This is a genomic window from Gemmatimonadota bacterium (genome assembly GCA_041390125.1).
Classification (GTDB): domain Bacteria; phylum Gemmatimonadota; class Gemmatimonadetes; order Longimicrobiales; family Gaopeijiaceae; genus JAGQIF01.
In genome coordinates this window covers 1-227,500 of record JAWKQN010000005.1, presented here as the reverse complement: position 1 = coordinate 227,500, position 227,500 = coordinate 1, and the positions used below count along the sequence as shown (strand labels likewise).

Below are 227,500 nucleotides of genomic sequence, written 5' to 3'. Positions count from 1 at the left end.
GATCGCGTCGGTTTCGGGTCTGCCCCCACGTACTCTAGCGCCCTGTTCAGACTCGCTTTCGCTTCGGCTCCGGCCCTGAAGGCCTTAACCTCGCACGTGAGGAGCAACTCGCCGGATCATAATGCAAAAGGCACGCAGTCACCCGCTGACGGCTCCGAAGAACCGCCCCAGGCTCCTACCGCTTGTATGCACACGGTTTCAGGATCTCTTTCACTCGCCGTCAGGCGTGCTTTTCACCGTTCCCTCACGGTACTCTCCACTATCGGTCACGAACTCGTATTTAGCCTTGGAGGATGGTCCCCCCAGATTCGACCGGGATTCCTCGTGCCCCGGCCTACTCGGGTACTCCACCAGCTCCGGTACCAGGATTTCGTCTACGGGACTCTCACCCGCTATGGTCCGCCGTTCCAGGCGCGTTCGACTACCCCTTCCCGTCGCCTACGTGGAGCCCCACAACCCCGCACCCATCACTGGATACGGTTTGGGCTCTTCCCCTTTCGCTCGCCACTACTCAGGGAATCTCGTTTGATTTCTCTTCCTCCAGGTACTGAGATGTTTCAGTTCCCTGGGTTGGCCACCGCTTGCGCGGCGGACAGGGCTCTCACCCTGCCGGGTTTCCCCATTCGGACACCCCCGGATCACAGCTCGCGTGCAGCTCCCCGAGGCTTTTCGCAGCTTGCCACGTCCTTCATCGCCGGTTCGTGCCTAGGCATCCACCGTGTGCACTTCTTCGCTTGACCAGCAACGCTCAACCCCCGGCTCTCCGTAAGGCTCGCATGCGCCTCCAGTCCCCTCGCCGTCCGCCCTCCCGAAGGAGACGGCCGACCCGAGAACCTTCCGCAACACACACCCCACGGCGCCGGACGGCTCCTTGCGTCCTGATCCACCGTTAGCCGGACGACACCACTCCGGGATCCCGGTCGCTTCCCCCTCGCACACCCTCGCGGACGCGCTCCGGACCAGCCCCCAGGCTCCCCTCTCGGTGCCCTCTCTACAACCTTCTTCCGGGAGACGCCGGACCCCTCCGACATCTCCCGCTCGGCTCGACTACTTCCCTGCCCCAAGACCCTTGTTTTCAAGAAGCGCCGCCCGGTCACACGACCCCCGGAGGGGCGTTCGATGGGCAGCGGACAAACCTAGAAAAAGGGGGAGGGAGCGTCAACGGGTCGAGACGCCGCTCGCCGTCGGAGCCGCCGCCACGACCCAGCCATCGTGCGCTCCGCTCCAGGGCAGCCCGATGGGTGGCAGCGCGCCCCGCAACGCGCCGTCGAGGGCGCGCGCCTCGTCCCGCACGGCGTGGCGCTCGCGCCACCAGCGCAGGTGACGCAGCAGGTCCGGAACGGGATCCCCCCGATCCAGCTCGCCATACGAATGACGCCCGCGCAGACCCGGGGGAAGCCGCTGTCCCAGCGCCTGCAGTTGGAGCGCGGCCGTGCGGAGTCGCGGCACGTCGAAGCGCTGACGCACACCGGCCCGGTAGCGTGGGGGGGACGGCGGGATCCGGCCCAGGGCCGCGTCGCGGTAGAGGCCGGGGAAGTCGACGCCCGCGCGGATCGAGGCCAGGAGCGTGCCCCAGAACTTCGGGTTGATCTCGATCAGGTGGTAGGTGTCATCCCGGGGGTCATGGCGGAACTCGATCTGGGCAGGCCCGGTCCACTCCAGGGCTTCGAGAACACGCGCGGCCAGCGCGCGGACCCTCGGGTTGTCGGTGGTGACGACGCTCGCGCCCACGCCGCCATAGACCGGCACCATGATCTCGCGCACCTGACTGGTCAACGCGACCGGCCGGCCCCCCACCGCCAGGGCGCAGGCATCGTGCAGGTGCCCGGGAACCAGCTCCTGCACGAGAGGCGCCTCGAACCGCTCTGCGGCTCCGCGAGCGCTCCGTTCCGCCTCTCGCTCCCACGCGTCGAGCAGGTCGACCGCCTCGTGCACGATCCGGATGCCCGTGGCCGAGCCACTGCGCGGCTTGACCACCCACGGACCACGGGTGGATCCCGCCACGACCTTCACGTCCGCAGCGGTCGTGGGCGTCCAGGTCGCGGGTGTGCCGATCCCGAGCTCACGGCAGAGGGCGGCGGTGGCGCCTTTGTCGCTGGCCCGACGGAAGGAGGCCAGCGAAGGACGCAACGTCGCGACCCGGGTGCCGAGCGCATCGCCATGGTGGACCACGGCGTGGTGGGCGGGCAGTCCGTACGGCACGAGCACGTCGAAGGACTCCCGCTCCACGAGCGCGGTCAGGTCCTCGACGAAGCCCGCAGGGTCGGAGAACGGATCCCGGGTGGAGCACCAGCTGCGGATGCTCCGGCTCCAGCTGCGCCCGCCCGCGGGCCGGGGCCAGGCCAGATGACACGCATCGCCTCCCCGCCACAAGGCACGTGTAGCGGTGAGCTCCGCCGGACCGGGCTGTCCGGCCAGGAGGACGCGGGTCACGCCCTACCGTACGCCGAGACGGACCCGTCCTGCCCCCACGGCGTCGCTGGTCGGCGCGGCGGCGGGCTCGTTCGGGAAGACCATCAGGGTATCGGCACGCAAGCCGAGCCGCAGTGTCTCCAGACCGATGACGTCCGTGAAGGCCACGTTGGCGAGGTTGACGTTCGGACCTGCCCGACGGATGAACTCCACCTGCAGCTCCTTGTTGGGTGCCTCGAAGATCAGACGGTCCGTGGGCAGACCCGCATCGAGGATCTCGGCGACCAATCCGTAGCGGAGCTCACCGTCGGCACGACAGATCCCCGAGCGCCCCGATTCGCGGGCTTCCGTGATCACCCAGCGCGCTCCGGCGTCGAGGTCCTCGCGGATGCACTCGATCCACTGCGCCGGGAAGAGCTCCTGGGAGCGCGCCACATCCTTGTACCCCACCTCGCTCAAGACGACGAACTCGTCGGCGAAGCGACGCACGTACGCGGCCTTCTCGCGGTTCGACAGCGGGATGCTCCCGTTGGAGACCTCCATGTGGGTGCAGCCGCACGCCCGCATGAAGTCGACGAGCCCGTCCAGGCGCCGCTGCAGGAGCGCCTTCTCGAAGAGGGTTCCTCCGAAGAAGAACGGGATCCCGAGGTCGCGAAGAACGCCGAGCTTGTGGTCCAGCCGGGGTGTCACCAGCGCCGTACCCCATCCCAGCTTCACCATGTCGATCAAGGGGGCCTGCGACTCGAGCACGTCCGCGAAGCGGCCTTCGGGGAGCCCGTTGTCGATCAGGACCGTCAGCCCCTTCTCGCGCGGCTTCCGGGTCCGTTCGGGCAGGGCGAGAAACGACATCGAGGTCATACCGGGAACTCCGGGCCGGGCGCCGTGGGGAGTACGACGACGGGTGGATCGGGAATCGCCGGAAGGGGGAGGTTGCGAGATCGATGCCACGGGCCGTCGCCCGCCCACGACAGGCGCGCCCCCCTGAAGTCCGCATGAATCAAGGGCTTCCCCGCTGCGGACGGCCCTCCCTTCGGGGTATGTGTCTTGCTAGCTTGCCGCAGCGAAACGCGTGAGGACCCACCCGAAACGATCCAGAGCCGAGGTTCCCATCTCCACCTCCCGTCTCCAGGCCAGCCCCCCCACCCCGGAGGGCACCCCACCCGGGAACGGCCGGGAGCGGTCGGAGAACCTGGATCGATCCCTCGTCTCCGGCGTGGCCTGGACGAGCGCGGGGAAGGTCGCGGTGCAGGCCGTCCGTTGGCTGGCCACGCTCCTCATCGCCCGGATCCTCTCCCCGGCCGACTACGGCATCGTGGGGATGGCCGTGCTGTTCACGGGGCTCGTCAACCTGGTGTCCGAGCTGGGGATCGGCGCCGCCATCGTCCATCGACAAGATCGGCTGACCGAAGACCAGATCGCACGCCTCGGAGGCGTCGCGCTGCTCACCGGCCTCCTGCTCGCGGGCTTTGCCGCTGCAGCAAGCCCGCTCGTTGCCGCATTCTTCTCCGAGCCGGGTGTGCGCGCCGTCGTGATGGTGATGAGCCTCCAGTTCGTGCTGGAGTCCATCCGCGTCGTGCCCCGGTCACTCCTGAACCGGGACCTGCAGTTCCGCACTCTGGCCTTGATCGAGGTGGTGGAGGGGATCGTGCTGGCGGTGGCCACGCTCGGGCTGGCGTTGGGAGGCCTGGGTTACTGGGCGATCGTCGGCGGCATCCTCATCCATTCGGCGACCGGTACCCTGATCAGTGTGCGCGTGCGCAGCCATCGCATCGCGTGGCCGCGCGACCTCCCGAGCATCCTGTCCGAGGTGAAGTTCGGCGCGCACCTCGTGCTGAGTCGCATCGGGTGGTACACGTACTCGAACGCCGATTTCGGGGTGATCGGACGCATGTTCGGGAAATCCACCCTGGGTGACTACACCATCGGGTGGAACCTCGCCAGCGTCCCGGTCGAGCGGGTGACGACCATCGTCTCCCGGATCGCGCTGCCGATCTTCTCGCGGCTCCAGGACGACCGGGACGAGTTCCGTCGTTCCCTGCGCAACATCACGCAGGCCTTGAGCTTCATCACGTTCCCGGCTGCGGTGGGCCTGGCGCTCGTGGCCGACGTGTTCGTTCTCGTGGTGCTGGGTGAGAAGTGGACGGGCGCCATCCAGCCACTCCGCATCCTCGCGCTCGCCGCCATCCTGCGGTCCGTCACGCCGGTGCTGACGCCGGCGCTCATCGGGATCGGGCGACCCGACCTGGCCTCGCGCTTCTCGGTGATCGGCGCCCTCACACTTCCGCCGGCCTTCGTGCTGGCGGCGCTGCGCTTCGGCCCGGCCGGCGTGGCCTGGGTGTGGCTCCTCGTCTACCCGGTGGTCGCCTTCAGCCTCCTGCTGCGCTGGACCTGCCGCGAGTCCGGGCTGCGGGTGCGCAACTACCTGTTGGCCCTCTGGCCCGCCTCGGCGGGGAGCGCCGCGATGGCCGCCGCCGTCTACGGCGTCCGACACCTCGGATTGGACGGGCACGCGCCCGCAGTGGTCCTGTTCGCAAGCGCGGGGGTCGGTGCCGTGGTCTACGTCGCGGTCATGGCGACCGCGTTCCGGACCAAGTCGAAGCGGATGTGGGAGCTCGTGCGCTCGCTGCGCGCGGGCAGGAAACGCAAGAGGGCCTGAGTCCGTCGGGGATCCGTCGGGGCGCGTTTCCCCGCCCGGTGCGACGCACCGGGGCGCAGTGCCCCCGGCGACGCCCGATCTAGAGTCCCCGCTCGGCCAGGAAGGGCGCGATCTCGGTGGCCTCGATCCAGAAGGTCCCGAGGACACCGTCCTTGGTGCCGTGCCAGTCCGAACCCCCGGTGCACAGCAGCCCGTGATGTCGGGCGAGCCCTTCCAGGTGCTCCTGGTACTCCCGGGAATGATTGGGGCGGAACGACTCCACACCCCGCATCCCGGCGCGTACGAAGCCCGGCAGCAGGGCGTCGACCACCTCGCGGGGCGGGTGGGCCCAGACCGCGATGCCACCCGCCTCCTGGATGCGGGCGACGGCCTCCTCCGGGGTCTGGAGCGCCGTGGGCACGAAGGCGTCGTGATCGTCCGAGATGTACCGGTCGAACGCTTCCTGCATGGACGACACGTAACCGGCTTCCACCAGGGCGCGAGCCAGGTGCGGCCGGCCGATGCTCTTCCGCTTCTCGTCCGCGCCCGCGATCACGCGCACCGCGTCCATCGACACGTGCACGCCCTGTTCCGCCAGGCGCTCGATGATGCGCACCATGCGGCTTTCACGGAACGTGCGGGCCCGCTCCGCGTGCTCGAGCAGCACCGGGGCCTGCGGGTCCACGAAGTAGCCCAGGATGTGCAGGTCCTTGCCCTGCCACGTGCTGGACATCTCGACCGCGGGGATCACCTCGACCGCGAGCGCCGCGCCCGCCTCCGTGGCGGCGGCCACCCCGGCGGTGGTGTCGTGGTCGGCGAGCGCGATGAGATCGAGGCGACCCGCGCGCGCCTGCTCGACCACCTGCTCCGGGGCGAAGGAGCCGTCGGAGGCCGTCGAATGCATGTGGAGGTCGACCCGCATGCCCCGCTCCGATCCCGCCACCGATCCCGGCTAGGCCGGGACCGGGACGGCTCCTTCCGACGCGTGATCGGTCAACACGATCACGTCGTTCTCCTGTACCCGGATCAGGCCGCCGGCGATGTGGAACTGCCGGCTCCCTCCGCCGGGGAGGTCGATGGCCAGCTGTCCTTCGCCCAACGCCGCGATCATGGGCGCGTGCCGCGGCAGGATGCCCACCCGTCCGTCCCACGCCGGCGCCACCAGAGAGGAAGCGTCGCCTTCGAAGACGATCTGCTCGGGCGAGACGACCCGGACGCGGAGCATGAGGTCGGCCATCAGCTCGCCGCCAGGCGCTCGGCGTCGGCGATCACTTCCTGGATGCCACCCTTCATGTAGAAGGCCTGCTCCGGGAGATGATCGAACTCGCCCGCCGCCACGCGCTCGAAGGACTCGATGGTCTCCTCCAGCTTGACGTAGCGACCCGGGAGGCCCGTGAACTGCTCGGCCACGTGGAAGGGCTGCGACAGGAAGCGCTCGATGCGGCGGGCCCGGCCCACCAGCACCTTGTCCTCCTCGGACAGCTCGTCCATGCCCAGGATGGCGATGATGTCCTGGAGCTCCTTGTAGCGCTGCAGGATCCGCTGCGTCTCCCGCGCGACCCGGTAATGCCGCTCGCCGATGAAGTTCGGGTCGAGGATCCGGGAGGTGGAGTCGAGCGGGTCGACCGCGGGGTAGATGCCCTTCTCGGAGATCGAACGCGACAGCACCGTCGTCGCGTCCAGGTGCGTGAAGGCGGTGGCGGGCGCCGGGTCGGTCAGGTCGTCGGCCGGCACATAGATGGCCTGCACCGACGTGATCGATCCTTCCCGCGTGGACGTGATGCGCTCCTGGAGCTCGCCCATCTCCGTGCCCAGGGTGGGCTGGTAGCCCACCGCCGACGGCATCCGTCCCAGGAGGGCGGAGACTTCGGAGCCCGCCTGGGTGAAGCGGAAGATGTTGTCGATGAAGAGCAGCACGTCCTGCTTCTCCACGTCGCGGAAGTACTCCGCGATCGTCAGCCCGGCGAGGCCCACGCGCAGACGGGCTCCCGGAGGCTCGTTCATCTGACCGAACACGAGCGACGTCTGCTTGATGACGCCGGACTCGGTCATCTCCTGCCAGAGGTCGTTCCCCTCGCGCGTGCGCTCACCCACGCCGCAGAACACGGAACGTCCACCGTGCTCCATCGCGATGTTGTTGATGAGCTCCTGGATGATGACCGTCTTCCCCACGCCGGCGCCGCCGAACAGGCCGGTCTTTCCGCCCTTCACGTAGGGCGCCAGCAGGTCGATCACCTTGATGCCGGTCTCGAAGATCTCCGTCTTGGGCTCGAGCTGGTCGAAGCGCGGAGCCTCCCGGTGGATGGGCCACCGCTCCAGCTTCTCGCCGCCGCCGACCGGCCCCATCTCGTCCACGGGCTCACCGAGCACGTTGAGGATGCGGCCCAGCGCGGCCTCGCCGACGGGGACGGTGATGGCCTGACCCGTGTCGATCACGTCCATGCCGCGCAGCACGCCGTCCGTGGACGACATGGCCACGGCCCGCACCTGGCCTCGACCGATGTGCTGCTGCACCTCGGCCACGAGGTCGATGACATGGCCGCTCTCGGTCGTGCCCTCGAGCTTCAGCGCGTTGTAGATCTCCGGCAGGTTCTCCGGATCGAACTCCACATCGAGCACCGGTCCGATGACCTGGACGACCTTTCCGACGTTCGCCATGACGGTTGTATCTCCGCTATTCGAGAGCGGCGGCGCCACCCACGATCTCCGCGATCTCCTGCGTGATCTGGGCCTGGCGCGCCCGATTGTATGTGCGTGTGAGCGACTCGAGCATGTCGCCCGCGTTGTCTGTCGCGTTCTTCATCGCGGTACGCCGCGCGCCCTGCTCCGCAGCGGCGTTCTCGACGAGCGCGCGATAGACGGTGTTGCGTACGTACGCGGGAAGCAGCCCTTCGAGGATCGCGCCCGCGGACGGCGACAGGATGAACGAGTCCGCGGACGTGGAGCTTCCTTCGCCCGCCTGCACCGGCAGGAGCAGCCGGGATGCGGGTGGGGCGGACATGGCCGACCGGAACTCCGACGCGATCACGTACACCGCGTCGAGCTCACCGGCCGCAAAACGATCGCGCAGCGGAGCGATGAGCCGCTCCGCGTCCTCCGGCGAGGGCCGGTCGGTGACGGAGAGGTCCGTGGAGGCGATGCTCTCCCCGCGGAAGCGGAAGTAGCTCGCGCCCTTCTTCCCCACGATATGCAGCTCCACCTCCAACCCCTGGGCCCGCAGCTCCGCGAGGAGGCGTGCCCCCTCGCGGATCAGGTTGGCATTGAAGGCGCCCGCGAATCCGCGATTCGCGGTGAGCAGCAGCACCGCCACCTTGCGCACGGCCTCCGGCTGCCGCAGGAGCGGGTACTCCCGCCCCAGCGCCGGAGAGTAGAGGCTGCGCACGACGTCGCCGATGGCCTCGGCGTACGGCCGCGCCGCCTGCACCCGGTCGGTCGCCCGCTTCAGCTTGGAGGTGGCAACCATCTCCATGGTGCGGGTGATCTTCCGCGTGTTGTCGACGGACCGGATCCGTCGCTTGATCTCGCGTGCCTTGGCCACGGTTCGTCCGCCTCAGCCGGCCCGCGCGGTGAAGGTCGCGTGGTAGGCCCCGATGGCCGTCACCAGCTGCTTCTCCAGGGCCTCGTCCAGCTGCCCCGAGTCCCGGATCCCCGAGAGGAGCTGGGGCTCGTGCGCCGCCAGGTAGTCATGGAACCCGGTCTCCCAGGCACGCACGTCCTCGACCGGCACGGAGTCCAGGTATCCGTTGGTCACCGCGTAGATGATGGCGACCTGGTTCTCCACCGGCATCGGCTGGTACTGCGGCTGCTTGAGGACCTCGATGGTGCGCTGTCCCCGCGCCAGCTGCCGCTGGGTGGCCGCGTCCAGGTCGGAGCCGAACTGCGCGAACGCCTCCATGGCCCGGTACTGGGCCAGGTCGAGACGGAGACGACCGGCCACCTTCTTCATGGCCTTGATCTGCGCGTTTCCGCCGACGCGGGACACGGAGATCCCGACGTTCACCGCGGGTCGCACACCCGAGTAGAACAGGTCGGGCTCCAGGAAGATCTGCCCGTCGGTGATGGAGATGACGTTGGTCGGGATGTAGGCCGACACGTCACCGCCCTGGGTCTCGATGATCGGCAGCGCCGTCAGCGACCCCCCGCCCTGCTCCGCCGACAGCTTGGCGGCGCGCTCGAGCAGGCGGCTGTGGAGGTAGAAGACGTCGCCGGGGTACGCCTCGCGGCCCGGAGGCCGGCGCAGCACCAGTGAGAGCTGCCGGTAGGCCTGCGCCTGCTTGGAGAGGTCGTCGTAGATGACCAGGGTGTGCTTGCCCTGCCACATGAAATGCTCGGCCAGGGCGGTCGCGGCGTAGGGCGCGATGTACTGCATGGGCGCCGGGTCGGAGGCGCTGGCGGTGACGACGATGGTGTAGTCCATCGCCCCCTGCTCGCGCAGCGTCTCGACCACGTTGGCCACCTTGCCCGCGCGCTGCCCGATCGCGCAGTAGATGCAGATGACGCCCGTGGTCTTCTGGTTGATGATCGTATCGATGGCGATCGCCGTCTTGCCCGTCCCGCGGTCGCCGATGATCAGCTCACGCTGACCTCGGCCGATCGGGATCATGGAGTCGATGGCCTTGAGCCCGGTCTGCAGCGGCTCCTTCACGGGCTGCCGCTTGACGATGCCGGGCGCCACGATGTCCATGGGGCGCCGCGCGTCGGCGGTGATGGCCCCCTTGCCGTCGACGGGATCACCGAGCGGGTCGACGACGCGGCCGACATATCCCTGACCCACCGGGATGTCCAGCACGCGGCCCGTCCGGCGGACCTGGTCGCCTTCGCGCAGGCCGGTCCACTCGCCGAGGATCACGGCGCCGATGTTGTCCTCTTCGAGGTTGAGCGCCAGCGCCGTGACGGACTCGCCGCTCTCGGAGGAGACGATCTCGAGCATCTCGCTGGTCATGGCCTTGGTGAGGCCGTACACGCGGGCGATTCCGTCCTTCACCTCGAGCACCTCGCCGATCTCCTCGGCCTGGAGCTGCTCGTCGTAGCGCTCGATCTCCTTGAGCAGAACGCCCTTGATCTCGCTCGCCCGCAGCATCGAATCCGCGGTTGCCATGTCTATTCGTTCCTCGGGGCCTTGAAGGTTCTATCTCGCGTCGCCGGTCCGGTCGCCCGCGCCCGTCAGCTCCGTCTGGAGCATGCGGCGCCGCAACCGGTCCATGCGGTGACGTACCGATCCGTCGAAGATCCGGTCCCCACTCTTGACGACCACGCCGCCCAGGATCTCGGGTCGCACCCGGATCTGCGGAATGGCCTGATGTCCCAGGAGCCCGGTCAGGTGTCGCGTCAGCTCGGCGCGGCCGGCGTCGTCCAGCGGACGCGCCACCGTGACCTCGACGCGCTCGCGCCCGAGTCGCTGATCCAGCAGGGGCTGATACTGTTCGTTGATCAACCGCAGCAATCGCTGACGGCGCTTGTCGATGGTGATCAGCAGGAAGTTCACGAACGGTCGCGGGGCCTCGCTGCCCAGCGCGTCCTTGAGCACCTGCTTCTTGGCCGAAGCGTCGATGCGCGGTGTGCCCAGGAACGCCGCCAGCTTCGGGTTCTGGGCGATCATCTCCGCCACGGTATCCATCCAGGCACCGTAGACCTCGATGCCCTCGTGGCGGTCCGCCAGCTCCAGCAGCGCCTCTGCGTAGTTGCGGGCGACGGATTCGTCCCTCACGCCTGGGCTCCCTGCCGCTTCTCGAGCTGGTTCAGGTAGTCCATCACCAGAGCCCGGTCGGACTCGGAGTCGAGGTTGCGCTGGATGAGTCGCGAGGCGGCCGACAGCGCCAGCTCCACGGACTCCTTGCGCAGGGCCTCGATCGCGGAGTCACGCTCGCGCTCGATCTCACGCCGGGCCCGCTCCAGGAGCGCCTGGCCTTCGGCCCGGGCCTGCTCCTCGATCTCCTTGCGGACGCGGTCGGCGGCCTCGCGGCTCTCCGCGATGATCTGCTGCGCGTTGCGGCGGGCTTCGGCCAGCTGCTGCCGGTTCTCGGCGGCCAGGGCCTCACCCTCCTCCTTCAGTCGGCGCGCATCCTCGATGGTGGCGCGGATGCTCGCCTCGCGCGCGTCGAGCGCGCCCAGCAGGGGCTTCCACGCGAAGCGGGTGAGGACGAACAGCAGGGCCCCGAACGTGAGGACGGTCCAGAAGGACAGACCCCAGTCCACGGCGAACAGACGATCCCAACCGCCCCCCTCCTGGGCCGCCAGGGCGGCTGGCGAGGACAGGACCAGCAGGGCCGCGCCCGTGCTTCTCATGACGTTCTTCATGGCTCGATCCCGGAGACCGCGCGGGAGCACCGGTTCCCACCGGCGCTCCCGCTGTCCGGTCACCCTAGGCGATGAACTTGAAGAGCGCCGCCACCACGATCGCGAAGAGCGCCGCGCCTTCGATGAAGGCCGCGAGCAGGATCGCGAGACCGCGGATGTCGTTGGCGGCCTCCGGCTGGCGCGCGATGCCCTGCGCGGCCGCGTCGCCGATCCGGCCGATGCCGAGGCCGGCCCCGATCACCGCGAGACCCGCGCCGATGCCGGCGCCCAGCAGGGCCAGGTAGTTCTTGGCCGTGATGGGATCGAGGTTCGCGGCGCCCTCCTGAACCGCGGTCAGCATTGCGTGCAGCATGGTGTCTCCGTCCTAGGGATTACGGTTTTGCAACCAGGTTGAACTTGTGATCAATGCTCGTGCTGCATGAGGCCGATGAAGACGGCCGAAAGCATGGCGAAGATGTACGCCTGGATCACCGCCACCAGCAGCTCGAGCAGCATGATGGCGCTCACCATCGTGAACGACGCGCCCGCCACGAACCATCGGGCGATGACGTAGCTCTGGAAGGTGAAGATCAGACCGAGCAGGGAGAAGATCAGCATGTGGCCGGCCGTCATGTTGGCGAAGAGACGGATGGCCAGAGCGAACGGCTTGGTGAACTTCCCCAGCAACTCGACCGGGGTCATCACGAACAGCATGATGACCTTCCAGAAGCCCTCGGTGCCCTCGGGGATGAAGAAGATGGTCTTCGCGTATCCCTTGGGGCCGAGCTTGATGAACCCGGCGATCTCGACCACCAGGAAGGTGATCAGGGCCAGCGCGGCCGTGACCGACAGGTTGCCCGTGGCCGTGCCCCCCCAGGGGACCAGGCCGAGCAGGTTCATGGTGAGGATGAAGAAGAACAAGGTCAGCACGAACGGGACGAACTTCTGGTACCCGTGGCCGATGTTGGCCTTGCAGACCTCGTCCCGGAAGAAGACGACCATCGCTTCGACCGCGTTGGCGAAGCCGCTGGGCGCGTCGTTGACGTACTTGCGACGCACCGCGCCCGCCACCACCAACATGGCGAGGCCGGTCAGGACCGCGGCGAGCAACATCAGCACGAGGTGCTTGCTCGGCGACAGGTCCAGCACGATCGGGCCCAGATGGATGGGCTCGAAGTGCGGGAAATGGATGGCCCCGATGAACGGCAGCTCGTATTCGGGCGCGTTCAGGAGGTGGTGCGAGAGCATCTCGCCCAGGTCGAACGCACCCTCGCCGTGGCCTCCGGCCTCGGTCGCGTGCTCGGCCGCTTGGGCCCCGTGTTCCTGGAGGAAGGACAATCCCAGCATCTAGGAATGGGCGGCCCGAGGCCGCAGGAGGTCGAGGTTCTGCAGGATGGACTCGAACAGCAATAGCGCCACCAGGAAGGCCGGGAGCGCGAACAGGAACGCCACACCCCAGGGGCGGGGCGCGAGGACCAACCAGACGACGGCGCCCACGAGCAGCGTGAAGCGGGCCGCGGCGCCGGCGACGATGCCGACCGCGAAGCGCTTGGGGTCCTTGCGTACGCCCCGGAGCGCCAGGAAGAGCAGGAGCTGGGTCACGAGCGCCGTGGCACCGGCCAGGCTCACGCCGAGCCAGGTGGAGACGTCCAGGAATGGCCGGAGCGCGAGCACGACGAGGCCCACCGCCAGGATGGATCCGCTCGCGTAGGTCGTCGACCGCTTCACGTCCGCTCTCGGTCCTCTCGCTTCTCGCGGGGCTCCACGATCACGTGGAGATACAGGTTGTAGAATCCCGTTCCGCCGCCGAAGAACGCTCCGCCGATCGAAAGCCACGGGGTCGTTCCCAGCTTCCCGTCCAGCCACAGGCCGAGGAGGAAGAAGAGAAGGGTCGACAGGGCCCACGTCAGACCGAAGCCCAGGTAGCGCCCCTGCTCCCTCCACACCGATCCCGGCTCGTCGCCGGGGTCAGGACCGTTCGAGGCCATCGCGAAGCACCTCCGTGAGGTCCACAGCCCGCATAGTCTACGAGCTTGTGAAAAAAAGCGCAAGCGTCCGGGTCGGTCCCCTACGGGGGCTCCGGCCCCCCTCCATGCCGCCGGTCGGGGACGCCGGTCGGGAGCCCCCCGCCCCGGGCGGGCGGCGGCGGCGGCACGCGGCCCCCGACCCGTCCCCTCGCCCTCCCTTCGCTTGACGCGCGCGCCGCGCTCCGGACATTTTCCGCGCGGCCCGCCCGGTCGGTCTCCGGCAGGTCGGCGCCCGCGTCATCGCTCGCACTTCGGCAGCCCCCGAAAGGCGTTCCGCGGCGCTGCCTCGTGGCTCCAGACTGCCGCGGGGACGCCCGCGGGGCAACCGTCGGGAGGTAGACCGGGATCGGGTCCTCCGGGGTCGGCGCAGGCCGGCCCCGGAGGAACGCGGCGAGCGCGGGTGCTCGCGAGTCCGAACGCTTCCAGTGGAGAGGGCGAGTCCGAGGGTGACACAGGGACAGACGGTTTCCGGGGACCGCGACGCGGCCCTCCTCGAGCGGGTCGCGCAGGTATCGGAGACCCTCCGCCGTGAGGTGGAGCGTCGCATCGTGGGCCAACACCAGGTGGTGGAGGGCATCCTCACGGCCCTGCTCTCCAATGGCCACGCCCTCCTGGTGGGGGTACCCGGCCTGGCCAAGACCCTCCTGGTCCAGTCGGTGGCCGAGGTGCTCGACCTCGAGTTCAGCCGGATCCAGTTCACGCCCGACCTGATGCCGACCGACATCACGGGGACGGAGGTGATCGAGGAGGACCGCACCACCGGCAAGCGGGTCTTCCGGTTCGTGAAGGGCCCGATCTTCGCCAACGTGGTGCTGGCGGACGAGATCAACCGCACCCCGCCCAAGACCCAGGCCGCCCTCCTCCAGGCCATGCAGGAGCGGGCGGTCACGGCCGCCGGCCAGACCTATGGGCTGGAGGCGCCCTTCTTCGTCCTCGCCACGCAGAACCCCATCGAGCAGGAAGGGACCTACCCCCTGCCGGAGGCGCAGCTCGACCGGTTCATGCTCGAGCTGTCGATCGGGTATCCGACGCGGCAGGAGGAGGAGGAGATCGCCATGCGCACGACGGGCGACGGCGTGACGCAGCTGCGACCGGTCGTGGCGGGTGCCGAGCTGATCGAGCTGCAGCACCTGGTGCGCCGGATCCCGGCGCCGCCGTCGCTGGTGTCGTTCGCGGTGCGGCTGGCGCGCTCCACCCGTCCCGAGGACGAGCTGGCGCCCCCGCTCATCCGCAAATACGCGTCCTGGGGGGCCGGACCGCGCGCCTCCCAGTTCCTGGTGCTCGGCGCCAAGGCCCGCGCCGCCGCCCGGGGCAGCGCCCTGCCCACCGTGGACGACGTCCGGTCGGTGGCGCCCGGCGTGCTGGCCCACCGCCTGGTCCTCAACTTCGAGGCGGAGGCGGATGCGCGCACCACGCGCGACGTGGTGGCCGAGCTGGTCCAGACCAGCGCCTCATGGACGTAGACATAGGCCCCGCGAGCGAGGAGCCTCCCTCTCCCCTGCCGGCCTGCCGGCTCCCGGGGAGCCCCGCCCCATGACCACGGTCTGGCTCGCCGTCCTCATCGCCCTGCTGGTCCTCTCCGCCCTGCTGTCGGCGGCCGAGGCGGCCTGCGGCGCCGTCTCGACCTCCAACCTGCGGGCCATGCAGGAGGAGGGCTTCGGCGGCGCGTCCCAGCTGGTGGAGCTGCGCCTGCAGGCCCCCCGGGCCGCGACCAGCGTGCTGCTGGTCAACCTGCTGCTGGACACCGGCGCGGTGGGCCTCGTGGTGGTCTGGGCCTCCGTGCGCTGGGGCGCGGGCGCCGGCCTGGCCGCGCTGGGCAGCGCCGCGCTGGTCACCTTCCTCGTGGCCGAGGTGATCCCGCGGCTCCTGGGCGCGCGGCGGCCGGTCCGTCTGGCCCTGTGGAGCGCGCCGCTGCTGTTGATCCTGGTCCGGGTCCTGCGCCCCGCGCTGGCCCCCCTCGTGGGGCTGGAGACGCTGCTCGAGCGCCAGGACTCGCAGGACGGCTCCACCCGCGAGCACCGGGAGCTGCGCGAGATCACGGAGATCGGGCGGGAAGCGGGCGTGGTCGGCGAAGAGGAGAACGACCTGGTCGAACGCGCCTTCCGCCTGGACGAGCGCACGGCCTGGGACGTCATGACGCCGCGCGTGGAGATCTTCGCGTGGAGCGATGCCCTCACGCTGGCCGAGATCGTCCCGGAGCTGGGGCAGGTGCCCTACTCCCGCGTTCCGGTCTACCACGACTCCATCGACGAGATCACCGGCATCATGTACGTGCGGGAGGCCTACCGGGCCTTCGCCGCCGGACGGGGTGACCTGCCGCTGGCCCGGCTGGCTCGCGAGCCCCTTTTCGTGCCCGGTTCGCTCCCACTCACGCAGCTGCTCCGCTACTTCCAGGCGCGTCGCATCCACATGGGGATCGTGGCCGACGAGTTCGGCGGCACCGACGGGCTCGTCACCATGGAGGACGTGCTGGAGGAGCTCGTGGGCGACATCCGCGACGAGACGGACCTGGAGGAGCCCTCCGTGCATCGCCTGTCGCGCTCCGAGGTGATCGCCGAAGGCGGCGCCGAGCTGCGCGAGATCAACTACGCGATCAACATCTCGCTGCCCCATCTCGAGCACCGCTCGCTCAACGGCTGGGTCCTGGAGGAGCTGGGCCACGTACCGGCCCCGGGCGAGCACGTCGAGCATACCGACGCCGTCGTGGAGATCCTGGAGGCGTCGGAGACCCAGGTGCTGCGGGCGCGGGTGCGTCGCAGAGCCCCCGGTCAGGGAACCGAGGCGGGCTGACGGTGGCACTCGTCTTCCCCTTCCGCGGAAAGGCACCGCGGATCGCGCCGGACGTCTTCCTCGCGCCCACCGCCGTGGTGATCGGGGACGTGGTGCTGGGGCCCGGATCCTCGGTCTGGTTCGGCGCCGTGCTGCGTGGGGACCATCCGCAGCACCCCATCGTGGTGGGGGCTCGGGTCAGCGTGCAGGACCAGGTGGTCCTCCATGTCGGCGATCCCGGCCCCACACTCATCGAGGACGACGTCACGCTGGGGCACGGCGCCCTGCTGGAGAGCTGCCGCGTGGGCGCGGGTTCACTCGTGGGGATGAACGCGGTCCTGTTGCAGGGCGCCACGATCGGACGGGAGTGCATGGTGGCCGCCGGCGCCGTGGTGAAGGAGAACGCGCGCTTCCCCGATCGCAGCGTGGTCGCGGGTGTGCCGGCGGCGCTCAAGAAGACGCTGGACGGCGCCGCGGCGACCTGGGTGGGACGATCCGCCCAGCACTACGTGGAGCTGTCGCGTCTCTACCTGGCCGAAGGGCTGGGCGCCGCCCCCGAAGGCGACGCGCAGACCTGCGAGCGCTGCGGGTTCAGCATGTACGACCGCCACTGCAAGGTGGTGTGCCCCAATTGCGGGTATCTGCGGGACTGTTCGGATCCCTGAGGCGGCACGCCGGGCGGGATCGCGGGCGCAGGGTCCTTCCCGGACTTCCGCACCCGCGGGCTCCACGTAGCGCCGTAGGCCAACACGGACGCGCCCTTCACCCCCCCAGGATCGTGACCGTGTACCAGTGGAGCAGCGGGTCCCCCCAGACCCAGGTGACCGCGGCCCCGAGCGCGAGGAAGATCCCGAAAGGCACGAGCTTCTCGGTCTTCAGCGCGATGGGCCCGAAGATCACCGAGCCCAGCAACGAGCCCAGGAACAGGGTGAGCAGCACACCGCCGGTCCCGAGGAAGGCGCCGATCATCGCCATCATCTTGATGTCGCCGCCTCCCATCGCGTCCTTCTTGAAGGCGGCCTTGCCCAGCACCGCCACCAGCCACAGCAGTCCGAAGCCGACCGCCGCCCCGATCAGCGCGGCCTGCCACCCGATCCCGCCGGGCAGGAAGGCGAGCAGCAGGCCCAGCACGGTGCCTCCGATGGAGAACTCGTCGGGGATGATGTAGAAGCGTGCATCGGTGAGCGCGATCCCCAGCAGGATCGTCAGCAGGATCGCGCCGCGCAGGGCTTCCCACTCGCTCCCCAGCGCGTGGACGCTGCCGGCCCAGATCAGGCCCGTCGCCACCTCCACGAGTGGATACTGGACGGAGACGGAGGTCCGGCACTGCCGACAGCGGCCGCGCAGGAAGATCCAGGACAGGACGGGCACGTTGTCGTACCAGGCGATGGTCGCTCCACACGATCCGCAGCGGGAGCGGGGCGAGACGACCGACTCCTCCTGGGGCCACCGGAACGTGCAGACGTTCAGGAACGACCCGAGCAGCAACCCGAACACACCGGCCAGGAGGGTGTCCACCGCGGGAGCGATCACCCCTGCGCCTCCGCCGCGCGGAGCAGCGCATGGAGCAGGAGCGAGCCCGCGACCGCCACGTTGAGGGATTCGACCCCGTCCGCGAGCGGGATGGAGACCCGTCCGGTAGCCGCTGCGGCCGTCGCCGCGCGGACCCCGGAGCCCTCGTTGCCCAGGACGAGCGCCACGGGACCGCGCCCGAGGGTGCGGTCCCCCACCGGGACGCCCTCTGCGTCGGCGATCAGCAACTCCACGTCGTTCCGTTCCACCCAGCCCAACCAGTCCTCCAGGTCCATGCGACACATCCGCGCCCCGAACCCCGTGCCGGCCGATCCGCGCACGGCCTTGGCGCTCCAGAGGTCGGCCGTGCCGTCCAGGGCCACGATCCCTCCGGCCCCGAGCCCCCGCGCCGAACGGATCAACGCCCCGACGTTGCCCGGATCCTGGATCCGGTCGAGCACCAGGAGCAGCCCCGCGCTCGGGTCGGGGGGGACGTCCGCCGGCTCGTCCACCACCAGCAGGACGCCCTGAGGGCTCTCGGTGGCCGAGAGCTCGACCAGCTCCCGGTCGTCCACGACCACGACCTCCGCCCCGGCGTCGAGCGCCTGAGCAAGCGCCGCGCCACCCTCCAGCTCGAGCAGGCGGGCGGAACGCACGGCCAGCCGGACACGGGCGCCCCGCTTCAGCGCCTCCGCGACCGCGCGGATCCCTTCGACCAGCACCAGCCGTTCGCGCTCGCGCGTCCGGCGGCGATGCAGCCGCAGGATCCGACTGCGTTCGGCCCGGCTCGCTCCCGACCTCGTTCCCAACCGCACCCTCCTCGTCATACTGTTGGACCGTGGAGACGCACAGCCGCCCCGTCACCTGCACCATCGCCGGATCCGACTCCGGCGGGGGCGCGGGCATCCAGGCCGACCTCAAGACGTTCCATCAACACGGCGTCTTCGGCACGAGCGTCCTGACGGCCATCACGGCGCAGAATACGCTGGGCGTGCAGGGTGTGCATGCCGTGCCCGTGGCGATGGTCCGCGCCCAGATCGACGCGCTCGCCGACGACCTGCCCCCCGCCGCCTTCAAGACCGGCATGCTCGCCACCGCCGACCTGGTCGGGACCGTCGCAGACGCGATCACAGACCACGGCTGGACGGGCTACGTCCTGGACCCGGTCATGGTGGCGACGTCGGGGGACCGGCTGCTGGCGGAGGACGCGGTCGAGGTCATCCGGACCCGGCTGCTCCCGCTCGCCACCCTGGTCACCCCGAACCGGGAGGAGGCCGAGATCCTGACCGGAGCGGCGATCGAGGGCCTCGACGACGCGGAGCGGGCCGCCCGGGCCCTCGTGGCCCGCGGGGCGGGCGCCGCGCTGGTGAAGGGCGGGCACCCGCGCCACGAGGACGCCGTCCTCGTCGACGTGCTCTTCGACGGCCACGCGGTCCATCGCTTCACGCACGACCGGATCGCCACCCGGCACACCCACGGAACCGGGTGTACCCTCTCCGCGGCGGCGGTGGCGGGACTCGCGTGGGGACGTCCGCTCGTCGAGGCGGTCGGCGACGCCATCGCGTTCGTGGGGCGGGCGCTGGCCGGCGCGCCGGGCCTCGGGCGCGGGCACGGCCCCGTGGACCATTTCGCCCAGGTCCGGCCCCCGTCCCGCTGAGCGAACGCCGGCCGCGACCCGCCGATCCGCGGGACCGGCCCACGGCCCGTCCTTCAGGGAAGCCCGCGCACCACCGCCTCCAGGATGCGTCCCAGGCGCCCCCCGGCCAGCCGTCCGGTCTCCAGCACCTCCGCGTGGGACAGCGGAGCGCCCGTCACGCCCGCCGCCGCGTTGGTGATCATGGACACCGCCAGGCAGCGCAGGCCCGCCGCGCGGGCGGCGATCACCTCCAGCACGGTGGACATGCCCACGGCCTGGGCGCCCAGGCGCTCCGCCATCCGGATCTCGGCCGGGGTCTCGAAGCTCGGTCCGAGCAGGCCCAGATAGACGCCCCGCTCCAGCCGCTCGCCGAGGTCACGGGCCGCGGCCAGGGCCCGGGCCTGCAGGTCGGGGTCGTAGGGCGCGCTCATGTCCGGAAACCGGACCTCCCCCTGCCGCACCGGACCCGCCAGGGCACTCCGCCCCGTGAGGTTGATGTGGTCGTCCAGGAGCATGAGGTCCCCCGGGGCCAGGCGGCGATCGATGCCCCCGGCCGCGTTCGTGAAGATCGCCACGCGGGCGCCCAGCCGGGCGGCGATGCGGACGGGTCCCACCACGGTCTCGACCGGATGGCCCTCGTACAGGTGCAGCCGGCCCGCCTGCAGGAGCACGGGCCGTCCAGCCAGGTGGCCCCAGACGAAGGCACCGTCGTGGCCGAGCACCTCCGTGCGCGGGAAGCCCGGCAGCGCGGAGAAGGGCACGGGCACGGGGTCCTCCAGACCGTCCCGGAGCGCGGCCAGCCCCGAGCCCAGCACCAGGTACGCGACGGGGACCTGGTCGTCCGCCCAGGGGCGGGCCGCGGCCAATTCGGCGGCGGCCGCAGCGACCGGATCGGTCACAGGACCAGCCCGGCCACGGTGGCGGTCATGAATGCGGCCAGCGAGCCCGCGATCATGGCGCGCAACCCGATGCGCGCCAGGTCGCCCTTCCGCGAGGGGGCGATCCCGCCGATGCCGCCGATCTGGATGGCGATGGACGAGAAGTTGGCGAAGCCGGACAGCGCGTAGATCGCGATGAGGGAGGACCGGGGTTCGAGGCTCCCACCCCCACCGAGCAGCTCGGAGAGCTGCAGGTAGGCCACGAACTCGTTCAGGACGGTCTTGACGCCCAGCAAGCTCCCGACGGAGACGGCATCCGACCAGGGCACGCCCATCACCCAGGCCAGGGGCGCCAGCAACCACCCGAGCAACAGCTCCAGCGTGATCCCCTCGAAGCCCAGGAGCCCACCGGTCCATCCGAGCAGCCCGTTCAGGAGGGCCACCAGCGCGATGAACGCGAGGAGCATGGCGCCCACGTTCAGCGCGAGGAAGAGCCCTTCCGACGCGCCGCGGGCCGCGGCCTCGATCACGTTCACGTCGGGGCGTTCGACGTTGACCCGCACGCTGCCGGAGGTGGCGGGCGTCTCGCGCTCCGGAAGCATGAGCTTGGCCATCACCAGCGCGGCGGGAGCCGACATCACCGACGCCGCCATCAGATGTCCCGCGATGTCGGGGAAGGCGAACACCAGCATGCCGACGTAGGCGGCCAGCACGCCTCCCGCGACGGTCGCGAAGCCTCCCGTCATGACGGCCATGAGCTCCGAGTCCGTCATGCGCTCGATGAACGGCTTGATGAGCAGGGGCGCCTCCGTCTGACCGACGAAGATGTTCCCGGCCGCCGAGAGCGTCTCCGCACCCGACGTGCGCATGGTGCGCTGCATGATCCACGCGAACACCTGCACGATGCGCTGCATGACGCCCAGGTGGTACAGCACCGTCATGAGGGAGGAGAAGAAGATGATGGTCGGCAGGACATAGAACGCGAAGAACGCGCCTGCGCCCGCGACCGTGCCCGGGGCCGGCGTGAAGGCTCCGTTGCCGGGCTCCCCCTGTCCCACGGGGATCTGGTTGAAGACCAGGTTCCCGAAGATGAAGCGTGCCCCCTCCTCGACGTAGCCGAGGAGGCGGAGCACGACGTCGTTGAGCTCGGAGAAGATCAGCGTGCCCAGCGGCGTGCGCAGGATGAACAGAGCGAAGATCAGCTGCAATGACGTCCCCACAGCACCACGCGCCAGGGACGCGGGAGCGGTCGGTGCTGAGCGCGAACGCGATCAGCAGCAGCACGCCCATGCCCATCAGGGAGCGCGCCTCGGTCCAGGGCGACCCGCGACCTGGCGCAGCTCCGACAGACCGGTGCGGGCGCCTCCTGCACGGTCGGCGACGCCGCTGCGCCCACGCTGCCCGGGGGCGCCCCGGTGGAGCGACCCGCCAGCGCCGCCGGAAGGAGCAGCGTGAGGAGCCCGAGTCCGAGGAGCGCTCAACGTCGCGCGCGCACCTTGCTGCCCGCTCACCACCAGCCTCCGTGGCGGATCTGGCTTCGGGGAGCACCACGCCGGAGCGCTTCGCCGTCACCAGCTGGTCGTTGGCGAAGAGCCGGATCAACAGCACGCCGGCCAGGAACCCTCCGATGTGCGCCCAGAACGCGATGCCGCCCCCGTGGCGCTCTGCGTGGCGGAGGAGAGGAGCTGCACCACGAACCAGTAACCGAGCATGGCCCACGCCGGGACGTTGAGGATGAGCGCGACGAGACCGGAACCAGCGTCTGACCCGGGCGCGCGGATACAGCACCAGGTAGCCGCCCATGATGCCGCTGATGGCGCCGGACGCTCCCGGGATCGTCGGGATCCCTGATCCCGGGTCGGAGAGCACGTGCGCGCCCGCGGCCAGCAGCCCGGTGAGGAGGTAGAACGCCAGATAGCGCAGGTGCCCCATCGAGTCCTCGACGTTGTTCCCGAAGATCCAGAGGAACCACATGTTCCGATGAGGTGCATCCAGCCGCCGTGCAGGAACATCGAGGTCAGGAGCGTGATGCGCGGTTCCACCGGCGGTGCAGGAGGCTTGCTGCTCCCAGGTCGATGCGCGTGCCGGAGGGATGGAGCCCAGCACCCCCGGATCGCTCCCCACTGGCAGAGCGAAGCGATGTAGGGGCCGCCTGGACGCGCCTGCACCCTGGACGAGGATCCACACCCCGACGCACGCCGCGATCAGGATGAAGGTGACGACCCGGAGTGATCTCAGGGCGTCGTCGCGGAGGGAACACGGGTCGGCGCTGTCGTGGGCCAGCCGAGGGGCCGGCGGTGCGGCCCGGCAGGGCGCTCATGTTAGGCAGGCAGGCGGGGCGCGGCCAGAGCATCAGCCTGAACGGCAGAGACCGTGTCGAAAACGGCCATTCTGGCCGGTTTCCGGGCCTCCGCGCTCGGCATGTGGGTTGCTCTCCACCCCGGTCCGAACACCGGGGCTCGCCGGACGGCGGACCGCCGCAGTGGATTCTCGACACGCGACCTGGGGAGAAGCATGGGCAAGATCATCGGGATCGACCTGGGCACCACCACCTGGTGGTCGCCGTCATGGAAGGCGGCGAGCCGGTCGTCATCCCCAACTCCGAGGGGGCTGCACTACTGCCGTCCGTCGTCGGGTTCACCAAGGACGGGGAGCGTCTGGTGGGCCAGGTCGCGCGTCGTCAGGCCATCACCAACCCGCAAGAACACCGTCTTCCTCCATCAGCGCTTCGCTGGCCGCAAGGCCTCGAGGTGACGGAGGAGATGAAGCTGGTCCCCTACGAGGTGACCGGCGACGCGCAGGATCGCGTCCAGGTCAGCATCCCGAACTCGAGCAAGTCGTTCACGCCGCCTGAGACCTCGGCCATGATCCTGCAGAAGATGAAGCAGACGGCCGAGGACTACCTGGGTCACGAGGTCACGGAAGCTGCCGTCACGGTTCCGGCCTACTTCAACGACGCGCAGCGGCAGGCCACCAAGGACGCGGGCCGGATCGCGGGCCTGGAGGTCAAGCGCATCATCGACGAGCCGGCCGCCGCGCGCTCGCCGCGCCGCCTCGGCGCGTAGCACGCGGGCAAACATCGCCGCCTCGACCTCGGCGGCGGAACGCACGACATCTCCATCCTCGACCTCGGGGACGGCGTCTTCGAGGTGAAGGCCACCAACGGCGACACGCACCTGGGCGGGGACGACTTCGACCAGCGTGTCATCAACTGGCTGGTCACGGAGCTCAAGCGCGACCAGGGCATCGACCTGTCGCAGGACGCCATGGCGTTGCAGCGTCTGAAGGAGGCGGGCGAGGAAGGCCAAGATGGAGCTCAGCTCCACCACAGACGGACATCAACCTGCCCTTCATCACGGCCACGCAGGAAGGTCCCAAGCACCTGAACTATAGCTGACGCGGGCCAAGTTCTCGAGCAGCTGGTGGACGACCTGATCCAGCGCACGATCCCGCCCATGAGGGCGGCAGCGAAGGATGCCGCCTCTCCAAGGACCAGATCGACGAGGTCATCCTCGGGTCGGGGCTCGACGCGCATCCCCAAGATCCAGGAGGTCGTCACAGTTCTTCGGCAAGGACCCGCACAAGGGCGTCAATCCTGACGAGGTGGTGGTGCCGGTGCCGCCGTGCAGGGCGGCGTGCTCGCCGGCGACGTGACGGACGTTCTGCTCGACGTCACGCCGCTGTCGCTGGGCATCGAGACGCTGGGGGGTGTGATGACGACGCTCATCGAGCGCAACACCACCATCCCCACCAAGAAGGCGGAGGTCTTCTCCACGGCCGAGGACAGCCAGACCACGGTGGAGATCCACGTCCTGCAGGGTGAGCGCAAGATGGCGATGGACAACAAGACCATCGGCAAGTTCCAGCTCACGGGGATCCCGCCGGCGCCGCGCGGCATGCCGCAGGTCGAGGTGACCTTCGACATCGACGCGAACGGCATCCTGCACGTGTCCGCGAAGGATCGCACGACGGGCAAGGAGCAGAAGATCCGCATCGAGGCCTCCAGCGGTCTCAGCGACGCCGAGATCGAGAAGATGGTCAAGGACGCGGAGTCGCACGCGGACGAAGACGCCAAGCGGCGCGAGCAGGTGGAGTCGCGCAACCAGCTGGACTCCCTGGTCTACCGCGTGGAGAAGGATCTCAAGGAGTGGGGCGACAAGCTGTCGGCGCCCAGCAAGGAGCGTGTGGACCAGGCGCTGGAGAAGGCGCGCCAGGCGCTCAAGGGGGACGACGCCGGGGCGATGAACGCGGCCCGGGACGAGCTGACCCAGGCCTTCAGCGCGGCCGGGGCCGAGATGTACCAGGCCCAGGCGGCGGAGGCCCAGGCGAGCGCCGACCCCGGCGCGGCCGACCAGTCCGAGCCCGAGGCCGCGGCCGCCGACGACGAGCAGGTCGTCGAGGCCGACTACGAGATCGTGGACGAGGGCAAGTAGGGCGAGCAACCGCGTCCCGCGGCCATACGTCCAACGGCAGGAGACCCGGGGGGGTCGGGGGAGGTCCGGGACCGGACCGTCCTTCGCCCCCCCGGGGTACGCCAGACAACGACCACACCGCTCGGTGGCCGACCCGCTCTCCCGGGTCCCGGCCACCGACGTCGAAGGAGGAACCCATGTTCGATCCGCTCCGGGCCAAGACCAAGGTCGTGCTGTATACGACGCTGGCATTCCTCTTCGGCCTGGGATTGGCCTCGAGCCTGGACTGGACCACCCCGTCCCATGCCGCGCCCACCTTCGCCACGACGGCCCAGGTCAGCGACGCCGAGGTCCGTCCGGCCCTGGACCTGAGCGAGGCCTTCATCCGCGTCGCGGAGCAGGTCACGCCGGCGGTGGTCCGCATCGACATCTCACGCCCCGTGCAGGCGTCGTCGCAGCGCATCCCGGAGCCGTTCCGGCCGTTCTTCCGCGACCCCGAAGGCGGCGGCGGGGACGCCCCGGATCGCCAGTTCGGGGGCGGGAGCGGATTCCTGATCTCGGCCGACGGCTACATCATGACCAACAACCACGTCGTGGCGGACGCGGACGAGATCAACGTGCGCTTCCTCGACGGACGCGTGCAGAGCGCCACGCTGGTGGGCGCCGATCCGACCACCGACGTGGCCGTGATCCGGGTGGACGGCTCCAGCTATCCCTTCCTCGCCTTCGGCAGCTCCGACGAGGTGCGGGTGGGCGAGTGGGTGCTCGCCGTCGGGAATCCCGGGTTCGGCGGCGGGAACACCCTGGACTACACCGTGACGGCGGGGATCGTCAGCGCCAAGGGCCGGCCCCTGCAGCTCCTCCAGAACGAGCTCCAGAACGATCCGCGCTACAACCAGGACGGCCAGGGGAGCTGGGCCATCGAGGACTTCATCCAGACCGACGCGGTCATCAACCCCGGCAATTCGGGCGGACCGATGGTCGACCTGCGCGGACAGGTGGTCGGCATCAACTCGGCCATCGCCAGCCGCACGGGCTACTACCAGGGCTACGGCTTCGCCGTCCCCATCGACCTGGCCCGGCGGGTGGCCGAGGACCTCATCGAGTACGGCACCATCCGTCGGCCCTGGATCGGCATCAGCATGCAGTCGGTGGACCAGGTCGTCGCGGACGGCCTCGGGCTGCCGCGCGTCTCGGGCGCCCGGGTGACCGACGTCCGTTCGGGTGGACCCGCGGCCCGGGCCGGCCTGCGCAGCGAAGACGTCATCACCAAGCTGGACGGGACGGATATCGCGCAGCCGGGACAGCTCCAGAACCTGATCGCCCGTCACCGGCCCGGCGACGAGGTCGAGCTCGAATACTACCGCGCCGGCGAGCGGCGGCAGGTGGATGTGCGCCTCGGCGAGGCGCCCATCAACGACGTGACCGAGCCCGTGGCGGCGGTCGTCTCCGAGGCCGCCGACACCCGCATCGGCATCCGGGTCCAGGAGCTGAACCGGGAGCTGGCGGAGGAGATGGGCTACGAGGAGACGGGCGGAGTGGTCATCACCGAGGTCGAGCGCTATTCGGCCGCGTGGCGTCGCTCGCTCCCCGTGGGCTGGAAGGTGCTGGAGATCAACGGGCAGGCCACCCGGACCCAGGAGGACGTGCGCCGCGCGCTCGGTGCCGCCGAGCCCGGGGCGGTCGTGAACCTGACCCTGCAGCGCCCCACCGGCGAGACGCAGCGGTTCTACGTCCGCGTGCCCAGCTGACGCCGTTCCTGCGGTGGATCCGGTCCCGCGGCGTGCCTCCCGGGTGGGGGCACGCCGCGTTCCGTTGAACCCCCTTCCCCGGGGGGATTATGTTTCGGGGCTCGCGAAAGTGGCGGAACTGGTAGACGCGCGAGACTTAGGATCTCGTGGCTCCGGCCGTGGGGGTTCGAGTCCCCCCTTTCGCATCGACTCCCCCCAGCCCACTCCCGGCCCGAGAACGCACGGATGAGCCTCCAAGGGGCAGAACTGTCCATCGATGTCCAGGCCCTCGAGGCCTGGCGCCGCCGCCTCACGGTCACCGTCCCCGCCAATGCGGTCGACGGGGAACGGGCGCAGGCCCTCAAGCAGCTGTCGGGGCGGATGCGGCTTCCGGGCTTCCGGAAGGGCCGGATCCCCGCGGCGGTCCTCGAGAAGCGCTTCGGTCCCTCCGTGGAGCGGGAGGTCCTGGACCGGGTGGTCCGGGCCGCCTACCAGGAAGCCATCCAGCGGGAGGACCTGCACCCGATCAGCGAAGGCGAGATCGACACCCTGGACTACGAGCCCGGGCGGGATCTGGCCTTCACCATCTCCTTCGACATCCGTCCGGTGGTCGAGGTGGAGCGCACGGGCGGCTTCGTGGTCCAGCGGCCGGCGGCGGAGGTGGCCGAGGCGGACGTCGAGGCGGTGCTGGAGCGCCTGCGTCACCAGAACGGGGCCTGGGCCCCGGCCGAGGGGCGGCCCGAGAACAACGACCTCGTCCATGTCGAGGTGACGAACCTGGGCGAGGAGGCCGGCGAGCCCCAGCCCTACGAGTTCGTGCTCGGTCAAGGGGAGGCGATCCCCGACGTGGAGGACGCCATCCGCACCCTGGAGACGGGCGGTCAGGGCGAATTCACCATCACCTTCCCGGACGACTTCCCCAACGAGGCCCGCCGCGGCCAGCAGGAGCAGGTGCGGGTGGCCCTCCAGGGACGCAAGGTGCTGGAGCTGCCCGCGCTGGACGACGACTTCGCCCGCAGCGTCGGGGATTTCGACGGCGTGGAGGCGCTGACCGCCCGGGTCCGGGAGGACCTGGAGAAGGAGGCGGGCGATCGTGCCGAGAATCAGGTGAGGCACCTGCTCATGCAGCAGGTGGCCGAGGCCAACCCCCTGGAGGTGCCGTCCTCCATGGTCGATCGGTACATCGAGGGAGCTCTCGGATCCGTGAAGGGTGCGGACCCGGAGCGGTTGGGCGAGATCCGCGAGCGACTGCGCCCGGAGGCCGAGGCGGCCGTCAAGCGCATCCTGCTCCTTGAGCGGATCGCCGAGGTCGAACAGCTTTCGGCCACGGAGGAAGACATCGACGCGCGCATCGAGGAGATCGCCGCCCGCAGTGGCACAAGCCCTGCTGAGGTGTATGGACGGCTGCAGAAGGCCGGGCGGATCGAGTCGCTCGAGCGAGAGATCACCGAAGAGAAGGTCTTCGAGTTCCTGAAAGGGCGCTCGGAGATCGTGGACCCGGCCTGAGACCGAAATGGCTATCTATCCGCCCTACGTCATCGAGCGCACCAGCCGCGGCGAGCGCTCGTACGACATCTTCAGCCGCCTCCTCATGGACCGCATCGTGTTCCTGGGGTCCGGCATCGACGACAACGTCGCGAACGTGATCATCGCGCAGCTCCTGTTCCTGGACGCCGACGATCCCGAGCGCGACATCTACCTCTACATCAACTCGCCGGGCGGCAGCGTCTATGCCGGCCTGGCGATCTACGACACCATCCAGCACCTGCGCGCACCCGTCTCCACGTACTGCGTGGGGATGGCGGCGTCGATGGGGGCGGTGCTCGTGGCTGCCGGCGCCAAGGGCAAGCGGGCCGCGCTGCCGAACTCCCGCATCATGATCCACCAACCCTCCGGTGGCTCGCAGGGAACGGCGGCCGACATCGAGATCGCGGCCCGGGAGATCCTGGAGGCCCGTCAGCGCCTCAACCGGATCCTGGCGAAGCACACCGGGCAGACGCCCGAGCAGATCGCGGAGGACATCGACCGCGATCGCTTCATGAGCCCGGAGGAGGCCTTGGCCTACGGGCTGATCGACCGCGTGCTCACTGCACGTGACAACGGAACCAAGCCCGCCAGCACCTTGATGGTGGACGACGGCCCCTCGGGCGGATCCTGAGCGGTCAAGGACATACCGACCGATGACGACCGACTCGCACCTGCGTTGCAGCTTCTGCGGCAAGTCCAAGGAGAGCGTCAAGAAGTTCATCTCCGGACCCAACGTCTACATCTGCAACGAGTGCATCTCCCTCTGCAACGAGATCCTCGCGGAGGAGGAAGAGCGCGAAGCACAGGAATCGGTCGTCGCCAGCCCGACGCCGGCGGAGATCAAGGCGGTGCTCGACCAGTACGTGATCGGCCAGAACGCCGCCAAGCGTGCCCTCTCGGTCGCCGTCTACAACCACTACAAGCGCATCAACCATCAGGGAGTGCTGGACGACGTCGAGATCGACAAGGCCAACATCCTGTTGATCGGGCCCACGGGCGTCGGCAAGACGCTGCTCGCCCAGACCCTGGCTCGCATGCTCCAGGTCCCCTTCACCATCGCGGACGCCACGACGCTGACCGAGGCGGGCTATGTCGGCGAGGACGTGGAGAACATCCTGGTGCGTCTGCTGCAGGCCGCGGACTTCAACGTCCAGGACTGCGAGCGCGGCATCGTCTATATCGACGAGATCGACAAGATCGCCCGCAAGTCGGAGAATCCCTCGATCACCCGTGACGTCTCCGGCGAGGGCGTGCAGCAGGCCCTCCTCAAGATCCTGGAAGGCACGGTGGCTTCGGTTCCGCCCCAGGGCGGTCGCAAGCATCCCCAGCAGGAATACATCCAGGTCGACACCCGCAACATCCTCTTCATCTGTGGCGGTGCCTTCGACGGGCTGGACGAGATCGTGGAGCGCCGCATCGGTCGCCGACGGGTGGGCTACGCGGACGGCGAGGCGGCCAAGGCCCGCGACATCGACCGCTCCGACCTCTTCGCGCACGTGGAGCCGGAGGACCTGACCCGCTACGGCTTGATCCCCGAGCTGGTCGGTCGCCTGCCGGTGGCGGTGCACCTGGAGTCGCTGGACGAATCCGCCCTGGTGCAGATCCTCCAGGAGCCGAAGAACGCCCTGGTGAAGCAGTACACCAAGATGCTCGAGCTCGAAGGCATCGGGCTGACGTTCGACCCCGGCGCCCTGCGCGCCATCGCCCGTCAGGCCCTCGAGCGCGGGACCGGTGCGCGCGGGCTGCGCTCCGTGATCGAGAACCTGATGCGCGACCTGATGTTCGACCTCCCGTCCCGCAGCGACGTCCGCGAGATCGTCATCACGCCCGAGAGCGTCGAAGATCGCGTGCAGCCCCTCCTGGTCCTCCACCGCGAGAACCGCAAGCGGGAAGCCTGACCGGAGTGCGTCGCCGACTTTCGGACGGCGCCTCCATCGTCTAGCATTGGGGGTCGGGACGCCCGTCCCGTACGGCCCTCCCTCTGCACCGCGCACGGCATGCCGATCCTCGAGCGCGTCGACGACCGCTTCGACATCCCGTCCGAGCTGCCCGTGGTCGCCCTGCGCGACCTGGTCTTCTTCCCGTACATGGTGTTGCCCCTCCTGATCGGGCGTCCCGCGTCCGTGGCCGCTCTCGAAGAGGCCGAACGCACGGGTGGACTCCTGCTGCTGCTCACCCAGCGCGACGCCCGCATGGACGAGCCCATGGAGGCCGATCTCTGGAAGCGGGGGACGGTGGCCCGACCGCTCCAGGTGGCGCGGCTCCCGGACGGCACCGCCCGCGTGGTGCTGGAGGGGCTGGGACGGGCGGAAGCGACGCTCCTCACGCACGGGCCGCGCGGGTTCCGCGCCCGGGTGAACGTGCTGGAGCCGTCGCGCGAGACGGAGTCCGACGTCGACGCCCGCGCGCTGGTGGACGAGGTGCGGGCCCTGTTCGAGCAGTACGCAGCGCAGAACCCACGGCTACCGGCCGAGCTCAAGGAGACCCTGGCCGAGGTGCGTGATCGCTCCCGGCTCGGGGCGCTGATCGCGGCCCATCTGCTCCTGCCCGCCGCCGAGAAGCAGCCCCTGCTCGCCGCGGTGGGCCTGCGCGCCCAGTTCGAGCTGATCCGCGATCTGCTGGGTCGGGAGTTGGAGATCGCGCGGATCGAGGCGCGCCTCGACGCGCAGATCCAGGACCAGATGGAGTCCGAGCGCAAGCAGTACTACCTGCAGGAGCAGCTCAAGGCCATCCAACACGAGATGGGGGACGAGGGCGACGAGTGGAGCGAGCTCGAGGCGCGCATCGCCTCCGCGCCCCTTCCGGCCGCCGCGCGCGAGCGCGCGGAGCGGGAGCTCCGGCGGCTCGTGCGCCTGAACGCGACGGCTCCCGAGGCCTCCGTCATCCGGACGTACCTGGACTGGATCCTGGGCCTTCCCTGGGAGCACCGCACCGAGGACCGCCTGGACGTGGCCCACGCGGCCACGCTGCTGGATGAGGCCCACTTCGGCCTCGCCGAGGTCAAGGAGCGCATCCTGGATCACGTGGCCGTCCTGTCCCTGGTGGGTCAGCTGCGCGGCCCCATCCTGTGTCTGGTCGGGCCCCCCGGCGTCGGCAAGACCTCGCTGGGGCGCAGCATCGCGAGCGCGATCGGCCGCGAGTTCGTCCGGGTGAGCCTGGGTGGCGTGCGCGACGAAGCGGAGATCCGGGGTCATCGACGGACCTACGTGGGCGCGCTCCCCGGCCGGATCGTACAGGGGATGCGGCGGAGCGGCTCCCGCAATCCGGTGTTCCTCCTGGACGAGGTGGACAAGCTCGCGCGGGACTTCCATGGCGATCCCGGTGCGGCGCTGCTGGAGGTCCTCGATCCCGAGCAGAACCGGACGTTCACGGACCACTACCTCGAGCTCGAGTTCGATCTCTCCGAGGTGTTGTTCGTCGCGACCGCCAACACGCTCCAGGACATCCCCGAACCGCTGCGCGACCGGATGGAGGTCATCCGCATCCCGGGGTACCTGGATCCGGAGAAGAAGGCCATCGCGCGCTCCTTCATCTGGCCCCGGCAGGCCCGCCGTCACGGGCTCGACCCCGCTCGGCATCCCCTCGACGACGGGGTGCTGGATCGCATCCTGGACCGGTATACGCGCGAGGCCGGCGTGCGGGAGCTGGACCAGCGCCTGTCCCGGGTGGCGCGCAAGCTGGCGCGCCAGGTGGCGACCGGAGCGCAGGCTGCGCCGCTCCTGGCCGACGACGTGGGCTCGGTTCTGGGTCCCCCGCCCTACCCCCGCCCCGAGCGCGAGGACGGGCTGGACCGCATGGGCATCGCCAACGGGCTGGCCTGGACCGCCGCCGGCGGCGAGGTCCTCGACGTCGAGGTGGCCGTGGTGCCGGGGACGGGGCACATCCAGCTCACGGGGACGCTGGGCGACGTCATGAAGGAGTCGGCGGCGGCGGCCATGACGTACGCGCGCTCCCGGGCACCGCTGCTCGGCCTGGACGAGCGCTTCTATCAGGGATTGGACATCCACATCCACCTGCCCGAGGGAGCCACCCCGAAGGATGGGCCCTCGGCCGGGATCACGATCGCCGTGGCGCTCATCTCCGCGCTCACCGGAACCCCGACGCGCGCGGACGTGGCGCTGACGGGCGAGATCACGCTCCGCGGCCGGGTGCTCGGCGTGGGCGGCATCAAGGAGAAGGCGGTCGCCGCGCTGCGCGGCGGGGTGCGCACCATGATCCTCCCGCGGGCCAACGCACCGGACCTGGAGATGCTCCCGCCGGAGGTCCGCGGCGGCCTGGAGTTCCTGGCAGTGGCCACCATGGACGAAGTCCTCGACGCCGCGTTGCTGCACCGCCCGCTGCGCACCCGCCCTCCCCTCCGCGACGGCACCGAGCTGGGCGCCCAGTTCTCCCAGTGATCATCCGCTCCGTGGAGTTCGTCACGTCGGTGGCCGATCCGGCCACCCCCCCACCGTCGGACCTGCCGCAGATCGCCTTCTCCGGGCGCTCCAACGTGGGGAAGTCGTCGTTGATCAACACGATGCTGGGCCGCACCCGCACACGGGTCGCCCACGTGTCGGCCACGCCCGGCAAGACGCAGACGCTGAACTTCTTCCGCGTCAACGACGCGTTCCTGCTCGTGGACCTGCCGGGGTACGGCTACGCCAAGGTGCCCCGCACGCAGCGCGAAGGGTGGGCCGCCTTGATCGACGGCTACCTGCGCGCGGAGTGGGCGCCTCGAGGGATCGTGCAGCTGATCGACATCCGACACGACCCCACGCGCGACGACCTGGCGATGATCGAGCGCCTGGGGGCCCTGGGCCTGCCGACGCTCATCGTCCTCACCAAGTCGGACAAGGTGGGAAAGGAGCGGCGCGCGCAGGCCACCGCGGAGGTGGCGGCGCGCCTGGGGGTGGACCCCGGCCAGGTCCTCCCCTTCTCGGCGCGGACCGGCGAGGGGAAGGAGGCCCTGCTGGAGGCCGTCGAAGCCCTCCTGGGTGGCGGGGAGGGCGTGTGACGCGCGTCCCGCGCTGGCTGGGCGCTGCGGCGCTGGCGACCGTCGTGGGCGCCTGCACCGCCTCCGCCAACGGGTTGCCCCCGACGGGCGGCGGGGCGGTCGCGCCGGTGCCGCCGGGCCTGGGCAGCCTGCGCCAGGACGAGATCACGCTCGATCTCCAGCACGAGGCGCTCCTGATCAAGGTGACGCCGCTGGACGAATCGATCATCCGTCTGACCGCTCCGGATACCTACCAGCGGCTCTCCTCCCTTGCCCGGTCCCGACGCGCCGAGCTGGACGAGCGTGCGCTCCAGGACTCGCTCCACGTCTTCCTGGTCTCGTTCTTCTCGTACCAGCCCGACGTCCCGTTCCAGCCCGAGGACCTCAACCTCCTGAGCCTCGGTCTCCGCTTCCGACCGCAGGCGATCGTGCCGATCACGCCCGGATGGGACCTGCAGCGTCTGCGGCAGCAGGAGACGCAGATGGCCCTCTACGCCTTTGATCAGCGCGTCGATCTGGAGTCGGACCTGGACGTGGAGTACCGGAACGCGCTCCAGACGGGCTGGGACCGCATCCTGGCGCGCGTGGAAGCGGAACGGGCGCGGGTACGGGCGCGCGCGGCGCGACGCTACGACGGGCCGCCGCCCTCGTAGGGGCCACGCATCCCGTCCGCGCGTCGGCGCAGGGGTCGGTGCATCCCGTCGGCGCGTCGGCGCAGAGGTCGGTGCATCCCGTCCGCGCGTCGGCGCAGGGGTCGGTGCATCCCGTCCGCGCGTCGTGGCAGGGGTCGGCCCGGGCCGGACGCGGGTCGGCGCAGAAGTCGGTGCGGGCGGGACGCCCGTGGCTCGAAGCGGGGCGGACGACGCCGCCGCGCCTCAGGGCTCGAGCTCGTACTTCTGCAGCTTCCGGTAGAGCGTGCGCTCGCCGATCCCCAGCTCGCGCGCGGCCCGGCGACGATTCCCCCCGTGCTGCGCCAGCGCCGCCGTGATGGCCCGCCGCTCCATCTCCTCCATGGTGAGCCCGGGCCGGTAGAGGACGACCCGCTCGTCCGGCGGAGGCTCGGGCGCGGGCGCCGGTGGGGCGATCGCCACGGGTGCGGCAGGCACCCGCTCCTTCTCCTGATAGAGCTCGAACTGCCGGCGCAGGTCGTCCATGTCCATCCGCAGCTCGACCAGCGTGCGGAAGATGAACTCGAGCTCGGGCGCAGGCCGCGGGACCGGCGCCGTCTCCAGACGGGGCGCGGGCAGGTGGGCCTCCACGAGCTCCGGCTCGACGCGCCGGTACCGGATGTTGTCCGGGATGTCCTCGGGCCGGATCTCCCGTCCGGGCGCCAGCACCACCATGCTCTCGACCAGGTTGCGCAGCTCGCGGACGTTCCCCGGCCACCGATGCGCCCGCAGGATCCCCATGGCCTCCGGGGTGATCCCCACGAAGGGCCGGTCGTGGCGGGCGCTGATCTCGCTGACGAACGCACGCACCAGGAGGGGGATGTCGTCCTTCCGCTCGCGCAACGGCGGCAGCTCGATGCTGAGCACGTTGAGACGGTAGAAGAGGTCGCGGCGGAATTCGCCCAGAGCCACCAGGCGACCCAGCTCCTGGTTGGTTGCGGCCACGATGCGCACGTCCACGCGGATGGGCTTCTCGCCGCCGACGCGGATGAATTCCCGCTGCTCCAGGACGCGCAGGAGCTTGGTCTGGGTCTGGAGCGGCATCTCCCCGATCTCGTCGAGGAAGATGGTGCCTCCGTCCGCGAGCTCGAAGAAGCCGCGGCGCGAATCGATGGCGCCGGTGAAGGCGCCCTTCTCGTGGCCGAAGAGCTCGCTCTCCAGCAGCGTCTCCGGCAGCGCAGCCACGTTGACGGCGATGAAGCGTTTGTGGCGCCGGGGCGAGAGCGCGTGGATGCCGCGCGCCACCAACTCCTTGCCCGTCCCGGACTCGCCCGTCACGAGCACGGTCGAATCGACCGGGGCGATCTGCACGACGCGTTCGAGCGCCTGCTGGATCGGCGCGCTCTCCCCCACGATGCCGGTCAGCGCCTGCAGACGACGGCGGCCGATGGTGGTGCGCGCGATGACGAGCACGTCGTCCGCCGTCCAGGGCGGGACGAAGAGCTCGTCGATCCCCGACTGCTCCGCCGTCGTGCGTGCCGGTAGCGTATCCGCCTCCAGCACCGCGAAGGTGGGGATCCCCAGCGCTTGCGCCTGCTCGACCAGAGCGGCCGCGCGGTCGCCCTCGAGGCCCGTCAGGACGAGCAGCGCGGGATCGTCGACCCCCGTCACGTCCTCGTCGGGCGTCAGCAGCTCCACGGTGTAGCCGGCCTTCTGGAAGACTGGCCGCAGCTCACCCGCGACGGGCAGGCGGTGGGTGGAGAGGAGGACGGTCTCGCTCATGCTCCGGAGCCCGCTCGATGCTCGGTGTCGCCGCCGATCAGGCGGCCGGCATGATCCACGAAGCCCTCCAGGACCTCGAGCCCGTCGCGCACCCCGGCGGGGCTGCCCGGGAGGTTGACGATCAGACAGCCGCCGCGCACGCCCACGAGGCCGCGGGACAACGGCGCGTAGCGGGTCTGCTGCGCGCCCGCGCGCCGGAGCGCCTCGGCGATCCCGGCGGCGGGCCGCTCCACCACGGCCGCCGTGGCTTCGGGCGTGACGTCCCGCGGGGCGAGCCCGGTGCCGCCCGTGGTGAGGACCACCTGCACACCCGATCGGTCCGCCCACGTGAGGAGACGAGGCACGATGGCGGAGGTCTCGTCCGGCACCACCGTCTGATCCACCACCGCCCACCCGCGGGTGTCACACCAGTCCCGGAGGACCCGGCCGCTCTCGTCGGTGCGCTGGCCATGGAAGCAGCCGTCGCTGACCGTCAGGAGGGCCACGCGCACCCCGCTCACCGGCGGATGGAACCGTCCCGATAGAACGGCGGCCGTTCGACCCGGGCGCCGAAGTCACGACCGCGGATGCGGACGCCCAGCTCGGTGCCGGCCTTGGCCAGGGCCGCCGGCACGTACGCCAGGGCGATCCCTTCCCCCAAGGTCGGGCTCAACGTGCCGCTCGTGAGCGTGCCCACTTCGGCACCCTCGGACACGACGGCATATCCTGCGCGCGGGAACGCCCGCTCCGTCAGCCGCAGGCCCACCAACCGCTCGGCGGGACCTTCCGCCTTGACCCGCTCCAGCACGTCACGGGCGACGAAGTCGCCCTTGTCGAACTTCACGATCCAGGACAGGCCCCCCTCGATGGGATTGCGCGTCTCGTCCAGGTCGTTCCCGTACAGTGCGTAGCCCAGCTCCAGGCGCAGGCTGTCCCGGGAGCCGAGCCCGGCCGGCTTGAGCCCATGCTCGGCACCGACCTCCAGCAGGCGTCGCCACAGGCGCACCGCGTGCGCTTCGTCCACATACAACTCGAAGCCGTCCTCCCCGGTGTACCCGGTCCGGCTCACCGTGGCCGGGACGCCGTCCACCGTTCCCTCCGCGAAGCGGTAGTAGCCGATCGCCTCGAGATCCAGGTCGGTGAGCGGGCCCAGGATGCGCGGGGCAGCCGGCCCCTGCAGCGCCAGGAGCGCGATCTGGTCGGAGCGGTCCTCGAGGGTCACGTCGAAGGCTTCCGCCTGTTGGCGGGCCCACGCCCAGTCCTCGCTGCGTCGGGCACCGTTGACGACCAGCATCCAGTGATCCGGATACCGATAGACCAGCAGGTCGTCGATGATGCCGCCGTCCGGGCGACACATGGCGGAGTACTGCGCCTGCCCGGGCTCCAGGCGGCTGGCGTCGTTCACCGCCAGGTGTTGGATGAACGCCAGCGCATCCGGACCCCGAACGAAGAACTCGCCCATGTGCGAGACGTCGAAGAGGCCGGCCGCCTTCCGGACGGCCTCATGCTCGGCGGTGATGCCCTCCGGATACTGGACCGGCATCTCGTAGCCGGCGAAGGGGACGATCTTGCCCCCGAGGGCCTGGTGTTCCTCGAAGAGCGGCGTGCGCTTCAACACGGTGGTCTCGCTTTCCGCGCGGGGGATACTGGAACGAACCGATCAAAGGATATAGCGACGCAGATCCTCGTCCTCGACGATGTTCTGCAGCCGGAGGCGTACGAAGTCCGGGTCCACCCGCACCTCGGCGGCGCCCGATTCGGGAAGCTCGAACAGCACGTCCTCCAGCAGGGTGGTCAGCACGGTCTGGAGCCGGCGAGCGCCGATGTTCTCCATGCGCTCGTTGACCTCCATGGCGATCCGGGCGATCTCCTCGACGCCCTCGTCCGTGAAGACCAGCGATGCGCCTTCCGTCTCCACCATGGCCGCGTACTGGGTGACCAACGCGTTCTGCGGCTCCTTGAGGATCCGCACGAAGTCCTCACGGCCCAGGCTCTTGAGCTCCACCCGGATGGGGAAGCGTCCCTGCAGCTCCGGGATCAGGTCACTGGGCTTGGCGACATGGAACGCGCCCGCGGCGATGAACAGGATGTGGTCCGTGCGGATCATCCCGTACTTCGTCTGGACGTTCGAACCCTCGACGATGGGCAGCAGGTCGCGCTGCACCCCGCCGCGGCTCACGTCGGGGCCGTGGGTGCCGCGCTCGGAGGCCACCTTGTCGATCTCGTCGAGGAAGACGATCCCGCTCTCCTCCACACGGTAGAGCGCCTCGTTCACCACGTCATCCATGTCCACGAGCTTGTCGAACTCGTCCTGGAGCAGGATGCGGCGCGCCTCCGAAACGGAGACGACCCGGCGCTTCTTCCGCTTCGGGAGCATCTCCTGCAGCATCTCGGTGAAGTTGAAGTCCATGCCGCCATCGAAGCCACCCATCGGGATCATCATCCCGTCGAGAGCGGGTGTCTGCTGGACCTCCACCTCCACCTCACGGTCTTCCAACTGCCCGTCGCGCAGCAAGGTGCGCAGCTTCTCGCGCGTGCGACCCCAACGCTCGTCGACCCCTTCCTCGTCGGTGGGGCGGTGCTCCACGCCCTGCGGGCCGGCGACGAACATCTGGGGGGCGCGCCGGGCCTCTTCCTTGGCCGGCTCCTCCTCCGCGGACTTGGGCAGCAGCAGGTCGAGGATCTTCTCCTCGACGCGCGCCTCCGCCTCCTCCTGCACGTCGGCCTCGCGCTCGCCGCGTACCATGTTCACCGCGATGTCGGCCAGGTCGCGGATCATCGACTCGACGTCGCGCCCGACGTAGCCGACCTCCGTGAACTTGGACGCTTCCACCTTCACGAACGGCGCGCCGGCGAGGCGGGCCAGCCGACGCGCGATCTCCGTCTTCCCCACGCCCGTGGGACCGATGAGGATCAGGTTGTTGGGGACGATCTCCTCCCGGAGGGTCTCCTCGACCCGCTGACGGCGCCAGCGGTTCCGCAGCGCGATGGCGACCGCTTTCTTGGCGTCGCCCTGCCCCACGATGTACTTGTCCAGCTCGGCGACGATCTGCTTCGGCGTGAGCTCGTCCAGAGGCTCACCGGCATCCCCGCCGGCTTCCTCGTCGGGAACGAGATCCTGCGAAGGCTTCGTCTCCACGATATCTGTGTTCACTCCAGCTCCAGAACGCTGATCTGACGATTCGTATAGATACAGATGTCCGCGGCGATCTCGAGGGACGCCCGCGCGATCTCACCGGCCCCCAGCTCCGTGTGCGCCTTGAGCGCTCGGGCCGCGGCCAGCGCGTAGGGACCTCCCGAGCCGATGGCGATGACGTCATCGTCCGGCGAGATCACGTTGCCGTCCCCTCCGATCAGGAACAGCTCGTGGGCGCTGGCCACCACGAGCAGCGCATCGAGGCGGCGCAGGAAGCGATCCGTGCGCCAGTCCTTGGCCAGCTCGACGCAGGCCCGGGTGAGGTTGGCCGGGAAGCGATCGAGCTTCTCCTCCAGCTTCTCGAAGAGCGCGAACGCGTCGGCCACGCCGCCGGCGAAGCCGGCCAGGATCTTTCCGTCCTTGAGGGCCCGGACCTTCTGGGCCGCGACCTTGACCACCGTGTCTCCCATGGTCACCTGGCCGTCGCCGGCCATGGCCGTCCGGCCGCCCTGCCGCACCGCGATCACGGTGGTGGCCCTCAGGAAACGCTCGTCCATCTTCTCTCCGCACAAGGGGTTGGCGATCCGCGGCCGCTCCGGCTCCATCCGGCGCCGGGCAAGGTCCTACCCCCCACGCCTCCGGAGGTGCACGCTCCGGACCGGCCCTCAGGCACGCGGATGCGCCGCCCGGTGGACCTGCCGGAGCCGTTCCCGGGAGGTATGGGTGTAGATCCGGGTCGTGGACAGCGAGACGTGTCCCAGCAGCTCCTTGACCGCCAGGAGGTCGGCCCCCGCGTCCAGCAGGTGGGTGGCGAAGGAGTGCCGGAGCGAGTGCACGCTGAGCCCGGCATCGGCGGCGGCCGTGCCCAGGCGCTCGCGGACGCGCCGCTGGATGGTGCGCCGCGAGAGACGCTGGCCGCGCCGGCTCAGGAAGAGCGCCGCTCCGTCCGTCGTCGTACCGTCCAGGGCGTCCAGCCGTCGGGGCAGATAGCGGGCGAGCGCCCGGAGCGCCGAGCCCGTCACGGGTACGATGCGCTCCTTGCGACCTTTCCCACGCACCCGCACCTGGCCGCCCTTCGCATCCACGTCCCCGACGTCCATGGCCTGGAGCTCGGACAGCCGCAGACCGCTGCCGTACAGCAGCTCGAGCATGGCCAGATCCCGCGTGCCCTCGAGCGTGTTCTCCCCGGCCCGGAGGGCCGCATCCTCGAAGAGTCGCTCGATCTCGGGGCGGGACAGGTGACCCGGCAACCGGCGCTCCATCCGCGGAGAGCGGACCGTCCGGGCTGGATTGGCCGGCACCCGCTCGTCCAGGTGCAGGAAGCGGAAGAAGCTCCGCAGCGCGGACACCTGGCGCGCCACCGTGCGGCGGTCGAGGCCCGCGCGCGTGCCCGCGCCCATGAAGGAGCGGATGCGTCGACGATCGACGTCGGTCCAGCTCCAGCTCCCGGCACCCCCCGCCTCGTCCTGGAAGGCGCAGAAGGCGTCGAGATCGCGGGCGTAGGCGCTCACCGTGTGCGGGGAGAGGCGGCGCTCGTCCCGCACATGCACCAGGAACCGCTCCACGTCCCGCCGCACGGGATCGGCAGCCTCAGGCGTGCCCACCCACCGCCGCCAGGGGTGGGGCCACCCCTTCCCGGGACACCCACGCGGCGAAGTCGACCTCGGCGCGCTCGGCCAGGGCCGCCCGCCGCTCCACCTTCCCGCGCGGGGGATCGGCGAGGGGGTCGACCAGACCCCAGTTGGAATTCATCGGTTGGAAGCGGCCCGGCTCGGCGCCGTGGAGGTACCGGTACAGGGCGCCCAGCATCGTCGTGGGGGGCGGCACCACCGGCGCGCGGCCCGCGAGCATCCGATCCAGGTTGAGGCCGGCCAGGATGCCGCTCGCGGCGGATTCCGTGTACCCCTCGACACCCGTCAGCTGACCCGCGAAGACCAGGTCGGGCCGGTCCGGGAGGCCCCCGTGCGCGGAGAGGCGGGCCGGGAAGTTGAGGTAGCTGTTGCGATGGATGCTGCCCCAACGCAGGAACTCGGCGTCCGCCAGGCCGGGGATCCGCCGGAAGACGTCCGCCTGGGCGCCGATCTTCATGCGCGTCTGGAAACCGACCAGGTTCAGCATCTGTCCGGCCGCATCCTCGCGCCGGAGCTGGACCACCGCCCAGGGACGCCGCCCGGTGCGCGGGTCGGTGAGCCCGATGGGCTTCATGGGCCCGAAGCGCAGCGTGTCACGCCCGCGTTCGGCCATCACCTCGATGGGGAGGCAGCCTTCGAAGTACGGGACGCTGTCCCAGTCATGGCCGGTATGCACCTCGCCCGCGAGCAGCGCATCGATGAACGCTTCGTACTCGTCCCGCGAGAAGGGGCAGTTGAGGTAGTCGTCCGACTCCGAGAAGCGGCCGGCGCTGAAGACGATGCCTTCGTCCAGGGATTCCCGGTGCACGATGGGCGCGATGGCATCGTAGAACGCCAGCCCGTCCTCCCCCAGCCGCGCGCGGATGGATTCCGACAGGGCGTCGGACGTGAGGGGGCCGGTCGCGATGATGGTCGGTCCCTCCGGCAGGGTGCGCACCTCCTCCCGGCACACCTCGATGAGCGGCTCGGCAGCCACCGCGCCGGTCATGGCCTCGGAGAAGCGGGTCCGGTCCACGGCCAGGGCCGATCCGGCGGGCACCCGCGCCGTGCGCGCGCAGCGCAGCAGGACCGAGCCGAGGCGGTCCATCTCTCGCTTGAGCTGTCCGTGCGCGTTGGCGGGGTCTTCGCTCTTGAAGGAGTTGGTGCAGACCAACTCACCCAGCCCCTCGGTCTGGTGGGCGGGCGTGCGCACGTGCGGCCGCATCTCGAACAGCCGCACCGCCCGTCCGCGGGCGGCGAGCTGCAGCGCGGCCTCGCAGCCGGCGAGCCCACCCCCGACGACCGTGACCACGGCGCGGCTCACGTGCGGGACCGCTTCCGCCGCGCCGGAGCCTTCTTGCGCTTGGAGGCGTCCTCCAGGAGCTGCACCGCCTCGTCCATGGTGACGTCCTGCGGATCCCGGTCCTTGGCGATGGACGCGTTCAGCTTGCCATCCGAGACGTAGGGGCCGTAGCGACCCTCGAGGACCTCGACCTCCTTCCCGCTCTCGGGGTGGGCGCCGAGCGCCTTCAACACCGTCTTGCCCCGCTTGGGCTTGGTGTTGATCAGCTCCACGGCCTCCGCCAGGCCGATCTCGAAGACGCGGTCGAGCGACGGCAGATTCCGGTAGACGCGCTCGCGGTTGACGTAGGGCCCGTACCTCCCGAGGCCGGCGAGCACCTCGTGGCCGGTGTCGGGATCCGTACCCAGGGAGCGCGGAAGGGACAGCAGCTTGCGCGCGAACTCGAGCGTGACGGTCTCGGGGCCCATGCCGCGGGGGAGGCTGGCGCGCTTGGGCTTGCCGTTGTCGTCGTCCTCACCGAGCTGCAGGTAGGGCCCATAGGGGCCGATCTTCAGATAGATGGGCAGGCCGGTGCGGTCGTCGGTCCCGATGGGGTCGTCGGCCCGGGAGCGCTGTGCGAGGATCTCGGTGGCCTTCTCGGGTGTCAGCTCGTCGATCAGCACCTCGAGCGGAACGGTGGCGCGTTCGTCACTGTCCCCGCGTTGCACGAAGATGCTGCTCTTGCCGATCCGGACGAAGAGCGGATCGCCGCTCTCGGGATCGTGGCCCACCGGGATCTGCGGGTATTCGATGCGCGGCAGCTCTTCTTCGATGGAGCGCACCAGGCCGGGATCGCCGTCGTCCCCGCGGTAGAAGGCGGAGAGGAAGTCGACGGAGTCCACGTCCCCGGACGCGATCTCGTCCAGCGTGTCCTCCATGCGGGCCGTGAACGCCAGATCCACGTAGGGGCCGAAGTGCTGCCGGAGCAGACGGATCACGGCCATGCCCACGTACGTCGGGACGAGCTGACTGCCCTTCTTCACCACGTACTGCCGGTCCTGGATGGTGGACAGGGTGGGCGTGTACGTGGACGGGCGCCCGATCCCCTCCTCCTCCAGGCGACGCACGAGCGTCGCTTCCGTGTAGCGGGGCGGCGGGCGGGTCTCGTGGCCTTCGGGCTCGAGCGCGTCCAGCGGGATGCCCGAGGCCTCGTCGCCGACGGTCGCCCCCTCGGCGAGCTCCGGCAGCAGCTGATCCTCGCGCTCGGTCTCCAGTACGGCCAGGAAGCCGGGGAACCGTAGCACCGAGCCGTTGGCGCGGAAGTGGTGCACGGCGGCCGCGTCGGACCCGGCCGCCGGACGCGCCTCCAGGTCCACGGTGGTGCGGTCGATCCGGGCGTCGGCCATCTGGGACGCCACCGCGCGGCGCCACACCAGATCGTACAGGGCGAGCTGCTCCTTGGTCAGGAAGCGCGCCACCGAGTCGGGCGTGCGGGAGAGCACGGTGGGCCGGATGGCCTCGTGTGCCTCCTGGGCCGCCTTGGCCTTGGTCTGGTAGTAGCGGGGCCCGTCGTGATAGGCGTCCCCGAACCGCTTCCGGATCAGCGTGCCGGCCGCCTGGATGGCCTCGTCGCTCAGGTGGACCGAGTCGGTCCGCATGTACGTGATGAGCCCTTCGCGCTCCCCCTCCCCCAGGTCGATCCCTTCGTAGAGCGCCTGCGCCACCCGCATGGTCTGCTTGGCGCTCATGCGCAGGCGCGAGCCGGCCGCCTGCTGCAACGTCGACGTGGTGAAGGGGGCCTGCGGCCGCTGACGCGTCTCCTTGCGCTCGACGCGGGTGACGGTCCAGGGCAGCGCCTGGCGCGAGGCCTCCGCCGCGGCCTCCGCCCCGGCCTGGTCGAGCACCAGGACATCCGCGCCGTCGGCCAGGTCGCCCGTGATCGAGTCGAAGTCGCGGGAGGTGGCCAGGCGCCGGTCGCCGATCGCGGTCAACCGGGCCGTGAACGGCGTATCCCCCCCGAGGAAGCGCGCCACCACGTCCCAGTACGCGGTGCTCTTGAAGGCCTGACGCTCCTCCTCGCGCTCCACCACCAGGCGAAGCGCCGCGCTCTGCACCCGACCCGCGGACAGCTTGGTGCGGACCTTCTTCCACAGCACGGGCGACAGCTCGTAGCCGAACAGCCGGTCGAGGATGCGGCGGGCCTCCTGGGCCTGCACGAGGCGGGCGTCCACGTCGCGCGGCCGCTCCAGGGCGCGTTGGATGGCCGGGCGCGTGATCTCGTTGAACGTGATGCGGCGGACCGGGACCTCGGGCTCCAGCACCTCCAGCAGGTGCCAGGAGATGGATTCGCCCTCGCGGTCTTCGTCCGTCGCGAGGAGCAGCTCGTCCGCCTTCTGCACCAGCTTCTTCAGGTCCTTCAGGCGGGCCTGGCTCTCCTTGGGCACCACGTAGATGGGCTGGAAGTCCCCCTCGGTGTCCACCGCGAGGCGCGCCCACGACTTCTTGCGGTAGCGCGACGGGATCTCGGAAGCCGAGCTCGGCAGATCCCGGATGTGCCCATAGCTCGCCGCGACCTTGTAGTCGCGACCGAGGAACTTCTCGATGGTCTTCGCCTTCGCGGGCGACTCCACGATGACCAGCTTCACGGCGTCTCCTTCATGGTTCTCGCGATCCGCTCCGCGATCTCACGCGGCCCGGCATCGTCCGTTTCCAGGACCAGGTCCGCACGCCCGTACCACGGCGCGCGGGCCTGGATCAGCCTCTCGACGGTCCCGAACGGGTCGGGACCCGACACCAACGGGCGGGCGCGTCCTGCGTCCTCCCGCACGCGGCGGTGGGCGACGGAAGGGCCCACCCGCAGCCAGACCGTGCGCGTATCCGCATCCAGGGCCTCCCAGGCCTCGGCCTGGGCTGCCCAGCCGCCGCCGGATGCGACGACCAGGCCGTCGCGTTCCAGCAGCCGCCGCATCGTGGCCGCTTCGCGCCTGCGGAAGCCGGCTTCGCCTTCGGCGGCGAAGACGTCCGCGACGCTCTGTCCGGCCTCCCGCTCCAGCTCCGCATCCGCATCCGCGAACGCCCATCCCAGCAGGTCCGCCAGGACGGGCCCCACCGTACTCTTGCCGCTGCCCATCGATCCGATCAAGACCACCCGGCGCGGAGCCGGTCTCATCCCGCTTCCGCGTGCAGCGCCGGCCCGCCGCGGTCGCGGATCCGCTCGGCCAGGGCCTCCACATAGGTCCTGTGGTTGCGGACCAACTCGGTCATGGAGTCCCCGCCGAACTTCTCCAGCACGGCGTCCGCGAGGACGAGGGCCACCATGGCCTCCCCGATCACGGCGGCCGCCGGCACGGCGCAGACGTCACTCCGCTCCACCGCCGCATCGCGCACCGAGCCGTCCCGCAGGTCCACGCTCGGTAGCCGGGTCCGTAAGGTAGCGATCGGCTTCATGGCCGCCCGCACCACCAGCGGCTCCCCGTTGGTCATGCCCCCCTCCAACCCCCCCGCCCGGTTGGTGGCGCGTGATACCCCTCCACTCAAGCGGTTCCCGGGGGCGTTGTCCATGGCATCATGGACCCCGGACCCGGGCCGGCGTGCGTTCTCGAAGCCCGGCCCGATCTCCACGCCCTTGATGGCCTGGATGGACATCAACGCGGCCGCCAGCCGGCCGTCCAGGCGCCGGTCCCAGGCCACGTGGCTCCCCAGACCGACGGGGAGCCCCTGCACGACCACCTCGAAGATCCCGCCCAGGGTGTCCCCGTCCTCCTTCGCCCGGTCGATCGCGGCGATGATCCGCGCCTCGGCGTCGGGGTCGAGCACCCGGACCGGCGACGCATCCGCGGCGCCGTTCAGGTCGGGCGGCAGGAGCTCCGGGATCCGGGCCTCCACCCCGCCGATGGACAGGACATGGCTTCCGACCGTGACGCCCAGGTCGGACAGCAACCGCTTGGCCACGGCGCCCGCGGCCACGCGCGCGGCGGTCTCCCGGGCGCTGGCGCGCTCGAGGATGTCCCGGGCCTCGCGGCGGTCGTACTTGAGCACCCCCGCCATGTCGGCGTGGCCGGGACGCGGCAGGTGCACCGGCTTGAGGGCCTTGGGGTTCACGTCCGCCGGTGGAGGAGCCGCCCCCATCGCCGTCGACCAGTTCTCGTGGTCGCGATTCCAGACCAGGAGCGCGATGGGTGAGCCCAACGTCTCGCCCAGCCGGATGCCGGACAGCACCTGGACCCGGTCCTGTTCGATCCGCATGCGACGACCCCGACCGTAGCCCATCTGCCGGCGGGACAGCTCGGGATCGATATCGCGGTCCGCCTCCAGGCGCAGACCCGCCGGGACCCCCTCGATCAGGGCGACGAGGCCGGGCCCGTGGGACTCGCCCGCGGTGCGGAAGTGGAAAATGCTCATGACTATATAAGTAGGACGCCGGTGCGGTCCGTCCACCCCCGCCCCCTTCCGAGAGGGGACGGCAAGGGCCCGACTCCCCGAAGGGAGCCGGGCCCTGACGATGCTGGCAGCGCCGAAGATGCCTCGATCAGCGTGCCGGGTGGTTCTTCAGGATATCGCCCTTGCGGACGTCGATCACGACCACGCCACCGCCACTCGTGACCCCGTACAGCTTCAGGGCCACACAGCGATCCTCCGAGGGTCCGCCCTCGGCCGGGTACGGCACCAGGCCGGACACGTCGGCGAAGATGTCCAGCGCGTTCCCGATCAGGCGGCCCGAGCTGTTGAAGACGGGCTTCGTCTGGCACTGCAGACCCGCGTTGTCCTCCGGGAACGGCAGCGCCGCCCGCAGCGGACCCGACATCACGTCGCGGATGAAGATGCGACCCAGTCGATTGAAGTGGAATGCATCGATGATGTCGATCGTGCCCTCGCCCGTGCCGAGGAAGGCCAGGTGCGTGTCCGGGTCGTACTGCCCGGGCGACTGCAGCGTCGGGTAGTTCGCGTGCAGCGGATGCAGGGCAGCGCCGGAGCCGCCGCCGGGCAGATCCGCGACACCCTGCAGACGCAGGTCGGTGGAGAAGAAGTACGCCTGGTTGCCGCGCGCCACGCCGAGCGTGCCGTCGTTGTTGAGCCCGATCCCACGAACCTCCTCGCTCGGATTGGTCATGAGGTCGGTGACCGACACCACGTCACTGATGCGATCGGTCGAGGCCTGGTACATGATGACCCGGCCCACGGGTTGGCGTGACCCTTCACCGAAGACCACCCACCCGCGGTCGCCGGAGGCGGCCACGAACGTCGTGTCGAGGAAGGTCATGCCCGGCACGTTCCAGCGACCGGTCCCGGCCACGATGTCCGAGCCGGCGGCCGCGAGATCGGCGATGGCCTGCTGCAACGGCGCCGGGCCGCCCGTGATGACCGTGTTCGTCCCCGGAACGTGGTCCACCAGTGTGGCCAGGTCGTTCTGGATTCCGCTCGAGTCCGGGACCGACAGCGAGATCCCGATGTCGTCGATGTTCCCGATGGCCGTGAAGTCCGGGGCCTCCAGCAGGCGGGAGTGCTCGTAGAACATCACCACCTCGGTCCGGAAACCGCCCGCCGGCACGAACGCCCGTCGGATGGTGCCCAGGTCCCCGAGCAGCGAGGTCCGCGTGGAGTACAGGATGCGGCCGGTCGAATCGACGGCCATGTACTGCGGCCGATCGGAGAATCCGGGCGGCGAGGCGTCGGGCACCACGAAGACGTTGTGGCGTTCGGCACCCGTGTCGTCCAGGGCACGCTCGACGTCGAAGAAGTACACGTCGGGCGTCAGGAATCGGCGGTTGCCGTCCTCCACGTGTGCGTCGTACGGGTTGAACGGGTCGATCGGCCCGAGCCACACGTTCGACATGTTGGTGCCGCCCGAGTTCGCCACGATGAGGGTGTCCTCAGCGCGGTTCAGCGTCAGCCCCCAGGGCTCCGCGCCGACCGGGACGGGGTCCATGAACCGCTCCTCCTGGAGACGGAAGACCTCGACCTGATCCCGGTCGATGTTGCTGAGCCACAGATTGCGACGGGCCGTGTCGACCACCGCGTCCATGATCAAGCCGCCCGCCGGCAGACGCACCGTGCGCCCGGCCACGATCGAGCGCACCAGACGCTCGGCCGAAGCCTGCTGGGCCACGATCTCGCCGCTGCCGAGGCTCACGCACGCGATGCTCTGGTTGGTCGCGCTTCCGACCGCGGCGGAACAGTTGTCGTCCCCGTCGATCAGGTAGCCCACCACCTCGAACACCAGGGTGTCGGGCAGCGAGAGCGAATCGACGTTGAAGGGCGCGAAGGAGAACGTCTCCTGGACGTTGCCCGTCCGTGCCGGATCATAGGTGCGCTCACCCGAGCGGATCAGCGTGTCACCCCGCGTCGGCGAGATGGCGAACGCGGTGTAGCCGACCCGCCGGATCCCGCTGCCCTGCGGATCGTCCAAGCCGCTGACCGTCACCCGGACCGAGTCGCCGAGCTCCATCCGCGTGGGCGCGTCCAGGGCGATCTTCCCCGACGGGCGGATCGTGTCCGCCGCGGAGGAGGAGACGACCACCAGCGTGACCGGGCCGTCCACACCTTCGACGTCCAGCGTGCTCCGGGCCGCAGCTTCCAGCTGCAGCGGGCCCACGGCCGCATCCGGCACCACGAAGGACGTGTCGAACGCGATCGAGTCCTGCGGCGGATTGAACGTCCGCGTGAGTGTCTGATCGGCGGCGCCGCGTGAACGCAGCTGCACCTGCACGATGCCGTTCGGGTCGTAGGCCTCGATGCGGACGGCCAGGCCCAGACCGGAGAGGATGCGCTGCCCCTCCGTCACGTTAAGCAGCCGGACCCGGGGAGCGCCCAGGATGAGCTGCAGCGTGTCGGAGGAGGCGTTTCCGCTCCGATCGAAGGCGGTCACGATCAGCCGCGCCGTCTCGCGGGTGCTGTCCGCGGTGGGCAGCAGGTAGCGGCGCACCACGGTATCGGTGGCCTGGTCGAGCGGCACCGTCTTGGAGATGAAGCGCTCGATGATCGTGTCGGTACCGAGCGACGCGTCACCGCGGAAGGCGTAGCCCTCGAAGCGGACGGAGTCGACCCCGCCGTTGTCCTCGATCGACGCGGCGACCAGCAACGAGTCGCCGATCGGATTGGCGGCCGGATCGCGCGGCTCGACGATCTCCACGGACGGCGGATTGGCGTCCGAGCCGCCCCGCGCACCGGGCTGGAACAGGTTCTCCCCTTCGCACCCGAAGAGAACCAGCGTCGCAGCCGTCCCCAGACCGAGGCGAGCAAGGCGCCTCGGCCGCGACATCATTCTAGACATCATTGATCAGGCTCCGGTGGCTTACCCGTCGTTGCGAACGATCTGGGGCGTGACCAGGATGATCAGGTCACGCTGGATCTCCTGCTCCCGCGTCACGCGGAAGAGGCGCCCGACGACGGGCAGGCTCATGAGGAGCGGGATTCCCGAACGGGACTCCGTGCGCTCCGAGATGGTCAGACCGGCGATGACGACCGTCTCGCCGTCCTCGACGAGCACCCGCGACTCCGCCTCCTGCGTGCGGAAGATGAAGCCGGCGTCCGACTGGGCCAGCTCGGCCGCGGAGCGCTCGGCCCGCAGGTCGAGCAGGATGTTGTTGCCTGCCGTGACGTGGGGCGTGACGTCCAGCTTGATGCCCGTTTCCTGGAGCTGGACGGTGGCCTGCGGGATGTTCCCGCCGGCACCGCCACCGCCCCCGCCACCGCCACCCTGCGAACCCAGGTCGACGACGCGCAGCGGCGTCCGCTCACCGACGAGCACCCGGGCGGCCTTGTTGTCCATCACCGTCAGGGTCGGAGCGGCCTGCACCTCACTCAGGTCGAGCGACTCGAGCGCGTCGATGAAGTTGATCAGCGTATAGCGGCCCACCAGCAGGGACGTCAGCACGCTCAGCGCCGGGCTCGGCAACCGGTTGCGGGCGTTCCCGAGCGCGGCCACGGAGCTCCCGCCCAGGCTGATCACGTCGGTCCCGCGCTCCACCTGCTCGTCGGGCAGCTCGAGCTGCCCGTCGCCGTCCGCGTCGATGGCACCGGGCGTCAGAACGTTCAGCTGGTTGCCGCGCGAGTCCTTCAGGTCGTACGTGATGCCGAATTCGTCCAGGTCGGTCCGGTTCACGAAGATGATCTTGGCAGAGATGTTGACCATCGGCGTGCGCACATCCAGCTGGCCGATCAGGTCCTCCACCGCATCCAGCACCCGCGGGACGTCGGTGACGATCACCGTGTTGGTCCCGCTGCCGACCGTCACGCGGCCACGCTCGCTGAGGAGGCCGGAGATGGACTGGGACAGCTCCTCGGCCGCCGCGTAGTTGACGCGGAACGGCCGCGTGACCAGCGCCTCGATGGTCTCGCGCTGGCTGAGGTTCTCGATGTTGTCGACCCGGATGATCCCGGTCTCCATCTCGCGCGCCGCCAGTCCCTGGGCTTCCAGGATCGTCTGCAGGGCCACGTCCCAGGGCTGGTCCCGGATGTCCGCCGAGACGCTCGTCTGGACGTTCGTTCCGGCGACGATCGAGCGTCCCGCGAACTCTGCGAAGGTGAAGAGCACGTCCCGGATCGGGGTCTCGGAGAAGGAGACCGTGATGCGGCGCGCCTCCTGGGGAAGCGCGCTGGAGCGTGTGGCTTCCATCTGCTGCACGGCCGGCGAGGCCAACAGCGCATCCACGGCGTCGGCCGTCGGAGCGTCGGCGGCCGGCGTCGGAGCTGTGCTCGGCAGTCCCTCGGCGGTGGACCAGGGCTCGAACCCGCCTCCCGGGCCCTCCAGGGAGAGGCGGACGAAGCCACCCCCCGACTCGACCTCGTAGCGCACCGCGTGGTCGAGCTCGACCACCACCCGGACGACGTCCGCCGAATATTGGCTGGTCCGGACCGCCCGGACTCCACCGCGGTTGATGTCCAGGTAGTTGGCGCGCGGCAGGGCGTGCACGGCCCCGAGCAGGTCGACCACCAGGCGTTGCGGCGCCTCGAGGGTGAAATCGCGAACCTGTACCTCGCCCTCGATGCCGATCATGATCTCGGTCCGCTCCGCATTGGGCAGGACGTCGAGCCTCTTGACCGGATCTCCGCCGAACACCGCGACGGCAAGAACCGCCGTCAGGATAGCGGTCATCGTGACCCTCCTTGGCCGGGCCGCTTCACCTCGAGGGCCCTCTGTTCCGTGAGACCGAATTCTTCCACTTCGACCAGGACCCGCGTGCGCTGGATCTGCAGCACCCGCGTGTTCCCGAGACGGTCACCGCGCCGGACGCGGAAGGTCCGGGCCGTGGCCCCCTGCTGCGTATCCACGCTCAGCAGCGCAACGCTGGCGGCGGGATCCGTGGAGTAGATGACGCCCAGGAGAACCAGCTCCTCGAACCGGGGCTCGGTGTCGTTGCCGGACACGAGCGGGCTGAAGGGGTTCCTGCGCGCGAAGCTGGGATAGGCGAACACCTCTCGCTCGAAGACGAGCTCCGTGCCCGAGGTGTCCGGCGGCGGACCCGAGCCCGGATCACCGGATTGGGCCGCGAGCCCGGGCGCGGAGATCGCGACCAGGCCCATCAGCAGGCCCAGGGAACGTGCCGTGGACCTCATGCTCCACCTCCGGCGGCGATGCCCTCGCCGGTGCCGGGCGCCGGCAGGGCGCCCTCCGGCGGAATGGTGTACGTCTGGATCTTGAACTGGACCGCGATCTCTGCATCGGCGTCGGCGTCTCCGCCCGCGCGCTGCTGGGGGTTGGCCGCGGTGATGTCGAGGTCGATGGGCGTGAGGATGCGGGGCAGCGATGCGATCGCGGCCAGGAACCGGCCCACGTTGTGATAGTTGCCGGTGACGCCGATCTGGTAGACCGTGCGGGTATAGTGCTCGGTCGTCTCGGATTCGGGGTCGGGGCGCATCAACGCCAGCTCGACGTCGTTCTGACGGGCCTCGATGGACATCGAGTTCAGGAGCGCGGGGACCTCCTCGCTCCTGGGGATCAACTGCTCGAGCCGCAGCAGGTGGCGCTCATAGAGCGCCAACCGCTCCTCCAGCTCCTGTCCTCCCCGCGTCGCGATGATCTGGGCGCGGCGGTTCTGGTCGGTGAGCTGTTCGAGCCGCGCCTCCATCTCCTGGATGCTCTCCTTGCGGGGGGCATACCAGTAGCTCTGGAAGGCGTACAGGCCCAGGAGGGCGAGCACTCCGATGAAGAGCGCGTTCCTCTTCTTCGGTTCGGTCGGGATGAGCTTCATCGTCGTCTCTTCGGGTCCGCCGCTAGGGCACCAGGGTTCCGCCCAGGTTCGCCGAGAACAGCGGCACGGTCTCGATCAGCTCCGGCGGCGGCTGGTCGAAGGAAGCCTGCAGCGTGAACTGGTGGACTTCACGCTGACCGGCGTTGCCTCCCAGGTTCACGGCCTGACGCTCGGTGGTGATCAGGCGCACGTTCCGGATGAACGGCGACGCCTCCAGATTGTCCATGAAACGCGTGAGCGCGAAGTTGTTGCCCGCGCGCCCGTCGACGCGGAACGTCGGCGCCGAACCGCCTTCGATCTGCACGATGCTGGTGAGCCAGGTGTAGTCGGGCAGCGCGCGGGCCACCTCGTCCATGACGTGCGGCCACACGTAGCGGTTGCCGTCGATGTCCTGGATGATGCCCACCTTCTGGCTGATCGTGTCGCGGCGCGCGCGAAGCCCCTCCGTCTGCTGGATGAGGTCCGCGTACCGGGCCGAATCCCGCGCTGCCTCCTCGATCTCGAGCGTGAGCTCGGTCGTGCGGCTCCCGGCTCCCATGAACATCCAGCCCATCAAGCCGAGCGAGAGCGCGACGGCGGCCGCGGACCCCATGATCCACGGATCGAAGGAGCGGCCGGAGGCGGCTGCGCTGGCCTTGTCGCCCTTGCGGCGAGGCAGCCCGAGCTTGATTCCCTTGCCACCGGCCTGACGCTTCCTGCCGCCGGGGAGGAGATTGACTTCGATCACGGTTCGTCGACCCGGTTAGTGGGATCGGAGCGCGAGGCCGAGCGGAAGCAGCAGCATCGGCGCAGCCTCCTCCAGCGCGAGGTCCATCGGCGCGTCCGGGCGCACCGGAATGCGCTCGAACGGGTTGACCAACTCGGTCGCCACGTTCATGCGGGTGGCGAGCGCTTCGGCCATGCCCGGGATGCGGGCGCCGCCACCACTCAGGTGGATGCGGCCCAGACCGGCCCCGGCCTGTCGGGTCATCAAGAACGCCGAGGCGCGCTCGATTCCGACCGCGATCTCGTCGGCGCTCGATTCCACGAAGCGCTCCAGGTCGGGGATGTTCCCCCGGCCCTGCAGCACCGCCTCCGCCTGATCGGCCGTGAGGCCACGTTCGCGCTGCAGGTCCTCGCGGATGCGCCGCGATCCGAACGGGATGTCACGCGTGAGGACGGGAACCCCGTCCTCCAGGATGTTCACGTTGGTCATCTCGTGACCGACGTTGACGAGGGCCACTACGCCGGTGCGTCCCTCGGGGTAGTTGAATTCGAAGGCGTTGTGGAGGGCGAACGCGTCCACGTCGATGACGCGAGGCGTGACGCCGGCCTCCATCAGCAGGTTGACCTTGTTGTCGACCAGCTCACGCTTGGCGGCGACGAGCAGGACGTCCATCTGCAGCCCCTCGCCGTGGGGATCCAGGATCTGGAAGTCGAGCTCGACGCTCTTGATGTCGAAGGGAACGTGCTGCTCGGCCTCCCAACGGATCACCTCTCGAGCGTCGGCTTCCTTCATCCGATCCATCTCGATCTTCTTGATGATCACGTCGTGGCCGCCCACCGACGTGACGACCTCGCGGGACTTGTAGCCCAGATCGTCGAAAAGGCCACGGATCGTCTCGGCTACCAGGCCGGGATCCATGACCTCACCTTCCACGATGGCGTCCTGCACCAGGGGGCGGATGGCGACCCGCGCCACTTCCGGCTGGCCTCCCGCCGAGTCTACCTCGACGAGCTTGACGAATCCGCTGCCGATGTCGAGGCCGAGCGAACTCTTCTTCCGTCCAAAGAAGCCCATTTAGGTTGCCGTCCCACCAAACCAGGGCCGGCGAGAACCCTGGAGAAAGTTGGAGGAGAGTACCATGCGCCGAGAATTTGTGTCAAGCATGCCACACCGTATCCGGTAGCGTTCCCGCACTTCGCCACAACAGGTCGGGCAGGACCGCCCGGAACCGCGCTCCGCACCTCCCCCCGGAGGCCGACCGCTACCCTGGAAGGGTGTTGCGGCGCTGCAGAGCGCGTTGCGTCAGTACGAATTCCGTGCCAGCCGGAAACCCCGCCACGGTGCCGTTGCGGCCCCGGCCGCGGGTGCCCCCGCGGACACCTTTTTCTCCCTCCGGGGCAACCTTTGCCCCGGAAGGCGGTCCTCCGGAGCCGCTCAGAGGGGCTCGATCCACCCGCCGTCCGGGAGGGGTATGCCCGGGAGGGCGGTGGCCAGACCTTCGAGCGCCCGCCAGGCCGCACAGGCCGACCCCAGGATCACGCCCCCCCCAACCACCTGGGCTCCGGCCCCCGTCTGCGCGAAGCCCTCGACGCGGGCCCCGCCCCGCACCGTGAGGGTCCCGGCGACGAGCAGGATGCCCGCGAAACGGCTTCCACCTTCGAGGGTCAAGTCGCCATCCACGACGAGGATGCCCTGCCCCTCCCCGCCGGTGACGCGCAGCGGCGCGTCCGCCCCCAGCAGCGGGAAGTGCCCTCCACACGGTCCGAGGGGGTCGCCGGGCGAACCCCAGTTGCCCGGGCCAGCCAAGCAGACGCCGCCGGTGGCCACGGGGGCGGGGGCCAGCGCGGGACCCGGCACGGGGATGGCCCGGGCGACGAGGTCGGCCACATCCAGCGGGCCCGCTCCGGGGCCCCGGACCGCCGTGCCGACCGGGGGGAGCGTGCCCGTCGGGAAGGACGCGGCCACTGCGGGCGCAGCCGCCGCGCACACCGCCGACGGCCAACCCGGAGGCGACAGGGCGACGCTGTCGCCGTCGACCCGGGCGGGCGGCACCCGGACGGCCGGACCGCCTGCGGTCAGCACCGCAGCGAACCGGGACAGCCGGACGGAGGGGTCGGGACGCCACAGGACGCGGCCCAGGAGACGTCGAGCCGGAGCGGGCGGGGCCCGACCCTCGGCCCGGAACAGGAAGAGCTCCGGGGAGAGGCGCTGCAGATCACGCGTCCAGGTGACGCCGCCCGGGAGCGTCCCCACGCCGTGGCCCACCGCGGGCCCGGGGAGCAGGGCCAGCTCGGCCGCTCCCAGGCCCAGTCCGCGGAGCCCGGCCTCGGCCGCGAGACGCACCTGAACGCGCTCGCGCTCCACCGCCACTCCGGCGCGCGCCGCGACGCCGAGCGACACGACGGCACCGGCGCACACCAGCATACCGGCCATCAAGAGCAGGAGCGGGACGAGCGCGACACCGCGTCGATCAATCACGGACGCGGACTCCGCGGCCACAAGGTCCGGGTCTGCCGAGCGGCGCTCCCGCGGACGCCCGCGAGCACCAGCTCCACGCCGACGCCCCCCGTGCCCGCGGGACGAAAGCCCGTGCCGGCCGAATCCAGGCGGGCATAGGTCAGGGGCTGCCGTCCACCGAGCCCCCGGCGGTAGCGCAGGCTGGACGCAGCCAACGTGTACGCCCCGCGCTCGAAGACGCGTCCGACGCTGGCGTGTGCGATCACCCGGTCCAGACGCCAGCGCTGGTCCCCCGCCGCTCCACACGCTCCCGGAGCCCGCGTGACGCGGGTGACGGCCGCAACGGCCCATCGCGCGTCTCCATCGAGCACGAGCACGGAGTCCTTGGCGGTGTCCACCGCGCGGTCCCCGCGGTAGGAGACCGAGAGATCGGCACCGTTGCTCGCGCAGACCACGGCCGTTCCGCGGAACGCGCGCAGGGCCACGGAGTCGCCGCCGTGCACGCTCCAATCGCGTGCGGCCACGCCCGCGCGGATCTCGTCGCCCACGATCCGCGAGACGTCGGCCAACACCGTCGCGGACTCGGAGACACGCACTCCATCGAGCAGCGTGCGCTGCACCAGGGAGAGCGCTCCGAAGCCGACCGCCGCGAGCGCCAGGACGAGCAGGACGCCCACGACCCACTCCAATCCGACGGCGCCCACCCGGTTCACGGCAGCACCGCCTGGAGCCGGGTCCACGGGGTCGCGGCTCCGCCCGGTCCGAAGACGTCGACCGCGAGGGCGCTACCGCTGGCCGCCCACTCCAGGCGGCCCCAGGCGCCCGTGTGGACGCCCGATCCGCGGAGTCCCATCCAGGCGAGCGAGTCGGCCAGCGCCTCCGCCTCGCGCAAGGCGTGGTGACGCAGACCCGCTTCCGCCAGCGTGCGGGTCGCCTTCACCGTGCTCCCCAGGGTGGTGACGAGGAGAACCTCCAACACCACGAGCGCCAGCGCCGCCTCCACCAGCAGCGTACCCGCGCGATCGGCTCGCGCCCGCGCTGCGGGGCCCCCGCCGTCTCCCGCGCAGGTCTCCCGCCTCATCGCGCCATCCTCCCGTAGCTGGACACGACCACCGACGCCTGTTCGGTGCCCCGGGCCAGCACGATGGTCGCCGAGGCGAAGCGACCGATGCCCAGCCGATCGAACGCGAGATGCAGGGTGCGACCCGTCGGCTGGACCACGTCGACGCCGAAGGCGCGCCGCAGGTCGAGGGTGTCGCGGGGATGTCCGGCGGTCTCCCACCAGACGCGGGCGGAGTCGGGATCGACGATCAGGGCGGCCGAGCCGAGGCGGGTCGCCTCGCTGCGGGTCCGCTCCGCGCGGGCGATCAGCGCATCCCGGGCGGCGATGCAGGCCAGGCGGTCGCGCTGGCGCGCGACCCGCGGGAGGGTGGCGGCGAGCACCAGGGCGACGAGCGCCAGGGCCACCACGAGCGAGACCAGCGTGAAGCCACGTTCCATGGCGGAACGATGGGCACGACGCGTGGGCGCGGGGATGGAAGGACCGGCCGTTCGCCCGAGCCCGCGGCGGGCCGGACGTTACCGCCCCCTACTCCAGGTCGTAGTCCCGGATCTTGTAGCGCAGCGCCCGCGGGGACAGCTCGAGCAGCTCGGCCGCATGCGTGCGGTTGCCGCCCGTGCGCTCCAGCGCCCGCTGGATCAGGCTCCGCTCCAGCGACGCCGTGTGGCGCTTGACCGAGAGGTCGTCGCCGCTCTCGGTGGTCACTCCCGCGACGCCCGGCACGTCCGGCCGCCGGAGGCGGTCGGGCAGGTCCTCCGCCCGCAGCACCGGACGGTCGGAGAGCACCATCGCCTGCTCGAGCAGATTCTCGAGCTCACGGATGTTCCCGGGCCAGGCGTGTTTGAGGAGCACCTCCATGCCCTCGGGCTCGATCCCGGTCACGGGAATGCGCAGCCGCTCCGAGTGGCGATCGATGAAGAAGTGCACGAGATCGGGGATCTCCTCGGGACGCTCGCGCAGCGGAGGCAGATAGATGGGCACGACGGCGAGACGGTAGTAGAGATCCTCGCGGAAGTTGCCCTTCTCCACTTCTTCGCGCAGCTGACGGTTGGTGGCCGAGATGACCCGCACGTCCACGCGCTGGCTCTCGGTGCCGCCCACGCGCCGGATCTCCCCCTCCTGCAGCGCGCGCAGCAGCTTGACCTGCAGACTCGCGGGCAGCTCGCCCACCTCGTCCAGGAAGAGCGTGCCCTTGTCGGCGACCTCGAACAGACCGGGCTTGTCGCGCTCGGCGCCCGAGAACGCCCCCCGCACGTAGCCGAAGAACTCGGACTCCAGCAGGGTCTCCGGGATCGCCCCGCAGTTGACGGGGATGAACGACAGGTCGCGGCGGTCGCTCTCCTGGTGGATCAGGCGCGCGACCAGCTCCTTTCCGGTCCCGCTCGGGCCCGTGATGAGCACCGGCGAGGGATGGGGCGCCACCTTGGAGGCGATCTCGAGGGCACGGACCATGGCGGGAGCGCGGGCCACGATATCCCCGAACCGCCGATCCGCCCGCACCTGGGCCCGGAGACGCCCGACCTCGCGGCGGAGCTTCTCACGCTCCATCGCCTTCTTGACCGTGAGGAGGACCTCGTCGGCGCCGAACGGCTTGGGCAGGTAGTCGTAGGCGCCGCGCTTCATGGCGTCGATCGCCAGATCCTGGCTGCCATACGCGGTCATCACGAGGACCAGCGCGTCCCCCCGCGTCTCCTTGTAGGCGTCCAGGAACTCCAGACCGCCCATGCCCGGCATGCGGACGTCGGTGAGGATGATGTCGGGCTCCGCGGCCGCAGCGATCCGCAGTCCGTCCTCGCCAGCGGACGCCGTCAGCACTTCGTATTCGGCATCCTTCAGGATCATGGTCAGGGACTTCCGGAGTCCCGGATCATCGTCGACGACGAGGATTTTCACGCGCTCTCCTGCCCCTCCATGGGTTCGACCGCCAGGGCCCCCGCTTCGCCGGGATCGACCACCGGCAGACGCACCAGGAAGCGCGCACCTCCCTCCTCGTGGTTGCCCCCTTCGATTCGGCCCCCCATACCCTCGACCAGACGCGAGCAAACGGCAAGACCCAGCCCCGTTCCCTTGCCCGGCTCCTTGGTGGTGAAGAACGGGTCGAACAACTGGGGGACATGGTCCTCCGGGATCCCGGGGCCGTTGTCCCGCACGGTGATCGTGACGATGCGCTCCGTGATCTGGAGGGGCTCGACCCGCAGCCCTCCGGCGTCCCAGCTGATCCGCCGCCGGTGACTGTAGTTCACTCCGGGAGGATCGCTCTCGCGCCGGGACGGGGCCCGGTACAGCTCGCCGTCCATGACGTCCACGGACACCCAGATCCGGGCATCCTTGCGGCCCTCCAGGGCGTCCAGGGCATTGAGGAGCAGGTTGACCATGACCTGCTCCAGCTCCTGCGGGTTCATCTCGACCGGCGGGGTCTCCTGGGGAAGCGACCAGGTCACCGGAACGAGATCGAACCGCCCCTGGTTCTCCAGGAGGTTGCGCACCCGCAGGAGCACCTCGACGGTGTCCACGGGGCGGCGCTGCTCGTCCCGGGGCCGCGCATAGTGGAGCAGCGACCGGACGATCCCGTCGATGCGCCGGGCCTCCTCGAGCGCGGACTGCAGCAGATCGGGATCGATCACCCCCCGCTCGGACCGGCTGCGGGCCAGGTCGACGAACCCGATGACGGCCGACAGCGGGTTGCCGATCTCGTGCGCGATGCCGGACGCCAGGGTTCCCACCGAGGCCAGGCGGGCCGAGCGGATCACTTCATCCGAGGCGTCGATCAGCTCCCGGTTCGTCTCCTCCAGCGAGCGGACGTTCTCGGCCAGGAGCTCCTGGTCATGGATGAGACGGGCCGCCATGGCGTTGACCGCCTCGGAGAGCGCGGCCAGCTCGGCCGTCGGCGCGGGCGTGATCCGGTGGCGGTAGTCTCCGCCGGCGATGCGCTGGGCGTCCGAGACCAGGCGGTCCAGGGGACCCAGGAGGGTGCGGCTCAACAGTGCCCCTCCGAACGCCCACAGGAATCCGACGCTCAGCACCAGGAGGGCGAAGGCGAACAGGATCCCCCGGGCCACCGAGCCGAGCCAGGGCAGCATGAGGTAGAGCGACACCGCGGCCAGCGCCAGCAGGCTGACGTACAGGATGCCGATCGAGAGCAGCAGCGTGCGCCTGAAGGGCACCGACGGCCGCTCCGGGTCCGGACCGGGCCGGACCCCCGCGTCCGGCGCTACCTGCGACTCCACCCTCGTTGGTCACCTCGCCCTGGGGAAGCACAAGAGGGGCGGTGGGCAGGACCCACCGACCCTCCGGGTCAGACCAAGGTTGGGCGGCCTAGTTCTTTGTGCAATAGATGATGCCAGGCTGCGTGGCGGGAGAGGCGTTGGCCGAGGAGGCGTTGCCGTGGTAGATCCCGCAGTTGTCCGACGCGAGACCCGGGTGGGTGGCCGTGGCTGCCCACCCGCTGCTCGTGGATTCGTTGATGGCGATCGAGACGTCCCGCGTCACCGTCATCCCCAGCGAGGTCGTGTTGGCCGCGTACACGTAGTTGTCGTCGTAGTACGCTTCCTGGGTGATGGCGAGGTTGGCCAGGTCCGAGCGGAGCGCGCTCAGGAGCGCCTTGTCGCGCATCGAGTTGTACTTGGGGATCGCGATGGCCGCGAGGATGCCGATGACGACCACCACGATCAGAAGCTCGATCAGCGTGAAGCCCGCTCTCTTCATCGCTCGGTCATCCATGGGCGGTTGGGGGGGACTGGGGGGTTCGCGGTGCCGGCTCTCGCCCCGCCGGACCCGGCACGGCCCGGGCGAGCCCGGGCCGTGCGTAAGGGTCTTGCGGTTACACCGCGGGGGTCACCCTTAGCGGGTGCAGGCGACCTCGCCCGGGGCGGACGGCGTCGTCGGAGACGTCGGAGCCGTGGACGAACCGTAGTAGATCGCGCAGCCCTCGGTACCACCCAGCGCGCTGTGCGTCGCCGAAGCGTTCCAGCCCGAAGAGGTGGCGGCCGAACCGACCGTCACGCCCTGACTGGCCACGAAACCGAGGTTCGTGGAGGACGTCGTGTAGCTGTAGTTGTCGGCGTAGTAGATCTCCTGCTGCGCCGCCAGGTTCTTGAGGTCCGACTTCATCGCTGCGAAGTAGGCCTTCTCACGCGTCGCCGAGAACTTCGGGATCGCGATCGCGGCCAGGATGCCGATGATCACGACCACGATCAGCAGCTCGATCAGCGTAAAACCCTTGGTGTTCCGCATCACCAGACTCCTTACGTGAAACTTCCCTGAAGTTTTTGAAACCCTGGGCCTTCCCAGGCTGGGCGGCCTTTGGGCAAGGCTAGGACCAGTCCAAGGGCGTCTGTACTCAAGTGTTTGTGCCGCAATCACTTGGAGCGTACGCTCCGGTCGGCCGCCGCCCCCTCTTCCGGCCCCGTGCGGCAGGATTCTGCAAATCTCTTGCAGATCACGGGCACTTCGTGACGGGCGGTGGGAACGTTGGGATCTGCCAGATTGGCCGACCCCCACGGGATGGAGGGGCTTCGGCGCCCTGGGGTCCGCCGGGCGGCCGGCGGGAGCGGGCTGGAGGCGGGGAGGACCGGGCTCAGGGCGTGGAGGAGGGGCCCCACGCCGCCGCCAGGCTGTCGATCTGGGCGAGGCCCTCCGGCTCGGGGTCCCGGACCCGGGCCGAGTCGAGGATCTCTCGCCCCCGGGCGGTGTCTCCGAGCCGCCCATGGAGCTCGGCCAGCCAGAACCACTGCTGCCAGTGTTCGTCCTCGCCGGCATCGATGGCGGCCTGCCGCTCCTCGATGGCGTCCGGGATCCGGTCCAGGCGGGCGTACAGGCCGGACAGCATGTGGTGGGTGACGGCCACGTCCGGATCCAGGTCCCGGGCGCGCTCCGCCCACTCGACGGCCTCCTCCGGCCGCCCCTGGCCGTCCAGGGCCAGGGCCACATACGCGTAGCCGGCGTCCCAGCGGGGCTGGTCGGCCACGAGCATACGGGCCAGGAACTCCGCCTGCGCCCAGCGTTCGAGCCCCAGGAGCTTGCGCGTGACCTCCGAGAGCAGGCTGTAGCCCGCCCCCACGGTGCCGATGGCATACCGGTAGTTGCGCAGGGCCTCGCTCACCTGGTTCTCCTGCCAGTGCGAGTCGCCGGCCACCCATTGCGCCCGTCCAGCCTCCAGGTGCTCGTCCATCAGGGTGAGGAAGACGGTCTCCATGCTCTTCCAGGTGGGCGTACGCGTCCAGGTCCGGACGGCGAACACGCCGAGCCAGACCGACAGGAGAGCGGCGGTGAGCGCCCGGCGTTCGCGCAGGGCGCGCACGCCCAGCCACCCCAGGGCCAGGCTGAGGCCCACGGACGGGAGGTAGAGCGTCCGCTCGCCCAGCAACACACCCGACAGGAAGAAGAAGTTGGAGACCGGCGAGATCGTGATGACGAACCACAGCACGCCGGCCCCGATCGCCCGGGCGCCCGTGCGGCTGCGCCACGTGACGAGGGCCAGGACCAGGAACAGGAGCGCCAGCACCGCACCCACGGTATTGACCGCGTTCCAACCGATGTGGATGTCGACGACGCCCGGCGAGTAGTCCGCGCTCAGATCCAGGGGCAGGAACAGCAGGCGGACGTAGTGCAGCCAGATCTCGCCGAGCGTCCAGATGCGCGGGATCTCCTTCAGGAGATCGGCGCCCAGCGCCGGGAAGGCGTCCGCCACGGATCCCAGCACGGCATGCCGACCGGCGAAGACCAGGGCCGCGCCGGCCACGAGCGTCCCGAAGAGCAGCGCGCGCTCGCGCACGTACCGACCGATCTCCCCGATGCCCCGGTCCTCGCGGAAGCCGTCCAGCAGGAAGAAGACGCCGGGCAGCGTGATGGCGCTCTCCTTGGTCAGGATGCCCCAGACGAACAACGCCGTCAGGGCCAGGCTGCGACCGAGGCCGAAGCCCGTCTCGCGCCACCGCAGGAACAGCAGGCAGGCCGTCAGGAACGTGACGGCGCCCCACAGCTCGGCAAAGCCGATCACGTTGGCGACCACCTCCACGTGCACCGGGTGGAGCGCAAAGACGGTCCCACCCAGCAACGCGGCCGGCGCCGAGGCCGTCAGAGCCCCGACGAGCAGCGCGGTCAACGCCGAGACCACACCGTGCAACAGCACGTTGAGGACGTGGAAGGGCAGCGGGCTTCCGTCGAAGGCGTTCCACCCGATCGCGTAGGTGGCCGTGGCGAACGGGCGCCACAGCCCCAGGCCCTTCCCTTCCCGATTGGGCCAGTAGGGGGCGGTGATGGCCTCGCCGAAGGTGTCCAGGGAATGGATGCGCGTGTTGTCGACGAGGATGTGCTGGTCGTCGTACGCGTACCCGTTTCCGAGCGCGTTCAGGTAGACCACGATCCCGAGCACGAGGGCGGCCAGCGCCGCGCGCCGCATGGTCAGGGCGCTCATGGCGAGGCCTCTCCCATCCGGGACGCGGAGGACCCGCGCACCGCGGCCGCTCCGGCCGAGTCCCCGGCCATCTCCAGGATCTCGGCGAGCCGGCTCCAGTCGGCGCGGGAGTCCGGCGCCTGTGCCAACGCCGCGCGCCGTGCCCTCAGCGCAGCAGGGAAGTCGCCCTTGGCGACATAGGATTCGGACACGATGGCGAACAGCTCGCGGTCGGCCCCCGCGCGCGCCCATCCCTCCACCGCCAGCCCGTGGGCCTCGCGGAAACGGCTGCGCATCAGGTACTGGGAGGCCAGCAGGCGATAGGCGTGGGGACGATCGGGCGCGAGCGCCAGCGCCTGCCTCAGCAGCGCCTCCCCCGCGTCCCACCGTGCCTGCTCACCCTGGAAGTGCCCCACCTCCGTCAGCAACGCGTAGTTGCGCGGAGAGAGCTCCAGGGCCGCGGCGTAGGAGGCGAGCGCGCCCTGGACATCTCCGGCCCGCGCCAGACCGGTCCCGCGGGAGCGGAGCGCGAGTGTGGATTCGGGATGCTCGGCCGCAAGGGTGTTGAGCACCGTGTAGGTGCTGAGCCACGAAGGATTGCGGTCCACGGTGCGCACCAACAGCGCGAGCCCGAACAGGAGCGCGGCCACGCCCGCGAGGCGCAGGCGGCGCGCGTCCACCCGTCGTAGGAGCGCCTGCGCCGCCGCCGCGCCGAGCAACGCCACCGCGACCGAGGGGAGGTAGAGCGTGCGCTCGGCCAGGGCCACACCGGTCGCGAACAGCACCTGGCTCACCGGAGAGATCGCGACCCCGAACCAGGCGATGGCCAACGCGGCCAGAGGAGCCCGCGTCGCGAGCAGCGTAGCGGCAGCCACCAATCCGGCGAGGACGAAGAGTCCGGACCAGACGTCGGCCGACCAGCCGTCCGGGGGCAGCAGGACGGCGGGCGAGTAGTCCGCCACCAGGTCGAACGGCACGAAGAGCAAGCGGAGGTACTCGGGCCAGAGCGCCAGCGCGAAGCGCAGCCGCTCCGCGGTGCCCAGCGTCTGCAGCTCCGGTGCGGCGGTCTCGCCCAGAAGGGAGCCCAACACGCCGACCCGCTGGGCAAGGAAGATCCCGAGCGCAGCGGCCAGCGCGACGAACACGGGCGCGTCGCTCCGCAAACGACGCGCGAGACCGCGCCCGCCGTCGCGCGCCAGCGCGATCAGCACGAGCAGGCCGGGCAGGGTCACCGCGATCTCCTTGGAACCCAACGCGGCGAGATAGCAGAGGGTGATCGCGAGGAGCCGGGCAGCCCGCGCCGCCGGTGTGGTCGCGCGCACGCGGTCGTAGCACAGACAGGCCGCCAGGACGAACAGCGCGGCCCACAGCTCGGCGCGTCCGACGAGGTTGGCCACCGCCTCCGTATGCACGGGGTGGATGGCGAACCACGCCGCCCCCACCGCCGCCGGCCCCGTGGAGACCCATCCGAGCAGCAGTGCGAAGACCAGCAGGGTCACGCCCGCGTGCAGGAGGACGTTGACCGCATGGAAGCCGCGGGGATCGCCGTTCCAGAGCGGCCACTCCAGCGCGAAGCTGGCCACGGTGACGGGCCGGTAGAGCCCCGTCCCGGGTGCGTGCTCCGGCCAGTAGGGAGTGGCGAATGCGTCGAGCACGCGACCCGCCACCACGGTGGGGTTGCGCAGCACGATCTCGTTGTCGTCGTACGCGAAGCCGTTGCCGATGGAGTTGGCGAAGGCCGCGACCGCGACGAACGCGAGCAGGACGGCGGCGCGTCGGGCGCTCATGCCCCGCGAGGGTGGCGTGAGGAGCGGAGCGGGCGGATCGTCCCTTCGCGGGAACGCGCCGACCGCCACCCGCTCATCCGGAGCGGGCGCCGGAGGGATCCGGCACGGGCGTCGGAGCGGGCAGCGCTTCGTCGCGCTGCTCGGACCAGGCGCGATCCTCGGCCGCGGTGCGGGGGAAGGCCCGGCGCTCCGGGCGCTCGAACGGCTTGGCCTTCGCGTCCAGGAAGTTGCACTTGAAGATGTGCCACAGCGCGGAGACCCCGTCCTTCCAGCCGATCTTCTTGCCCTCGGCGTAGGAGCGACCGTGGTAGCTGATGGGCATCTCGTAGATGATGGCGCGGGCCTGGGCCAGCCGAGCCGTCAGCTCCGGCTCGATGCCGAAGCGGTCCGCCGAGAGCGACAGCGTCTTCAGGAGATCCGCACGGACCATCTTGTAGCAGGTCTCCATGTCCGTGAGGTTCAGGTCCGTGCACATGTTGGAGAACAGCGTGAGCACGCGGTTGCCCATCATGTGCCAGAAGAACAGGACGCGGTGGGGTCCGCCGAGAAAGCGGGAGCCGAAGACGGCGTCGGCCTGTCCGAGCCGGATGGGCTCCATCAGGGTGGGAAGCTCGGCGGGGTCGTATTCGAGATCCGCGTCCTGCACGACGATCACGTCCCCCGTGGCCCGCGCGAATCCCGTGCGCAGCGCTGCGCCCTTCCCCTGGTTCACCTCGTGGAAGACGAGCACCTGGATCAGGCCCTCCGCCTCCAGACGCTTCAGGAGATCGCGCGTCCCGTCCGTGGAGCCGTCGTCGACGACCACCACCTCCAGGTCGAGCGGAACCTGGCGCACACGGCGCAGGAGCCGCTCCGCGGTGCGGATCTCGTTGTAGCAGGGGATGACCACAGAGAGCCTGAGGGCGTCGTTCATCCGTCCAGTCCGTACCGGTTGAGTTTGCGGTAGAGCGTCGAGGGATCGATCCCGAGAACCTCAGCGGCCTTGGTCTTGTTCCCTCCCTCCGCCTGCAACACCCAGAGGATATAGGCGCGCTCGACCACCTCCATGGTGGGATTGGACGGTGGGGCATCCGCCACCAGGCGCACGGGCTTGGCCTCGCGGACCCGCTCGGGCAGTCCCCCCAATCCGATCGCGCGGCCCTTGCTGAGCACCGCCGCCCGCTCCAGCGCGTTCTCCAGCTCGCGCACGTTCCCGGGCCAATCGTATTCGAGCAAGCGGTCCATGGCTTCGGCCTCCACCTCCAGGGCCGCCTCGGCACCGGTCCGCTCCTGCATGATGCGGAGAAAGTGCTCGGCCAGGAGGGGGATGTCGTCGCGCCGCTCACGGAGCGCCGGCAGGCGCAGCTGGATCACGTTGAGGCGGTAGTAGAGATCGCTGCGGAACGCGCCGCGCCGGATCTCGTCCTCCAACTCGCGGTTGGTGGCCGCCAGGATGCGGACGTCGATGGCGACCGCCTCGGTCGCGCCGACGGGGATCACCTCCCGCTCCTGGAGGGCCCGCAGCAGCTTGACCTGCGTGGCGGGCGACAACTCGCCGACCTCGTCCAGGAAGAGCGTTCCCCCGGCGGCGGCCACGAGCAGCCCTTCCTTGTCCTTGACTGCCCCCGTGAACGCCCCCTTCACATGACCGAAGAGCTCGCTCTCGAGCAGACTCTCGGTGAGCGCCCCGCAGTTGATGGAGAAGAAGGGTCGTTCGGCGCGCGAGGAGTTGGCGTGGATGAAGCGCGCCAGCACCTCCTTTCCGGTTCCGCTCTCGCCCCCGATGAGCACCGTCGACTCCTGGGGAGCCACGGTCTCGGCCAGCTTCAGGATCTCGATGAATTCGCGGCTGCGCCCGATGGGACGCTCGCCCCGCTTCTTGTCGCGACGCTTGATCTCGCGCTTGAGCTCGCGGTTCTCCACCCGCAGGTGACGCGCCTCCGCCGCTCGCTTGCAGATGGCGATGAGCTCGTCGTTCGCGAAGGGCTTCTGCAGGTAGTAGTACGCACCCTCGTTGACGGCCCGCATGGCCGACTGGAGCGATGCCTGCGCCGTCATGAGGATGACCGGCATCTCCGGGTCCACCTCACGGGCGCGCTGCAGGACGTCGATCCCGGTCGCACCCGGCATGCGGATGTCCGTGAGCACGACGTCCGGGTGCTGGGTCTCCAGCGCCTCCAGGCCCTGGGTTCCGCCCAGCGCGGTGGAGACGTCGAAACCCTCGCCCTTGAAGAGGATCCTCAAGGAATCGAGGATGCTCGTCTCGTCGTCGACGACCAGTATCCGGATGGCCTCACTCACCCTGTTCTCCCGCGGTCCCCGCTGCGGGGAGCACCATGACGAACCGGGCGCCCCCGAGCGCCCCGTTGTCCACCCACACGCTTCCCTGATGGGCGTCCACCGCTCGGTGCACGACCGCCAGCCCGAGGCCGCTTCCCCCCTTGCGCGTCGTGTAGAACGGCTCGAAGACGCGGCCGAGGTCCTCGATGGCAACTCCCGGGCCAGAGTCCTCCACCGTGATCCGGATCGCATCCTCGGCGTCCGGCAGGGGGGCGCGTTCCTCCTCCGAGGGACCCGCCAGCGTGACGCGCACCTGTCCGGCGGCCCCGGCGAACTGGAGCGCGTTCAGGATCAGGTTGAAGACCGCCCGATGGAGGAGGTCCTCGTCGCCGCGCACGCGCAGGGGACGCTCCAGCCCTTCGACGGCGACCCGGGCGTCCTCGGGCGCGTCGGGGTGCTGGAGCGCCAGGGCCAGAGCGTTCCGGACCAGCTCCGACAGGTCCACGTCCTCCACCCGCCCACCCCGGATGCGCGCGAACTCGATGAACTCGGACAGGAGGCGGCTGAGTCGGTCGGACTCCGTCAGGACCAGGCTCTGGAGGACGGCCCGATCCTCGGCATCCAGGGACGGCTTGGCGATCTGCTCCACCGAGCTCCGGATGGAGGCCAACGGGTTCTTGATCTCGTGGGCCAGCGAGGCGGACAGCTCCGCCACGGCCTCGAGGCGCTCGGCCCGGATCTTCAGCCCCTCCAGGCGCTCCGCGTCCGTGATGTCCTGGAAGATGGCCGTCACCGAGGGCAGACCGCTGCCGCTTCCCGCCAGGACCGCGGTCGACACGCCCAGGATGGACGGCTCCCCCTGCAGGCGGGCGTCCAGCTTCCGGCGCAGCACCGGGCTGCCCTCGCGGCTGGAGCGCTGGATCACTTCGGCGAGGCCCGGGGCCTTCGCGTCGACCTCCGCCAGCACCGGCCGCCCCAGCCAGGAGGCCGCGTCCAGCCCGAGCAGCTTCTCGGCGGCCTGGTTGATGTACGCGAGCCGGCCCTGCCCGTCCACCGTCAACAGGCCCGTGCTCAGGTTGGCCAGGATGTCCCCGGTGTCCAGGCGGAGCTGGCGCAGCTCGGATTCCACTGCGCCCAGGGTCAACCCGGCCCGCCGGAGCCCCGCGCCCAACCAGCCGGTGACGACCGACACCAGCGCGAAGAGGCCGAGCAGCACGACGGTGCTGGCCCGGAAGGTCTCCGGGTGGGCCCACGCGACGTCGCCCGCGAACATGGCCGTCGTGGACGCCCACACCACGAGCTGGCCCCAGGCCGGCAGCATGAGGGCAGCCGCGGTCAGCACCAGGATGTAGACGGGCGTGAAGGGGCTCTGGGCACCCCCCGTGAGGTGGATCACCGACGTGGTCAGCAGCACGTCGAAGAGCGACTGCGCCAGCCGGAACGAGACGATCGGCTCGACGCCGTGGACGTGGGTGAGCCGGTAGGACCAGCCGGTGAAGACCGCCGTGCCCAGGAAGATCATGGCGGCCGCGACCGTCTGGTCCGGGGGCGCGGCGCCCCAGCCGATCAGGGCGGCGAGCAGGATGCCCCCGGCCACGGCCAGGCGGCCGAGATACTCCAGGCGCAGGATGCCCTGGAGGCTGATGGGCCGGCTCGTGGGGGGCAGGTCGAGCTTCAGCGGTGTCCTCGGTGGCGTCGGGGGCGTCCCTGGACGGGCGGCGTTCTCAGCCGCCGCGCCCGTCCGGCCGCGCGAGCTCCTGGATGGGTCCGGGCAGCACGTAGGCGTTGCCGCCCAGGCGTCCCACCACGGGCAGCGCCCGCGGGCTCACCCGGTACGAGTCGGGCTCCAGCTCCAGATCGGGATCCAGCCGCACCTCGGTGACGCGGCCGATCACCAACGTGGAGGTGGAGGGCTCCAGGCCGATCTCACGCTCCAGGCGGCAGACCAGCACCGCCGGGCAGTCCGCGACGAACGGAGCTTCCACGTCGGTCGGCCACGACAGGGCAGATCCTCCGAAGTCGAATTCCGACGTCTCCGGAGGCAGATCGGCCGCCGTGCGGTTCATCCGTTCGAGCTGGTCGACCGTGACCACGTTGACGCAGAACCACGGCCGGGCGCGCAGGTTGGACAGCGAGTCCTTGAGCGCCCCGCCCCGCCGTGCGCCGATGGCGATGCCCACGAGCATCGGGCTGGCCGAGAGCGCGGCGAAGAAGCTGTACGGCGCCAGGTTGGGCACGCGAGCCGCCGACGCGGTGGAGATCCAGCCGATGGGCCGCGGGACCACCAGGGAGGTCAGGAGGTCGTAGCGGGCTCGGCTCGAGAGGGACTCGGTGTCCAGGATCCGGGAGGAGCGCCGCTCGGATCCGCCATCAACGGGCAACGGGCACCCTGAGGAGCTGACCCGCATAGATGCGGCTGCTCGAGAGTCCGTTGGCCTGCCGGATGGAGTCGAGCGTCGTGCCGTAGCGCTGCGCGATGACCCACAGGCTCTCGCCCCGCGCGACGCGATGATCCACCTCACCGGGCGCCACGCGCTCGGGCTCGGCCTCGGTGCCGGTGAGCTGGGCGACGTAGCTGGCGTACGGCCGCGGGAAGATCGCGACGTGGTAGTGGGGCGGCCGCCGTTCGCGGGTGGCCTCGAGGACCCGCTTCCCTTCCAGCTCGAGCAGGACGCGCTCCAGCCAGCTGCGGCAGGCAGGGCTGTTGCTCCGCCGCAGATCGATGGCCATGCCGGTCGGATGGACCGAGCGGTCGGACGCGTTGCGCGGCTGACGCGAGAGCGGACGGGTCAGGGACGTGACGACGAGCTCCTCGCCGCAGGCCCGCCGATACTGCGCCGCGAGCCGCTCCACGAACATCTTCACCTCGGGCCGCGCGTAGGGAAACGAGACGGCCTTGAGGCTGTAGTCCGGATTGCCGTCGAGGCGCACGAGATAGCCGCTCTCGATGAAGCGCCGGACCTGCGCGGCCGAGGCCAGGTACGTGTAGTCGTGCCCCCGGGCCTGGTCGTTCTGACGATCCAGCGAGGCGGGCGATCCGCGCAGACTCTGCGCCGCGACGGGTGCGGTCTGGAGCAGGAGGAGGGCGAGCGCCCTCGTCCCGGAGCGGAGGATTCGGCCGGTACGCGTGGAAGGAGTCATCGTCGCTGTTGGGTCCGGTGGAGCCCGGAGGGGGCACCCGCGTTCTGGTTGCCATCGGCGATGCTGGCCGGCGGGGCAAGGTCCGGGCCCCCGCGCGACCGGAGGGGGCACATGTAAACAGATGAAGCACATCCCCGCAACCCCTTGGGGCGCGAGACCCTTGCTGGTCCGGCCAGGCCGGCAAATCTTGCAGCCCGCTCGTGGCCCCACGCCCCCGTATCCCCTCCCCCGAGAGAGCGATCATGCCCGCCCCAGCCGGACACCTCGAGCTCGGCGCCCGACTCGATCCCCTCACCCGGGCGCGGACGGCCGAGCCCGTCCACCTGCGCGCCTCCGACCTGACCACGCACGGCGTGATCGTCGGGATGACCGGCTCGGGCAAGACCGGTCTCGGCATCGTGGCCATCGAAGAGGCGCTGCTACAGGGCATTCCGGTCCTGGCCATCGACCCCAAGGGAGACCTCGGCAACCTGTTGCTGACCTTCCCGGACCTCAGCCCCGCGCAGTTCGAGCCGTGGGTCAACCCCGGCGATGCGGAACGCAAGGGCGTCACGGTCGCCGCCTACGCGGAGCAGCAGGCCGCGAAGTGGCGCGACGGGCTGCAGGGGTGGGGCCTCGGCGCCGAGCGGGTGCGCGCCCTGCGCGAGCGGGCGGACCTGGTGATCTATACGCCGGGCTCGAGCGCCGGTGTGGGCCTCGACGTCGTGGGCTCGCTGACCCCGCCCGCCGAGGGGGTGGACGCCGAGACCCGCGCGGACGAGATCGAGGGCTTCGTCACCAGCCTGCTCGGGCTGGTGGGCATCGAGGCGGATCCCATCGCCAGCCGCGAGCACATCCTCCTCTCCTCGCTCATCGGACACGCGTGGGCACAGGGCCGCGCCCTGGACCTGCCCGGGCTGGTGCTGCAGGTGACCGACCCCCCGCTGCGCAAGCTGGGCGTCTTCGAGCTGGACACGTTCTTCCCCGCACGGGACCGCATGGCGCTCGCCATGCGCCTGAACGGGCTGATCGCAGCGCCGTCGTTCGCCACGTGGACGCAGGGGCCGCCCCTGGATCCGGCCACGCTCCTGCGGGCTCCGGACGGGAGGCCACGCTGTGCGATCGTGAGCCTCGCCCACCTGTCCGACGCCGAACGGCAGTTCGTGGTGACGCTCCTGCTGTCGCGCACCATCACGTGGATGCGCGGCCTGCCGGGCACCAGCGACCTGCGGGCGCTCGTCTACATGGACGAGGTCTTCGGCTACGTACCGCCGACCGCCGCGCCCCCGTCCAAGAAGCCCATCCTCACCTTGCTCAAGCAGGCGCGAGCCTTCGGGGTGGGCATGGTGCTCTCCACGCAGAACCCCGTGGACGTGGACTACAAGGCCCTCTCGAACGCGGGCACCTGGATGATCGGGCGCCTGCAGACGGAGCGGGACAAGGCGCGCCTCATGGACGGGCTGTCCTCCGCGGCGGGCGGCGTGGACACGAACGCGCTCGGCGAGACCATCTCCGGACTCGGTGCCCGCGAGTTCGTGCTGCACACCACACGCGGCGCACCTCCGGCGCTCTTCACGACACGGTGGGCCCTATCGTATCTGCGCGGGCCGCTCACCCGCGACCAGATCCAGCGTCTGATGGCGGATCGGATGGAGAAGGCGCCCGCCCATCCCGGCGTGGACGTGGTCGGGTCGTCCGTGGCGGCTCCGAGCGCACCGACCTCCCCGCCGCCCGCCGACGATGCCCTCCTCGCGCCGCCGACCGTGGCCGCGGGCGTTCCCGTCTATCACCTCGATCCGGCCGCTCCGTGGTCCGGCAGCATCGGCGCGAACCCCACGTCCGACCGGTACGAGGCCGCCGTCGTCGCCCGGGTGCAGCTGCTGTTCGACGAGACCAAGGCGGATCTGAGGCACCAGGAGGAGTGGGAGGCCGTGTTCTTCCCGCTCGAGCGCGTGGTGGATCCGACCAGCGGACTGCAGGTGGACTACGATGCGCGGGACCTGCGGGAACGCCCGGTCCGTGCCGGGAGCTACGTCGCGCCGGAAGCGCCGCTCGACGAGCGGCGCTGGTTCAGCGAGCTCGAGGCGGCGCTCAAGGAGCACCTGTATCGCAACCGGCAGGTCGAGGTCCTCGTGAACCGTGAGCTCAAGCTCTATTCGCGCGTGGATGAGGACCGCGCCGCGTTCGCCGCCCGGTGCCACGACGCCGCGGAGACGGAGGAGGATGCGGAGGCCGCACGCATCCGGGACCGGATGGAGAAGCGGATGGACTCGGTGCGCCAGGCGCTCGCCAAGGCGGAGGACCGGGTCGAGGAGCTCCAGGAGACGGCGCGCCATCGCCGCAGCCAGGAAGTGCTCTCGGGTGTGGGGTCGGTCCTGTCCGCGTTCCTCGGAGGAAAGCGCACGACCCGTTCGATCGCCACCGAGCTCAGGCGGGCGTCGAGCCGGCGCGGATCGACCGCGGGCGCGGTGCAGCGTCTCGACTCGGCCGAGAACCGCGCGCAGGAGAAGGAGTCCGAGCTGGAGGCGCTCGAGGCGGAGCTGGCCGACGAGCTGCTCGAGATCGACCGCCGCTGGGCCCAACGCGCTGCGGCCATCGAAACCCTGCAGGTGGGGCTGGAGAAATCCGACATCCACGTCGCCGAGGTGGCGGTGGTGTGGGTCCCACGCTGAACGGGCGGGAGCGCGATCGGCACTCCCGCCCGAGCGTCAGCGGTCCTCCGCGGGGTGCGGCCGCGCATCCCGCGCGGGGCGGATCCTACCGGGCCTTGGTGTAGGCGTCCCCCACCACGTCCCAGTTGACGACGTTCCAGAACGCGTCCAGGTAGTCCGGCCGGCGGTTCTGGTACTTGAGGTAGTAGGCGTGCTCCCACACGTCGACGCCCAGGATGGGCGTGTGGCCCTCCATGAGCGGGCTGTCCTGGTTGGCGGTGGAGTAGATCTCCAGCGCGCCGCCGTCCCCGAGCACCAGCCAGCCCCATCCCGATCCGAAGCGGCCGCCCGCCGCCGCCTTGAAGCGGGTCTTGAATTCGTCGAACGAGCCGAAGGTGGAGTCGAGCGCCTCCTTCAGCCCACCCGTCGGGCTGGAGGCGCCACCCGGCGTCATGAGCTGCCAGAACATCGCGTGGTTGACGAAGCCGCCGCCGTTGTTGCGCACCGCCGTGCGGATCTCCTCCGGGACCGAGCCCAGGTCGCGCAGGATCTCCTCTGCCGACTTGCCGTGCAGAGCGGAGTGCTTCTCCAGGGCGGAGTTCAGGTTGTTCGTGTAGCCCTGGTGGTGCTTCCCGTGGTGGATCTCCATCGTACGCGCGTCGATGTGGGGCTCGAGCGCATCGTAGGCATAGCCGAGGTCGGGGAGCTTGAAGGGATACGGCATATTCGCAGACCTCCCGGTGGCGGTGGTGGTGGGACGGCTCCCGGCGGGACCCGTGGTGGGGCGGTACCCCCTTCCCTACCTTCCGGTCCGAGCCGCCGACCCCCTTCGAGGCCCCGCGCTCCGACCATGACCGCCCTGCCCCGACGCATCCTGCACGTGGACTGCGACATGTTCTACGTGCAGGTGGCGCAGCTGCTCGATCCCGAGGGCGCGGGCCGCAAGACGCACCTGATCGTGGGGGGTACGCCGGGGGGCCGGGGCGTGGTGACATCGGCCTCGTACCCGGTGCGTGGGTTCGGAGTGCGCTCGGGCATGCCGACCGGACAGGCCCTGCGCCTGTGTCCGCAGGCCACCGTGGTCCCCGTTCCGCGAGGTGCCTGCCTCGAGCGATCGCACCGGGTGCGCGACGCGTTGACGGACGTCGCTCCGGTGGTGCAGGCGGCGTCGATCGACGAATTCTACCTGGACCTGAGCGGCACGGAGCGCCTGCCCGGGTACGCAGACCTCGACGCGTTGGCGCACTCGCTGAGGGCGGCCGTGCACGCCCGCTCGGAGATCTCGGTCTCCGTGGGGGGCGGAACCACGCGGATCGTGGCCAAGCTCGCCACCTCGCTCGCCAAGCCCGGAGGCGTGCACGTGGTCGCGCCGGGTTCGGAAGGCGAGTTCATGCGCCGCTTCGACCTCGCCGCCATCCCCGGGGTCGGGCCCACGCTGGCCGCCGCGCTCGCACGCCGCGGTCTCGTCACCGTGGCGGAGGCGCTGGAGGTGGAGGAGGTGTGGCTGCAGCGCTGGTTCGGGGACGCCCGCGGCGCCTGGCTCCACCGCCGCATCCGCGGTGAGGATGGCTCGACGGTCGACCCCGACGAGCCGCGCAAGTCGATCAGCTCCGAACGGACCTTCCTGTCCGACCTGGATGCCGACGACCTGCTGGAGGAGCACCTCTTCAAGCTGGCCATCGCCGTCGGCGGTTCGCTCCGGAAGGCCGGGCTGCGCACCCGCACGGTGACCGTGAAACTCCGTGACGCCGACTTCACCACGCGCACGGCCGCGCGCACGCTTCCCGAACCCGTCGAATCCGACGGCGCCCTGTACCGGGTGGGTCGCGAGCTCCTGGAGTCGCTGCGGCGCAAGCGCCGCCGTCCGGCGCGCCTGCTCGGCGTGGGTGTCTCGGGGCTGGCGCCCGCCGTCGAGACCCGGCAGCTCGAGTTCTTCGGCACCAGGGGTCGGGTGGAGGGGGAGCGCGAGCGACGGCTCGGACAGGCCGTCGATCGTCTGCGGGCACGGTTCGGGGAGGCGGCGGTCCTGCCCGGCCGGATCACGTCCTCGAGACCACGCGACGACGACCTCGACGGGAGGACCCGATGAATCACGCGAGCGCACGCATCGACCTGCCGCGGCTCTTCGGCGTCACCCGCCCCCTCGTGGGGATGATCCACCTCCCCCCACTGCCGGGGGCACCAGGCGCGGCCCCGACGCCCGGGCCCGCGCTCGAACGCGCGCTCTCGGACCTGTCTGCGTTGGAGAAAGGGGGCGTGGACGCGGTCCTGGTGGAGAACTACGGGGACGCCCCCTTCCAACCCCGGCGGGTCCCTCGCCTGACCCTCGCCGCGCTGACGCGCATCGTCGCGGCGGTGGTCGAGCGGAGCGCGCGACCCGTGGGCGTCAACGTGCTGCGCAACGACGCGCACTCGGCGCTGGCCATCGCCGCGGCGACCGGCGCCCGCTTCATCCGCGTGAACGTGCACGTGGGCGCGATGGTCACCGACCAAGGTTGGATCGAAGGGCGCGCCCACCACACCGTGCGCATGCGTGACCGCACCGCGCCCGCTGTGGCCATCCTCGCGGACGTGTTCGTCAAGCACGCGGTGCCGCCCCCGGGTCTCACGCTGGAACGCGCGGCCGCCGATACCTGGGAGCGCGGTCACGCCGACGCCCTGGTGCTGTCCGGCAGCGCCACCGGCATAGGCGCCGATCCGGGCGACCTCGATCGTCTGCGCGCCGCCGTCCCCGGCGCCCCGATCTGGCTGGGGAGCGGGCTGTCGACGCAGTCCGCCGCGGACTGGGTGCCCCGGATCGACGGCGCGATCGTGGGGAGCGCGCTGCAGCAAGGCGGCCGGGCCGGGGCGCCGGTGGAACGGTCGCGGGTCGCGTCCCTGCGCGAGGCGTGGGACGCAGCGCTCAGGTGAGCGTGGGGTCGAGCCCGGGCCGATCGGACTCGTAGAGCGCGGCAGCGCGGCCGTCCGCCCAGAGGCCCAGCAGCGCGTCGACCACGGCGGGATCGAACGCCCCGCCCCGTTCCTCCCGCAGCAGCGAGAGGCCCTCCGCGAGATCCTCGGGGGTGCCCCGCGCGTGCGCCACCGCATCGAACAGGTCGGCCACGGCGACGATCCGCGCCTCCAACGGGATCTCCTCGCCCGACAACCCGCGCGGGTAGCCGGTCCCATCCCAGCGCTCGTGGTGGCTCCAGGCGATCTCGGCCGCCAGGTCCGTCACCGGATGCCCCATCCCACGCAGGACCTCCGCCCCCATGGCGGCATGGAGCTTCATCAGGCCGAACGCCTCGGGGGCCAGCGGCTCCGGATCGAGCAGCACCGCGTCCGGGATCATCATCTTGCCGAAGTCGTGCAGGGGAGCCGCATGCCTGAGCAGGCGCGCGCGGTCCCCCTCGAAGCCGAGGGCCATCCCGATGAGCGCGGCCAACGCACCCACGCGCTCGACGTGCAGGCCACTCGGATCGACGCGGAATTCGGCGGCACGCGCCATCCGGTGCAGCAGCTCGATCTCGACCGGAGCCGTGCCCAGCCCTCCCGAGATGGCCTCTTCCTCGACCGTGCGTTCCCGTGCCCCGAGCGAGTGGCGCAGCAGGAGCTGGCAGCGGACGGCGAAGCCGAGCAGCCGCTCCTCCACCGGCGAGCGGAGCACGGAGCCGAAGGGTCGGGTCCCCTGGGGAAGGCCCTCCCCGTCCCTGGGGAGGATCCCGACGCGCGACGGGGGCGGACGCTGGGACGCCGCAGAGGCAGCGCCCCGGATCCAGGCGTCGACGTCGGCCGCGGGCGCGCCGAGATCCACGACCAGGACGTCGCAAGGAGCGATGCTGGGGCCGGGCCCGACAAGCGGCACCGCGTTGGCGAACCCCTCGCTGCGCAAGGCGTCGACCAGGCGGGAGCGCAGCGCGTCCTCGTGTGAGGCGACCGCGATGCGGGCCTCGCGGATCGAGCGGTCGAGGGCGGCCGGTCCCTCGCTGGGCGATCCGTCGTCCATACGGTGCAGCGAATAGAAATCCATCGCGCCAGGATGGAGTTTGGCGAGACGAAATGCAACGGACAGGGACGCGGACGCGGGGGCCTGCACCCCGGAGCCCCTGCTCGGGGCCGCTCGCCGTACCGGTGTCGTTGCGTTCCTCGGCTCGCTGCGCGGATGCGGGGCGTCGGGTCGCTCGCGTCTGCGCGACACGGGGTGCCCCGCATCCGAGCCCCCGTTCCGGGGCTCCGGGGTGCACGCCCCCGCCGGCCGGATGGGTGGGACACGGTGGACGGTCAGGCCGTTCGTGGTCGGGCCGTCCGGGTCGGGCCGTCCGGGAGCGGCCGCCCCGGACGCGAGGATGTCGGAGACGTTCACGGCGTCAGCGGCCGCGAGGCCACCCGGACCGCGAGGCCCCCGCGGTGCCGCAAGACCGCTCCGGCCTGCCCGTCCTCCCGCAAAGCCCACACACCAGGACGGCAGATCCACCAGGGACGCAGGCCGCCCGCAGGGCGGCCGCCCGTCCCGCTGGCCTGAGCCGGCCGCCACCGGGCGCCCGCGCGCGGGGGCTCGGATGCGGGGCGCCCCGCAACGAGCAGCCGCACCGATCCCGACGCCCCGCATCCGCGCAGCGAGCCGAAGCAGGGAAAGACACCGGTACGGCGAGCGACCCCGCGCGGGGGCTCCCGGTGGCGGCCGGCTCGCTCCGCCTACGGCCGGGCCGTCCCCCTCACCCGGTCTGCGGTCCCCGCTCTGCCGTCACCCCGCCCTCAACGCACCGTCACGTGGATGGTGTCGACCACCAGGGGCTCCAGCGGCACATGGGCGAAGTCGGCCACGACCGCGATCAGCCGGTACTCGCCGGGCGCCAGGCCCTCGACCATGGTCTCGGGCTGGGCCTGACCCATGTGGATGTAGCCTTCCGTGGACGGGATGGGCTGGCCGCTGGGTGGGATGTCGTGATCGATCAGCAGGTGGTGGTGACCCGAGCGAGGCTGATCCGTCCCGGCCGGGACGAGCGTCAGCCCCTCCACCTCGAACGCGACCCGGAACGGGCCCTCCAGCGTGGCGCCCTCCGCCGGCTCGGTGATCCGCACCGTCATGGGCGCCTCCGCCTCGGGCGCCCCACCCGCCATGCCGTCCGCCCCGGGCTCGGCCTGCTCGGCGCCTCCACACGCGAGGAGCGCCATTCCCACCATCATCGTCAACGGCGTCGCGAACCGCCGGGTCTTCTTCATCGAGTCCGTCGTCATCCCTTATCTCCCTGCTCGGGCACGGTGCACTTCCTCTTGCTGGATGTAGGGCTTCCGTTCGAAGTAGCTGTCCGTCATCTCCTTCACCTTCCCCGCCAACAACGCCAGCGCGATCAGGTTGGGCCAGATGACGATCGCGAGAAAGATATCACCGAGGTCCCACACCACCGTCAGCGGAAGGACCGCACCGACGAAGTGCATCACGACGAACGCCATCTTGTACGGGAGGATCGCCTTCGCGCCGAACAGGTAGTTGGCGCAGCGGTCGCCGTAGTAGCTCCACGAGATGGCGGTGGAGATGGCGAACATCAGCACCGAGATGACCACGATCATCTGGCCGACACCCGCCATCCCGCCGAACCCGCGGCGGAACGCCTCCAACGTCAGCGGCGCGCCGTTCTCGGCGGCCAGACCGTACAGCAACGTGTAGGTCGTGCCGTCACTGGCCTCCGCCACGCCTTCCGCGGTGCGCAACACACCCGTGAACGGCTGCGTGCGCTCTGCGTCGATGAACAGCTCTTCGACCGGCGCCTCGTGCCAGGCCACCAGCGCGGCTCCGAGCCCGGTCTCCACGTGGCGACCGTCTTCGAAGCGGAGCTCGGCGGGAGGCTGCGTGCGGGTGAACCGGCCGCTCTCGTCCGCGGTGCGATAGGTGAGATCGCCCCCGATGAGGGCCACCTGGGTGGGAATCCGGTCGTTCCAGACGCCGGTCATGATCACCACGAGCCCGGTCATGGTGCAGATCACGATCGTGTCGATGAACGGCTCGAGCAGCGCCACCACGCCCTCGGAGACCGGCTCGGGGGTCTTGGCCGCGGCGTGCGCGATGGGCGCGGACCCCTGACCCGCTTCGTTGGAGAAGAGCCCGCGGCGCACGCCCCACATCATCGTGACGAGGATGGCGCCCATGCCGGTACCGGCCACGCCCGCCGTCGGGTTGAACGCCTCACGGAAGATCAGACCGAACGTGGGGAGCAGCTGGCCCAGATTCGTCAGGATGATGTAGAGCGCGCCCAGGACGTACAGGCCGGCCATCACGGGGGCGAGGATGCCCGTCACCCGGCCGATGCGGTGGATGCCCCCGAGGATGACCGCCCCGACCAACGCGGAGGTCACCAGCCCGGTGATCCAGGGTGCCACCCCGAACACCGTCTCCATGTTGTCGGCCACGGTGTTGGCCTGCACGGCGTTGCCGGTGAGGAAGGCGGTGATGCCCAGCATGAACGCGAAGAACAAGGCCATCCAGCGCCACTTGGGCCCGAGGCCGCGCTCGATGTAGTACATGGGGCCGCCGGACACCGTGCCGGCCCAGCCACCCTCCGTCTCGGCGGTGCGGTAGCGCTGCGCCAGCGTGACCTCGGTGTACTTGGTGGCCATTCCCAGGAACGCCGTCACCCACATCCAGAAGAGCGCGCCCGGACCGCCCCAGTGGATGGCCACGGCCACCCCGGCGATGTTCCCGATCCCCACCGTGGCGGACAGCGCGGTGGTCAGGGCCTGGAAGTGGCTGACGTCCCCCTCGTCGTCGGGGTTGTCATACCTTCCCGTGGTCACGGCGAAGCCGTGCCCGAGGCGACGCAGCTGGACGAACCCCAACCGCACCGTGAGGTAGAAGCCCACGCCCAGGAGGACGATCACCATGAACGGGATCGTCTCGCCTCCGACCGGGATGCCCAGCTCCACGATGTACCGGTTGCCCAGGGCGGACAGCTGCCGGATCAGATCCATGCCTTGCCTCGACGTGACGGATGCGGTGCGAGCCGCGAGGAGACCGACCGCTACAGCGGGCGGCGTGAGGGGTGCGGCCAGTTTAGACCGCCCTTCCCCGCCCTGCCAGGGTCGACAGCGCCCCGGCCCGGAACGCGCGAGGCGAAACCGTGCGGGAGGACATGGCGTAGTCGGCCGTGCGGTCCGGTCCACCCGCAGCCCACAGGAGCCTCGATGAGCGCCCGCTTGCGTCGTCCCGCGCTGGTCATCGCCCTCGGGGCGCTCCTCTGCCCCGGTCTGCTCTCCGCCCAGCGCGCCCGTTCGGACGATCCGGACGCGCGCGGCCTCAAGCTGGCCCTCGGCGATTGGGGCATCGGGATCGGAGACGTCCCTCGTCTGAACGGCCTCCGGATCAACTTCACCGACGACGACATCGAGCGCGTCAACGGGGTCAATCTCACCCTCTGGAAGCCCCACGAGCCGGTCGGTGGCACCGTGACCGGGCTCTCGATCGGGTTGGTGGCTCCTTCGGCCGACCGGTTGCGCGGCGTCACGGTGGGCCTGCTGGCGCCGGTGGCCGAGCGCGCCATCGAGGGCATCAACGTGGGCGGCCTGGCCGTGGTCTCCACGGGCGTCATCCGGGGCGCCAGCGCCGCCGGGCTCGCGCTGGTGGCCGAGGATGCGATCCGGGGCGTGGGCCTGGCCGGGCTGGCCGTGGTGTCGGAAGGCGACGTGTACGGCAGCCACGTGGCCGGTCTGGCCGTCGTCAGCCAGGGCGAGGTCCAGGGCGCGCATGCGGGCGGTCTGGCGCTGGTCAGCGAAGGCACCATCCGGGGCCTCGGCCTCGGCGGTCTGGCGGTCGTCACCCAGGGAGGGATCGACGGCGCGGTCGCCGGCGGTCTGGCCACGGTCGCCTCGGGTGACGTGCAGGGAGCCGCGGCGGGCGGCCTGGCGGTCGTGGCCGACGGGGATGTCCGCGGTGTGGCGGCAGCGGGGCTGGCCGTCGTGGCCTCCCGTGACTTCACGGGGTTCGGGCTGGGCGGCCTGGCCGTGGTCTCGGGAGGCAACCTGGACGGGATCGCCCTTGCCGGTCTGGCGGTGGACGTCGAGAACCGCCTGCGCGGCTTCGCCACCACCGCCTACAAGGTGAAGGCCTACGAAGTCACGGGCGCCGCGCTCACCGTGGGCTGGAACGACCTGCAGCGCCTGAACGGCCTGGGCGTCGGTGCCTACAACCGCATCGGGTACCAGACCGGCATCAGCATCGGCCTGTACAATTCGGCGGAGGTCCTGCATGGCGTGCAGATCGGGCTGCTGAATCGCGCCGACAACGCACGCTTCCGGTACCTGCCGCTCGTGAACGCGCGCTTCTGACCCGCCGGTGACGGCGGGCGGCATCCGGAGCCGGAGGCGCGGCGTGCGCCGGACCGGCAGGACCGCTCGGCTCGCCAGACGGGGCCCGGCACGCCATCCTCCCTCGATGCGCTCCCTCCGTCACCTCCCGACCCTGATCCTGCTGGCCGCCGGCGCTGCGCCGCCCGTGGCATACGCGCAATCGCCTCCTGACACCGTCCGGGTGCGGCTCACCGACTATTCGGCGGGACCCGTCCACCGGTTCGTGCTGGGTGATCTGAACCGGCGGCTCTGGTCCGTACCGGTGGAAGCGGCCCCGCTCGACCTCGACACCTTCGCCGGCGGCCTCACTCCGATCCGTCGCGGTGGCGGTCTGCAGACCCGCTCGCTCCGGCTCCAGTCGGCGGACGGACCCGTCTACACCTTCCGCTCCATCGAGAAGGACGCCACGCAGGGCCTCGATCCGCAGCTGCGCAACACCCTGGCGGCCACCGTGCTGCAGGATCAGATCGGAGCCCTGTTCCCCCTGTCGGCGATGGTGGTGGCCCCCCTGCTGGACGCGGCGGGCGTGCTGCACGCCGATCCGCGCCTGGTGGTGATGCCCGACAGCCCCCGGCTGGGCGAGTTCCAGCGGGACTTCGCCGGGATGGTCGGCTGGATCGAGGTGCGTCCGGACGAGGGCCAGGACGGTGAACCTGCCTTCGCGGGCGCGGAGCGCGTGGTGTCGACGCCGACGTTCCTGGAGCGACTCGAAGAGGAGCCGGAGCAGCGGGTGGACGCATCGGCCTTCCTGCGGGCTCGCCTGCTCGATCTCTTCGTCGGGGACTGGGACCGTCATCCCGACCAGTGGCGCTGGGCGGCGTTCGCGGAGTCCGGGGGCGTCACGCGCTGGTACCCGATCCCCCGCGATCGCGACTGGGCGCTCAATGCCATCGACGGTGTGGTCTGGAGCCTGGTCCGACGCGTGATCCCTCAATACGTCGGCTTCGGGCCGGAGTACACGTCCGTGTTCGGCACCGTCTGGAACGGACGCGCCCTCGATCGTCGGCTGCTGTCCGGCCTGTCGTGGGCCGCGTGGGAAGCCGAGGTCGCCGATCTGCAGGCGACCCTGGCCGATCCCGTCCTCGACGCCGCGGTCGCGCGCCTCCCTCCCGCTTTCGAAGCCGCCGCCGGTGACGCGCTGCGCCAGGCTCTGCGCAGTCGGCGCGACGCTCTCCCGGACGCGGCCCGGGCGTACTACGCGATCCTGGCCGGGTGGGTCGACGTGTTCCTCACGGACGAGCCGGAGCGGATCGAGGTTGCGCGCCTCGCGGACGGCTCGGTGCGCGCGCGCGCACGCAGGCGGGAGGGTTCCGACGCCACCTGGCACTTCGAGCGCACGTTCCGGCCGACCGAGACGCGGGAGATCCGACTCTACCTGCAGGGAGACGACGACCTCGTGGAGGTGGACGGTGCGCCGGACGGGCCCATCGCGATCCGCGTGATCGGGGGTGGGGGCGACGACGCCTTCAGGGACGAAACGTCGGGGTCGGGCGTCGCGTTCTACGACCACCGGGGCGACAACCGCTTCGAGCGCGCCGAGCGCACGCACGTGCAGGAAGCCGACTACGACGAGCCCGACGATACCGAGAGCGCCACCCACCAGGCACGGGCCCGTGACTGGGGACAACGGACCCTGCTCTACCCGCGCCTCGGTGCGAACCGCGACGTGGGGGCGTACCTGGGGCAGACGCTCCTGTGGAGTCGCTACGGCTTCCGCCGCTTTCCGTGGGCGCACCGGCTCGAGCTCCAGACCGTGTTGAACCCCGTGAATTTCGGATTCCAGGCGGGTGCCACGTGGCGGATGAACCTGAGCACCCACGGCACGCGCGAGTGGGTGACCACGGTGGACGCCGCGAGTCGCGAGATCCGCTACTGGCACGGGACGGGCAACGCGTCGCTGCTGACCGGTGATGCGGAGTTCCACCGCGCGGATCGGCGCACCGCCGCGGTGTTCACCGGCCTCCGTTGGCGGCGGCGGGAACGCGCGTCGGTGGAGGTCGGGATCGGCGCCCGCCACTCGTCGCCGATCCGGTCGGACGAGCCCCGGCTCGTCCAGCGCGACGAGCCCTACGGCTTCGGCACCACCGCACAGGTGGGCCTGCGGGCCCGCATCGAGGTGGACGGCCGCGACCACCCGCTCGCTCCGCGCCACGGCTACACGGTCCGGATCGCAGGCGAGGCCACTCCGTCCGCGCTGGACGTCACCGACGGCTACCTGCGGGTCACGGGCGAGGTCACCGGGACCGCTGCGGCCGGACCGTTGGTGGGCACAGCGTATCTGCAGCTCGCGACCCTCTCGGGCCCGGCGCCGTGGTTCGACCGGCCCACGCTCGGCGGACAGCGCTCGCTTCGCGGTTTCCGCCAGGATCGCTTCCTCGGCGATGACACGCAGTTGGTGGGCCTCGAGCTGCGCACACCGCTGGTCCCGATCTTCCTCCTCTTCCCCGGCACGCTCGGGGTCAGCGCCTTCGCGGAGACGGGCCGGGTGGAGGGAGGGGCGCGCTGGCACGCCTCGTACGGCGGTGGGCTGTGGGCATCCCTGGTGAGCCCCGACTACACGCTGAGCACCACGCTGGCCCGGTCGCGGGAATCGACGCGGTACTACGTGGGGCTGGGCTTCCAACGATGACGCACGCGTGGCGACGGCGAGCGCTGGCGCTCTGGCCCTGGGCCCTCGCGTGGGCCGCGCTGCTGCGCCCGGGCCGCATGGACGCACAGACGGACCTGCCCCGCACACCCGGTGCCCCGGGCGATACCGTGGTGGCGACGCCCGGTGCGCGCTATGCCGGAGGCACCTTCCGGCGCTGGATGCTGGGCGATCACTACCGCGACCTGTGGACCACGCCGGTCCGGGTGCCTGTGCTCGATCTGGCGACGTTCGCGGGCGGCCTGGACCCCGAGCGGAGCCACGTGGGCAGCCAGACGACCTCCCTGCGCCTCCAGGGCCGCGACGGCCGTACCTACCAGTTCCGCAGCGTCTTCAAGACTCCGGCCGCGCGTCTGCGTCCCGATCTGCAGGGCACGCTGGTCGCCGATATCCTGCAGGACGGCGCGAGCGCCTCCCATCCGGCCGGCGCCCTGGTGGTGGCGCCCCTCCTCGAGCGCACCCGGGTCCTGCACGCAACCCCTCGCCTGGTCGTCATGCCGGACGATGTCCGCCTCGGAGAGTTCCGCAGCGCCTTCGCCGGGGTGCTCGGATGGATCGAGGAGCGCCCCGACGAAGCGGACGACGAAGGCCGCGGCGGATTCGGGGTCGCGCTGCGGGTCATCTCGCCCGAGCGTCTCTTCGAACGCATCCAGGACGGTCCGGCCGACCAGGTCGACGTCCGCGGCTTCCTGGTCGCGCGCCTGGTGGACATCCTGATCGGCGACCGCGACCGACACCGCGACAATTGGCGCTGGGCGCTGCTCGACGAGTCGGGGCCCGTACGCTACTGGCAGCCCATCTCCCGCGACCACGACGAGGCATTCGTCAAGCTCGACGGCCTCGCGTTGAGCGTGGCCAAGCGGTACTACCCGCAGCTCACCAGCTTCGAGGCGGAGTTCGATCGACCGCTCAACCTGAACTGGCACGCGCGCGAGGTCGATCGTCGCTTCCTGGCGGGCGTGGATCGGGCCGGTTGGCGGGACGCGGCGCAGTGGGTGCAGGAGCGCCTGAGCGATTCCGTGCTGGTGGATGCGGTCCGACGGCTCCCCCCCGAGCTGTACGCGGTCGGCGGCAGCCGGCTCACGGCCGAGCTCCAGGCTCGGCGCGACGGTCTCGTGGACGAGGTGGAGCGCTACTACACGCTGCTGGCCGAGGAGGTGGAGGTCCACGCCACGGATGCCGACGAGGCGCTCGAGATCGAGCGCTTGGACGACCGGTTCGTGACGGTGCGCATCACTGCCGAGGGCTTCTCCGCACCCTGGTTCGAGAGGCGCTTCGACGCACGCGAGACGGAGGAGATCCGCGTCGCGCTCTGGGGCGGCGACGACCGCGCCATCATACGCGGGGGCGGCCGTGCCCCGATCCGGCTACGCGTGATCGGCGGTCGGGGGCGCGACGTCCTGACCGACTCCAGCGCGGCGGGTGGTGTGACGCTGTACGACGCGGGAAACGAGAGCGCGCTCGTGGCCGGTCCGGCGACGCGCCTGGACCGGCGCTCCTATCCCGAATGGATCGGGTCCGACACCGCCCGCTATCCGCCCCGCGACTGGGGACGGTGGATTCGCCCGCGACCGTTCGTGCGCGCAGGGCCGGACTTCGGGCTGCTCCTCGGAGGCGGCGTGCAGCGGACGCGCTATGGCTTCCGAAAGGATCCCTACGCCTCCGACATCTGGGTGCGCGGTGCGATCGCGCTCGGCGACGGATGGGGGCTGGTGGAGGCGACGGCGGATCTGCGGCGCGAGAATTCCCGCTCCGTGCTCGAGTTGGAGGCCCGCGCATCCGGAATCGACGTCCTCCGGCACTATGGGCTCGGCAACGCGACCACGGCCGACCAGGCCAGCGCCTTCTACAAGGTGGAGGTGAACGAGGGAGGCATGGAGGCCCGGATCGTGCACCCCCTCGGAATGCGCGCGACGGTGCGGGCCGGACCGTTCATCCGGTACACCTCCGCCGAGGCCGACGATGGGCCCCGGCTGTTCAACCAGATCGCGGATACCGTTTACGGCGCTGGCAGCTTCCTCTCGGCCGGGCTGCACGCGGCCGTCGATGTGTCGCTCCTGGACGATCCCACGTCGGGTCCGGGTCTGGCCCTCTCTGTCGATGGCCGCCTGCGACCGCGCGTCGGGGATGTGCAGGAGTCCTACGCCTCCGTGCAGGCCATCGCACGGGCGGCGCTGCAGCCCACTGCCGCGGGGTCCCGCCTACCCGCGTTGAGCGTCCGCGTCGGCCTCCACACGGTACACGGGCACTTCCCGTTCCAGGACGCGGCGCGACTCGGAGGCGGTAGAAACCTTCGCGGGCTCCCGTCGGACCGCTTTGCCGGGGACCGGGCGCTGTACGCCAACCTGGAGCTCCGACAGCCCGTCGCTCAGGTCGACGTCATCCTGCCTGCCGAGATCGGCATCTATGGCATCTGGGACGTGGGCCGCGTCTGGGTCGACGGTGCGTCCCCGGGCGGGTGGCACCAGGGCCGGGGCGGTGGCGTGTGGCTCGCGTTCCTGGATCGCGCCAATGCGCTCTCGCTCTCCGTGGTCCGGAGCGCCGAACGTACCGGGATCTACGCAGGCGTCGGGTTCGGGTTCTGAGGCGGCGGCAGGGTGCCACGGGGGTCGGGCGCGTCCGTCAGGGAGAGGTCGATCGACCGTGCGGGGCGACCACGCCTTCCAGGAGCCGGACGGCGGTGGTGGGGCCGTCCTCGGCGGCGACGGCGGTAGCGAGCTGTCGGGCACGTTGGTGCATGTCGGCGCCCAGCACCCAGCGGATGCGGGCCGCGAGGGGATCCGGGCGGAGGCGCGTGCGCGGCAAGGGGCGCGCTCCGACGCCGGCCCGCTGGAGGAGCGCGCCCCACGCGAACTGGTCGGAGATGTGAGGAACCACGACGGAGGGCACGCCCGCGTGCACGGTGGTCTGGGTGGTGCCTGCGCCGCCATGGTGGACCACTGCGGCGCAGCGCGGAAACAGCCGCGTGTGCGCGACGCGGCCCACGTGCAGTATATCGTCGGCGCCCTGCGCATCCTCCGCGTCGAGGTTCTGCAGGATGGCGCGTACGCCGGCCCGCCGCGCGGCGGCGATGAGGATGCCGGCCGTCTCGCGCCGGCCCGCCGGCGTCGGTGGCGCAAGGCTACCGAATCCCATGAACACCGGAGGCGGACCCGCATCCAGGAACCGCTCGACGGGCTCGGGAAGCGCCTCCACGTCGGCAGCCTCCGGCAGGGAGAAGAAGCCGGTCACGCGATGCCGCGGGTCCCAGTCCGCCGCGGGCGGGACGAGCGACGGGCTCACGGCCACGAGGTCCAGCAGACGGGAGTGCCAGGCATCCGTCATCGACGTGAGCGGCCGCAGACCGAGCCGGGCGCGATGGACGTTGACCGGCGGGAGGAACTCCATCCGGAGCGCCTGCCGAGCCAACCACCACCAGAAGCGGTTGCCCCACACGCCCAGGGCGGGGAGCCCGGTCGGCGGATAGGATGCGGACGGGATCATGTCCCCCGACAACGTGACGCTCACCTCGGGTACCCCCTCCGCCTTCGCGATGGAGCGGAGGGGATGGAGGAAGAAGTGGCCGACCACGACGTCGCTGTCCCGACAGAGCGCGTGGGACGCCGCGGCCATCTCGTCGAGGGCCGGCTCGAAGAGCCGGCGGCGGATCAGCTTCCCCTGCTCGAAGGCATTCCGGGCCTTCAGGAGCCGCTGTCCGATCTCCGAGAGCGCCTCCGGCGACGCCACCGGGGTCGCTACCGTACGGATGGGGACATCGAGCGCAGCGGCCACCGCATCGTACCGGCGGTCGTCGAGGTCCGTGACCACCAGCGAAGGGTCGTGCCCGGCGCGCCGCAGCGCAGCCGCAAGGGCCAGGAACGGTCGGATGTCCCCCTCCGACCCCCACGCCTGCAAGCCGACCCTCACGCCGTCCCCAGCGCCGCGGCCGCCGCGTCCGCCGCGTCCGTGGACGTCAGCACCCTGACGATCTCGAACTCGACCAAATCCGACCACTGCTGCATCCACTGCTCGAGCAGCGCGAGGTCGTCACACTCCATCACCTGCCAACAGCGGGCGAGATCGGTCCGCACCCAGCTCGCGACGTAGCGCAGGCCGTCGGGAAGCGCCCGTCCCTGCACCTGGACCCGCCGGTAGACCGCTGCGGCGTTCCCATCCCGGAAGTCCTCGACCACCATGTAGAGCACTGCGTTCCTCCTCGTGCGGCACGACGGGGGAATCTGGAGGGAGGCGAGCCGGTGGTGCCACGGGGGTGGGCATCCTCGGCCCCCTTCGCGGGGTCGCTCGCCGTGCCGGTGCGTTTGCGTTCGGTGGCTCGCTGCGCGGATGCGGGGCGGCTGCCTGCCCGACGCGCCACAGCCCGGGCCCCGCATCCGAGCCCCCGCGCCGGGGGCCGAGGATGCCCACCCCCGTCAGACCTTTGGGGGATCTGCGGAGTGACGGTCAGACCAGTGTGGGCCATGCCACGCCACACGCCGGAGCATCAGACCTCCCCCGCCTGACCCAGCCCCACGAGGAGCCGGAGCACGCCGCTGCCCCCTCGACCCCCAGGGACGCAGGCCGGCCAACGGCCGGCCGCCCGTCCCGCTGGTCTGGTTCGTCGGGGTTCCCTGGAGCCCCGGCGCGGGGGCTCGGATGCGGGGCACCCGGCAACGGGCAAACGCGAGCATCCCGACGCCCCGCATCCGCGCAGCGAGCCACCGTACGAACGCCACCGGAACGGCGAGCGACCCCGCGCAGGGGCTCCAGGGAACCCCGACGAACCGGCACAAACGACCGGGCCCGTCCCCACACCCGGCCTACCGGCTCCTACGATTCGAGGGGGCCGCCGCGTGCGACGCGACGAGCCCCCTCTGCGCTTGGAGCGAAGCGCGTCCCTGCGGACGCGGCGGACGTCAGCCCACCGCGTTGATCATGTCGAAGATGGGGAGGTACATGGCCACGATCATGCCGCCCACCACCACGCCCAGCACCACGATCATGATGGGCTCCATGGCGGAGAGCAGCACTTCGACCGCGGCGTCCACCTCCTCGTCGTAGAAGTCGGCGATCTTGGTGAGCATCTCGTCCAGGCCGCCGGTCTGCTCACCCACGTTGATCATCTGCACCACCATCGGCGGGAACACACCCGATTCCTTGAGCGGGCCCGCGATGGTCTCACCGCCGGCGATCGAGGCCCGCGACCCCATGACCGCGTCGTGGATGACGCGGTTGCCGGACGTCTTGGCCGTGATCTCCAGCCCCTCCAGGATCGACACGCCGGAGCTGACCAGCGTGCCGAGCGTGCGGGTGAAGCGCGCCACGGCCGCCTTGCGCTGCACGTCACCCAGGATGGGGATGCGCAGGATCAGCTTGTCGATCGCGAGGCGCCCGTCGTCGGTGCGGTAGATCTGTCGGATCGCAAAGACCGCCCCGGCCATGCCGGCGCCCACGGCCCACCAGTACCCCTTCAGGAAGGAGGACATGTTGATGACGATCTGCGTCGGCAGCGGCAGCGGGATCCCCGCCGCCGAGAACATGTTCTGGAAGGTGGGGATGACGAAGATCAGCAGGATCGCGACGGCAGAGGCCGCCACACCCATGATGACGCCGGGATAGACCATGGCGCCCTTGATCTTGCGGATGAGGGCGTCGTTCTTCTCGAGGAAGGTCGCCAGGCGCAGGAGGATGGTATCCAGGATACCACCGGCCTCACCGGCCGCGACCATGTTGACGAACAGGTCGCTGAAGATCCGGGGATGCTTGCGCATGGCGTCGGCCAACGTGTGGCCGGACTCCACGTCGTAGAGGACGTCCTTGATGGTCTTGCGCAGGGTCTGGTTCTCGGTCTGCTCGGCCAGGATGTCCAGGCTCTGCACCAGCGGAAGCCCGGAGTTGATCATGGTCGCGAACTGACGCGTGAAGATCACGATGTCACGCGTCTTGACGCCCGTGCCGAACTTGAGCTGGAACTGCTTCTCCGCCTCGCGGACGGAGACCGGGATCATCTTCTGCTTGTGGAGGTAGGCCATCACCTCCTCACGCGTCGGCAGCTCGATCTCGCCGGTCTGGATGTCCCCGCCGGTCACGGGTCGGGCACTGTACGCGAACTTCGCCATGGCTCTACGGATTCCGGTTCAGGGGCCTGGTCAGTCCAGGCCCGAGGGGACGGGCTCACCCACCGCCCGCAGGAGCTCGTTCGGGTCGGGAGACCGCTTGAGGATCTCGTCCAGCGACGCATCGCCCTTCATGTAGAGATAGGCGAGCGCGTCGTTCATGGTCTGCATGCCGTGCTTCTTCCCGGCCTGCAGCAGCGAATAGATCTGGTGCACCTTCTCGTCGCGGATACACGCACGCACGGCGGGCGTGCATACCATGACCTCGGTGGCGATGACCCGTCCCGTGCCCCGCGCCCGCGGCAGCAGGGTCTGGGTGACCACGCCTTCCAGAACGAAGGCCAGCTGGGCCCGGATCTGTGGCTGCTGATGACCCGGGAAGGCGTCGATGATGCGGTTGATGGACTCGGCCGCGGAGTTGGTGTGCAGCGTGGCCAGGACCAGGTGACCCGTCTCGGCGATCGTCAACGCCGCCGAGATGGTCTCCAGGTCCCGCATCTCGCCGATCAGGATGACGTCGGGATCCTGGCGCAGCGCGTACTTGAGGCCCGCCGCGAAGCTCTGGGTGTCGGTGCCGACCTCACGCTGGTTCACCACGCAGTTCTGGTGGCGGTGGATGAACTCGATCGGATCCTCGATGGTGATGATGTGGCCCTTCCGCTCGCGGTTGATCTTGTCGAGCATCGCGGCGAGGGTCGTGGACTTGCCGGAGCCCGTGGGCCCCGTCACCAGCACCAGGCCACGCGGCTTCTCCGCGAACTTGTTGGCCACGCCGGGCAGACCCAGCTTCTCCAGCGAATGGATCTCGTACGGGATCTGCCGGATCGCGAGCGCCACACACCCGCGCTGCTTGTAGCAGTTGCCGCGGAAGCGCGACAGGTTCTGGACGCCGAAGGAGAAGTCCAACTCGTCTTCGGTCTCGAAGCGCTTCTTCTGGGCTTCCGTGAGGATCGAGTAGGCGAGCTGCAGGGTGTCCTTGGGCGTCAGGACGTGGTCGACGGAGGAGCGGACGAGCGCGCCGTCCACCCGGATCATCGGCCGCTCTCCGACGGTGATGTGCAGGTCGGAGCCCTTGCGACGGATCAACTCCTCCAGGAGGATCCGCAGGCTGAGGTCGTTCCTCGGCGGGGGAGCACCCTGGGGCATCGGCGCGGTCGATTCCATGATCTCGGTGGCGTCGGTGGACGGATGATGCGACGTCAGTTCGCCGCTGCGGTCTCTTTGACGATCTCGTCGAGCGTGGTGACGCCGCGCTCGAGCTTCTTCAGGCCATCCATGCGGAGCGTGAGCATGCCCTCCGACACCGCAGCCTCGCGCAGCTCGTCGGTCCCCACGGCCTGCATGATCAACTTGCGAACGGCCGACGTGACGGCCATGACCTCGTAGAGGCCCTGCCGACCCCGGTACCCGCTCCCCCCACATTCGTCGCAGCCTTCGCCCTTGTACAGGGTGACGCGTTGGATGAAGTCGTCGGGCAGCTGCGCGGCCCGCAGCTCGTCCTCGGTATAGGTCGCCTCCACCTTGCACTTGCTGCAGATCCGGCGGACCAGCCGCTGGGCCGTCACCAGGTTGAGCGCCGCCGCCACGTTGAAGGGCTCGAGCCCCATGTCGATGAGGCGGGTGACCGTGGACGGCGCGTCGTTGGTGTGGAGGGTGGACAGCACCAGATGGCCTGTGAGCGCCGCCTTGATGGCGATCCCGCCGGTCTCCAGGTCGCGGATCTCACCGACCATGATGATGTTGGGGTCCTGACGGAGGAAGGCCTTCAGGGCCGCCGCGAAATCGAGCCCAATCTCCGAGCGGACCTGGACCTGGTTGATCCCGTGGAGGTTGTACTCGACCGGGTCCTCGGCCGTCATGATGTTGACTTCCTCGGTGCTCACCTTGGAGAGCGCCGAGTAGAGCGTGGTGGTCTTCCCGGAGCCCGTAGGCCCGGTCACCAGCACCATCCCGTACGGGTTGGCGATGGCGGTCATGAAGTCCCGTTCCGCCTTGGGCTCGAACCCGAACTTCGACAGGTCGAAGGTCAGGTTCCCCTTGTCCAGGATACGCAGCACGATCTTCTCGCCGAAGATCACCGGCAACGTGGACACGCGGAAGTCGACGACCTTGTTCTTCATGCGGAGCTTGATGCGGCCGTCCTGCGGCACGCGGCGCTCCGCGATGTTGAGGTCGGAGAGGATCTTGATGCGGGAGGTCAGCGCCGCCTTCATCTTCATCGGCGGCTTCATGACCTCCTGGAGCGAGCCGTCGATCCGGTAGCGGACCCGGATCTCCTTCTCGTACGGCTCGATGTGGATGTCGGATACCCCCTTCATCACGGCGTCCGTCAGGAGGCCGTTGATGAACTTCACGACGGGGGCCTGCTCGACCTGGGCCTGGAGGGCCGCGACGGAGACCTCGTCGTCCTCCCCGTCCTCCACGAACTCCAGCTCGTCTTCGTCGATGAAGTCCGAGAGGAGGGTGACCATCTGGTCGTCGGCGGCTTCGTAGTAGCGCTCGAGGATCCCCCGCAGGGTGAACTCCCCGACGATCACCGGCTCGATCTCGGAGCGGGTGATGAACTTCAGGTCGTCGATGGCGCCCAGGTCCGAGGGATCGACCATCGCGACCGTGAGCCGGCGCCCCACGCGGCGGAGCGGCAGCACGAGGTGCTTGACGGCGATGTCGGAGGGGATGACCCGGAGGACCTTCTCGTCGAGCTCGATCTTGCTGAGGTCGACGGCGGGAACGCGGTGCTGCTTGGCCAGGACGCGGGTGAGGGCGAGCTCCTCCACAAAGCCGAGCTTGACCAACTGGAAGCCGACGCGGGTCTTCCCCGCCCGGGCCTCCCGTACGGCCTCGCTCAGCTGCTCGTTGGTGATGAGGCCTTCCTGGACCAGGAGATCGCCCAGTCGGTCGGCCGCGACTTTGGTCGCCATCCGCTCCCTACGCACCGTGGTGGGTGGGTGTAGCGCCCCTCCCACAGCACAAAGGATGCCATCTGCGGGTCCACGGCCTCGGTCCCCCCGAGGGCTTCCCGGAGGCGCGGCGGCGGCCCGGGGTGCGGCAACAAAGGTGCCGGTGGACGGGCAGAAAGGGTCGGTCACGGCACCCGTACCCGGCCCCGGAGCCGCTCGAGGGTGACCGGCCCGATCCCGGGCACCTCGAGGAGATCCTCCACCCGCTCGAACCCGCCCCGGCGTGCCCGGACCTCGACGATGCGGGCGGCCAGCGCGGGGCCGACCCCCGGCAGCCGCTGCAGGTCCTCCGGGGTGGCCCCACCCAGGGAGAGGACCGGGTCCGGCGGTACCGGAGGTCGCGAGCCCGCGGTGGGCGCCGGCCCGCCCTGGATCTCCAGCAGCGGAGCCAGCCGCTCGGCCGTGGCGGCTCCGATGCCCCGCACCCGGGTCAGGTCTTCCATGCCGGTGAAGGGGCCTCCGCGCTCGCGCTCGGCGACGATCGCGCGTGCGAGGGCGGGGCCGACCCGGGGGAGACGATCGAGCTCCTCCTCCCCTGCCCCGTTCAGGTCGATCCGCTCCCCCGCCTCCAGAGGCCGCGTGCGGCGCGTCCGCTCGTCGAGGGCGGCGGTGGTGGCGTCCAGCAGCGAATCGCCCACGACGGGCGCTCCGGCCAGGAGCGGAGGGGCCGACGGAGTGAAGGCCCACGCGAGGCGCAACGCGCCCAGCGCCAGCAGGAAGACCACCATCCGCCGTACCGACTCGATCTCGTGCTCGCCCATGGAGCAGGTTCGCCCGACGCCTGGGGCGCGCCCATGGGTCGGTGGGCCGCACCCACGACCACCCCGGTCGGCGGAGGCGGGGCGACAGGGGGTCGGCAGAGGCCGGGTGGGAAGCCGGTCGGCGGAGGCGGGGAGACAGGGGGTCGGCAGAGGCCGGGTGGGAGGCCAGTCGGCGGAGGCGGGGCGACAGGCGGTCGGCAGAGGCCGGGTGGGAGGCCAGTCGGCGGAGGCGGGGAGAGCGGTCGCCGACGGAGACCGGCCGAGAGGCTACCGGCCCTCGTCCGCGAAGAGGCGGGCCTGGGCCTGGAACTGGCCGAAGAGGATGAGCTGGAACTGGGTGGAGCCCGAGCGCTGACCGACGAAGGAGCGGCGATCGACGTAGGCGAACTCGAGCCCGAGGTCCATGTCCTGCACCGACGAGTCGAGCGTGAGCGACAGCGAGCGGTTGAGCTGATCCACGAACGGGACGCAATCGTCCCCCCCGACCACGATGCGGCACTCCTCCTGCCGCGTGTAGGTGGCGCGCAAGGACACGGAGACCGGCCGGATCAGCCGGTCGGCCAACCCCCACGGCGGCAGGAACGAGGACGTGAGGGCGAGGCTGTGCAACTGTCCGCCCCGGTCGGTGCGCCCGGTCGGGTCGGTGCCGTTGCCGTCGTCGAAGGCGCCGCGGTAGGTGGTGTTGAGGATGCCGGCCCAGGCGACGGATGCGTCCAGGGGCACACGGATCTCCTCGACGCGCCGTCGCTGCTCCGATGCACCGCCGAACCGACGATCGCTCACGCGCCGCACCCAGCCGCCGGACACCGTGACCCGACGCAGGAGCGGGCGGGCCTGCTCCGGCACGGGCAGGTCGCTGAAGGAGAGACGCACGTTGGGCCAGGTCAGGTCCTCCCGCGCGCGATCGGAGCGCGTGTCGAACGTGGAGACCAGCGCGCGCTGGAAATCCACGGCCAGCGAGAGGGAGGCCGGCAGCTGCATCCCGCCTCCGACCGTCCACACGGAGCGGTCCGCGAGGAACGCAGCCGTGTCCCCCGCGAGGAAGCGATAGCCGTCCAGCCCGATCCACCCGAGCTGGTAGGCGAGCCCCGGATCGACCTCCTGTCGGTTCAGGCGCACGTTGATCCCATCCTGCCAGGACACCGCGAACGGGCTCAGTGCCTGCAACGCGCGGCGGATCCAGATTCCCGAGCCGTCGCGCCCCTCTCCCAGCTCGGCCACCAACCGGCCCGGATCCAACTCGGCGCGCGCCTGCACGAAGCGGCGCCCGTCGACGTTGCGCTGCAGGCCGAGCGCCTGCCCTGAACCGGACGCGCGGCGCACGAGATTCGCGTCCTGGTAGGACCCGTACGTGGTGCTGTAGTCGACGGCGGTCCGCAACCACCCCGCGACCTGCGGGTCGAACGAGAAGCGCGTGCTCAGCTGTCGATTCGTCTCCCAACCCAGGTCGACGCCCAGCATGCGGGACCGCTCTTCCGCCAGCAGGGCCTGGACGGCGGCCTCGCCGACGACATCCGCCGGATCGAGGAGGTCGCGTCCCGTTGTCCAGTCCGCGCCCACCCGGAGCGAGGGGAACGGCCGGAAGCCCACGTCGGCGCGGGTCTCCAGCCGGGAGCGCGGGGCGAGGGTGGAGGACTGCAGCGAGTCCTGCGAGAGCTCGAGGACCTGGTCGAAGCGGCGGATGCGGTTCTCGTCGCCCTCGTAGGCCGTGCTGATCAGGAGGCGCTCCGGCGACCACCGGACGTCCGCCTCCGCGAGGGCCTCCGCCCAGGCGTCCGGAAGCAGTGTATGCGCCACACCCTCCAGGAAGGACGGGAGCACGGGGACCTGGCGTGCGTCGGGTTGCGCGCGGAAGGCGATCCGCGCGTCGAACGCGTGGCCGCTGGTGGCGGTGGTGACGGTCGTCAGGTCCGACGTCGTCAACCCCACGCTGGCCTCCAGGCCCTCGACCACGGGCCCGTACCATGGATCGCCCTCCAGGGGTGTCGTCTTGCGGAAGGAGACCCCGACGCGGGTGCTCCCGTCCGCCGGGCGGCGCAGCCCGCTCAGCTGATCGGTGCGCAGGTCGGTTCCACCCAGGAAGCGGGGATCATCCCCCGAGCGGGTGTGGGTCACCGAGAGCGGTACGTCCACACCCCAGCGCTCCGGCACGAAGCGGTCCAGGCGGAGTGTCGTGCGGAGCGCCAGCGTGGTCCGATTGAAGTACTCGGGCTCGTCGCGCAGCTGACGGAAGTAGGGGTTGCGGTTCGAGATCGTGAGGTGGGTCTCGAAGACCCCGCCCCCGTCCAGAGCGACATCCACGTGCGAAGCCAGACCGGGTGTGCGCACCGCCCTGGAGAGCCTCAGCTCGTTGAACCAGACCTCTCCACTCGTGGCCGCGCCTCCTTGGTTCCACACGCCGAGGGACAATTCGCGCACGGCGGCCAGGACGGGCGCGCGGGCCCGGTCCTGCAGGACGACCGCGTAGGTGGAATCGGCGCTCCAGAACTCGAGGGGCTCACCCGTCACCGCGCCGGGGTTCGCGATCAGGAATGCCTCGGCCTGTTGGCGCAGCGCGATCCACTGCTCGAAGTCGATCACCAGCTCGGGGAGCCAGTCGGAGGGCTGCACCGCGCCGGTCGCCGGCCCCGGAAGTCGTGTCCGGTAGAGATAGAAGTTGTCCGCGTCCGAACCGATCTTCACGAAGAGCGAGGTCGGACGTTCGGAACCCCAATCGCCGCGGCGCGCCAACGCCCACAAGCGCGCCTGCCGGTAGACGAAGAAGTTGCGGGGACGCTGCGGGAAGCGCTGGACCACCTCGGCGCGGCTGCCGCTGGCGATGCCCTCGTAGCGGAGGCTGAGCGAGCGCTCGGCGAACTCCACGCCCTGTCCGCTCAGCCCCGTCGTGGGATCGTCGAGTTGTTCCAGGACCCCGGGCGGAGGCTGATAGGCGTCGCCGTCGGAGACGCGGCTGGCCGCGGCCACCTCCACGGCCCCGCCCGCCGTGAGCGCGTCTCCCGCCAACCCGTCCAGCACGCCCTCGAGGCCGCGCTTGACCCAGCGCGAGCCCACGATCCGCGGCCTTGCCAGGATCAAGGGCTGCGGTCGGGTGCCGGCCAGGGTGAGACGCACCTGTTTCACACCCCGCCAATCCGCCTCCGTGAAGAGGCCGGCCGGATTGATGGCCGCTTCGGTGCGCAGCGGGATCCGATACAGGCGGAAGGCGGTCCCCGTCTCGCTGCGTGAGCGGACCAGCCAGGGTGAGGTGTCGTCGAGCGGCACCACGTAGCGCACGAAGCGCTCGAGCGTGTCCAGGTTCCCGTCGCCGTCCAGGTCCTCCGTGTCGACCCGCCCGTTCCCGGCCGTGCAGACCGCGTCCGGATCGCCGACGCGGTAGACGGCACCCCGCTGATCGCGACATCCCTCCCCCCATACGCCGAACCGGTCGAGCGCATCGGACCAGATCTCGCCGCGGGCGGGATCCGCCTCCTGGTCCAGCCGGCCCAGACCCCACAACGTCCCATTCGGCTTGACGCCGCTCGTCAGGCCGAGCGAATCGACGAACATCGCGTCCTCGGATACCACGCCCAGATCCACGATGAGCGTGAGGGAGTCGCCGTCCGCGACGTAGAACTCCAGGTACTCGCTGCGGGAGAGGTCCACACCCGTGGGTGAGAGCGACGTGGTCAACGAGCGCCAGCGCGGCTCGCCGTAGGGGCGCGTGTCGCCGGCCCCGAACGCGATGCGCAGCGTGCTCTCGCGGGTGGGGCTGCCGAGCACCGTGAGCTGCTGATCGATCTCCTGCGGGAGGAATCCTTCGAAGACGCTCGCCGTATCGCCTCCCGGTTGAGGCGTGCGCCAGGTGTGCTGCCAGACGAGAGGCGCGGTCTCCTCGGCGCCGAGCATGACCGGAAGCTCGGCTTCCGCACCGTCGCGGACGGCCGGCGCGCTCCCCAGCCGCCACAGGGACGCGAACCGGGGCAGCGGCAACTCGTTGGACGTGTCGAAGTCGTCGAGGAAGACGTCGCGTTGCGTGTTGGGGTCGGGCAACGAGAGCGCGACCTCTCCGCTCACCCGCAGCGACGAGGGCCGGGAGGGCGTCGCCGGCAGACGAGCGAGCGCGCGGTCCAGCCAGGGTGCCGCCAGCGTGAAGTCGGCGCTGACCCCGCCCAGCCACACCGCCGAGGACTCGACCCCCAGCTGGGGGCGCCGGACGAGCTCACGCTCGAACTGGTACATCCCCAGCAGGCTGATGCGGCCGCGCTCCCCCACCCGGTAGTCCACCCCCAGGCCCAGGATCGTGGTGGGAGCGATCTCGAACAGCGACTTCTGCTCCCAGGTTGCGCTCAGGCTCTCGCGGGGAAAGCGCGTGAACAGCGCCTGGGGATCGATGAGCGTGACCGTGCCGATGTCGTAGTCGATGAGGTAGTCCTCACCGGGCCGCAGACGGTAGTCGCCCAGCATGAGCCGTTCCGATCCGTCGCGGATCCCGAATGCACCCAGGGAGAACGTCCCGAGGGTGCCCTCGCTCCGCACCGTGAACTCCAGGTTGAGGCGGAACAGCCCTGCGCTCCGGCGTTCCAGCGGATCGGGCTCGTCGTAGATCGCGGGATTGGCGAGCTCCCCGAGCAGCGCGGCGGCCTCCGAGGCGTCGAGGCCGAACGACGGCAGCGGCGGTGGCTGGGCGAACGGGCGCAGGGTCGGGAAGACGAGATAGGTGCCGGGCACGGCCGGCACGTCCCCCACGGACTCCTCGGCCGGCGTGTAGATGACGGAGCGGTCCACCTGGTCCACGGGCGACTGGGAATCGATCCCGAACAACCGCAGGTAGGAGAACTCCCCCGCGCTCCCCCGTGTGAAGGTGCGCCCACCGGTCAGCTCGCCGACCGACAGCGCCAGCGCAATGGTCCCGGGGTCGACGTCGCTCGCGGCGGAGATGCGGTAGATCTGCCGCATCTCCCGCTCCCAGGTGGGGCGTCCCGGCTGGTGGTTGGGGCTCGACGCCTTCAGCAGGCGCAGGCGGGGGCGACCGCCGAGCGTGTAGATGCGCTCGGGGTTGTAGTCGCCGATGGTGTCCCCGGTGGCGGCGATGTACGTGACGGCCAGCATCTCGCCCGGCAGCAGAGGGCGCCGCAGCCCGACCCACAGCCCGCTCGGATGCACGAAGTAGTCGATCTCCGGAGAGAGGCTGCGGAACCACCCCGACTCCACCACCACGTCCCCGGCCCGTTCGGCGACCGCATCCGCCTGGATGTACCCCTCCACCTGCTGACGTACGACGGGCTCGGCCTCGAAGCGATAGAGCTGGATGGGAGCGGAACCGGGGGCCTGCGCGGCCGGGGCGTCGGCCGGGGTCAACGCGAGGACGTCGACGTGCGGATATCCTTCGAGTGCCCCCGGATCGAGCAGGAAGTAGAACTGACCCGACACGTAGTCGGCGTCGTCGAGCACGAGGGTGTCGCGCCGGACGAACGCTTCGGTCCCGCCCAGGCCGGCGGGCCGGAAGGTGGTGCTCTCCACGTCGCCCTGCTGTTGCGCGAAGACGGTCTGGAACGAGACCGGCCCGGCGTGCGCGGTCGCGCGGATACCGAGGTTGGCGGCCGGGATGGACTGCGTGAGGAAGCGGGACTCGGGAAGATCGAAGCTGACGTCCCCGACCTCGATGCGGTCGATGAACTCCCCAGGGCGCCCGCGATAGGAGAGGTTGAGCGTGTTCGCAGCCGAGAACTCCCGCGCCTGCTCGTAGTCGACGTCGACGAAGAAGCGGTCGAAGATGCTCCCGGACGCCTCCAGCCCGAACTGGAGGTCCGGCGTGATGCGGGGCAGCAGCCCGGCCTGGCAGGAGACCTGGAGCGCCGCCTCGCACGGCCGGAACCGGGTCCAGTCGCCGCCCAGCTCCCCCCGTCCCCGGAAGCGGACCTGGAGGCCCACATCCTGCTGCGCGGTGGAATCCGGAGGCGGGGCCTGCGCGAGGAGCGCGGGGGTCGCGGCCAGCCCCAGGACCAGCGCTCCGAGCGCGGTTCGGAGCCGGCTCACCGCACGGTCCAACTCCCGGGCCGGGGCGCTCGGGGGGATCGGGGGAGCAGGGGCGGGGTAGATCGGGCCAGCCGCGCGGGCTCCCGCCGCCCCGGTCCGATCCGAACCGAAACGACATGGGCATCCTGACACGCTATCTGGCTCGGTCCCACGCGGGTCCCTTCCTGTTCGCACTGGGGGCGCTGACGGGCCTTCTGTTCCTCAACGCGGTGGCCCAGCGTCTCAATCTGTTGGTGGGCAAGGGGTTGGGCTGGGAGGTCGTCGGCGAGTTCCTCTGGCTGTCCCTGCCGCACACGGTGGCGCTGACGCTGCCGATGGCCGTCCTCATCGCCGTCCTCTATACGTTCGCGGACCTCACGGCCGCCAGTGAGATCACGGCCATGCGGGCCGGCGGCGTGCCCCCCTCGCGGCTGCTGGTCCCGATGTTGGTCCTCGGCGCCCTGGCCACCGGTGCCACCTTCTACTTCAACGATCAAGTCCTCCCCGAAGCGAACCATCGGCTCAAGAAGCTGATGATCGACATCGCCAACAAGAGCCCGACCTTCGAGCTCCAGGACCAGGTCGTCAACGCCATCGAGACGGGGACCCAGAGCGGCACGCCCTCCTACTACCTGCAGGCCACCGAGATCGATCAGGCGTCGAATACGCTGCGCGACGTGACCATCTTCGACGTCACGGAGCCGGCCCGCCACCGCACCATCTACGCCGACCGCGGGGAGATGGCCTTCAACGAGGCCCGGACCGACCTCTACCTCACCCTGCACGACGGGATGGTGGTCGAGACGGACGACAACCGGCCCGGCAGCCTCATGCGGACGGGCTTCTCCACGCAGATCATCCCGCTCCGGGGGGTGGGAGACGTGCTCGAGCGGGGGGCGGAGGAGGCGGGGCGCAGCGACCGGGAGATGTCGGTGGCCATGCTGCGCGAGCAGGCGGCCGACTACGAAACGGAGCGTGCGACGGCCCGCGAGGAGGCCCGTCGCGAGTCCACCACGGCCGTGCGCAAGGCCCTGGGGCTGCCGATCGACGCGGACTCGCTGGCCCCCCCGCCCTCGGCCGGCGCGGGAAGCGTCTCCCGCACGGTCGCGCTCCGGCAGGAGATCCCCGACGACGGCATGACGCGGGGTACGGCCCTGGCCATCCGGACCTCCAAGGCCCGGTGGGAGATCGCGGGAGACAACCATGCCCGCTTCTGGGTCGAGATCCACAAGAAGTACGCGATCTCGGTCGCATGTCTGGTGTTCGTGCTGCTGGGCGTGCCCTTCGCGATCCGCTTCCCCCGCGGGGGGGTGGGCATGGTCATCTCGGCGTCCGTGGCCATCTTCGGCGTCTACTGGACCGGTCTGATCGGCGGCGAGAACCTCGCCGATCGCGGAGTGGTCCCGCCCTTCTGGGCCATGTGGGCACCGAACCTGATCTTCGGGGCCTTCGCACTGCTCCTGGTGCGCCGCATGGGCCGGGAGACCGCCAGCATGCGGGGCGGCGGGTGGGACGACCTCTGGCACGCCGTCAAGCTCCGTCTCCGCCATCCGGTGTCGGGACGCGAGGGCCCGGCGTGAGGATCCTCGACCGGCTGGTCGTCACGAGCTTCCTCCGGCTGTTCGGAGCCTTCGTGATCGGCGCCCCGATGCTGTTCCTCATCGGAGACCTGACCGAACGCGTGGACGTGTACATGTCGAGGGGGGTGCCTCCGTCCGACATGCTGCTCGGGTACGTCTTCCAGTTCCCGCAGTACATGCTCTGGTCCTTCCCGATCGCCGCGCTGATCGCGGCCGTCTTCACCGTCCAGAACATGACCTCCCACCACGAGGTGGTGGCCGCCAAGGCCGGAGGGATCTCCTTCCATCGGCTCGTCGCACCCCTCGTCCTGATGGGACTGCTGCTCACGGGGGTGGGGCTGGGCCTGACCGAGCTGGTGCCCCGTACCACACAGATGGCCGCGGAGCGCTTCCGCGAGCGCGAGGTCCGCAAGGACTGGCGCACGAACTTCGTGTACCAGACGGAGAACGGCTTCACGCTGACCGTGCAGCGCCTGTCGCTGCCGGAGAAGAGCATCCAGCAGGTGGCGCTGGAGCGCGAAGCCGCACAGGGCCGCGGCGTGGACTTCCACCTGATCGCGGACCGCGCCACCTGGTCCGACGAGAGCGGCTGGACCTTCCACGACGGGTACGTGCGCCACTTCCTGAGCGAAGGCGAGCGCGCCTACGCGTTCGAGGACTACCGCACGCAGTGGTTCGGGGAGCCGCCGACCAAGCTGCTGGAGGACCCGCCGGACAAGGATCAGATGACCTACGGGGAGATCGGTCAGATGATCGAGACCATCCAACGCTCCGGTGGCGATCCGACGGAGCTACGGGTCGAGCGCGAGCAGAAGCTGGCCATCCCCGCGGCCACGCTCGTGATCATCCTGTTCGGCCTCCCGCTGGCGACGAGCTACAAGCGCGGGGGTGCGTCCTTCGGCGTGGGCATCTCGCTGGCATCGACCATCCTGTACATGGTCTTCCTGCGCATGGCCGGCGCCGTGGGCGAGAGCGGGGGACTCGACCCCCTGCTGGCGGCCTGGCTGCCCAACCTCACGTTCCTGGCTGCAGGTCTGATCCTGTTCAGCCGGGTCCGCACGTAGCGCCGAGCTTCCCCCGGAGCACCCGCTTCGCGGGCAGGACCGGACGGGCCCGCACGCGGGCCCGGGTCAGGGGCCTTCCGCCCGACCCAGCGACTCCAGCAGCACGTCGGCCAGCGTCCCCTCCATCACCTCCTCGACCGGACCGCGCAGGCGGACCGACCCGCGTTCGTCCACGCTGACCTCGAAGACCCCCCCCTCCATGTGGACGGCGTGCCGTCCGGAGGGAAGTCGGCCGCTGTGGATCGCCGCGGCCGTCGCCGCGCAGGCGGAGGTCCCCGAGGAATGCGTGTGGCCGACACCGCGCTCCCAGATGGCGATGTCGAGACGCCCCCCGTCCACGGCGGCGAGTTGCACGTTGGTGCCGTGCCGGAAGCGTGGATGTGCCGAGAGCCAGCGACCCAGGAGTTCCAGCTCGTCCGCGGAACGCCCGAACACGACACAGTGGGGGTTGCCCATCGAGACCACGACGGCGTCCAACTCCCGCCCGTCCGGATCGAGGAGCGCCCCATCCTCCTGCAGGTCCACCGCGTCCGCTCCGAAGCGCGCCTGGCCCATGTCGGCGCTGATGTCCAGCGCACCGTGCGCGTCGCGTCCGTGGACCGTCATCTCCACCCGTGCCCCACCCACCACCACGGCGAAGGGCTCGTCTCCCACCCACCCCGCCCGATGCAACCAGGCGGCAGTGACCCGCAGACCGTTGCCGCTCTTCTCGAACTCGCCGCCGTCCGGATTGAACATGCGCAGCGCGAAGGGTCGGACCGCAGCATCCACGATCACCACGCCGTCCGCGCCCGGGCCCCGGAAGCGGTCACAGATCCTGCGGACGGTCGCCCCCGTGACAGGCCACCCCTCTCCGCGCGCGAAGACCAGGTAGTCGTTGCCATGTCCGTGGGCCTTGAAGAACCGCGGACCGGCCTGCCACACCTCCGTGGAGAATCGCTCCCCAGCGGCCACTGCTCCTCCTTCCATCGGGGGCTCGTCACGACCGGCATTCTGGGGCGGAAGGGCCCGCGGAAGAAGGGGGAGGAGGAAACCCGAGGCCGATCCGGCCCGTAGGCCCTCGCAACCTTCCCGTGTCCGCGTCCGTCCAACGATGTGCCCGGACCCACGCTGACGGTCGTCCGGACCCACTCCTCCTGCCCAGACCTCGATGCCCCGCACCCATCTCGCGCTCCTGCTCGCCCTCGCCTCCTGCGTCCCTCCCCTCGCGGCCCAGGAGGGTCTCCAGGAGGGCGGTTCGGCGGCCTCGGCGCGACGGGCGGCGCCTCCGGTGCTCGAGGCCGTGCCCATCACCACGGAGGAGCCCCGGGTGGACGGGGACCTCTCCGATCCGGTCTGGCGCTCGGCGCCGGTGGCCTCCGACTTCGTGCAGTATCAGCCGAACGAAGGCGCGGCGGCCAGCGAGCGGACCGAGGTGCGGGTCCTGTACGGTGTGGATGCCCTCTACGTCGCGTTCCGGGCGTTCGACCGCGAACCCGATCTCATCGCGGCCCAGCTCGCGCGGCGGGACGACTCGGGCTACTCCGATCGCGTGCACGTCGTGATCGACAGCTACTTCGATCGCCGCACGGCGTTCCAGTTCGCGGTCAACCCGCTGGGCGTGAAGTCCGACTGGTACCGCTTCGACGACACGCAGGAGGATTCGTCGTGGGATGCGGTCTGGGACGTGGCCGTACAGCGCGACGATGAAGGCTGGAGCGCCGAGTTCCGGATTCCGTACTCGCAGCTCCGCTTCGAGTCCGCGCCCATCCAGACGTGGGGCATCAACTTCATGCGCGAGGTGGCCCGGCGACAGGAGCGCTCGGTCTGGGCTCCGCTGTCCCAGCAGGAGAACGCCACGGTCTCCCGCTTCGGCGAGCTGCGCGGCCTCAAGAACCTGACCTCGCCGCGGCACATGGAGCTGCTGCCCTACACGGTGGCCCGGCTCACCCGCGCCACGGGCGATCTCGCCAATCCGTTCTACGAGCGCAACGACGTCTTCGGCACCGTGGGCGCCGACCTCAAGTACGGCGTGACCAGCAACCTGACGCTGGACCTCACGGTCAACCCGGACTTCGGCCAGGTCGAGGCCGACCCCGGGCAGGTGAACCTGTCGGCGTTCGAGGCGTTCTTCGCCGAGCGCCGGCCCTTCTTCGTGGAAGGCTCCAGCATCTTCAACTTCCGGCTCTCCCAGGGGGACGGCGACGACGCCAACGAATCCCTCTTCTATTCGCGACGGATCGGCCGGGCGCCCCAGGGCAGCGCCGACGCAGGGGACGGGTGGTCCGACGCGGACGCCCAGACCAGCATCCTCGGAGCGTGGAAGCTCTCGGGAAAGACCGCCGACGGGTGGTCCGTGGGGCTGTTGCACGCGGTGACGGGTGAGGAGCGCGCGCGGATCGGCGACGGTGTGGCCGCTGTCGAGACCCAGGCCGTCGAGCCGCTCACCAACTACGTCGTGGGGCGGGTGATGCGCGACTTCCGCGAAGGGCGCAGCGCCATCGGGCTCGTGGCGACCGGCGTCAACCGCGACCGCGAGGTGTCCGACCGGCTCGACATCCGCTCGGGCGGCTACACCGGCGGCGTGGACTTCCGACACCGCTTCGCCAACGACGAGTGGGAAGTCCAGGGCTTCGTGGTGGGCTCCTGGGTGACCGGCTCGGCCGAGGCGATCGAATCCACCCAACGCTCGTCTGCCCGCTTCTTCCAGCGGCCGGACGCTGAGCACGTGGAGGTGGATCCCACCCGCACGTCGATGGCGGGCTGGTCGAGCAACCTCAACATCGGGCGCTACGCGGGTGGGTTCTGGCGCTATGCGACCGGATTCCAGGCCCGCTCTCCGGGCTTCGAGGCCAACGACATCGGCTTCATGCGCTCCACCGACTACGTCTCGCCCTGGGCGTGGCTGGGCTATCACCACACGACGCCCACCGCGCGCCTGAATCGCTTCAACGTGAACGTGAATCTCTGGAGCAACTTCACCTTCGCTCGCGAGCGCACCGGTCTGGGTGGCAACGTGAACGGCAGCCTGACGTTCAAGAACTTCTGGGGAGGCTACGCGGGGGTGGGCCACAACGTGGGATCGTACTCGACCACCATGCTGCGAGGCGGTCCGCTCTTCCGTACCGAGTCCAGCTGGAACGGCTGGATGGGGGCCTGGTCCGACAGCCGCCGCCCCCTCCGCTTCGAGCTCAACGGCTGGGGTGGGCGCCGACCCGAATCCGGCTCCTGGAACGTGGGCGTCGGGACCGGGGGCACCTGGCGCGCCTCCAATGCAGCCCAGATCTCGCTTCGGCCCCAGTTCAGCTACAACGTGGACGATCGGCAGTGGGTGCAGCGTATCGAGGCCGGCGGGGAGGACCACTACCTGCTCGCGCGCCTCGAACAGAAGACGTTCAGCCTGACCACCCGGGTGGACTACACGTTCACTCCAGAGCTGTCCCTGCAGCTCTACGCCCAGCCGTTCCTGGCCGGCGGCGCCTACCGGTCGTTCAAGACCGTGGCCGATCCGCGCGCCGAGCAGTACGACGACCGCCTGCGGGCGTTGGGCGCCGCGTCGGACGGCGACGCGTGGACCGCCGACGTGGACGGCGACGGAAGCCCGGAACGCTGGGACGACCCGGACTTCGCCTTCGGCCAATTCCGCAGCAACGTGGTGTTGCGCTGGGAGTATCGACCGGGCTCCGCGCTGTTCCTCGTCTGGTCGCAAGGGCGGGACCGCTCGCGCGAGCTGGACGGTTCCTTCGAGCTGGGTCGTGACCTGGACCGCCTCTTCAGCGTCCGGCCGGACAACGTCTTCCTGATCAAGGTCAGCTACTGGCTGAACCCCTGAGCGGGGCGTCGCCTCCGCTTCCCGCCCCCGCCGCCCCGCCGGGGCGGGGGCCCCCCTTCGGGAACCCGCTCCGGGGGCCGGGGTAGCGCCCCACGACAATCGATCCCGTGGTGATTTGCGGCGTATTGCGGCCACGTTAAACAATCCGCTAAAAGGCCCGCTTCCATCAAAGCGATCTTTTGGCGTGCTCTCGCCGCTTCCACCACGACAGAATCCGAAGCCGGCGCCCCCTCCAGGGCGGCGTGACTCCGGCGGGCTGGTCCAGAAGGTGCAGACCCGCCGGCCCGGCACCTCCAGCGAGAGACTCCGTGACCAGACCCGACGACACCATCCGCAGCCTCCTCGAGGGCCTCCTGGCCCAGCGCATCCTGGTCCTGGACGGGGCCATGGGCACCATGATCCAGCGCCGGGGCCTCGAGGAGGCGGACTTCCGCGGGGAGCGTCTCGCCGAACATCCGTCCCCGTTGCAGGGCAACAACGATCTGTTGGTCCTGACCCGCCCGGACGTGATCGAGGCCATCCACCGCGAGTATCTCGACGCGGGCGCGGACATCCTCGAGACCAACACCTTCAACGCGAATCGGGTGGCCCAGGCCGACTACGGCACCGAGGCGCTGGTCTACGAGATGAACGTGGCCGCGGCGCGCCTGGCCCGCCGCGCGGCCGACGACTTCACCGCCCGCACGCCCGAGCGTCCCCGCTTCGTGTGCGGCGTCCTCGGCCCCACGAACCGGACGGCCTCCATCTCCCCGGACGTCAACGATCCGGGCTACCGCAACGTCACGTACGAGGCGCTGGTGGACGCCTACCGGGAGCAGGCCTCCGGCCTGCTGGACGGGGGTGCGCACGTGCTGATGGTGGAGACCGCCTTCGACACGCTCAACGCCAAGGCGGCGCTCTTCGCGTTGACCGGCCTCCTCGACGAGCGGGACATCGACGTGCCCCTGCTCGTCTCCGGCACGATCACCGACCAGAGCGGACGCACCCTGACCGGGCAGACGCCCGAGGCCTTCTACCGGTCCGTGCGGCATGCGCGCCCGCTTTCGGTGGGCCTCAACTGCGCCTTGGGGGCCCGGCAGCTGCGGCCCTATCTCGAGGAGATCGCGGAGGCCGCCGACTGCTTCGTCTCGAGCCACCCCAACGCCGGTCTGCCCAACGAGTTCGGCGAGTACGACGAGTCTCCCGCCGAGATGGCCGCGGTCATCACCGAGTTCGCCGAGAGCGGCTTCGTCAACATCGTGGGCGGCTGCTGCGGCACCACGCCCGCGCACATCCGGGCGATCGCGGAAGCGGTCCGCGACCTGCCGCCCCGCCGACCCGCGCGCCCCGAACCCGCGTGCCGGCTCGCCGGCCTGGAGCCGCTGACGATCACGCCCGAATCGCTCTTCGTGAACATCGGGGAGCGTACCAACGTCACGGGCTCCGCGCGCTTCGCGCGCCTGATCCGCGAGGACGACTACGAGACCGCGCTCGATGTGGCCCGCCAACAGGTCGAGAGCGGGGCCCAGATGATCGACGTCAACATGGACGAAGGCCTGTTGGATGCGGAGGCCGCCATGCGTCGATTCCTGAACCTCATCGCCGCGGAGCCCGACATCAGCCGCGTGCCGGTGGTCGTCGACTCCTCGCGCTGGGAGGTCATCGAGGCTGGACTGCGGTGCGTACAGGGCAAGCCGGTCGTGAACTCCATCAGCCTGAAGGACGGAGAGGCGGAGTTCATCGCCAAGGCCCGTCTGGTGCAGCGCTACGGAGCCGCCGTCATCGTCATGGCGTTCGATGAGACCGGACAGGCCGACACGGAAGACCGGAAGGTCGAGATCTGCACGCGCGCCTATCGCATCCTCACGGAGACGGTCGGCTTCGCGCCCGAGGACATCATCTTCGACCCGAACGTGTTCGCCGTCGCGACGGGCATCGCCGAACACAATCGCTACGCGCTCGACTTCCTCGGCGCCACCCGCCGCATCAAGGACACCCTGCCCCATGCCCTGATCTCGGGCGGGGTGAGCAACCTGTCCTTCTCGTTCCGGGGCAGCCCGCAGATCCGGGAGGCCATGCATTCAGCCTTCCTGTATCATGCCATCCGCGCGGGGATGGACATGGGCATCGTGAATGCCGGCGCGTTGGCGGTCTACGACGAGATCCCGCCCGAGTTGCGCGACGCCGTGGAGGACGTGCTCTTCGACCGACGCCCCGACGCCACGGAGCGCCTGACGGCCCTGGCCGACCGCTACCGGGGCAGCACGGAGACGGTCCAGGAGGACGAGGCGTGGCGGAGCCTCCCGGTGGAAGCCCGGATCGAGCACGCGCTCGTGAAGGGGATCGCCGACCACATCGAGGACGACGCCGAGGAGGCGCGCCAGGGTCGGGACCGCGCCATCGAAGTGATCGAGGGCCCCCTCATGGACGGCATGAACGTCGTCGGGGACCTGTTCGGCTCCGGGAAGATGTTCCTGCCCCAGGTGGTCAAGAGCGCCCGGGTGATGAAGAAGGCGGTGGCCTACCTCATCCCCTTCATCGAGCAGGAGAAGCAGGCCGCCGGCGATACCGGCGCCAAGGGGCGCATCCTGCTCGCCACGGTGAAGGGGGACGTGCATGATATCGGCAAGAACATCGTGGGCGTGGTCCTGGCCTGCAACAACTACGAGATCGTGGACCTGGGTGTGATGGTACCGGCCGAGAAGATCCTCGAGGCCGCACGCGCCGAGCAGGTGGACATCATCGGCCTCTCGGGCCTGATCACCCCGTCCCTGGACCAGATGGTGCACGTCGCCGCCGAGATGGAGCGCGAGGGGTTCGACCTCCCGCTGCTGATCGGCGGCGCCACGACCTCCAAGGTGCACACGGCCGTCAAGATCGAGGAGCGCTATCACGCCCCCGTGGTGCACGTGCTGGACGCCTCGCGCAGCGTGGGCGTGGTGGGCGCGCTGCTCGACAGAGAGCAGCGTCCCCGCTACGCCCGCCAGGTCAGAGAGGAGTACGCCGACCTGCGTCGGAAACAGGGCGACCGGCGCGCGGGGCAGCGCAACCTGACGTTCGAAGAGGCACAACGGCGACGGCATCGCGCGGACTGGAGCGCCTACCGGCCGGTGGCGCCCCGGACCCCGGGGATCACCGTCCTGGACGACTACCCGCTCGAGCGGCTGGTGCCGTTCATCGACTGGACGCCGTTCTTCCAGACCTGGGAGCTCGCCGGCAAGTATCCCGACATCCTCGACGACGAGGTGGTGGGCGAGCAGGCACGCTCGCTCCTCGCGGACGCGCAGCGCCTCCTGGACCGCATCGTGCGCGAGAAGCTGCTGACGGCGCGCGCGATCGTCGGTCTGTTCCCGGCGGCCGCGCGGGACAACGACGTGGAGGTCTACACCAACGGTGATCGGGCCCGACCGGACGCCGTGTTCCACCAGCTCCGCCAGCAGTTCGACAAGGGCGGCCGGCCCAATCTGTCCCTGGCCGATTTCGTCGCCCCGGCCGACGCGGGGCTCGAGGACCACGCCGGCGCCTTCGTGGTCACGGCCGGTGTGGGCCTCGACGCGCTGGTGTCCTCCTTCGAACAGGATCACGACGACTACAATGCCATCCTGGCGAAGGCGCTGGCCGACCGCCTGGCAGAGGCGTTCGCCGAGCACCTGCACCAACGGGTCCGTACCGACCTCTGGGGCTACGCACCCGACGAGCAGCTCGACAACGACGCCCTGATCCAGGAGCGGTATCGCGGCATCCGGCCGGCGCCGGGCTACCCGGCGTGTCCGGACCATACCGAGAAGCGCACGCTGTTCCGGCTGCTGGACGCCGCCCGCATCGGTGTGCAGCTCACGGAGAGCTGCGCCATGATCCCGGCCGCGAGCGTGAGCGGGTGGTACTTCGCCCACCCGGACGCGCAGTACTTCGGGATCGGGCGGATCGGGCGCGATCAGGTGGAGGCCTACGCCGCGCGCAAGGGCATGTCGATGGAGGAAGCGGAGCGTTGGCTGTCGCCCAACCTCGCCTACGAGCCGGAGGCGCTGTGAGCCGGCTGCGCGCGCTCATCGAGGACGGGCGCGTCCACGTGATGGACGGCGCCATGGGCACGCTGCTCTACGAGCGCGGCGTGTTCGTCAATGTGTGCTACGACGAGCTGTCGGTGAGCGAGCCGGATCTGATCCGTGGCATCCACGAGGAGTACGTGCGAGCCGGTGCCGAGATCCTGGAGACGAACACGTTCGGCGCCAACCCGGTCAAGCTGTCCGCGTTCGGGCTGGAGGGTCGCACCGAGGAGATCAACGCGGCCGCGGTGGCCTGTGCCCGCGATGCGGCCCGGGGTCAGGCCGTGGTCGTGGGTGCGGTCGGCCCGCTCGGCGTGCGCATCGAGCCCTGGGGTCCCACTGCGTTCGATGAAGCCAAGGGGTACTTCCGACGTCAGATCCGGGGGTTGGTGGACGGAGGCGTGGACGGGATCCTGTTCGAGACGTTCGCGGACCTCGACGAGATCCGAGCCGCCATCGAGGCCGCCCGCGCCGAGACCGACCTGCCGCTCATCGCGCAGATGACCGTCGACGAGGACGGTCGGACTCCTCTGGGCACGCCCACGGCCGCGCTCGCCACCGCCCTCGCGGAATGGAAGGTCGACGTCGCCGGCCTGAACTGCTCCGTGGGACCCGCGGTCATGCTGGACGCCATCGAGGAGATGGCCGAGATCTTCGCCGGTCCGCTCGTGGCGCAACCGAACGCGGGCGTTCCGCGCTCCGTGCGCGACCGCAAGATCTACATGGCCAGCCCCGACTACATGGGGCGGTACGCGCGTCGCCTGATCGAGGCCGGTGCCCGGTTCGTAGGCGGGTGCTGTGGGACCACGCCCGAGCACATCCGCCGCATCCGCGACTCGGTGGCAGCCGTACAACCCCGGCATCCGGCGGTGGGGGTCAGCGCGCCGACCGCGGAGGCGCCGGCTCCCCCGCCCTCCACCCCGCTCGAGGAGCGGTCCCGCTTCGGACGCAAGCTCGTGCGCCGCGAATGGATCACGAGCGTCGAGCTGGTGCCCCCGAAGGGCTGGGACCCCTCCACCATGGTGGATCGGGCGCGGCAGGCCTACCTGGCGGGTGTGGACGCCATGGCGGTGCTCGACGCGCGCGGCCACGGCCGCATGAGCGGGATCGCCTCGGCTCTGGTCATCCAGCGCGAGGTCGGCATCGAGCCGATCGTCCACTACACCTGCCGTGACCGCAACATGGTCGGGATGATCTCCGACCTGCTGGGCGCCGCGGGCGCGGGTCTGCGCAATCTGCTCCTCACCACCGGGGACCCGTCGGCGATGGGGCCCTACACGGAAGCCTCCGCCGTCTTCGACATCGACTCGATCGGCCTGACCAACGTCGTCGCGGCGTTGAACCGCGGCGTCGACCCCGGCGGCGCGGCGATCGGCGAGCCGACGCGGTTCGTCATCGGGGTGGTGGCGCGGCCCGCCGCCGTCGACCCGGTCCGCGAGATGGAGCGCTTCGCCTACAAGGTGGAGGCGGGCGCCGAGTACGCCCTGACCCAGGCGGTCTTCGACCCCGAGCTCATGGTCGGCTTCCTGGAACGGACGGCGCGCTGGCGGATCCCCACGCTCCTGTCCATCCGACCCCTCACGTCGCTGCGCGACGCGGAGTTCCTCGCGAACGAAGTACCCGGCATCTCCATCCCCGAGTCCGTGCTGGAGCGGATGCGCCGGGCCGAGAGCCAGGGGCCTTCCCACGCGCTCGCCGAAGGGGTGCGCATCTCGGTGGAGACCGTCCTGGCGCTGCACGCACGCGTCCAGGGTCTGCATGTCAGTGCCCCCTCGGGACATCTGGATCTGGCGTTGCGTGTGCTCGACGAGGTCGCAGCGGAGCTCAGAGGCTAGCCGCGCCCCTGCGGACGGGGTGGCGTCCGCGCTGCGTCGAAGCGCCGCGACAGCCGCGGGGAGATGGCCCTCAACTTGCCGCCCGCGGGGTGCTCGACCGCGGCTCCCCCCGCGCCTCTCCACGCCGAACGCTGTGGTCTACCATCGTTGGTGCCTTCGCGCCCCCCGGTCCTGCCGGTCCGCTCCGTCGGACCGCAGACCCATGAGCTCGCTCTCGCTCCCGCCCTCGTCGCCGGGCTGATCGCCGCCCTGGTGGGGGGCTGCCTGTGGGCGGCAGCGGTGTCGTTCACGGGCCGCAACCTCGCGGTCCTGGCCTGGCCGGTGGGGGGGCTCGTGGCGGGCGCCATGGCACTCGCGACCGGCGACCGCTCCCCGCGTCTCGGCGCAGCCGGGGCCGTCCTCACGCTCACGGGGCTCGTCGTGGGGACGCTGCTGACCGCGCAGCTGGTGCCCGACTTCGGCGTCTCGCACATGATCGTCGACGATACCGAGACGCTCGCGGGCGTGGCGTTCTGGCAGCTGCAACGCGAAGGGAGGGTGCCCACGGAGGTCCAGACCGCGCTCGCCTCGCTGGAGCCCGGGGACACCGTTCCCGACGTTCTCTGGCTGGAGATGCTCACGCTCGGGCAGGACCACGTCCGCACGCTGAGCACCGACGAGCGCGAGGCGCTGGCGCACGAGTTCACGCGCGGGTTCGTACGCGACGGCGGCGTCTGGCGCCGGCTGGAGGTGGAGACCAGCGCCGCGGACGTGCTCTTCGGGCTGCTGGCCCTGGGAACGGCGTGGACGTCGTTGCGGCGGCGGCGACCGGGCCCCACGGTCGGCTGAGCGACCGCGGGGCCCGGTCGGCCTTCACGCCAACCCGCGAATGGTGCCGTCCTCGGCCAGGCTCATGCCGGCGGCCGCGGGCGTCGCGGCCAGACCGGGCATGGTCATGATGTCCCCCGTCTTGGCCACGACGAATCCCGCCCCCGCCGACGGCGTGACCTCCCGCACGGTGATGCGGAAGCCACGGGGTCGGCCGAGGCGCTTGGGATCGTCCGAGAACGAGTATTGCGTCTTGGCGATGCAGACCGGCGCGTGCGCCAGTCCGACCTGTTCCAGCCGCGCGATGTCCTTCGCGGCCGCGGGCAGCAGGTCGATGCCGTCGGCACCGTAGATCTCCTTGGCGACGGTCTCGATCTTCGCGGCGAGCCCCAGGGAGTCGGGATAGAGGGGCTTGAAGGCCGCCGTGCCTCCCTGGACCGTGTCCCAGACCGCATCCGCCAGGTCCAGGCAGCCCTCGCCCCCGCCGCCCCAGGGATCCGCCTGCACCGCGGGAACGCCCGCCGCCGCACACGCGGCCATGATCTCGCGCACCTCGGCGTCGGTGTCGCTGGTGAAGCGATTGATGGCGACCACCGGAGGCACGCCGAATTTCCGCACGTTCTCGACGTGGCCGAGCAGGTTGACGACGCCCTTGCGCACCGCCTCCGCGTTCTCGGCGCCCAGGTTCGCCAGCGGGACGCCGCCGTGCATCTTCAACGCGCGGACGGTGGACACCACCACGGCCGCCGCCGGCTCCAGACCGCCGAAGCGGCACTTGATGTCGAAGAACTTCTCGGCACCGAGGTCGGCGCCGAACCCCGCTTCGGTGACCACGACATCGCCGAGACGAAGTCCGGCCTCGGTGGCCATCAGGGAGTTGCAGCCGTGCGCGATGTTGGCGAAGGGCCCACCGTGCACGAGCGCCGGGGTGCCGCCCAACGTCTGCACGAGATTGGGTTGGAGCGCGTCCTTGAGCAGGATGCCCATGGCCGGGGGAGCGTCGAGCTCCGCGGCGCGCACCGGTGAGCCGTCTCGCGTGTACGCGACGATGATCTCGCCCAGCCGGCGCTCCAGGTCGCGCAGGTCGCGGGACAGACAGAAGATGGCCATCACTTCCGACGCGGCCGTGATCACGAATCCGCTCTCGCGCGGCACGCCGCCCGCGGTGCCTCCGAGACCGATGACGATCTGGCGCAGCGCGCGGTCGTTCATGTCGACAGCCCGTGGCCACACCACGCGGCGGGGATCGATCCCGGCCGTGTTCGGGCGATAGATGTAGTTGTCGAGCAGGGCCGCCAGCAGCGCGTGCGCCGACGTGATGGCGTGGAAGTCCCCCGTGAAATGCAGGTTGATGTCCACCATCGGGACGACCTGGGAATATCCGCCGCCGGCCGCGCCTCCCTTGATCCCGAACACCGGCCCCAACGAAGGCTCGCGCAGACAAAGCACGGGGTTGCGCTCACGGAGCGCCAGCGCGTCGGCCAGCCCCACCGACACGGTCGACTTCCCCTCCCCGGCCGGGGTGGGCGTGATGCCGGTCACCAGGATGAGCTTGCCCTTGCGGTCGGGACGGCCGTGGACGGCGGCCATCGGGACCTTGGCCTTCGTGCGCCCGTAGGGCTCGATGTCGTCCGGGCCCAGCCCGAGGCGGGCGGCGATGTCGGTGATGGGCCTGAGGGCGTGCGATTGGGCGATCTCGATGTCCGTCGGCACGAGGCTTCCGTCCTGGGCTGGGGTGGACAAACCCGGACATCCTCGGGGGATCCGACCGGATCCGTCAACACGCGGCCCGCCCGGGGCCCGCAGGGGGCCGGACCGGAGGGGCCCCACGCTCAGACCTGGCTCAGCACCTTCTTCAGGGTCCGTTCGGCGCCGCGAAATCCCAGATTGGAGACGTACACCTTGTCGGCGCCCACCCCGCGCAGCGCCGCCACCGTCCGGCCGGCCAGCTCCTCCGCGCCGACCCCGGTCGCGAACTCGTCCGTGAGCGCTTCGGCCGGCACGGGGAAGTACTCGTTCAGGCGCGCCAGCGTCCGGGGATTCGCGCTCCGGTAGAGGAAGACGCCCCACACGACCGGCAGGTCCACGCCGGCGGCCCGCAGGCCCTCCTGCACCGCCTCCACCCGATCCAGCGAGTGGTGCGACACCACCTGCGTGAGGATGAAGTCGGCGGTGAACCGGGGATCGAGGGCGAAGCGCACCTGCTGTTCGATGTCGCGGTGCGGGTTGATCCAGCCCCCGAGCTTGAGCGAAGGCACGGCCTCGCGGATCCGCTGCCGGAGCTCGTACGCATGCGGCACACAGCGGGGCGGTCCGCCGAAGCGGTCTCCCCCGAGCACCGTCAGCGCTTCGAAGCCGTGCGACGCGGCCCGGGAGGCGTAGAGCAGGCAATACTCCAGCGTGTGCTTGCAGGTGAGGAACGGTGCGATGCCCCTGGGGGTCACGTCGGCCGGAAGGTTGGCCGTCAGGTGCGCGAGGTTCTCCTCCTCTTCGACGGCCACGGCGTTGTCGGTGATCAGCACCGGCCGACCCGCCCGCGTCAGCGCCTGGAGCGTGTGGTGCATGTCGATCCACACGTCCATGCTCTCCGCCGGGTCGAGCCCGCTGCGCGGCGGCCGCAGCTCGACCGCCACGAGCGGGCCGGGGCGGCGGAGCTGCTCCATGAAGCCCGTCGGACTCACGCCGTGCCCCCCTCCCGCAATGCGATCAGGCCGTCCACGTCCATGGGGAGCGCGGCCGTCAGGTTCTCGCACCCCTCCGCGGTGATGAGCACGTCGTCCTCCAGGCGGATGCCGACGCCCCGCAGCTCCGGCGGCGCCTGTTCGTCGTCCCCAGGCACATACAGGCCGGGTTCCACCGTGAAGACCATGCCGGGGGTCAGCGTCCGGGCGGCACCGTGCACCCGGTAGAGTCCCACGTCGTGTACGTCCAGCCCCAGCCAGTGTCCGGACTTGTGCGGGAAGAGGCGCCCCAGGCGGGCGCGGCGTTGCTCCGCGTCGGCGCGGGACGCCAGTCCCAGCTCCACCAGCCCGGCCTCGAGCCGGTCGCGCACCGCACGCTCCACGTCGTCGATCGTCGCGCCGGGACGGGCCACCGCGAGCGCAGCATCCCGCGCCTCGCGTACCACGTCGTGCAGGTCGCGCTGGGCGGGGGTGCCACGCCCCGTCACCGGCAACGCCCGCGTGATGTCCCCGGCGTACCCGGCCACCTCCGCTCCGGCGTCGATCAGCACCCACCCGTCCTGCGGAAGGCGCGCGTCGTTGCGCGTATAGTGCAGCGTACAGGCGTGCGCGCCTCCGGCCACGATGGTACCGAACGCAGGTCCCCAGGCACCTCCCGCCAGGAACGTCCCTTCCAGGGCGGCCTGGATCTCCCATTCCCCCACGCCCGCTGCCACACGCGGAAGGGCGGCGCGGAAGCCCTCCACGGTGAGCGCGGCCGCCGTGCGGATCAGCGCGAGCTCGTCCTCGTCCTTCACGAGTCGGGGTTCGTCGAGCAGCAGGCCCGGGTCCAGCACGCCCACCGGCCGACCGCCTGTGCGCGAGGCTCGCGCCCGGGCGGAACCGAGGGTGGCCACGACGATCCGGTCCAGCGCCGGTTCCCGGCCCAGACGGACGTACACGTGCTCGGCCCCGTCCAGCAGATCTGCGAGACGGGAGTCCATCTCGTCGACCGGGAACGCCGCGTCGGCCCCGAGCTCGGCGCACGCGCCGTCCACCCCGAGGCGCATGCCGGTCCACAGCTCGGCTTCAGGGACCCGCGGCGGAACGAAGAGCACGCAGCGGTCCTCCGCCGCGTGACCTCGCAGCACCAACACGGCCTCGGGCTCGCCCCAGCCGGTCAGCCACAGGAACTCGCTGTCGGGGCGGAACCGGTACTCGGTGTCGCCGTTCTTGAGACGGGACGGCCCGGCCGGCACCACCAGGGCGGACGGGCCCAGGTCCTCCAGGATGCGCGCCCGGCGAGCGGCGAAGCGACCGGCCGCGATCCCGGGGGTTCGATCGACGATGCGCACGTCCGGTCAGTGCGTGGGCGCGTCGCTGGTCCGCACCGTCTCGCTGCCCAGGAAGTGCTCGAACCACGAGCGGATGCGCTCCAGGCGATCGACGAGCAGCCAGGGCTCGCCCGTGCGGGAGAGGCCGTGCGAGGAGCGCGGGTACCGCACCAGCTCGGTGGGCACGCCCCGCTTCTTCAAGGCCATGAACCACTGCTCCCCGTCCCCGATCGGCGTCCGATAGTCGTTCTCGGAATGGATGATCAGGGTGGGGGCGCGAACGTTCTCGACGTACGAGATCGGGGACAGACGGCGATAGAGCTCGCGCTGCTCCCAGGGCGGGCCGAAGAACTCGTACTCCGTGAGGCCCTGGGCGTCCGAGCTGCCGTACCAGCTCTCCCAGTTCACGATGGAGCGCGAGGTCACGGCCGCAGCGAAGCGGTTGGTGGTGGCGGTGAGCCAGTTGGTCATGAAGCCGCCGTAGCTGCCGCCCGACACCCCGAGGCGCTCGGGGTCGATGTCGGGATAGCGAGCCAGCGCTTGATCCACAGCGGTCAGATAGTCCTCCTTGTCCACGACGCCCCACTGGCCCCGGGTCGCGTACTGGAAATCGTGACCGTAGCCGGACGATCCACGCGGGTTCGTGTACAGGACGAAGAAGCCCGCGGCCGACAGGACGTGGAAGGTGGGGAAGAACGTGTTGCCGTAGGCCGAGTGCGGTCCGCCGTGGATCTTCAGGATCAACGGATAGCGGCTGCCTTCCCGGTAGCCGACCGGAGGCACGATCCAGCCTTCCACCTCGGTCCCGTCCCGCACCCGGAACGCGAGGCGCTCGGGCCGCCGGAGCGTCACCCGCGCCAGCCAGTCGTCGTTGAAGCCGGTGGCGCGGCGCTCCGCGGTGCCATCACCCCGCGCCACGAACAGCTCCGTCGGGGTGACCGCGTCCGTGACCGCGTAGGCCATGACGCCGTCGTCGGCCGAGAAGCTGATGGACGACAACTGTCGCTCTCCCGACGTCACGGTCCGGACGGCGCCGCCCGATACCGGGACCTCCACCAGGTGGACGTCCCCGCCGAGCTGCGCCGGAAAGCGGAGGCGGAGGCCGTCGGCCGCCCAGCGGGGTGCACCGGGATCGCGATCCCACGTGTCGGTCAGGTTGCGGGGGTCGCCGCGGAAGGTCCCGTCGCCGTCGACCGCCACCACCCACACGTCGGTCTGGGCCCCGCGGGCCGGCGTCGCCAGCCAGGCCAGCCAGCGCCCATCGGGCGACAGGGCCGGCGCGCTCTCCGCCCCCGGGTCCGTGGTCAGGCGGCGCACGCCACCACCATCCGCGGCGACGATCCACAGATCCCCGGTGGGGTCGGTGCCCGTCTCGTCGTCCTGGGAGGCGTCGCCCGCGAAGTACAGGTAGCGTCCGTCCTCGGACCACAGCGGCGCGCCGACGTCGAAGGCGACGTCCGTGAGCCGGCGCGCGGTCCCACCGGCGGCCGCCACCACGTGCAGCTGCCCCTTGGGCGAGACGCTCCAGTGCGGTCGCAGCGTCAACGTGCCGTCGCGCTTGTAGCGGGTCGACGTCACCACCCGTCCGTCGAACCGCTGCGGATCGAGCGTCTCCGTCACGGCGTCGGGTGCGATCCATCCCGCCCGCTCCCCGGAGGGACCGTCTTCCGCCTTCACGAAGGCGATCCGGCTGCCGTCGGGAGACCACACCGGCGTCCCTTCCACCCCTTCGATGTGGAACGCCTCTCCACCCGCGCCGTCGACCCGCAGGAACCAGGTGGGGTTGGGGTCCTCCCCCCGTCGCGACTGGAAGGCCAGGAGCGCGCCGTCGGGAGACCACACGGGCTCCGTGGCGTCCTCCGTGGGACCCGTGAAGCGCCAGGGGTCGCCGTCCGGACGGCCCTCCACGAGCCGCTGCATCCAGATCTCGCGGTGGCGGCGGTTCTCCTCCTCCACGACGGTCGTCACCACGAAGGCCACGTGGGTGCCGCGCGGCGAGACCTGCACGTCTCCCACCGTGACCAGGTCGTAGTAGTCCGAGGGCCGGTAGCCCCGGCCCTGACCCGCGGCCGGCTCCGACGCGGAGAGCGTGGCGGCGGCCACGAGGGCAGTGGCGAAGAGCGGGCCTGTGCGCATGGTGGACCGGGATGGAGGGATCGGGCCGGACCGGCCCGGGTAGCTACCGGCGGTCTCCTCGGGAGAGGATTCCCGCGGAAGCACAGGAATGTAGAGCTACCCCCCAGGCGGCTCAACGGAGCACCGAACGGAGCATCGCCCATCATGCGACCGCTGCGCCCCATCCCCCGGATGGCCCTGCTGGCGGGCATCGGTCTTCTCGGCGCGCTGGCTGCTCCCCCGGCCGCCGCGCAGGTGGTCCGCGGGATCCTGCGCGAGGCGGGGACCGGAGACCCCATCGAAGGCGCCATGGTCGTGCTCGTCGATGCCGAGGGGCGAGCCGCCTTCCAGGTGCTGACCAACGAGAGCGGCCGCTTCCTCATGGAGCACCGTGCCCCCGGCCGCTACCGGCTGCGGGCGGACCGCATCGGACACGCGAGCACCTTCCATCCCGAGTTCGCGCTGGGCCCGGCCGATACCGTGGCGGTCGAGCTCATCGCCACGGTGGAAGCGATCGTGCTGGAGGGGATCGACGTCGAGAGCGACGCGCGCTGCGAGGTGAACCCGGAAGACGGTCGGGCCGTCGCGGTGGTGTGGGAGGAGGTCCGCAAGGCGCTCGCCGCAGCCTCGTGGACGGGCGAGCACGGGGTGTTCCGCTACGAGCTGGCGCACCTCGAGCGGGACCTCGATCGGGAGGCCCGCCGCGTCGAGCGGGAACGCGTGCGCTACGAGCGCACGTCCAGGCAACGCACCTTCGTCAGCCGACCCGCGCCCGAGCTGATCCAGGACGGCTTCGTGGTGGAGGACGGCGACGTCACCGTGTTCTATGGCCCCGACGCCGACGTGCTCCTCTCCGATGCCTTCCTGGACACGCACTGCTTCCGCCTGCGCCGCGGCCGGCGCGACACGGAAGGCCTGCTGGGGCTGGGCTTCGAACCCGTCGACGGACGCCGCGTCTCGGAGGTCGTCGGCACGCTCTGGCTCGATCCCGCCAGCAGCGAGCTCCGGATCCTGGAGTGGCGCTACGCGAACATCGATCCCGCCATCGAGCGCGAGAACGTCGGCGGTCGCGTCGAGTTCACAGCCCTGCCCAGCGGGCCGTGGGTCATCCGCAAGTGGTGGATCCGCATGCCGATCGTGGGTTTCGATCGGCGCAACGAAGCGAATCGGGGTCGGCAGGTCATCGGGATCCGGGAGACCGGTGCGCAGGTGAGACGCATCGCCACCGTGGCCGGCCGCATCGTGATGGAGTTCGAGGGGGGCGCGGTCCAGGGCGTCGTGCGGACCGACGGTGGCGCCCGCCCGCTGGCGGATGCCCGCATCATGCTGCGGGGCCGGGAGGACACCGTCGTCGCCGACGGACGTGGGCGCTACCGCGCCACGGGCCTGGAGGAAGGCGTGTACGCCGTCACGTTCTCCCACCCGAGCCTCGACTCTCTCGGATTCCGGTCTCCCCCGCGCGAGATCCTGGTGCCGGCCCAGGGCGTCGTGGACCTCGACCTGAGCGCGCCGCCGGCCCGCCGGATCGTGGCCGAGCGCTGTGGCGAGGAGGGGCTGGAGTCGGGGACCGCGGCGCTCATGGGGTGGGTGCGCTGGACGGACGGATCCGCGGCGCCCGACGCCCGGGTCCGCGTGGACTGGTCGGACTTCCGTGTCCAGACCCGCGGCGTGTTGCAGGAGGCCGCGTCCGGTGTGCTCGCCACGCCGGACCCGGATGGGTTCTACCTGGTGTGTGGGCTTCCGACCGATACGGCACTCCGCGTGACCGTCGAGGGCGCGGACGCCGAGCCCGCGACAGTGCGGATCCCGCTCGACGCGTGGCGGGCGCATCATGACGTGCAGGTCGTGGCCTCGGATCCTCCGCGGTAGTCTGCCCCGCTCCACGCGCTCCGTGCCGAGAACGTCCGGCTGGGCCTCGAGGACCGCGTGCGTGCGTGCGACACGGTAGTCCCGGACGGTCGCGGATCGTAGCTTCCAGACGTCCGCCGCCCCTCCCCGGTGCCGGCGGGATCCTCAACCGGGAGGCTCGTCTGGGTACCCGCGCACCCCTCGCACCCCTTTCCCTCGCCTTCGTCCTGACGACGACCGCCCCGCTGGCCGGACAGACCCCCCGTCCGGCGACCGTCCCCGGCGGCGACACCGTCTCCGCCTACCAGCTCGATTCGCTCGTCGTCGAGCTCCTGCGCACGCCCGTGCGGGCCAATCAGGCTCCCTACTCGATCGCCGCGCTGGGCCGAGCCGACCTCTTCGGCGCCAAGGCCGCCGGCTCGCTCGACGAGATGCTCGAGGGGCTGCCCGGCGTGGAGATCCAGAACCGCTTCAACGACGCGGTGGGTGAGCGCATCTCCATCCGCGGATTCGGGTCGCGCGCCACCTTCGGGGTACGGGGCGTGAAGGTCCTGGTCGACGGCGTCCCGGCCACGATCGCGGACGGACAGGCCACGCTGGACCACGTCGACTTCGGCTCCCTGGGCCGGGTCGAAGCGCTGCGCGGGCCCGCGTCCATGCTGTGGGGCAGCGCCGCCGGTGGCGTCCTGCTCCTGGAGTCGCGACGTCCGCCCGAGACGGTGCCGTACCAGCAGACCGCACGCCTCGTCGGGGGCAGCAACGGCCAGTGGACGGGCCACACCACCGCCGCGGGCCGGACCGGCACGCTCGGGTGGCTCGCTGCCGTGGGCCGCACGCAGGGCGATGGGTTCCGCCCCAACCCGCTCGAGCCCGAGGCGTCTTTCAGCCACTCCGAGAAGACACAGGCCAACGCCACGCTCGACTGGCAGGGGGCCCGGGACCGACTGCGGGCGTCCTTCAACTTCACGCGCATGGACGCGCAGAACCCTGGCTCCCTCGCCGATTCCGTGTTCCGCTCCGGCAGCCGGGAGGCATTGCGCTTCAACGTCCTCCAAGGCGCGTCCAAGCAGATCGACCAGGCCCAGGCCGGACTCTCCTGGACGCATGAGCTCGAGGGCGAGCGCACGTTCGAGGTGAGCGGGTACGGGATCACGCGCGCGCTCGACAACCCCATCACCACCGTCGTGATCGACCTCGATCGCCGCGCGGGCGGCCTCTCGGCGCAGCTGAGCGATCGGGTGGCGTCGGTCGCGCGTGGATTGCGCTGGAGCCTGGGGGGCCAGCTGGACCTCCAGCGTGACGCCCGCCTCAACTACGAGAACGACGGCGGGACGGCCGGAGCGCTGGCGCTCGACCAGGTCGAGTCCGTCCGCGGCACAGGGGTGTTCGCGAACGCGTTGCTCGAGCTCGGTGCGGGCTGGCTCGTGTCCGGGGGTCTGCGCTACGACCGCACGACCTTCGATGTCGAAGACCGCTTCCTCTCGGACGGCCGCGACGATTCGGGCGAACGCACGATGGATGCGCTGAGCCCGGCGGTCGGCGTACGCTGGGAGTCGGATCGCACCTTCTCCGTGTACGGGAACGTGGCCACCTCGTTCGTGACGCCGACGACGACCGAGCTGGCCAACCGGCCCGACGGACAAGGCGGCTTCAACGCCGACGTGGACCCCACCACCGCAGTGTCGGTGGAGCTGGGCGCGCGGGGGTGGGTGGGCCGCACCCTCGCCTGGCAGCTCGCGCTGTTCCGGACCGCCCTGGACGACGAGCTGGTGCCCTTCGAGGTCCCGAGCGAGCCGGGCCGCCGCTTCTTCCGCAACGCCGGCAGCTCCCGCTACTACGGCATCGAAGCGCTGGTGCACGGTCGGATCGGCGAGCATCTCTCCGGGCGCCTGACCTACTCCTACCTGGACGGACGCTACCAGCAGTTCCGGACCGACACGGAGGACTTCACGGACAACGTCATCCCGGGGGCGGCGCCTCACCGCCTGGACGGCCTGCTGCGCGCCGCGGGCGGTGTGGGCTTCGTGGAGGTGCACGCGGAGTACGCCGACCGCATCGCCGTGGACGACGCCAACAGCCAGTTCTCCGACGCCTACACGCTCATCGACGTGCGCGGCGGCGTGGACGGTGGCGCGTGGACCGTCGGGAGGGCCGCGCTGACCCCCTTCGCGGGTGTCACGAACCTCTTCGACCGCGTCTACGCGTCCGCCGTGTCGGTCAACGCGTTCGGCGCCCGCTACTACGAGCCGGGCCCGGGACGCCGTTTCTACGTGGGTCTCGAGGCCGCCTGGCCCGGGACCGGATTCTGAGCCCCGAGGGGCGGAGGTGACGATGCGGGGTGGAGCACGGGCGGCGGTCTGCGCGGTCCTCATGCTGTTCGGGGGCGCGCGGGCGGAGGCGCAGGTCGGGACGGCGGCCCCGGCCGCTCCGGTGCTGCACGCCGTGCGCATCGCCGAGGCGCCCACGATCGACGGCGTGCTGGACGAACCCTTCTGGGCGGGCATCGCGCCGGTCACGGACTTCCGGCAGCGGGAGCCCGTGGACGGCGCCTCCGCCAGCGAGCCTTCCGAGGTGCGGGTGGCGTTCACGGAGACCGCGCTCTACTTCGGACTCGTTCTCCGGGACTCGGACCCCGCCAACATCCGGCGCAGCATCCTGCACCGCGAAGGGCGGATCGACCAGGACGACCGGGTGATCATCGCGCTCGATACGTACCACGACCGGCGCAACGCCTACATCTTCGAGCTGAACCCGTTCGGCACGCAGGGGGACGCGCTGATCTCGGACGAGAGCATGGCCATGTCCGACTGGGATTGGGAGGGCGTCTACAACAGCGAAGGCCGCATCACCGACGAGGGCTGGGTGCTCGAGGTGGAGATCCCCTTCACCACCATCCGGTTCAGCGACGACGCCGTCCCCGAGATGGGTGTGGCGTTCTACCGCTCCATCCGTCGCAAGAACGAAGAGGTCACCTGGCCGCACATCGGCCAGGAATACCGGTCGGGGATCTTCCAGGTCTCGCGCTACGCCACGCTGCAGGGTCTGGAGTCGCTTCGTCGCGGCCGGTACATGGAGCTCAAGCCCTATGCGATCGCAGGACGCCAGAACCTGGCCAGCTCCGGGACCCAGACCCTTTCCGACTTCGGCGGCGACCTCAAGTACGCGATCACGTCCAGCCTCGCGCTCGACGTCACGGTCAACCCGGACTTCGCGCAGGTCGAGGCGGACAACGTCCAGATCAACCTGACGCGCTTCAGCCTGTTCTTCCCGGAGAAGCGGGAGTTCTTCCTGGAGCGCCAGGGACTCTTCCAGTTCGGCGCCGCGCGGCAGACCGAGGCCTTCTTCAGCCGCAGGATCGGACTGCCGAACGACATCCGCGGCGGCAGCCGGGTCACGGGCCAGGTCGGTCCCTTGTCCGTCGGGGCGCTCGCGCTCGCCACGGGGGACGCCCGTGATCCGTCGGGGACCCTGTTGCCGGGCGGGCTGAACTCGGTGGTGCGCGTGCGCGCGGACGTGCTGCCCCGCACGACCGCCGGCGCGATCTTCACCACGCTGGAGAGCGACGGCACCCACAATCGTCTCGGGGGCGCCGATCTCCAGGTGCGCTTCGCGGGTTCCAGTTCGTTCGACGGCTGGTTCTCGCAGGTCTGGGACAGCGGAGCGGGCACGAGCTCCGCCGGTGCCGCCTCCCTCGACCTGCGTAGCGCCACGGCGTCCGTCGGTGGCAGCTACACGTCCGTGGATGCGGACTACGATCCCGCGCTCGGATTCGTCCAGCGACGGGACATGCGGCGCACGAGCGGTAGTGCGGCCTGGTTTCCCCGGTTCGAGTCGAGCCGGTGGGCTCGCCGCCTGACGATGGCCGTCACCGGCGACTACATCACGGGCCAGGACGGCGACGAGCAGAGCACGAGCGTTCTTTCGCACAACATGCTGACGTTCCAGAGCGGGGACTGGGTGATGTTCAACCTGCGTCGGCGAACCGAGATCCTGGAGGAGCCCGCCCGCATCCAGTCCCGGACGCTCCCCATCGGCGACTACGTCTTCACGAGCGCCGACCTGAGCTTCCGCATGAACGAGAGTCGGGCCTGGTCGGGCAGCGGCGGCGTGACCGTGGGTCAGTTCTGGGGAGGCACGCGGACCGAGGTGTCCGGCGGTGTGACCTGGAAGACCGGCCCGCACCTCACGGTCGGGATCAACAGCAGCCACAACCGCATCGACCTCCCCGTCCCCGACGGCGCGTTCAACACGACGCTGGTGGGCGTGGACCTGCTGGGGGCGCTCAGCCGCAACCTGTTCGCCAACGGGCTGATCCAGTACGACGACGTCTCGCACGTCCTCCAGGCCAACATCCGGATCGACTGGATCCACACGCCGGGCAGCGACCTCTTCCTGGTCCTGGACACCGGCTATCGTACGGGGGCGCTGCAGGACCCCCGCCAGAGCCGCTGGGACCGGCGGACCGGTGTGGTGAAGCTGACCTACCTGAAGGCGTTCTGAGCGTCCGGCGCGGAGCCCCGGGCGGCGGCCTCGCCGTCGCCCGCTCGGCGGACGCCCCGCCCGCTCCCGGCCGCCCGGGCCCGGGTGGCACGGACGCCTGGCTCCTGTAGCTTTCAGCCGTGCACCGATCCCAGACCGACCTCTTCTCCGGCGAACACGCCGCGCTCGAGCGCTCCGCCGTGGCGCCCGCACCGGCGAGCCCCGAGCTGCAGGAGCTGGCCGGGCGTCTGCCTCCGCGGCTGCGCCTGGGCACCTCCTCCTGGTCCTTCCCGGGCTGGGCCGGGATCGTCTACGATCGCAGGGCCCCCGAATCCCTGCTCGCCCGCAAGGGGCTGGAGCCGTACGCCCGACATCCGCTGCTCCGCGCGGTGGGTGTGGACCGCACGTTCTACGAGCCGTTGCCGACGCTCGCGTTCCGCGAGTACGCCGACGCGGTTCCGGCGGACTTCCGCTTCGTGGTCAAGGCGGACCGTCGCCTGACCATCCCGCACCTGGCCGGACCGGATCACCCCTTCGGGGCCCCGCCGCCACCGGGCGAGCGCGAACAGCGGGTGCGGGCCCGGGGCGGCATCCACTCGGCCAACCCGCTGTTCCTGGATGCCGAGTACGCGCGGCGGGCGGTGGTCGAGCCGGTGCAGTCGGGCCTGGGCGCCCGCTTGGCCGTGCTGCTGCTGCAGTTCCCGCCGCTCGATCCCGCCATCGTGGGCGGACCGGGCGCGTTCGCGGGCCGGCTCCGCCAGTTCCTGGCGCGGATGCCTTCAGCCCTCACGGTGGCGGTGGAGGTCCGCACCCCTGCCCTCCTCACGGCCGCGTATCGCGATGCGCTCGAGGCGTACGGCGCGGTGCACGCCTTCACGGTGCATCCCACCATGCCGCCGCTGCGTCAGCAACAGGCACAGGTGTCCATGGCGTCGGGCCGCCCGCTGGTGGTCCGCTGGATGCTGGGTCACGGTCTCTCCTACGAGGACGCACGCGACCGCTACGCGCCGTTCGACGCGCTCGTCGCCGAGGACGTCACGGCCCGCCGCTGGATCGCCGACCTGGTCGGGGAGGCGCTGGACGCAGACCGCGATGCGTACGTGATCGTCAACAACAAAGCCGAGGGCTCCTCCCCGCTGTCGATCGTCAAGCTGGCCCGCCTGCTCGCGCGGGAGGCCTCCGCGTGAGCGCCCGCGCGACGGTGCGCCGTGCCCTGTGGGGGGGCTGGGCGGTGTGGCTGCTGGCGTTGCCGTCCGCGCTGTCGGGTCAGGACGGGGAGCCGGAGCGCCTCCGGATCGGCCTGACCTTCGGGAGCACCGCCCTCGTGGGGGTCAGCGTGGAGTACGTCTGGAACCGGACCGCACTGGAGGTCGACCTCGGCACGTGGGCCTTCCGGGACGTGAGCGTGGCCGTATCCGGCAAGCAATACATCGGCCAGGGTCGGGTACAGGGCTTCGTCGGGTTGGGGCTGTGGAACGTCACGGCCTCGCAGGAGGCGGGGGTGGGCTCGGCGCTCATCCTGCGCGCTCCGATCGGGCTGGAGGTCGAGACCTTCGACGAGGTGGACCTGGGCGCCGAGCTCAACGTCAGCCGCGCGCTCTGGATCCGGCGCGCCGATCCGGAGGACGTGCGGCCGCCACGCTCGCGGATCGTCCCGCTCCCGGGCTTCTACCTGAAGTGGGCCCAGGTGCGCTGAGGCCGCGGGTCCGCCCGTCCCGACGAACGGACGGACGTGCGCCGCACGTCGGCACCACGCCCGGGATCCCGGCGGCGGATCCGTCGCTTCTGCCTCAGTGCGACCCCGACCCCTCCGCGCCCTGCTTGACCAGCGCGGCCCGCAGGTGCGCCCGCAGCCCGGGCAGACGGGCCGCGAGGGTATCCACGGCGATCAGGTCCCGCTCCTCCCACGGGTCGGTCGCCAGATCGTAGAGCTCCTCGACCCCGTCCCCGTTGAGGATGTAGTGCAGGTTGTCCACCACGATGGACTTCATGGGTCCTCTGCGGATCGGCCCGACCTGGTTGACGAGGAAGCTGGGCATCGCCTCCGAAAGGGCCGTTTGCGGCCCCGGTCGCGGGGCCAGGAGCGAGTGTCCGGGGAAGGCCACGTTCTCCTCCCCGAGGAGCGCCAGTACCGTCGCGGGCAGGTCCTTCAGCGTGGCGGTGGCTTCGGACCGGAGCCCTTCCGGCACTCCGGGCCCCGCCAGCAGCAGCGGTACGTGCACGAGCGGTGTGTACAGGCTGTTGGCGTGGTCGATGATGGACCGCTCGTGGAAATGCTCTCCATGATCCGCCGTGACCACGACGATGGTGTTCTCCAGGCGGCCGCGCCGGTCGAGCTCCTCGAGCAGGCGGGCGAACGCCCGGTCCATGGAGAGGATCGACCCGTCATACATGTCGACCTCCTGCTGCTCGGAGCGCGTGAGCGCGCGCCAGCGGCCGGGCTCCACCATGACCGAATCCCTGGGGCTCTCGACGCCCATCTCGGCCGCTTCCCGCAGGAAGGCGTACTCGTACGGCATGTGCGCATCGAAGTAGTTCAAGAAGCCGAAGAACGGTCGCTCGGCCTCGAGATCGTCCACCCAGGCCAGGAACTCGTCGTTGACCTCATAGGCCAGCTTGCGGTCGAAGCCCACGCGCCCGCCCGGGATGCGCTCGCGCACCTTGTTCACGAGCCAGAACATGGCGCGCTGCGAGTAGAGCCAGGTCCGCCAGTTCGGCGGGTGATCGACGTACGTGAGGAAGCCCCGATCGATCCCGGAAGCCCGACTCGTATACAGCAGGTTGCCCACGAAGCCGCCGGATGCATACCCGCGCTGCGACAGCAACTCGGCGAGGGTGGGATGCGTGTCGTCGAGCGGAGCGGCCCAGTTGCCGGACTGGTCCGAGTAGCCGTGCCCCGTCATCATGGCCGCGTGGGACGGCAGCGTCCACGGCGCGGTGCTGAAGGCGCGGTCCCACACCTGACCCCGTGCCGCCAGCGCCTCCAATCCCGGCGTGGTCGCGCGGACGTAGCCGTACAGGGACAGGTTCTGCGGTCGCACCGTGTCGAGGACCAGCAAGAGGATGCTCGGCGCGCCGCGCGGGGCCGCGGGCAGCGCCTCGAGCCCTCGCGCGCTGCGCCATCGCTCCAGCGGCTGGTGGAGCAGGAAGAGGGCGAGCACGCCGAGGGCGAGGGGTGGTGTCGTGGCCCGGACCACGCGGAGGACGCGCTGCGGCTCCTCCAGCCCGGCCCGGGAGAGGTGGACGCCCAGCCCGGCCGCCAGGATCCACAGGATGCCGGAGTGGATGCCCAGCTGGAGCGCCCGTACGGCGCTCCAGGTGCCGATGGCCACCAGGACCAGCACGATGACCCGCAGGGACAGCCCCCCGCGCCGGCCCCCCGCGAGCAGGAAGAGCGTGCCCGCCACCCCGAGCGACAGCACGGCGGAGGCGGTCGGCGTCATCCACCAGAAGTCCGGGTTGGACCAGTACTCGAAGATGCCTTCGCTGCGCACCTTGAAGGCCAGGCCCAGCGCCTCCAGCAGGCCCCACAGCAAGCCCACCCAGGCGGCCACCACCAGCGTGGTGCCGAAGCCGACCGTCGGCCCGGACTGCAGGAGGCGGCGACGCAGCCGGTCCGCCGGGCCGCGGAACGCAACGAGGGCGAGCCCGCCGAGGAGGGCCGCACCCAGCAGCAGGGTGCCCTGGCGGGCTCTCGCGCTCCACAGGGTCAGGTAGACGTCGACGTCGTTGCGCCCCTGACCCCCGATCAAGCGGTTGAAGATCGGGAGGCTCTCGCCCGCATACGCGGAGCGGATCAGACGAGGCGCGATCCCGTAGGCGGCAACGAGCCAGCCCACGAAGACCACGCCCGCCGCGAGGAGAAGCCAACGGAGCGGACCGCGTCCAGCCGCGGGCCCACCGGTCGGGGGTCGGGACGTCACCACTGCTCCTTGGACTGCGGGGGAGTCGGCTCAAGATGCCACGGACCGGGCCGTGGCTTCAATGCCGCTCCGGGATCCACGCCAGGACGCGGCCCACCGGGCCCCGCCCCTCGGCGTCCCACACCCGCACGTGGCGTGCCCCCGTGCCGAGCGGGATCCGTGCGTACGCCCACCCACCGGGGTCCTCCACCCGACGCAGGCTCCCGGGAGCCTCCTGCCACCCGGGGCTCTCCACCCCGAGGTGCACGGGCCCGTCCACGGGCGCGAGGCGCCAGCGCTCGTTCAGGATCAGCGTATCGCCCACCACCTCCAGCGACCGTAGCGGGCCCGCGTCACGCGGCGCGGAGCCGCGCACCACCAGCTCCAGCGGGGCGTCGGTGGGCTCCAGGTCCAGCGTGAGGTCGCGCGGGCCGACCGCCTCCCAGCGCGCGCGGTACCACGGCGTGGTCACCTCCCATCCCCTCGGGAGCAACTCCGGACCGAAGGAGGCCTCGCGCACCTGCTCGAGCGGCACGTCGTTGCTGGAGGCGATGCGGGCTCCGGTCACCGGATCACGCACCCAGACGGTGATCCCGAAGGTACCGGCCACCGGATAGGCGCTGCCGCCGGGCCCGTACCAGGCTCCGTCCAGCATCTCGGTGGCGGAGAAGCGATCGGACTCGGGGCGCTGCCAGTCGTCGCCGGGACGCTCCTCCATCGCCGCCCGCAGGCTGTGGTGGTAGGGCGCCCATGCGTCGAGGAACCCGGCGGCCCGGCTGAACTGCGTGAGGTTGTTGATGCCCCCGGCCACCAGGGCCAGCGCGGCCAGCGCCAGCACCAGCCGGGGGCGCGGACCCCGGGTCGCAAGGGCGGCCAGGACCACCAGCAGCGGGAGGAAGTGCGCGGAGTAGAGGAAGGTCTCGTCTCCGAACACCGCGTGCAGGACCAGCTGGGACAGCAGCGCCAGGAGCAGGAAGACGGTCAGGCGGCGGTGGCGCGGCGAGCGCAGACCGTGCACGACCCCGAGGACCAGCAGCGCCATCCAGGCCAGCGAAGCCAGCAGCCCCAGGAGCCCGGCGGAGCCGATCCCGGCCCGCTGGGTGAGCAGGAGCGGCCACTCCCCCACGTTGGGGAAATCGATCACGGCGATGGCCGGGAACACCAGGGTGTGCACGAACAGGCTGCGCGCCACGCCCAGGAAGCCGAGGGCGTCGGAGGGCAGGATCGCCGCCGTCTCGCTCCGACCCCGCGCCAGGAACCAGGTGGTGTCCGGAAAGATCCAGTCCTGCACCGACCAGAGCACGACGACGAGTGCGAATGCGTTGATCGCGATGCGTGGGACGGCGCGCCAGCCGTGGCGGGCGAGGGACGCCACCATTCCGATCACCCAGTTCGTCTTCGTCGTCGCCAGCATGGCGGCGCTGGCCAGCACGTCCCATTCGCCCCGCCGAAGGCGCCTGGCGCCGGCCGCCACGGTGAAGACGCCGAACGCGATGGCGAGCGAGCCGAAGGGAAAGGTCTCCGGCACGGTGAACCACGCCAGGGCCGAGGCGCTGGTCGCGCCCGCCGCAGTGAAGAGGAGGCTCCCGGCGAGGTTGAGGCCCATCAGCCGCAGGGACAGGAACAGGAGCACGGTCCAGAGCGCGCCGACCGAGGCGACCACGAGCCGCGCGGCCAGCGCGGGCTCGAGCCCGAGCACGGTGCGCAGGGCGTAGGTCGGCGCGTAGGCGAGCAGGGGGAAGGCCGGATGGTGCGAGGTGCGGGCGTGACCCACCCACCGCTGGGTCATGTCCTCGAAGACGCGCGTCAGGTCCGCCTGGAACCACACGTCGAACGTGGCCCGCTCGAGGAGGCGCGGATCGAGCCGCCCGGACAGGATCGCGAACAGGGCGAACGCAGCCAACCCGCACAAACCGGCCGTGGCCAGGTGACGGCCCCACCGCACGAGCGGCGGAGCCACGGAAACCAGGGGGGGCGCGGCAGGCCGCTCCGGCGGCGCGCTGGGCGCGCGCGTCGGAGGCGCGAGGACGGACCCGGCCATGGGTGCTCCTTTGTTGCCCGCGCCGATCTGACGAGGAGCGGCGCTGGCAGCAGGGTCGACCCGGCGGGGGGTGAGCGAACCGATTTCCGCTGGGGGGGCTGGGTCGACCGGGGGACGACCCAGAGATACTACGTATGTTTCCCGCAGGCCCGCAAGTCTTTGCGGGAGGGGCCGTTGACGGCGGCTGACGCAGACCGGGCGAACACGCGCGCCCGGGGGCCGAACGCCCCCGGGCCCGGGCGTGCCCCAGGCCCGGCGGTTCTAGCGCCCGCCTCTGCCCAGCGGCGCCGCCGTCGGGACCGTCTGGCGCACTGCCCGGGCGTCCAGCGGACCACCGGGGTCGGGACGCGTCTGGATCCCTCGCTCGGCCAGGAGGGTGCGGGCCGGGGTCGGGCCGGCGACCACCTCGAAGCCCGCCCCGGTGCGGGTCGGTCCGTCCAGCACCCACACCGGTCGGTCCCGGTATTCCCACAGCAGCCGCGCCACGGTGTCGTCGCTGCGTGCCCACGCGTAGATGGGCGCGTCGGCCTGCAGGTCCAGGGGATTGTAGACCACGGCCGACGCGTAGTCCGGATGCCGCCGACCCTGGACGAGGACGAGGCTGCGCCCGAAGTCCCGTTGGACCGCGAGCGTCCGCACGCCGGCCTCCATCCCTCGGTACCCGCGGTAGCGGTCCAGCGCACGCCAGGGCACGAACCCGATCAGCGCGATGACGGCCAGCACCGCCACCGGGGTGGACACGCGGTGCGCGGCCGGAGCCACCGCGCGCGCCAGCTCCTGCAGGCCCCGCGCGGAGAGGGCGTACAGGGGCGCCGCCCCCAGGTACCAGTAGCGGGCTCCGAAGTCGGCCCCGCCACTGAAGTAGTAGAGGCTCTGCACGCCGGCGACCCACACCAGGAAGCCGAGCAGGACGCCGTCCCCGCGACGCAGCCGCCCGAAGATCAGGAGCCACAGCAGGGGCAGCAGCGAGGCGACACCCCAGCCGAACAGGTCCACGTTGAGCTGGGTCAGGTTCAGGTTCGCGTTGAGGACCACGTCCAGGGGGCCGTGGCCGGCGAACGGGTCGAGCCCGTTGGGCCCCAGGCCGCGATCGGGACCGAAGCCGAGCGCGTTGACCCCGGGCCAGGCGGCCTCGTCCCAGAACCGCATGACGGGAAAGGTGCCGGTGTCGCCGGTCAGCGCCCGGTTGTAGGGCAGCGTGAGCCCGCCCACCACCGCCGTCGCAGCAGCCAGCAGCCCCGCCCGGACCGGCTGCAGGCGGCCGTCCCGGACCAGGGCCCGCAGCCCCAACGGCACGGCCAGCGCGAGACCGTCCAGCGGACGCGTGAGCCCCACCAGGCCGATGGCGACCCCGGCGGGAAGCGCCCATCCCAGCCGCCCCGTCCGCAGCCGCTCCACGGCCAGGGCGGCACCGAGCGCACAGGCGAGGGTGAAGGGATGGCTCATGAAGCTCATCCCGAGGAACAGGGTCCACGGGGAGACCGCGTAGAGCAGCGCGGCCAGCAGGGCCGCACGCTCCCCCACCCACGGCCGCAGCGCGCGATCCACCAGCAGGACGTTCAGGCCGGAGAGCAGCGGATTGACCAGCCACGCCGCGCCCAGCAAGGTCCCCACCGCCAGCGCCACAGGCCAGCCGGGCGCGAACGTGGAGTACCATCGGTCGGGCTCGAAGATCATCAGGTCCACCACGAAGCCCTCCGGTACCGGCGGTGGCGGCATCCAGAGGCGCCCCGCGGCGAACATCCGGGCCTGCAGCAGGTAGGCGAGCTCGTCCGGAACGTGGGGGTGACGCTGGTAGGCCAGCAGCGCGAGGAGCGCGCTGGCGCCGAACGCGAAGGCAGCCGCGGCTCCGAGCGCGACCCGCCGCCAGCGGGGCGCACCGCCGGCATCGCGATCGAGGAGCGTGGCCAGACCCGCGCCGGTGCCCAATGGCAGCGTCAGCGCCAGCACGATCACGTTGCCGAAGGCCACGGCCTGCAGGAACGAGGAGAAGACCATCTCCTGGACCCAACCGACCGGGTCGCGCGCGACCGTGGCGCTCAGAGCGACGAGCGCGGCGATGAGCACCGCGCCCCGTGGCGTGGCGAGCGGCTGCAGCGCCGCACCGAGCGCGGAACGCCGCTGCAGGAGCCCGATCCCGACCACCGCCGCCTGCACGGCGAGGATCAGCGTGGGGACCCAGGAGGGCGCCGCGATGAGGCTCTCCCAGGTGCGGTAGTGCGGGAAGCGCTGCGGCGTCCCCTGGATGACGAGCTGCAACGCCGAGACGTGGCCCAGCACCAGCAGCGCGGCCCATCCGGCGGCTCCGCGCGCCGAGCGTCCCGGTGCGCTCACCGGGGCTCCCCGTAGGCGGCCACGACGCGGCGCGCCGCGTCGGCCACGCTGTCGACCGGATCGCGCTCGGCGTCCCGCCGCATCTCGATGGAGATCCAGCCCTCGTACCCGACGTGCCGCAGGGCGTCCGCCACGGCGTGGTGGTCCAGGCGCGACGCACCGACCGGCGCGAGGTACGGCTCGCTCACGTGCACGTGCCGCAGCACATGCGCGCTCCGCGCCACCCACTCCGTCACGGGCTCGCCGGCGATCTGCATCCCGCCCAGGTCGAGGTGGGCTCCGAAGGCCGGGTGGTCCACGGCCTCGACCAGATCGACCATGTCGTGCGTGTGCGTGACGAAATCCGCGCCGTACTCCGACGGATTCGCCTCGAGCACGAGGACGGTCCCGAGCGGCTGGATGGCCTCGGCCACGTCGCGGAAGAAGACCACGGCCAGCCCCCGCGCCTCGGCCGGGCTCAGCGTGCCCTTGAGACGGTTCTTCGGCGACCCGAACACCAGCGGGCCGGCGCCCAGCTCGGCCGCCAGGCGCGCGACGCCGACCAGGTGTGCATGCAGCGCCGTGCGCACGCCCTCGTCCGCGAACAGCTTCAGATCGTCACGCCCGTACAGCAACGCCTGCAACGACGAGACCTCCAGCCCGCGCTCGGCCCACGACGCGCGGTAGGCGCGGGCCTCGTCGGGCGGCACCCGGGCCGGGTCGGCCCACCGCGTCGTGGGCGCCACCTCAACCGCTTCGACCCCGAGGCTCGTGAGCACGTCGGCTGCACGCGCATCGTCCTCCGGGGCCCAGGCGATGTTGGAGACGCTCACCCTCACGGCCGCACCCATCCTTCCGACGCGGCGTACCGCGCGATGCGCTCCAGCACGGTGGGGGCGTCCTCGAGGTAGCCGTCGGCACCACCCAGGGCCGCCGCGTGTCGGGTCCGCATGTCGTAGCGCGCGGGCCCCGCCTCCGTGTGGTTGTCGAAGCGGAGCCCGAACCCGTGCGCGGCCACGTCCGCGACCGAGACCGGCTCGGTGGGCAGGTTCACGAGCGGGAGCCCGAGCGCGCGCACGGCCTGCAGGTCCGCCCACAGCCGCTCCAGGTCGTAGAACTGGAACACGCTCCTGGCATCGACCTGGTCCAGCAGGTTCCCGTGCAGGAAGTCGTAGATCACGTTCTTCTTGAGCCCGGCCCCGAACAGCCCGGGCAGACGGACGATCGTGCTGTCGAACCGCCCCTCCACGAAGCGCTCCAGCGCGCGGCGATGCGTGCCGTACGCGTGATTCGGCACGCCGTCCACAGGCGTCGCCTCGTCCACGTCCACGGGCTGCGCATAGACGTCGACGGTGGAGATGAGGATCACATGGTCGGCGTGCGCGCGGCCCAATGCATCCATCAGGCGATCCAGGTTGGCGCGGTCGGCATCCGGATCGCGGTTGGCCTTCCACTTCACGGCCGGCGCGCCGGCGCAGACGACGAGCCCGTAGTCACGCCCCGCAATCTGCTCGATGTCGGTGGAATGGAAGCGGTCGTCGAAGTCCGTCTGGCGGAGGAGCGTGCCTCCCACCAGCCCGGTCGAACCGATCAGCGCGGTACGGCCGCTCACGCGGACCTCCGTGGTGGGGGGGAGCCCGGCTCCGGATCGAAGCGATGCCGGCAGGCCGACCACAGGCGTTCGAGCACCGTCAGGCTGCCCCGGATCGGCGTGATCTTGGTCGGTGTGGGTCCCTTGGCGGGATAGGCGCGCGTGACCGGGACCTCACGCACGTCGAAGCCCAGCTCTCCGGCGCGGATCGCCAGGTAGTAGTGGAGCTCGTACCCGCCGAAGACGTCCCGGAACGGCGCCACCCGCGCATCCGTCAGGAAGCGACGGCTGTAGGCGCGAAACCCGTTGGTGGTGTCCGTGTAGCGGCGGCCCGCGGCAAGGCTGATCAGCGGCGCGTGCAGGAACCGGACCCCCACCCAGCGAAGCGGGGGCGTGCGGATGGCCTGGCCGCCGGGCACCCACCGCGAGCCCTGGACGTGGTCGGCCCCGTCGTCGAGGGCGGCCACGAAGCGCGGCACGGCGGCGGGGTCGTCCTTGTCGTTCCCGTCCATGACGATCACGCCCTCGTACCCTTCAGCGAGCGCCCACGCCATGGCCATGCGCATCTGCGCCCCCAGACGACCGCTGTCGCGCTTGGTCAGGAGGGCTCGGATGGGCGTGCCCTCCAGGCGCTCGGGCGTCAACGATCCATCCGTGCTGCCGCCATCGGCGATGACGAGGTCCACGAGGTCGGCGGCCTCGCGCATGCGCCCGAGCTGCCGGTGGATGCGCTCGCCTTCGTTGAGCACGAAGACGCACAGCGCGTAGCGATGCGCCTTGGGTGCCCGCACCCAGGTGTCGTGCTGCGGGATCTGCCAGTGCGCGCGGTCGGCGGGGGGCGGCGAGGCGGAGGAGCTCACGGCACCGTGGATTCCGAGACCACGTTGCGGGTGCGCTCTCCCAGGACAGCCGTACCCTGGCGCTCGTCCTGCACCCAGTAGAGCGGGCGGGACTTCACCTCGTCGAGCAGACGGCCCACATATTCGCAGAGCACTGCCAGGATGAGGAAGACGAAGAAGAACATCCCCGCCGTCTGCGCGGACTGGGTGACCCACCCTTCGGCCACGCGGTCCTTGATGAGCAGCACGCCCACGATGTAGCCCATGTAGAGCACGTTCACGAAGGCCGCGAGCAGGCCCAGCACGCTGGCGATCCGCAGCGGACGGGTGGAGTTGGCCACCACGATGCCGGCCGCGAGGCGCAGGCTCTGGAGCAGCGTCTTACGGCGCGGCCGTGTGCGCCGCTGGATGGGATCGTAGAGGAACGCCTGGTTCAGGAACCCCACGTAGCCGCTCAGCGTGGTCAGATAGCGCGACCGATCGCGGATCTGCGTCAGGGCGTTGACGGCCTGACGACTGAGCACGCGCAGGTGGGTGGTATCGCGGGGGATCGAGATCCCGAGCAGGCCGCCGGCGAGTCCATAGAACAACCGGGCCCCGAGTCGCTGCAGCCAGGGCTCCCCTGCCCGGCTCCGCCGCACCCCGAAGACGACCCCGGCGCCCTGGCGGGCCTGCTCCACCATGTCCGGGATCACGTCGGGGGGATCCGAGTCGGGGAGCAGCACCACGACGTAGTCGCCGATCACCGTGTCCAACCCGGCCGAGATGGCGATCTCCTGTCCGAACCGTCGGGACAGCCGGACGAGCCGCAGGTCGGGGTGGGTGTCGAGCAGGCGTTGGGCGGCGTCGACCGTGCCGTCCGTGGAGCCGTCGTCGACGAGGACGATCTCATAGTGGCGATAGTGGTCCGACAGGACAACGTCCAGCTCGGCCACGACGGCGGCGAGGATATCGGCATCGTCGCGCAGCGGCACGATGACCGAGACGAAGGCGTCGATCCGGCTCACCCGCGGGCCTCCACGACCGGCGCGTCGACCGCCTCGAGCACGTCGTACACGTTGTCGATCTTCGAGCCCATGATCACGTGGAGACCGCGCAGCCCATGGTCGGCGCGGTAGAGGATGGGGCGACCATCGTCGACGTCGTTCTTGGGCAGCACCGTCTTGACCTCCCACAGCGAGTCCGCCGGTCGGCTCTGCGCCAGGGCCGGCACGTAGCGGCGGGCGTCCTGTATCATCTCGCGAACGCGGCTGCGACGGGCGTATCCCTCCAGGATGGCGTAGGGATCCTCCCACGCCTCGGTGCCGTCGCCCTCCGTCCACGCCGCGTGGGGAGTGTAGCGCACGTGGCTGAGCGAGTGCAGTCCCCGCGCGGGGAACGGCATGGTGGAGAAGAACGGGCCGCACATGACGGTGATGCCCAACGCCGCCAGCTCGGGGGCGGGTTCGATGAGGGCGATCTCGGCGATCTCGTGCTTGAGGGGGATGCGCGGGAGACCGGACGCGGCCAGCACATGGTTGGTGCGCGCGTAGGTGCACAGGAACACCTCGTCGGCCCCCAGCGTGCGCTCGTGCCCGGCGGCGTCCGCCACGTCCACCTCCAGCCCCGACCCCGGGCGCACCCGCACCGCCTCCCTCCCGGTGTGCACCTCCACGCCGGCGGCGTCCAGGGCGGCGATCATCCCGTCTCTCAGGACCGTGGCGTCGAAGGCGGGCTCGTCCACCAGGAAGACCGCCTCGATGCGCTCGGCATCGAAGAGCCGGCTCAGCGAAGGCGGCGCGGGGGCGAGCGGCGCGCCCACCCGCGTGCAGAAGCGCTCGAACTGGGCGGCGCTCACGTTGGAGAAGCCGCGCGCGATGGCGTACAGAGAGCGGAAGTCACCGACGACCGCGTCGGCGAACTCCCGCCGGAACCGGGGCAGGTTGACCCGCGAGCGGGCCGCGGTGACGACGCTGCGCGGGTAGTGATACCCGTGGTGGACGCGGGCCTGGTTGGCGTAGGAGGCCCGTCCGAGGAGGGAGGGGCCGCGCTCGACGAGCACCGTGCGGTGCCCGTGCCGGCGGGCCGACTCCAACGCCAGGGCGGCTCCGTAGAACCCGCCACCCACGACGATCCTCGAGCTTGCTCCACGCACTGGGGTCATCCCTCCCGGATGGGGTCTGGACGGCGTGAGGGCACGCAGAACCCGCGTCCCGTTGCAATAGTGGGGCCCCCGACGGGCGCCACGCCACGCGCCACGGGCGTCGGAGCTCAGGCCCCCGAGCGTTCGAGGCTGCGCGCCCAGTCCGCGAAACAGGAATCCGGCACGATGCGGAAGACCGCCACCCCGAGCGGCGGGCCCGTGCTGCCTTCGTAGCGCAGGACATCGGGGCAGGAGGACTGCAGCAGCGCGGCATCACGCGTGATGGGATAGGTGGATCCCCACAACAGCAGCAGCGTGGGCGCCTGGTCGCGGATGCGCTCGGCGAGGTAGGCCCCCGGCACATCGAAGAGCGGGCGGCCCCGGGCCTCGAACGGCGTGGCATTGGCCCCCGGGAGCCCGGTGAGCAGGAAGAGCCCGGCCGGGAGCGGCGCCAGCAGCCGGTCGTCCGGCCGCGCGTGCTCCGCCAGCCAGGCCGACGCCGAGGCGAGATAGCGGGTGTTCTCCCGCAGGAACCAGGCGGGATGCCACCGGGGCGCCTCCTCGGGCGGGGCCTCCAGGGCGGCCCGGCGCAGGGTGGCCTGGTGGTGCGCGACGCCGGCCGTGACCGCGAGCAGCACCACGAAGGCGGCGGCGGCCCGCCCCGCCCGCTCGCGGGGCGCGAGGCGCTCCACGCCCGCGGCGGCCACCAGGCCCAGCAACGGCAGCAGGATCAGCGCGAAGCGATCCTGCGCGTAGGGCCACACGAGGAGGATCCCGCCGAGCCCGGCCACGGCGGCGACCAGACCGACGTGCCGGCGGACGACGACCGGCAGCCCCACGAAGACCAGCCCCGCGAAGGCCGCGAGCAGGAGGCCGCCCACGAGCGGAGGACCGGCCAGGTGACGCGACAGCGCCTCGGCGTAGGTCATCGTATTGGCCAGCACGGTGCCCGGCGCGGACGCGAGGGCCTCCCCCACGCCCCCGAACCCCGCAGCCAGGTACGACAGCTCATCGGGCTCGACCGGACGCGTCGGCCCGGCCGCCGCGATCCGGACCCCCATGCCGGCCAGCAGGACGGCGAGGCCCACTCCCACAAGGGCGGCGGCCCGACGGACGCCCGCCGCCCGCCAGGGGAAGACCAGGAGCAGTCCGGCGACCAGGAGCAGGCCCTGGCTGCGGATCAGCGCCGCCGCCCCGAGGAGGGCGCCGGTGGCCAACGCCGCCCGCGTGCTCGTGGCCGCCCCCGGCCAGACCACGAGGGCGGCGACCGCGAGCAGCAGGAAGACCGGTTCGGACACCGGGAGCTGGAGGTACTGGACGCTTCCCTCCAGCAGGAGCGGGCACACGCCCAGCACCAGGAGCGGCAGGGCCGGCAGCCGGAGGCGCCCGCGGCCGAGCCACCACAGCAGGCCCCCGGCGGCGGCGGTGGCCGCCAGGCTCAGCCCGCCGGCAAGCGCCCACACCGCCGGCAGGGCGCCGCCCAGCCGCCACAGGACGGCGTGCAGCAGGGGAAGCCCGGGCGGATACTTCCCGTGCGGGAGCGCGCCCGGAGCGTAGACGGAGCGGTACCCGTCCCCCGCCGCCAGGGCCTGCCCCAGCCCCAGGTAGACGCCGTCGTCGGCGAAGGCGCCCGGGGCGAGCTCGGGCTGGTTGCGGAGCAGCAGGTACCCCAGCCCCACGAGGGCCGCCACCAGGGCGGCCTCCTGCCGGAGGAGCCGGCACGCGGGGGGTTCTGGTTGAGCCACGCCTCAGCCTCTAGCTTGCCCGGACCCACGGAAACAGGAGGAACGATGCACCGCCGCCATTCGTTGCTTGCTCTTTCCTTGATGTTCGTCTCGGGTGCCGGCGCGGTCGGCTCGTCCGATCTCGCAGCCCAGACGGGTCCGCAAGGAACGCTCCAACTGGAGACCTACCTGGACTGGGAATGGGTCTCCGAACCACGCCTCTCCCCCGACGGCCGCCAGATCCTCTACACCCGCTCGTACGTGGACCAGATGCGGGATCGGCGCGCCTCTGCCGTCTGGATCATGAACGCCGACGGCACCCGCAACCGCTTCCTCGTGGACGGCTCCTCGCCCCGCTGGTCGCCCGACGGCACGCGCATCGCGTACATGGACGACGGCGATCCCTCCGGCACGCAGATCTTCGTGCGCTGGATGGACGACGAGGGCGCCACCACCCAGATCAGCCGCACCGAGCGCGCCGCCTCCGACCTGCAGTGGTCGCCCGACGGTCGTTGGCTGGCCTTCACGATGTCGGTAGAGGACGAGCCGGAATGGCGCGTGCGGCTGCCCTCCCGTCCGGAGGGAGCGCGCTGGACGGAGGACCCCAAGGTCGTGGACCGGCTCTCGTACCGTCGCGACCGGCAGGGCTTCATCGACGACGGGTACTCCCACGTCTTCGTCATCCCGGCCGAAGGCGGCACGCCCCGTCAGCTCACGGACGGCGAGTGGAACCACCGGAGCCCGCGCTGGACCGCCGACGGCAGGAGCATCGTGTTCAGCTCGCTACGCGTCGAGGAAGCGGATCACGAATGGCGCGAGTCGGAGATCTACGCCGTGGACGTGGCCGGCGGCGCCATCCGGCAGCTCACGTCGCGGCGGGGACCGGACAACAGCCCCACGCCGTCACCGGACGGTCGCCTGATCGCCTACACCGGATACGACTGGACCGACGACACGTACATCACGTCCAAGATCTACGTGATGAACGCGGACGGCTCGCAGCCCCGCATGATCTCGGGCGACTTCGACCGTGACCCGGGCGATCTGATGTGGGCCCCCGACAACAGCGGCCTCTACTTCAACGTGAGCCACGACGGGGCGTCCAACCTGCACTTCGTTTCCGTGCGCGGTGGAGTCGAGCCCGTCACGCGCGGGAATCACATGGTGGACGTGGGCTCGATCGCCAACGGCGTGGCGGCCGCGACCATCACCACGTTCAACGATCCGGAGGACATCTACACCTTCCCGCTTCGGCAGCCCGACCGCGTCACGCGGCTGACCGAGGTCAACGCGGACGTGCTGGCCGGTGTCCGCCTGGGTGAGGTGGAGGAGATCCAGTACCGCTCCGTGGACGACTTCGAGATCGAAGGTTGGATCGTCAAGCCGCCGGATTTCGATCCGTCGCGCAAGTATCCGCTCATGCTCTCCATCCACGGCGGGCCCCACGGCATGTACAACGTGGGCTTCAACTTCGGGTGGCAGGAGCATGCCGCCAACGGGTATGTGGTCCTCTACACAAACCCGCGGGGAAGCTCCGGCTACGGCAGCGCGTTCGGCAACTCGATCAAGAACGCGTATCCGGGCAAGGACTTCGACGACCTCATGCGGGGCGTCGACGAGGTCATCGCCAAGGGCTACATCGACGAGCAGAACATGTTCGTCTACGGCTGCTCGGGTGGCGGCGTGCTCACATCCTGGATCGTGGGCCACACCAATCGCTTCGCGGCGGCCTCCGCCAACTGCCCGGTCACGAACTGGCTCTCGTTCGTGGGCACCACGGACGGGCCGAGCTGGTACCGCAACTTCGAGAAGCTGCCCTGGGAGGATCCGTCGGAGCACCTGCGCCGCTCCCCGCTCATGTACGTGGGGAATGTGGAGACGCCGACGATGCTGATGACCGGCGAGATGGACCTGCGCACGCCGATGCCGCAGACGGAGGAGTTCTATATGGCGCTGCGGCTGCGGAAGGTCCCGACGGCCATGGTGCGCTTCAAGGACGAGTGGCACGGCACGAGCTCGCGCCCGTCCAACTTCCTGCGCACGCAGCTCTATCTGCGCGACTGGTTCAAGCAGTACAGCAAGGGATCCAACGTGACGCAGTGACGCGGCCCGCGATCCCGGGGCGCTCCACCGTGGGCGCTCCGGGCGCCCGCGCCTCCTCGGGGCCGGGCGCGGCCACGGAGGCACCTGACGCACGAAGGCCGGGGCCGGTGGATCCCAGCGGATCCACCGGCCTCCGACGTTCCCGGGTCCCGCTCCACCCGCGACGCCCGTCCAGCGGAGTCCTTCGTACGCAGACCTCCTCACCCGCCGTTCGTCGCGATCCTGGCAGAGCCCAGGCCGGCGGACGCCGCTTGAGACCCGACCCGGAGATCGACCTCCATGTCCGAGACCCGCTGGACCCGCATCGAAGAGCTCTTCCTGGAGGCCCTGGAGCTGCCCCGGGACGCGCGGGCCGCCTTCCTCGACCGGGTCTGTGACGACCCCTCCGTGCGGGGGGAGGTGGACGCGATGCTGGCCGGCGAGGACGGAGCCGCCGAGCTGCGGGTGCTCGAGCGGCTCCCCCGCATGCAGCAGGGCCCGGCTGCGGGGACGCTTCCCCCCGGACACCGCCTGGGGCGCTACGAGATCGTGGAGCGCATCGGCCGGGGTGGCATGGGCGAGGTCTACCGCGCCGAGCGCATCGACGAGCAATACCGGCAGCAGGTGGCGCTCAAGGTGCTCCGGGGTGATCTGGCCACGCCGGCCCTGGAGGCGCGATTCCGGGCCGAGCGGCAGATCCTGGCCCGGCTGCAGCACCCCAACGTGGCCACGCTCCTCGACGGCGGCGCCACGATGGACGGGCGCCCCTGGTTGGTCATGCAGTTCATCGACGGTCTGCCCGTCACCACGTGGGCGGACGAGCACGGCCTGAGTGTCCCCCGTCGGCTGGCGCTGTTCGCGACGATCTGCGAGGCCGTGCAATACGCGCACACCAACCTGGTCGTGCACCGCGACCTGAAGCCGTCCAACGTGGTGGTCGACGAGGACGGCCGACCCTGGTTGCTGGACTTCGGCATCGCCAAGCTGCTGGCCGATCCGGAGACAGAGGGGGCCGCGCAGACCCGGGAGCTCCTGCTCGCCACCCCGGAGTATGCGGCGCCGGAGCAGCTCCGCGGGGGCTCGATCACCACGAGCACCGACGTCTACGCGCTCGGTATCCTCCTCTACGAGTTGCTCGTCGGCGCACCGCCGTTCCGGCTCGACGAGCCCGACGTGCTGGAGTTCCACCGCCGCGTCTGCGAGGAGCCACCCACACGCCCGAGCGAAGGCGTGCGGGCCTCGTCCCGACGCATCGCGTCGGAGCAGGCCACGGACATCGGCACGCTACGGAGCACCGGCGCGGCCCGTCTGGCGCAGACCCTGAAGGGGGACCTGGACCAGATCGTGCTCACCGCGCTCCGCAAGGAGCCGGGCCGGCGCTATCCCTCGGCGGGCGCGCTGGCAGAGGACATCCGCCGCTATCTGGCGGGCCTTCCGGTGTGGGCGCAGCCGGATTCACGCCGGTATCGATGGCGCACGTTCGTGCGCCGACATCGTGTGGGCGTCGCTGCGGCGGCCGCGTTCGTGGTCCTGCTCGGGGGATTCGCCGGCGCCATGGCGGTGCAGTCGGCACGCCTGGCAGCCGAGCGCGATCGCGTCCGTGTGGCCCTGACGCGGGCCGAGGAGGTACAGGAGTTCCTGGTGTCCTTGTTCGACGCCAGCGATCCGTTCCAGGAGCAGGGGCGTCTGTCCGCAGCGGACCTGTTGGCGCGCGGCGCCGCGCGCGCGGAGGCGCTGAGCGATCAGCCCGACGTGTACGCCGACCTGCTCGTCACCGTGGGGACGGCCTACCGGAATCTGGGGCAGTTCGCCGAGGCCGAGCCGCTGCTGCAGAGAGCACTCGCCGTTCGCAGGGATCTCCATGGCGACCTCCACGAAGACGTGGCCACCGTCGAAGGAGGCCTCGCGCTCCTCCACACGCAGCAAGGCGACTACGAGACGGCCGAGCGTGAGTACCGGGACGTCCGGGCCCACTTCCAGGCACTCTTCGGTTCGGGCCATGCCCAGGCGCTCAACGCCTCGCAGTCGATCGGGGCGATCCACGCCTCGCGCGGAGACCACGCACTCGCCGTCCCGTTCTTCCAGGAGGTGGTGGACCACTACCGCGGCGTGGACCTGGAGAGCCTGGACGAGGATGCGGTCTCCGCCTACGGGAATGCGCTCAACAACCTCGGGTTGACGCTCGTGCGGCTGGGCGAGCTGGACCGGGCCGAACCCTATCTGCGGGACGCGGTGGACCTGAATCGCAGCGTGCGCGGTGACACCCATCCCCTGGTGGCCACCAACCTCAACAGCCTCGCCACGCTCTACTTCCGGCAGGGGCGCCTGGAGGAGGCCGCCGCCTTGTTCCAGGACGTCCTGGAGCGGCGCCGGGCCCTCTACGGATCCGACCATCCGGACGTGGGGGCGCCGCTCAACAACCTCGCGCAGGTGCTGAGCCGCTTGGGCCGCTTCGAGGACGCCGAGGCCCACGCGCGCGAGGCCCTGGAGATCCAGCGTCGCCTGCAAGCACCCGGGCACCCGACGCTGGGGCTGGCGCTCAAGAACCTGGCGCGCCTGTTGGTGCAGAAGGGGGACGCAGCCGCAGCGGAGGCTCCGGCGCTCGAGGCCCTCGCGGTCTTCCAGGCCGCGTTCGGAGAGGAGCACGGCCAGGTGGCGGACGTGCGCCGTCTGCTGGTGGACGTCTACACCGCGCTGGGTCGGCCGGAGCGCGCCGCAGTCTACGCGGGCGGGTAGCCCGGCGCAGGCTTCGCGAGAGGGGGCGCGGGCCCCGCCGACGAACACCCTGGGGCACCCGCGAAGCGAGGAACGCCGTGCCCGCGGGAGCGGGCACGGCGTTCGTGCAGCCGGGCGGCGGTCCGGGCGTGCGCCCGGTCCGCTCAGCCCTGGTCGTCGCTGACGGTCCGGTCGGAAGCCGGGTTCTCGAGGTAGACCTCGAGCCAGGCCGTCCAGCGGGCCCACAGGTCCAACAGGGTCTCCTTCGTGGCCGGCCCGTGATCCTCGAACGGGTAGTTGTACATCGCGGCCGTCTTGCCCAGGCCGTTCAGCGCGTGGAACAGGCGCGGCGTGTGGTCCGGATCCGTCCCCACGTTCTGGTCGTGCAGGCCGTGGTACATCAGCAGCGCGCCGGTGAGGTTGTTGGCGAACAGGAACGGCGACATGGACAGGTAGGTGTCCTTCGCGTCCCAGAGGATCCGGTCCTCGTTCTGGAAGGACAGCGGCGTGAAGGTCCGGTTGTAGTTGCCGTCCCCGGCGATGCCCGCCTTGAAGAACGGCGTGTGCACCATCGCGTTGGCCGTGGAGAAGGCGCCGTAGGAGTGCCCCCCGATGCCGAGGCGCGTGCGATCGATGATCTCACGCCGGTCGAGCTCGTCGATCACCGCCGCGAGGTTGTTGCGCAGGTCGTGCTCGTAGTTGTTGTTCATCTGGCCCTGGCGCCCCACGATCGGTGCGTCCGGCTCCACGACCGCATAGCCGAGACGGACCAGATACTCCATGGAGCGGGTCCCGAAGCTCGGGAACGCGTTCTTGTCGTAGGTGCGCGCCTCTTCGTCGTAGTTCTCCTGGTCCGTGTACTCCCGCGGGTAGAACCAGAACATCGCGGGGAGCCGGGTGCCCTTCCGGTAGTTCGGCGGGAGGTTGACGGTGACCCGGAAGCGGAAGCCGTCGGGCCGCTCCACCACGAAGCGCTCCACGGGCGCGGCCGTCAGGTCCGGCGTGTAGTCGCGGTTCTCCGTGAGCTGGGTGAGCTGCGCGCCCGACCGCAGGTAGGACTGCCCCACCTGGGTGAGGCTCTCCCGGTTGACGACCACCTGCCCGGCGCTCGCGTCGAGGACGGCCAGCAGGCGCTCGGAGACGTCGTCGTTGTCCCCTTCGTACACCCGGGTCTTCTCGCCCGTGCGGATGGCGACGCGGTCGAGGAAGGCGCGCGGGCCTTCCTCCATCGGATCCTTGGCGTAGGCCGTCCCGGCGTAGTACACGGACGAGCCGTCCGGAGACATCTGCACGACCTCCCCGTTCCCCGCGGGTGGCCCGCGACGGAAGAAGCCACCTCCACCCACGCGTCCGTCACGCCCGAGGATGGTACCGGGGTTGGCGTAGAAGTCGTCCGAGGCGTAGCGCACCAGCGTATGCGTCTCCGACGGCGCGGCGAGCTCCACCGCGTACTCGTGCACCCGCTGCCCCTGTCGCTCGGACAGGAACAGCCAGTCGTGGTCGGGCGAGAAGCGGTGGGCGGTGATGCGGTTGTCGGCTTCGTAGACCACCGACAGGTCGGACTCGCCGAAGGGCGGCGCCCACAGCATCACCCGGTCCTTGCGACGGGCGCGCCCGTTCTCGTCGGAGGACGCCTCGGCTTCGGCGGTGTCCCCTTCAGCCCGCGGCTCCTGCTCCAGGAACGTCAGCCCCTTTCCGTCGGCGCGCCAGGCGATCTCCCGACGTCCACTGGCGTTGGCGCCGAACCCGTTGTTCTGCGGGCGGGAGGGATCCCGCACGCCCAGGTCGAGCGAGTCCGACTGCACGGTGGCCAGGGCCGAGCCGGACCGGTCCCAGATCTGCTCCTCGGTGCCGAAGTTGCGCACGGGGACGATGTAGCTGAACGGCTTCTGCAGCAGCGTGACCCGCAGGTGCTGGGCGTCGGGGGAGAGGTCCAGATCCGTCACCATGGCGGGCGTGCCCACCCGGGTGACGCGGCGGCTCTCCACGTCGATCAGCGCCACCTGGCCGGTGGCGTGCCATTCGAGCAGGGCCTTGTCGTGCGGCGTGGCCATGAGGCTGGCGTAGGTCCGCAGCATGTTCTCGCCTTCCGTGGTCAGCTTGAGCTGGGGCCCGGAGGGGACGTCACTCTCCCGCGGCATGGCCGGCCGGTTCTCCGGCACCAGGACCGTGGCGAGCGTGCGGCCGTCCGCCGACCAGTCGAAGCCCGTGTACAGGGTCGCGAGCACCGGCGAGCGGGTGATCTGACGGCTCCGCCCGCTCGCGTCCGCCACGTAGATGTGGGTGGCGTCGTCGAGGTGCGCGAAGAACGCCAGGCGGCTCCCGTCGGGCGACCAGGACGGGTTCGAGACGCGTGCACCGTTCGGGATCTGGACGTCCACCACCGAGCCGTCGGTGGCGGAGATGATCTGCAGACCCACGTCGCTGCGGATGGTGAGCGCCCGGGCCCGGTTGGCCTGGTAGTCGATGAACTCCCCGCCCAGCTCGTGGAACGGCTTGGAGAAGCGGTCCATCGTCACCGGTCCGTCGCCGATCGCGTTGAAGAAGCGCGCGTGGTCCGGGCTCAGCTCGTTGAGCGTGACGTTGAGGTAGCGAGGCGCGAGCACGGCCTCGGCGATGGACGAGGGCGGCGCGACGTAGGTCTCCTCGCGCAGCACCTGCTCGGCGTTCCAACCGCCGTTCCCGTCCTGGGCCTGGAGGCCGGCGGGCAGGGCAGTCGCCGCGAGCAGCAGGGCGGCTCGACGAAGAGGGACGAGCGAAGGTCTGCGGGTGGCGGCCACGAGAGCCTCCTGGCGTGGATCGAGTTCAGGCCCGGTGCGTGGGCCCTGGTTTGCGGAAAGATCCAATCTCCGGGCGCGGAGGCGGCCGGGCAAGCGGCAGGCGAGGCGCTGACGCTGGGCGCTCCCGTGGGCCGCCGCGGGGCTTGCGTCCGGCCGCCCCGGCCCCCGAGAGTGGGCCCAGCCCCCCGAGAGTGGGCCCAGCCGCCCGATCCCGACCGACCCCGGACTCCGAGGCCGCCATGCCGCGCCGTCGTCCCCCGTTCGCCCTGGTCCTGCTCCTGGCCGCGGCCTGTGCCCCGGCCGCCGATGCCGGTCCGCCCGCCCAGGCGCCGGACCTGGAGACGCGGGTCCGGGAGCGCCTCGACGCGCTGGACGCGCGCTCCTCCCTCTACGCGGAGCACCTCCCGACCGGCCGCACGGTCGCCGTACGGGCGGACGAGCCGATGAACACGCTCAGCGTGATCAAGATCCCGGTGATGGTGCAGGCCTACCGGGACGCGGAGGCCGGCCGCCTGGACCTGGATGCCCGCCACCGGATCCGCCCCGAGGAGCTGCGCCGGGGCAGCGGGTTGCTGCAGACGTTCGCGGTGGGACTGGAGCCCACGGTGCGGGACCTGATCACGCAGATGATCATCACCAGCGACAACACCGCCACCGACATCCTGATCGGCGTGGTGGGCCAGGCGCGCGTCAACGCCCTCCTGGCCGAGTTGGGGTACGAACAGACGCGGCTGCTGCGCACGACCGGCGATCTGTTCCGCGAGACCTGGATCGACACCGACCCCGCGTTCGCGTCGCTCTCCGACCGGGAGGTCTACGAGCGCGGCTTCCCGGGAGACGAAGGGGCCGCCGCCCGCTCGTTCGCGCTGGAAGGGGACTCCGCCCGCTGGCTGGGACGGACCACGGCGCGCGAGATGACCCGCCTGCTCACCCAACTGGAGCGCGGCGAGCTGGCCGGGCCTGCCTCCACGCGCGAGATGATCGGCATCCTGCGTTCCCAGTTCTACGCGTCCCGGCTACCGCAGCAGATGCGGGGCAAGGCGGCGGTGGCCCACAAGACCGGCGACTGGCCACCCTACGCCGGCAACGACGTGGGCATCCTGTACTACGAGGGCGGCCCCACCGTGGTCTCCGTGTTCACCAACCAGAACACCGGGGACTTCTTCGAGCTGGAGGCCTCGTTGGGACGCATCGCGGTCGATCTGGTGGAGGCGTGGCGGTAGGGGGTCCGCAGCGGATGTCAACGACGCGTCAGGGCATAGGCGCGGATGGATTGGATCCCGGCTGCATCCGTCCATATGCCTAGCAGGGACGTATCGTCGACGGCGGACATCTCGAACTGAACTGGGACCTGCAACTGTGCCCGTTCGACCCCGGTTGGATCGAACACGTGCCAACGAGCACGCGGCATCCCGGGCTCGGGAAAGGAGCGCACCCACAGGTCGCCTTGATCGTCAACGATCAGGCGATCGAAGGCTGGGAGCCGGTCGGGGAAGTCGATCCGTTGATAGAACCGCCGCGAACTCTCTGGATCGCGGCTTCCGGATACGACATCATCAATGAACGCCTGTTGCCTTCTTCCGGTCAGCTCGATGGGCGCCGCGCCATCGCCGACCGTCAACAGCAGCTGACCGTCGAAATCGTACACATCGATGCTGAACCGGTCGGCCACGCCCACATACACCCGATCGGCCCCCAACGCGACGCGCGTCGCACGCCCCAGCGGTCTGGGCGCGATCATCCCGTCGATTGCGTATGCCTCCTCGCCGGGAAACGGCCCCAGCACGACGTCCCCCCGGGGCGACGTGATCTCGACGCGGACGTCCACGCTCATGGGCCCCTCTTGCCGAGGAACCATCTGCAGAGCGCTGCGGCTTACCACCGCGAATCCCCCGCCGTCATTGCAGGCGAAGGACCACGGCGCCCATTCGGTGTCGTAGTCCGTGCGAGGAAGCGTCTCCTGCCTCAAGAAGGTCCCCTCCGCCGAGTACAGGGAGACGCGACCCAAGGCCGGGTCCCACACCCAGATCGTGTCGCCGGCGCAGGCGAGCGGAGGGCGCATGGTCCGGAATTCACCGGGACCCTCCCCATTGCCGCCGACCGACGCGAGATGTCCACCGGTAGGATCAAAGAACCGGAGTTCTCGCGCCATTCCGTCGCCCACGACAATCGCGCCGGTCGCGAGGCGCAGCACTCCAACGATCGCGCCGAAGGAGGTCGGCCCTCGATCGCTTCCCCCGATCTCCAGTCGGGGTCTATCGGCGATCCCCCATTCGACTGGCTCGTGACCCCCAACCACCTGTGCGTCGCCCTGCTCGGCGCTCAACGTCCACCAGGTGATTCCGGAAAGAACACAAACGGCATGGGCCACTGCTTGGCAGGGCCGCGCGCGCCACAGCGTGTCGCGGACCTGGGATCGTGAGACTGCCTTCCTGGCCACTGCTTGCTCCGTCGGATCAGACGATGGGGCGAGGGCGGACGACCTCGGCGGTCGGGCCACCCTCGCCACCGATTCCTAGTGGCCGTCGCACCACTCCATCCCGCCTGTGCACGCCGACTGCCACGTAATTCCGTTGTTGTAGCACCACACATCCGGATCCCATGTGTCGCACGGCGCGTCGGCGGAACACGGCAAGGGTGCCCTGATCGACCCCGCGTCGGCACCTGTGAGCCTCGAAGGAACGAGAACCAGGAGGGCAGCGAAGGGCAGGATACCAGCGAGAGCGCGAAGCATGACCATTCTCCTTGGGGGGAGAGCAGACTGTCGCTTATGCGCAGCCTACCCCCCCCCGGAGCCGCTTTGGCAACCCCCCTCAGTCCACCGGCGTCATCCCCACGTACTTGAGCCCCGACCCGGTGTTGAACAACACCACCTCGTCCTCCGGCGTGATCACGCCGGACTCGAGCAGGCGAGGCACCGCCGCCACCACCGCGCCCCCTTCGGGCGCGGCGAACACACCGGTGTCCGCGCCCATCCAATGCACCCACTGCTCCATCTCGTGGTCGGGGATGGCCACCGCCGCGCCGTTCGACTCCCGCACCGCGCGCAGGATCAGGAAGTCGCCCACCGCGCCGGGCACGCGCAGCCCCGACGCGTACGTGGCCGCCCCCTCCCACATGCCGGCGTCCTCGACGCCGTTCTCCCAGGCCCGCACGATGGGCGCGCAGCCCGCCGCCTGCACGGAGATCATCTTGGGACGCTCGGAGCCGATCCACCCCATGCGCTCCATCTCGTCGAACGCCTTCCACATGCCGATCAGACCGGTTCCGCCCCCGGTCGGATAGACGATCACGTCGGGCAGCCTCAGGCCGAGCTGCTCGTAGATCTCGTAGCCCATGGTCTTCTTGCCCTCCACCCGGTAGGGCTCCTTGAGCGTGGAGAGATCCCACCAGCCGTGCTCCTCCACGCCCTTGCGGACCACCTTGGCGCAGTCGGTGATGAGCCCGTCCAGGAACTGGAGATCCGCGCCCAGGGCGCGGATCTCCTCCACGATGGGGGCCGGCGTGTCGCGCGGGACGACCACGTGGACGGGCATGTCCGCGGCGGCCCCGTAGGCCGCCGCGGCCGAGCCGGCATTGCCGGCGGAGGGGAGCGCCAGCTCGCGCGCGCCCAGCTCCTTGGCCCGGGAGACCGCGAGACAGAGCCCGCGCGCCTTGAAGCTGCCCGTGGGGTTCTGCCCTTCGTCCTTCACCCACGCGCGGCGGATGCCCAGGCGCGTGGCCAGGCGTGGGGCGTCCAGAAGCGGCGTCCAGCCTTCGCCCAGTTGGATCATGCAGTCCGGATTCCGCACCGGCAGCACCTCGGCGTAGCGCCACAGGTCCGCGCGCCGACCCGCGAGGTCGTCCGGCTGGAAGCCGGGTGCGATCTGGTCCAGGTCGTACCGGGCGAACAGCGGCTTCCCCGAGGGCCCCAGCCCCACGAGCTGCTCGCTGTCGAGGATCTCTCCGCTCTTCGTGTCTTCCAGGTGGCTGGCGCCGCGTAGACGGGACGTCATGGCAGGGTCTCGGGTTCGTCGAGGACGGGATCGGGATCGGGCGCCGGGACGGGCGCCCTCTCCTGCGAGAGCAGATAGATGCCGGTCGTGAAGGACATCAGCCCGATCAGGATCAACCAGACCGGGGGTCGGAAGTCCGGTGCGCTCAGCCAGGCCCGCGTGGCCGGCAGGAAGGCGAGCAGCACGATGGTGCCGTTGTTCAGGAAATGCATCAGGGCGCTCAGCACGAGCGAGCCCGTGCGCCAGACGGTCCAGGCCAGGACGAAGCCCAGCCAGGCCGTGGGAAGCAGACGGAACACGGTCTCGGTGCTCACGTGGAACAGACCGAACGCGAGACCGTTGAGCAACACCGCCTGCGCGGTGTTCAGACGACGGCGCGAACCGCCCAGCAACACACCCCGGAAGACGATCTCCTCGCAGAAGGCCGGCGTCACCGCGATGAGCGCGAGCAGCCACAGCAGCCGTCCCAGCGAGTCGGCGCTGACGAGATCACTCAGGCCCTCCACCAGATCCCAGGGGACCGGCAGCACGAACGACTGCAGCCAGGCCAGCACCCAGGCGATCGGGGTGCCCCCCGCGATCAACAACACGCCGCCCAGGAGCTGACGTCCGGTCGGGAGCCGCAGCGAGAGCGTCTCCGTGACCCGGTAGCGGCCGAACCCCACGAACAGGACCGCGGGCAGGAACAGCAGCACCCATTCGGTGGCGAGCAGCCCCCGCTCCAGCCAGCGGGCCTGCAGCGGAATCCCCACGTAGAAGAAGAGCGCCCCGACCGCCGCGACGAACAGCAGCGCCTCCCCGAGCGTCGGGACGGCACGGCCCGCTCCGCGCGCGCCGCGCGTGAACAGGCTGCGCAGGGGCCCGCGCTTGCCGGAGTCGCCGCCGAACAGCACGTCCTCACTGCCGAAGGACGCGGCCGCGAAGGCCAGCGCGGCCCAGGCGTACACCGCGGTGGAGCCGACGGCGACCAGACCGAGCAGCACCGGCGCGTTGCCGCCCATGAGCTCGCGGAAGAACAGGGCCACACCCGCGATCGGAGCCACCGCCATGGCGGGGGTGAATTCGATGCCGGGGAAGAGCGGCAGCAACGCCGGCATCAGCGCGATCATGTAGATCGGCGTGAGCGCATTCTGCGCTTCCTTGAACGAGCGGGCCCGCACGGCCACGCCCAGGAAGAGCGATCCGAAGAACACGGCCAGCGGGATCAACGTGAGGAAGATCACGATGAGCCGGTCGAGCGGCACCGAGAACTCGATGTCGAGCGCGCCCGCGAACTGGAACAGCCCCGTCTGGAACGTGAGCAGCATACTCAGCAGATTGAGTCCCGCCGCCACGACGCCCACCGCGGCCACCGTCAGGAACTTCCCCGTCACGATCTCGCGTGAGGGCACGGGGGCGGTGAGCAACGTCTCCAGCGTACCGCGTTCCTTCTCGCCCGCGGCCAGATCGATGGCGGGATAGAACGTGCCCAGCAGCGTGATCACGATCAGCAGCATGGGCAGGAAGCGGCCCAGCGCGTAGCCGCCCACCTCCTCCGGCAGCGCCACGGACGAATCCGCGACGTGGATGGGGTCCGCGAAATAGGCCGGCAGCCCGCGCTCGGTGAGCCGCCGCTCCAGCACGCCCTCCTCGAAATCCCCCAGCGCGCCGGCGAGCACGTCCCGACCACGGCGCGACAGGTCGTCGGCCGCGTCGAACAGCAGGAGCACGTCACGCGTGATGGGGGTCGGATCCGTCTCGGGAGGCAGCGCGGCCTCCGCCGGCTCCCGTCCGGACCGGTCGCGCTCGCCGAAGACCGCCACGGCCGCCACGTCCCCCGCGCGCACGGCCTCGACCGGCTCGGTCCCCACGAGCTGCACACGCGCGATGTCTTCACGACCGGCCAGGAAGGCGTCGAGCGCCTCGTCCCCCCCCACGATGGCCACGCGCGCGGGCGCGCTCTCCAGCTGGCGCATCCCGAACAGCGCGAGCTGCTCGGAGGCGATCATCAGGGCGGGATAGAGCAGGACCGGCACCACCACCATGATCAGCAGCGTACGCCGGTCGCGCAGCGTCTCCTTGAGCTCCTTCAGGAAGACCGTCCAGGCGCGCCCCACGTCAGGCCTCCAACAAGCGCAGGAAGGCGCGCGCCAGGTTCGCCTCGCCCGTCCGCTCGACCAGCGCCTCGACCGTCCCCTCCGCCACCAGCTTGCCCCGGGAGAGCACGCCCACGCGGTCGGCCAGAAGCTCCACCTCGGCCATCTGGTGGGTGGAGAACAGGATGGCCTTCCCGCGCCGCCGCTCGGCCTCGATGAAGGCGTAGATGGTCTCGCCGCTCAACACGTCCAGGCCCAGGGTGGGCTCGTCCAGGATCAAGGCCGGCGGATCGTGCACGATGGCGCGCGCGATCGAGACGCGCTGGCGCTGGCCGGTCGACAGCTTGCCGCAGTAGCGGTCCTGGAAGGGCTCGATCCCGAACATCCGCACGGTCTCGTCCACGCGTGCGTCGCGTTCGGTGCCGGTCAGGCCGTGCAGCTCCGCGAAGTAGCGCACCATCTCGCGCGCGGTCAGGCGCTCGTAGAGCCCCATGGACGCGGCCAGGAAGCCGATGCGGCGCCGGACCTCGTGCGGATCCTCCCGGACGTCGCGTCCGTCCACCCGCGCCGTGCCCAGCGAAGGCTCCAGCAGGGTGGCCAGGCAGCGCAGCGCCGTGGTCTTCCCCGCCCCGTTGGGTCCGAGCAGCGCGTACACCTCGCCGGGCCACACCTGCAGGGAGAGGGACCAGACGGCGGTGAGGTCGCCGTAGCGCTTGGTCAGGGATTCGAAGGCGATCATGCGCGGTCGGGGGTCGAGGCCCCGTGCGGGCGGGGCCCCGGCCGCACAGCGCTCCCACCCCGTCGGTGGGAGCCCCCGTAGTTACCGACCCGAGGGGTCGGAGGCAACCCTGGCGGGGGCTTCCGGGTCCTAGGAGACGGATCCCCGACCACCGGACGTCAGGTTGAGTGAAGCCCAGCTGATCCGCCGTGCCTGTGATGGCGACGGGCGCGCGGTGCGGGCGCTCTACGAGCGCTATTCGCCGCGCGTCTACGCCGTGGTGCGCCGGATCGCGGCGGACGACGACCTGGCGCACGACTACGCCCAGGAGGCGTGGATCCGGGCGATCCGGGCCCTCCCGACGTTCCGGGGGGATTCGCGCTTCTCGACCTGGTTGCACCGGATCGCGGTCAACTCGGCGCTGCAGGCACTGCGCAAGGCGGAGACCCGGACCCGGCGGGAGCAGCCGATGCCCGACGCGATCCCGGTCGCCCCCGGTGGGGGGGACGCGCTGTTGCAGCGGCGCCTCGAGAGCGCCCTGGACCGGTTGCCCGAGGGGATGCGCCAGGTCCTGATCCTCCACGACGTGGAGGGCTACACCCACGAGGAGATCGGCGATCTCCTCGGCGTCACGGCGGGGACGTCGAAGTCCCAGTTGTTCAAGGCGCGCGCGAAGATGCGCACGATGCTGGCCCCGACCCGCGCCGATGCGGGGCCGTCAGGAGCGGAAGCATGGAGCCTGTGAATCTGGAGTGGATCGCGGAGCTGGTGGACCGGGAACCGACCGCCGACGAGCGGGCGCTCCTGGCCGCGCATCCGGAGTGGGCCGCGGAGCTGGAGACCTTGAAGGCCCAGACCCGGGACCTGGCCGCGCTCCCCCGCATGATGCCGCCGGCCGGCGACTGGGAGCATCTGGAGGCCCGGCTGTTGTCCGAAGGGCTGATCACCTCCCCGCACGCCCGCTGGATCCGCGTGCCCTCCCTCGCGTCGGGGTGGACCCGGCTCGCGGCCGCGCTCGTCCTCTTCCTGGGGGGCGGTGTGGCGGGCAGCGGGGTCACGCGCGCCACGCTGGCCGCGAATGCGCCCGGCGGCACGCCGATCGACGTCGCGAGCGTGGCCTCGCTGGACGAGGCCGCCGAGCTGGTCGAGCGCACGGAGCAGCAGTACGTGAGCTCGCTGCATCGCTACCGGCAGCTCGCGGAGCGCACGGGTCGAGACCCGGGCGCGTCGCTGGACCCGGCGCGCCGCGCCGAGGCGCTGGACCTGCTGGTCCAGGCCAGTCGCAGCGCGCTGCGCTCCGCGCCGTACGATCCGTTCATCAACGGCATCCTGGTCAACGCGCTGGCCGAACGACAGGCGGTCGTGAGCCAGGCCGGGCGCGGCCGGGACGACAACTGGTACTGAGGCGACTCCGGCGATGAGCGGGGGCACGGTCCGGACGGCGTTGGCGCTGGTGGCGCTGGGCGTGGCGGCCTCGGGCGCAGCGGCACGTCTGGCGGGCCAGCAGGCCGTCGTCAGGGAACCGGGCGCGACGGCCGGATCCGGTTGGCTGGGCGTCAACCTGAACCTGATCAGCACCGTGGAGGACGGGCGCTCGGTGTCCACGCGCATCCTCATCGAGGACGTGGTGGACGGGACCGGAGCGGCCCGCGCCGGCCTCCAGGCGGGCGACCTCGTGGTGGGGATCAACGGCGCGCCCGCCTCGCAGGAGCGCCTGATCGACGCGATCGGATCGTTGCGCGTCGGCGACCGCGTGATCCTGGACGTGGAGCGGGCCGGGCAGCGGGTCCGGTCCTCGGTCACCGCCGGCGCGCGACCCAGCACGCTGCCGCGCATCGCGGACGAGCCCCGACGGGCCGACGAGGAGCGACAGGTCTTCGTGGTCCTGTCCGAAGGCGCCCGGCCGGCGACCTGGAGGGCCTTGCGGGGTGTGCCTCCGGCCGAGCCCCGCACCCCCACCACCGAGCCGCGGATGGTGCGGGTGCGCGGATCGGAAGGCCGCGCCGTCACGGTGATGCTCCAGTTCGAAGAGGACGGCAGCGGCCCCACCACCTGGACCTGGGCCGGCACCGACGGTCCGCACGTGCGAGTGCTGCGCACGCCGGACGTGGAGGCGCTCGTCAGCGACATCGACCTGCTGCGCCAGCAACTGGACGACATGACAGGCCTCCACGCCAACCCGCAGGACGAGGCCGTCTCTTTCTGGCGCCTGCTCCGCGGCCGCTGGTTCGCGCTACCGCGCGGACCGGAGCTGGAGCCGGAGATCGAGCGGGCGCGCGCCCGGCTGCAGGAGATGGAGCAGGAGCTCGCCACCCGCGCGATGGAGCGACTGGGTCCGCTGCCGGACTCCGTCGTGACCGTCGCGGTGCCCGGTCAGCGCCCCATCACGCCCTACGCCTACCTGGGGCGCCGGTACCTGGCCGGAGCCTATCTGGTGCCGCTGAACCCGGGCCTGCAGGAGTATTTCGGCGTCCGGCAGGGCGCGCTGGTGCTGGACGCCGTGGAGGGCGCTCCCGCCGCGGAGGCGGGTCTGCGCCCGGGAGACGTCATCGTCGAGGTCGGGGGTCGGGCCGTGTCCGATCCCGACGGGCTCGGTGGGGTCCTGGCCGGGTCTCGCCCGCCCTATCCGCTCACGGTCGTCCGACAGGGCCGCCGGGTCGACCTCGTCCTGCCCTGACGGAGCGGGCGCGCCGGAAGGCCGCCGCCCGACCCCGCGCGTCCGAGGAACCCCGCCCGTCCGGCCCGGTACCGCACGCATGTCCACCGAGGGTCAGGGCCCCCACCGCTTCTTCGCCGAGCTCAAGCGCCGCCGCGTCTGGCGCGTGGCGTTCGCATACGGCGCGGGCGCGTTCGTGGTGCTCCAGGCGCTGGCCGAGCTCATCCTGCCCGCCTTCGGTCTGCCGGACACCTGGCTGCGCGCGCTGGTGTTCATCGCCATCCTGGGCTTCCCCGTCGCGATGCTGCTCGGGTGGCTCTACGACGTCGGTCCACGCGGTCATGTGCACCGCACCGGCGGGAGCGATCCGGCCACGGTGCGCACGGCCCGGCTCGCGCTCGCCGCCGTCGTGATCCTGTCCGTGGGAGCGGGGTTGGTGTGGGTGCTGCGTGACCTCGAGAACCCGCCGCCCACCCGCGCGCAGGAGGCCTCCCCCGCGCTGCGCGCCGTGGGCGACCCGGCACGCGCCATCCGCGCGCTCGCCGTGCTTCCGCTCCAGGATTTCTCCGAAGGTGGGGGCCAAGCCTATTTCGCGGCGGGCATGCACGAGGCGCTGATCGCCGCGCTCAGCCGCGTCTCCACCCTGCGCGTGACCTCCCGCACCTCGGTGACGCGCTTCGCGGAGACCGACCTGTCCGTCCCCGAGATCGCGGCGCAGCTGGGCGTGGACGCGATCGTGGAGGGATCGGTGGTGCGGGCCGGCGAACGGGTGCGCATCACGGCCCAGCTCATCGACGCCGCGACCGACGCGCACGTCTGGGCCGACAGCTACGAAGGGGACGTCGCCGACCTCCTGGATCTGCAGGCCCGTGTGGCCGACGAGATCGCCTCCGCCATCGAGGCCGAGCTGGCGCCCGCCGCGGTCGACGAACCCGTGGTACGGACGGCCAGCGCCGACGCCCAGGACGCCTGGATGCGGGGGCGCTACGTCGAGGAGCAGGGGACGCCGGACGCGCTGCGCACGGCGGCGGAGAACTACGAGGAGGCGGCCCGCGCCGACTCCGGCTTCGTGGAGGCCTGGACGTCGCTGGCGGGCACCCGCCTGCTGCTGGCCATGGAAGGCGAGGCAGTGGAGGACAACCTGCTGCAGGCGGCCAGCGAAGTGCAGCGCGCCATCGCCCTGGATCCGTCGTCCAGCGAGGCCCAGGCCGTGCTGCGCACGCTGGTGCGGGTAGCGGAGCGCGCGGGGCGGGACATGGACACGCGCATCCAGGTGCGGATCGACTCGACGTTCGCCGACGAGGAGTGGCTGCACGCCGCCACCGACTTCGGACGTCGGGCCGCGCTCCTCCAGATGGAGCACCCGGACGCGCCGCAGGCGCCGGACGTGCCCGTGGTCATGCTGAGGGCCGCGCGCGGCCAGATCGCCGGGGGCAATCTCCCAGCGGCGATCGGCATCCTGGAGGAGCTGGTCGAGCGCTATCCGGAGCTGCCGCCGGCCTGGCTGGCGCTCCGGCACGCGTACCTCGCCTCGGAGGACGTCCCGGCGGCCGTGGCGCTGGAAGCGCGTCGAGGAGAGGCGCTGGACGATCCGTCGGCCATCCAGGCCGCCGAGCGGCTGTCCCGCACCATCGCGGCCGACGAGACGCGCTACTGGACGTGGCTCGTGGAGCAGGCGGGGACCGACAACGGATCGGCGGTGGACGCGGCGATCGGCTGGGCGCAGCTCGGCCGGCCCGACTCGGCGTTCGCCGCGCTGCAGCGCGCCGTCAGCGAGCGCGATCCCCGGCTGGCGTTCGTGCGGCGCGACCCCCTGTTGGATCCCCTCCGGGGCGATCCGCGCTTCCAGGACCTCCTGTCGTCCATGGACGCACGGATCGCGCGTCACCGTCGGCCGTCACCCGGATCGCGGTAGCGTAGAGGCCGCGCGCCGGGGCCGCCGTGTGCGCTACTCGTAGCGGAGCGACTCGATCGGGTCGAGCTTCGCGGCGCGTTGGGCCGGCCAGATCCCGAAGAACAGGCCGATGCCGGCGGAGAAGCCCAGGGCGATCAACACCGCGTCCATGCGGACGGCGGTCTCCCACCCCAACGTGTTGGTGAGGGCGGTGGCCCCGCCCACGCCGACCCCCACGCCGATGATCCCGCCCAGCGTGCACAGGACCAGCGCTTCGATCAGGAACTGCATGAGCACCGTGCGCCGGGTGGCCCCGAGCGCCTTGCGCACACCGATCTCGCGCGTGCGCTCGGTGACGCTCACGAGCATGATGTTCATGATGCCGATCCCACCCACGAGCAGGCTCACGGCCGCGATCCCCGCCAGCAACCAGCCGAACACCTCGTTGGACTCGTTGAACGTCTCGAGGATGTCCGTCTGGTTGGAGATGTTGAAGTCCGCGTCCTCGCCCGGAGCCAGACGGTGTTCACGCCGCACCACCCGATCGATGGTCGCGAACGCCGCATCCATGGTGGTACCCGGTTGCACCTGGGCGTAGATGGCGTTCAGACGGTCACGCCCACCCATGACGCGGTACTGGGCCGTCGACAGCGGGATGAACACGTCGTCGTCGGGCCGGCTGAAGCCCATCGCGCCCTTCTCCTCCAGGACGCCCACGATCTCGAACGGCACGCCCCGGATCTGGATGGTCCGCCCGACCAGGAGCGTGGGAGGCGTGTCGCCGAGCTGGGTCGGTACCTCGGACCCCACGACCGCCACCCGCCGCCGGCCCTGCACCTCACCCTCGTCGAAGAGCCGACCGGCGGCGAGCTTGAAGTTGTTGATGGCGAAGTAGTCGGGCCATACGCCGATCACGTCGTTGCTGACGTTCCAGCGCAGATAGCTGACCTGCTGACGTCCGCGCACCTCGGGGGAGATCATCAGCGAGCCGCCCGCGCCCGCCTGCAACGCCTCGGCATCCTCCACGAACAGGCGCGCGTCGCCGCGCGACACGCCGCGGAACATGTTCTGCCCCGGCCGGATGGTCAGCACGTTGGTGCCCATGGCCGCGATCTGGTCCTGCACGCGGCGCTGGGCACCCTCGCCCAGCGCCACCATGGCGATCACGGCCGCGACGCCGATGATGATGCCGAGCGTGGTGAGCGCGGAGCGCATCGCGTTCGCGCGGATGGCGCCCAGGGCGACCCGGATGGTCTCTCCGATCAACATGTCCGGACTCCTACCGCGGGCCGCCGCCGCCGAAGGGACCCGAGTTGCGCTCCCGGATCCGGTTCAGGAACTCCTGCTGCTGCGCCTGGAGCTGGGCCGCGCCGATCACCGCCACACGCTCCCCCTCCTCCAGACCGCTCATGATCTCCGTCTGATCCCAGTCGGACAGACCCATCACCACGGCCCGCGGCACGAACGATCCGTCCGCCTGCACCACGAACACCACGCCCGGACGGCCCTCGCGGTCGGCTCCGTCCTCGCCGGACGCCGGGGCGGCCGCGGCGCGCGCGCCGGGACGTCCGCCACCGGCCGCCCGGAACAGGGCGCGCGCCGAGTCCTGCGTGATCTCGCCGGCATCGACCTGACGACGGATCTCCTGCAGGCGTGCCCGCGCCTCGTCCGTGGGAGCCCCTCCGGCCGCGTTGGCGGCGCCGCCCGCAGCGGGTGCCCGACCCTGCTCGGCTGCCGGCTGCGCTCCGGGAGCGCCACCGGGAGCGCTTCCCGGCCGCGCGCCGCCCGTACGACCGGCGAAGCCGGCGCGCGGGTTGAAGTCGAGCTGCTCGGGGTCGAGGCCCAGCGCCATGGCGGCGGGCGCGAACTGGCGGGGCTCGACGACGGTGTTGTTGGGGACGGTGAGCACGTTCGGCTGCTCGGCCACCACCACCTCGACCTCGGCGTTCATGCCGGGCTTGAGCAGGCCCGCCCGGTTGTCGAGGTAGATGATGACGGGGAACATCGTGACGTTCTGCTCCACCGTGGCCTGGGGCTCGATCTTGGCCACATCCCCCCGGAAGGTGCGATCGGGAAACGCTTCCACCCGCACCGTGGCCGACAGCCCGGCATGGAGCTGCCCGACGTCGGTCTCGTCCACCAGCGTGCGGACCTGCACGTCCTCCAGGTTGGCCATCAGGAACAGGGTGGTCCCGCCCGAGATGTTGCCGGACGCGGACTGGATGACGCCACCCACCTCGACGTTGCGTTGGATGATCACGCCCGCCATCGGCGCACGGATGGTCACGTCCGTCAGGCGGAGCTCGGCGAGCTCCAGGTTGGTCTCGGCCTTGACCAGCTGCGCGCGCGCGTTGGCGGCCTCGAGGTTGGTGTTCTCGTACTCCTGCTGCGTCACCACGCCCGCGTCGCGCAGCTCCTGGGAGCGCTCGAGCTGGGCGGCGCTGATGTCCACGCGCGCCTGGGCCACCTCGAGGTCCGCCTTGGCCTGCTCGTAGGCGTTGCGCACGTCGCGGGGGTCCACCTCCGCGAGCAACTGCCCGGGTTCCACGCGGTCGCCCGTGTCGACGTGCAACTGGAGGATCTCGCCGGAGGCCTTCGACTTGACCTCGACCGTGCGGATCGGCTCCACCAGGCCCGTGGCCTCCGCCGTGATCCGCAGGTCCGTGCGGCTCACCTCGGTGGCCGCAACCGCGGGGCCGGGCGCGGCCTCGGTGGCCTCCCCGCACCCGGCGAGGACCAGCCCGAGAAGTGCCAGCGCGACCCCCGTGCCCTTCCGTTCCAGAAGCTTGCTCATCGTCCGTCTCGTTTCCTTCAGGCGCCGGCGCGCACGTGCTCGTTGAGGAAGTCCTTCTCGATGACGCCGTCGCGCAGGTGGACCTGGCGTCGGGCATACTCCGCGATGTCGTGCTCGTGGGTGACCAGGATGATCGTCTGCCCCTGGGCATGCAGCTGGGTCAGGATCTCCATGATCTCCTCACTCGTGCTCGAGTCGAGGTTCCCGGTGGGCTCGTCCGCCAGCAGGATGGCGGGCTCGTTGACGAGCGCGCGCGCGATCGCCACGCGCTGACGCTGACCGCCGGAGAGCTCCGGAGGGCGATGGTCCATGCGCTCCCCCAGCCCGACCAGCTCCAGCTTGGAGCGGGCGCGATCCCGCCGTTCCCGCGTGGGGACGCCGGCGTAGATCAACGGCAGCTCCACGTTGGCCAGCGAGGTGGCGCGCGGCAGGAGGTTGAAGGTCTGGAAGACGAAGCCGATGTCGCGGTTGCGCACCCGGGCCAGCTCGTCGTCGGAGAGCTCGCTCACCTTCTGGCCGTTCAGCCAGTACTCGCCCTCCGTCGGTGTGTCGAGGCAGCCGATCATGTTCATGAACGTCGACTTGCCGCTTCCCGACGGTCCCATGATGGCCACGAAGTCGCCCCGCGAGACTTCGAGGTCGACGCCCCGTAGCGCCCGCACGGTCTCGGCGCCGAGCACGTAGTCCTTGCGCAGGCCTCGCGTCTTGATGACGACGTCGCTCACAGCTCCCTCCCCAGGATGGACTCGAGCTGCGCCCGAGCCAGCAGATAGTCGTAGCGGGCGAACACCTGGTTGGCCTCCGCCTCCTCCACCGCGATCTGACTCGTGATGAGATCCAGGATCGTGGCCACACCCAACCGGTACCGCTCCTCCACCACCCGCAGGTCCTCGGCGGCCACCACCACCGCTTCGTTCGCGATCTCGATCGCCTCTTCCGCGGTGCGCAGCGTCTGCAGGGCGCCGTCGGCGGACTCGCGGGCGCGGAGCTCCGCGTCCGACCGGGCGAGCCGCGAGACCCGCGCCGCCGCCTGCGCCCGATCCACCACGGTGGAGCGCTGGAAGCGGTTGAAGATCGGATAGCTGGCCGAGAAGCGCACGTTCCAGCTGGAGTTGCCGTCGGAGAAGGCGGCGATGTCGTTGTTCCAGGTGAGCCCGGAGGACACCGACAGGCTGGGGAAATACGCCGCCCGGGCGGAGCCCACCGACGCCAGGGCGGCCCGCTCCTCGGCGACCGCCGCCACCACGTCGGGCGAGGCGTCGACCGCCACCCGGTAGATCTCGTCATCCGACAACGGCAGGGGTCCCGACTCCAGACCGCCGGGCGTGGCCGGTGCCACGGGGCCGTCGGCCCCGATCGCCCGCCCCAGCGCGAACTCCGCGGCGCGGAGCGCGGAGCGCGCCTGCAGCTCGGCCTGACGGGCATTGGCCAGCTCGAGCCGGGCCCGCAGGGAATCCGACCGTGTGGCGCTGCCGAGCTGTACGCGACGTCGGATGTTGTCCAGGCTCTCGTTCGCCCGTCGCACCCGGGATTGCTGCACCGTCAGCAGCTCGCCCTGGCGCAGCGCGGAGAAGAAGGTGGTCTTGGTCTGCAGCACCACGTCGAACCGCTGGCTCTCCCGGCGCGCCTCCGCGGCCTCGAGGTCTGCGCCCGCGACCGTGAGCTCACGAACGTTGCGGAAGCCGTCGAAGAGGTCGTACGAGGCCGAAAGGCTGGCCGAATACGACGTCGCGGAGCCCTCCACCTCGCGCTGGGTCGCCGGGTCGAACCGACGCGTGCTCGAGACCGAGGCCCCCGAGGAGGACGAGATGTTGGGCAGGAACGCGCCCACCGCGGTCCGCCGACCCGACACGGCATTCTCGACCGCGGCCAGGCTCTGGGCCAGCGTGGGGCTCCGCTCCAGCGCCCGGGCCAGGGCCTCCTCCAGGGTCACGCTGTCCGGGACCTCCTGGGCCTCCAGGCCCGGAGCGGCCGCGAGGACCATCCCCGCGCCCACCAGCGCCAGCAGGGCCGCCATCCGTCTGGAACCGCGCTTCATCACTCCTCCCTCCAACATGCGAACGGGGCTTCCGGACGCCTTACGTCCGTAGCCCCGGTTGTGTTCTTCCGGCGCCGGGCCCCTCGCCGCCCCGGGCGGTCTCCCGGGCCTCCCCCCCATCCCTCGCGCTCTCCCTGTCGAGACAGCCCGCAGCCCCGATCCGTTAGCGGGCGTGGTCCTCCGCGACCGGGTACCGGGCCCGGACGCGCGGAGGGCGCGGGAGCGGTTCTCCGCCCTCGCGCCCTCGCACTACCTGGTGGACAGGTATCCCTACGCAGCGCCTTTCCAGCGCCCGTAGGGCAGAGTGGGTCGCGGCCGGACCCGGCCGCCCCAGATGAATGCCGCGATCGCCGGCGTACGCTCGGCGTTGGCCTTGGCATCGGTGATCACGATTCCCCGAGCATCACCCCGGGAGAATCCCCTTCGGCTGTGGGCCGACCCGGTCGCCGCGTCGGCGGCACCGGAACACTTCCCCGCCATCCCCTCCCGCTCCTTGTTCGATCTGCAGGGCTCCTCTCCGGGTCGGGGGGGAGCCGCCGGCAACGCCGGCGCATATGGTACCCCCGGGCGGACAGAAGTTCTCGCTCCCCGTTCAGGAAGCGGGTTCCTCCCCCAACCGTGCCCGCCGCAGGAGAACGACCCAGCGGGCCTCGTCGAGGACAGCCGGATCGAGCCGGGGCACGAGGAGCGTCCGCCACTCGTCCGGATCGGAGCGTTCGAAGCGCAGCTCCAGCAGGGGAACCCCCCCAGCGCCACGGTGCTCGCCGGTCACCCGTACATGCCAGGAGACCCCGTCCGCCTCGAAGCGCACGGAAGGCTCGGGCTCGTCCACCGGAGGGGGCGGGGCGAACCCCTCGCGCACCGGACGGGGGCGGGCCGGCGTCGGCGCCTCGCCGACGCGGCGCGGGCGCCGGGGCTCGTCCGCGGAGCGACCCCCGCGCTTCATGGTCTGCGCACCTCCGACTCGAGGCTGTCACTCTCGCGCACCACGACGCGCTCGAGACGTGCCGGAAGTGGGATCGACCCGTCCAGCCGCTCCCACAGGACCTGCGCCAGCGCCTCCGTGGACGGCTGCAGACGCCCGTGGCGGAACGACGGCACAGCCTCGTTCAGGCTTTGCTCCGCCAGGGGCGCACGCACCTCGCGCTCGAGCAGGGCGTCGAGCGCGCCCAGATCCACCAGGAAGCCGGTCTCGGGATCGACGGGCCCCGACACGCTCACCGCCACTTCGAAGAGGTGCGTGTGGGGGACCGCGGTGTCCCCGAACGCCTCGCGGTTGCGCTCGGACGACCAGTCGGCGCGGTGGTAGTGGTGCTCCGCCCGGAAGCGGACCGTGCGGGTGAGCGTCGTCTGCATGGCGTGGGGGGTCGGGGGGTCTGGCCGGTCACCGCCGGGACGCGCCCGGCGGGCCAAGCGGCAGCACGCATCCGGGCGTGCGTCCGGCGACGCGGTCCGGGTCGCCCGTCTTGCGCGACCGGTCGGTCACCGGAAGGTAACCGAGGGCCGCGCGGCGGCGAAAACGGAACCGCCCGCCGGCGAACCGGCGGGCGGCGGGGACCGGGGCGGTCGGAAGCGCCGAGGCGCGGGTGAGGGACCGCCCCAGGGTGAAGTCTCAGCCGATCACGGAGGCGTGATCATCGAGTAGTAGCTGCCCACGTTGAACGTGGCCGGATCAATCTCGTAGTACTGGCTCCGCACGAAGTGGCCGGTCGTCGGGAAGTAGGGCGGCGGCTCGGAGGCGGCGCACGGATCGTACGAGTACCTCTTCAGATAGCCGGTCCCCGCGCTCGTGCCCACCGCGCCGCGGGTGTTCTGGATGATGCCGCCCGTCAGGTACAGACAGCCCCGGCCCCAGCTCGTGGCCTCGCAGGGCTCGGCGGAGCCGGAGCCACTCGCGTAGTCCTCCACCGTGAAGATGTCGAGCGCCAGCACCACCCCGTGGATGAACTCGTCCTTGGTGTCGTCGTAGGTCAGGTGCGGGTCCGACGACTGCACAGGTTCCAGCGGCTGGTTGATCGCGTTGTCGCTGACCCGGATGTCGTCACCCGAGAAGATCCCGACGATGTCGTTGCAGGTGCCCAGCCCGGGATCGGTGGCGTATGTGAGGTCGTCGACGATGTTGATGTCGTCCGTGGCCGCGATCGTGATCCGCCCCCGCACGACGCCGCTGATGCCGACCTTGCCGTCCACGAAGATCACGCCCTTGAAGTTGGGGTTGAGCTGGCGGCTCAGCGGCCAAAGGTACGCCGCGTCCTGCGGACGAGCCGCGGACACTGCGGGGTCGATGCTGCCCGGCCACGGCTGCCAGGCGCCGCCGTGCGGGACTGCACCGATCGTCGGGCTGAACGTGCCCCCGTTCAGGGCCGGGTCACCGCCCAGATAGCACCGGCGGCGCGACGTTTCCAGCGAGTCATCGACAACGCTGAAGGGGACGTTGGCCTGTAGCCACAATCCCGAACGGAAGGGGTTGGCGAACCCACCGGCGTACATCCCGCAGGTCTCGGAGTTGTGCAACTGCCGGTTGGCCACCCAACCCGATACGTAGTCGGCATTTCCCGCCTGGTAGACCCGCATGAACCCTTCATTCGAGTCCGTCACGTCCCCGTCGCCGTTGATGTCGATGGCGAGGAACTCGAGCCGCGTGGTAGCCGTGCCTGTGAATCCGTTGCTGTTCCCGACGATGCGCGTGTTCCCCGCGATCGCCTGGTTCCGTAGGAGCGCCAGGTCGGCCGTGGTGGGCATGGGAATGGCGGGCGACCACTCCGTATAGCCCTGATAGAAGTTCCCGTACTGCGCGCCCTGCACCGTCTTGGCGGTCCGGGCATGGCTGTAGAAGCTGGCGCCGGACGAATAGATCTTGAGGTAGTCGTTGGTATGGACGGGCCCGAAGATGGCGTCGCCACCACCGAAGGAGATGTTCGACGGCTCCACGTCCGTGAAGTAGGCGAACTTGGCAAAGCTCTCCTGGGTCACCTCGGCGCGACGGATCACCTTCCCGCCGCCCGCGTCCTGCACCATCGAGATGATGGTGCCGAACACGCCGTACTGACCCGACGTCACACCGCTCGGGCCCACCCACGTGGTGCGGGTCACGCCCGGGATGGTGCCGTTCACGGCGTCGCTCACCGGCGCGTTGGTCTCGAGCGCCGTGTAGCCGACGGACGGGTAGTAGGCCTTGTTGGCGTTGATCAGGGCGCGAGCCTGCTCCAGGCCGGCGTCGGCAGCCGCTTCCAGCGTGCTGTGCCGGTCGTAGAAGCGGTTGATAAGCGAGTGGTTCGTGCCCACCAGCGCCGCGCCGGTGGCCAGCGCGCCCACCGCCAGGACGATCATGAGCGTGATCGCCATGGCGATCCCCTGCTCGTTGCCACGGAGTCGAGGTAGCGTCTTCATCATTCGTGCGTCCTTGCGAAAGCGCCGTCAGTTGACCGTGACGGGAGCGGCTTCCAACATGCCCGACAGCTTGGGAGTGCAGTCCTGGGCGGCGACCGCGTAGACGTAGGTGTCCCCCACGGTCACGTTGGTGTCGAGGTAGCTGTAGGTGGCGGCACCGGCGGGGATGCTCAGGAACGGATCCGCCCAGGGATCCCCGGCGAGACGCCGCCACAGGGTGTATCGGATGACGTCCTGTTCGCCCATGACTTCGTCTGTGGCGGGGTTCCACTGCAGCAGGACCGCGTCCTGCCCCGCCGTGGTGTCCACGTCCATGGCGCTGAAGCCCGCCGTCCCCAGGATCGGATCGTCGCCGCAGCTCTGCAGACGCGGGTACTTCGAGTTGCGCATGTCGATCATGAGCGACAGGTCCGCGGTACGCTCCTCCGGGCCCGTGAGCCCGTTGGTGGCGCGCACCTGCACGCGGACGGCACGGAACAGGTCCAGCTTGGCGGACTGCCCGGTGTCGGCCACGGACGCCTCCAGCTTGGCCGCATGCTTGAGCGGTAGCTGGTTGGCGGGGATGCTGTCGTTGAAGCTGGCCACGCCGGTGCTGTCGCGCTGGTAGAAGAACCGGAAGAAGGGTTCACTACCCATCTGCAGGAGGCTGCGCGAGACCAGCTCCGGCGCGGCGTTGTTGACCTGTCGGTACAGCGCATAGTCGTCGCTGCGCGCCGTGGCCGTGTCCGGCGTGAAGAAGAACATGATCACCTCCGCCGGGCTCGGGTTGGAGCTCAGGGGCGGATCGTGATACAGCGTGTCCCCCACCACGAACGACGTGGTGGGGATGGTCACCGACGTCCGCAGGGAGGACACGGTCCCCGTGGGTGCACCGGGATCGTAGTAGACCGCGCCGAGGTTGTTGGCGACGTTCGTCGCGTAGTCCGCGGCGAACGCGATGGCCTTGTCTCCGGCGTAGAGCATCCACGGCTGCCCCTGCGGCACACCGGTGCCGGCGGTCTGCAGGTCCGTCTCCAGGCGGTCGAGCGTGAAGCGCAGGTTCTGGAGGGCCGTCATCTTCTCGGCGCCTCGGTAGAACGCCTTGTTCTGCGTGGCCATGAAGCCCATGGCGCCCGCGACGATGAACGCGAAGATGGAGATGACGATGAGGATCTCGACGAGCGTCATGCCGCGCTCGTCGGTCCGCTGCTGCTGGATCATGGAGCCCCCACGACCGACTCCCGGACGATGGTGTCCGGCAACGACGGTCCGTACACGGAAACGGTGATGCGCTTGTAGTCCATGTTCTGCGGGCCGCCCACGTTCTGGACCACGTGGGAGACCTGCGTGGTGCGGGTGAAGCCGGACAGGCCGGGCAGCGCGCTCTCCGACCCCACGTACAGGGAGTCGAGCACGTTGTAGCGCGGGTCGAGCACGACCTGCTGGAGCCGGGCTCCGGCGGCCTCGACCGCGAGCGCCCGCAGCTCGGTGGTGCCGGCGGTCTGGATGAGTCGCCCCGCAGAGGCGGCGATCCCCAGGATGGCCACCGTGAGGATGACGAGCGCGGTCATCAGCTCGACCAGGGTGAACCCTTTGCGGTCCATCAACATTTCTCCTGCCAGCTCCCGGACTTGTAGCTGAAGCAGCGGATGCGTCCGGTCGCCCGCTCGATCTGGATGGCGCGGGAGTGCTCGGCATACGTGGAGCCCAGCTGGGCCTGCTTGCTGGTGATGTAGACCGTGCCCGCCTCGCTGGTGCTGCCGTTGCGATAGAACCGGACGACCGGGGATCCGGAGCCCCAGGTCTCGGTGAAGCTGATGTCGTTCGTCACGCCGTTCAGGGCGGGAGCCCCGCCCCGGCCGAAGACGACCCCCTCTCCGAACTCGATCACGCGCTGGCTCTCGCTGGAGCCGGCGAGCTTGTCGTTGTCGGCATCGAGATGGAGGATCATCCGGTTCAGGTTCGGCTCGAAGACGAAGTTCACGTTGTGGCCGCGGAGCAGAGCCGTCTGTTGGGCGCCGTGGAGGCCGGTGGACAGCTCCAGGGCGGCCGAGTCCAGTCGGTACTTGGCCAGGTCGATCCGCGGCCCGGCGATCCCGGCGATGATCCCGATCAGCGCCATGATCACCACGAGCTCCATGAGCGTGAAGCCGCGCTTCGTGGGGGCCGCGTGGGGGACGGGGACGGACATCGCTCTCCTGGGGGGGCGCCCGGCGGAGCCGTGCGCGTTCCATCGTGCTCGGGTTGCTGCGGCCCTACCTGCGGCCGGCGCCCCTGAGTCGAGGCACGGACCAGGCCCGTGGCGCCCCTGCCGGACCCGGAACACATCCGGCCGGGGCCGGAACCGGACCAGGGCACTCAAGCCCTTGCCGGACGGTGGCTTACGAAGTTCGTTGCACGGCGCTCGCCGGTGTGTCCTCGGCGCGACGACCGGCACCGGCTTGCCGCCTCCTGCGACAAGTTTGTCGAGCCGGACCCGGTCCGGGGCGTGGTGCGGGCGCACCCGCCGGCCGGCGGACCCGGGAAGGACGCCCGCAATCACACGCGGGCCGGTCGGCGGCCGCGGGACGCCCTCCCGCTCTCGCACGCGGGCGCGCACGGCACCATCATTGCTGCGCCCGGGAGGATCGACCGCACGGCGTGATCTTGAGGGTCGGAGCCCGAGGGCGGCCCGACCGGTGGAGCTTTCGTGAATCCGAGTCCAGCACCGACGACGCCGGAGGCGGCACCCAGCCTGCGTCGTGAGTTCTCCCAGCTCCTGGGGCTCAACGAGCACCTCTCGAGCGAGCTGGAGCTCCTGCGCCGCGAGCTGTCCGCCCCGCTGACCCGGGCCCTGCTGGACTCGGTGGGGGCACGGTCGGATACGACCGTGCCGACCGTCTTCGAGGAGGCCGCCCGCGCCATCGACGTGGCCCTGGCCGCGCTGGGCCGCTGCGACGCGGAGCTCCACACCCGCATCCGGGCCCCCCTGGGCGAGCTCCACCTCGACGGGATCCCGGCCCTCCCCCCCCGCCTCTCCCGCTTCCTGGCCGAACGGCAGGACATCCCGGGCTTCCACTACGAGGTGCGTCGCGACCGCGTGCGGGGCTGGGTGGTGCACTGGAAGGAATACGGCACCGACGGCGCGCTGCGGGGCGCGGGGCAGTTCTACGAGCGCCCGTACGCCTGGCTCGAGGACTGAATCGAGCGCCTCACGACCGCTCTGCCGGACCCCCCGGGGTCAGGCCGGGTGCTCCTGGCCTCCGTCGACCGCCGGGTCCAGCGCGTCCAGCGCGTCCGCTCCGTAGAACATCCGGATGTACTTCCGCTGGGCGGGGGTGACCCTCCGCACGGCCCACACCAGGTGGACGTAGTTGGGCTCGCCGGGTCGGGTCAGCAGCCGCATCCCGGCCTGGCGTGGCATCCGGTCCGCCTTGCGGTTGTTGCAGGCCGAGCACGCCGTCACGACGTTCGTCCAGGTGTTGTCCCCGCCCTGGGACAGCGGTTGGACGTGGTCGCGGGTCAGGAACTGGCGGTGGGCCAGCTCGCTGCGGTGGCGTCCGCAGTACTGGCAGCGGTAGCCGTCGCGCGCGAACAGGAAGGTGTTGGTCACCTGGCGCCGGAAGCGACGCGGCACATGGACGAAGCGGACCAACCGGATGACGATCGGCACGGGGAAGTGCTCGGACGCCGACCGGAAGACGCGGTCGGGATCGGACTCGAGCACCTCGGCCTTCTCATCCAGGACGAGGCGGACCGCTCGCCGGGCAGGGACGATGGTCAGCGGTTCGTAGGACGCGTTGAGCGCCAGGCACATCATGCCTGGAGATTCTAAGGGACGCCCCCAGCGCCAGCAACGCGGCCGGTCGTCACAGGAGCGCCACGGGATCGCGGTCGAAGACGATCCGCACGTCCCCGTGGTCGTCCTCGCTGCCGGCGGTCTCGCGCGCGAGGCGGCCCAGCTCGGCGGCGGGCCCCCGGAGCAGGAAGTGCCAGCGCCACCGGCCGTGCAGCCGCTCGATGGGGGAGGGGGCGGGCCCCGTCAGCCGCACCGTGCTGGACGGTCCGCGCGCCAGGCGGGCAAGGATACGGGCGGCGAGGTGCTCCGCGGCCTCCGCCGCGCGTGCTTGATCCGGGCTGCTCACGACCACGTTGACCAGGCGCACGAAGGGCGGATAGGCCGCGGAGCGCCGCTCGGCGAGCTCCTGGCGCGCGAAGCCCTCGTAGTCGTGACGGAGCGCCGCCTGGATGACGTAGTGCCCGGGCACGGCGGACTGGATCAGCACCTGCCCGCCCTTGGGGCCCCGCCCCGCCCGACCGGCCACCTGGGAGAGGAGCTGGAACGTGCGCTCGCTCGCCCGGAAGTCGGGAAGGTGCAGGCCCACGTCCGCGTTGATGACGCCGACCAACGTGACGTTGGGGAAGTCCAGGCCCTTCGCGATCATCTGGGTCCCGAGCAGGATGTCGATCTCCCCCCGCCCCACCCGCTCCAGGATGCGGTGATGGGCCCATTTCCCGCTCGTCGTGTCCAGGTCCATGCGGGCGATGCGCGCGCCCGCGAAGGTCTGCGCGACCACGCGCTCCACCTGCTCGGTGCCGATGCCCCGGTAGTGGGGCACGCCCTCGAGGCAACGCGGGCAGGTGCGGGGCGCGGCCTCCTCCCGGCCGCAGTGGTGGCAGACGACCCGGCCACGGGCCCGGTGGAAGGTCATGGAGACCGAGCACTCCGGGCATTCGACCACGAAGCCGCAGGCCTCGCACTGCAGGAAGCTCGAATAGCCCCGGCGGTTGAGCAGCAGGATGGACTGTTCCCCGCGCGCCAGCCGGGTGCGCACCGCGCCGATCAACGGCGGGCTCAGCACCAGCCCTCCCTCTCCGCGGGCAGCGGGCTCCTCCGCCTCGTCGCGGGCGGGCCGGACCGACTCTCCCTTCCGGGTGCGCAGGTCGACGACCTCGACCGGGGGCAGGGCGCCGCCCGACACGCGCTCCGGAAGCGCGAGCAACGTGTACTTGCCGCGCTCCGCGTTGACCCAGCTTTCGAGCGCGGGCGTGGCGCTCCCCAGCAGGCAGACGGCGCCTTCCAGGCGCGCACGCACGACCGCGACGTCCCGCGCATGGTAGCGCGGCGATTCCGACTGCTTGTACGTGCCTTCGTGCTCCTCGTCCACCACGATCACGCCCAGGCGCTCGATGGGCGCGAAGACCGCGGAACGCGCACCCACCGCGATGCGCTTGCGCCCCTCGCGCAGCGCGCGCCAGGCATCGTAGCGCTCTCCGTCCGATAATCCCGAGTGCAGCACCGCCACCTCGTCGCCGAAGCGCGCGCGGAAGCGCGCGACCGTCTGCGGGGTCAGGCTGATCTCGGGCACGAGGACGATCGCGCCCCGGCCTTCGGCGCGCGCGCGCGCCAGCAGCTCGATATACACGAGCGTCTTGCCCGAGCCGGTGATGCCGTGCAGCAGGAACGGAGGCGGCCGGGACGTCCCGAGCGCTGGGGTCAGGGCCTCCAGCACGGCGCGCTGGCGGGCCGTGGGGGCGAGCGCGGGCGCCGCGGACGGAGGCAGGTCCGCGAACGGATCGCGGTCCTGCTCCACGTCCACGGAGCGGGCGAGGCCCCGGCCCACGAGGGCGCGCGCGGCGCCCGCCAACCCGTCCTGGTCGAGCACGGACAACTCCAGCTCCCCGCCGGCGTCCTCGAGGCGCTGGTAGGCCTCGCGCTGTCGCGGCGCACGGGCCAGCAGCGCTTCGCGCTCGGCGAGGGTGTCGAGCCACTGCTCGAGCCGGATCACCTTGCGGGTGACGGCGGCCGGCTCCCGGGGCGCCGCGACCGAGTGGCGCGCCAGCTCCAGGTCCACCAGGAAGCGGACCTCCGGCCAGATGGACGACAGGCCGAGCTCCTTGGCCAGGGCGGGCACGGCCCGCGCGCCCGCCGCCGCCCGCAGCGCGTCGAACACGCGCCGCTGCCGACCGGTCAGCTCCGCCGGGGGTGCGGTCTCCGCGTCCACGACCACCAGGTCGCGGGAGTGATCCGACAGAAGGGCGGGCAACGTGGCGCGCAGCACCAGACCGAGCGGTGCCAGATAGTACTCGGAGATCCAGCGGGCGAGACGGAGCAGCGGAGGGGTGAGCGAGGGCTCCGTGCGGTCCAACACGTCCACGGCGGCGCGCAGCCCGCGCGGTCGGTCCCGCACGTCGGTGGCCACCACCCACCCCACCCGCACCGAGCGCCGGAAGGGCACGAGGATCCGGGCGCCCACGCGCGCGGAGACGCCCGTGGGCAGGGCATACGTGAAGGTGCGATCGAGCGGCAGGGGAAGCGCGACGTCCACCAGCGACGACGACGCCGCTCCAGCCCCGGTGGAGCGAGCCACGCCGCGCCCGCTACGGAAGGAGGAAGACGTCGTGCTGGGGGTCGGGCGTGGTGACCTCGGGACCGTCCTCGCCCCAGTGCACGTCCACCTCGCTCCGCACGCCGAGCTCGCCCGGCAGGTAGACGCCCGGCTCGACCGAGAAGCCCACACCGACCAGGAGCGCCCGGTCGTCCCGGGTCTCGAGGTTGTCCAGGTTGGGACCGCTCCCGTGCAGGTCGCGGTCGATCGAATGACCCGTGCGATGCACGAACCACTCCCCCCAGCCGCGTTCGGTCAGCAGCGTACGCGCCACGTCGTCCGCCTCGAAGCCGCGCACGGTCTCGCGCGCGTCCCACCGCGCGCGCAGGAAGTCCAGCACCGCGTCGCGCGCGTCCCGCACGGCGGCCCAGACCTCGGCGACCCGGGGTGGCAGCTCGCTCCCGAGGAAGCCCATCCACGTCTGGTCCGCGGGCACGGCCGCCTCGGAGGTACGGCCCCACAGGTCGATGAGCAGCGCCTCCCCTCGTTCGATGGACGCGCCGGTCTCGCCCGGGTCGTAGTGGGGATCGGACGCGCGCGGCCCGATGGCCACGATGCACCCGACGTCCGTCCCGACGCCCCGATCCGCGAGCGTGCTCCGGATCCAGGCCGCCAGCGCGCCCTCCGTCAGCGGCCGATCGTCCGCCGCCGCCTCCCGCGCCCGCTCGAACGCCTCCCGGGCGGTGCGCTGCAGCACCACGGCCGCCCGTCGGTGCTCCACCAGCTGCGCCGCGGACCAGCGGGCGTGGAACGCGCTGACCAGGTCGCCGGAGCCCACGATCTCGACCCCGGTCTCCTGGACGAGCTGGTGGATGCCGACGGGGACGCGGTCCAGCGTCGGGACGGCCGATCGGGGCGAGGTCTCCATGGCCACCCGGCCCCGGCCGCGCAGCAACGAGGCCAGCCCCGCCTCCAGCTCACGCCAGCCGGAGTAGTGGACGCTCGCCCAGGGCCAGCGCTTCCACTGCACCTTCTCGATGGCGTGCACCAGCGCGACGGGCTCGCCCTCGGCCGGGATCAGCGCGAAGCCGCGGCGGGTGGTCCAGGGCAGCGCCAGCAGGGACGCCGACACCGGATTGGACTGCCGGAACTCGTAGAGGAGCCAGCCGTCGAGCCCGAGCGCACGCAAGGCGTCCTGCACGGCCTCCACACCGTCACGCTCGAGCAGGAGGCCGTCGCTCATCGCGCGGCCCCGGCGACCGGCCCGAACAACGGGAGGTCCGAGACGTCCTGGGCGCGCACGCCCTCGTCCACCGGAGGGGCGGGCAGCGGCGGGGCCACCCGTCGGGTGCCCTTGAGCAGGACCAGGCTGAGCACGCGCTCGCGGGCGAGGAGGCGCTGCAGGCGCGAGCCCTCTCCCCACGCGTCGAGTGCGCCCCGCAAGCCCCACCGGCGCCAGGCCAGGCGGCTCACGTCCAGGCGGGCCCGCCAGCTCAGCCGGTCCGCGAGCTCCAGGAGGGGATCGATCGGTCGCGGCATCAGCGCGGTCGGCCCTTCCGTCCAGTCCTCGGCGTGGACGGCGTCGATGCCCGCGTCCCCCAGCAGACGTTTCCATTCGACCACGGCCAGCGGCCGGAACCCGAGGAGGGCCTCGATGCGGTGGCGCCGGCCCTCCGGCACGGGAGCCGTCCAGGCCAGCTGGATCAACAGCACGGTGCCGCCGGGGCGGGTCACGCGGGCAAGCTCCTGGATGGCGGGCCCGGGAAGGGCCCGGGCCGTCAGGCCCAGCTCGGCCAGCGTGACGTCGAAGATGCCGTCCCGGTAGGGGAGCGCGTCCATCGGGGCCGCCTGGACGTGCATGCGCTCGGCCAGCCCGGCGCCGCGCGAGCGCGCCTCTCCTCCCTCGACCGCGTGCGGATCCACGTCCACGCCGGAGCCGTGGACCCCGTAGCGCTCGACCAGGAACCGCAACCCGGACGCGGTGCCGCAACCGACCGACAGCAGCTCGTCCCCGGCGCCGAGGCCGGCCAGGAGCGCCGCGTGGCGGTAGAGGGCCTCCCCGCCGGGGAGCCCGCGGTCAGGCGCCGCGAGCGCCACCAGATCGCGGACGGTGGGGCGGCGGGCCGGGACCGGGGACGGTGGCGCGTGCTGCTCCGGGCGTAGGGACATTCGGGAAATCTACGGGGCGCCGGAGCCGCGGGTCAATAAACCTCCGAGGCCTCGCGCTCCGCCTTCTCGAGCCGGTCGAGCGCCTCCTCGATCCGCCGCTCCTGCTCCTCGTCCAGCTCGGGCAGGTTCTCGGGTCGGGAGCGCCGGAGGTGGCGCAGGACCAGCGCGACGATCAGGAGCCCGGTCACGAGCGCGATGGGGGGAACGGCCCAGGCCAGGATCCCCTGCCCCGCCGCCTTGGGGTACGCGCGATACTCCTCGCCCACCTGCGCCAGCACGGCCTCCACGATGGAGTCGGCCGGCTGACCCGCCCCGGCCCAGGCCGCGATGGTGTCGCGCAGCTCGGCCGCCTGGGGCGACGGACACACCTCCAGCATCAGGCCCGGGCAGTACGGGGACTTGATGCGGCCGATGGCGCGGTCGGCGGCGGCCTCCGCCTGCGCCGGCGTCACGGACTGCGGAGCCTGGGCCGACAGCGCCGGTGCGGCCGCCAGGCCGAGCAGCGCGAGCAGGACGAGCGCAAAGGATCGGGACATTCGCATCACGGTCGTGTGGGGATCGCCAGACCCGCGAGCGCGCGCAGCACGTGCACGGCGCCCTCGCCGGTGCGACGGGGATCGTAGCCCCCTTCGAGCAGGGCCACCACCCGTTCACCGCACCAGCCCCGCGCCCGCTCCATGAGCGCGCGCGTCATCTCATACAGATCGGCGGGCTCCAGGTTCAACCCGCCCAGGGGGTCGCCGCGCAGGCAGTCGAAGCCCGCCGACACCAGCACGAAATCCGGCACGAACGAAGACCCGATCGTGTCCAGCGCCCGCTCCCAGGCCTCGCGGTGCCGGGCGGCGGACGTCCCGGGCGCCAACGGCACGTTCAGCGTGGTGCCGTCCCCCGCCCCGCGGCCGCGTTCGTCCGCCGCCCCCGTCCCCGGCCAGTGCGGGTACTGGTGGAGCGAACAGAAGTAGACGGAGCCGTCCTCATAGAAGATGTCCTGCGTGCCGTTGCCATGGTGCACGTCGAAATCGAGGATCAGCACCCGCTCCGCGAGGCCCGCGGCCTGCAGGCCGCGCGCCGCCACCGCCACCGAGTTGAACAGGCAGAAGCCCATGGCCCGCTCGGGCGTGGCGTGGTGGCCGGGAGGCCGGGCGGCCACGAAGGCGCTGCGCAGCGCGCCCCGCGCCACGTCCGTGGCGGCCCGGAGCGCCGAGCCGGCGCTGCCGACCGCCGCGTCCCACGACGCGGAGGAGACGCGCGTGTCGGGATCGAGCGAGACCAGCGCCTCCTCGCGCTGGGCCCGCTCCACCGCGGCCCGCACCCGCTCCACGTGCACCTTGGTGTGCACCCGCAGGAGGTCCTCCTCGGTGGCGGACGCTCCCTCGCGCTGCTCCACGTGGCCGTGGAGGGCCAGCATGTCCTTGCCGACCGTGGACGCCAGGGCGCGCAGCCGCCCCTGGTGCTCCGGGTGCCCCCAGCCGGTGTCGTGCAGCGACGAGGCGGGGTGCAGCAGGAAGCCGGCGGGCGGCCGCTCCACCGCCTCCCCTCCGCTGCCGGCCGGGCCGTCCGTCACGGGGGTCAGGCCGGGGTGGCCTGCCGCACGTCGGCGATGCGCTCCTGGACGGTGCGCACGTGGTGCCGGTCCCCGCGCAGCGCCACCAGGGCGTCCAGCGCCGCCTTGGCCGAGGCCATGGTGGTCAGGTACGGCACCTTGTACGTGATGGCGGCCCGACGCAGGGCGTAATCGTCGTACTGGGACTTCCGACCGAGCGGTGTGTTGATCAGCAGGTGCACGTCCCCGCTCACGATGAGATCCACCATGTTGGGCCGATCCTCGCCCACCTTGTACACGATCTCGGCCGGGACCCCGTTCTCCACCAGGAAGCCCTGGGTACCCGCCGTGGCCAGCACGCGGAAGCCGATCTCGTGGTACTTCCGGATGAGCGGCAGCACCGTGGGCTTGTCCAGGTCGTTGACCGTGACGATCAACGTGGCCGGGGGCTGGATGGGCAGCTCGTTGTAGGCGGACGCCTGCGCCTTGGCGAAGGCCATCCCGAACGTGTCGTCGAAGCCCATCACCTCACCCGTGGAGCGCATCTCCGGCCCCAGGATGATGTCCACCTCGAAGCGCGCGAAGGGGAGCACCGCCTCCTTCACGGCCACGCCTCCGACGCGCGGGTTCTCCGGAATTCCGAGGTCCGCGATGCGCTCACCCGCCATGACGCGCGCCGCCAGCCGTGCGAAGGGGATGCCGGTGGCCTTGCTCACGAACGGGACCGTGCGCGACGCACGCGGGTTGACCTCGAGCACGTAGACGCGCCCGTCGCGGATCGCGTACTGGACGTTGATCAGGCCCACCACGCCGAGCTCGAGCGCGAACTTGCGGGTGAGCGAGCGGATCTCCTGCGCCACGGCCGGATCCAGACCCAGGGGCGGGAGCACGCACGCGGAGTCGCCGGAGTGCACCCCGGCGTTCTCGATGTGATGCATCACGCCCGCGATGACCACGTCCGTTCCGTCGGAGAGCGCGTCCACATCCGCCTCGAACGCGTCCTCGATGAAGCGGTCGATCAGGACCGGGTGGTCGGGCGAGGCGCGCACCGCCTCCTCGAAGTAGCCGCGCAGGGAAGGCTCGTCGTAGACGATCTGCATCGCCCGCCCGCCGAGCACGTAGCTGGGACGGACCAGGACGGGGAAGCCGATGCCGGCGGCCACCCGCACGGCGTCCTCGACGTTGGTGGCGATGCCGTTGTCCGGCACCGTGGCTCCGATGATGCGGCAGACCTTCTCGAAGCGCTCGCGGTCCTCGGAGCGGTCGATGGCGTCCACCGACGTCCCCAGGATGGGCACCCCCAGCTCGCCCAGCGCCTCCGCCAGGTTGAGCGGGGTCTGCCCACCCAGCTGCACGATGACGCCCAGCGGCTTCTCGCGGTCGATGATCTCCACCACGTCCTCGAGGGTCAGCGGCTCGAAGTAGAGCTTGTCGCTGACGTCGAAGTCCGTGGAGACCGTCTCCGGGTTGGAGTTGACCATGATGGTCTCGTACCCGGCCTCGGAGAGCGCGAGCACGGCCTGGACGCAACAATAGTCGAACTCGATCCCCTGTCCGATCCGGTTCGGTCCGCTGCCCAGGATGACGATCTTCTTCCGATCGCTGGGCTGCGCTTCGTCCTCGTCCTCGTAGGACGAGTAGTAGTAGGGCGTCTGCGCCGGGAACTCCCCGGCGCACGTGTCCACCACGTTGTACGTGGGACGGATCCCCCAGGCGTGCCGCCGCTCGCGCACCGCCTTCTCGGTCTCCCCGCGCAGGTCCGCCAGCTGCCGGTCGGAGAACCCGTTGCGCTTCATGCGCCGCAGGTCCGCGGCCGTCGGCTCCTCCAGCGCGACGTACCAGCGCTCGAGCTCCACCAGCTCCTCGAGCTGATCCACGAACCAGGGATCGAACTTCGTGGCATCGGCGATCTCCTCCGCGGAGATCCCGGCCAGGAACGCACGCTTGATCTGGAACGGCCGCTCCGCGGTGGGGCGCCGCAGCGCCGCCAGCAGCGAGTCCGGATCGTCCGCCGTGAGCGCGTCGTCCTTGAGCGTGCGACCGATCGTCCAACCCGGCCGTCCCACCTCCAGGCCGCGCAAACCCTTCTGCCACGCCGCCTTGAAGGTGCGGCCGATGGCCATGGTCTCCCCCACGGACTTCATCTGCACGCCGAGCGTGGGGTTGACCTCCGCGAACTTCTCGAAGGCGAAGCGGGGGAACTTCACGACCGTGTAGTCGAGCACCGGCTCGAACGACGCGGGCGTGATCCTGGTGATGTCGTTGGGCAGTTCGTGCAGCAGGTAGCCGACGGCCAGCTTGGCACCCACACGCGCGATCGGGAATCCGGTGGCCTTGGACGCCAGGGCGCTGGAGCGGGACACGCGCGGATTCATCTCCACGATGAGCATCTCGCCCGTGCGCGGATCCACCGCGAACTGGATGTTGCAGCCGCCGGCCTCCACGCCGATCTCGCGGATGATGGCGATGGCGGCGTTGCGCATCTTCTGGTATTCGACGTCCGTGAGCGTCTGCGCCGGAGCCACCGTGACGGAGTCACCGGTGTGCACGCCCATGGGGTCGATGTTCTCGATGGAGCAGATGATGATGACGTTGTCCGCGCCGTCCCGGACGACCTCCAGCTCGTACTCCTTCCAACCGATCACGCTGCGATCCACCAGGACCTCGGTGATCGGAGACGCATCGAGCCCGCGGCGCACGGCCGCGTCGAACTCCTCGACGTTGTAGGCGATGCCGCCGCCGGTGCCCCCGAGCGTGAAGCTGGGGCGGATGATGGCGGGGTAGCCCGTGTTCTCGACGATGGCACGCGCCTCCTCCACCGTCTGGGCGAAGCCGCCGTGCGGAAGCGCCAGCCCGATGCGCGCCATCGCCTCCGCGAACTGTTCGCGATCCTCGGCCATGGCGATGGAGCGCGCGTTGGCCCCGATGAGCTCGACGCCGTGCTCCTCCAGGAAGCCGCTCTCGTGCAACTGGATCGCCAGGTTGAGCGCCGTCTGCCCGCCCATCGTCGGGAGCAGCGCATCGGGCTTCTCCCGTTCGATCACGCGCTGCACCCACTCGAGCGTCAACGGCTCGATGTAGGTCCGATCCGCGAGGTCGGGATCGGTCATGATGGTGGCTGGATTGGAGTTGATGAGGATGGTGCGGTAGCCCTCCTCCTTCAACGCGCGGACGGCCTGGGTGCCGGAATAGTCGAACTCGCATGCCTGGCCGATGATGATCGGCCCGGATCCCAGGATGAGGATCGACTCCAGGTCGGTGCGTTTGGGCACGTTCCTCGTGCGACTGGCCGGCCGCGGAGGCCGGCGGTGGACGGTGGCCCGTCCGCGCCCGCTCCCGGCCGTGCGCGCGGCGGACCGGCGTGCGGGTCCCGGGGCCGGGATCCTCGCGGACGGTCGCCTCGGAGCGGAGGGGACGGTGGAAGGCCGGCATAAGGTAACCGGGGGGACGAGCCGGGCAAGGCGGTCCACCGTTCGTGACCGGTCACGGGGGAGCCGACGCGGAGCCCCTCCGAAGACCCGCGCCGCGACAGGGCGGCGTCAGCCCTCCGGCTCGATGCGGACCTGGACCTGCCCGACCCCGCTCAGCGGCAGGTCGGAGGCATCGCTGGCCTGCAACACCACGGCCACCGGCAGGGCCGCGTTGCGGTTGACCACGGGCACGCGGACCACCGGCGGCTGGGCTCCGATGGCCGCGACGACGATGCGCAGCGCGCCGCTCGCCGTCGTGCGTCCGATGGCCCGCGCCGACCCGGTGCCCTCCACCCCGAGCAGTCCCTCACCGGTGAGCTCCAGCACGGCGGCGCCGACCCGCCCGGCCGGCATCTCGACGGTGACCAGGAGCGCGCCCGGACCGTCGTCCCCGTCGCCGCAGGCCCCCGTGGCCGTCAACGCCAGGACCAGACCGAGCCACAGGGCCCGCCTTCTCATCGGCTCCCCCCGGGCAGCGTCACCGTGCCCGCCAGCACGCGCACCAGCGCGCGCTCCTCCGACGTGAGCGGCAGCTCCGGGTGGGCGCCGACCCAGGCGCGCAGGTCGCCCAGATCGTACCCGCCATTGCGATTGCCGACGCGGTCCAGGAAGGCCGCCTCGAGCACGTCGGGTCCCGTGCCCGATTCCAGGAACGGCGCGGCCAGCAGGGACAGGCCCAGCACCGGCGCACCCACGTCCAGCTCCAGGGCCAGCGTGCCCTCGAGGCCGATCGCGTCCCGCACGCGCAGGACCACGGGAAAGCGCCCGGTGGCAAGCGGCGCGCCCCGCAGCGCGCCGGCGGGATCGAGCACCAGACCGCTGGGCAGCGCGCCGGTGACCAAGCTCCACGTCACGGGCAGGTTGGCGTTCGTGGCCTCGACGCGGACCTCGGCGGCGCGCGCCGCGGTGAGCGCGACCGGAGCCCCCGGATCGGCCGCCGCGAAGGTGACGTCGAAGATCGCCTCCCCCGCCAGCGGAGCGTCCATGCGCCGCAGCAGCGGGTTCGGGGATCCGGCCAGCGCGCCCCCCCACTCCCGGAAGGTGAAGCCCGTGCGCGGGAGCGCCTCGATCGCGACGTCACTGCCGGCCGCGGCCCACCCGTCCGCCGTGCCGGGTGTGACGCGGATGTCGGCCGGGTCGACCGAGGGCTGGGCGCTCACCTCGGTGATCGCCACCTCGTACTCGGTGCCCCCGTATCGGGCGGTGAGCACCGTATCCGCAAGGCCCGTGACGAACGAGCGCACCCGGTCGGCGCCGTCGTCCCAACCGAGGAAGCCGGTGCGGACACCGGGTGAGACCGGCTCGCCCGGTGCGGCCTCGAACGCGTGCGCCTGGAAAGGTGCCGAGCGGACCGTGACCGGACCGGCGGCCGTCTGGGCGCCGTCCACCCGCACGAGGCCCGCTCCGCCCGTCGCCCCCTCGGTGCGGAGGCGGATCGTCTGGTAGCGGGTGTAGAGCCGGAAGCGCACGAGGCTGCCCGCCTCCTCGATGTCGACGAGCGTGATGCCCATCGGCTCCCCGCCGCGCGTCCGCGTCGCGGGCGTCGAGCCCGCGTGCAGTCCCGTGCGCAGCTCGCTGCCGGGCCAGGGATCCCCTGCGTCTCCCCGTCCTCCGTTCGGACGCAGGAGGTCGCTGCGCCCGTCCGCCTCCAACAGCCGCACGCCGGGGCGATCGGCGAAGGTGTTCACGGTGTTGGTGGGCCAGCGCGCCGCCACCTCGGTCGGATCGACCTCCCACACCAGCAGGCCGCCGCGCGTGAGGTTGTCGTCGAAGCCGACCGGCTGGCGGTTCTCCAGCAGGAGGTACGTGCCGCTCCCGTCTCCCGACGGAACGCGCAACACGGTCCGGCTGGTCACCACCGGCGGCAGGGTGCGGGTGCCCAGGTCGGCGCCCAGCGGCACGTCCTCGGGATCGATCCACCCCAGCACCACCTTGGACCAGGCGCTCATGTGACAGGGCCGGGCCGGGTTGTACGGTCCGGGACAGCCCCAGGCGCCGGAGCCCATCAGACCCCATTGCCCGATCCCCGCATGGCCCAGCCCCCCCACGGCGTACAGGTCGGGCAGCCCGAACCCGTGGCCCAGCTCGTGGGCATACACACCGATCTGGTTGAGCCCGGTCCCCTCGCAGTCGAGCACGGGCTGGATGGTGTAGTCGTCCACCCGGATGGACCCGCCCGAGGCCGACGGCGTGGACGTCACCAGCGGGCCCACGCCCCAGGCGGTCAGCGTCCACCGATGCGACCACACCCGGTCGGAGCGCTCGTTGCCGCTGCACTCCGCGCCCGCCGTGGGATGCATCACGGTCAGCACGTCCACGAACCCGTCGTCGTCGCCGGAGTTGGGCACGCCGTCGGGTCCGTCGTTGTCGAACGCGCCCCAATCCACGCTGCCACCCGCGTCCAGCGCGGCCACCACCTCCGCGATGAAGCTGCCGACCCGCGCGCCGAAGCCGAGCCCGCTGGAGTTGCCCGCCACCTGGGCCTGCGTGAGCGCGCTCCGCTGCCAGGGGAGGGTCCGTCCCCGCACCTCGACGAGGCCACCGGACATCTCGCGATAGAGCTCGGTGATGGTGCCGGTCGGGGTGGGCCCGTCGAAGAACGCGGCCTGGATGTCGGCGGGCGCGAAGGGGCCCTGGCCCTGGGTGTCGGAGAAGAGGCCCAGGATCACCGGGAAGGTGAACACCCCGCGGACGCGGGCCTCCCGCGGGCCCAGGGGTGTGAGGGCGGCCTCGAGACGTCCACCCCCCGGGCGCACGGCCGCGGTCCGGCGTCGGAGCGCCCGCCCGAACTCGAAGGCGTCGGGATCGACGGCCCGGCGCGCGAAGTAGCCTTCCGGCGGGCGGGTCCCGTGCACCCGGCCGAGCAGCTCGACGTCCTGGGCGCCGAGGGCGGTGGCCCCCAGCGAGGCCAGGAGGCCGATCAACGGGGCGAGCGGGCGGTGGCGCACGGGTCGTCGGATCGTTGAGGGTGTGGGGCTTCGCGCCCGGAGACGGCTCCCGGCGCGAGCCGCGACCAGCGGACGCAGGCGGACCGCTCCTGCTAGGCGCCGGGGCCCCGGGAGGTTCCGCATCGTCGGGGAGCGACGCTCGCGATGGGGCGTGTCCCCTACGGGCGCGCCCGATCCTGCGCCCGGATCTCCAGGGTCGCGGCGGCACCGCGCAGCCCGTCGATCACGTTCTGGATGTGCTGGGTCCGCTCCACCCCCAGGCGCTCGATCCCGCGCGCCACCTCCTCGCGGCTGACGCCGGCCGCGAACGCCTTGTCCTTGAGCTTCTTGACCACGGACTTCGGCTCCAGGTCGTCGATGCCGTTGGGCCGCACCAGACAGCAGGCATACACCAACCCGGACAGCTCGTCACACGCGCACAGCACCTTCTGCAGGTCCGTGACCGGCTCGACGTCGGAGCGGTCGGGCCAGGCATGCGCCAGCACGGCGTCGATCACCTCATCGGGGTAGCCGTCCTCGCGCAGCTTGGCCACCCCCACGTGCGGGTGTTCGTCCGGGTGCTTCTCCCAGTCGAGGTCGTGCAGCAGGCCCGCCAGGCCCCACAGCTCCTCGTCGGCACCATAGCTCCGGGCGTAGTGCCGCACGGCGGCCTCCACGGCCAGCATGTGCTTCCGCAGCCCGGGGTCGTCCACCCAGGACTCCATGAGTCGGAGCGCTTCCTCACGCGTCGGCATGCGTCGTCGTCTTCTCGGGTTCGAGGCTCCCGCGGGTCGGACGCACACCGCGGCGTCCAGGGGCGGCGCCGGTCAGAGTCGGGCGGAGGGGCACAGGTGCGCAACCACGCACTCGCGACAGCGCGGGGTGCGCGCCACGCACACCTGGCGGCCGTGGAAGATCAGCAGGTGGGCGAGCATCGTCCACCGCTCCCGCGGGAAGAGATCCATGAGGTCGCGCTCGATCTTGACCGGATCGGTATGGCGGGTCAGGCGCAGCCGTCCGGAGAGCCGACCCACGTGGGTGTCCACGACCACGCCCTCGTCGATCCCGAATGCGTTCCCGAGGATCACGTTGGCGGTCTTGCGTCCGATGCCGGGCAGCGTCGTCAGCGCATCCATCTCCCGTGGCAGCGCACCTCCGTGCCGCTCCACCACCGCGCTCGCCATGCCGATGAGGTTCTTGGCCTTGTTCCGGAAGAAGCCCGTGGAGCGGATGATCTCCTCGAGCTCCTCGGGACGCGCGGCGGCCAGGTCGTCCACGGCGGGATAGCGCGCGAAGAGGGCGGGCGTCACCTGGTTGACCCGCTCATCCGTGCATTGCGCCGACAGGATCGTGGCCGCGGCCAGCTCGTAGGCGTTGCGATGGTCGAGCGCGCAGTGCGCATCGGGATACTGCGCCTGCAGCAGCTCGTAGAGGGTGGCCGCGCGCTCGCGGAGGGCCTTCCTGGATTCGCGGGGCATCGGGGATCAGCGCTCCGGAGGAGCCGGCGCGGTGAGGCGCCGGTAGGGGAAGCGCGACGCGGGCGGGGCCTCCTGCGTCGCGGGCTCGATTCGGGCGGACAGGTCTTCCGGCCGTTCGGTGAGGTGCGCGAACAGGCGAGCCAGGAGCGCGTACACCTCGCCCGCGGTCTCGAGCGACAGCAGGCCGCTGTCGGCCCCACCGGGGAGCGCGCTCACGAAGGCCGGCCCATCCGGGCGGACCTCCGCGCCCGACGCGGCCGCGAGGTCGGGGAGCGCCACCGGGGGTGCCACCACCACGCCCAGGCCCGGGCGGTCCTCCCGCAGCCCCGACACGATCAGGGCGCCCAGCTCGCCCGCGCGGACCTCCCAGTACAGCCCGTCGACCGGTTCGGCCGGCTCGTCCACGTCGGGCCGCACCCAGAAGAGGTGGCGAGGCAGCTGGACGTAGCCGGCCGGGCTGGGCGGCGGAGCGGCGCCCACGGGGGTGGTCCGGGCCACCAGGGCCCGGGCCCCCGCCTCGGTCAGCAGGAGCGGGCCGGCGGACTCGGCCCAGGCGCGGAAGCAGTACCAGGTCAGCACACCGTACACATAGGCGCTCTCGGGAGCGGCTCCGGCCGGCTGCAGGTCTTCCAGCAGGCGCTGGACGGCGTCCAGCGCCGGGAAGCGCAGCGGATCGGTGGGAGCGACGCCGGTCTGCTCGGCCTCGGAGCGGATCCGCGCGAAGCGCTCGCGCACGTCCTCCTGCACCGGGACCAGCAGCTCGGCCGGCGTGCGGCGCAGCCATCCGTCGTGGAACCGTCCGCTCACTCCCGCTCCCCCTCCCCTTCCATGCGCACCAGGGTCTCGCCGAGGCTCACACTCCCGCCCTTCAGTGCCCGACCCACGCGCTCGCGCAGACCCACGCGCCGGACCAGCACCACCTCGATCTCGGGGCCGTCGGCCGGCGCGTCCTCGACGACCAGAAAGTGCACGTCCGCGAGGTCCTCCGGAACCGGTACGAGGCGCGGGCGGCCTCCCACGTCGATCTGCACGCGGGCCGGCGGCGCCTCCTTCCACTCCCGCTCCCAGAACAGATGGTCCTCGAAACGGAAGCCGCCGCCCGGGACAGGCTCGCCCCGGCGGTAGTACCAGGGATCGAAGGATTCGCCGTCCAGCCGGGCGAAATGCTCGTCCATCGCGTAGTCGACGCCTTCCAACCCATCGTCGGCCGCCAGGGACTCCAGGTGGTGCTTGAGCTCGTGCGTCAGCGTCTCCCACAGCTCGGCGTCCCAATCGAAATCCGGATCCTCGCGCGCCAGGTTCCGGAAGGACCCCCAATAGAGCACGACCACCGAGCGCACGGTCTCCGCGCTCCCGAAGTCGGAGGGATAGCTCTCGGTGACGCACTCGCCCAGGGTCCAGACGCCCGCACGCTCCGGGTGCGCGTGCGCGGAGCGGGAGACCGTCAGCCCGTCCACGCCCTCGCGGTAGGCAGGCGGGATCTCCTCGAACGCGCGCTCGGCGGCGCGGGCGAAGGCGTCGTACTTCATCTCGGCTCGCGTGCCTCCGGCGGGCTGGAACGCGGCATTCGGGTCGTCCAACTTCACCGCCGGCACGCCCTCTGCAAAGCCGAAGCGCCATGCCCGACTCTCCGTCGTCCCCCGGACGTGTCCGCAGCGCGAGGCGCGCCCTCGCGCCCCTGGCGGCCCTGGTCGCGTTCGCGGGTGTGATCGCCATCAACGCGGTGCCCGTCCTGCCGGCGCCCCACTCGGACGCGCTGTCGTACCTGACGGCCGCGCTGGCGCTCGCCGAGGGGGAGGGGCTGACCACACCGTTCCCGGCCTGGGACGCTCCGGGCCCCCGGGCCCCGCTGTCCCACTATCCGCCCGGCTTCCCGGTCCTCATCGCCGGCGGCGTGGCCGCGGGACTCACGCCCGTCCAGAGCGCGGTCCTGTGGCTCGCGCTCGGGGCGGCCGGCGCCGTCGGGCTGGCGACGGGGCTGCTCATCGGCACCGTTGGACCGGCCTGGGGGGCGGTGGGCGCGCTTCTGCTCTGCCTCAGCGCGCCGCTGGTCCGCCTGCACACGTCCATCTGGAGCGAGCCCGTCTTCATGGCCCTCCTGGGGGCGCTGCTGTGGCTACGCCTGCGGCGTCCCCAGGCCTGGGCGCTGCAGGGCGGGGTCGCCGCCGCCGGCTTCCTGGTGCGCTACCTGGGCATCGCCCTGGCCGGGGTGGTCGCGCTGTGGGCGCTGGTCGAGCCGGGCTCCACCCGGGAGCGCGTGCGCCGTCTCCTGGCGGGCCTGGGACCGACCGCGTTCGTCCTGGCCGTCCTGCGCTGGCGCTCCGTCGATGCGGAGGCCGCGGTGCGGACCTTCCGCTGGTACGGTCCGGGAGACGCGCTCGGCGCCCGTCTGGCCGCGCTCGTCCGCGACGGGTGGACGCCCTGGGGTTCGGGCGCGGTGTGGACCGGGCTGGCCACGCTCGCGACACTGCTCCTGGGGTTGCTGCTGCTCCGCGGCGTTCGGAGACGCGGGCCGGAGCGACCGCTCGTCGCGGCCACCCTGACCCTCGCGGGCGCCCTGGGCGCGGTGGTCGCCCTTGCGCGTGTGTGGGCCGACCCGTTGATCCCGCTGGACGGGCGCATGCTGGCCCCGGTGCTGTACACGCTGACGCTGGGAGGCACGGCCGCGCTGGCGGGCGCCTGGCCGACGTGGCGCGCCCCGTTGCGCGGCGCGCTCGCCCTGCTCGCGCTCGTCTGGGCGGCCTCGTCCTTCCTGGCCATCCGCACCGGCCTGATCTCCCTGCGCGCGGGCGGAGCGTTCTACACGTCCGCCTTCTGGTCGGGCTCGGCCGTGCTGGAGTGGGCGCGCGGTGCCGAGCCCTCCCTCCGGTTGTTCTCCAACGAACCCGAGCTCCTGTTCTTCCAGGCCGGGAGACCGGCGCGCCGTCTGCCGTCCTACCGGGCACCCGGCTCGCTCGCCGACCTGGCCGAGGTCTTCGCGCAGGCCCCAGGCGCCGTGCTCGTCCTCAACCCCGTGCGGCCCGGTGAGCCGGCTCCGGAGGCTCTCCGGGACGCGCTCGGCCTGGAGGTGCTGGTGCGCGACGCCAGCGGCACCGTGCTGGGCCGGCGCTGACTGGTACGGCCTCCCGCCCGGTCCCATACTGCCGCAGCCGTTCGTGCCCCCGACCCCCGATCCCATGAGCGAGCGCCCCCACTTCCAACGCCTCGAAGAGGTGTTCCTCGCCGCCGAAGCGCTCCCTCCCTCGGAGCGCGAGGCGTTCGTGGACGGCGCATGCGCCGGAGACGAGGCGCTCGCGGCCGACGTCCGCGCCCTGCTCACGTCGGCGCGGCGGGCGGACGGAGCCTGGGAGCGGGCCATCCACGCAGGCGTGGAGGATGTCACCCGCGGGTGGGCCCGCCCCGACCGCGTGGGACCCTACCGGCTGCTGGAGCCGCTCGGCGAGGGCGGCATGGGAAGCGTATGGCTGGCCGAGCGCGACGACGACGAGTTCCACCGCCGGGTGGCGGTCAAGCTGATCCGTCCGGGTGCGGGGGGCGTGGCGCTCGTGCGCCGGTTCCGGTCCGAGCGGCAGATCCTGGCGGACCTGGACCACCCCAACGTGGCCCGCCTCCTGGACGGGGGCACGACCGAAGACGGCCTCCCCTGGCTGGTGATGGAGCACGTGGACGGCGTACCGATCGACGTCTACTGCGACGGGCGCCACCTCTCCGTCGAGAGCCGGCTGCGGCTGTTCCTGCGGGTATGTGACGCCGTCGCGCACGCTCATCAACGTCTGGTGGTGCACCGCGACCTGAAGCCCGGCAACGTGCTCGTCACCGAGGACGGTACGCCCAAGCTGCTGGACTTCGGCGTGGCCGACCTCCTGCGCACCGCAGAGGCGGACGCGGAGCTGACGCGCACGGTCGCCTACCTCATGACCCCCGCGTACGCGGCGCCGGAGCAGGTGCGGGGCGAACCCACGACCACCGCCACCGACGTCTACGCCCTCGGACTGCTGCTGTACGAGCTGCTCACCGGGCAGGCGCCGCAACGGGTGGGATCACTCGCCCCGGCGGACGTGCAACGCGTCGTGTGCGACGAGCTCCCGGCCCGCCCCAGCACGGCCGTGCTGCGCACCGCGCCCCGGGAGAGCGAGGGCCACACCGCCGCGACCCCGGAGACGGTCAGCGAGGTGCGGGGGACGGTCCCGTTCCGCCTGGCCCGTACGCTCAGCGGGGATCTGGACAACATCGTCCTCATGGCGCTGCGCAAGGAGCCGCAGCGCCGCTATTCCTCCGTGGAGGCGCTGGCTGCCGACGTGCAGGCCTATCTGGAGCTACGGCCCGTTCGCGCCCGCCCCAGCACGGTGCGCTATCGCGCGCGCAAGTTCGTGTCCCGCAACAGGGGCGCGCTCGGCGCGACCGTGGCGGGCGTGATGCTCCTCGCCGGAGTGATCGGCTTCTCCGGCCGTAGGCTCCAGCAGGAGCGCGACCGGGCGCAACTGGAGGCGGCGCGCGCCCAACGCGTGTCGGATTTCATGACGGGCGTCTTCGAGCTGGCCGACATCGAGTACGCGTCCGGCACGGGGGGCAATGTCACGGCGCAGGAGCTGCTGCGCCGCGGCGCCGAGCGCGCCGGGGCCGAACTGCCCGACGAACCGCTGATCCTGGCCTCGTTCCTCTCCACCATCGGCACCGCCGAGGAGGGGCTGGGCAACCTCGAGCGAGCGCGTATCCTGTGGGACTCCGCCCTCGTGCTCCGGCGCCGCTTCGCGGGGGAGCGCAGCGCAGAGGTGGCCTCCTCCCTGACCGACCTGGGCAGTCTGTACTACGAGTCGGGCCAGTACGACAGCGCGCTCGTGGTCTGGGAGCGAGCCATGGCACTGCGGGCCGACGTGCAGGGGGAGCGGCACAACCTGTTCGCCGAAGCCGTCAACAACGTGGGCAAGGCCCTCCAGGAGCTGGGCCAGTACGAACGCGCCACGGAGCTGGTGCAGCGCGCGCACGAGCTGCACCGCCTCAACGAAGGCGACGAGGCCCACGCGGTCGCGATGACCCTGCTGAACCTGGGGCAGCTCTGGCAGCTCCAGGGCGAGCCGGAGCGGGCGCTGGCGGCGGAGCGGGAGGCCGTGGCCATCTCCCGGGCGCGGGAGGCGCGCAACGAGCCCAACGACCTCCCCACGGCGCTCCACAACCTGGGCACCACCTTGCAAGGCCGACGCGAGCTCGAGGAAGCGGAGGCGTCCTATCGGGAGGCGTTGGCCCTGATCTCCACGCGGGGGGGAACGCAGACGCCGGCCGAAGCGGCCACACTCGTCTCGCTGGCGTCCCTGCTCGAGCAGAAGGGCGAGGTGGACGAGGCGGAGGAGACCTATCGCCGCGCCATCGCCATGGAGCGGCCCTTCCTCGGTGCCGACCATCCCAACCTGGCCTACGACATCACCAACCTGGCCAACCTGTACACCCGCAACGCCCGCTATGACGCGGCCGAGCCGCTCTACCGGGAGGCCGTCGGGATCGTGGAGCGCTCGCTTCCGGAGGACAATGCGTTCCGCGCCCGTCCCATCGCCGCCTACGGCGAGCTGCTGGTGCGTACCGGGCGGTCCCGCGCCGCCGAGCCGCTGCTGCGGGATGCGCTCGCGGTCGCCGAAGCGGCCGTGGGCCCCTCGCATCCCTTCGTGGCCAGCGTGCAGTCGTCGCTGGGAGCCGCGTTGATGGAGCTGGGGCGGAGCGCGGAGGCCGTGGCCCCCCTGGAAGCCGCCCTCGCGACGCTCACCGAGGCGTTCGGCGCCGAGGACGGTCGCACGGACGCCGTGCGCGAGCGGCTGGTCGGCGTCTACGAAGCGCAGGGCCGCCTGGACGACCTGGCCCGGATCCGCGGAGGAGGTCGCTGACGGTACCTCCGTCGGAGACCCTCCCCGCTCCCGCGGGGCCGTGGAATGCCGGAGATCTTCCCACGCACGCTCGCGCCCGGCTCCTGACGGACGGGAGCGTCCGCACGTCCCACTCTTGGGGGGGTGGCTTCCAGGCAGGAGGAGTGCCATGCGACCCTTCGACCCCCAACAGGATCGCGCCGTTCGGGCGCGGCATCCGCGAGCCGGCTCCTTCGGGCCCGACGAGGACCCCTGGACGGTGCAGGAAGCGGCCTGGCCCGCATCGGGGCCTGCGGAGGACAGGCTCCGTTTCCTTCTGCGCTACGCGATCCTGGCGCCCTCGAGCCACAACACCCAGCCCTGGCGCTTCGGTGTGCACGACGCGGGCGTCGATGTCTTCTCCGACCCGGCGCGGGCCCTGCCGGTGGTCGACCCCGACGAGCGCGAGCTGATCGTCAGTTGCGGTGCCGCGATCTTCCACCTGAGGGTCGCCGCCGCCCGCTTCGGCTGGACCGCGCGCGTCGTGCCGTTCCCCGCGCCCAAGGATCCCACGCTCCTGGCGCGCGTGGAGCTCGCTCCCGGCCCGCCGGATCCGGCGTTGGCGGCCCTGCTGCCCTCCATCCCCCGGCGGCACACGGCGCGGATCGGCTTCGAGCCGCGTGCGCTCGATCCGGAGCTCGTGGGGCGACTCCGGGCCGCGGCCCGCGCGGAGGGCGCCTGGCTGGAGGTCGTCGAGGAGATCGAGCGCCGCCGCGCGGTCGCTCGGCTCGTCGCCTGGGGGGACAAGGCGCAATCGGCCGACCCGGGCTTCCGCCACGAGTTGGCGCGTTGGCTGCGCCCCAACCACCCCGAGCGTCGGGACGGCATCCCCGGCTACGCGCTGGGTCTGTCGGACGTCGCCGCCCGGGTGGGACCGATGGTCGTCCGGACCTTCGATCTCGGCAAAGGCCACGCCGCGCGCGATCTCGAGCTCGCGGAGAGCTCACCGGCGTTGCTGGTCCTGGGAACGGCGCTGGACGGCCGCTGCAGCTGGTTGGCGGCGGGTCAGGCGCTCGCCCATGTCCTCCTGCGGCTGACCGCGGAGGGCGCGGTGGCCTCCTTCCTCAATCAGCCCATCGAGGTGCCGCGATTGCGCCCCACGCTGACCTCGCTGGTGGGCGCGACGGGTGCGGCGCAGCTGCTCCTGCGGGCGGGCTACGGGCCACCCGGCCCCGCCACCCCCCGGCGCCCGCTCACCGAGGTGCTGATCCGCACCTGAGCCTCAGGGGGTTGGTGCGTCCCCGCCGTCCAGGGCCCAGAACGGACCGGTGAAGCCGTGCTCGGCGAGCAGGGCTTGTTGCGCCTCCCGCGAGCGAGGGGTGTAGTCGAGGTCCAGCCGCCCGACGTACCAGACCCGGGCCAGCGGCCAGAAGCGCTCTGTGGGCACGCGCGCTCCCGGCACGGTGCCCTGCAGCGTGCACCAGCGTTCGATCTCGGCTTCCGACCGGAAGACGCGGATGGTGCTTCAGGTGTAGCCGATGTCGTCCCAGAAACGCGCGGCCGGCACCTGCAGGTGGATCCACGACACCGTCGACGCCAGGACGCCGTCCCGGATCTGGAAACGGAAGGGTGCCCCCCGCACCGCTTCGGCCTCCACGACCGCGTCCCGGCCGAGGAGGGCGGGCAGGGCCAGCCCGTCCCAGATGCAGTTGGCGGCGTATCGGGTCCCCCCCGCGTCGACGGTCACCCCGGATGCGTAGCCAGCGAACGGGTGCGCCATGTGGATGGACTCGCCGTCGCTCGCCAGCACGACCTGGTGGGCCTGGTCCAACCGGCCCAGGGCCGCCCGCACCTCGTCGGCGGGTCGGTCCACCAACCGCACGAGCCGGTCGAACGGCGGAGCCGTGCCGGTCTGCGCGAAGTGCTGGTACACCATCCAGCGCGTCAGGCGTGCGAGGTCGTCCATGGCGGCGTGGCTCAGTCGAGCGGCAGGTAGGCGCGCAGACCCCACCGGTCGCCTTCGCGGTAGAGGATCTGCACCACCGGAACCGAGCGCGTGCGTCGCAGCCCGTCCTCCGTCCAGCTCACGACGGTCTGCGCGAAGACGTAGGCGAAGCGCTCGCTGCGCTGCGCGTCGATGACGATGTCCTGTACGCCTTCGTCGGGCTGGCGCTGCTCCTGCCAGAGCGCCAGCGCGGCCGCCCGCCCGGTGGCGCGCCGACCGTCCCGCGTGCCGAACACGATGTCGTCACGCCACAGACCCCCGAGACGGACCGTGTCTCCCGCGAGCCAGGCGCCCGCCATCCGGTCGAGGAGCTGCTGCACCTCCGGTTCCTCCCGGGAGAGATTCACCGCGTTGAACTCGCTGCCTCCCTGACCGAGCGCGGGCAGCCCCGGCGCCTCGGCCTCCGGGCGCGTGTAGAAGAGCTGGGCGCGGATGCGCCACACGCGCCCGGCCTCGAGCACGAGCACGTAGTCCCCGTGCCAGGTCCGTCCGTCCTGGTCGTGCTCCCACGTCCCCGCGATGTAGGCCAACCGACCGGATCCTTCGAGATCGTAGAGGCCCGTGCGGATCTCGCCGGCCAGGGGGAGCGCCTGCGTCAGGAAGCGGCCGATGAGCGCGCGGCCTCGCAGGGCCCCGCTGCGCGGAGGACGCAGCACGGCGTCCTCCGCGTAGAACTCCGTCAGCGTTTCGGCGTCGTCGGTGTTCCAGGCCTCGCGCCAATCGTCGAGGCGCTCCTGGATCTGCTCCAGGATGCGGGCGCGGTACTCCGCCTGCGCGCGTTGCGCGAGCGGCGCGCCGCTCCCTCCGGGCGCGACCTGCGCGCACAGCGCCGTCGGGGTCAGCAGGAGCGCCCACAGGGTCGCGCCTCGACCGCACCCACGCCGGTGCGCGCGCACGCGGCTCACCGCGCCGACAGCCGCTCCTGCATCCAGGGCAGCACTCCGCGGAGAGGGATGCGGACCTGCTCGAGGCTGTCGCGGTCGCGGACGGTGACCGTGTCGTCCTCGGCGGTCTGCCCGTCCACCGTGATGCACCACGGAGTGCCCGCCTCGTCCTGGCGGCGGTACCGGCGACCGATGGAGCCGGCCGCGTCGAAGAAGGACGGCAGCGACGCCGCGCGCAGCTCGCGGTGCAGTGCGTCCGCGATCTCCGGCAGCCCATCCTTCTTGACCAGTGGCAGCACGGCCGCCTTGAGGGGCGCCAGCCGCGGATGCAACGCCAGGACGACGCGCTCCTCCCCCTCCACGGTCTCCTCGCGGTAGGCGTCCGCGAGCACCACGAGGACGGTGCGGTCGACGCCGACCGCCGTCTCGATGACGTACGGGATGAAGCGCTTGCCGGTGTCGGACTCGACGTACTCCAACCGCTTCTTCGAGTACTCCTGGTGGCGGGAGAGGTCGTAGTCGGAGCGGTTGTGGATCCCTTCGAATTCCTTCCATCCGAAGGGGAACTCGTACTCGATGTCCTCCGCCTGCTTGGCGTAGTGCGCCAGCTCGTTCGGCCCATGCGGATGGAAGCGCAGCTTCTCCGGACGGATCCCCAGCGCGTGGTGCCACGCCAGACGCTGGGCACGCCAGTACTCGAACCACTCCTCGTCGCTGCCGGGCTCGACGAAGAACTGCATCTCCATCTGCTCGAACTCACGCGAGCGGAAGATGAAGTTGCCCGGCGTGATCTCGTTGCGGAACGCCTTGCCGATCTGGGCGATGCCGAAGGGCACGCGCTGGCGGGCCGCGGTCTGCACGTTGAGGAAATTGACGTAGCTGCCCTGGGCGGTCTCCGGGCGCAGGTACACGGTGGCGGCATCTTCCTCCACCGGCCCCATGAACGTCTTGAACATGAGGTTGAAGAGCCGGGGCTCCCCGAGCGCGCACGCCTCCGCTTCTCCCGGTCGCTTGCTCGGCTTCTGTCCGCATTCGGCGGACTCCAACTGGTCCTGGCGGAAGCGTCGCTTGCAGGTCTTGCACTCGACCAGCGGGTCCGTGAAGCCGGAGACGTGGCCGGACGCCTCCCAGACGCGTGGATGCATCAGGATGCCGGCATCGAGGCCCTCGATGTCGTCGCGCTGGAGCACCATCGCGGCCCACCAGGCGTCCTTCACGTTGCGCTTGAGCTCGACGCCCAGCGGTCCGTAGTCCCAGACGGAGCCAGCGCCTCCGTAGATCTCGGAGGACTGGAATACGAAGCCCCGGCGCTTGGCCAGGGACACCAGCTTGTCCATCACGTCGGCATTCGCCATGACGCTCGCTGCGGCAGGGGACGGACCGGGGATGCGGATCGGGGCGCCCGGAAGGGCCAGCAAGCTAGGAACGGCCCGGGGGCCGGAGCAACCGGGCGCGTCTGCAGCGGACCCGGTGCCGGCCCGGCGCGTGTGGAGGGGCCCGTCCGTCGCGACGGCGCGGGACCGGACGGTCCCGGCGGCCGCAGGCGGTCATGACGCCGGGCGGGGAAGCGCGCCGTCCACGAGGAAGTCGGCACGCGGGAAGCGGAGCACGTCCCTCCGGAAGAAGTCACGGCGCAGCATCTCCACCGCTGCGCGCGTGCTGGTGACGTACCACGACTCGAACTCCCGCGGGCGATGGCGTCCGAACACCGACGGGGTGAAGACGGCCAGGGCGGTTCCGCCCTCCACGTCGCGCGCCGACCGGTAGCGGGCGACCTCCACGCCGTCCGCGCGCATCGCGCTCCCCAGCGCCTGCGTGGCCGTGTAGTCGACCGGGGATGCCAGCACGTCCCGGTGGCGGTCGAACGGCGGCCGCGTCAGATCGACGCCGCGGTCCGTGCGCAGCCCGACCCGGAAGACGGTGTGCTCGCTCGACAGGGCGGGCAGGTCCGCCGCGGTACCCTCGAGGAAGAGGAGCCGGTAGTAGGCGGTCTCGGCCAGCGCCGTGCGCACCGTGTCGGCCCCGTACCAGATGCCGCGCTCCTGGCGCCCGCCGAAGCGCGAGCCCCACGGCAGCGGGGGGTAGCGGAACGGCGTCGAGAGCAGGTAGTGCCGGCGCCCGGCCGCCGGATCGGGAGGCTTGGCGCCGTCCAGGAGGTCTTCGAGCACCTCCTGCTCGGCGGCGGAGTCGACGAGCTTCCGGGTGGAGACGAGATGCTGTGCCTCCACCACCCGCCAGGGGGAGGCGTCGAGGGCGGCGAGCCTAGTTGCGCCCGCGCATCGCGTCCAGATATCGGACGACATCGACCAGCCCCTCCACGGTACGGATGCGCTCGGCGGGGATTCCCCCCAGGTGGTGGTTGGGGGCCTCCAACCAGGCGCGCGCGTCCGTGTCCCCGCCCCCCACCAGGGCGTCCAGGCTGCGGAAGAGCCGCACGAACAGCAGCGCCAGCTCCCCCGGCTTGCTGGCCGGGTCCAACGAGCGGCCGTGGCGCAGGCGGGATACGGTGGCTTCGCTGGTGCCGAGTACCTGCGCCAGCGTCCGCGCACGCACCCCCAACCGGTCTGCCGCCGCCACCACCGCCCGCGACAGCACCCGTGCGGGATCCGGCCGTTCACGCGGTGTGGCGGAGGAGATGGTCATGAGAAAGAATAGCCCGGATCTATTTCCTCTGCAAGAGCGAACGACCCCGCCGCACCCAGGGCCGCAGCAGCGCTTTCGCGAGCCGCACGGCGCTGCGTCCGGCCTGGGATGCCACGTCGAGGAGCCAGGGCACGAGCGGCCGCAGGTCGTCCCCCTTCACCTCGTCCAGCCCCACCCCCGGCCGGAAGTCGCGCACGAAGTCCGTCAGCACGCGGCGCGCCGGGGGCAGACGGGTGGCGACGGAGGAGCCCGGTCCTTCGAGGCGGGCGACCGCGTAGCGCTCGAGCGCCTGCAGATCCCCGATCAGCCATCGCTCCGTCACCCCGAGCGCGTAGGGCGGAAACGACGGGAGCGGCCGGCCCAGGAAGAGCGCGGCCACGAGATGCGGGAAGTTGAAGCCGGAGTCCATGGTGACGGCCCCCCCGGCGGAGAAGCGGCCGTTCAACTCCATGAAGACGTAGCTCCCGTCCGGGCGCCGCTTCCACTCCGTCATCCCCACCCCGTGCCATCCGAGGCGGGCCAGCAGCCGATCGGTGCCCGCCGCCAGGTCCGCCGGGAGCGCGATGCTGCGGCGGATCGTGGCCACGCCTCCCGTGACCGGGTTCTCCCGCACGCGGTCGTACGCGAGCAGCGCCACCCGTCGCCCACGGTCGTAGACCCCCTCCACGCCCACGCCGAGGCCCTGGACGTACTCCTGCACGATCAGCCCGGCGGCGCGGTCCTCCCACTCGCCCAGGATGCGCGCCAGCGCGGCGCGATCGTCGGCGAACGTGACCTTGAGGTCCATCGAGCGACCGGTCTGCGCCTCCACCAGCACGCCCGGCCCGAACGGCTTGATCGCGAGAGGGAACACGAAGTCCGCCGTGCGCTCCAGCAGCTCGGCCGCGCTCGCACCCCGGGCGGTGCGCGGGACGTCGAGGCCCAGCTCGGCCGCGAGCGGCAGCATGGCGCGCTTGTCCAGGCTGGTGCGCACCGCGGGGGAGGGCGCGGCCGCCAGCGGGGCGGCGGCGTCCACGTCGTCCCGGCGGGCGTCGAGCGCCACGAGCGAGGATTCGGTGGCGGGCATGATCAGGCCCGCGCCCTCGCGCCGGGCCAGGTCCACCACCGCGTCCACGAACCCGTCGGGATCGGCGGCGGCCGATGGGACCGCCTGCCGCACGCGGGCATACCGCGACGCGAAGCCGAGCGGACGCGGGCCGGAGCCCGCGGCCAGGACGGGGATGCCGGCGCGGCCGAGCCCGCGCACCACGAGCAGGCCGGGTCGGCTCTCCGCGCCCGTCACCAGGACCGGAGGCCAGGCCGCGGCGGGCGTGTCGGGCCGCAGCGAGGAGGGGACGGGCGAGACGGCGTCCGTGCTCATCGGCACGCCTCCGTCCGGCCCTTCCGGAGGGACCCTGTCGGGGCCGTCCGGGGGTATGCAGTCCGAACCCCGCACGGAGAGGCTTGATGCTCACGTTCACCGACCGCGCCCGCGACGCCGTCCTCGCCTTCATGGGAGAGGGCGACAGCCTGGAGGTGCTCCGCGTCCACATGACCGGAGAGGCCGCCGAGCCCCGCTTCGAGCTCACCCTCGTGGGCCGCGACGAAGTGGCGCAGCAGGACCGCACCTTCGACATGGGCGGCTTCCAGGTGGTGGTCGACGCCGCGTCGGTCGACGCGCTGGAGGGTGCGGAGGTCGACTACGTGGAGCGCGTCAACGAGGCGGGCTTCGAGGTCCGCCCCGCGCCGCGCGCCGGGAGCGGCCCCAGCGCCACGGGGCCCGTCGCCGACCGCGTGCGCGCGATGCTGGACGAGCGGATCAATCCCGCCGTCGCGGCCCACGGGGGTGCCATCGAGCTGGTCGGCGTGGACGGCACCGACGTGTACATCGAGATGACAGGCGGGTGTCAGGGGTGCGCCATGTCGCGCATGACCCTGCGGCAAGGTGTGGAGCGCATGCTCCGGGAGGAGATCCCCGAGATCACCGCCGTGCACGACGCCACCGACCACTCCAGCGGGGCCAACCCCTACTTCTCGCACCCGGTCTAGGCGGGCGCGTCCATCCCACCCATCCGGACCGGCGCACCGGTCCGGCCGGCCGCGGTGGGGTTCGGCCGCGTTCAGCGGGAGCGCGCCTGCAGGAAGCGCTGCGCGCTGAGGTAGAGCGGACCCCCGATCACCTTCGCCACCTTCTTCGTGTTCCAGTGGGCCCACTGGCGCAGGCGGAAGCTCCCACGACCGGTCGCCAGGCCGACCACCTCGTCGTCCGACGTGCCCAGCTTGACGCAATAGCGTCCCACAACGGTACATCCCGCCACCGTTTCCACGCCGCGCACCGGCTCCGACGTGTAGAGGATCTCCAGGCCGGCCTCCGCGGCGGCCCGCGCCACCGGGGGCGCGTAGTAGCCGCCGGGAACCGAGGCCACCCGGACGGACTTCTGCAAGATGTCCTCCAGCCGCTGCCGGCTCCGGGTCCACTCCTCCACCATCCGCGGATAGGGCACGCGTGCCATCCGGGTCGGGTGGGTGACCGTATGGGATCCCACCACGTGCCCGGCCTGGTCCAGGGCGCGGATCTGCGCCTCGCTCACGAAGCCGGGCGTGCCGATGCGTCCGGTGGTCACGAAGAAGTGGCCCACCCACCCACGCGCCTCGAGCGCGGGCGCGATCTCGGTGGCCGACGTGACCCCCCCGTCGTCGACGGTGAACGTCCACGGTTCCGCGCCCTGCACCGCCAGCGCGGCGCCGATCGGGACCGCCGGACCCTCCACCGCCTGCGCGATGCGGTCGAGCTGCCGCAGGAAGTCGGGCACCTCGAGCTTGTACGCGTCGGCGCCCGGCCCCTCGAAGCCGGACGAGCTCCAGGCCCCGGGCTGCACGACGTCGTGGTAGAGCAGCGTGGTGACGTTCATGCGCGCCGCCGGGCCTCGCGCTTCCAGGCCCACCAGCGCGTCAGCCACGGCTGGCCCCACGTCCCGGACGGCCGCCCCGTCGTGTCGATGGTCGAGGCCGTCCCGGCGGCGATGGCGCGGAACGTCTCGGCGATGCGATCGAGGTTGTCGAGGACCACGCGCGACTGGATCACGAAGTGCGTCTCGCGCACTTCGTCGATGTCGTAGCTGAAGTAGCCGTAGACCGGGCCGGTGTCGACGCCCTCGTCGATGCGCAGCAGGGTCATCCCCACCTTGTCGCGGTCTCCGTTGGCCAGGGCCCAGAAGCAGCCGTGCGCGTTGCGGTACTCCGGACACACACCCGGATGCATCACGTAGGTGCCGTGGGTCGGGATCTGGAAGATCTCGCGCTTCAGGAGCTGCTTGCAGCGCGCGATCATCACGTCCGGCGCCAGCCGCTCGATGAAGGCACGCGCTTCGGGCGTGTTGGGTGAGTGCGTCTCGAGCCGGGGCAGGTCCCCCGGGAGATCCGGATACCGGGCGGCGAACCGCTCCACCGTACGGGCCTCCCAGGCGCGGTCACGGGCCGCGTGGGCCATCCGATACCAGATCCGGAACGCGGTCACGTCCAGGAACCGCAGCCAGCCCACCCGCTTGACCTCGCGTCGCACGCGCTTGGCCAGACGGGCGCGGGTCTCGTCCAGCTCGACGATGCCCACCAGCTCGGTGGACGACGCCAGCCAGCGGGCCAGCACCACCTGGTCCAGCGGTGCACCCTTGTGGCAGATGAGGAGGCTTTTCATGACGGCCCGGACGGCGTGGGACGGACGGCTGTGCGGCCCCTACCCCGCGATCGCGCTCCAGGAGCCGGGGGCGGCCCCTACAAGAACCGCTCCACCTCCCGTCCCCGGCCGCCACCCGGGGCGGCTTGCGACCCGGCCGCCGGGGCCCAGCTTGGAGGCATGCGCATGCACCTCGGGATCGGAGTCGTCCTGCTCGGCCTCCTGGCCGCGTGCGCCGAGCCCCGGGCACCGTCGCTTCTGGCACCTCCCGTGTCCGAACCCGAGCGGATCGCCGCGGACTGGCTCGGCACGTGGCGGGGATCGGTCGAGGGCATGGACGCCGCGGGCCCGTTCGGACCCCGGCCCACGGAGTTGAGCGTGCGTCTCGACGTGCCCGCGGACAGCACGTGCCTCGGCTGCGTGACCATCCGGCTCGACCCGTGGTTCGTGCGCTCGGGCCTCCGCATCGATGCGTCCACGACGGCGGCGTTCGCCTACGAGGAGCTCGGCGTCGAGCGCTCGCTGCAGCTCGATCGGTTCAGCGGGGGGGACGGCGTGGGGAACGTCCTGCGGGGAACGCTCCGCGTGCAGGAGGTCATGCCCGCGACGGGAGACGGCGTGCGCGTGCGCGCGATGCTGGTGGTGGAACGCGTGCCCTGACGCTGCTCGCGCGGCCGGGCCCGGAGGAGAGGCCGGCTCAGCCTCCGCTCTGCGGCGCACCCCACGGCATCGGTCGGCCCACGAAGAATCCCTGGTACATCCCGATGCCGAGCTGCGTGAGGGATTCGAACTCCCGGCGGGTCTCCACGCCCGACGCGATGCACTGGATCCCGAGGTCGGAGCACAGCCCGGAGATGGAGCCGATCAGACGCTGACGCCGGTCGTGGTTCTCCACCCCGCGGACCAGCACGCCATCCAGCTTCACGAAATCCGGTTCGATCTGCGCGATGGCAGCCAGCCCGGAAGAGCCGGCGCCCAGGTCGTCGACGGCGATGCGGAAGCCCCGCGCGCGTAGCTGCGCCAGCCGATCCGCCACCAGCGTGTCCTCGAGGTCGAAAGCCTGACCCCGCACCTCGAAGATGACCCGGTCCGCGATGCGCCGTGCGGGGTGGTGGGCGGGGAACAGCTCGTCCATCTCGAGCTGGTTGGGATCGATGTTCATGAAGAGCGCCGCCTTGGGCTCGAACCGCAGGAACGGCTCGGTCGCCCGCTCCCAGATCAGCTCCGCCAGCTCGGCCACGCGGCCCAGATCCTGCGCGGCCTGCAGGAAGACGGGCGGGTTGCGCAGGGACGGCTCCTCGGTCCGCAGCAGCGCTTCGTACCCCCAGATGCGCCATCCGCGATCGATGATCGGCTGGTAGGCGATCCAGAGGGAAGCGAGCGCGTTCTGGAACCTCGCGGAGAGATCCGACTGCGCCGGCGCCAGATCGCGTTGGGCCTCGCGCTGCAGCCGGACCATGCGCTGTTGCAGGGCGGAGCGCCGCAACACCCGGAGCAGGTCGTCCGTGGCCACCGGCTTGCGCACGCACACGTACGCCCGGTCATCGAAGATCTCGGTGGCGGTGCCGACCGCAGGATGGGCGGACAGGAGGATGAAGGGCGTCCCTCGCGAGCGCCGGCGCAGCGACCGCACCACGTCGACCGAGCGGCGGCCCGCGTGATCGACATCGCAGATCACCGCTTGATCCGGTCCCAACTCGAGCGAGTCGAGCGGCTCCGTCCCCTGCCTCGGGTCCAGCACGTCCACCCGGTAGCCCTCGGCCACCAGGAGGTCTCCGGCCCGACGCGTCGCCTCCGCATCATCCAGGAGGAGGACCCGGATCTCCCGGGCCGGCGCCCGGGGCGGGGCCGGTTCCGCGAGGGTCGTGGCGCTCGTCGGCTTCATGGACATCCGGTTGGCGGTACCTGGGATTCGCGAGCGGGGGACTCGATCGATCCCGCACGAGCAAAAGGGGGGCCGTGCTACACGGCTCACCGTATGAAGGATGAGACGCCCCGAACCGCGTCGCTTCCCGGGTGCGCGCGCTACGCGTCCGCCCCGAGGAACCGGCAGCGACTGCCGCCCCGGACGGCGAAGAGTGTCGACCGGGGCGGGATGCATCGACCGGAAACGAGCGCACCCCCCGACCCGGAGGTCGGAGGGTGCTGGCGCGAGGCGGGGCTCGTCCGGGCCTGAACGTTCGGGCCTGTCTCGGAACGGTTTGGTCTGTCGAAGTGGCGCCCTCGTCGGTCACCATCCGAGCCCGTCGACCGATCCTGAGGGCAAAGGGCGGACCCGGTCTGGGGGTCTCCCGCCAAGATAAATGGGGAAAACCACTTAGCGGCACCGTTCGATCCCGGAGCCCCCTCCGCGGTGCCCGTCCGGTCGGGCAAGCGGCCAGGGTCGTGGCAGAACGCGGGGGTGTGCGGCTCACCCGACGTGCGTGAGCCACCCCCAGCGATCGTCGGCCTGGCCGGTCACGACCTCCATGAAGCGCCGCTGGATCTTCAGGGTGAGCTCACCGGCGCTTCCGTCGCCGATCGTGATGCGGTCGACGCTGGTGATGGGCGTGACCTCCGCGGCGGTCCCCGTGAAGAACATCTCCTCCGCGGCATACAGCGCTTCGCGCGGAACCAGCTGCTCCTTCACCTCGAGCCCCATCTCGCGCGCCAGCACGATGATCGCGTGACGCGTGATGCCACGCAGCGACGTGCCGTCCAGCACCGGCGTGATGAGCACCCCGTCGCGCACCAGGAACAGGTTCTGTCCGCTGCCTTCGCTGACGAGGCCGCTCGGGCCGAGTGCGATCCCTTCTGCGTAGCCGTTCTGGAGCGCCTCCATCTTGATGAGCTGCGCGTTCACATAGTGGCCACCGGCCTTGGCGGCCATGGGGAACGTGTTGGGCGCCGCGCGGTGCCAGGAGGAGACGCACACGTCCACGCCCTTCTCCAGCGCACCGGCGCCGAGATAGGTCCCCCAGGCGAACGCCGGCACCCAGGTCTCGACCGGGCTGGCGGCCGGGTTCAGCCCCGCCGCACCGTATCCCCGCAGGATCATGGGACGGACATAGCAGCTGCGCAGCTCGTTCTCACGGACCACGTCCACGCACGCCTGGGCGATCTGGGAAGCGTCCCAGCGCGACGGCATCCGGTAGATGCGCGCCGACTCCACGAGCCGCCGGATGTGGGCGTCGAGCCGGAAGATCGCGGGGCCGCGCGGGGTCTCGTAACAGCGGATCCCCTCGAAGACGGACGTGCCGAACTGGACCACCGTGGACAGGACGTGCAGCGTGGCATCCTTCCAGGGGATCAGGGTACCGTCCTTCCAGATGAACTTCGACTCCGCGATCTGCGTCGACATCCGCCCTCCATCGGGCCGCTCGGGTCGCGTGCACCGCGGGCCGGCACACGGCCCACCAGAAAAGACGTTCCGCCGGGCGAATGCAAGGGGCGGCCGTCTGCGCTCCGGGTCGCGGCCGGGACCGGAGCCGTGCCTGTCCGGATGGACGGTGCGCCCCTACCCTGTCGGCATGCACGTCCACATCCCCGCTGGCTCCGCGTGCGGCTCCCCGGTCGGAGGGGCTCCCCGTCCCGCCGGTCGGAGCCGGACCTGATGTTCCGGCTGCGGCTCGCCAAGGTGGCGGGCATCACCGCCTTCTGGACCGTGCTGTCGCTCGTGCAGCCCCTGTACGACGAGCTGGTGTATCGGGCCTACCAGGCGGACGTGTCCTTCTATTCGTTCGGACGCTCCCTGGCCCTGAATCCGCTGGCCGCGCTGGTCGGCGGCCCCATCGCGGCCGGGATCGTGATCTTCTTCATCAAGGAGCGGCTGCGCCGGCAGCCCTTCTGGCTGGTGGTCGCGGCGCACGCGCTCACGTACGTGACCGTCATCCTGGTGCTCACCTGGACGGGGAACCTGTGGTACTTCTCCCTGGAGCTGGGACGCCCCCTCCTCGATCCCACGACCCTGTCGGGCGCCAACGCCTGGTTCTTCGGGCCCTGGACCGTCCGCAACCTGCTCTTCTGGACGGGGGTCGCCACGTTGACGTCCTTCCTCGTGGAGGTCTTCGACATCCTCGGGCCCGGCTTCTGGACCCACTTCGTCCTGGGCCGCTACCAGCGGCCGCGCCCGGAGCGGCGCACGTTCCTGTTCCTCGACCTCGCCGGATCCACGCCTCTCGCCGAGCGGCTCGGGCCCGAGCGGTACCACGAGTTCCTGGCGGAGACCTATCGCGATCTGGCCGAGCCCATCGCCCGCGCGCGCGGCGAGATCTACCAGTACGTGGGCGACGAGGTGATCGTCAGCTGGCGCGACCGCCAGGGCCTCGAAGACGCACGCTGCCTGTCCTGTCTCTCGCTCGTCCGCGCGACGTTGGCGGCGCGCGCCCCACAGTACGAGGCCCGCTACGGCGCCGTCCCGTCGTTCCGGGCCGCCTTCCACCAGGGGGTGGTGATGGCGGGCGAGATCGGCGTGCTGACGCGGGACCTCGTCTTCACCGGAGACGTGCTCAACACGGCCGCCCGCATCCAGGAGCGGTGCCGGGACCTGGCCGTGGAGGCCCTCGCATCGGAGGCCATCGTGGACGGCGTGCGCGGCGCGCATGCCTTCACGTTCGAGCCCATCGAGACGGTCGCGTTGCGCGGGAAGGCGGAGCCCGTGACGGTCTATGCCCTGCATGAGGCGCGACCCGCCGCCACGGCCGGCGGCACGCCGTGAACGCGCCCGTCCTGATCGGCACTGCGGGCGGATCCGGCTCGGGCAAGAGCACGGTGGTGGGCCGCATCCTGGACGTGCTCGGTCCCGGCCGGGTGGGCATCGTGCACGCGGACGCCTACTACCGCGACTACGGACACCTGAGCCCGGACGAGCGCAGCCTCGTCAACTTCGACCACCCCGACGCGCTCGACCTCCCCCTCCTGCTCGCCCACGTCGACGCCTTGCGGGGAGGCCACGGGGTCGACGTGCCCATCTACGACTTCGCCACGCACACGCGCACGGGTGCCACGCGACGCATCGAGCCCACCCCCGTCGTCATCGTGGACGGGATCCTGGTGCTCGCCGAGCCCGAGCTCCGACGGCGGCTCGACATCAAGATCTTCGTGGACACGGACGCGGACGTGCGCTTCATCCGCCGCCTCGAGCGCGACGTGGCCGAGCGGGGACGCACGGTGGAGTCGGTGATCCGTCAGTACCTGGACACGGTGCGTCCCATGCACCTGGAGTTCGTGGAGCCGAGCAAGCGCTGGGCGGACGTGATCATCCCCACCGGAGGCGAGAACGAGGTCGCCATCGAGATGGTCGTGGCCCGCCTGCGCTGGCTGCTCGAGCGGAGGGAGTGACGGGTCTCCCGAGCGCCTGACGGCTCCGCCCCCTGCTCGACCCTGCCTGCCGGAGACGTGCCGGAGCAGGCCGTGCACCCCGGAGCACCCGGGGGCACGGTGGCGTCCGAGGTCAGGGTCCCTGCGACGTCAGCGTCCCTGGCAGCCGGCGATGCCCACCGGAAAGACGATCGTCGCGGAGAGCACGGCCCGGGTCCACGCGCATATGGTGCGCGAGGGCAGGTCGTAGACGTCCTGCGAGTTCGACAGGACCACGATCCCCGAGCCCGCTGCCGGCTCCATGAGCCAGAAGGCCCGCCAGCCGCGGTTCAGCCCGACATGCCCCACGAGGACGCGGCCGTCCGCCAGCGTGAAGCGTTGGTGGCCGAGCCCGTAGCCCACCGCAGCGTCGGCCCGGGCGTGGAGCCCCTGTGCGACGGGCCCCGGCAACACCCCTCCTCCACCCGCCCCGTCCATGCTGGCCACCACGAAGCGGGCGTAGTCCGACAGCGTGGAGTAGAGTCCGGCGGCCGCCTGGGCCCGGTACAGGTAGTTGGGGAGCGGCGCGTCCCGGACCGAATGCGGGACAGCGGTGCGGGGACGTAGCCCGTCGGCCCAGTCGAAGGCAGAGGACGTCATGCCGAGCGGCTGGAGCACGGCGTCGCGCATGTGCTCCGCGAAGGGGCGGCCCGTGACCTCCTCCACCAGGAGTTGCAGCACCGTGTAGCCCCCTCCCGAATACCGCCACCCGCGACCCGGGTCGGCGATCAGCCGCACGGGGCCGAGGCCCAGCGTGGCGCCGTCCAGGGACGCTTCGAGGGTCGGGAGCGGGACGTCGGGATCGAAGCCCAGGTACCCGTGGATGGACGTCCCGGCCGTATGGCTGAGGAGGCGGCGCGCCGTGACCGCCGAGACGTCGAAGTCGGACTCGGGGAAGTGCCACCGCGTCAGCACGGACTCGACCGGGGCGTCGAGGTCCAGGCGCCCTTCCTCGGCCAGCCGGGCCACGGCCCACGCCACGACCGGCTTGGACAGCGAGGCGACCTGGAAGACGGTGCCGGACGGGTCGACCGGCACCCCGCGCACGGGATCGGCCAGGCCGAAGCCCCGACTCCACGCGACCTGCCCGTGCTCCAGGAGGGCGACGGCCATCCCCGGGATGCCGAACGCGGCCATCTCCCCGGGAAGGGCGGCCTCGAGGTGGGCGGCGAAGGCCGCGGCGTCCCCGCCGGGGGCGACGTCCAGGATGCCGACCCCGTCTCCGGCGCATCCTCCCGCCAGGAGCAGGAGCAGGGGCAGCAGGGAGCGACGCATGGGGTCCGGGCGGAAGGGTGGGTGCACCGTCCCTCCGGGTACGCCGCGGCCCGGCGCGGGTTTCGCAGGGGAGGGCGCACGCGGGGTCGCCGAGGGCCCCAGGACGTCCGGCCCATCGCTGGACGCCCGGCTTTACAGCCGGGCACGATCAGTGTATCCTTTGATCCGCAAATATGGATATATTGACGGCCCGACCCGAGATCCTGGCCCGCCTCGAGGCCTTGAACGACGAGAATCGCTTGCGGATCCTTGTGCTTCTGGACCGCAGCGAGTTCACGGTGTCGGAGCTCACATCTGTGGTACAGCTCCCACAATCGTCCGTTTCGCGGCACCTGAAGGTGCTCTCCGCGGACGGGTGGCTCCGCGTCCGGGCGGACGGCACCAGTCGGCACTATCAGCTCTCGCCCGACCTGCCCGAGGACCAGAGTGGCCTGTGGCGGGTGGTGCGGTCCTCCCTCGCCGAAGCCCCCTGGCGGGACGAGGACGCCGAGCGGGCGCGCGCCGTCCTCGCGGAGCGCCGTCGCCGCTCGGAGGAGTTCTTCTCGGGCGCGGCGGCCGACTGGGACGCGCTCCGGGTCCAGCTCTTCGGGCGCAGCACCGAGGCCTCCCTCCTGCTGGGGCTGTTGGACCCGGCCTGGACGGTGGCCGACCTGGGCGCCGGGACGGGCGCGCTGGCCGAGGCCGTGGCGCCGTTCGTACGGCGCGTCATCGCGCTGGACCGGTCGGCGGAGATGCTGGCTGCCGCCCGGTCGCGGCTGGCCGACCAGCCGAACGCCGAAATACGGGCGGGCGAGCTGGAAGCCGTGCCGCTCGACGACGGCTCCGTGGATCTGGCCCTGCTCGTGCTCGTGCTCCACTACGTGCCGGAGCCCGAGCGTGCGTTGGCCGAGGCCCGCCGTGTGCTCACCCCGGGCGGGCGCCTGCTGGTCGTGGACATGCGCGAGCACGGCCGCCCGGAGTACCGCCAGACGATGGGGCACCTGTGGCCCGGCTTCAGCGAGGAGCGGATGCGGGGCTGGACCCGCGCCGCGGGCTTCGCGCGCTACGTGCACCGCGGTCTCGTGCCCGACCCCGACGCCTCCGGGCCGCTGCTCTTCGTGGGCACGGCGACCCGGACCTGAACCCGACACCGACACACCACCCAACCCGAACCCGACCGAGGATCCGACATCCCATGGAAAGTGGAGTCCTGACCAAGAACGCCGTGGCCACCGACCGTCCGCCCTTCAAGGTGGCCGACCTGAGCCTCGCCGAATGGGGCCGCAAGGAGATCGAGCTGGCCGAGCACGAGATGCCCGGCCTCATGGCCGTGCGCCGCGAGTACGCCGAGACCCAGCCGCTGGCCGGGCTCAAGGTCATGGGCTCGCTGCACATGACCGTACAGACCGCGGTGCTGATCGAGACGCTCATGGATCTCGGCGCCGACGTGCGCTGGGTGTCCTGCAACATCTTCTCGACCCAGGACCACGCCGCGGCCGCGGTGGCCGTGGGCCGGGACGGGACCGTGGAGAACCCGACGGGCTGCGCCGTCTACGCCTGGAAGGGCGAGACGCTGGAGGAGTACTGGTGGTGCACCGAGATGGCGCTGATGTGGCCGGACGGCTCCGGGCCGGACCTGCTGGTGGATGACGGCGGTGACGCCACCCTGCTGCTCCACAAGGGCGTCGAGTACGAGGCGGCCGGTGCCGTCCCCGCGTTCGACGAGAGCAGCGAGCCCGAGGAGTGGGGCGTCATCCTGGACCTGCTGCGCCGCACGCTCGACAGCGACCCGGGTCGGTGGACGCGCCTGTCCTCCACGATCCAGGGCGTGTCGGAGGAGACCACCACGGGCGTGCACCGTCTCTACGAGATGGAGAAGGCCGGCACCCTGCTCTTCCCGGCCATCAACGTCAACGACTCCGTCACCAAGTCGAAGTTCGACAACATCTACGGCTGCCGGCACTCCGTCATCGACGGGCTCAACCGCGCCAGCGACGTGATGATCTCCGGCAAGACGGCGGTCGTCTGCGGCTATGGTGAGGTGGGCAAGGGCTGCGCCCAGGCGCTGAAGGGACAGGGCGCGCGCGTCATCGTGACCGAGATCGATCCGATCTGCGCCCTGCAGGCCGCGATGGAGGGCTTCGAGGTCAAGCGGGTCGAGGACGTGCTCGACTACGCGGACATCTTCATCACCGCCACCGGCAACAAGGACGTGATCACCTACGATCACATGGCGCGCATGAAGAACAAGGCGATCATCGGCAACATCGGCCACTTCGACAACGAGATCGACATGGCCGGCCTGAAGAAGCACAAGGTGCAGCGCCGGAACATCAAGCCGCAGTACGACGAGTTCATCTTCCCGGACGGGCACTCCGTGCTGATCCTGGCGGAAGGCCGTCTGCTCAACCTGGGCTGCGCCACCGGCCATCCGAGCTTCGTGATGAGCGCCAGCTTCACCAACCAGGTGATGGCCCAGATCGAGCTGGCCCGCAATTCGGACCAGTACGAGAAGAGCGTCTACATGCTGCCCAAGCACCTGGACGAGAAGGTGGCCCGTCTGCACCTGGAGCACCTGGGCGTGAAGCTCACGGAGCTCACGCCCGAGCAGGCCACCTACATCGGCGTGGCCGCGGACGGCCCGTTCAAGCCGGACCACTACCGGTATTGATCGGCGGGACGTGACCGGAGCGGCCCTCGGGTCGCGGGGAACGGGGTGGGCGCGCAGGCGCCCACCCCGTTTCGCGTCCGGGGCCCCGCCCGGGTCGGTCGCGCAGCATTCCCCCCGTCTGCCGTGGCATTCTGCCCCACCGTCGGGGAGCCCCGCCCCCCCGCACCGCGGGACGGTGGCGCCCGGGCGCCCGTCCGCGACGGCGTCCCCTCCGCTCAACGCCTTGCAGTCGTGGATCTTGTGCGCAGGCCCGGGGGCGGAGGCGCCGCGGCACGCTTCCGGCATTGCGCAGCCCCGAACCGGGCGCAGGCCGCGCCCCCCTGCCGAGGCCCACGTGATCGTCGTCGGTGTCGATTTCTCCGAAGCGTCCGCGCACGCGTTCGAGGTGGCCCGCAGGATGGGCAGCGAGCGCGGGACGTCGGTCCATGTCGTCCACGTGCGCCGGCGCGACGGACTGCCGGCGGGCGGGACCGCGGCGCGGCGGCGGGCCTGGCTGGAGCGCCTCGGGGATCACCCGCCTTCCATCGAGGAGCGCGAGGGCGTCCCCTGGGTCGAGCTGATCCATGCCGCCGAAGAGCGCCGCGCCTACTTCCTGGTCGCAGGCACCCACGGGCAATCCGGCTACCAGCCGCTCCGGCTGGGCTGCACCGCCACGCAGCTCGCGCTGCGTTCGTTGGCTCCCGTCGTGCTGGTTCCGCCGAGACCGAGCACGACGATCGAACCCGATCGGCACATCACCCCTATCGACACCGAGGATCCCCGATGAACCGCAGCTTCCGTGGGACCGGCCTCACCGGTCTCCTGATCACTCTGGGCCTGGCGACCGGCGCCTGCGGGAAGAAGCCCGCCGAGGCCGCGCCGGCTCCCGCCGTCATGGCGTCGCAACCCGCGCCGGCCCGCAACGCCGTTCGTTCGGACCCGGGCTCCACGACCGATGCGGCCGCCGAGGCTGCCCGCCGACGCGCGGTGCTGACCGAGATGGTGTTCTTCGACTACGACCGCGCCGTCATCCGGCCGGATCAGCGCGCCCTCCTGGACGCGAAGGTCCAGGTGCTGCGTCAGGATCCGGACGTGCGGCTCCAGATCGATGGGCACGCCGACGACCGCGGCTCCACCGAGTACAACCTCGCGCTGGGTCTTCGGCGCGCGAACGCCATCAAGGACTATTTCACGAGCTTCGGGCTCACGGCCGGTCGCTTCGAGGTCCGCAGCTACGGAGAGGAGCGGCCCCTGGAGCGCGGCGAGGGCGAAGGCTCCTGGGCCCGCAACCGTCGCGGCGAGTTCGTGGTCCGTTGACCTGACACGCTACGGAAGCGGCGGGCGTCCCCTCGCGGGGCACTCGCTGTTGGACGACGGGTCCGGGTCCCGACACCCGGGCCCGTTCGCCGTCCCGGCCGGCCACACGAGACCGGGGCGGTCGTCGCGCGCCGAAGCAGGGCGGGCGCCGGTAGCGGGCGCGCGGGTCCAGCAGCCGCCCCCCGGATGTGCGCTGGCCGCTCCCCGGGTGTGGCCCTAGACTGCGGGTCGCTTCCTCCTGACGCGGACTTCCATGGCGCCTACGGCTCCTGCGCACGTGGCTTCGCGCACGTCGTTGGCGTCGCGCCTCCTGCTCCCGCTCCTGCTGCTGGTCGGCGGCGTGATGGCCGCCTTCGCGGTGTGGGCCCTGGTGCAACGCGAGCGCACGCTCATCGCGGAGGCCCGACGCGAGACGCAGGCGTACGCCACGGCACTGGGGCTGGCGCTCGACGCGGCCTTCCAGGACCCGGACCGCGCCGGGGTACCGGCGATCGTGCGGCGCATCTCCCTGCAACCCAGCATCTACGGCGTCGTGGTCTACGACCTCGAGGGGCGGCCGGTGTACGGACCCGGGGCAGGAGCCGACAGCACGGACTACGCGACTCCCGAACAGGTGCGCGAGGTGCTTCGTTCCGGTCGCCCGGGCGAGTTCGAGCGGGCGCAGGACGATGTCGACGTCTACTCCGTGGTCCGCGCGATCGAGGATCCGGACGGGCGCGTGGTCGGCGCGTTCGAGGTATTGCAGCCGCTGTCCTTCGTGAACCAGGAGCAGGCGGCCACCCGCGTCCGCTTCGCGCTCAACACCCTGGTGCTGCTCGCTTCGCTGACGCTGGCCCTGCTCTGGCTCGTCCGACGCCTCGTGTCCGAGCCCCTGGCCCGTTTCGCGGAAGGCGTCCGGGCGCTGGGGAGCGGGCAGTTGGACACCCGCGTGGACGCGGACGCCGCGATCGCGGAGCTGGCCAGCGTCGCGGCCGAGCTGAACCGGATGGCGGCGGGCCTCGAACAGGCCCGTACGGAGCTGCTGCGCGGGACCGAGGAGCGCCTGCTGTTGGAGCGGCAGATCCGACAGGCGGAGAAGATGGCCATCATCGGCCAGCTCGCCGCCGGGTTGGCCCACGAGATCGGTGCACCGCTGCACGTGATCCGCGGGCGCGCGGACCTGATGGCACGCCGGCACGCGCGGGCCGGCGCGGAGTCCCGAGACCTCTCCATCATCGTGCAACAGATCGATCGCATCACCCGCATCGTCCGGAGCCTTCTCGACTTCGCTCGGCCCCGCGAACGCCGGCCCGGCCCCGTGGACCTGGTGCCGCTCATCGATGAGACGCTGGAGCTCGTCTCCATGCAGTTCGATGCCGAGGGCATCGAGCTCGGCCGTACCGGCGCACCCCGGGCCGTGGTCCACGGCGATCGTGACGCCCTCCAGCAGGTGCTGCTCAATCTGCTGTTGAACGCGCAACAGGCCATGAGCCGCGAGCCCGACCGCGCGCGGCCCCGCGCCGTCACGGTCGACGTCGGCCTCGACGATGCCGGTGTGCGCGTGGACGTGCGGGACAGCGGCCCGGGAATCGCGCCCGAGCATCGCGCGCAGGTGTTCGAGCCCTTCTTCACCACCAAGGCCGACGGCGGTGGGACCGGACTGGGGTTGGCGGTGGCGCGGCTGATCATCGAAGAGCATGGTGGGGTGCTGGAGCTGATCGACGACGGCGGTCCCGGCACCTGCCTGACCCTTGCCCTCCCCGCCCCCACACCCGCGATCCATGCCATCCAGTGACTGCATCCTCCTCGCCGAGGACGACCGCGATCTGCGCGTCCTCCTCCAGGAAGTCCTCGATGAATCCGGCTACCGCGTCCGGGCTGTCCCCTCGGGACGGGACGCGATCGACGACCTCGAGCGACCCGACGTGCGCCTCGTCATCACGGACCTGCGCATGCCGGGCGCCACGGGACGCGACGTCCTGGAGGCGGTGCGCCGTCAGCGGCCGGATGTGAACGTCATCGTGATCACCGCCTTCGGCTCCATCGACTCCGCGATCGAGCTGGTCAAGCAAGGCGCCTTCGACTACCTGACCAAGCCCTTCTCGAACGACGAGCTGTTGCTCTCGGTGCAACGCGCCCTCGAGGAGAGCCGCCTTCGGCGCGAGACGGCCGCGTCCCCCGCGCGGGCACGGACGCGCGCGATCGACGGGATCGTGGGCAGCAGCGGCCCGACGCGCGCGTTGCTGGAGATGATCGGCAAGGTGGCGCGTTCCCCGCTGCCGGTGCTGATCACGGGCGAGACGGGAACGGGCAAGGAGCTGGTGGCGCGGGCCGTACACGCCGCGTCCGGTCGCGCGGCCATGGTGGCGGTCAACTGCGCCACGCTCCCCGAGAACCTGCTGGAATCGGAGCTCTTCGGTCACGAGCGGGGCGCGTTCACCGGCGCCGACCGCGCCAAGACCGGGCTCTTCGAGGAGGCCGACGGCGGGACCCTCTACCTGGACGAGATCGGCGAGCTGCCGCCGGCGCTGCAACCGAAGCTGCTCCGGGCCCTGGAGGACGGGGAGATCCGCCGGGTGGGTGCCACCCGCTCGCGACACGTGGATGTGCGGCTGGTTGCCGCCACCAACCGGGATCTGGACGAGGAGGTCTCCGCCGGGCGCTTCCGCGAGGACCTCTACTGGCGCCTCAACGGCCTGACGCTGCACGTCGTGCCGCTACGCGAGCGGCCGGCCGACATCACCGCCCTGGTCGAGCACTTCCTGGCCCGCTTTCCCGCTTCTTCCGGAGCAGCGCGGCGCTTCTCGATTCCCGCGATGGGCGTGCTCACCGGCTATGCCTGGCCCGGCAACGTGCGGGAGCTCCGGAGCGTGGTGGAGCGCGCCGCCACGCTGTCGGAGGCCGATGAGATCGGACCGGACGCCCTGCCCGATCGGGTCCGGGACGGGAGCCTGTTGCGGGCGACCATCTACGAGGCCGGCGCTCGCCACCTGCCGCTTGCGGAGGTGGAGCGCGCCTACACGCTCGAGATCCTGCGCATCACCGGCGGCAACAAATCGCGCGCGGCCGAGATCCTGGGCCTCGATCGCAAGACGCTCTATCGGAAGCTGCAGGAGTACGGCGCCGAGTCGAACGAGCCGCCCGCGCCCTGAAGGAACGGACGCCCGCGGTCCGCTGGACCGACCGCCGGGGCGCGGACCGGCCGGGGACGCCCGCCGGGGCGCGGACCGGCCAGGGACGCCCGCCGGGCGCGCACCGACCAGGGACGCCCTCCGGGCGCGGCGCGGCCGGGGACGCCCGCCGGTCCGCCGTCCCGGGAATCCGCGCGCGCCGCCCTACCGGGGTCCCATCCGGTAGCCGAAGCCCACGCTCAGGACCGGGCGCAGCTTGGGCTGATGGATGGCCTCGTCGGCATCCCCGTAGGTGTAGTCCTCGCGCGCGTTGACGTTCTCGTCACCGGGCGCGTACGACGTGTCGTGACCGGTGAGACGGGCGCTCCGGAAGACCTCCAGTCCGCCGGTCAGGACGAGGTCGAGGCGCGGCGTCATGGCGTGGAAGCTCTGCACCCCGGCACCCAGACCCCAGTGGTTGCTGACGACGTCGAAGTCCTCGTTGCCCCCGATATACTTGAAGTTTCCCTTGAAGCGGGCATACCGCACGCCCGCGTACCAGTACGCCCTCGGCACGCCGAACCGGGATGTGCGCAGCAGGACATCGAAGGCGGCATCCAGCGTGCGACCGCTCGAGGCGGGCGTTCCGTTGGTGGCGTTGTTGATGAAGATCCGCCGGGCGTTCGGCGCGCTTCCCGGATCCGTGGCGACGTATCCGAGCTCGCCCCGCACCAGCACCGGGAGGCCCTCCGCGACGTTGCCCCGCACGGCGAAGAGGCGGGTGCCCACGCCGTCCTGATACCCGAAGCTCGTCCCCACCGTGAGGTCGCTCGTCTGCGCCGCGACCGCCAGCGGGAGCGCGACGATCGCGAGGACCGCCGCTGCGATCGATCGTTGAAGCATGATTTCCTTCCACTTGAAAGGGTCCGACCGCGCGCCTGGCCGGCGCGGAGACCCCACGTGCGCGAGCATCGTGCCGGCGCGCGCCACCGCCACGGATCGCGTGATCCGGCCGGGTCCGGACCCCGGTCGGGAACGGGCTGCCGGACCCCGGCGTACCGGCGTTCCGAGGCGGGCGTGCGACGTGGCCGCCGTGCGGCGGGTTGAGCCGCGACGAAAGGGCCGGGCAGACCCCGGTCCGCGCGGCACGGGCGTTGAAGCAGATCGCGCGCACCCGACGTAGGGGGAACGTGCGCGACCCCCCGGAGCCCGCCCTCCGGCGCGCGGGCCGTATCCCATGATGCCGAGGAGGCTCCCCGTGACCGACGAGCAACAGAAGCGCTGCGCGACCATCATCCATGCCGCCGGCACCGCGGCCGCCGGGATCGGCGCAGGGCTGGCCCAGGTCCCGGGAGGAGATGCCATCCTGATCATGCCGGTCCAGGTGGCGATGATCGTGGGGCTCGGGCGCGTCTTCGGGCTCGAGGTCACCGATGCGGCGGCGCGTTCAGTCGTCTATGCCTCGCTCGGGACCATTGTCGGCCGCGGCGCGGCCAAGGTGCTGCTGCGCTTCGTGCCGGGGCTGGGGAACGTGCTGAACGCGGGCGTGGCCTTCGGCGTCACGGAGACCATGGGGTGGTCGGTGGCCGAGCGGATGTCCGAGGGCCGCTTCGGAAATCCCGCCTGAGCATCCGGATCCGTGCGGTGCGCGGGCCCGTGACCGGCCGCAGGCCGCCCTGGCCGTCCGTCCGCGTGCGGGCCCGGCCGTTCGCGCCTACTCGGTGATCTCGCGCAGGACGGCGAGCGGGGGCCGGCCCAGCACGTTCCGGCTGCCGGCCATGCCGATCAGGACGGTGCCCGCGGTCACGCCCACGGCGATGGCGGCGGTGATCCCGACGGGGAACACGAAGGGGCCATCGAACACGAAGCGCACCACGCCCCATGCCGCCACCGTGGCCAGGGCCAACCCCGCCAGCGCGCCCAACGCGCCCAACGCGAAGTACTCCGTGGTGAGCACGGCCAGCACCTGACGCCGACGGGCGCCCAGCGTCTTGAGGAGCGCGCCTTCCCGCATGCGCTGGAAGCGCGACGTGGCCAGTGCACCCACCAGCACCAGGATCCCTCCCAGCACCGAGAATCCAGCCAGGAAGCGCAGCGCACCCGACACGGTGCCCAGCACGCGGTCGAGGACCTCCTGCACCTGTGCGAGGTCCAGCACGGACACGTTGGGATAGGCGCGCACCAGGTCGCGCTGCAGCGCGGTCCGCGTCTCCACGTCCGGCACGCGCGCGAGCGCCAGCAGGGTGTGCGGCGCCTCCTCCAGCACTCCGGGCGGGAAGACCACGAAGAAGTTGGTCTGGAAGCGGGCCCAGTCGACCGCGCGCAGGCTACCGATCCGGGTCTCGATCGTCCGGCCCTGCACGTCCCAGGTGATGCGGTCACCCACGCCCACCCCCAGGTCCGCGGCCAGGTCCTGCTCGACCGAGACGGGCGGCAGACCGTCCAGGTCGGGAGGGCCGGCCGTGGTCGTGTCCCACCAGGACCCGGCCACCAGGGTCTCGGCGTCCGTGAGGCCGCCCTCCCGATAGGTGTTGCGGTACACGCGCCGGAGCGCCCAGCGCTCCGGCGCCGCCTCCGTGGTGTCCGCGAGCAGCTCCGTGACCGAGACGCCATCCAGGGCGGCGATGCGGGCCGTCACGATCGGGGTGACGTCCACGGGCCCCTCCGACACGGACCCGACGAGGTCCACCACCCCGCTTCGCTGGTCGGGCTGCACGTCGAACAGCAGCACATTGGCCTGGGAGGCGCCCGCGTCGAAGTCCAGCTGGCGCTGCAGGCTGCGCTCGATCAACGCCACGGCGCCGATCACGTAGACGCCGAAGCCCAGCGCGAGCGTCACCGAAACCGTCTGGTTGTGCGGACGGAAGAGGTTGGACACGCCCTGCCGCACGGTGTAGCCCGCTCGGGCGGGAAAGAAGCGGCGCGTGCCGGACACGAGCGCACGTGCCGCCACCCACAGGAGCCCCAGCGTGACCGCCAGACCGGCGGCGAAGCCCGCGCCGATGGCCGGGGTCGGGGCCTGCCACACGCTCAGCCCCGCGATGCTGAGCACGAGCGCACCGACGGCCAGACCGCGCGCCGCGCGACTCGCACGCTCCGGCTCCACGTCGCGCCGGATGGCCTGCAGAGGGGCCACGCCGCGCACGGCCAGCAGGGGCAGCAGCGCGAACACGACGGAGACCCAGATGCCGATCAACAGACCGGCCACCACCGCCGCGGGATCCGTGCGCGGAACGATGGTCACGGGCAGCAGGTCCCCCACCACGCGCGGCAGCAGGCGTTGGAGCAGCAGGCCACCGGCGACGCCGAGGGCGGCGCCTCCCAGGCCCAGGAGCGCGGCCTGCAGCAGATAGGCGGCGAAGACCGTGCCCTGGCGGGCGCCCAGGCAGCGGAGCACGGCGACCGCGGTGAGCTTGCCCTGGACGTAGACGTGGATGGCGCTCGCCACACCGATCCCACCCAGCAGGAGCGCGGCCAGACCCACCAGCCCCAGGAACCGGCTCAGGATGCGCGTGCCTTCGGTGAGATCCTCGGCCTGCTCGTCCGCGGTGGTGATGCGCGTATTCTGTCCACGTGCCATCTCCCCGTAGCGCTCGTCGAGCTCCTCGGCGTCGCTCCCCTCGGGCAGGCGGACGTAGATCTCGTGGCGGGCCAGGCTCCCGAACGTCAGCAGCCCCGTAGCGGGCAGCGCCGCGGCCGGCAGATAGACGCGCGGGCCCACCGCCGACTGGAAGCCGATGTCGGTGGGCAGGCCGTCCACCGTGCCCAGCAGAGGGAAGCGCGAGCGGCCCACGCTGATCGTGTCGCCGATGCGCGCATCGAGCTGCACCAGGACCGCCTCGTCCACGAGCACGCCGCGCGCGTCCCCCAGCCGAGCCCAGGCGCCGTCGGGATCCGTCCGCACCGCTCCGTAGAAGGGGAAGCCGGGCTCGACCCCGCGGACCTGCACCAGACGGGTGGTGCCGGTGCGCTCGTTGAGCGCCATGGACGCGAGGGTGGTGACGGCCGCGACCTGCGCGCCCTCGGCGGCGAGCGAATCCGTCACGGCCCGGATCGAGTCCGAGAAGGGCGTACCCCGGCTGAAGCGCAGGTCCGCGCCCAGGATGGCGCGCGCCTCGGCCTCGACGGAACGGGTGACGTCGCCGCGGAAGGAGTGGAGGGCGACCAGCGCCGCCACGCCCAGCGTGATCGACATCATGTAGACACCGATCTGCCGCACGCCGGCCCGGCCCTCCCGCCACGCGAAACGAAGCGCGAACATCGGGTCAGACGGCGGAGTGTGCGGGGTGCGCGTCCGTCCGGCGCTCATCCGCGACCATCTGCCCGTCCTTGAGACGGATGATGCGGCGGGCGCGCTCCGCCAGCGCCAGGTCGTGCGTCACCAGCACCAGCGTGGTGCGCACATCGCGGTTCAGCTCCTCCATCAGACCGATCACGGTCTCGCCGGTGGCCGAGTCCAGGTTGCCGGTGGGCTCGTCCGCGAACAGCAGGCGGGGCTCGTTCGCGAACGCACGGGCCAGCGCCACGCGTTGCTGCTCTCCGCCCGACAACTGCGCGGGATAGTGATCGAGGCGCCCCCTCAACCCGACACGCGCGAGCAGGTCGGCCGCGTGCTCCCGGATGGGCCGTCCGTCCCCGGTGCGCGTGCGGCCGCGCAGCTCCAGGGGCACCAGGACGTTCTCGAGCGCGGTGAGCGTGGGCAGCAGGTGGAAGGTCTGGAAGACGAAGCCCACGTGCTCGGCCCGAAACCCGGCCCGCTGGTCCTCGGTAAGAGCGAACAGGTCCTGCCCCAGCACGCGCAGCGTGCCGGCGCTCGGCGTGTCCAGCCCCGCGAGCAACCCGAGCAGCGTGGTCTTCCCGCTGCCCGAGGGGCCCAGGATCGCCACGAACCCCTCGGGCTCCACGGAGAGATCGATGCCCTTCAGGACGGTGAGCGGACGGCCTCCGCTCCGATACGTCTTCTCCAGGCCGCGGGCGTCGATGATCATGGGTCGGGGTCTCGTGTGCGCGCTGGGCGTGCTCGTGCCCATGGGGCTGACCGGCTGCGACTCCGGCCGCCGCGGCCCCGACCCGGTACGCTCCTCCGACGCGCAAGTTTCCTCCGCTCCCGCGGAGCCGGGATCCCTTCGCGCAGACCCGGCCGACGCGCGTCCCGTCGTGGTGTTCCTGGGCACCAGCCTGACCGCCGGGTACGGCCTGGAGGACCCGTCCCTGGCCTTCCCCGCCCTCGTCCAGGCCCGCATCGACGCCGCGGGCCTCGACTACCGGGTGGTCAACGGCGGCGTGAGCGGAGATACGAGCGCCGGCGGTCTGCGGCGTGTGGACTGGCTGTTGGAGCAGCCCGTGGCCGTGCTGGTCCTGGAGCTCGGCGCGAACGACGGCCTGCGCGGACAGGATCCGGAGGCGCTGAAGGAGAACCTGCTGGAGGTGATCCGGCGCACCCGCGCGGCCCACCCCGAGGCCCGTGTGCTTGTGGCCGGCATGGAGGCCCCACCCAACCTGGGGGATCGCTACACGGCCCGCTTCCGTGGCGTTTTCCGCGAGGTGGCGGACGAGACCGGCGCCACCCTGCTCCCGTTCCTGCTCGAAGGCGTGGCGGGCGAGCCCGCGCTCAACCAGGAGGACGGCATCCACCCCACGCCGGAAGGCCACCGGGTGGTGGCCGATCACGTGTGGGCGGCGTTGGAGCCGCTGCTGCGCTGAGCCGCCGACGCCGGCGCGCTGGTCCCCGTGGCGCGTCCCGTCCGGGGGACGAGCCTCAAGCAGGGGGCGCTCCCTTGCGCGCACGCCCACGACAGCGTCCTCTGCGACAGCATCACGGGTGGGCCTGAGGGGCCCACGGGCACTCGCCGCAGGCCGCGGCCGACAACACCCACATCCCGATCGGAGTCAGGTCCATGCAACGCCGTGAGTTCCTGCTGGCCACGGCGGCCGGTGCCGTCGGTCTCGGCGCAGAGCCGCTCGCCGCCTCCGCCACCGCCCCCCGGGCGACCCGCAAGATCCTCATCGCCGGTGGGGGCTTCGGCACCGCCTTCATCCGGACCATGGCGGAGTTGACGGGCAAGGCGCGCCCCCGGCTCTGCTACCTGCCCACCGCGTCGGCCGACTCGGAAGCGGGCATCATCCGCTGGTACCAGAGCTGCGCGCCCCTGGACGTCGAGCCGCACGTGCAGGAGAGCTTCATCAGCAGCTACCGCATGGATCGGTCGTGGGAAGAGATCTTCCTCTCGATGGACGGGATCGTGGTCTCCGGCGGCAACACGCTGAATCAGCAGGCCATCTGGCGCGTGCAGGGCATCGATCAGGTGCTTCGTCAGGCCTGGGATCAGGGCATCGTGCTCGGCGGCGCCAGCGCCGGATCGCTGTGCTGGTTCGAGGAGGGCACCACGGATTCGCGGCCCAAGGAAGTCACGAAGATCGAGTGCCTGGGCTTCCTGCAGGGCAGCCACTCGCCCCACTACGACGCCGAAGCGGCGCGACGGCCCACCTACCACCGGCTCATCGCCTCCGGCGAGCTCAAGCCCGGGTGGGCCTGCGACAACGACGCGGGCATCTACTTCGAGGACAACGAGGCCACGCGGTTCGTGGCGACCCGCGCCGACGCGCGCGTCTACCACGTCAGTGTCGTGGACGGGAAGATCGTCGAGCGCGAGGTCGTGCCGGAGCGCATCGACTGAGTCCCGCAGCACGGTCACCGGATCCGCTGCCGACCCACCTCCAACACAAGGAGCGGCGCATGCGCACGCGCCTCCACCTGCTGGCGATGCTGTTCGTGGTCGTCGCCCCCCGCCCGGCTCCGGCGCAGGTCACCGAGACCACCTACGCACGCGCCGAGCAGTTCCTGGGCTCCAACGCCGCCCGTTTCGTGAGCGGCGACCAGGCCACGCCCACCTGGTTGGAGGGCGACCGCTTCTGGTATCGGGCCCGCACCGAGGACGGATCGGCGTTCATCCTGGTCGATCCGTCCGTCCCGTCGCGCCGCCCCGCGTTCGACCATGCGCGTCTCGCATCCGCGCTCTCCGTGGCGGCGGACACGGCGTACGTGGCCAACCGGCTTCCCTTCGAACGCTTCGACCTCGAAGGCGATACGCTGCGCTTCCACACCGCGGACTCCGCGCGCTGGAGCTGTCGCCTGGACACGTACGTGTGCGCGGGCCCCGACCCGGTCCCCGAACGCCCCCGCACCGAGATCGGCTCGCCGGATGGGCGGTGGGTCGCCTTCTCGCGCGACGAGAACCTCTGGGTGCGCTCGGTGGAGGACGGTCGGGAGATCCAGCTCTCGCAGGACGGCGCCGCCGACTTCGGCTACGCCGTGCCCCCCGAGGGATGCTGCTCGGTGGTCACCCTGGCGCGCCGGGGAGACGAGGCCCCGCCCGTGCTGGCCTGGTCGCCGGATTCGCGCCGCATCCTCACGCATCGCTTCGACGAGCGGGCGGTGCTGCCGCTCCACCTCCTGGAGGCGCGCACGGGTCGGCCCGCGTTGCACAGCTACCGGGTGGCGCTCCCGGGGGACTCCGTCATCCCGACGTACGAGGTTCATGTCTTCGACGTGGAGAGCCGGACGGGCGTGCGCGTGGACCTGGGGCCGCTCGACGTGGTCAACACGTCCTGCTGCGGCGTGGCGTCCGACACGGTGTGGAAGGACGCGCGCTGGGGGAGCGGGCCGGACCAGGTGTTCTTCACGGAGGGCGTGCGCAGCTTCGACACGCTGCGTCTGTGGACCGCCGATGCCCGCACGGGTGTGGCACGCACGGTGTTGGAGGAGACGAGCCGCACGTTCGTGGAGAGCAACGGACAGTCGGGTGGCCTGCCCAACTGGAAGGTCATCCGGAACGACTCGGAGGTGGTGTGGTGGTCCGAGCGCGACGGCTGGGGCCACCTCTACCGGTTCGACGTCGCCACCGGCGCGCTGCTGAACCGCATCACCGAGGGTCCGTGGATGGTCCTGGACCTGCTGTCCGTCGACGAGGCCCAGGGATGGGTGTACTTCACCGGCTCCGGACGCGAGCCGGACCAGGACCTCTACCACCGTCATCTCTATCGCGCCCGGCTGGACGGCACGCGCACGGAGCGCCTGACGCCGGAAGACGCCGACCACCAGATCACGGCCAGTCCCTCCGGCCGCTGGTTCGTGGATCAGTACGGCACCTTCTCGTCGGCCCCCACCACCGTGTTGCGGGACGCCACCGGCCGCGTGGTGCTCACCCTGGAGGCCGGTGACTATTCCCGCCTCCTGGCCACCGGGTGGCGCTATCCCACCCACTTCGAGGTGAAGGGCCGCGACGGCGTGACGCCGGTGCACGGGCTGCTGTTCTTCCCGTCCGACTACGACTCCACGCGAAGCTATCCGGTCGTGGACTACATCTATCCCGGACCGCAGGTCGGTCCCATCCGGGGCCATGTGGCGCGGGTGGCGCAGGGCGGCAACGCGGCGGCGCTGGCCGAGCTGGGCTTCATCGTCTTCATGGTGGACGCGTTCGGGACGCCCGGCCGCCACAAGGCCTTCCACGACGCGTACTACGGCGACATGCGCGACAACGGGCTGCCGGACCACATCGCGGCACTCCGGCAGCTCGCCCGGCGCCATCCGTCCATGGACCTGGACCGCGTGGGGATCTTCGGGCACTCGGGTGGCGGATTCTCCTCCACCGACGCCATCCTGAGCTACCCGGACTTCTTCAAGGTGGCCGTCTCGAGCGCCGGCAACCACGACAACCGGAGCTATGACTACACCTGGGGTGAGAAGTACCAGGGCCTTCTCCGCCCGAACGACGACGGCAGCGACAGCTTCGACGCGCAGGCCAACCAGAACCTGGCCGCCAACCTGCAGGGGAAGCTGCTGCTGATGTACGGGACGCTGGACGACAACGTGCACCCGAACGCGACGATCCTGCTCATCGACGAGCTGATCCGCCTCAACAAGGACTTCGACCTGATCGTCCTGCCCAACCGCAACCACGGCTACGCCAACGAGCCCTACGTGGTGCGGCGCACCTGGGACTACTTCGTCCGGCATCTCCTGGGGCAGGAGCCACCGTCGCAGTACCGGATCATGCAACCCGAAGGCTAGGCGGACCCGGCACGCCGCTCGCATCCGTCCGTCCCGGAGGAGGAAACCCGGCGGGCCTCCCCGCCGTAGGAGGAGAGGTGAACCGACGCGTCTGGCTGTCCCGGCTGGCCCTGGTGGCGGCCCTGGGTCTGGATCTCACCTTCCGGACCGGGCCTCTGGGCGAGCTCGTGCCTCCCCCCGACCCCTTCCGCGCGGCCTTCGCGGCCCAGGACGCCCACACGGAGGATCTGCTGCGCCTGCCGGGCGTGGTGGGCACCGCCATCGGCATGGGAGCGCTCGGCCAACCCGTCCTCAAGGTCTACGTGGAGGCGGCGGGCGTGGCCCTCCTGCCCCGATCGTTCGGGCGGGTTCCAGTCGTGGAGACCGTCACGGGCCGGTTCGTCTCGCTGGTCGAGGAGCCCTCGCCGGACGCGCCCGCCAACCCGCGCGGTCACTTTCCGCGGCCCGTCCCCATCGGCGTGTCCTCCGGACAGCCGGACGTGACCGCGGGCACCATCGGGGCCCGCGTCCTGGACGGCACCCGGGTCTTCGCGCTCAGCAACAACCACGTCTTCGCCAACTCCAACGACGCGGCCATCGGCGACAACGTGCTCCAGCCCGGACGCGCGGACGGCGGCACCGATCCCGACGACGCCTTCGGCACCCTGTACGATTTCGAGCCCATCCAGCACTGCGGCCGGGGACCCTTCCCCTGCCCCGAGAACCGGATCGACGCCGCCCTCGCGCTCACATCGGCGGACCGCCTGGACCGCAGCACCCCGCCCGGGGGCTACGGGACACCGCGCACCGAGCCGCTGGACGCGAAGCTCGGGATGCGGGTCCAGAAGTTCGGACGCACCACGGGACACACGCACGGCGTGATCGACGGCATCCGGGCCACGCTGACGGTGGGCTACCCCAGGGGCCAGGCCCGTTTCGTCGACCAGATCGTGATCTCCGGCGGCGGCTTCTCGGCGCCGGGCGATTCGGGTTCGCTGGTGGTCAGCGAGGGGCAGGGCGCCCAGGACCGGAGGCCGGTGGCCCTGGTCTTCGCGGGCAGCCAACTGGCGTCGATCGCCAATCCCATCGATGTTGTCCTGGACCGGTTCGGCGTCACGATCGACGGCAACTAGGCCCGACGGACCGGTTCGGCGTCACGATCGACGGCAACTAGGCCCCACGGACCGATCCGGCGCCGTGGGACCGGCTCGCCGCCCCGCGGGAGCGGGGCCTTTTCGCTGGAGCCGGTCTTGCCGCCGGAGCGGGGCTTTCCAGGGGCGCCTTCGGAGGCACCGGATCCGATCCTGGACGCAGCGGACCGGAGCACCACCGCCGACCGACCCGCGGTCGATCGGCCCCCCGGCTGGACGTTACCCGAGCAGCAGACACCGAAGGGAGTCGCCATCGCAGACGAGGAGGAGGCAGATGCGTACAGATCCGCTCGACACGGCCCGCAAGGCCCTGACCGACAGTGTGCTGGGGATGCCCGGCGTGGTGGGTACCGCGGTTGGACAGTGGGGGGATCGTTCCTGCCTCATGGTGCTGCTGGAGAAGGACGACCCGGCCGTGAAAGCCCGCCTCCCCCGTTCGGTGCAGGGATTCGACGTCATCACCAAGGTCACCGGCGCGTTCCGTCCGTTCTGAGGCGCGATTCCCCGCCCACCCGGGGGCGCACGGCCCGCCGCGGCACATCAGCGGTGCGGCCGCGCGGTGACGCGCCTTGACCGGGACCGACCCACGCGGGCAGCATCCTGAGGCACCGTTCTTCTTTCCGCCTCCAGGATCGCCCTCATGCGTCATGCTGCCCGCTACGCGTTCGCTCTCGCCGCCGCGCTGAGCGCCGGCCCCCTCTCCGCCCAGGCGCTGTCGACGCCGAGCACGGGCCCCATCATCGCGGACTTCGGACCGGTGTATCGGACGGATCCGTTGGACCTCCCCACTCCGACCGACCACGTCTTCCGGGTCGCCTTCGACGTCGCGACCTCGCCCGAAGACGCGGGTGCGCTCAATCCCGCCATCGCCTCCCTCGCGCGCTTCCTGAACATGCACGGTGCGGCCGGGGTGCCACGCGAAAATCTCCACCTCGCGCTCGTGCTGCATGGGACGGCCGCCAAGGCGGTGCTGACGGAGGAGAGCTACCGCAAGCGGTTCGGCGCGGAGAACACCAACCTCCCGCTCCTCCAGGCGCTGCGCGCGGCGGGGGTGCGGATCATCGTGTGCGGTCAGACCGCGCAGGCGCGCGGGCTCCCCAGGGCGGAGTTCGCCCCCGGGATCGAGCTGGCGCTGTCGGCGATGACGGCGCACGCGCTCCTCCAGGAGCAGGGGTACACGCTGAATCCGTTCTGAGCCGGGCGCTCTGCGGGAGCCGGCAGCGCGGTGGTGTCGGCCTCAGCCGGCCATCGCGCGCGGCGCCCGCGGCACGGCGTCCTGCGGCAGGCCCTCGGTCCGGGCCAGTGCGGCCCAGCCCCACGGGGCGACGTCCTGGTGGCGGGCGCAGCGCAACAGGCACTCGACGAGATCGCCATCGAGCGCCGGCCCCGACATGGAGCGGAGGATCCGCGCGACCTCTTCGAATTCCAGCGAGGCGCGGTAGGGTCGTTCGGCCGTGAGGGCCTCGTAGACGTCCGCCACCGCCAGGATGCGGCAGGGCAGGTCCAGCACGCCCCCGTCCAAGCCCCGTGGATAGCCGCGCCCGTCGATGCGTTCGTGGTGGTTCGCCGCCGGTTCCAGCACGTCCGCGAAGGCCGCCACGTTGGAGAGGATCTCGTGCGTGTAGCGCGGGTGCAGCTTCACCTGCGCGAACTCCTCGTCCGTCAGCTTGTCGGGCTTGTCCAGGATGCGGTTCGACACCCCCAGCTTGCCGATGTCGTGCAGGAGCCCGGCCCGGTGGATGAGCCGTACGGCCTCCTCCCCGCCCCCGACTTCGCGCATGAGCTCGGCGGCGACGGCGGCCACGCGCGTCGAGTGCCGGGCCGTGAACGGCGTCTTGGCATCGATGACCTGCGCGAAGACCGCCGAGACGCGATCGAGGCCTTCCTCGTCGATCGGGATGAGGCGCTCCCGCGGCTCGAGCCCGCGCAGGTCCTCGGGCCGTCCGGATCCGCGCACGCCCTCCCACCAGGAGATGCGCCCCGACCAGGAGAGCACCAGGTCCGCCAGTCCGGGATCGAACCAGGTACCGCGCCGCGCGCGGACCATGGCCAGCATCTCGTCGACGCCGCGCTCGACCAGGAACACGTCCAGGACCTGCGCGAGGCAGGCGATGCGCGACAGCAACGGGATCTCCTCCGCGCGGCGGCCGTACGGATGTCCCTTGCCGTCCCAGTGCTCGTCGAGGTAGCGGATGGCCTCGGCGGTGGCCTCGGGGAACCCCAGGTCGCGCACGATGGCGGCGCCTCGTTCGCAGCGGATCCGCGTCAACGCGCGTGCGCCCGGCGGCCCGGCCACGGCCAGCCGGCTCAGGTGGCGGAGCTTGGCCCAGCCCGAGCGGCCCTGGGCCACGTTGCGCAGGATATAGCGCCCGGCGCCGATCATGGAGGACCAATCGGTCGTCTTCAGGTCCTTCTTGACCGGATGGTCATCGGAGCCGAAGAGGTCCGCGACGGGCGCGGCGTTGGCCGAGCACCCCGCATCCTTGAGCAGCAGCGCGTAGAAGAGCGCGGACTGCTCGGAGAAGTCGAGACCCCGCGCCCGTCCGATCTCGATGCCCAGGATGCAGGACCGGATCGAATGTCCCTCCGGCTGGCCCTCCGTGAGGTCCAGCGCGTGGGAGAGAGCAGCCAGGACCTCGGCGAGGAAGAGCGAGCGCGGCATGGGAGGGGTCTGGAGGCAAGGGACATGCCGGAGAGGGGTCAGGTGCGGTCTTCCCGCCGGGTCGGCGGCCGAGGACTTCCGGCCCGGCCCGTTGTCTCGTCCTGCCATGGACGGCTGCGCCGCCGGGCAATGTCCCCCGGTCCGGTGTTCCGCGTGATCGGGGGCATCGGCCGCGTCGATCGGCGGACAGGTCGGTGTCTGCGCGTGATCGGGGGCATCGGCCTCGTTGATCGGCGGACAGGTCGGTGTCTGCGCGTGATCGGGGTCGATGACATCGGCGATCGATGGTCCGAATGTCCCGCGTGATCGGGCGGGTGAGGGCCGCCTACGATCGATGGTCCGATCGTCCCGCGTGATCGGGCGGCGAGGACCGCCTACGATCGATGGTCCGATCGTCCCGCGTGATCGGGCGGCGAGGACCGCCTTACGATCGATGGTCCGATCGTCCCGCGTGATCGGGCGGCGAGTACCGCCTACCCACTCGCGCTCGTGTAGCACGCATCAGTTGCTCACATCGTCCCATCCTGCCATGGACGACTTAGGGCAGTGCGACGCGGTCGCCGTCCCCGATGGGGTGCGCAGGCGGTCGTAGACACGCACGGAGGGCGCGTGCCCGCACGTGGGCAGGGGCTCGCGACACGAATGATGTCACGTGACGATCTCGTGGGTCCTGCGGCTCGCCAGAGGGCCGATGAAACGGCACGTATCTTTGAAGAGCAGGACTCGCGCATGATCTCCGCTCTTCGCTCGAGGTGCCGCCCATGGTTCTTCCCGCCCCGCTCACGCCGCGTTCGTGCGACAACGACGGACCGTTCGCGTCCCCTCCGTGCGACCACGACGGACCCCTCGCGTCCCCTCCGTTCGACACCGACAAGCCGTGCGCGACGCTCTCGTTCGACACCAACAAGCCGTGCGCGACGCCCTCGTTCGACAGCGACGAGCCGATCACTGCGTCGCTCGATGCGGATCCGTCGGGAGCGGTGCCCGCTCCCTCTCCCTTCGCATTATCCACCGCCGAGCTGGACACGCTCGAGGATCTGGGTGACCAGATCGCGGATCTCGCGTCCGCGATCCATTCGGCGACGCATCGTCTGCTGGTGCTGGTGGCGGAGTTCGACCGACGGCGCGGCTGGGAGCTGGGCGGTCACCCCACGTGCGCGCACTGGCTGGCGTGGCGCACCGGCATCGATCTGGGCGCCGCGCGGGAGAAGGTGCGCGCGGCGCGCGCCCTCGAGGATCTGCCGGCCATCGGCGCTGCGATGGCGCAGGGCGAGCTGTCCTTCAGCAAGGTGCGCGCGCTGACGCGCGTGGCGAGTGTGGACGACGAGGAGGAGCTGTTGGCGCTGGCGCACACACGCACCGCGCACCAGCTGGAGCGTGCCCTGCGGCGCTGGGCCGGTCAGCGCTGCCGGGACGATGCGGAGCGCGAGCGGCTCCGCCACCGCAGCCGGTGTCTGTCGGTCTTCCCGGACGAGGAGGGGATGTATCTGGTGCGTGGCCGGCTGGAGCCGGAGGTCGCGGCGCTGCTGATGCGTGCGCTGGAGGCGGCGGCCGACGCGCTGTACTGGAAGGGACCGGACGTCGCGGACACCGAGCCGGCCACACCGGAGCAGCGGCGGGCGGACGCCATGGGGTTGCTGTGTGAGCGGGCGTTGGCCGCGGGCCTGGACCTGGAGGGAGGGGGACCGGAGGCACCGATCAGCGGGACGCGGGCGGAGCGCTACCAGGTGGTGCTGCACGTGGAGGGGCCCGCGTTGCGGGCCGACGCGGTGCCGGAGGAGATCGGGACCGAGGAGGACGAGGAGCGCCCCGGCGTTGCCGCGGAAGGGTCGGCCGGCGCGCGGTCACGCCGCGTTGCCGCGGAAGTGTACGACGACGCGCGCCCCCGCGTTGCCGCGGAAGTGCATGCCGACGCACTCCCCCGCGTTGCCGCGGAAGTGCATGCCGACGCGCGCCCCCGCGTTGCCGTGGAGATGTCCGCCGACGCACGCCACGTTGCCGCGGAACTGTCGGCCGACCCGCGCCCCCACGTTGCCGCGGAGGTGTCGGGGCGGTCCGGTGCCGATCCGGGCGTGCCGCTGGCCGAGCTGGCAGACGGCACCCGACTCACGCCCGCCACTGCGCAGCGCCTGGCCTGCGATGCCGGCCTGGTCCGCCTCGCCACCGATGCGCGCGGAAACGTACTGGATGTGGGGCGTCGCACACGCACCATTCCACCCGCGCTGCGCCGTGCCCTCGAGATCCGCGACGGTGGGTGTCGCTTTCCTGGCTGTGGGCGCCGCTTCACCGACG

At 71.2% G+C, this 227,500-nt stretch carries 175 protein-coding genes, 1 tRNA gene, 1 rRNA gene, 1 pseudogene and 1 riboswitch (1 of these 179 cut by a window edge); of the genes and pseudogenes, 60 read left to right on the top strand and 118 right to left on the bottom strand.

Features of this window, described 5'->3' with window-relative positions; translation table 11 throughout:
• The 3 genes from R3E98_05875 to R3E98_05865 all read right to left on the bottom strand — a co-directional run.
• Positions 1 to 740 (bottom strand): 23S ribosomal RNA (locus R3E98_05875) (it extends 2,239 nt beyond the left edge of the window).
• A 418-nt stretch (positions 741 to 1,158) separates the two neighbouring features.
• The gene (locus R3E98_05870; protein MEZ4422914.1) at positions 1,159 to 2,433 is read right to left on the bottom strand and encodes an ATP-grasp domain-containing protein; all 1,275 of its coding nucleotides are present in this window, start codon (positions 2,431 to 2,433) and stop codon (positions 1,159 to 1,161) included.
• Positions 2,434 to 2,436: 3 nt separating this feature from the next.
• The gene (locus R3E98_05865) at positions 2,437 to 3,270 is read right to left on the bottom strand and encodes a phosphosulfolactate synthase (protein MEZ4422913.1); all 834 of its coding nucleotides are present in this window, start codon (positions 3,268 to 3,270) and stop codon (positions 2,437 to 2,439) included.
• 355 nt (positions 3,271 to 3,625) lie between these two features.
• On the opposite strand from R3E98_05865, the gene R3E98_05860 reads away from it, so the two are divergent.
• Entirely contained in the window at positions 3,626 to 5,068 is a 1,443-nt protein-coding gene (locus tag R3E98_05860) for a lipopolysaccharide biosynthesis protein (GenBank protein ID MEZ4422912.1), read from the top strand.
• A 79-nt stretch (positions 5,069 to 5,147) separates the two neighbouring features.
• On the opposite strand, the gene R3E98_05855 is transcribed toward R3E98_05860, so the two are convergent.
• From R3E98_05855 to R3E98_05805, 11 genes are all read right to left on the bottom strand, one after another.
• The gene (locus R3E98_05855) at positions 5,148 to 5,969 is read right to left on the bottom strand and encodes a PHP domain-containing protein (protein MEZ4422911.1); all 822 of its coding nucleotides are present in this window, start codon (positions 5,967 to 5,969) and stop codon (positions 5,148 to 5,150) included.
• 30 nt (positions 5,970 to 5,999) lie between these two features.
• Positions 6,000 to 6,284, bottom strand: coding sequence for an ATP synthase F1 subunit epsilon (gene atpC, locus R3E98_05850; GenBank protein ID MEZ4422910.1), 285 nt, complete (start codon positions 6,282 to 6,284; stop codon positions 6,000 to 6,002).
• Entirely contained in the window at positions 6,284 to 7,705 is a 1,422-nt protein-coding gene (gene atpD, locus R3E98_05845) for a F0F1 ATP synthase subunit beta (GenBank protein ID MEZ4422909.1), read from the bottom strand. Before atpD ends, atpC begins: the two co-directional genes overlap by 1 nt.
• A 16-nt stretch (positions 7,706 to 7,721) precedes the next feature.
• Positions 7,722 to 8,585, bottom strand: a complete 864-nt coding sequence (gene atpG / locus R3E98_05840) for an ATP synthase F1 subunit gamma (GenBank protein MEZ4422908.1) — start codon at positions 8,583 to 8,585, stop codon at positions 7,722 to 7,724.
• A 12-nt stretch (positions 8,586 to 8,597) separates the two neighbouring features.
• Positions 8,598 to 10,145, bottom strand: coding sequence for a F0F1 ATP synthase subunit alpha (atpA, locus tag R3E98_05835; protein MEZ4422907.1), 1,548 nt, complete (start codon positions 10,143 to 10,145; stop codon positions 8,598 to 8,600).
• Between the two features lie 30 nt (positions 10,146 to 10,175).
• Positions 10,176 to 10,754 (bottom strand): ATP synthase F1 subunit delta, encoded by a 579-nt coding sequence (atpH, locus tag R3E98_05830; GenBank protein MEZ4422906.1) that lies wholly within the window; start codon positions 10,752 to 10,754, stop codon positions 10,176 to 10,178.
• Complete coding sequence (gene atpF, locus R3E98_05825) at positions 10,751 to 11,344, bottom strand: F0F1 ATP synthase subunit B (GenBank protein MEZ4422905.1); 594 nt, start codon at positions 11,342 to 11,344, stop codon at positions 10,751 to 10,753. The genes atpH and atpF overlap by 4 nt, the downstream gene beginning before the upstream one ends.
• A gap of 64 nt (positions 11,345 to 11,408) precedes the next feature.
• Positions 11,409 to 11,684 (bottom strand): ATP synthase F0 subunit C, encoded by a 276-nt coding sequence (locus tag R3E98_05820; protein MEZ4422904.1) that lies wholly within the window; start codon positions 11,682 to 11,684, stop codon positions 11,409 to 11,411.
• Between the two features lie 62 nt (positions 11,685 to 11,746).
• The gene (gene atpB, locus R3E98_05815) at positions 11,747 to 12,670 is read right to left on the bottom strand and encodes a F0F1 ATP synthase subunit A (protein MEZ4422903.1); all 924 of its coding nucleotides are present in this window, start codon (positions 12,668 to 12,670) and stop codon (positions 11,747 to 11,749) included.
• Entirely contained in the window at positions 12,671 to 13,051 is a 381-nt protein-coding gene (locus R3E98_05810; GenBank protein MEZ4422902.1) for a hypothetical protein, read from the bottom strand.
• On the bottom strand, positions 13,048 to 13,311 hold the full coding sequence (locus R3E98_05805) for an AtpZ/AtpI family protein (GenBank protein MEZ4422901.1): 264 nt from the start codon (positions 13,309 to 13,311) through the stop codon (positions 13,048 to 13,050). Before R3E98_05805 ends, R3E98_05810 begins: the two co-directional genes overlap by 4 nt.
• 485 nt (positions 13,312 to 13,796) lie before the next feature.
• Between R3E98_05805 and R3E98_05800 the strand changes: the two genes are divergently transcribed.
• From R3E98_05800 to R3E98_05790, 3 genes are all read left to right on the top strand, one after another.
• Complete coding sequence (locus tag R3E98_05800; GenBank protein MEZ4422900.1) at positions 13,797 to 14,813, top strand: MoxR family ATPase; 1,017 nt, start codon at positions 13,797 to 13,799, stop codon at positions 14,811 to 14,813.
• Positions 14,814 to 14,883: 70 nt separating this feature from the next.
• Positions 14,884 to 16,140 carry a hemolysin family protein gene (locus tag R3E98_05795; protein ID MEZ4422899.1) on the top strand — a complete coding sequence of 419 codons (1,257 nt, stop codon included), beginning with the start codon at positions 14,884 to 14,886 and terminating at the stop codon, positions 16,138 to 16,140.
• Between the two features lie 2 nt (positions 16,141 to 16,142).
• Positions 16,143 to 16,784, top strand: coding sequence for a gamma carbonic anhydrase family protein (locus tag R3E98_05790; GenBank protein ID MEZ4422898.1), 642 nt, complete (start codon positions 16,143 to 16,145; stop codon positions 16,782 to 16,784).
• Between the two features lie 97 nt (positions 16,785 to 16,881).
• On the opposite strand, the gene R3E98_05785 is transcribed toward R3E98_05790, so the two are convergent.
• Together R3E98_05785 and R3E98_05780 are read right to left on the bottom strand one after the other, a co-directional pair.
• Positions 16,882 to 17,652: a prepilin peptidase gene (locus R3E98_05785; GenBank protein ID MEZ4422897.1), complete on the bottom strand. Its 771-nt coding sequence runs from the start codon at positions 17,650 to 17,652 to the stop codon at positions 16,882 to 16,884.
• Positions 17,649 to 18,440, bottom strand: a complete 792-nt coding sequence (locus tag R3E98_05780; protein MEZ4422896.1) for an RNA methyltransferase — start codon at positions 18,438 to 18,440, stop codon at positions 17,649 to 17,651. The genes R3E98_05785 and R3E98_05780 overlap by 4 nt, the downstream gene beginning before the upstream one ends.
• A gap of 29 nt (positions 18,441 to 18,469) precedes the next feature.
• Here R3E98_05780 and thiD point away from each other — a divergent pair, with 29 nt between their 5' ends.
• A complete protein-coding gene (gene thiD / locus R3E98_05775) occupies positions 18,470 to 19,288 on the top strand; it encodes a bifunctional hydroxymethylpyrimidine kinase/phosphomethylpyrimidine kinase (GenBank protein MEZ4422895.1) in 819 nt (272 codons plus the stop codon).
• A 53-nt stretch (positions 19,289 to 19,341) separates the two neighbouring features.
• Here thiD and R3E98_05770 read toward each other — a convergent pair whose 3' ends face one another.
• Both R3E98_05770 and R3E98_05765 read right to left on the bottom strand, forming a co-directional pair.
• Positions 19,342 to 20,166: a purine-nucleoside phosphorylase gene (locus R3E98_05770; GenBank protein ID MEZ4422894.1), complete on the bottom strand. Its 825-nt coding sequence runs from the start codon at positions 20,164 to 20,166 to the stop codon at positions 19,342 to 19,344.
• The gene (locus R3E98_05765; GenBank protein ID MEZ4422893.1) at positions 20,163 to 21,353 is read right to left on the bottom strand and encodes a nucleoside transporter C-terminal domain-containing protein; all 1,191 of its coding nucleotides are present in this window, start codon (positions 21,351 to 21,353) and stop codon (positions 20,163 to 20,165) included. Before R3E98_05765 ends, R3E98_05770 begins: the two co-directional genes overlap by 4 nt.
• 1,306 nt (positions 21,354 to 22,659) lie before the next feature.
• On the opposite strand from R3E98_05765, the pseudogene dnaK reads away from it, so the two are divergent.
• From dnaK to R3E98_05720, 9 genes and pseudogenes are all read left to right on the top strand, one after another.
• Positions 22,660 to 24,578, top strand: a pseudogene (gene dnaK / locus R3E98_05760) (molecular chaperone DnaK).
• A gap of 176 nt (positions 24,579 to 24,754) precedes the next feature.
• On the top strand, positions 24,755 to 26,308 hold the full coding sequence (locus R3E98_05755) for a trypsin-like peptidase domain-containing protein (protein ID MEZ4422892.1): 1,554 nt from the start codon (positions 24,755 to 24,757) through the stop codon (positions 26,306 to 26,308).
• Between the two features lie 103 nt (positions 26,309 to 26,411).
• Positions 26,412 to 26,493: transfer RNA gene (locus tag R3E98_05750), tRNA-Leu, on the top strand.
• Positions 26,494 to 26,533: 40 nt separating this feature from the next.
• Positions 26,534 to 27,793: a trigger factor gene (gene tig / locus R3E98_05745; protein MEZ4422891.1), complete on the top strand. Its 1,260-nt coding sequence runs from the start codon at positions 26,534 to 26,536 to the stop codon at positions 27,791 to 27,793.
• A gap of 7 nt (positions 27,794 to 27,800) precedes the next feature.
• Positions 27,801 to 28,445 carry an ATP-dependent Clp protease proteolytic subunit gene (locus R3E98_05740; protein ID MEZ4422890.1) on the top strand — a complete coding sequence of 215 codons (645 nt, stop codon included), beginning with the start codon at positions 27,801 to 27,803 and terminating at the stop codon, positions 28,443 to 28,445.
• 22 nt (positions 28,446 to 28,467) lie between these two features.
• The gene (clpX, locus tag R3E98_05735; GenBank protein ID MEZ4422889.1) at positions 28,468 to 29,712 is read left to right on the top strand and encodes an ATP-dependent Clp protease ATP-binding subunit ClpX; all 1,245 of its coding nucleotides are present in this window, start codon (positions 28,468 to 28,470) and stop codon (positions 29,710 to 29,712) included.
• A gap of 99 nt (positions 29,713 to 29,811) precedes the next feature.
• Positions 29,812 to 32,211 (top strand): endopeptidase La, encoded by a 2,400-nt coding sequence (gene lon, locus R3E98_05730; GenBank protein MEZ4422888.1) that lies wholly within the window; start codon positions 29,812 to 29,814, stop codon positions 32,209 to 32,211.
• Positions 32,208 to 32,810 carry a ribosome biogenesis GTP-binding protein YihA/YsxC gene (gene yihA, locus R3E98_05725; GenBank protein ID MEZ4422887.1) on the top strand — a complete coding sequence of 201 codons (603 nt, stop codon included), beginning with the start codon at positions 32,208 to 32,210 and terminating at the stop codon, positions 32,808 to 32,810. Before lon ends, yihA begins: the two co-directional genes overlap by 4 nt.
• The gene (locus R3E98_05720) at positions 32,807 to 33,442 is read left to right on the top strand and encodes a hypothetical protein (protein ID MEZ4422886.1); all 636 of its coding nucleotides are present in this window, start codon (positions 32,807 to 32,809) and stop codon (positions 33,440 to 33,442) included. The genes yihA and R3E98_05720 overlap by 4 nt, the downstream gene beginning before the upstream one ends.
• Before the next feature lie 222 nt (positions 33,443 to 33,664).
• Here R3E98_05720 and R3E98_05715 read toward each other — a convergent pair whose 3' ends face one another.
• The 31 genes from R3E98_05715 to R3E98_05565 form a co-directional block, all read right to left on the bottom strand.
• Positions 33,665 to 35,179 carry a sigma 54-interacting transcriptional regulator gene (locus tag R3E98_05715; protein MEZ4422885.1) on the bottom strand — a complete coding sequence of 505 codons (1,515 nt, stop codon included), beginning with the start codon at positions 35,177 to 35,179 and terminating at the stop codon, positions 33,665 to 33,667.
• Positions 35,176 to 35,679: a MogA/MoaB family molybdenum cofactor biosynthesis protein gene (locus tag R3E98_05710; protein ID MEZ4422884.1), complete on the bottom strand. Its 504-nt coding sequence runs from the start codon at positions 35,677 to 35,679 to the stop codon at positions 35,176 to 35,178. The genes R3E98_05715 and R3E98_05710 overlap by 4 nt, the downstream gene beginning before the upstream one ends.
• On the bottom strand, positions 35,676 to 36,776 hold the full coding sequence (gene gcvT, locus R3E98_05705; protein MEZ4422883.1) for a glycine cleavage system aminomethyltransferase GcvT: 1,101 nt from the start codon (positions 36,774 to 36,776) through the stop codon (positions 35,676 to 35,678). The genes R3E98_05710 and gcvT overlap by 4 nt, the downstream gene beginning before the upstream one ends.
• 42 nt (positions 36,777 to 36,818) lie before the next feature.
• Entirely contained in the window at positions 36,819 to 38,231 is a 1,413-nt protein-coding gene (gene hslU / locus R3E98_05700; protein MEZ4422882.1) for an ATP-dependent protease ATPase subunit HslU, read from the bottom strand.
• 77 nt (positions 38,232 to 38,308) lie between these two features.
• Positions 38,309 to 38,851: an ATP-dependent protease subunit HslV gene (gene hslV / locus R3E98_05695; GenBank protein MEZ4422881.1), complete on the bottom strand. Its 543-nt coding sequence runs from the start codon at positions 38,849 to 38,851 to the stop codon at positions 38,309 to 38,311.
• 108 nt (positions 38,852 to 38,959) lie between these two features.
• Complete coding sequence (locus tag R3E98_05690; protein MEZ4422880.1) at positions 38,960 to 39,898, bottom strand: tyrosine recombinase XerC; 939 nt, start codon at positions 39,896 to 39,898, stop codon at positions 38,960 to 38,962.
• A complete protein-coding gene (gene trmFO, locus R3E98_05685; protein ID MEZ4422879.1) occupies positions 39,885 to 41,228 on the bottom strand; it encodes a methylenetetrahydrofolate--tRNA-(uracil(54)-C(5))-methyltransferase (FADH(2)-oxidizing) TrmFO in 1,344 nt (447 codons plus the stop codon). The genes R3E98_05690 and trmFO overlap by 14 nt, the downstream gene beginning before the upstream one ends.
• Entirely contained in the window at positions 41,225 to 43,831 is a 2,607-nt protein-coding gene (gene topA, locus R3E98_05680; GenBank protein MEZ4422878.1) for a type I DNA topoisomerase, read from the bottom strand. Before topA ends, trmFO begins: the two co-directional genes overlap by 4 nt.
• Positions 43,828 to 44,355, bottom strand: a complete 528-nt coding sequence (locus R3E98_05675) for a shikimate kinase (GenBank protein MEZ4422877.1) — start codon at positions 44,353 to 44,355, stop codon at positions 43,828 to 43,830. Before R3E98_05675 ends, topA begins: the two co-directional genes overlap by 4 nt.
• A complete protein-coding gene (gene aroC / locus R3E98_05670; protein MEZ4422876.1) occupies positions 44,352 to 45,587 on the bottom strand; it encodes a chorismate synthase in 1,236 nt (411 codons plus the stop codon). The genes R3E98_05675 and aroC overlap by 4 nt, the downstream gene beginning before the upstream one ends.
• 127 nt (positions 45,588 to 45,714) lie before the next feature.
• Positions 45,715 to 48,459, bottom strand: a complete 2,745-nt coding sequence (locus tag R3E98_05665; protein MEZ4422875.1) for a hypothetical protein — start codon at positions 48,457 to 48,459, stop codon at positions 45,715 to 45,717.
• A gap of 18 nt (positions 48,460 to 48,477) precedes the next feature.
• A complete protein-coding gene (locus R3E98_05660) occupies positions 48,478 to 50,280 on the bottom strand; it encodes an AMIN domain-containing protein (protein ID MEZ4422874.1) in 1,803 nt (600 codons plus the stop codon).
• On the bottom strand, positions 50,277 to 50,741 hold the full coding sequence (locus R3E98_05655; protein ID MEZ4422873.1) for a hypothetical protein: 465 nt from the start codon (positions 50,739 to 50,741) through the stop codon (positions 50,277 to 50,279). Before R3E98_05655 ends, R3E98_05660 begins: the two co-directional genes overlap by 4 nt.
• Positions 50,738 to 51,376, bottom strand: a complete 639-nt coding sequence (pilO, locus tag R3E98_05650) for a type 4a pilus biogenesis protein PilO (GenBank protein ID MEZ4422872.1) — start codon at positions 51,374 to 51,376, stop codon at positions 50,738 to 50,740. Before pilO ends, R3E98_05655 begins: the two co-directional genes overlap by 4 nt.
• 22 nt (positions 51,377 to 51,398) lie before the next feature.
• A complete protein-coding gene (locus tag R3E98_05645) occupies positions 51,399 to 52,103 on the bottom strand; it encodes a PilN domain-containing protein (protein MEZ4422871.1) in 705 nt (234 codons plus the stop codon).
• A gap of 15 nt (positions 52,104 to 52,118) precedes the next feature.
• A complete protein-coding gene (pilM, locus tag R3E98_05640; GenBank protein MEZ4422870.1) occupies positions 52,119 to 53,156 on the bottom strand; it encodes a type IV pilus assembly protein PilM in 1,038 nt (345 codons plus the stop codon).
• 360 nt (positions 53,157 to 53,516) lie between these two features.
• The gene (locus R3E98_05635) at positions 53,517 to 54,560 is read right to left on the bottom strand and encodes a hypothetical protein (GenBank protein ID MEZ4422869.1); all 1,044 of its coding nucleotides are present in this window, start codon (positions 54,558 to 54,560) and stop codon (positions 53,517 to 53,519) included.
• Positions 54,557 to 55,279, bottom strand: a complete 723-nt coding sequence (locus R3E98_05630; protein MEZ4422868.1) for a hypothetical protein — start codon at positions 55,277 to 55,279, stop codon at positions 54,557 to 54,559. Before R3E98_05630 ends, R3E98_05635 begins: the two co-directional genes overlap by 4 nt.
• Complete coding sequence (locus tag R3E98_05625; GenBank protein MEZ4422867.1) at positions 55,249 to 55,620, bottom strand: hypothetical protein; 372 nt, start codon at positions 55,618 to 55,620, stop codon at positions 55,249 to 55,251. Before R3E98_05625 ends, R3E98_05630 begins: the two co-directional genes overlap by 31 nt.
• On the bottom strand, positions 55,617 to 56,039 hold the full coding sequence (locus R3E98_05620; GenBank protein MEZ4422866.1) for a prepilin-type N-terminal cleavage/methylation domain-containing protein: 423 nt from the start codon (positions 56,037 to 56,039) through the stop codon (positions 55,617 to 55,619). Before R3E98_05620 ends, R3E98_05625 begins: the two co-directional genes overlap by 4 nt.
• Positions 56,040 to 56,127: 88 nt before the next feature.
• A complete protein-coding gene (locus R3E98_05615; protein ID MEZ4422865.1) occupies positions 56,128 to 57,492 on the bottom strand; it encodes a sigma-54 dependent transcriptional regulator in 1,365 nt (454 codons plus the stop codon).
• A complete protein-coding gene (locus tag R3E98_05610) occupies positions 57,489 to 58,763 on the bottom strand; it encodes an ATP-binding protein (protein MEZ4422864.1) in 1,275 nt (424 codons plus the stop codon). Before R3E98_05610 ends, R3E98_05615 begins: the two co-directional genes overlap by 4 nt.
• Before the next feature lie 151 nt (positions 58,764 to 58,914).
• Positions 58,915 to 59,304, bottom strand: coding sequence for a prepilin-type N-terminal cleavage/methylation domain-containing protein (locus tag R3E98_05605; protein ID MEZ4422863.1), 390 nt, complete (start codon positions 59,302 to 59,304; stop codon positions 58,915 to 58,917).
• Positions 59,305 to 59,439: 135 nt separating this feature from the next.
• Positions 59,440 to 59,832, bottom strand: coding sequence for a prepilin-type N-terminal cleavage/methylation domain-containing protein (locus R3E98_05600; protein MEZ4422862.1), 393 nt, complete (start codon positions 59,830 to 59,832; stop codon positions 59,440 to 59,442).
• 343 nt (positions 59,833 to 60,175) lie between these two features.
• Complete coding sequence (locus R3E98_05595) at positions 60,176 to 62,014, bottom strand: tetratricopeptide repeat protein (protein MEZ4422861.1); 1,839 nt, start codon at positions 62,012 to 62,014, stop codon at positions 60,176 to 60,178.
• Positions 62,011 to 63,780 (bottom strand): hypothetical protein, encoded by a 1,770-nt coding sequence (locus tag R3E98_05590; protein MEZ4422860.1) that lies wholly within the window; start codon positions 63,778 to 63,780, stop codon positions 62,011 to 62,013. Before R3E98_05590 ends, R3E98_05595 begins: the two co-directional genes overlap by 4 nt.
• A gap of 73 nt (positions 63,781 to 63,853) precedes the next feature.
• Positions 63,854 to 64,693 (bottom strand): glycosyltransferase family 2 protein, encoded by an 840-nt coding sequence (locus R3E98_05585; protein MEZ4422859.1) that lies wholly within the window; start codon positions 64,691 to 64,693, stop codon positions 63,854 to 63,856.
• A complete protein-coding gene (locus R3E98_05580; GenBank protein ID MEZ4422858.1) occupies positions 64,690 to 66,060 on the bottom strand; it encodes a sigma-54 dependent transcriptional regulator in 1,371 nt (456 codons plus the stop codon). Before R3E98_05580 ends, R3E98_05585 begins: the two co-directional genes overlap by 4 nt.
• Complete coding sequence (locus tag R3E98_05575; protein MEZ4422857.1) at positions 66,053 to 67,636, bottom strand: ATP-binding protein; 1,584 nt, start codon at positions 67,634 to 67,636, stop codon at positions 66,053 to 66,055. The genes R3E98_05580 and R3E98_05575 overlap by 8 nt, the downstream gene beginning before the upstream one ends.
• Positions 67,637 to 67,763: 127 nt before the next feature.
• Positions 67,764 to 68,420: a flavin reductase family protein gene (locus R3E98_05570; protein ID MEZ4422856.1), complete on the bottom strand. Its 657-nt coding sequence runs from the start codon at positions 68,418 to 68,420 to the stop codon at positions 67,764 to 67,766.
• On the bottom strand, positions 68,410 to 69,180 hold the full coding sequence (locus R3E98_05565; protein MEZ4422855.1) for a DUF5715 family protein: 771 nt from the start codon (positions 69,178 to 69,180) through the stop codon (positions 68,410 to 68,412). The genes R3E98_05570 and R3E98_05565 overlap by 11 nt, the downstream gene beginning before the upstream one ends.
• Before the next feature lie 242 nt (positions 69,181 to 69,422).
• On the opposite strand from R3E98_05565, the gene R3E98_05560 reads away from it, so the two are divergent.
• Complete coding sequence (locus R3E98_05560) at positions 69,423 to 71,831, top strand: DUF87 domain-containing protein (protein MEZ4422854.1); 2,409 nt, start codon at positions 69,423 to 69,425, stop codon at positions 71,829 to 71,831.
• An 85-nt stretch (positions 71,832 to 71,916) separates the two neighbouring features.
• Here the strand turns inward: R3E98_05560 and R3E98_05555 are convergent, their stop codons facing one another.
• A complete protein-coding gene (locus R3E98_05555) occupies positions 71,917 to 72,534 on the bottom strand; it encodes a superoxide dismutase (protein ID MEZ4422853.1) in 618 nt (205 codons plus the stop codon).
• A 126-nt stretch (positions 72,535 to 72,660) separates the two neighbouring features.
• On the opposite strand from R3E98_05555, the gene R3E98_05550 reads away from it, so the two are divergent.
• Both R3E98_05550 and R3E98_05545 read left to right on the top strand, forming a co-directional pair.
• Complete coding sequence (locus R3E98_05550; GenBank protein ID MEZ4422852.1) at positions 72,661 to 73,899, top strand: DNA polymerase IV; 1,239 nt, start codon at positions 72,661 to 72,663, stop codon at positions 73,897 to 73,899.
• The gene (locus R3E98_05545) at positions 73,896 to 74,720 is read left to right on the top strand and encodes a BtpA/SgcQ family protein (GenBank protein ID MEZ4422851.1); all 825 of its coding nucleotides are present in this window, start codon (positions 73,896 to 73,898) and stop codon (positions 74,718 to 74,720) included. Before R3E98_05550 ends, R3E98_05545 begins: the two co-directional genes overlap by 4 nt.
• On the opposite strand, the gene R3E98_05540 is transcribed toward R3E98_05545, so the two are convergent.
• The 3 genes from R3E98_05540 to R3E98_05530 form a co-directional block, all read right to left on the bottom strand.
• A complete protein-coding gene (locus tag R3E98_05540) occupies positions 74,713 to 75,819 on the bottom strand; it encodes an HD domain-containing protein (protein MEZ4422850.1) in 1,107 nt (368 codons plus the stop codon). The genes R3E98_05545 and R3E98_05540 overlap by 8 nt on opposite strands.
• A gap of 725 nt (positions 75,820 to 76,544) precedes the next feature.
• Positions 76,545 to 77,027 (bottom strand): DUF4399 domain-containing protein, encoded by a 483-nt coding sequence (locus R3E98_05535; GenBank protein MEZ4422849.1) that lies wholly within the window; start codon positions 77,025 to 77,027, stop codon positions 76,545 to 76,547.
• A gap of 3 nt (positions 77,028 to 77,030) precedes the next feature.
• The gene (locus R3E98_05530; protein MEZ4422848.1) at positions 77,031 to 78,755 is read right to left on the bottom strand and encodes a sodium:alanine symporter family protein; all 1,725 of its coding nucleotides are present in this window, start codon (positions 78,753 to 78,755) and stop codon (positions 77,031 to 77,033) included.
• Positions 78,756 to 78,968: 213 nt separating this feature from the next.
• Here R3E98_05530 and R3E98_05525 point away from each other — a divergent pair, with 213 nt between their 5' ends.
• The 3 genes from R3E98_05525 to R3E98_05515 all read left to right on the top strand — a co-directional run bounded on the left by R3E98_05525 (position 78,969) and on the right by R3E98_05515 (position 85,361).
• Positions 78,969 to 80,108 (top strand): hypothetical protein, encoded by a 1,140-nt coding sequence (locus R3E98_05525; GenBank protein MEZ4422847.1) that lies wholly within the window; start codon positions 78,969 to 78,971, stop codon positions 80,106 to 80,108.
• A 106-nt stretch (positions 80,109 to 80,214) separates the two neighbouring features.
• Positions 80,215 to 82,758 carry a BamA/TamA family outer membrane protein gene (locus tag R3E98_05520; GenBank protein ID MEZ4422846.1) on the top strand — a complete coding sequence of 848 codons (2,544 nt, stop codon included), beginning with the start codon at positions 80,215 to 80,217 and terminating at the stop codon, positions 82,756 to 82,758.
• On the top strand, positions 82,755 to 85,361 hold the full coding sequence (locus R3E98_05515; protein MEZ4422845.1) for a hypothetical protein: 2,607 nt from the start codon (positions 82,755 to 82,757) through the stop codon (positions 85,359 to 85,361). The genes R3E98_05520 and R3E98_05515 overlap by 4 nt, the downstream gene beginning before the upstream one ends.
• 37 nt (positions 85,362 to 85,398) lie before the next feature.
• On the opposite strand, the gene R3E98_05510 is transcribed toward R3E98_05515, so the two are convergent.
• The 7 genes from R3E98_05510 to R3E98_05480 form a co-directional block, all read right to left on the bottom strand.
• Complete coding sequence (locus R3E98_05510; protein MEZ4422844.1) at positions 85,399 to 86,682, bottom strand: glycosyltransferase; 1,284 nt, start codon at positions 86,680 to 86,682, stop codon at positions 85,399 to 85,401.
• Positions 86,679 to 86,951, bottom strand: coding sequence for a DUF3303 family protein (locus tag R3E98_05505; GenBank protein ID MEZ4422843.1), 273 nt, complete (start codon positions 86,949 to 86,951; stop codon positions 86,679 to 86,681). Before R3E98_05505 ends, R3E98_05510 begins: the two co-directional genes overlap by 4 nt.
• A gap of 717 nt (positions 86,952 to 87,668) precedes the next feature.
• Positions 87,669 to 88,871: a type II secretion system F family protein gene (locus R3E98_05500; GenBank protein ID MEZ4422842.1), complete on the bottom strand. Its 1,203-nt coding sequence runs from the start codon at positions 88,869 to 88,871 to the stop codon at positions 87,669 to 87,671.
• Positions 88,872 to 88,901: 30 nt separating this feature from the next.
• Positions 88,902 to 90,032 (bottom strand): type IV pilus twitching motility protein PilT, encoded by a 1,131-nt coding sequence (locus R3E98_05495; GenBank protein ID MEZ4422841.1) that lies wholly within the window; start codon positions 90,030 to 90,032, stop codon positions 88,902 to 88,904.
• A gap of 35 nt (positions 90,033 to 90,067) precedes the next feature.
• The gene (gene pilB / locus R3E98_05490; protein MEZ4422840.1) at positions 90,068 to 91,789 is read right to left on the bottom strand and encodes a type IV-A pilus assembly ATPase PilB; all 1,722 of its coding nucleotides are present in this window, start codon (positions 91,787 to 91,789) and stop codon (positions 90,068 to 90,070) included.
• A gap of 164 nt (positions 91,790 to 91,953) precedes the next feature.
• Positions 91,954 to 92,589: a helix-hairpin-helix domain-containing protein gene (locus R3E98_05485; GenBank protein MEZ4422839.1), complete on the bottom strand. Its 636-nt coding sequence runs from the start codon at positions 92,587 to 92,589 to the stop codon at positions 91,954 to 91,956.
• A 267-nt stretch (positions 92,590 to 92,856) separates the two neighbouring features.
• Entirely contained in the window at positions 92,857 to 98,604 is a 5,748-nt protein-coding gene (locus R3E98_05480) for a hypothetical protein (protein MEZ4422838.1), read from the bottom strand.
• A 116-nt stretch (positions 98,605 to 98,720) separates the two neighbouring features.
• Here R3E98_05480 and R3E98_05475 point away from each other — a divergent pair, with 116 nt between their 5' ends.
• Entirely contained in the window at positions 98,721 to 100,163 is a 1,443-nt protein-coding gene (locus tag R3E98_05475) for an LptF/LptG family permease (GenBank protein MEZ4422837.1), read from the top strand.
• Entirely contained in the window at positions 100,160 to 101,227 is a 1,068-nt protein-coding gene (locus tag R3E98_05470) for an LptF/LptG family permease (GenBank protein MEZ4422836.1), read from the top strand. The genes R3E98_05475 and R3E98_05470 overlap by 4 nt, the downstream gene beginning before the upstream one ends.
• A 66-nt stretch (positions 101,228 to 101,293) precedes the next feature.
• Here R3E98_05470 and dapF read toward each other — a convergent pair whose 3' ends face one another.
• Positions 101,294 to 102,196 (bottom strand): diaminopimelate epimerase, encoded by a 903-nt coding sequence (gene dapF / locus R3E98_05465; GenBank protein MEZ4422835.1) that lies wholly within the window; start codon positions 102,194 to 102,196, stop codon positions 101,294 to 101,296.
• A 181-nt stretch (positions 102,197 to 102,377) separates the two neighbouring features.
• Between dapF and R3E98_05460 the strand changes: the two genes are divergently transcribed.
• The 4 genes from R3E98_05460 to R3E98_05445 all read left to right on the top strand — a co-directional run bounded on the left by R3E98_05460 (position 102,378) and on the right by R3E98_05445 (position 111,726).
• Positions 102,378 to 105,038 (top strand): DUF5916 domain-containing protein, encoded by a 2,661-nt coding sequence (locus R3E98_05460; protein MEZ4422834.1) that lies wholly within the window; start codon positions 102,378 to 102,380, stop codon positions 105,036 to 105,038.
• A 97-nt stretch (positions 105,039 to 105,135) separates the two neighbouring features.
• Positions 105,136 to 105,210: riboswitch (SAM riboswitch) on the top strand.
• A 136-nt stretch (positions 105,211 to 105,346) separates the two neighbouring features.
• The gene (gene metH / locus R3E98_05455) at positions 105,347 to 109,048 is read left to right on the top strand and encodes a methionine synthase (protein MEZ4422833.1); all 3,702 of its coding nucleotides are present in this window, start codon (positions 105,347 to 105,349) and stop codon (positions 109,046 to 109,048) included.
• On the top strand, positions 109,045 to 110,898 hold the full coding sequence (locus R3E98_05450; GenBank protein MEZ4422832.1) for a bifunctional homocysteine S-methyltransferase/methylenetetrahydrofolate reductase: 1,854 nt from the start codon (positions 109,045 to 109,047) through the stop codon (positions 110,896 to 110,898). Before metH ends, R3E98_05450 begins: the two co-directional genes overlap by 4 nt.
• A gap of 150 nt (positions 110,899 to 111,048) precedes the next feature.
• The gene (locus R3E98_05445; protein MEZ4422831.1) at positions 111,049 to 111,726 is read left to right on the top strand and encodes a hypothetical protein; all 678 of its coding nucleotides are present in this window, start codon (positions 111,049 to 111,051) and stop codon (positions 111,724 to 111,726) included.
• A gap of 24 nt (positions 111,727 to 111,750) precedes the next feature.
• On the opposite strand, the gene R3E98_05440 is transcribed toward R3E98_05445, so the two are convergent.
• The 4 genes from R3E98_05440 to R3E98_05425 form a co-directional block, all read right to left on the bottom strand.
• Positions 111,751 to 113,418 (bottom strand): formate--tetrahydrofolate ligase, encoded by a 1,668-nt coding sequence (locus R3E98_05440; protein ID MEZ4422830.1) that lies wholly within the window; start codon positions 113,416 to 113,418, stop codon positions 111,751 to 111,753.
• 119 nt (positions 113,419 to 113,537) lie between these two features.
• Positions 113,538 to 114,386 (bottom strand): hypothetical protein, encoded by an 849-nt coding sequence (locus tag R3E98_05435; GenBank protein ID MEZ4422829.1) that lies wholly within the window; start codon positions 114,384 to 114,386, stop codon positions 113,538 to 113,540.
• Positions 114,383 to 115,720 (bottom strand): aminopeptidase P N-terminal domain-containing protein, encoded by a 1,338-nt coding sequence (locus tag R3E98_05430; GenBank protein ID MEZ4422828.1) that lies wholly within the window; start codon positions 115,718 to 115,720, stop codon positions 114,383 to 114,385. Before R3E98_05430 ends, R3E98_05435 begins: the two co-directional genes overlap by 4 nt.
• Positions 115,721 to 115,726: 6 nt before the next feature.
• A complete protein-coding gene (locus tag R3E98_05425) occupies positions 115,727 to 117,835 on the bottom strand; it encodes a S9 family peptidase (protein ID MEZ4422827.1) in 2,109 nt (702 codons plus the stop codon).
• A 144-nt stretch (positions 117,836 to 117,979) separates the two neighbouring features.
• On the opposite strand from R3E98_05425, the gene R3E98_05420 reads away from it, so the two are divergent.
• The 5 genes from R3E98_05420 to R3E98_05400 all read left to right on the top strand — a co-directional run bounded on the left by R3E98_05420 (position 117,980) and on the right by R3E98_05400 (position 125,837).
• Positions 117,980 to 119,683, top strand: a complete 1,704-nt coding sequence (locus R3E98_05420) for a carboxypeptidase-like regulatory domain-containing protein (protein ID MEZ4422826.1) — start codon at positions 117,980 to 117,982, stop codon at positions 119,681 to 119,683.
• A 65-nt stretch (positions 119,684 to 119,748) separates the two neighbouring features.
• Positions 119,749 to 121,971: a TonB-dependent receptor gene (locus tag R3E98_05415; protein ID MEZ4422825.1), complete on the top strand. Its 2,223-nt coding sequence runs from the start codon at positions 119,749 to 119,751 to the stop codon at positions 121,969 to 121,971.
• Positions 121,972 to 121,993: 22 nt separating this feature from the next.
• Entirely contained in the window at positions 121,994 to 124,162 is a 2,169-nt protein-coding gene (locus R3E98_05410; protein ID MEZ4422824.1) for a DUF5916 domain-containing protein, read from the top strand.
• A 119-nt stretch (positions 124,163 to 124,281) separates the two neighbouring features.
• Positions 124,282 to 125,328: a DUF72 domain-containing protein gene (locus R3E98_05405; protein ID MEZ4422823.1), complete on the top strand. Its 1,047-nt coding sequence runs from the start codon at positions 124,282 to 124,284 to the stop codon at positions 125,326 to 125,328.
• Positions 125,325 to 125,837, top strand: a complete 513-nt coding sequence (locus R3E98_05400; GenBank protein ID MEZ4422822.1) for a hypothetical protein — start codon at positions 125,325 to 125,327, stop codon at positions 125,835 to 125,837. The genes R3E98_05405 and R3E98_05400 overlap by 4 nt, the downstream gene beginning before the upstream one ends.
• Positions 125,838 to 125,931: 94 nt before the next feature.
• Here the strand turns inward: R3E98_05400 and R3E98_05395 are convergent, their stop codons facing one another.
• The 9 genes from R3E98_05395 to R3E98_05355 all read right to left on the bottom strand — a co-directional run bounded on the left by R3E98_05395 (position 125,932) and on the right by R3E98_05355 (position 138,640).
• Positions 125,932 to 128,064 (bottom strand): sulfatase, encoded by a 2,133-nt coding sequence (locus tag R3E98_05395; protein MEZ4422821.1) that lies wholly within the window; start codon positions 128,062 to 128,064, stop codon positions 125,932 to 125,934.
• Positions 128,065 to 128,122: 58 nt separating this feature from the next.
• Positions 128,123 to 130,084, bottom strand: coding sequence for a hypothetical protein (locus R3E98_05390; protein MEZ4422820.1), 1,962 nt, complete (start codon positions 130,082 to 130,084; stop codon positions 128,123 to 128,125).
• 261 nt (positions 130,085 to 130,345) lie between these two features.
• Positions 130,346 to 132,418 (bottom strand): hypothetical protein, encoded by a 2,073-nt coding sequence (locus tag R3E98_05385; GenBank protein ID MEZ4422819.1) that lies wholly within the window; start codon positions 132,416 to 132,418, stop codon positions 130,346 to 130,348.
• Positions 132,415 to 133,236 (bottom strand): sugar phosphate isomerase/epimerase family protein, encoded by an 822-nt coding sequence (locus R3E98_05380; GenBank protein MEZ4422818.1) that lies wholly within the window; start codon positions 133,234 to 133,236, stop codon positions 132,415 to 132,417. Before R3E98_05380 ends, R3E98_05385 begins: the two co-directional genes overlap by 4 nt.
• The gene (locus R3E98_05375) at positions 133,233 to 134,009 is read right to left on the bottom strand and encodes a pyridine nucleotide transhydrogenase (protein MEZ4422817.1); all 777 of its coding nucleotides are present in this window, start codon (positions 134,007 to 134,009) and stop codon (positions 133,233 to 133,235) included. Before R3E98_05375 ends, R3E98_05380 begins: the two co-directional genes overlap by 4 nt.
• Positions 134,006 to 134,848, bottom strand: coding sequence for a glycosyltransferase family 2 protein (locus R3E98_05370; GenBank protein MEZ4422816.1), 843 nt, complete (start codon positions 134,846 to 134,848; stop codon positions 134,006 to 134,008). Before R3E98_05370 ends, R3E98_05375 begins: the two co-directional genes overlap by 4 nt.
• Positions 134,845 to 135,834 (bottom strand): glycosyltransferase family 2 protein, encoded by a 990-nt coding sequence (locus R3E98_05365; GenBank protein ID MEZ4422815.1) that lies wholly within the window; start codon positions 135,832 to 135,834, stop codon positions 134,845 to 134,847. The genes R3E98_05370 and R3E98_05365 overlap by 4 nt, the downstream gene beginning before the upstream one ends.
• Positions 135,831 to 136,970 (bottom strand): FAD-dependent oxidoreductase, encoded by a 1,140-nt coding sequence (locus R3E98_05360; GenBank protein ID MEZ4422814.1) that lies wholly within the window; start codon positions 136,968 to 136,970, stop codon positions 135,831 to 135,833. The genes R3E98_05365 and R3E98_05360 overlap by 4 nt, the downstream gene beginning before the upstream one ends.
• A 107-nt stretch (positions 136,971 to 137,077) precedes the next feature.
• Positions 137,078 to 138,640 carry a hypothetical protein gene (locus R3E98_05355; GenBank protein MEZ4422813.1) on the bottom strand — a complete coding sequence of 521 codons (1,563 nt, stop codon included), beginning with the start codon at positions 138,638 to 138,640 and terminating at the stop codon, positions 137,078 to 137,080.
• Between the two features lie 99 nt (positions 138,641 to 138,739).
• Here R3E98_05355 and R3E98_05350 point away from each other — a divergent pair, with 99 nt between their 5' ends.
• Together R3E98_05350 and R3E98_05345 are read left to right on the top strand one after the other, a co-directional pair.
• Positions 138,740 to 140,776: a S9 family peptidase gene (locus tag R3E98_05350; GenBank protein MEZ4422812.1), complete on the top strand. Its 2,037-nt coding sequence runs from the start codon at positions 138,740 to 138,742 to the stop codon at positions 140,774 to 140,776.
• Positions 140,777 to 141,055: 279 nt separating this feature from the next.
• Complete coding sequence (locus R3E98_05345; protein ID MEZ4422811.1) at positions 141,056 to 143,491, top strand: serine/threonine-protein kinase; 2,436 nt, start codon at positions 141,056 to 141,058, stop codon at positions 143,489 to 143,491.
• Positions 143,492 to 143,634: 143 nt separating this feature from the next.
• Here the strand turns inward: R3E98_05345 and R3E98_05340 are convergent, their stop codons facing one another.
• Entirely contained in the window at positions 143,635 to 146,250 is a 2,616-nt protein-coding gene (locus R3E98_05340) for a prolyl oligopeptidase family serine peptidase (protein ID MEZ4422810.1), read from the bottom strand.
• Positions 146,251 to 146,489: 239 nt separating this feature from the next.
• Between R3E98_05340 and R3E98_05335 the strand changes: the two genes are divergently transcribed.
• Positions 146,490 to 147,473 (top strand): serine hydrolase, encoded by a 984-nt coding sequence (locus tag R3E98_05335; GenBank protein MEZ4422809.1) that lies wholly within the window; start codon positions 146,490 to 146,492, stop codon positions 147,471 to 147,473.
• A gap of 17 nt (positions 147,474 to 147,490) precedes the next feature.
• Here R3E98_05335 and R3E98_05330 read toward each other — a convergent pair whose 3' ends face one another.
• The 4 genes from R3E98_05330 to R3E98_05315 all read right to left on the bottom strand — a co-directional run bounded on the left by R3E98_05330 (position 147,491) and on the right by R3E98_05315 (position 153,059).
• Complete coding sequence (locus R3E98_05330; GenBank protein ID MEZ4422808.1) at positions 147,491 to 148,690, bottom strand: hypothetical protein; 1,200 nt, start codon at positions 148,688 to 148,690, stop codon at positions 147,491 to 147,493.
• Between the two features lie 373 nt (positions 148,691 to 149,063).
• A complete protein-coding gene (locus tag R3E98_05325) occupies positions 149,064 to 150,245 on the bottom strand; it encodes a threonine synthase (protein MEZ4422807.1) in 1,182 nt (393 codons plus the stop codon).
• Positions 150,242 to 152,341 (bottom strand): ABC transporter permease subunit/CPBP intramembrane protease, encoded by a 2,100-nt coding sequence (locus tag R3E98_05320; GenBank protein ID MEZ4422806.1) that lies wholly within the window; start codon positions 152,339 to 152,341, stop codon positions 150,242 to 150,244. Before R3E98_05320 ends, R3E98_05325 begins: the two co-directional genes overlap by 4 nt.
• A 1-nt stretch (position 152,342) precedes the next feature.
• Positions 152,343 to 153,059, bottom strand: a complete 717-nt coding sequence (locus R3E98_05315) for an ATP-binding cassette domain-containing protein (GenBank protein ID MEZ4422805.1) — start codon at positions 153,057 to 153,059, stop codon at positions 152,343 to 152,345.
• Positions 153,060 to 153,222: 163 nt separating this feature from the next.
• On the opposite strand from R3E98_05315, the gene R3E98_05310 reads away from it, so the two are divergent.
• From R3E98_05310 to R3E98_05295, 4 genes are all read left to right on the top strand, one after another.
• Positions 153,223 to 153,783 carry a sigma-70 family RNA polymerase sigma factor gene (locus R3E98_05310; GenBank protein MEZ4422804.1) on the top strand — a complete coding sequence of 187 codons (561 nt, stop codon included), beginning with the start codon at positions 153,223 to 153,225 and terminating at the stop codon, positions 153,781 to 153,783.
• Complete coding sequence (locus tag R3E98_05305) at positions 153,771 to 154,442, top strand: hypothetical protein (protein MEZ4422803.1); 672 nt, start codon at positions 153,771 to 153,773, stop codon at positions 154,440 to 154,442. The genes R3E98_05310 and R3E98_05305 overlap by 13 nt, the downstream gene beginning before the upstream one ends.
• Before the next feature lie 13 nt (positions 154,443 to 154,455).
• Positions 154,456 to 155,715, top strand: a complete 1,260-nt coding sequence (locus R3E98_05300; GenBank protein MEZ4422802.1) for a PDZ domain-containing protein — start codon at positions 154,456 to 154,458, stop codon at positions 155,713 to 155,715.
• A gap of 79 nt (positions 155,716 to 155,794) precedes the next feature.
• Positions 155,795 to 157,609, top strand: a complete 1,815-nt coding sequence (locus R3E98_05295) for a hypothetical protein (protein MEZ4422801.1) — start codon at positions 155,795 to 155,797, stop codon at positions 157,607 to 157,609.
• Between the two features lie 33 nt (positions 157,610 to 157,642).
• On the opposite strand, the gene R3E98_05290 is transcribed toward R3E98_05295, so the two are convergent.
• The 10 genes from R3E98_05290 to R3E98_05245 form a co-directional block, all read right to left on the bottom strand.
• Complete coding sequence (locus tag R3E98_05290; GenBank protein MEZ4422800.1) at positions 157,643 to 158,857, bottom strand: ABC transporter permease; 1,215 nt, start codon at positions 158,855 to 158,857, stop codon at positions 157,643 to 157,645.
• A 10-nt stretch (positions 158,858 to 158,867) separates the two neighbouring features.
• Entirely contained in the window at positions 158,868 to 160,382 is a 1,515-nt protein-coding gene (locus R3E98_05285) for an efflux RND transporter periplasmic adaptor subunit (protein MEZ4422799.1), read from the bottom strand.
• Between the two features lie 17 nt (positions 160,383 to 160,399).
• Positions 160,400 to 161,107 (bottom strand): ABC transporter ATP-binding protein, encoded by a 708-nt coding sequence (locus tag R3E98_05280; GenBank protein ID MEZ4422798.1) that lies wholly within the window; start codon positions 161,105 to 161,107, stop codon positions 160,400 to 160,402.
• The gene (locus R3E98_05275) at positions 161,104 to 162,420 is read right to left on the bottom strand and encodes a TolC family protein (protein MEZ4422797.1); all 1,317 of its coding nucleotides are present in this window, start codon (positions 162,418 to 162,420) and stop codon (positions 161,104 to 161,106) included. Before R3E98_05275 ends, R3E98_05280 begins: the two co-directional genes overlap by 4 nt.
• A 592-nt stretch (positions 162,421 to 163,012) precedes the next feature.
• On the bottom strand, positions 163,013 to 163,366 hold the full coding sequence (locus tag R3E98_05270) for a hypothetical protein (protein ID MEZ4422796.1): 354 nt from the start codon (positions 163,364 to 163,366) through the stop codon (positions 163,013 to 163,015).
• The gene (locus R3E98_05265) at positions 163,363 to 163,776 is read right to left on the bottom strand and encodes a 6-carboxytetrahydropterin synthase (GenBank protein MEZ4422795.1); all 414 of its coding nucleotides are present in this window, start codon (positions 163,774 to 163,776) and stop codon (positions 163,363 to 163,365) included. Before R3E98_05265 ends, R3E98_05270 begins: the two co-directional genes overlap by 4 nt.
• Before the next feature lie 264 nt (positions 163,777 to 164,040).
• Positions 164,041 to 165,813, bottom strand: coding sequence for a hypothetical protein (locus R3E98_05260; protein MEZ4422794.1), 1,773 nt, complete (start codon positions 165,811 to 165,813; stop codon positions 164,041 to 164,043).
• A 24-nt stretch (positions 165,814 to 165,837) separates the two neighbouring features.
• The gene (locus tag R3E98_05255; GenBank protein MEZ4422793.1) at positions 165,838 to 167,010 is read right to left on the bottom strand and encodes a type II secretion system protein; all 1,173 of its coding nucleotides are present in this window, start codon (positions 167,008 to 167,010) and stop codon (positions 165,838 to 165,840) included.
• A complete protein-coding gene (locus R3E98_05250; GenBank protein ID MEZ4422792.1) occupies positions 167,007 to 167,393 on the bottom strand; it encodes a prepilin-type N-terminal cleavage/methylation domain-containing protein in 387 nt (128 codons plus the stop codon). Before R3E98_05250 ends, R3E98_05255 begins: the two co-directional genes overlap by 4 nt.
• A complete protein-coding gene (locus R3E98_05245; GenBank protein MEZ4422791.1) occupies positions 167,393 to 167,980 on the bottom strand; it encodes a GspH/FimT family pseudopilin in 588 nt (195 codons plus the stop codon). Before R3E98_05245 ends, R3E98_05250 begins: the two co-directional genes overlap by 1 nt.
• Positions 167,981 to 168,478: 498 nt before the next feature.
• Between R3E98_05245 and R3E98_05240 the strand changes: the two genes are divergently transcribed.
• Positions 168,479 to 168,970, top strand: coding sequence for a hypothetical protein (locus tag R3E98_05240; GenBank protein MEZ4422790.1), 492 nt, complete (start codon positions 168,479 to 168,481; stop codon positions 168,968 to 168,970).
• A gap of 39 nt (positions 168,971 to 169,009) precedes the next feature.
• Here R3E98_05240 and R3E98_05235 read toward each other — a convergent pair whose 3' ends face one another.
• The 13 genes from R3E98_05235 to R3E98_05175 all read right to left on the bottom strand — a co-directional run bounded on the left by R3E98_05235 (position 169,010) and on the right by R3E98_05175 (position 185,279).
• Entirely contained in the window at positions 169,010 to 169,588 is a 579-nt protein-coding gene (locus R3E98_05235) for an HNH endonuclease (protein ID MEZ4422789.1), read from the bottom strand.
• Between the two features lie 49 nt (positions 169,589 to 169,637).
• Positions 169,638 to 172,139 (bottom strand): primosomal protein N', encoded by a 2,502-nt coding sequence (gene priA, locus R3E98_05230; GenBank protein ID MEZ4422788.1) that lies wholly within the window; start codon positions 172,137 to 172,139, stop codon positions 169,638 to 169,640.
• A 10-nt stretch (positions 172,140 to 172,149) separates the two neighbouring features.
• Entirely contained in the window at positions 172,150 to 173,340 is a 1,191-nt protein-coding gene (locus R3E98_05225) for a M24 family metallopeptidase (protein ID MEZ4422787.1), read from the bottom strand.
• Positions 173,337 to 174,266, bottom strand: coding sequence for a methyltransferase domain-containing protein (locus R3E98_05220; protein MEZ4422786.1), 930 nt, complete (start codon positions 174,264 to 174,266; stop codon positions 173,337 to 173,339). Before R3E98_05220 ends, R3E98_05225 begins: the two co-directional genes overlap by 4 nt.
• A 32-nt stretch (positions 174,267 to 174,298) precedes the next feature.
• Positions 174,299 to 174,802 (bottom strand): cytochrome c-type biogenesis protein CcmH, encoded by a 504-nt coding sequence (locus tag R3E98_05215; GenBank protein MEZ4422785.1) that lies wholly within the window; start codon positions 174,800 to 174,802, stop codon positions 174,299 to 174,301.
• A gap of 5 nt (positions 174,803 to 174,807) precedes the next feature.
• Positions 174,808 to 175,794 carry a histone deacetylase gene (locus tag R3E98_05210; protein ID MEZ4422784.1) on the bottom strand — a complete coding sequence of 329 codons (987 nt, stop codon included), beginning with the start codon at positions 175,792 to 175,794 and terminating at the stop codon, positions 174,808 to 174,810.
• Between the two features lie 41 nt (positions 175,795 to 175,835).
• Positions 175,836 to 179,081, bottom strand: a complete 3,246-nt coding sequence (carB, locus tag R3E98_05205; GenBank protein MEZ4422783.1) for a carbamoyl-phosphate synthase large subunit — start codon at positions 179,079 to 179,081, stop codon at positions 175,836 to 175,838.
• Positions 179,082 to 179,348: 267 nt separating this feature from the next.
• Complete coding sequence (locus tag R3E98_05200; protein ID MEZ4422782.1) at positions 179,349 to 179,738, bottom strand: hypothetical protein; 390 nt, start codon at positions 179,736 to 179,738, stop codon at positions 179,349 to 179,351.
• Complete coding sequence (locus tag R3E98_05195) at positions 179,735 to 182,227, bottom strand: M6 family metalloprotease domain-containing protein (GenBank protein MEZ4422781.1); 2,493 nt, start codon at positions 182,225 to 182,227, stop codon at positions 179,735 to 179,737. Before R3E98_05195 ends, R3E98_05200 begins: the two co-directional genes overlap by 4 nt.
• A gap of 158 nt (positions 182,228 to 182,385) precedes the next feature.
• Entirely contained in the window at positions 182,386 to 182,961 is a 576-nt protein-coding gene (locus tag R3E98_05190) for an HDIG domain-containing protein (GenBank protein MEZ4422780.1), read from the bottom strand.
• A 72-nt stretch (positions 182,962 to 183,033) separates the two neighbouring features.
• A complete protein-coding gene (nth, locus tag R3E98_05185; protein MEZ4422779.1) occupies positions 183,034 to 183,684 on the bottom strand; it encodes an endonuclease III in 651 nt (216 codons plus the stop codon).
• Positions 183,685 to 183,690: 6 nt separating this feature from the next.
• On the bottom strand, positions 183,691 to 184,491 hold the full coding sequence (locus tag R3E98_05180) for a hypothetical protein (GenBank protein ID MEZ4422778.1): 801 nt from the start codon (positions 184,489 to 184,491) through the stop codon (positions 183,691 to 183,693).
• Positions 184,488 to 185,279 (bottom strand): metallopeptidase family protein, encoded by a 792-nt coding sequence (locus R3E98_05175; protein ID MEZ4422777.1) that lies wholly within the window; start codon positions 185,277 to 185,279, stop codon positions 184,488 to 184,490. The genes R3E98_05180 and R3E98_05175 overlap by 4 nt, the downstream gene beginning before the upstream one ends.
• Before the next feature lie 23 nt (positions 185,280 to 185,302).
• Here R3E98_05175 and R3E98_05170 point away from each other — a divergent pair, with 23 nt between their 5' ends.
• From R3E98_05170 to R3E98_05160, 3 genes are all read left to right on the top strand, one after another.
• Positions 185,303 to 186,796 carry a hypothetical protein gene (locus R3E98_05170; GenBank protein MEZ4422776.1) on the top strand — a complete coding sequence of 498 codons (1,494 nt, stop codon included), beginning with the start codon at positions 185,303 to 185,305 and terminating at the stop codon, positions 186,794 to 186,796.
• Between the two features lie 64 nt (positions 186,797 to 186,860).
• Positions 186,861 to 189,557 (top strand): tetratricopeptide repeat protein, encoded by a 2,697-nt coding sequence (locus tag R3E98_05165; protein ID MEZ4422775.1) that lies wholly within the window; start codon positions 186,861 to 186,863, stop codon positions 189,555 to 189,557.
• 148 nt (positions 189,558 to 189,705) lie between these two features.
• Positions 189,706 to 190,794, top strand: coding sequence for a nitroreductase (locus tag R3E98_05160; GenBank protein ID MEZ4422774.1), 1,089 nt, complete (start codon positions 189,706 to 189,708; stop codon positions 190,792 to 190,794).
• Between the two features lie 3 nt (positions 190,795 to 190,797).
• Here the strand turns inward: R3E98_05160 and R3E98_05155 are convergent, their stop codons facing one another.
• The 7 genes from R3E98_05155 to R3E98_05125 all read right to left on the bottom strand — a co-directional run bounded on the left by R3E98_05155 (position 190,798) and on the right by R3E98_05125 (position 196,407).
• Positions 190,798 to 190,962, bottom strand: coding sequence for a hypothetical protein (locus R3E98_05155; protein ID MEZ4422773.1), 165 nt, complete (start codon positions 190,960 to 190,962; stop codon positions 190,798 to 190,800).
• A 78-nt stretch (positions 190,963 to 191,040) separates the two neighbouring features.
• Positions 191,041 to 191,481 (bottom strand): organomercurial lyase, encoded by a 441-nt coding sequence (gene merB, locus R3E98_05150; protein ID MEZ4422772.1) that lies wholly within the window; start codon positions 191,479 to 191,481, stop codon positions 191,041 to 191,043.
• An 11-nt stretch (positions 191,482 to 191,492) separates the two neighbouring features.
• Positions 191,493 to 192,425 carry a nuclear transport factor 2 family protein gene (locus tag R3E98_05145; protein MEZ4422771.1) on the bottom strand — a complete coding sequence of 311 codons (933 nt, stop codon included), beginning with the start codon at positions 192,423 to 192,425 and terminating at the stop codon, positions 191,493 to 191,495.
• Positions 192,422 to 193,759: a glycine--tRNA ligase gene (locus R3E98_05140; protein MEZ4422770.1), complete on the bottom strand. Its 1,338-nt coding sequence runs from the start codon at positions 193,757 to 193,759 to the stop codon at positions 192,422 to 192,424. The genes R3E98_05145 and R3E98_05140 overlap by 4 nt, the downstream gene beginning before the upstream one ends.
• A gap of 192 nt (positions 193,760 to 193,951) precedes the next feature.
• A complete protein-coding gene (locus R3E98_05135; GenBank protein ID MEZ4422769.1) occupies positions 193,952 to 194,707 on the bottom strand; it encodes an RES family NAD+ phosphorylase in 756 nt (251 codons plus the stop codon).
• Positions 194,667 to 195,047: an MbcA/ParS/Xre antitoxin family protein gene (locus tag R3E98_05130; protein MEZ4422768.1), complete on the bottom strand. Its 381-nt coding sequence runs from the start codon at positions 195,045 to 195,047 to the stop codon at positions 194,667 to 194,669. Before R3E98_05130 ends, R3E98_05135 begins: the two co-directional genes overlap by 41 nt.
• 19 nt (positions 195,048 to 195,066) lie before the next feature.
• Positions 195,067 to 196,407, bottom strand: a complete 1,341-nt coding sequence (locus tag R3E98_05125) for an ATP-grasp domain-containing protein (protein ID MEZ4422767.1) — start codon at positions 196,405 to 196,407, stop codon at positions 195,067 to 195,069.
• Between the two features lie 86 nt (positions 196,408 to 196,493).
• Here R3E98_05125 and R3E98_05120 point away from each other — a divergent pair, with 86 nt between their 5' ends.
• Positions 196,494 to 197,075, top strand: coding sequence for a NifU family protein (locus R3E98_05120; GenBank protein MEZ4422766.1), 582 nt, complete (start codon positions 196,494 to 196,496; stop codon positions 197,073 to 197,075).
• A 71-nt stretch (positions 197,076 to 197,146) separates the two neighbouring features.
• Here R3E98_05120 and R3E98_05115 read toward each other — a convergent pair whose 3' ends face one another.
• Entirely contained in the window at positions 197,147 to 197,986 is an 840-nt protein-coding gene (locus R3E98_05115) for a polysaccharide deacetylase family protein (GenBank protein MEZ4422765.1), read from the bottom strand.
• Positions 197,935 to 198,720 carry a formyltransferase family protein gene (locus R3E98_05110; protein ID MEZ4422764.1) on the bottom strand — a complete coding sequence of 262 codons (786 nt, stop codon included), beginning with the start codon at positions 198,718 to 198,720 and terminating at the stop codon, positions 197,935 to 197,937. Before R3E98_05110 ends, R3E98_05115 begins: the two co-directional genes overlap by 52 nt.
• Before the next feature lie 159 nt (positions 198,721 to 198,879).
• Here R3E98_05110 and R3E98_05105 point away from each other — a divergent pair, with 159 nt between their 5' ends.
• Complete coding sequence (locus R3E98_05105; GenBank protein MEZ4422763.1) at positions 198,880 to 199,359, top strand: hypothetical protein; 480 nt, start codon at positions 198,880 to 198,882, stop codon at positions 199,357 to 199,359.
• 37 nt (positions 199,360 to 199,396) lie between these two features.
• Here R3E98_05105 and R3E98_05100 read toward each other — a convergent pair whose 3' ends face one another.
• The gene (locus R3E98_05100; protein MEZ4422762.1) at positions 199,397 to 200,584 is read right to left on the bottom strand and encodes an EAL domain-containing protein; all 1,188 of its coding nucleotides are present in this window, start codon (positions 200,582 to 200,584) and stop codon (positions 199,397 to 199,399) included.
• A gap of 525 nt (positions 200,585 to 201,109) precedes the next feature.
• The gene (locus R3E98_05095; protein MEZ4422761.1) at positions 201,110 to 202,039 is read right to left on the bottom strand and encodes a branched-chain amino acid transaminase; all 930 of its coding nucleotides are present in this window, start codon (positions 202,037 to 202,039) and stop codon (positions 201,110 to 201,112) included.
• A 252-nt stretch (positions 202,040 to 202,291) separates the two neighbouring features.
• On the opposite strand from R3E98_05095, the gene R3E98_05090 reads away from it, so the two are divergent.
• Positions 202,292 to 203,395, top strand: coding sequence for an adenylate/guanylate cyclase domain-containing protein (locus R3E98_05090; protein ID MEZ4422760.1), 1,104 nt, complete (start codon positions 202,292 to 202,294; stop codon positions 203,393 to 203,395).
• Positions 203,392 to 204,018, top strand: a complete 627-nt coding sequence (gene udk / locus R3E98_05085) for a uridine kinase (GenBank protein MEZ4422759.1) — start codon at positions 203,392 to 203,394, stop codon at positions 204,016 to 204,018. Before R3E98_05090 ends, udk begins: the two co-directional genes overlap by 4 nt.
• Before the next feature lie 129 nt (positions 204,019 to 204,147).
• On the opposite strand, the gene R3E98_05080 is transcribed toward udk, so the two are convergent.
• Positions 204,148 to 205,311, bottom strand: coding sequence for a serine hydrolase domain-containing protein (locus R3E98_05080; GenBank protein ID MEZ4422758.1), 1,164 nt, complete (start codon positions 205,309 to 205,311; stop codon positions 204,148 to 204,150).
• Positions 205,312 to 205,484: 173 nt separating this feature from the next.
• Between R3E98_05080 and R3E98_05075 the strand changes: the two genes are divergently transcribed.
• The 6 genes from R3E98_05075 to R3E98_05050 all read left to right on the top strand — a co-directional run bounded on the left by R3E98_05075 (position 205,485) and on the right by R3E98_05050 (position 212,388).
• A complete protein-coding gene (locus tag R3E98_05075) occupies positions 205,485 to 206,432 on the top strand; it encodes a metalloregulator ArsR/SmtB family transcription factor (GenBank protein ID MEZ4422757.1) in 948 nt (315 codons plus the stop codon).
• Between the two features lie 53 nt (positions 206,433 to 206,485).
• Positions 206,486 to 207,961 carry an adenosylhomocysteinase gene (ahcY, locus tag R3E98_05070; protein MEZ4422756.1) on the top strand — a complete coding sequence of 492 codons (1,476 nt, stop codon included), beginning with the start codon at positions 206,486 to 206,488 and terminating at the stop codon, positions 207,959 to 207,961.
• Positions 207,962 to 208,295: 334 nt separating this feature from the next.
• Entirely contained in the window at positions 208,296 to 208,727 is a 432-nt protein-coding gene (locus R3E98_05065) for a universal stress protein (protein ID MEZ4422755.1), read from the top strand.
• Positions 208,724 to 209,257 carry an OmpA family protein gene (locus R3E98_05060; GenBank protein ID MEZ4422754.1) on the top strand — a complete coding sequence of 178 codons (534 nt, stop codon included), beginning with the start codon at positions 208,724 to 208,726 and terminating at the stop codon, positions 209,255 to 209,257. The genes R3E98_05065 and R3E98_05060 overlap by 4 nt, the downstream gene beginning before the upstream one ends.
• Before the next feature lie 277 nt (positions 209,258 to 209,534).
• A complete protein-coding gene (locus tag R3E98_05055) occupies positions 209,535 to 211,031 on the top strand; it encodes an ATP-binding protein (protein ID MEZ4422753.1) in 1,497 nt (498 codons plus the stop codon).
• A complete protein-coding gene (locus R3E98_05050) occupies positions 211,018 to 212,388 on the top strand; it encodes a sigma-54 dependent transcriptional regulator (protein MEZ4422752.1) in 1,371 nt (456 codons plus the stop codon). The genes R3E98_05055 and R3E98_05050 overlap by 14 nt, the downstream gene beginning before the upstream one ends.
• 183 nt (positions 212,389 to 212,571) lie before the next feature.
• Here the strand turns inward: R3E98_05050 and R3E98_05045 are convergent, their stop codons facing one another.
• Positions 212,572 to 213,249 (bottom strand): hypothetical protein, encoded by a 678-nt coding sequence (locus R3E98_05045; protein MEZ4422751.1) that lies wholly within the window; start codon positions 213,247 to 213,249, stop codon positions 212,572 to 212,574.
• 355 nt (positions 213,250 to 213,604) lie between these two features.
• Here R3E98_05045 and R3E98_05040 point away from each other — a divergent pair, with 355 nt between their 5' ends.
• Positions 213,605 to 213,973, top strand: a complete 369-nt coding sequence (locus tag R3E98_05040; GenBank protein MEZ4422750.1) for a hypothetical protein — start codon at positions 213,605 to 213,607, stop codon at positions 213,971 to 213,973.
• A gap of 87 nt (positions 213,974 to 214,060) precedes the next feature.
• Here the strand turns inward: R3E98_05040 and R3E98_05035 are convergent, their stop codons facing one another.
• Positions 214,061 to 216,607 carry an FtsX-like permease family protein gene (locus tag R3E98_05035; GenBank protein MEZ4422749.1) on the bottom strand — a complete coding sequence of 849 codons (2,547 nt, stop codon included), beginning with the start codon at positions 216,605 to 216,607 and terminating at the stop codon, positions 214,061 to 214,063.
• Between the two features lie 4 nt (positions 216,608 to 216,611).
• On the bottom strand, positions 216,612 to 217,334 hold the full coding sequence (locus tag R3E98_05030; protein ID MEZ4422748.1) for an ABC transporter ATP-binding protein: 723 nt from the start codon (positions 217,332 to 217,334) through the stop codon (positions 216,612 to 216,614).
• Between R3E98_05030 and R3E98_05025 the strand changes: the two genes are divergently transcribed.
• The 6 genes from R3E98_05025 (at position 217,333) to R3E98_05000 (ending at position 223,741) form a co-directional block, all read left to right on the top strand.
• Complete coding sequence (locus R3E98_05025; GenBank protein MEZ4422747.1) at positions 217,333 to 218,049, top strand: arylesterase; 717 nt, start codon at positions 217,333 to 217,335, stop codon at positions 218,047 to 218,049. The genes R3E98_05030 and R3E98_05025 overlap by 2 nt on opposite strands.
• A gap of 194 nt (positions 218,050 to 218,243) precedes the next feature.
• Positions 218,244 to 219,023, top strand: a complete 780-nt coding sequence (locus R3E98_05020) for a peptidase E (protein ID MEZ4422746.1) — start codon at positions 218,244 to 218,246, stop codon at positions 219,021 to 219,023.
• A gap of 59 nt (positions 219,024 to 219,082) precedes the next feature.
• Positions 219,083 to 221,416 carry a DPP IV N-terminal domain-containing protein gene (locus tag R3E98_05015; protein ID MEZ4422745.1) on the top strand — a complete coding sequence of 778 codons (2,334 nt, stop codon included), beginning with the start codon at positions 219,083 to 219,085 and terminating at the stop codon, positions 221,414 to 221,416.
• Between the two features lie 77 nt (positions 221,417 to 221,493).
• Entirely contained in the window at positions 221,494 to 222,528 is a 1,035-nt protein-coding gene (locus tag R3E98_05010; protein ID MEZ4422744.1) for a hypothetical protein, read from the top strand.
• A gap of 292 nt (positions 222,529 to 222,820) precedes the next feature.
• The gene (locus tag R3E98_05005) at positions 222,821 to 223,039 is read left to right on the top strand and encodes a hypothetical protein (protein MEZ4422743.1); all 219 of its coding nucleotides are present in this window, start codon (positions 222,821 to 222,823) and stop codon (positions 223,037 to 223,039) included.
• Positions 223,040 to 223,186: 147 nt separating this feature from the next.
• Positions 223,187 to 223,741 carry a DsrE family protein gene (locus R3E98_05000; GenBank protein MEZ4422742.1) on the top strand — a complete coding sequence of 185 codons (555 nt, stop codon included), beginning with the start codon at positions 223,187 to 223,189 and terminating at the stop codon, positions 223,739 to 223,741.
• Between the two features lie 42 nt (positions 223,742 to 223,783).
• Here the strand turns inward: R3E98_05000 and R3E98_04995 are convergent, their stop codons facing one another.
• Positions 223,784 to 225,208 carry an HD domain-containing phosphohydrolase gene (locus R3E98_04995; protein MEZ4422741.1) on the bottom strand — a complete coding sequence of 475 codons (1,425 nt, stop codon included), beginning with the start codon at positions 225,206 to 225,208 and terminating at the stop codon, positions 223,784 to 223,786.
• A gap of 761 nt (positions 225,209 to 225,969) precedes the next feature.
• On the opposite strand from R3E98_04995, the gene R3E98_04990 reads away from it, so the two are divergent.
• Positions 225,970 to 227,500 (top strand): DUF222 domain-containing protein (locus R3E98_04990; protein MEZ4422740.1); only part of this gene is annotated, 1,531 nt, incomplete at its 3' end.

Bases quoted from the DNA above. Each gene is read 5' to 3' on its own strand.
- R3E98_05675 (MEZ4422877.1), bottom strand. From the start codon at position 44,355: ATGAGACCGGCTCCGCGCCGGGTGGTCTTGATCGGATCGATGGGCAGC.
- R3E98_05335 (MEZ4422809.1), top strand. From the start codon at position 146,490: ATGCCGCGCCGTCGTCCCCCGTTCGCCCTGGTCCTGCTCCTGGCCGCG.
- R3E98_05505 (MEZ4422843.1), bottom strand. From the start codon at position 86,951: ATGGTGGTCGAGGACTTCCGGGATGGGAACGCCGCAGCGGTCTACCGG.
- R3E98_05500 (MEZ4422842.1), bottom strand. From the start codon at position 88,871: ATGGCGAAGTTCGCGTACAGTGCCCGACCCGTGACCGGCGGGGACATC.
- R3E98_05025 (MEZ4422747.1), top strand. From the start codon at position 217,333: ATGGGTCGGGGTCTCGTGTGCGCGCTGGGCGTGCTCGTGCCCATGGGG.
- R3E98_05165 (MEZ4422775.1), top strand. From the start codon at position 186,861: ATGAGCGAGCGCCCCCACTTCCAACGCCTCGAAGAGGTGTTCCTCGCC.
- hslV (MEZ4422881.1), bottom strand. From the start codon at position 38,851: ATGGACGAGCGTTTCCTGAGGGCCACCACCGTGATCGCGGTGCGGCAG.
- R3E98_05105 (MEZ4422763.1), top strand. From the start codon at position 198,880: ATGCGCATGCACCTCGGGATCGGAGTCGTCCTGCTCGGCCTCCTGGCC.
- atpF (MEZ4422905.1), bottom strand. From the start codon at position 11,344: ATGAAGAACGTCATGAGAAGCACGGGCGCGGCCCTGCTGGTCCTGTCC.
- R3E98_05260 (MEZ4422794.1), bottom strand. From the start codon at position 165,813: ATGATGAAGACGCTACCTCGACTCCGTGGCAACGAGCAGGGGATCGCC.
- atpA (MEZ4422907.1), bottom strand. From the start codon at position 10,145: ATGGCAACCGCGGATTCGATGCTGCGGGCGAGCGAGATCAAGGGCGTT.
- R3E98_05135 (MEZ4422769.1), bottom strand. From the start codon at position 194,707: ATGTCGTCCGATATCTGGACGCGATGCGCGGGCGCAACTAGGCTCGCC.
- aroC (MEZ4422876.1), bottom strand. From the start codon at position 45,587: ATGAGCATTTTCCACTTCCGCACCGCGGGCGAGTCCCACGGGCCCGGC.
- R3E98_05285 (MEZ4422799.1), bottom strand. From the start codon at position 160,382: ATGAGCAAGCTTCTGGAACGGAAGGGCACGGGGGTCGCGCTGGCACTT.
- ahcY (MEZ4422756.1), top strand. From the start codon at position 206,486: ATGGAAAGTGGAGTCCTGACCAAGAACGCCGTGGCCACCGACCGTCCG.
- R3E98_05555 (MEZ4422853.1), bottom strand. From the start codon at position 72,534: ATGCCGTATCCCTTCAAGCTCCCCGACCTCGGCTATGCCTACGATGCG.
- R3E98_05170 (MEZ4422776.1), top strand. From the start codon at position 185,303: ATGCCCGACTCTCCGTCGTCCCCCGGACGTGTCCGCAGCGCGAGGCGC.
- R3E98_05515 (MEZ4422845.1), top strand. From the start codon at position 82,755: ATGACGCACGCGTGGCGACGGCGAGCGCTGGCGCTCTGGCCCTGGGCC.
- R3E98_05600 (MEZ4422862.1), bottom strand. From the start codon at position 59,832: ATGCGGAACACCAAGGGTTTTACGCTGATCGAGCTGCTGATCGTGGTC.
- R3E98_05420 (MEZ4422826.1), top strand. From the start codon at position 117,980: ATGCGACCGCTGCGCCCCATCCCCCGGATGGCCCTGCTGGCGGGCATC.
- atpB (MEZ4422903.1), bottom strand. From the start codon at position 12,670: ATGCTGGGATTGTCCTTCCTCCAGGAACACGGGGCCCAAGCGGCCGAG.
- R3E98_05345 (MEZ4422811.1), top strand. From the start codon at position 141,056: ATGTCCGAGACCCGCTGGACCCGCATCGAAGAGCTCTTCCTGGAGGCC.
- R3E98_05200 (MEZ4422782.1), bottom strand. From the start codon at position 179,738: ATGAGAAGGCGGGCCCTGTGGCTCGGTCTGGTCCTGGCGTTGACGGCC.
- R3E98_05015 (MEZ4422745.1), top strand. From the start codon at position 219,083: ATGCGCACGCGCCTCCACCTGCTGGCGATGCTGTTCGTGGTCGTCGCC.
- R3E98_05030 (MEZ4422748.1), bottom strand. From the start codon at position 217,334: ATGATCATCGACGCCCGCGGCCTGGAGAAGACGTATCGGAGCGGAGGC.
- R3E98_05540 (MEZ4422850.1), bottom strand. From the start codon at position 75,819: ATGGATTTCTATTCGCTGCACCGTATGGACGACGGATCGCCCAGCGAG.
- R3E98_05235 (MEZ4422789.1), bottom strand. From the start codon at position 169,588: ATGATGTGCCTGGCGCTCAACGCGTCCTACGAACCGCTGACCATCGTC.
- R3E98_05350 (MEZ4422812.1), top strand. From the start codon at position 138,740: ATGCACCGCCGCCATTCGTTGCTTGCTCTTTCCTTGATGTTCGTCTCG.
- R3E98_05130 (MEZ4422768.1), bottom strand. From the start codon at position 195,047: ATGACCATCTCCTCCGCCACACCGCGTGAACGGCCGGATCCCGCACGG.
- R3E98_05250 (MEZ4422792.1), bottom strand. From the start codon at position 167,393: ATGGACCGCAAAGGGTTCACCCTGGTCGAGCTGATGACCGCGCTCGTC.
- R3E98_05495 (MEZ4422841.1), bottom strand. From the start codon at position 90,032: ATGGAATCGACCGCGCCGATGCCCCAGGGTGCTCCCCCGCCGAGGAAC.
- R3E98_05525 (MEZ4422847.1), top strand. From the start codon at position 78,969: ATGAGCGCCCGCTTGCGTCGTCCCGCGCTGGTCATCGCCCTCGGGGCG.
- R3E98_05855 (MEZ4422911.1), bottom strand. From the start codon at position 5,969: ATGCGGGTCGACCTCCACATGCATTCGACGGCCTCCGACGGCTCCTTC.
- R3E98_05410 (MEZ4422824.1), top strand. From the start codon at position 121,994: ATGCGGGGTGGAGCACGGGCGGCGGTCTGCGCGGTCCTCATGCTGTTC.
- R3E98_05660 (MEZ4422874.1), bottom strand. From the start codon at position 50,280: ATGACCGCTATCCTGACGGCGGTTCTTGCCGTCGCGGTGTTCGGCGGA.
- atpC (MEZ4422910.1), bottom strand. From the start codon at position 6,284: ATGGCCGACCTCATGCTCCGCGTCCGGGTCGTCTCGCCCGAGCAGATC.
- R3E98_05590 (MEZ4422860.1), bottom strand. From the start codon at position 63,780: ATGAGCGCCCGACGCGCCGCCGTCCTGCTCGCGTTCGTCGCGGTCGCG.
- R3E98_05220 (MEZ4422786.1), bottom strand. From the start codon at position 174,266: ATGTCCCTACGCCCGGAGCAGCACGCGCCACCGTCCCCGGTCCCGGCC.
- R3E98_05190 (MEZ4422780.1), bottom strand. From the start codon at position 182,961: ATGCCGACGCGTGAGGAAGCGCTCCGACTCATGGAGTCCTGGGTGGAC.
- lon (MEZ4422888.1), top strand. From the start codon at position 29,812: ATGCCGATCCTCGAGCGCGTCGACGACCGCTTCGACATCCCGTCCGAG.
- atpD (MEZ4422909.1), bottom strand. From the start codon at position 7,705: ATGGCGAACGTCGGAAAGGTCGTCCAGGTCATCGGACCGGTGCTCGAT.
- R3E98_05535 (MEZ4422849.1), bottom strand. From the start codon at position 77,027: ATGACGACGGACTCGATGAAGAAGACCCGGCGGTTCGCGACGCCGTTG.
- R3E98_05295 (MEZ4422801.1), top strand. From the start codon at position 155,795: ATGTCCACCGAGGGTCAGGGCCCCCACCGCTTCTTCGCCGAGCTCAAG.
- R3E98_05045 (MEZ4422751.1), bottom strand. From the start codon at position 213,249: ATGCTTCAACGATCGATCGCAGCGGCGGTCCTCGCGATCGTCGCGCTC.
- R3E98_05425 (MEZ4422827.1), bottom strand. From the start codon at position 117,835: ATGCGCACAGGCCCGCTCTTCGCCACTGCCCTCGTGGCCGCCGCCACG.
- pilM (MEZ4422870.1), bottom strand. From the start codon at position 53,156: ATGGGCTTCTTTGGACGGAAGAAGAGTTCGCTCGGCCTCGACATCGGC.
- R3E98_05255 (MEZ4422793.1), bottom strand. From the start codon at position 167,010: ATGATCCAGCAGCAGCGGACCGACGAGCGCGGCATGACGCTCGTCGAG.
- R3E98_05520 (MEZ4422846.1), top strand. From the start codon at position 80,215: ATGCGCTCCCTCCGTCACCTCCCGACCCTGATCCTGCTGGCCGCCGGC.
- R3E98_05595 (MEZ4422861.1), bottom strand. From the start codon at position 62,014: ATGAGCGCCCTGACCATGCGGCGCGCGGCGCTGGCCGCCCTCGTGCTC.
- R3E98_05000 (MEZ4422742.1), top strand. From the start codon at position 223,187: ATGCGTCATGCTGCCCGCTACGCGTTCGCTCTCGCCGCCGCGCTGAGC.
- R3E98_05300 (MEZ4422802.1), top strand. From the start codon at position 154,456: ATGAGCGGGGGCACGGTCCGGACGGCGTTGGCGCTGGTGGCGCTGGGC.
- R3E98_05020 (MEZ4422746.1), top strand. From the start codon at position 218,244: ATGCAACGCCGTGAGTTCCTGCTGGCCACGGCGGCCGGTGCCGTCGGT.
- R3E98_05100 (MEZ4422762.1), bottom strand. From the start codon at position 200,584: ATGAAGCCGACGAGCGCCACGACCCTCGCGGAACCGGCCCCGCCCCGG.
- R3E98_05865 (MEZ4422913.1), bottom strand. From the start codon at position 3,270: ATGACCTCGATGTCGTTTCTCGCCCTGCCCGAACGGACCCGGAAGCCG.
- R3E98_05225 (MEZ4422787.1), bottom strand. From the start codon at position 173,340: ATGAGCGACGGCCTCCTGCTCGAGCGTGACGGTGTGGAGGCCGTGCAG.
- pilO (MEZ4422872.1), bottom strand. From the start codon at position 51,376: ATGAAGCTCATCCCGACCGAACCGAAGAAGAGGAACGCGCTCTTCATC.
- pilB (MEZ4422840.1), bottom strand. From the start codon at position 91,789: ATGGCGACCAAAGTCGCGGCCGACCGACTGGGCGATCTCCTGGTCCAG.
- R3E98_05090 (MEZ4422760.1), top strand. From the start codon at position 202,292: ATGTTCCGGCTGCGGCTCGCCAAGGTGGCGGGCATCACCGCCTTCTGG.
- clpX (MEZ4422889.1), top strand. From the start codon at position 28,468: ATGACGACCGACTCGCACCTGCGTTGCAGCTTCTGCGGCAAGTCCAAG.
- R3E98_05325 (MEZ4422807.1), bottom strand. From the start codon at position 150,245: ATGACGTCCCGTCTACGCGGCGCCAGCCACCTGGAAGACACGAAGAGC.
- R3E98_05795 (MEZ4422899.1), top strand. From the start codon at position 14,884: ATGACCACGGTCTGGCTCGCCGTCCTCATCGCCCTGCTGGTCCTCTCC.
- R3E98_05215 (MEZ4422785.1), bottom strand. From the start codon at position 174,802: ATGTCCCGATCCTTTGCGCTCGTCCTGCTCGCGCTGCTCGGCCTGGCG.
- R3E98_05265 (MEZ4422795.1), bottom strand. From the start codon at position 163,776: ATGCAGACGACGCTCACCCGCACGGTCCGCTTCCGGGCGGAGCACCAC.
- R3E98_05035 (MEZ4422749.1), bottom strand. From the start codon at position 216,607: ATGTTCGCGCTTCGTTTCGCGTGGCGGGAGGGCCGGGCCGGCGTGCGG.
- R3E98_05805 (MEZ4422901.1), bottom strand. From the start codon at position 13,311: ATGGCCTCGAACGGTCCTGACCCCGGCGACGAGCCGGGATCGGTGTGG.
- R3E98_05545 (MEZ4422851.1), top strand. From the start codon at position 73,896: ATGAATCACGCGAGCGCACGCATCGACCTGCCGCGGCTCTTCGGCGTC.
- R3E98_05290 (MEZ4422800.1), bottom strand. From the start codon at position 158,857: ATGTTGATCGGAGAGACCATCCGGGTCGCCCTGGGCGCCATCCGCGCG.
- R3E98_05050 (MEZ4422752.1), top strand. From the start codon at position 211,018: ATGCCATCCAGTGACTGCATCCTCCTCGCCGAGGACGACCGCGATCTG.
- R3E98_05655 (MEZ4422873.1), bottom strand. From the start codon at position 50,741: ATGAGGTCCACGGCACGTTCCCTGGGCCTGCTGATGGGCCTGGTCGCG.
- R3E98_05605 (MEZ4422863.1), bottom strand. From the start codon at position 59,304: ATGAAGAGAGCGGGCTTCACGCTGATCGAGCTTCTGATCGTGGTGGTC.
- R3E98_05270 (MEZ4422796.1), bottom strand. From the start codon at position 163,366: ATGAAGCGCGGGGGTCGCTCCGCGGACGAGCCCCGGCGCCCGCGCCGC.
- R3E98_05530 (MEZ4422848.1), bottom strand. From the start codon at position 78,755: ATGGATCTGATCCGGCAGCTGTCCGCCCTGGGCAACCGGTACATCGTG.
- R3E98_05245 (MEZ4422791.1), bottom strand. From the start codon at position 167,980: ATGTCCGTCCCCGTCCCCCACGCGGCCCCCACGAAGCGCGGCTTCACG.
- R3E98_05305 (MEZ4422803.1), top strand. From the start codon at position 153,771: ATGGAGCCTGTGAATCTGGAGTGGATCGCGGAGCTGGTGGACCGGGAA.
- R3E98_05460 (MEZ4422834.1), top strand. From the start codon at position 102,378: ATGCCCCGCACCCATCTCGCGCTCCTGCTCGCCCTCGCCTCCTGCGTC.
- merB (MEZ4422772.1), bottom strand. From the start codon at position 191,481: ATGGACGACCTCGCACGCCTGACGCGCTGGATGGTGTACCAGCACTTC.
- R3E98_05360 (MEZ4422814.1), bottom strand. From the start codon at position 136,970: ATGACCCCAGTGCGTGGAGCAAGCTCGAGGATCGTCGTGGGTGGCGGG.
- R3E98_05620 (MEZ4422866.1), bottom strand. From the start codon at position 56,039: ATGGAACGTGGCTTCACGCTGGTCTCGCTCGTGGTGGCCCTGGCGCTC.
- dapF (MEZ4422835.1), bottom strand. From the start codon at position 102,196: ATGGAAGGAGGAGCAGTGGCCGCTGGGGAGCGATTCTCCACGGAGGTG.
- R3E98_05485 (MEZ4422839.1), bottom strand. From the start codon at position 92,589: ATGGGCGAGCACGAGATCGAGTCGGTACGGCGGATGGTGGTCTTCCTG.
- tig (MEZ4422891.1), top strand. From the start codon at position 26,534: ATGAGCCTCCAAGGGGCAGAACTGTCCATCGATGTCCAGGCCCTCGAG.
- R3E98_05110 (MEZ4422764.1), bottom strand. From the start codon at position 198,720: ATGAAAAGCCTCCTCATCTGCCACAAGGGTGCACCGCTGGACCAGGTG.
- R3E98_04995 (MEZ4422741.1), bottom strand. From the start codon at position 225,208: ATGCCGCGCTCGCTCTTCCTCGCCGAGGTCCTGGCTGCTCTCTCCCAC.
- R3E98_05275 (MEZ4422797.1), bottom strand. From the start codon at position 162,420: ATGAAGCGCGGTTCCAGACGGATGGCGGCCCTGCTGGCGCTGGTGGGC.
- R3E98_05125 (MEZ4422767.1), bottom strand. From the start codon at position 196,407: ATGAGCACGGACGCCGTCTCGCCCGTCCCCTCCTCGCTGCGGCCCGAC.
- R3E98_05315 (MEZ4422805.1), bottom strand. From the start codon at position 153,059: ATGATCGCCTTCGAATCCCTGACCAAGCGCTACGGCGACCTCACCGCC.
- R3E98_05075 (MEZ4422757.1), top strand. From the start codon at position 205,485: ATGGATATATTGACGGCCCGACCCGAGATCCTGGCCCGCCTCGAGGCC.
- R3E98_05080 (MEZ4422758.1), bottom strand. From the start codon at position 205,311: ATGCGTCGCTCCCTGCTGCCCCTGCTCCTGCTCCTGGCGGGAGGATGC.
- R3E98_05005 (MEZ4422743.1), top strand. From the start codon at position 222,821: ATGCGTACAGATCCGCTCGACACGGCCCGCAAGGCCCTGACCGACAGT.
- R3E98_05475 (MEZ4422837.1), top strand. From the start codon at position 98,721: ATGGGCATCCTGACACGCTATCTGGCTCGGTCCCACGCGGGTCCCTTC.
- R3E98_05585 (MEZ4422859.1), bottom strand. From the start codon at position 64,693: ATGAACGACGCCCTCAGGCTCTCTGTGGTCATCCCCTGCTACAACGAG.
- R3E98_05390 (MEZ4422820.1), bottom strand. From the start codon at position 130,084: ATGGCCGGGTCCGTCCTCGCGCCTCCGACGCGCGCGCCCAGCGCGCCG.
- R3E98_05625 (MEZ4422867.1), bottom strand. From the start codon at position 55,620: ATGAGGCGGGAGACCTGCGCGGGAGACGGCGGGGGCCCCGCAGCGCGG.
- R3E98_05740 (MEZ4422890.1), top strand. From the start codon at position 27,801: ATGGCTATCTATCCGCCCTACGTCATCGAGCGCACCAGCCGCGGCGAG.
- R3E98_05755 (MEZ4422892.1), top strand. From the start codon at position 24,755: ATGTTCGATCCGCTCCGGGCCAAGACCAAGGTCGTGCTGTATACGACG.
- R3E98_05140 (MEZ4422770.1), bottom strand. From the start codon at position 193,759: ATGGCGAATGCCGACGTGATGGACAAGCTGGTGTCCCTGGCCAAGCGC.
- R3E98_05665 (MEZ4422875.1), bottom strand. From the start codon at position 48,459: ATGATGTCTAGAATGATGTCGCGGCCGAGGCGCCTTGCTCGCCTCGGT.
- nth (MEZ4422779.1), bottom strand. From the start codon at position 183,684: ATGCCCCGCGAATCCAGGAAGGCCCTCCGCGAGCGCGCGGCCACCCTC.
- R3E98_05820 (MEZ4422904.1), bottom strand. From the start codon at position 11,684: ATGCTGACCGCGGTTCAGGAGGGCGCCGCGAACCTCGATCCCATCACG.
- R3E98_05120 (MEZ4422766.1), top strand. From the start codon at position 196,494: ATGCTCACGTTCACCGACCGCGCCCGCGACGCCGTCCTCGCCTTCATG.
- R3E98_05560 (MEZ4422854.1), top strand. From the start codon at position 69,423: ATGCCCGCCCCAGCCGGACACCTCGAGCTCGGCGCCCGACTCGATCCC.
- R3E98_05550 (MEZ4422852.1), top strand. From the start codon at position 72,661: ATGACCGCCCTGCCCCGACGCATCCTGCACGTGGACTGCGACATGTTC.
- R3E98_05060 (MEZ4422754.1), top strand. From the start codon at position 208,724: ATGAACCGCAGCTTCCGTGGGACCGGCCTCACCGGTCTCCTGATCACT.
- R3E98_05095 (MEZ4422761.1), bottom strand. From the start codon at position 202,039: ATGTCGACGCAGATCGCGGAGTCGAAGTTCATCTGGAAGGACGGTACC.
- R3E98_05715 (MEZ4422885.1), bottom strand. From the start codon at position 35,179: ATGAGCGAGACCGTCCTCCTCTCCACCCACCGCCTGCCCGTCGCGGGT.
- R3E98_05565 (MEZ4422855.1), bottom strand. From the start codon at position 69,180: ATGACTCCTTCCACGCGTACCGGCCGAATCCTCCGCTCCGGGACGAGG.
- R3E98_05160 (MEZ4422774.1), top strand. From the start codon at position 189,706: ATGCGACCCTTCGACCCCCAACAGGATCGCGCCGTTCGGGCGCGGCAT.